187 protein-coding genes, 4 tRNA genes and 2 pseudogenes (2 of these 193 running past the window's edge) are annotated in these 230,686 nt (G+C 72.6%); 84 read left to right on the top strand and 109 right to left on the bottom strand.

All coding sequences use genetic code 11. The features are described 5' to 3' along the window. The 4 genes in view from IF55_RS07930 to IF55_RS07915 are tightly spaced (at most 25 nt apart) and all read right to left on the bottom strand, a layout consistent with a single transcriptional unit that may run on beyond the window. Nucleotides 1-132, bottom strand: partial view of an AAA domain-containing protein gene (locus IF55_RS07930; RefSeq protein WP_030875378.1) — the 5' portion only. Its footprint begins 1,221 nt before the window's first position; only the first 132 of its 1,353 coding nucleotides appear in the window; the start codon lies at nt 130-132; its stop codon lies off the left edge, out of view. Next, nucleotides 129-1,883, bottom strand: coding sequence for a hypothetical protein (locus IF55_RS07925; protein WP_078643819.1), 1,755 nt, complete (start codon nt 1,881-1,883; stop codon nt 129-131). Before IF55_RS07925 ends, IF55_RS07930 begins: the two co-directional genes overlap by 4 nt. A gap of 25 nt (nt 1,884-1,908) precedes the next feature. Then, nucleotides 1,909-3,303 (bottom strand): hypothetical protein, encoded by a 1,395-nt coding sequence (locus IF55_RS07920; protein WP_037962547.1) that lies wholly within the window; start codon nt 3,301-3,303, stop codon nt 1,909-1,911. Continuing rightward, on the bottom strand, nt 3,212-4,159 hold the full coding sequence (locus IF55_RS07915) for a phosphatase PAP2 family protein (protein ID WP_078643817.1): 948 nt from the start codon (nt 4,157-4,159) through the stop codon (nt 3,212-3,214). The genes IF55_RS07920 and IF55_RS07915 overlap by 92 nt, the downstream gene beginning before the upstream one ends. A gap of 337 nt (nt 4,160-4,496) precedes the next feature. On the opposite strand from IF55_RS07915, the gene IF55_RS07910 reads away from it, so the two are divergent. Then, nucleotides 4,497-5,090 (top strand): histidine phosphatase family protein, encoded by a 594-nt coding sequence (locus IF55_RS07910; protein ID WP_030875391.1) that lies wholly within the window; start codon nt 4,497-4,499, stop codon nt 5,088-5,090. A gap of 55 nt (nt 5,091-5,145) precedes the next feature. Here the strand turns inward: IF55_RS07910 and IF55_RS07905 are convergent, their stop codons facing one another. Then, nucleotides 5,146-6,576 (bottom strand): NsdA family TPR-like regulatory protein, encoded by a 1,431-nt coding sequence (locus tag IF55_RS07905; RefSeq protein WP_037962550.1) that lies wholly within the window; start codon nt 6,574-6,576, stop codon nt 5,146-5,148. Nucleotides 6,577-6,839: 263 nt separating this feature from the next. Here IF55_RS07905 and IF55_RS40435 point away from each other — a divergent pair, with 263 nt between their 5' ends. Together IF55_RS40435 and IF55_RS07895 are read left to right on the top strand one after the other, a co-directional pair. Further along, on the top strand, nt 6,840-7,382 hold the full coding sequence (locus IF55_RS40435) for a hypothetical protein (protein ID WP_245661089.1): 543 nt from the start codon (nt 6,840-6,842) through the stop codon (nt 7,380-7,382). 71 nt (nt 7,383-7,453) lie between these two features. Continuing rightward, on the top strand, nt 7,454-8,323 hold the full coding sequence (locus IF55_RS07895; protein ID WP_030875398.1) for a spermidine synthase: 870 nt from the start codon (nt 7,454-7,456) through the stop codon (nt 8,321-8,323). Between the two features lie 70 nt (nt 8,324-8,393). Here the strand turns inward: IF55_RS07895 and IF55_RS07890 are convergent, their stop codons facing one another. Beyond that, a complete protein-coding gene (locus tag IF55_RS07890) occupies nt 8,394-9,890 on the bottom strand; it encodes a GH1 family beta-glucosidase (RefSeq protein ID WP_398242623.1) in 1,497 nt (498 codons plus the stop codon). 1,071 nt (nt 9,891-10,961) lie between these two features. On the opposite strand from IF55_RS07890, the gene IF55_RS07885 reads away from it, so the two are divergent. Both IF55_RS07885 and IF55_RS07880 read left to right on the top strand, forming a co-directional pair. Then, the gene (locus tag IF55_RS07885) at nt 10,962-12,008 is read left to right on the top strand and encodes a LacI family DNA-binding transcriptional regulator (RefSeq protein WP_030875403.1); all 1,047 of its coding nucleotides are present in this window, start codon (nt 10,962-10,964) and stop codon (nt 12,006-12,008) included. Between the two features lie 102 nt (nt 12,009-12,110). Continuing rightward, nucleotides 12,111-12,899 (top strand): class I SAM-dependent methyltransferase, encoded by a 789-nt coding sequence (locus tag IF55_RS07880; RefSeq protein ID WP_245661088.1) that lies wholly within the window; start codon nt 12,111-12,113, stop codon nt 12,897-12,899. A gap of 111 nt (nt 12,900-13,010) precedes the next feature. Here IF55_RS07880 and IF55_RS07875 read toward each other — a convergent pair whose 3' ends face one another. Together IF55_RS07875 and IF55_RS07870 are read right to left on the bottom strand one after the other, a co-directional pair. After that, nucleotides 13,011-14,051, bottom strand: a complete 1,041-nt coding sequence (locus tag IF55_RS07875) for a serine hydrolase (RefSeq protein WP_078643813.1) — start codon at nt 14,049-14,051, stop codon at nt 13,011-13,013. Beyond that, on the bottom strand, nt 14,051-15,025 hold the full coding sequence (locus IF55_RS07870; RefSeq protein WP_048831661.1) for a LysR family transcriptional regulator: 975 nt from the start codon (nt 15,023-15,025) through the stop codon (nt 14,051-14,053). The genes IF55_RS07875 and IF55_RS07870 overlap by 1 nt, the downstream gene beginning before the upstream one ends. 248 nt (nt 15,026-15,273) lie before the next feature. On the opposite strand from IF55_RS07870, the gene IF55_RS07865 reads away from it, so the two are divergent. The 3 genes from IF55_RS07865 (at nt 15,274) to IF55_RS07855 (ending at nt 18,432) form a co-directional block, all read left to right on the top strand. Continuing rightward, the gene (locus IF55_RS07865; protein ID WP_398242627.1) at nt 15,274-16,950 is read left to right on the top strand and encodes a penicillin-binding transpeptidase domain-containing protein; all 1,677 of its coding nucleotides are present in this window, start codon (nt 15,274-15,276) and stop codon (nt 16,948-16,950) included. 101 nt (nt 16,951-17,051) lie between these two features. After that, complete coding sequence (bla, locus tag IF55_RS07860; RefSeq protein WP_245661086.1) at nt 17,052-18,008, top strand: class A beta-lactamase; 957 nt, start codon at nt 17,052-17,054, stop codon at nt 18,006-18,008. Between the two features lie 61 nt (nt 18,009-18,069). After that, nucleotides 18,070-18,432, top strand: a complete 363-nt coding sequence (locus tag IF55_RS07855; protein WP_030875420.1) for a DUF4180 domain-containing protein — start codon at nt 18,070-18,072, stop codon at nt 18,430-18,432. 515 nt (nt 18,433-18,947) lie between these two features. Here the strand turns inward: IF55_RS07855 and IF55_RS40430 are convergent. The 5 genes from IF55_RS40430 to IF55_RS07830 form a co-directional block, all read right to left on the bottom strand. Continuing rightward, a complete protein-coding gene (locus IF55_RS40430) occupies nt 18,948-19,454 on the bottom strand; it encodes a pyridoxamine 5'-phosphate oxidase family protein (RefSeq protein ID WP_245661085.1) in 507 nt (168 codons plus the stop codon). Between the two features lie 45 nt (nt 19,455-19,499). Next, nucleotides 19,500-19,572: transfer RNA gene (locus IF55_RS07845), tRNA-His, on the bottom strand. Between the two features lie 118 nt (nt 19,573-19,690). Next, nucleotides 19,691-20,299: an oligoribonuclease gene (gene orn, locus IF55_RS07840; protein ID WP_030875425.1), complete on the bottom strand. Its 609-nt coding sequence runs from the start codon at nt 20,297-20,299 to the stop codon at nt 19,691-19,693. 5 nt (nt 20,300-20,304) lie between these two features. Then, nucleotides 20,305-21,642, bottom strand: a complete 1,338-nt coding sequence (locus tag IF55_RS07835; RefSeq protein ID WP_030875428.1) for a helix-turn-helix domain-containing protein — start codon at nt 21,640-21,642, stop codon at nt 20,305-20,307. A gap of 368 nt (nt 21,643-22,010) precedes the next feature. Next, nucleotides 22,011-22,379 carry a hypothetical protein gene (locus IF55_RS07830; RefSeq protein ID WP_398242631.1) on the bottom strand — a complete coding sequence of 123 codons (369 nt, stop codon included), beginning with the start codon at nt 22,377-22,379 and terminating at the stop codon, nt 22,011-22,013. 348 nt (nt 22,380-22,727) lie between these two features. Here IF55_RS07830 and IF55_RS07825 point away from each other — a divergent pair, with 348 nt between their 5' ends. Next, complete coding sequence (locus IF55_RS07825; protein WP_030875432.1) at nt 22,728-23,246, top strand: universal stress protein; 519 nt, start codon at nt 22,728-22,730, stop codon at nt 23,244-23,246. Nucleotides 23,247-24,068: 822 nt separating this feature from the next. On the opposite strand, the gene glmS is transcribed toward IF55_RS07825, so the two are convergent. From glmS to IF55_RS07810, 3 genes are all read right to left on the bottom strand, one after another. Next, nucleotides 24,069-25,889 (bottom strand): glutamine--fructose-6-phosphate transaminase (isomerizing), encoded by a 1,821-nt coding sequence (glmS, locus tag IF55_RS07820; RefSeq protein ID WP_030875435.1) that lies wholly within the window; start codon nt 25,887-25,889, stop codon nt 24,069-24,071. Between the two features lie 92 nt (nt 25,890-25,981). Beyond that, a complete protein-coding gene (locus IF55_RS07815) occupies nt 25,982-26,257 on the bottom strand; it encodes a hypothetical protein (protein WP_030875438.1) in 276 nt (91 codons plus the stop codon). An 87-nt stretch (nt 26,258-26,344) separates the two neighbouring features. Beyond that, nucleotides 26,345-27,325, bottom strand: coding sequence for a DUF4429 domain-containing protein (locus tag IF55_RS07810; protein ID WP_030875441.1), 981 nt, complete (start codon nt 27,323-27,325; stop codon nt 26,345-26,347). A gap of 225 nt (nt 27,326-27,550) precedes the next feature. On the opposite strand from IF55_RS07810, the gene IF55_RS07805 reads away from it, so the two are divergent. Continuing rightward, a complete protein-coding gene (locus tag IF55_RS07805; protein WP_048831762.1) occupies nt 27,551-29,221 on the top strand; it encodes a beta-N-acetylhexosaminidase in 1,671 nt (556 codons plus the stop codon). A gap of 153 nt (nt 29,222-29,374) precedes the next feature. Here IF55_RS07805 and IF55_RS07800 read toward each other — a convergent pair whose 3' ends face one another. From IF55_RS07800 to IF55_RS07785, 4 genes are read right to left on the bottom strand one after another with little or no spacing between them, the layout of a single operon-like run. Beyond that, nucleotides 29,375-30,544 (bottom strand): acyl-CoA dehydrogenase family protein, encoded by a 1,170-nt coding sequence (locus IF55_RS07800; protein ID WP_030875448.1) that lies wholly within the window; start codon nt 30,542-30,544, stop codon nt 29,375-29,377. A gap of 5 nt (nt 30,545-30,549) precedes the next feature. Continuing rightward, the gene (locus IF55_RS07795) at nt 30,550-31,551 is read right to left on the bottom strand and encodes a hydroxymethylglutaryl-CoA lyase (protein ID WP_030875450.1); all 1,002 of its coding nucleotides are present in this window, start codon (nt 31,549-31,551) and stop codon (nt 30,550-30,552) included. Beyond that, the gene (locus tag IF55_RS07790) at nt 31,548-33,704 is read right to left on the bottom strand and encodes an acetyl/propionyl/methylcrotonyl-CoA carboxylase subunit alpha (protein WP_030875451.1); all 2,157 of its coding nucleotides are present in this window, start codon (nt 33,702-33,704) and stop codon (nt 31,548-31,550) included. Before IF55_RS07790 ends, IF55_RS07795 begins: the two co-directional genes overlap by 4 nt. A 13-nt stretch (nt 33,705-33,717) precedes the next feature. Beyond that, nucleotides 33,718-35,385 (bottom strand): carboxyl transferase domain-containing protein, encoded by a 1,668-nt coding sequence (locus tag IF55_RS07785; RefSeq protein WP_211269952.1) that lies wholly within the window; start codon nt 35,383-35,385, stop codon nt 33,718-33,720. Nucleotides 35,386-35,485: 100 nt separating this feature from the next. Here IF55_RS07785 and IF55_RS07780 point away from each other — a divergent pair, with 100 nt between their 5' ends. Together IF55_RS07780 and IF55_RS07775 are read left to right on the top strand one after the other, a co-directional pair. Then, nucleotides 35,486-36,079 (top strand): SACE_7040 family transcriptional regulator, encoded by a 594-nt coding sequence (locus IF55_RS07780; protein ID WP_030875457.1) that lies wholly within the window; start codon nt 35,486-35,488, stop codon nt 36,077-36,079. A 275-nt stretch (nt 36,080-36,354) separates the two neighbouring features. Continuing rightward, nucleotides 36,355-37,512, top strand: coding sequence for an acyl-CoA dehydrogenase family protein (locus tag IF55_RS07775; RefSeq protein ID WP_030875459.1), 1,158 nt, complete (start codon nt 36,355-36,357; stop codon nt 37,510-37,512). 140 nt (nt 37,513-37,652) lie between these two features. On the opposite strand, the gene IF55_RS39255 is transcribed toward IF55_RS07775, so the two are convergent. After that, nucleotides 37,653-37,799, bottom strand: a complete 147-nt coding sequence (locus tag IF55_RS39255) for a hypothetical protein (protein WP_157854252.1) — start codon at nt 37,797-37,799, stop codon at nt 37,653-37,655. Between the two features lie 56 nt (nt 37,800-37,855). On the opposite strand from IF55_RS39255, the gene IF55_RS07765 reads away from it, so the two are divergent. Together IF55_RS07765 and IF55_RS07760 are read left to right on the top strand one after the other, a co-directional pair. Continuing rightward, the gene (locus tag IF55_RS07765) at nt 37,856-38,806 is read left to right on the top strand and encodes a hypothetical protein (RefSeq protein WP_030875467.1); all 951 of its coding nucleotides are present in this window, start codon (nt 37,856-37,858) and stop codon (nt 38,804-38,806) included. A gap of 15 nt (nt 38,807-38,821) precedes the next feature. Further along, nucleotides 38,822-39,268: a hypothetical protein gene (locus tag IF55_RS07760; protein ID WP_030875470.1), complete on the top strand. Its 447-nt coding sequence runs from the start codon at nt 38,822-38,824 to the stop codon at nt 39,266-39,268. Between the two features lie 137 nt (nt 39,269-39,405). Here the strand turns inward: IF55_RS07760 and IF55_RS07755 are convergent, their stop codons facing one another. Further along, nucleotides 39,406-40,185, bottom strand: coding sequence for a phosphatase (locus tag IF55_RS07755; protein WP_030875474.1), 780 nt, complete (start codon nt 40,183-40,185; stop codon nt 39,406-39,408). 236 nt (nt 40,186-40,421) lie between these two features. Between IF55_RS07755 and speB the strand changes: the two genes are divergently transcribed. From speB to IF55_RS07725, 6 genes are all read left to right on the top strand, one after another. Further along, nucleotides 40,422-41,393: an agmatinase gene (gene speB, locus IF55_RS07750; RefSeq protein ID WP_030875475.1), complete on the top strand. Its 972-nt coding sequence runs from the start codon at nt 40,422-40,424 to the stop codon at nt 41,391-41,393. Between the two features lie 80 nt (nt 41,394-41,473). Then, nucleotides 41,474-42,700, top strand: coding sequence for an AAA family ATPase (locus IF55_RS07745; RefSeq protein WP_078643913.1), 1,227 nt, complete (start codon nt 41,474-41,476; stop codon nt 42,698-42,700). Between the two features lie 158 nt (nt 42,701-42,858). Continuing rightward, nucleotides 42,859-45,660, top strand: coding sequence for a discoidin domain-containing protein (locus tag IF55_RS07740; RefSeq protein ID WP_048831658.1), 2,802 nt, complete (start codon nt 42,859-42,861; stop codon nt 45,658-45,660). Between the two features lie 103 nt (nt 45,661-45,763). After that, nucleotides 45,764-46,093, top strand: a complete 330-nt coding sequence (locus IF55_RS07735; RefSeq protein WP_048831656.1) for a helix-turn-helix domain-containing protein — start codon at nt 45,764-45,766, stop codon at nt 46,091-46,093. A gap of 368 nt (nt 46,094-46,461) precedes the next feature. Then, nucleotides 46,462-50,559 carry an ABC transporter ATP-binding protein gene (locus IF55_RS07730; RefSeq protein ID WP_030875486.1) on the top strand — a complete coding sequence of 1,366 codons (4,098 nt, stop codon included), beginning with the start codon at nt 46,462-46,464 and terminating at the stop codon, nt 50,557-50,559. Nucleotides 50,560-50,744: 185 nt separating this feature from the next. After that, nucleotides 50,745-52,175 carry a S28 family serine protease gene (locus IF55_RS07725; protein ID WP_030875488.1) on the top strand — a complete coding sequence of 477 codons (1,431 nt, stop codon included), beginning with the start codon at nt 50,745-50,747 and terminating at the stop codon, nt 52,173-52,175. An 84-nt stretch (nt 52,176-52,259) separates the two neighbouring features. On the opposite strand, the gene IF55_RS07720 is transcribed toward IF55_RS07725, so the two are convergent. From IF55_RS07720 to IF55_RS07700, 5 genes are all read right to left on the bottom strand, one after another. Then, the gene (locus IF55_RS07720) at nt 52,260-52,877 is read right to left on the bottom strand and encodes a hypothetical protein (RefSeq protein WP_030875492.1); all 618 of its coding nucleotides are present in this window, start codon (nt 52,875-52,877) and stop codon (nt 52,260-52,262) included. Nucleotides 52,878-53,010: 133 nt separating this feature from the next. Beyond that, nucleotides 53,011-54,918 (bottom strand): glycoside hydrolase family 3 protein, encoded by a 1,908-nt coding sequence (locus IF55_RS07715; protein ID WP_030875494.1) that lies wholly within the window; start codon nt 54,916-54,918, stop codon nt 53,011-53,013. Nucleotides 54,919-55,179: 261 nt separating this feature from the next. After that, the gene (locus IF55_RS39250; RefSeq protein ID WP_157854253.1) at nt 55,180-55,905 is read right to left on the bottom strand and encodes a hypothetical protein; all 726 of its coding nucleotides are present in this window, start codon (nt 55,903-55,905) and stop codon (nt 55,180-55,182) included. Between the two features lie 126 nt (nt 55,906-56,031). Continuing rightward, complete coding sequence (locus IF55_RS07705) at nt 56,032-56,655, bottom strand: TetR/AcrR family transcriptional regulator (protein ID WP_030875500.1); 624 nt, start codon at nt 56,653-56,655, stop codon at nt 56,032-56,034. A 78-nt stretch (nt 56,656-56,733) separates the two neighbouring features. Continuing rightward, nucleotides 56,734-57,546: a sugar phosphate isomerase/epimerase family protein gene (locus tag IF55_RS07700; RefSeq protein WP_030875501.1), complete on the bottom strand. Its 813-nt coding sequence runs from the start codon at nt 57,544-57,546 to the stop codon at nt 56,734-56,736. Between the two features lie 301 nt (nt 57,547-57,847). Between IF55_RS07700 and IF55_RS07695 the strand changes: the two genes are divergently transcribed. Genes IF55_RS07695 through IF55_RS07685 form a run of 3 tightly spaced genes read left to right on the top strand, consistent with a single transcriptional unit; the run spans nt 57,848 to nt 61,046 of the window. Beyond that, entirely contained in the window at nt 57,848-58,999 is a 1,152-nt protein-coding gene (locus IF55_RS07695; protein WP_030875503.1) for a Gfo/Idh/MocA family protein, read from the top strand. Then, complete coding sequence (locus tag IF55_RS07690) at nt 58,996-60,183, top strand: dihydrodipicolinate synthase family protein (RefSeq protein WP_048831652.1); 1,188 nt, start codon at nt 58,996-58,998, stop codon at nt 60,181-60,183. Before IF55_RS07695 ends, IF55_RS07690 begins: the two co-directional genes overlap by 4 nt. Continuing rightward, nucleotides 60,180-61,046: a sugar phosphate isomerase/epimerase family protein gene (locus IF55_RS07685; protein WP_030875509.1), complete on the top strand. Its 867-nt coding sequence runs from the start codon at nt 60,180-60,182 to the stop codon at nt 61,044-61,046. Before IF55_RS07690 ends, IF55_RS07685 begins: the two co-directional genes overlap by 4 nt. A gap of 194 nt (nt 61,047-61,240) precedes the next feature. Here IF55_RS07685 and IF55_RS07680 read toward each other — a convergent pair whose 3' ends face one another. The 5 genes from IF55_RS07680 to IF55_RS07660 all read right to left on the bottom strand — a co-directional run bounded on the left by IF55_RS07680 (nt 61,241) and on the right by IF55_RS07660 (nt 68,056). Further along, a complete protein-coding gene (locus IF55_RS07680; protein ID WP_030875511.1) occupies nt 61,241-61,636 on the bottom strand; it encodes a DUF937 domain-containing protein in 396 nt (131 codons plus the stop codon). Nucleotides 61,637-61,955: 319 nt separating this feature from the next. Next, nucleotides 61,956-63,359, bottom strand: coding sequence for a xylulokinase (xylB, locus tag IF55_RS07675; RefSeq protein WP_030875514.1), 1,404 nt, complete (start codon nt 63,357-63,359; stop codon nt 61,956-61,958). A 127-nt stretch (nt 63,360-63,486) separates the two neighbouring features. Next, nucleotides 63,487-64,425, bottom strand: coding sequence for a ribokinase (locus IF55_RS07670; RefSeq protein WP_030875516.1), 939 nt, complete (start codon nt 64,423-64,425; stop codon nt 63,487-63,489). Between the two features lie 114 nt (nt 64,426-64,539). Beyond that, on the bottom strand, nt 64,540-66,492 hold the full coding sequence (locus IF55_RS07665; protein ID WP_030875518.1) for an ABC transporter permease/substrate-binding protein: 1,953 nt from the start codon (nt 66,490-66,492) through the stop codon (nt 64,540-64,542). Continuing rightward, nucleotides 66,482-68,056: a sugar ABC transporter ATP-binding protein gene (locus IF55_RS07660; RefSeq protein ID WP_030875520.1), complete on the bottom strand. Its 1,575-nt coding sequence runs from the start codon at nt 68,054-68,056 to the stop codon at nt 66,482-66,484. Before IF55_RS07660 ends, IF55_RS07665 begins: the two co-directional genes overlap by 11 nt. Before the next feature lie 365 nt (nt 68,057-68,421). Here IF55_RS07660 and recD2 point away from each other — a divergent pair, with 365 nt between their 5' ends. Both recD2 and IF55_RS07650 read left to right on the top strand, forming a co-directional pair. Further along, on the top strand, nt 68,422-70,638 hold the full coding sequence (gene recD2, locus IF55_RS07655; protein WP_030875525.1) for an SF1B family DNA helicase RecD2: 2,217 nt from the start codon (nt 68,422-68,424) through the stop codon (nt 70,636-70,638). A gap of 196 nt (nt 70,639-70,834) precedes the next feature. Continuing rightward, on the top strand, nt 70,835-72,124 hold the full coding sequence (locus IF55_RS07650) for a citrate synthase (RefSeq protein ID WP_030875528.1): 1,290 nt from the start codon (nt 70,835-70,837) through the stop codon (nt 72,122-72,124). On the opposite strand, the gene IF55_RS39245 is transcribed toward IF55_RS07650, so the two are convergent. The 7 genes from IF55_RS39245 to IF55_RS07620 all read right to left on the bottom strand — a co-directional run bounded on the left by IF55_RS39245 (nt 72,102) and on the right by IF55_RS07620 (nt 79,468). Beyond that, nucleotides 72,102-72,428: a hypothetical protein gene (locus IF55_RS39245; RefSeq protein WP_157854254.1), complete on the bottom strand. Its 327-nt coding sequence runs from the start codon at nt 72,426-72,428 to the stop codon at nt 72,102-72,104. The genes IF55_RS07650 and IF55_RS39245 overlap by 23 nt on opposite strands. 529 nt (nt 72,429-72,957) lie before the next feature. Further along, nucleotides 72,958-75,255 (bottom strand): heavy metal translocating P-type ATPase, encoded by a 2,298-nt coding sequence (locus IF55_RS07645; RefSeq protein WP_030875531.1) that lies wholly within the window; start codon nt 75,253-75,255, stop codon nt 72,958-72,960. Between the two features lie 99 nt (nt 75,256-75,354). Continuing rightward, on the bottom strand, nt 75,355-75,597 hold the full coding sequence (locus tag IF55_RS07640) for a heavy-metal-associated domain-containing protein (RefSeq protein WP_030875534.1): 243 nt from the start codon (nt 75,595-75,597) through the stop codon (nt 75,355-75,357). Between the two features lie 188 nt (nt 75,598-75,785). Then, nucleotides 75,786-75,992: a helix-turn-helix transcriptional regulator gene (locus IF55_RS07635; RefSeq protein ID WP_030875536.1), complete on the bottom strand. Its 207-nt coding sequence runs from the start codon at nt 75,990-75,992 to the stop codon at nt 75,786-75,788. Between the two features lie 241 nt (nt 75,993-76,233). After that, entirely contained in the window at nt 76,234-77,253 is a 1,020-nt protein-coding gene (locus IF55_RS07630; RefSeq protein ID WP_030875538.1) for a Gfo/Idh/MocA family protein, read from the bottom strand. A 217-nt stretch (nt 77,254-77,470) separates the two neighbouring features. Then, nucleotides 77,471-78,490: a Gfo/Idh/MocA family protein gene (locus IF55_RS07625; protein ID WP_030875541.1), complete on the bottom strand. Its 1,020-nt coding sequence runs from the start codon at nt 78,488-78,490 to the stop codon at nt 77,471-77,473. Between the two features lie 57 nt (nt 78,491-78,547). After that, nucleotides 78,548-79,468: a sugar phosphate isomerase/epimerase family protein gene (locus IF55_RS07620; RefSeq protein ID WP_030875544.1), complete on the bottom strand. Its 921-nt coding sequence runs from the start codon at nt 79,466-79,468 to the stop codon at nt 78,548-78,550. A gap of 331 nt (nt 79,469-79,799) precedes the next feature. On the opposite strand from IF55_RS07620, the gene iolC reads away from it, so the two are divergent. From iolC to IF55_RS07595, 5 genes are all read left to right on the top strand, one after another. Then, on the top strand, nt 79,800-80,828 hold the full coding sequence (gene iolC / locus IF55_RS07615; RefSeq protein ID WP_030875547.1) for a 5-dehydro-2-deoxygluconokinase: 1,029 nt from the start codon (nt 79,800-79,802) through the stop codon (nt 80,826-80,828). Between the two features lie 114 nt (nt 80,829-80,942). Beyond that, on the top strand, nt 80,943-81,830 hold the full coding sequence (locus tag IF55_RS07610) for a Cgl0159 family (beta/alpha)8-fold protein (RefSeq protein WP_030875550.1): 888 nt from the start codon (nt 80,943-80,945) through the stop codon (nt 81,828-81,830). 86 nt (nt 81,831-81,916) lie between these two features. Then, a complete protein-coding gene (iolB, locus tag IF55_RS07605) occupies nt 81,917-82,885 on the top strand; it encodes a 5-deoxy-glucuronate isomerase (protein ID WP_048831648.1) in 969 nt (322 codons plus the stop codon). After that, nucleotides 82,882-84,801, top strand: a complete 1,920-nt coding sequence (gene iolD / locus IF55_RS07600; protein ID WP_030875556.1) for a 3D-(3,5/4)-trihydroxycyclohexane-1,2-dione acylhydrolase (decyclizing) — start codon at nt 82,882-82,884, stop codon at nt 84,799-84,801. The genes iolB and iolD overlap by 4 nt, the downstream gene beginning before the upstream one ends. Before the next feature lie 59 nt (nt 84,802-84,860). Then, nucleotides 84,861-86,354: a CoA-acylating methylmalonate-semialdehyde dehydrogenase gene (locus tag IF55_RS07595; RefSeq protein WP_030875560.1), complete on the top strand. Its 1,494-nt coding sequence runs from the start codon at nt 84,861-84,863 to the stop codon at nt 86,352-86,354. Nucleotides 86,355-86,575: 221 nt separating this feature from the next. Here the strand turns inward: IF55_RS07595 and IF55_RS07590 are convergent, their stop codons facing one another. Further along, a complete protein-coding gene (locus IF55_RS07590) occupies nt 86,576-86,980 on the bottom strand; it encodes an ATP-binding protein (RefSeq protein WP_030875564.1) in 405 nt (134 codons plus the stop codon). Nucleotides 86,981-87,137: 157 nt separating this feature from the next. Here IF55_RS07590 and IF55_RS07585 point away from each other — a divergent pair, with 157 nt between their 5' ends. After that, nucleotides 87,138-87,680 (top strand): UTRA domain-containing protein, encoded by a 543-nt coding sequence (locus tag IF55_RS07585; RefSeq protein WP_030875566.1) that lies wholly within the window; start codon nt 87,138-87,140, stop codon nt 87,678-87,680. Beyond that, nucleotides 87,677-88,456 (top strand): annotated as a pseudogene (locus tag IF55_RS07580) (GntR family transcriptional regulator). Before IF55_RS07585 ends, IF55_RS07580 begins: the two are co-directional and overlap by 4 nt. Nucleotides 88,457-89,364: 908 nt before the next feature. Here IF55_RS07580 and IF55_RS07575 read toward each other — a convergent pair. Next, the gene (locus IF55_RS07575) at nt 89,365-90,540 is read right to left on the bottom strand and encodes a S53 family peptidase (protein WP_245661107.1); all 1,176 of its coding nucleotides are present in this window, start codon (nt 90,538-90,540) and stop codon (nt 89,365-89,367) included. 349 nt (nt 90,541-90,889) lie between these two features. Here IF55_RS07575 and IF55_RS07570 point away from each other — a divergent pair, with 349 nt between their 5' ends. The 3 genes from IF55_RS07570 to IF55_RS07560 all read left to right on the top strand — a co-directional run bounded on the left by IF55_RS07570 (nt 90,890) and on the right by IF55_RS07560 (nt 94,440). Beyond that, nucleotides 90,890-91,732, top strand: coding sequence for a TrmB family transcriptional regulator (locus tag IF55_RS07570; protein ID WP_030875572.1), 843 nt, complete (start codon nt 90,890-90,892; stop codon nt 91,730-91,732). Between the two features lie 249 nt (nt 91,733-91,981). Beyond that, complete coding sequence (locus IF55_RS07565) at nt 91,982-94,081, top strand: FUSC family protein (protein ID WP_030875575.1); 2,100 nt, start codon at nt 91,982-91,984, stop codon at nt 94,079-94,081. A gap of 38 nt (nt 94,082-94,119) precedes the next feature. Beyond that, nucleotides 94,120-94,440, top strand: coding sequence for a DUF4288 domain-containing protein (locus tag IF55_RS07560; RefSeq protein WP_030875578.1), 321 nt, complete (start codon nt 94,120-94,122; stop codon nt 94,438-94,440). Here IF55_RS07560 and IF55_RS07555 read toward each other — a convergent pair. Next, a complete protein-coding gene (locus IF55_RS07555) occupies nt 94,398-95,033 on the bottom strand; it encodes a TetR/AcrR family transcriptional regulator (protein WP_030875580.1) in 636 nt (211 codons plus the stop codon). The two genes, IF55_RS07560 and IF55_RS07555, sit on opposite strands and share 43 nt — an antisense overlap. Nucleotides 95,034-95,138: 105 nt before the next feature. Here IF55_RS07555 and IF55_RS07550 point away from each other — a divergent pair, with 105 nt between their 5' ends. Further along, a complete protein-coding gene (locus tag IF55_RS07550) occupies nt 95,139-95,744 on the top strand; it encodes a PH domain-containing protein (RefSeq protein WP_078643805.1) in 606 nt (201 codons plus the stop codon). Further along, a complete protein-coding gene (locus IF55_RS07545; protein ID WP_078643802.1) occupies nt 95,734-97,287 on the top strand; it encodes a PH domain-containing protein in 1,554 nt (517 codons plus the stop codon). The genes IF55_RS07550 and IF55_RS07545 overlap by 11 nt, the downstream gene beginning before the upstream one ends. A 44-nt stretch (nt 97,288-97,331) precedes the next feature. Here IF55_RS07545 and IF55_RS07540 read toward each other — a convergent pair whose 3' ends face one another. From IF55_RS07540 to IF55_RS07530, 3 genes are read right to left on the bottom strand one after another with little or no spacing between them, the layout of a single operon-like run. Then, on the bottom strand, nt 97,332-98,075 hold the full coding sequence (locus IF55_RS07540) for a succinate dehydrogenase/fumarate reductase iron-sulfur subunit (protein WP_030875589.1): 744 nt from the start codon (nt 98,073-98,075) through the stop codon (nt 97,332-97,334). Continuing rightward, entirely contained in the window at nt 98,072-100,045 is a 1,974-nt protein-coding gene (locus IF55_RS07535; RefSeq protein WP_030875592.1) for a fumarate reductase/succinate dehydrogenase flavoprotein subunit, read from the bottom strand. The genes IF55_RS07540 and IF55_RS07535 overlap by 4 nt, the downstream gene beginning before the upstream one ends. Nucleotides 100,046-100,076: 31 nt before the next feature. Continuing rightward, on the bottom strand, nt 100,077-100,700 hold the full coding sequence (locus IF55_RS07530) for a succinate dehydrogenase cytochrome b subunit (RefSeq protein WP_037962558.1): 624 nt from the start codon (nt 100,698-100,700) through the stop codon (nt 100,077-100,079). Between the two features lie 250 nt (nt 100,701-100,950). Here IF55_RS07530 and IF55_RS07525 point away from each other — a divergent pair, with 250 nt between their 5' ends. Next, entirely contained in the window at nt 100,951-101,853 is a 903-nt protein-coding gene (locus tag IF55_RS07525; RefSeq protein ID WP_030875598.1) for a LysR family transcriptional regulator, read from the top strand. A gap of 52 nt (nt 101,854-101,905) precedes the next feature. Here IF55_RS07525 and asnB read toward each other — a convergent pair whose 3' ends face one another. The 4 genes from asnB to IF55_RS07505 form a co-directional block, all read right to left on the bottom strand. Further along, nucleotides 101,906-103,735 (bottom strand): asparagine synthase (glutamine-hydrolyzing), encoded by a 1,830-nt coding sequence (gene asnB, locus IF55_RS07520; protein ID WP_030875602.1) that lies wholly within the window; start codon nt 103,733-103,735, stop codon nt 101,906-101,908. 200 nt (nt 103,736-103,935) lie between these two features. Next, the gene (gene crcB, locus IF55_RS07515) at nt 103,936-104,310 is read right to left on the bottom strand and encodes a fluoride efflux transporter CrcB (RefSeq protein ID WP_030875607.1); all 375 of its coding nucleotides are present in this window, start codon (nt 104,308-104,310) and stop codon (nt 103,936-103,938) included. Continuing rightward, nucleotides 104,307-104,858 (bottom strand): fluoride efflux transporter FluC, encoded by a 552-nt coding sequence (locus IF55_RS07510; protein ID WP_078643800.1) that lies wholly within the window; start codon nt 104,856-104,858, stop codon nt 104,307-104,309. The genes crcB and IF55_RS07510 overlap by 4 nt, the downstream gene beginning before the upstream one ends. Before the next feature lie 277 nt (nt 104,859-105,135). Beyond that, entirely contained in the window at nt 105,136-106,374 is a 1,239-nt protein-coding gene (locus IF55_RS07505) for a styrene monooxygenase/indole monooxygenase family protein (protein WP_030875613.1), read from the bottom strand. Between the two features lie 280 nt (nt 106,375-106,654). Here IF55_RS07505 and IF55_RS07500 point away from each other — a divergent pair, with 280 nt between their 5' ends. Then, nucleotides 106,655-107,476: a metallophosphoesterase family protein gene (locus IF55_RS07500; protein WP_030875616.1), complete on the top strand. Its 822-nt coding sequence runs from the start codon at nt 106,655-106,657 to the stop codon at nt 107,474-107,476. Nucleotides 107,477-107,527: 51 nt separating this feature from the next. Here the strand turns inward: IF55_RS07500 and IF55_RS07495 are convergent, their stop codons facing one another. The 3 genes from IF55_RS07495 to IF55_RS07485 all read right to left on the bottom strand — a co-directional run bounded on the left by IF55_RS07495 (nt 107,528) and on the right by IF55_RS07485 (nt 111,567). Further along, a complete protein-coding gene (locus IF55_RS07495) occupies nt 107,528-107,932 on the bottom strand; it encodes a hypothetical protein (protein WP_063763907.1) in 405 nt (134 codons plus the stop codon). 170 nt (nt 107,933-108,102) lie between these two features. Next, on the bottom strand, nt 108,103-110,589 hold the full coding sequence (locus tag IF55_RS07490; RefSeq protein ID WP_078643798.1) for an MFS transporter: 2,487 nt from the start codon (nt 110,587-110,589) through the stop codon (nt 108,103-108,105). Between the two features lie 192 nt (nt 110,590-110,781). Continuing rightward, nucleotides 110,782-111,567 (bottom strand): AraC family transcriptional regulator, encoded by a 786-nt coding sequence (locus IF55_RS07485; RefSeq protein WP_030875621.1) that lies wholly within the window; start codon nt 111,565-111,567, stop codon nt 110,782-110,784. A 242-nt stretch (nt 111,568-111,809) separates the two neighbouring features. Here IF55_RS07485 and IF55_RS07480 point away from each other — a divergent pair, with 242 nt between their 5' ends. Together IF55_RS07480 and IF55_RS38285 are read left to right on the top strand one after the other, a co-directional pair. Next, nucleotides 111,810-113,051, top strand: coding sequence for an MFS transporter (locus IF55_RS07480; RefSeq protein WP_048831643.1), 1,242 nt, complete (start codon nt 111,810-111,812; stop codon nt 113,049-113,051). Beyond that, nucleotides 113,048-113,407, top strand: a complete 360-nt coding sequence (locus IF55_RS38285; RefSeq protein ID WP_157854255.1) for a hypothetical protein — start codon at nt 113,048-113,050, stop codon at nt 113,405-113,407. The genes IF55_RS07480 and IF55_RS38285 overlap by 4 nt, the downstream gene beginning before the upstream one ends. 561 nt (nt 113,408-113,968) lie before the next feature. Here the strand turns inward: IF55_RS38285 and IF55_RS07470 are convergent. From IF55_RS07470 to IF55_RS07445, 8 genes are all read right to left on the bottom strand, one after another. Then, entirely contained in the window at nt 113,969-114,379 is a 411-nt protein-coding gene (locus IF55_RS07470; protein WP_030875630.1) for an SseB family protein, read from the bottom strand. Nucleotides 114,380-114,589: 210 nt separating this feature from the next. Further along, the gene (locus tag IF55_RS07465) at nt 114,590-115,210 is read right to left on the bottom strand and encodes an HhH-GDP family DNA glycosylase (protein ID WP_030875634.1); all 621 of its coding nucleotides are present in this window, start codon (nt 115,208-115,210) and stop codon (nt 114,590-114,592) included. Between the two features lie 159 nt (nt 115,211-115,369). After that, a complete protein-coding gene (locus IF55_RS41335; protein WP_078643793.1) occupies nt 115,370-116,041 on the bottom strand; it encodes a lasso peptide biosynthesis B2 protein in 672 nt (223 codons plus the stop codon). Then, nucleotides 116,038-116,298, bottom strand: coding sequence for a lasso peptide biosynthesis PqqD family chaperone (locus IF55_RS07460; RefSeq protein WP_030875637.1), 261 nt, complete (start codon nt 116,296-116,298; stop codon nt 116,038-116,040). The genes IF55_RS41335 and IF55_RS07460 overlap by 4 nt, the downstream gene beginning before the upstream one ends. Continuing rightward, nucleotides 116,279-118,156: an asparagine synthase-related protein gene (locus tag IF55_RS07455; RefSeq protein WP_157854256.1), complete on the bottom strand. Its 1,878-nt coding sequence runs from the start codon at nt 118,154-118,156 to the stop codon at nt 116,279-116,281. Before IF55_RS07455 ends, IF55_RS07460 begins: the two co-directional genes overlap by 20 nt. 147 nt (nt 118,157-118,303) lie before the next feature. Next, nucleotides 118,304-118,447, bottom strand: a complete 144-nt coding sequence (locus tag IF55_RS39235; protein WP_157854257.1) for a hypothetical protein — start codon at nt 118,445-118,447, stop codon at nt 118,304-118,306. Nucleotides 118,448-118,701: 254 nt separating this feature from the next. Beyond that, nucleotides 118,702-119,352, bottom strand: a complete 651-nt coding sequence (locus tag IF55_RS07450) for a hypothetical protein (protein ID WP_048831636.1) — start codon at nt 119,350-119,352, stop codon at nt 118,702-118,704. Nucleotides 119,353-119,649: 297 nt separating this feature from the next. Next, nucleotides 119,650-119,725 (bottom strand) — tRNA-Arg (locus IF55_RS07445). A gap of 301 nt (nt 119,726-120,026) precedes the next feature. Here IF55_RS07445 and IF55_RS07440 point away from each other — a divergent pair. The 7 genes from IF55_RS07440 (at nt 120,027) to IF55_RS07410 (ending at nt 129,979) form a co-directional block, all read left to right on the top strand. Further along, nucleotides 120,027-121,706, top strand: coding sequence for a dynamin family protein (locus IF55_RS07440; protein WP_030875648.1), 1,680 nt, complete (start codon nt 120,027-120,029; stop codon nt 121,704-121,706). Nucleotides 121,707-121,711: 5 nt separating this feature from the next. Next, nucleotides 121,712-124,189: a GTPase gene (locus IF55_RS07435; RefSeq protein WP_398242661.1), complete on the top strand. Its 2,478-nt coding sequence runs from the start codon at nt 121,712-121,714 to the stop codon at nt 124,187-124,189. A gap of 409 nt (nt 124,190-124,598) precedes the next feature. Next, the gene (locus tag IF55_RS07430) at nt 124,599-125,186 is read left to right on the top strand and encodes a single-stranded DNA-binding protein (protein ID WP_048831634.1); all 588 of its coding nucleotides are present in this window, start codon (nt 124,599-124,601) and stop codon (nt 125,184-125,186) included. Nucleotides 125,187-125,403: 217 nt separating this feature from the next. Beyond that, nucleotides 125,404-126,864 (top strand): Cys-Gln thioester bond-forming surface protein, encoded by a 1,461-nt coding sequence (locus tag IF55_RS07425; RefSeq protein WP_030875670.1) that lies wholly within the window; start codon nt 125,404-125,406, stop codon nt 126,862-126,864. Nucleotides 126,865-127,020: 156 nt separating this feature from the next. After that, a complete protein-coding gene (gene ettA, locus IF55_RS07420) occupies nt 127,021-128,685 on the top strand; it encodes an energy-dependent translational throttle protein EttA (protein ID WP_078643790.1) in 1,665 nt (554 codons plus the stop codon). A gap of 2 nt (nt 128,686-128,687) precedes the next feature. Further along, nucleotides 128,688-129,143, top strand: coding sequence for an acyl-CoA thioesterase (locus IF55_RS07415; protein ID WP_037962562.1), 456 nt, complete (start codon nt 128,688-128,690; stop codon nt 129,141-129,143). Continuing rightward, entirely contained in the window at nt 129,140-129,979 is an 840-nt protein-coding gene (locus tag IF55_RS07410) for a DUF8010 domain-containing protein (RefSeq protein WP_030875675.1), read from the top strand. Before IF55_RS07415 ends, IF55_RS07410 begins: the two co-directional genes overlap by 4 nt. A gap of 660 nt (nt 129,980-130,639) precedes the next feature. Here IF55_RS07410 and IF55_RS07405 read toward each other — a convergent pair. Next, nucleotides 130,640-131,044 carry a globin gene (locus IF55_RS07405; protein WP_030875681.1) on the bottom strand — a complete coding sequence of 135 codons (405 nt, stop codon included), beginning with the start codon at nt 131,042-131,044 and terminating at the stop codon, nt 130,640-130,642. A 139-nt stretch (nt 131,045-131,183) separates the two neighbouring features. Here IF55_RS07405 and IF55_RS07400 point away from each other — a divergent pair, with 139 nt between their 5' ends. Further along, the gene (locus IF55_RS07400; RefSeq protein ID WP_030875683.1) at nt 131,184-132,143 is read left to right on the top strand and encodes a methyltransferase domain-containing protein; all 960 of its coding nucleotides are present in this window, start codon (nt 131,184-131,186) and stop codon (nt 132,141-132,143) included. Between the two features lie 24 nt (nt 132,144-132,167). On the opposite strand, the gene IF55_RS41425 is transcribed toward IF55_RS07400, so the two are convergent. The 18 genes and pseudogenes from IF55_RS41425 to IF55_RS39970 all read right to left on the bottom strand — a co-directional run bounded on the left by IF55_RS41425 (nt 132,168) and on the right by IF55_RS39970 (nt 154,334). Next, nucleotides 132,168-133,820, bottom strand: a complete 1,653-nt coding sequence (locus IF55_RS41425) for an FHA domain-containing protein (protein WP_030875686.1) — start codon at nt 133,818-133,820, stop codon at nt 132,168-132,170. Between the two features lie 128 nt (nt 133,821-133,948). Next, a complete protein-coding gene (locus IF55_RS07390) occupies nt 133,949-135,379 on the bottom strand; it encodes a vWA domain-containing protein (protein ID WP_030875689.1) in 1,431 nt (476 codons plus the stop codon). A gap of 113 nt (nt 135,380-135,492) precedes the next feature. After that, nucleotides 135,493-137,193, bottom strand: coding sequence for a protein phosphatase 2C domain-containing protein (locus IF55_RS07385; RefSeq protein WP_398242667.1), 1,701 nt, complete (start codon nt 137,191-137,193; stop codon nt 135,493-135,495). Between the two features lie 3 nt (nt 137,194-137,196). Beyond that, nucleotides 137,197-139,977, bottom strand: a complete 2,781-nt coding sequence (locus tag IF55_RS07380; RefSeq protein WP_037962566.1) for a serine/threonine-protein kinase — start codon at nt 139,975-139,977, stop codon at nt 137,197-137,199. A 55-nt stretch (nt 139,978-140,032) separates the two neighbouring features. Then, nucleotides 140,033-141,376 (bottom strand): coiled-coil domain-containing protein, encoded by a 1,344-nt coding sequence (locus IF55_RS07375; RefSeq protein ID WP_030875696.1) that lies wholly within the window; start codon nt 141,374-141,376, stop codon nt 140,033-140,035. A gap of 158 nt (nt 141,377-141,534) precedes the next feature. Then, entirely contained in the window at nt 141,535-142,662 is a 1,128-nt protein-coding gene (locus tag IF55_RS07370) for a glutamate ABC transporter substrate-binding protein (protein WP_078643788.1), read from the bottom strand. A gap of 14 nt (nt 142,663-142,676) precedes the next feature. Next, on the bottom strand, nt 142,677-144,104 hold the full coding sequence (locus IF55_RS07365; protein ID WP_398242670.1) for a hypothetical protein: 1,428 nt from the start codon (nt 144,102-144,104) through the stop codon (nt 142,677-142,679). Nucleotides 144,105-144,513: 409 nt separating this feature from the next. Beyond that, nucleotides 144,514-145,545, bottom strand: a complete 1,032-nt coding sequence (locus tag IF55_RS07360) for an N-acetylglucosamine kinase (protein ID WP_030875705.1) — start codon at nt 145,543-145,545, stop codon at nt 144,514-144,516. Beyond that, nucleotides 145,536-146,789, bottom strand: coding sequence for a 6-phospho-beta-glucosidase (locus tag IF55_RS07355; RefSeq protein ID WP_030875708.1), 1,254 nt, complete (start codon nt 146,787-146,789; stop codon nt 145,536-145,538). Before IF55_RS07355 ends, IF55_RS07360 begins: the two co-directional genes overlap by 10 nt. 6 nt (nt 146,790-146,795) lie before the next feature. Continuing rightward, the gene (locus IF55_RS07350) at nt 146,796-147,704 is read right to left on the bottom strand and encodes a carbohydrate ABC transporter permease (RefSeq protein ID WP_030875710.1); all 909 of its coding nucleotides are present in this window, start codon (nt 147,702-147,704) and stop codon (nt 146,796-146,798) included. 4 nt (nt 147,705-147,708) lie between these two features. Further along, a complete protein-coding gene (locus IF55_RS07345; protein WP_030875712.1) occupies nt 147,709-148,707 on the bottom strand; it encodes a carbohydrate ABC transporter permease in 999 nt (332 codons plus the stop codon). A 12-nt stretch (nt 148,708-148,719) separates the two neighbouring features. Continuing rightward, the gene (locus IF55_RS07340) at nt 148,720-150,069 is read right to left on the bottom strand and encodes an ABC transporter substrate-binding protein (RefSeq protein ID WP_030875715.1); all 1,350 of its coding nucleotides are present in this window, start codon (nt 150,067-150,069) and stop codon (nt 148,720-148,722) included. A gap of 140 nt (nt 150,070-150,209) precedes the next feature. Further along, nucleotides 150,210-151,367 carry an ROK family transcriptional regulator gene (locus tag IF55_RS07335; protein WP_030875719.1) on the bottom strand — a complete coding sequence of 386 codons (1,158 nt, stop codon included), beginning with the start codon at nt 151,365-151,367 and terminating at the stop codon, nt 150,210-150,212. Nucleotides 151,368-151,620: 253 nt separating this feature from the next. After that, complete coding sequence (locus IF55_RS07330) at nt 151,621-152,142, bottom strand: DinB family protein (RefSeq protein WP_030875721.1); 522 nt, start codon at nt 152,140-152,142, stop codon at nt 151,621-151,623. 51 nt (nt 152,143-152,193) lie between these two features. Then, nucleotides 152,194-152,817: a hypothetical protein gene (locus tag IF55_RS07325; RefSeq protein WP_048831630.1), complete on the bottom strand. Its 624-nt coding sequence runs from the start codon at nt 152,815-152,817 to the stop codon at nt 152,194-152,196. Beyond that, nucleotides 152,814-152,975, bottom strand: coding sequence for a hypothetical protein (locus IF55_RS40420; RefSeq protein WP_245661117.1), 162 nt, complete (start codon nt 152,973-152,975; stop codon nt 152,814-152,816). Before IF55_RS40420 ends, IF55_RS07325 begins: the two co-directional genes overlap by 4 nt. 112 nt (nt 152,976-153,087) lie before the next feature. Continuing rightward, nucleotides 153,088-153,261: pseudogene (locus IF55_RS40415) on the bottom strand (alpha/beta hydrolase); the annotation flags it as partial. After that, nucleotides 153,258-154,334 carry a mechanosensitive ion channel family protein gene (locus IF55_RS39970; RefSeq protein ID WP_048831628.1) on the bottom strand — a complete coding sequence of 359 codons (1,077 nt, stop codon included), beginning with the start codon at nt 154,332-154,334 and terminating at the stop codon, nt 153,258-153,260. The gene IF55_RS39970 and the pseudogene IF55_RS40415, both read right to left, overlap by 4 nt. A gap of 267 nt (nt 154,335-154,601) precedes the next feature. On the opposite strand from IF55_RS39970, the gene IF55_RS07315 reads away from it, so the two are divergent. From IF55_RS07315 to IF55_RS07295, 5 genes are all read left to right on the top strand, one after another. Next, nucleotides 154,602-155,138, top strand: a complete 537-nt coding sequence (locus IF55_RS07315; RefSeq protein WP_030889939.1) for an HNH endonuclease — start codon at nt 154,602-154,604, stop codon at nt 155,136-155,138. 393 nt (nt 155,139-155,531) lie between these two features. Further along, nucleotides 155,532-155,819 carry a hypothetical protein gene (locus tag IF55_RS07310; protein WP_030889942.1) on the top strand — a complete coding sequence of 96 codons (288 nt, stop codon included), beginning with the start codon at nt 155,532-155,534 and terminating at the stop codon, nt 155,817-155,819. After that, the gene (gene malQ / locus IF55_RS07305; protein ID WP_030889945.1) at nt 155,820-158,180 is read left to right on the top strand and encodes a 4-alpha-glucanotransferase; all 2,361 of its coding nucleotides are present in this window, start codon (nt 155,820-155,822) and stop codon (nt 158,178-158,180) included. It begins immediately after the preceding gene. A 170-nt stretch (nt 158,181-158,350) separates the two neighbouring features. Continuing rightward, the gene (locus IF55_RS07300) at nt 158,351-158,599 is read left to right on the top strand and encodes a hypothetical protein (protein ID WP_030889948.1); all 249 of its coding nucleotides are present in this window, start codon (nt 158,351-158,353) and stop codon (nt 158,597-158,599) included. A 327-nt stretch (nt 158,600-158,926) separates the two neighbouring features. Further along, nucleotides 158,927-159,901, top strand: coding sequence for an acyl-ACP desaturase (locus tag IF55_RS07295; RefSeq protein WP_030889951.1), 975 nt, complete (start codon nt 158,927-158,929; stop codon nt 159,899-159,901). Between the two features lie 51 nt (nt 159,902-159,952). Here the strand turns inward: IF55_RS07295 and IF55_RS39965 are convergent, their stop codons facing one another. The 9 genes from IF55_RS39965 to IF55_RS07250 form a co-directional block, all read right to left on the bottom strand. Further along, nucleotides 159,953-160,465, bottom strand: a complete 513-nt coding sequence (locus IF55_RS39965; protein WP_211269951.1) for a hypothetical protein — start codon at nt 160,463-160,465, stop codon at nt 159,953-159,955. Between the two features lie 26 nt (nt 160,466-160,491). After that, nucleotides 160,492-161,094 carry an isochorismatase family protein gene (locus IF55_RS07285; protein ID WP_030889959.1) on the bottom strand — a complete coding sequence of 201 codons (603 nt, stop codon included), beginning with the start codon at nt 161,092-161,094 and terminating at the stop codon, nt 160,492-160,494. A 164-nt stretch (nt 161,095-161,258) separates the two neighbouring features. Further along, nucleotides 161,259-163,823: an aminopeptidase N gene (pepN, locus tag IF55_RS07280; RefSeq protein ID WP_030889962.1), complete on the bottom strand. Its 2,565-nt coding sequence runs from the start codon at nt 163,821-163,823 to the stop codon at nt 161,259-161,261. Nucleotides 163,824-163,875: 52 nt separating this feature from the next. Then, nucleotides 163,876-165,069, bottom strand: a complete 1,194-nt coding sequence (locus IF55_RS07275) for a TerD family protein (RefSeq protein ID WP_030889965.1) — start codon at nt 165,067-165,069, stop codon at nt 163,876-163,878. 108 nt (nt 165,070-165,177) lie between these two features. Next, complete coding sequence (locus IF55_RS07270) at nt 165,178-166,206, bottom strand: aspartate-semialdehyde dehydrogenase (RefSeq protein ID WP_030889967.1); 1,029 nt, start codon at nt 166,204-166,206, stop codon at nt 165,178-165,180. Between the two features lie 153 nt (nt 166,207-166,359). After that, nucleotides 166,360-166,722 (bottom strand): hypothetical protein, encoded by a 363-nt coding sequence (locus IF55_RS07265; protein WP_030889970.1) that lies wholly within the window; start codon nt 166,720-166,722, stop codon nt 166,360-166,362. A 9-nt stretch (nt 166,723-166,731) separates the two neighbouring features. Next, the gene (locus IF55_RS07260; protein WP_030889972.1) at nt 166,732-167,037 is read right to left on the bottom strand and encodes a type II toxin-antitoxin system PemK/MazF family toxin; all 306 of its coding nucleotides are present in this window, start codon (nt 167,035-167,037) and stop codon (nt 166,732-166,734) included. Then, nucleotides 167,034-167,240: a toxin-antitoxin system HicB family antitoxin gene (locus IF55_RS07255; RefSeq protein WP_078643780.1), complete on the bottom strand. Its 207-nt coding sequence runs from the start codon at nt 167,238-167,240 to the stop codon at nt 167,034-167,036. The genes IF55_RS07260 and IF55_RS07255 overlap by 4 nt, the downstream gene beginning before the upstream one ends. Nucleotides 167,241-167,374: 134 nt before the next feature. Then, nucleotides 167,375-170,692, bottom strand: coding sequence for a S8 family serine peptidase (locus IF55_RS07250; RefSeq protein ID WP_030889978.1), 3,318 nt, complete (start codon nt 170,690-170,692; stop codon nt 167,375-167,377). Between the two features lie 284 nt (nt 170,693-170,976). On the opposite strand from IF55_RS07250, the gene IF55_RS07245 reads away from it, so the two are divergent. The 3 genes from IF55_RS07245 to IF55_RS07235 all read left to right on the top strand — a co-directional run bounded on the left by IF55_RS07245 (nt 170,977) and on the right by IF55_RS07235 (nt 174,808). Then, on the top strand, nt 170,977-171,438 hold the full coding sequence (locus IF55_RS07245) for a VOC family protein (protein WP_030889979.1): 462 nt from the start codon (nt 170,977-170,979) through the stop codon (nt 171,436-171,438). 280 nt (nt 171,439-171,718) lie between these two features. Then, the gene (locus IF55_RS07240; RefSeq protein ID WP_030889981.1) at nt 171,719-173,470 is read left to right on the top strand and encodes a TIGR03767 family metallophosphoesterase; all 1,752 of its coding nucleotides are present in this window, start codon (nt 171,719-171,721) and stop codon (nt 173,468-173,470) included. A 132-nt stretch (nt 173,471-173,602) separates the two neighbouring features. After that, nucleotides 173,603-174,808 (top strand): serine hydrolase domain-containing protein, encoded by a 1,206-nt coding sequence (locus tag IF55_RS07235; protein ID WP_030889984.1) that lies wholly within the window; start codon nt 173,603-173,605, stop codon nt 174,806-174,808. A 133-nt stretch (nt 174,809-174,941) separates the two neighbouring features. On the opposite strand, the gene IF55_RS07230 is transcribed toward IF55_RS07235, so the two are convergent. Both IF55_RS07230 and pepN (IF55_RS07225) read right to left on the bottom strand, forming a co-directional pair. Beyond that, the gene (locus tag IF55_RS07230) at nt 174,942-175,988 is read right to left on the bottom strand and encodes a hypothetical protein (protein ID WP_048831625.1); all 1,047 of its coding nucleotides are present in this window, start codon (nt 175,986-175,988) and stop codon (nt 174,942-174,944) included. A gap of 180 nt (nt 175,989-176,168) precedes the next feature. Beyond that, the gene (pepN, locus tag IF55_RS07225; RefSeq protein ID WP_030889988.1) at nt 176,169-178,805 is read right to left on the bottom strand and encodes an aminopeptidase N; all 2,637 of its coding nucleotides are present in this window, start codon (nt 178,803-178,805) and stop codon (nt 176,169-176,171) included. 139 nt (nt 178,806-178,944) lie between these two features. Here pepN (IF55_RS07225) and IF55_RS07220 point away from each other — a divergent pair, with 139 nt between their 5' ends. Beyond that, a complete protein-coding gene (locus IF55_RS07220) occupies nt 178,945-179,580 on the top strand; it encodes a mycothiol-dependent nitroreductase Rv2466c family protein (protein ID WP_030889990.1) in 636 nt (211 codons plus the stop codon). A 165-nt stretch (nt 179,581-179,745) separates the two neighbouring features. On the opposite strand, the gene IF55_RS07215 is transcribed toward IF55_RS07220, so the two are convergent. From IF55_RS07215 to IF55_RS07205, 3 genes are all read right to left on the bottom strand, one after another. Then, entirely contained in the window at nt 179,746-180,387 is a 642-nt protein-coding gene (locus IF55_RS07215) for a superoxide dismutase (protein WP_030889992.1), read from the bottom strand. Nucleotides 180,388-180,576: 189 nt separating this feature from the next. After that, nucleotides 180,577-182,004, bottom strand: a complete 1,428-nt coding sequence (locus IF55_RS07210) for an amino acid permease (protein WP_048831623.1) — start codon at nt 182,002-182,004, stop codon at nt 180,577-180,579. A 98-nt stretch (nt 182,005-182,102) separates the two neighbouring features. Continuing rightward, nucleotides 182,103-183,527, bottom strand: a complete 1,425-nt coding sequence (locus IF55_RS07205; RefSeq protein WP_048831622.1) for an amino acid permease — start codon at nt 183,525-183,527, stop codon at nt 182,103-182,105. Between the two features lie 288 nt (nt 183,528-183,815). Here IF55_RS07205 and IF55_RS07200 point away from each other — a divergent pair, with 288 nt between their 5' ends. Next, a complete protein-coding gene (locus IF55_RS07200) occupies nt 183,816-184,418 on the top strand; it encodes a biotin transporter BioY (RefSeq protein WP_030889997.1) in 603 nt (200 codons plus the stop codon). 135 nt (nt 184,419-184,553) lie between these two features. On the opposite strand, the gene IF55_RS07195 is transcribed toward IF55_RS07200, so the two are convergent. Further along, on the bottom strand, nt 184,554-185,255 hold the full coding sequence (locus IF55_RS07195; RefSeq protein WP_245661084.1) for a hypothetical protein: 702 nt from the start codon (nt 185,253-185,255) through the stop codon (nt 184,554-184,556). A 142-nt stretch (nt 185,256-185,397) separates the two neighbouring features. On the opposite strand from IF55_RS07195, the gene IF55_RS07190 reads away from it, so the two are divergent. Next, a complete protein-coding gene (locus tag IF55_RS07190) occupies nt 185,398-187,080 on the top strand; it encodes a serine/threonine-protein kinase (protein ID WP_245661083.1) in 1,683 nt (560 codons plus the stop codon). Here IF55_RS07190 and IF55_RS07185 read toward each other — a convergent pair. Further along, nucleotides 187,044-188,498: an amino acid permease gene (locus tag IF55_RS07185; protein WP_030890007.1), complete on the bottom strand. Its 1,455-nt coding sequence runs from the start codon at nt 188,496-188,498 to the stop codon at nt 187,044-187,046. The two genes, IF55_RS07190 and IF55_RS07185, sit on opposite strands and share 37 nt — an antisense overlap. A 193-nt stretch (nt 188,499-188,691) precedes the next feature. Here IF55_RS07185 and IF55_RS07180 point away from each other — a divergent pair, with 193 nt between their 5' ends. Both IF55_RS07180 and IF55_RS07175 read left to right on the top strand, forming a co-directional pair. Continuing rightward, complete coding sequence (locus IF55_RS07180) at nt 188,692-189,177, top strand: ribose-5-phosphate isomerase (RefSeq protein WP_030890010.1); 486 nt, start codon at nt 188,692-188,694, stop codon at nt 189,175-189,177. 164 nt (nt 189,178-189,341) lie between these two features. Continuing rightward, a complete protein-coding gene (locus tag IF55_RS07175; RefSeq protein ID WP_030890013.1) occupies nt 189,342-190,151 on the top strand; it encodes an Fpg/Nei family DNA glycosylase in 810 nt (269 codons plus the stop codon). Nucleotides 190,152-190,181: 30 nt separating this feature from the next. Here the strand turns inward: IF55_RS07175 and IF55_RS07170 are convergent, their stop codons facing one another. Then, on the bottom strand, nt 190,182-191,417 hold the full coding sequence (locus IF55_RS07170) for a GNAT family N-acetyltransferase (RefSeq protein ID WP_030890017.1): 1,236 nt from the start codon (nt 191,415-191,417) through the stop codon (nt 190,182-190,184). 135 nt (nt 191,418-191,552) lie between these two features. On the opposite strand from IF55_RS07170, the gene IF55_RS07165 reads away from it, so the two are divergent. The 5 genes from IF55_RS07165 (at nt 191,553) to IF55_RS07145 (ending at nt 197,914) form a co-directional block, all read left to right on the top strand. Then, on the top strand, nt 191,553-192,689 hold the full coding sequence (locus IF55_RS07165; protein WP_030890032.1) for a PP2C family protein-serine/threonine phosphatase: 1,137 nt from the start codon (nt 191,553-191,555) through the stop codon (nt 192,687-192,689). Nucleotides 192,690-192,962: 273 nt separating this feature from the next. Beyond that, a complete protein-coding gene (locus IF55_RS07160; RefSeq protein ID WP_048831620.1) occupies nt 192,963-193,571 on the top strand; it encodes a hypothetical protein in 609 nt (202 codons plus the stop codon). A 65-nt stretch (nt 193,572-193,636) separates the two neighbouring features. After that, nucleotides 193,637-194,974: an EsaB/YukD family protein gene (locus tag IF55_RS07155; protein ID WP_245661082.1), complete on the top strand. Its 1,338-nt coding sequence runs from the start codon at nt 193,637-193,639 to the stop codon at nt 194,972-194,974. 157 nt (nt 194,975-195,131) lie between these two features. Further along, nucleotides 195,132-196,178 (top strand): nucleotide-binding protein, encoded by a 1,047-nt coding sequence (locus IF55_RS07150; protein WP_157854538.1) that lies wholly within the window; start codon nt 195,132-195,134, stop codon nt 196,176-196,178. Between the two features lie 236 nt (nt 196,179-196,414). Then, complete coding sequence (locus IF55_RS07145) at nt 196,415-197,914, top strand: pyridoxal phosphate-dependent aminotransferase (RefSeq protein ID WP_048831619.1); 1,500 nt, start codon at nt 196,415-196,417, stop codon at nt 197,912-197,914. Between the two features lie 74 nt (nt 197,915-197,988). Here IF55_RS07145 and IF55_RS07140 read toward each other — a convergent pair whose 3' ends face one another. Then, a complete protein-coding gene (locus tag IF55_RS07140; protein WP_030890048.1) occupies nt 197,989-198,558 on the bottom strand; it encodes a nitroreductase family protein in 570 nt (189 codons plus the stop codon). A gap of 72 nt (nt 198,559-198,630) precedes the next feature. Between IF55_RS07140 and IF55_RS07135 the strand changes: the two genes are divergently transcribed. After that, the gene (locus IF55_RS07135; RefSeq protein WP_030890058.1) at nt 198,631-199,125 is read left to right on the top strand and encodes an FBP domain-containing protein; all 495 of its coding nucleotides are present in this window, start codon (nt 198,631-198,633) and stop codon (nt 199,123-199,125) included. 104 nt (nt 199,126-199,229) lie between these two features. On the opposite strand, the gene IF55_RS07130 is transcribed toward IF55_RS07135, so the two are convergent. Beyond that, nucleotides 199,230-200,420 carry a cation:proton antiporter gene (locus tag IF55_RS07130; protein WP_048831618.1) on the bottom strand — a complete coding sequence of 397 codons (1,191 nt, stop codon included), beginning with the start codon at nt 200,418-200,420 and terminating at the stop codon, nt 199,230-199,232. Nucleotides 200,421-200,675: 255 nt separating this feature from the next. Between IF55_RS07130 and IF55_RS07125 the strand changes: the two genes are divergently transcribed. Further along, nucleotides 200,676-201,518, top strand: a complete 843-nt coding sequence (locus IF55_RS07125) for an ABC transporter ATP-binding protein (protein ID WP_030890063.1) — start codon at nt 200,676-200,678, stop codon at nt 201,516-201,518. Nucleotides 201,519-201,732: 214 nt separating this feature from the next. Continuing rightward, nucleotides 201,733-204,255 carry an FtsX-like permease family protein gene (locus IF55_RS07120; RefSeq protein ID WP_030890065.1) on the top strand — a complete coding sequence of 841 codons (2,523 nt, stop codon included), beginning with the start codon at nt 201,733-201,735 and terminating at the stop codon, nt 204,253-204,255. Between the two features lie 24 nt (nt 204,256-204,279). On the opposite strand, the gene IF55_RS07115 is transcribed toward IF55_RS07120, so the two are convergent. Beyond that, a complete protein-coding gene (locus IF55_RS07115; RefSeq protein ID WP_037966825.1) occupies nt 204,280-205,416 on the bottom strand; it encodes an acyltransferase family protein in 1,137 nt (378 codons plus the stop codon). 448 nt (nt 205,417-205,864) lie between these two features. Between IF55_RS07115 and IF55_RS07110 the strand changes: the two genes are divergently transcribed. Continuing rightward, nucleotides 205,865-206,059: a hypothetical protein gene (locus tag IF55_RS07110; RefSeq protein WP_030890073.1), complete on the top strand. Its 195-nt coding sequence runs from the start codon at nt 205,865-205,867 to the stop codon at nt 206,057-206,059. 18 nt (nt 206,060-206,077) lie between these two features. Here IF55_RS07110 and IF55_RS07105 read toward each other — a convergent pair whose 3' ends face one another. Continuing rightward, nucleotides 206,078-206,443, bottom strand: a complete 366-nt coding sequence (locus tag IF55_RS07105; RefSeq protein ID WP_030890076.1) for an arsenate reductase family protein — start codon at nt 206,441-206,443, stop codon at nt 206,078-206,080. 201 nt (nt 206,444-206,644) lie between these two features. After that, a tRNA-Gly gene (locus tag IF55_RS07100) sits at nt 206,645-206,718 on the bottom strand. Between the two features lie 183 nt (nt 206,719-206,901). Between IF55_RS07100 and IF55_RS07095 the strand changes: the two genes are divergently transcribed. From IF55_RS07095 to clpX, 5 genes are all read left to right on the top strand, one after another. After that, a tRNA-Pro gene (locus IF55_RS07095) sits at nt 206,902-206,978 on the top strand. 149 nt (nt 206,979-207,127) lie between these two features. Then, complete coding sequence (gene tig, locus IF55_RS07090; protein WP_030890079.1) at nt 207,128-208,546, top strand: trigger factor; 1,419 nt, start codon at nt 207,128-207,130, stop codon at nt 208,544-208,546. Between the two features lie 308 nt (nt 208,547-208,854). Then, nucleotides 208,855-209,472: an ATP-dependent Clp protease proteolytic subunit gene (locus IF55_RS07085; RefSeq protein WP_030890081.1), complete on the top strand. Its 618-nt coding sequence runs from the start codon at nt 208,855-208,857 to the stop codon at nt 209,470-209,472. 48 nt (nt 209,473-209,520) lie between these two features. Then, nucleotides 209,521-210,189 carry an ATP-dependent Clp protease proteolytic subunit gene (locus tag IF55_RS07080; protein ID WP_030890083.1) on the top strand — a complete coding sequence of 223 codons (669 nt, stop codon included), beginning with the start codon at nt 209,521-209,523 and terminating at the stop codon, nt 210,187-210,189. Nucleotides 210,190-210,327: 138 nt separating this feature from the next. Next, a complete protein-coding gene (gene clpX, locus IF55_RS07075) occupies nt 210,328-211,614 on the top strand; it encodes an ATP-dependent Clp protease ATP-binding subunit ClpX (RefSeq protein ID WP_030890085.1) in 1,287 nt (428 codons plus the stop codon). A 77-nt stretch (nt 211,615-211,691) separates the two neighbouring features. Here clpX and IF55_RS07070 read toward each other — a convergent pair whose 3' ends face one another. From IF55_RS07070 to IF55_RS07060, 3 genes are read right to left on the bottom strand one after another with little or no spacing between them, the layout of a single operon-like run. Continuing rightward, on the bottom strand, nt 211,692-212,612 hold the full coding sequence (locus tag IF55_RS07070; protein ID WP_030890088.1) for a hypothetical protein: 921 nt from the start codon (nt 212,610-212,612) through the stop codon (nt 211,692-211,694). Nucleotides 212,613-212,643: 31 nt separating this feature from the next. After that, the gene (locus tag IF55_RS07065) at nt 212,644-213,720 is read right to left on the bottom strand and encodes a hypothetical protein (protein WP_030890091.1); all 1,077 of its coding nucleotides are present in this window, start codon (nt 213,718-213,720) and stop codon (nt 212,644-212,646) included. A gap of 30 nt (nt 213,721-213,750) precedes the next feature. Continuing rightward, nucleotides 213,751-214,584 carry a hypothetical protein gene (locus IF55_RS07060; RefSeq protein WP_030890092.1) on the bottom strand — a complete coding sequence of 278 codons (834 nt, stop codon included), beginning with the start codon at nt 214,582-214,584 and terminating at the stop codon, nt 213,751-213,753. A 121-nt stretch (nt 214,585-214,705) separates the two neighbouring features. Here IF55_RS07060 and IF55_RS07055 point away from each other — a divergent pair, with 121 nt between their 5' ends. Next, entirely contained in the window at nt 214,706-217,339 is a 2,634-nt protein-coding gene (locus IF55_RS07055) for a valine--tRNA ligase (RefSeq protein WP_030890095.1), read from the top strand. A gap of 129 nt (nt 217,340-217,468) precedes the next feature. On the opposite strand, the gene IF55_RS07050 is transcribed toward IF55_RS07055, so the two are convergent. The 5 genes from IF55_RS07050 to IF55_RS07030 all read right to left on the bottom strand — a co-directional run bounded on the left by IF55_RS07050 (nt 217,469) and on the right by IF55_RS07030 (nt 223,580). Further along, nucleotides 217,469-218,677, bottom strand: coding sequence for a hypothetical protein (locus IF55_RS07050; protein WP_398242695.1), 1,209 nt, complete (start codon nt 218,675-218,677; stop codon nt 217,469-217,471). Nucleotides 218,678-218,816: 139 nt separating this feature from the next. Further along, on the bottom strand, nt 218,817-220,190 hold the full coding sequence (locus tag IF55_RS07045; RefSeq protein ID WP_030890100.1) for an XrtP-associated glycosyltransferase: 1,374 nt from the start codon (nt 220,188-220,190) through the stop codon (nt 218,817-218,819). 42 nt (nt 220,191-220,232) lie between these two features. Continuing rightward, nucleotides 220,233-221,471: a non-hydrolyzing UDP-N-acetylglucosamine 2-epimerase gene (gene wecB, locus IF55_RS07040; RefSeq protein WP_048831615.1), complete on the bottom strand. Its 1,239-nt coding sequence runs from the start codon at nt 221,469-221,471 to the stop codon at nt 220,233-220,235. A gap of 160 nt (nt 221,472-221,631) precedes the next feature. Further along, complete coding sequence (locus IF55_RS07035; RefSeq protein ID WP_078643774.1) at nt 221,632-222,417, bottom strand: response regulator transcription factor; 786 nt, start codon at nt 222,415-222,417, stop codon at nt 221,632-221,634. Continuing rightward, the gene (locus tag IF55_RS07030) at nt 222,414-223,580 is read right to left on the bottom strand and encodes a PAS domain-containing sensor histidine kinase (RefSeq protein WP_030890109.1); all 1,167 of its coding nucleotides are present in this window, start codon (nt 223,578-223,580) and stop codon (nt 222,414-222,416) included. The genes IF55_RS07035 and IF55_RS07030 overlap by 4 nt, the downstream gene beginning before the upstream one ends. Before the next feature lie 101 nt (nt 223,581-223,681). Here IF55_RS07030 and IF55_RS07025 point away from each other — a divergent pair, with 101 nt between their 5' ends. From IF55_RS07025 to mreD, 7 genes are all read left to right on the top strand, one after another. Further along, nucleotides 223,682-225,136 (top strand): peptidoglycan D,D-transpeptidase FtsI family protein, encoded by a 1,455-nt coding sequence (locus tag IF55_RS07025; protein ID WP_030890113.1) that lies wholly within the window; start codon nt 223,682-223,684, stop codon nt 225,134-225,136. Between the two features lie 37 nt (nt 225,137-225,173). Continuing rightward, nucleotides 225,174-226,730, top strand: a complete 1,557-nt coding sequence (gene folC / locus IF55_RS07020; RefSeq protein ID WP_030890116.1) for a bifunctional tetrahydrofolate synthase/dihydrofolate synthase — start codon at nt 225,174-225,176, stop codon at nt 226,728-226,730. Between the two features lies 1 nt (nt 226,731). Further along, complete coding sequence (locus IF55_RS07015) at nt 226,732-227,076, top strand: DUF4233 domain-containing protein (RefSeq protein WP_030890119.1); 345 nt, start codon at nt 226,732-226,734, stop codon at nt 227,074-227,076. Nucleotides 227,077-227,142: 66 nt separating this feature from the next. Beyond that, on the top strand, nt 227,143-227,556 hold the full coding sequence (ndk, locus tag IF55_RS07010; protein WP_030890122.1) for a nucleoside-diphosphate kinase: 414 nt from the start codon (nt 227,143-227,145) through the stop codon (nt 227,554-227,556). Nucleotides 227,557-227,841: 285 nt separating this feature from the next. Beyond that, the gene (locus IF55_RS07005; RefSeq protein WP_030890125.1) at nt 227,842-228,861 is read left to right on the top strand and encodes a rod shape-determining protein; all 1,020 of its coding nucleotides are present in this window, start codon (nt 227,842-227,844) and stop codon (nt 228,859-228,861) included. Between the two features lie 224 nt (nt 228,862-229,085). After that, complete coding sequence (gene mreC, locus IF55_RS07000) at nt 229,086-230,015, top strand: rod shape-determining protein MreC (RefSeq protein WP_030890128.1); 930 nt, start codon at nt 229,086-229,088, stop codon at nt 230,013-230,015. 3 nt (nt 230,016-230,018) lie between these two features. Continuing rightward, a protein-coding gene (mreD, locus tag IF55_RS06995) for a rod shape-determining protein MreD (RefSeq protein ID WP_030890131.1) crosses the window boundary here: on the top strand, nt 230,019-230,686 show its 5' portion. Its footprint extends 28 nt past the window's final position; only the first 668 of its 696 coding nucleotides appear in the window; its start codon is at nt 230,019-230,021; the stop codon falls past the right edge of the window.

The raw sequence follows: 230,686 nt of genomic DNA, 5'->3' as shown, positions 1-230,686 counted from the left end.
GGACTTGCCCGCGCCGGGCGGCGAGTCGACGACCACGCCGCGGTGCGGGCCGTGCAGCGTGTCGTGCAGGATCGCGTCCGTCGCCGCCCCGGCCGCGGCCCCGGGGTCGAACGCGACACGGGAACCGGTCACAGGAAGTCCTCCGAGGTCACGGGGTCGGGCTGATCGGCGGCGAGGGCCGCCACAGGGGCGACGGCGGCCGCGGCGGGCTCGAAGGCGCGTACGGGCGCGGGGCCCGAGTCCCCGGTGTCCGCGCCCCCGGCACCCGCGCCGGAGGCGACCGGCGGGCCGCCGTGCGTCCACGGCGTGTGCTCCGGGTCCGGCAACTCCGGCCCGCCGCGCGGCGCGTGCTCGAAGAGCGTCCAGCACACGCGGTCCCCCTTGTCCGGCACCGACCCCGGCTCGGGGGTCTTGCCGCGCCCCATGCCGCCGGTCACGCGCACGACCAGCGCCCCCGGCTCGTACGCCACGAACTCGCCGGTCTGCGTCCTGCCGTCGGCCAGCGCCCGGTAGACCTTGGCGTGCTCCTCCAGATACGGGCGGTCCTCCGTCCGGATCGTCAGCAGCGGCCGCGGGCGCGGAACCTTCGCCTCCGTGTACGTCATCAGCACCTCGGACACCTCGCCCGCGAACGCCTCACCGGCCAGCCGCCGCCCCGCCATCACCAGCGGATCGTCCAGCGCCTCCTGCGCGTCCAACTGCGCCTGCGCCGTCTCCCGCGCCGACAGCTTCTGCGCCGCCGTCACCGCGTCGTCCCGCTTGGGCTGCGGCGGCTCCCCGGCCCGTACGCGGTCCCGGTGGGCCGTGTACGACCAGCGGTCGCGCTTCCAGCGGTCGGCGACCCGGCCGCCCTCGGGCAGCGCGCGGAGCAGATCGACCCCGTGCCACACGGCGTCCCAGGTGGGCCGCAGTTGGGACGCCACCAGCTCGCGCACCTCGCGCTCGGCGGCGCGCAGCGCCTCGTGCGCGGCGTGCTGCCGGGCCCGCGCCGACCCGGCGCCGCTCGCCTCGGGAGGCACCGTGCCGGCCCCCGGGTCGCCCTCGAACCGGCCGCGCGCCGCGTCCAGCACCTCCGCGCGGGCCGCGTCGTAGCGCGCGATGGCCGGGGCGAGCCGCCTGTTGTCGAAGGCCGGGTCGGTGGCGGGGCCGGCGGGCGGCGTGGTCAGCAGGCCGTCCGCCCCGCGCGCCAGCTCCGCCCGCAGCGCCGCCTCCGCGCCCGTCGTCCCCGGGGGAGGGTCTATCCAGGCGAGCAGCGCCCCCAGATGCTGGTCCTCCAGGTTGCTCTGGCCGGTCGTCCAGTGCCGCGCCAGCACCTGCGTCATGGCCAGCAGCAGCGACGAGCCGGGCACCCGGGCGCGCTCCCCTATGTGCGTCAGCCAGCGGCCGAGCAGCGGCACGCGCGGGGGAGCGGGGTAGGGCGTGTCGGGGTCCTGTTCGGCGGTCCGCCGGAACCGCATGGACCGGCCGAGCAGCCGTACGTACTCCACGCCCGCCGCGCTCGGCACAAGAAGCTGCGGCGCGTCCGCGCACAGCTCGACCTCGACTTTCACTTTCTTCCCCGTCTCCGGGTCCGCCTCGGAGCGCTCGGCCGCCTCGACGTCGTCGCCGTACGCCTCGAAGTACGGCAGCATCGCGTCGGCCAGGTCGGCGAGGAACGCGAACCGCAGGTCGCGGTCGCGCGGTTGTGCCACGACCAGCAGCCGGGGCGCCTCCCGGTCCGTCCCCACCAGCGCGCCCAGCGGCGCGCCCGCCTCGCCCGCCGTCGTCAGCGGCACCAGCACCAGGGGCCGCTCGGCCAGATGCCGGTGCCGGACGGTCGCTCCGGGGCGCGCGTGCCCGTCCCCGGCGGCCTCCATCCGCGCCAGCGTGGTGATCAGCGACATGTGCCCTCCTCACGGGCCGTCGAGGTCAGCCGCATCCCGCCGCACCTCCATCGACCGGCCGGCCGCCGTACGAGGCCGCCGCCAGCGCCTCCGAACGCAGCGCCGCCGCGCGGCGCAGCGCCTCGACGGCGGGGTCGCCGGCGTCGCCCGCCTCCCCACGGGCGGCGGCCAGCACCGCCTCCACGGTGGTGAGATCGCCCAGCTCGCCGCGGACCCCGCGGCCCAGGGACTCCACCGCCCCCGCCGCCCGCGTCCGCTCCCGGCAGTGGAACGCCAGCTCGCAGACGGCCAGGCAGTCCGGCGCGTACGCCGCGTCGACGGACTCGACGGCCGCCAGCAGCTCCTCGACGGGCCGGGTGGCGGTCCGGCCGTCCTCCGAGAGCCGCAGATCGAACGTGGTGCCCTCCGGGAGGGCCGCGGCCAGCGCCTCGATCCGGGTCAGCCGGGAGAGCTGCCGACGCGTCGTGGCGAGCTGCTTGCGGACGTCGACGAGCTCGGCCGTCGGCGTGTTGGAGAAGTCCTTGGGGCACACCAGCAGCACCCGGTGCCGCACCCGCTCGGCCGCGCCGGCCGCATGGTCCGCGAGCGGGCCCCCGGGTGCCTGCGCCCCGCCGGCCGTACGGTCCGCGGCGTCGCCTCCGGACCCCTCCGGCCCCCTGGCCGCCGTACGGTCCGCGAGCCCGTCCCCCGCCGCCCGCGCCGCGCCGCCGGGCCGCTCCTCGCCGTCTGTGTGCCGCCCCGCCAGCTCCCCGAGCGCCAGGACGTACACCGCCGCCTGCCGGGCCGCCGCGCCCACCTTGGCGGCGTCGGCGGACCCGTCGACCATGGGGAAGGACTTGATCTCGACGACGGTCCAGCCGCCGTCGGGGTGGACCACGATGGCGTCCGGTTCGAGATAGGCGGGGGAGCCGGCGACGGACAGGGCCAGCATGGGGTGGTCGAAGAACGCCCACTCCCCGGCGGCCGTCGCCTCCCGCAGGGCCAGCTCCGTACGGGCCGTGCGGCCCTCGGGGCCCGCGGCCGTCAGGTCGGGGGCGGCGACCGGGCCGGGGCCGGGAGCGGGGGAGCCGTCCCCCAGGCGCTCGTGGAGCAGCCGGACCAGCTCCGCGCCGCCGTCGGCCTTCACCTTGGCCTCGAAGGAATTGCCGCGCGCCAGCGCGAACTGCGACTGGCCGAACGAGGCTGGCGACCCCAGCGCGCGGGCGAGCGCGCCCTTGTCGACCCCGGCGCCGTCCAGCAGCGCGCGGCGGCCGCAGCCGGGGTTGGCGGCCAGCGCCGCCAGGGCGCGGGCGTCGAGCGGGCGCGGGGCGCTGCCCGGCCCGCGCAGCTCAGCGAGCCGCTGTCGCAGCGCTGTCGGCGCGAGCGTCGCCGCGGCTGTCGGCGGCGTCGCCGCGGGTCGCCTGTCGGGGGAACCGTTCACCTGCCGAAGTCTCGCATCCACCACTGACAACGGCCCCGGCCGGCCGTGTTTCGCCAGGTGGGACGGTGTGTGAAGCGGTGGGTGCGACGGGGCGGGCGGTACGGGCGAAGCGGCTGCGAATCCGTTCGGTGAGCCGCAGCGCGGGCCGGGCCAGCAGCAGTCCCACGCCCATCACGGCCGCGCCGGCGACGGCGTCGAGGAGGTAGTGGTTGGCGGTGCCCATCACGACGATCGCGATGCCCAGCGGGTAGGCGACGCCGGCGATCCGCGCCCAGCGCCCGCGCCCGTAGCGCCACAGCACGACCCCGCACCACAGGGCCCACCCCACATGGAGGCTCGGCATGGCCGCGTACTGGTTGGTGAGCCCCCCGAGGCCGCGCGGCGCGCTGGCGTCCGCGCCCCACCAGCCGTACGACCCGTACTGCGCCATCGTGTCGATGAACCCCTGGCTCGCCTCCAGGAGCCGGGGCGGGCTCGTGGGCAGGAGGGTGAAGCCGACGAGGCCGATGAGGGTGGCGATCATCAGCCAGGCGCGCAGGAAGCTGTAGTTCGCCGGGCGGCACTTGAAGACCCAGATGAGGATCGCCGGGGTGACGAGGTAGTGGAGCGAGGCGTACGCGAAGTCGGCGGGTATGCCGAACAGGGCGTGGTGGGTGAAGAACCGATTGAGCGGATGTTCCAGGTTTATCCGCAGAACTTTCTCTATATGGAGGATCGACAGCCCGTGGTCGACGGCGTCGCTCACCTCGCCCCGGGCGAGCAGCCGGCCCGCGGAGTACAGCACGTACACCACGGCTATGAGGGGCAACTCGGTCCACCAGCGAGGCCGCTTCCCAAGGGCGGGTGTATGGGACATCGCGACGCTCTCCTGTGTTCTGGCGGCCTGACAAGCGCGCAAGCAACCGTACGGTGTACGCGGAATGCGTCGCACACCGCCCTTCGAGTTCCTGTCAACACGGCGTTCGCCTGCGGTTATGCCCTCGGCTGTAACGCGTGGGGCACATGTGAGTTGGGAGACGCCCGCGATGGCCCCGCGGTTGCCTCACTCGGCCGGTGCGCCATGCTGGAGGGCGCGGAGGATGATGGAAGGCGGAGAGATCGCATCTGTCGGGAAAAGCAGCGAAATATTCGCTGACGTGACGGCGGAAGCGGCCGCCGCACCACCCGCCCAGATCGATCGAGAGGCCCCTCACATGGCACCGCGCATCCTGCTGGCCCGGCACGGACAGACGCAGTGGTCGCTGTCCGGCAAACACACCGGCCGCACGGACATCCCCCTCCTCGACGAGGGCCGGCACGGCGCCAAACTCCTCGGCGAACGGCTGCGCCACGAGCCATGGAACGAACTCCCGGGCGTCGAGGTCCGTACGAGCCCCCTGGCCCGCGCCAAGGAGACCTGCGAGATCGCCGGCTTCGGCGACCGCGCCCAGGACTGGGACGCGCTCATGGAGTTCGACTACGGCGCGTACGAGGGCATGACCCCGGCCGAGATCAAGGCCGTCCGCCCCGACTGGCTCATATGGCGCGACGGCGTCCCCGAGGGGGAGACCCTGGCGGAGATCGCCGCCCGCGCCGACGAGGTCATCGCCTGGGCCCGCTCCGCCGACCGCGACGTCCTCGTCTTCGCCCACGGCCACCTGCTGCGCGTACTCGGCGCCCGCTGGCTCGGCCTGGAGCCCTCCTTCGCCGCCCGTATCCGCCTCGACCCGACCTCCCTCTCCATCCTCGGCTGGGCCTACGGCGAACCGGCGATCGAGCGCTGGAACGACACCGGCCACCTGGGGTAGGCCGGAGACCTGCCGCCGGGCTCGCAGGGCCCGTTCAGGGCCCTCATGACGGCCCTCACCCCGAGCGCGTGACGGCCTCGTGGCGGGAGAGGAAGGCCGCCACCGGCGCGCTGCGGCGGTGCGGGCGGAGGGCGCGGGCGGTATCGGTGAGCATGGCGCGGATACGGGACGACTGGACGCCGGAGAGCAGGTCCAGCGCCCGCCCGCCCGCCGAGGCCGCCTCGTCCAGTGCCCCGCAGCCCGCGAGGTCACCCGCCAGTTCCGCCGTGAAGAGCGCGATATTGCGGGTGAAATGCGGATCCTGCGCCGCGACGGCACGCCGCGCGTACACGGCCGCACGCGGCCAGACGCCCAGCGCCGACCAGCACTGCGACTCCAGCCCCGCCAGCTCGGCCTCCCCGAAGAACGACATCCACTCGGGATCGGCGTCGCGGGAACCCCGCTCGTAGAGGCGCTGAGCCCGCCGCAGCGCCTCCTCGCACGCCCGCCGGTCCCCGAGCCCGGCCCAGCCGCCCGCCTCCCGCAGCGCCAGCAGCGACAGCAGCCGGGGCGACGTCAGGCCCCGCGCCGCGCGCTGTGCCGCCTGCGCGGCCTGTACGGCCTCCCGGGGGCGGCCCGCGTCGCGGGCGAGGAAGGCGATGTTGGCGAACGCGTGCGCCTCCAGCGCCGCGTCGTCCGCCACGCGCGCGATCGCCAGCGCCTCGGAGTAGAGCGAACGGGCGTCGGCGAGCCGCCCGGAGTCGTGGGCCAGCCAGCCCACCGAGATGGCGAGCTCCCCCGCGCCCGCGTGCAGCCGCTCGCTGACGGAACGGCGCCCCGCGCCCCGGTCCAGGAGCCCGTACGCGGCCCGCAGCGGCTGCGTGGCGCGCCCGTAGAGGCCGTCGGCGCCGTGCCGGTCGTCGAGGAGCCGGATGCGGCGCACGGCGGCCTCCACGGCGTCGGCCTCCGGCTCGCCCACCCGGCGTCCGGCCCCGGACGCGGCGGTCGCGGCAGTTAGGTCGGCCGGGGCAGTCAGGTCGGCCGGGGCGGTCGGGGCGTACGCACCGCCGGGCACGCCGCTCGTCGGACGCGTCGGACCCGTCAGAAACGCGGCCCGCAGTACGTCCTGCGGCGTCCGCGGCGATGCCGGCGGCCTCGGGGGCGTGCTGGACCGCCCCGCGCGGGACGGCGCCCGGCCGCGTACCGCCTCGCGCGGCGAGAAGCCCATCTCCTCCAGGGAGACCCCCGGGAACATATGGCGGAACACTCGCTCGTAGGCGTAGTTCGGGCACCTGATCGCACCGGACTCGACCCGCCCCACATAGCGGGCGTCGCAGCAGACCCGCTCGCCGATCTCGCGGGCGGCGCGCCGGACCGCCGCCGCGAACTCGGCCTGCGAGCGCGGCCCGCGCAGCCGCCGGAAGGCGGCGTTCGGGAGGCTCGCGGCCCCCGCCGTCGCCCCATCCGGCGTCGAAGTCGCTGAGGCGGGCGCGTCGCGCGGCACCATGGCCGACCCCTCTCCGGGCGCGTGCCGTTCCGCGCGAGAGGCCGGACGGTGCTGCCGTGCAGGCGTGTTGGGCGGAAACGACCGTACCGGTTCTCATGGGTCCGCTACCCCCGGTTTGACTACAAACCGGATATCCCATTGGCCATCCGCCATGAAATGCCATCCTTTGCGGCGACGCGGCGCCGTAGCCATTGACGCGCTCCGGCGTTGAACCCGGTGTACCGGAGCACACGCACAGCAGCGCGGCGGAGGAGGGGTTTCCCTTGACGGAAGCCGGATTGGGCATCGGAGAAGCGCAGGCGGGCGAGGTCGTACGGGTCACGGGCGGCCGGCCGGCGCCACGGTACGGGGCGGCGGCGCGTACGGCCCCCGCGCACGTACCACCTCCGCAGCAGACGCCCCGACCGCCGGGCCGACAGCCGCAGGCTCCGGCGGCCGGGGCCGAGGGGGACCGGCGGTGCGACCTCGTCACCGTCCCGGCCCGCCAAGGGCTGGAGGCCGTGGACATCCTGCGGCTGCGCGTCGGCGTCGGCCCGGTGCTGCACGACGGCGAGGGCGACACCCTCGGCTTCCTCGTCCCGCCCGGCACCGCCGACGACTGGGACCTGCCCGGCAGCGCCTGCACGCAGACGTACGAGGGCGGCGCCTGTACGGGCCGGTCCGAGCCCCCCGTCACCGGCACCGGCTGGTTGCTCCCCCCGGACGCGGCCCGCCCCGAAGCCACCGACCCGGCCGTACTGCGAGCCGCCCTGGGCGAGGCCGCCCGCACCATCGAGGCCGTCGAACGCAGCAGCCGCCCGAACTGACGGCGCCCTCGGCCGCGCTCCCCTGTCGGCCCCGTCGGCGGGGTCGCACTGGTGCGGGCGATACTGGTGGGGTGGCGAAGGAGAGACGGAAGCAGGGGCGCGGACGGGCGGCGGAGGCCGTCTCCGAGGCCGTCGACGGCGGGCTCGCGGAACTGGTGCCCGACCGTGAGCGGCCCCGCGCCCGTACGCTCCTGATCGACGGCGCGCCGCAGTCCCACGTGGATCTCGACGACCCCATGTACCTCGATTTCGCCTACCTGCGCCGGCTCGGACACATCGCCGACCTGGTGGCCCCCCAGGGGCGGCCGATTCAGGCGGTGCACCTGGGGGGCGGGGCGTTCACCCTCGCCCGCTACATCGCGGCGACCCGCCCCCGCTCCACCCAGCAGGTCTTCGAACTCGACGCGCCCCTGGTGCGGTTCGTCCGCCGCGAGCTGCCCCTGGAGAGCGGCTGGCGCATCCGGGTGCGCGACGGCGACGCGCGCGCGGGGCTCGCGAAGGTCCCGGAGGGCTGGGCGGACCTGATCATCGCGGACGTCTTCAGCGGCGCCCGTACGCCCGCGCACCTGACCAGCACCGAGTTCGTCGGCGAGGTGCGGCGGGCGCTGCGGCCCGGCGGCTGGTACGCCGCGAACCTCACGGACGGGCCGCCGCTCGCCCACCTGCGCTCCCAGATCGCGACGGTACGGACCGTCTTCCCCGAGCTGTGCGTGACCGCCGACCCGGCGGTGCTGCGCGGGCGGCGGTTCGGCAACGCCGTGCTGCTGGCCGCCGACGGCGAACCGCCGGTCGCCGAGTTGACCCGGCGCGCGGCCACCGACCCGCAGGCGGGGCGGGTCGAACACGGGCGCGCGCTGCTGGACTTCACCGGCGGCGCGGCGCCGGTCGGCGACGCCGACGCGCGGCCCTCCCCGGCGCCGCCGCCGGCGGTCTTCCGCTGAAGCAGCCCCCGGGCGGTCTGCCCCGAGGACGTCCCTCCCACGGCCGTCTGTCCCGCAGCCCGTAGGTGGCTCAGGCAGGCTTCTCCGAGACCTCGCCCGCCCCGGGCACATCAGTCGCGTCATTCGCGTCGGGCGCGTCGTACATGCCCGGCACCTCCGGCAGCAACTGGCTCGTACGGGCCAGCCGGGCGTACCAGTACGCGCTGGACTTGGGCGTACGGGCCTGGGTCGCGTAGTCCACGTGGACCGCGCCGAACCGCTTGCTGTAGCCGTACGACCACTCGAAATTGTCCATCAGCGACCAGAGGAAGTACCCGCGCACGTCCGCGCCGTCGCCGATGGCGCGGTGCACGGCGTTCAGGTGGCCGTGCAGATACGCGATCCGGTCCGGGTCGTGCACGGCGCCCTCGGGGTCCGGCTCGTCGTCGAAGGCGGCGCCGTTCTCGGTGACCATCAGCGGCAGGCCGGGCGCCTCGCGGGAGAAGCGCATCAGCAGGTCGTACAGGCCGCTCGGGTCGACGGACCAGTCCATGGCGGTACGGGCGCCGGGCGGCTGGTGGAAGGCGACATCGTCGGCGCCGGGCCACGGGTTGTGCTCGCCGCCGCCGTGGCCGTCGTCCCGCGGCGGCCGATTGTCAGTGGCGGCTGATACCACTGAGGGCGTGTAGTAGTTCACGCCCAGCGCGTCGAGGGGGTGCTTGATGACGGCCGGATCGCCATCGCGTACGAACGACCAGTCCGTGAGACCCGCCGTGTCCGCGATGAGGTCGTCGGGGTACGCGCCGTGCAGCATGGGCCCCGTGAAGATACGGGTCGAGAGCGCGTCCACCCGCCGCTGAGCGTCGAGATCCTCGGCCGACCGCGAACGGGCCCGGACAGCACTGGGGTTGAGGGCGACGGAGAGCCGCGCGCTCGCGGGGAGGGCGGCGCGCAGCGCCTCGGCGCCGAGCCCGTGCGCCAGGTTGAGGTGGTGCGCGGCGCGCAGCGCGGCGACCTGGTCCGTGCGGCCGGGGGCGTGCACCCCCGCCCCGTACCCCAGGAAGGCGCTGCACCAGGGTTCGTTGAGGGTCGTCCACAGCTCGACGCGGTCGCCGAGCGCCCGCGCGACGAGGTGCGCGTAGTCCGCGAAGCGCCGGGCCGTCTCGCGCTCCGGCCAGCCGCCGGCCGTCTCCAGCTCCTGGGGCAGGTCCCAGTGGTAGAGGGTCAGCATCGGCCGGATGCCGTGCGCGAGCAGTTCGTCGACGAGCGCGCTGTAGAAGTCGAGGCCGCGGCGGGCGGCGGGACCCCGGCCGGTGGGCTGCACGCGCGGCCAGGAGACGGAGAATCGGTAGGCGTTCAGGTCCAGTTCCGCCATCAGGCGCACGTCGTCGCGCCAGCGGTGGTAGTGGTCCACGGCGATGTCCCCGGTGTCGCCGTCGCGGACCTTGCCGGGGACGCGGCTGAAGGTGTCCCAGATGGAGGGCGAACGGCCGTCCTCCCGGGCCGCGCCCTCCACTTGGTACGCGGCGGTGGCGGCGCCCCAGAGGAAGCCGTCGGGAAAGCTTGCTGTCTCGTGCTCGGACATCATGGAAGCGCTCCCATAGTCGAGGTGAAGAGGTCGAGGTGAAGAGGTTGGGTTGGGAAGAGAAGAGGTGTTCAGACGGGGCTCGGACATGGGTCCGGCGTGGGGGGCGGGTCTGCGGGGTGAATGAGTTCGAACATGGGGGAGTTGTGAGAAGAGTTGTCAGTTGGGGTGCGTTGGACGGGAGAGACGGGGTAACGGGTAGCGAAGTGACGGACGGCGGTAGGGGCAGCGCGGTTTCAGGCGGTTCGAGAGGAGTCGGGTGGCGGCTGGGACGGGTGGGAGACTCGGGTGTGGCCGGGCCGTGAGACAGTCTCCGGCGGTGCGCCGCGCGGCGCCCGTACGACACGTGTGCGGTACCGAACAGCGCTGCGGCCATGATGACGGCCCGGTCGGGTACGTACCCGCGGCCGGGCCCGGTGACCGCGGCCCGCGCCGCCGGATTCTCCTGCCCCGCCGAAGAGCGCCCTATTTCGGACCTGACGGGCGATACGGACCGGAGGCGGCCGGCCGATGCGGCGCTCTGCCGACCCACCCGTCACGGCGGCCGACCCACCCGTCACGGCGCTCCGCCGGCCCGGCGCGGAGGTCGACCGGGCGGTCACGGCGCTCGGCCGACCCGTCACGACGGCCGATCGGGCGGTCACGGCGGTCGACCAGGCGGTTACAGCGCGTGTGCGCGCGGAGGAGGATCGGGGCACATCGGGCGCGTCCGGTGCATGGGACCCAGCGGGCCGTCCGGGCTCTTCGGGCCTATCGGGCGCCGCGGGCTCGGAAGGCGGCCGCGGTAGCGCCCGATTGGGGCTTCGGCGGCGCCCGTCTGATCAACTACTGTTCCGTACCGACGCGTTGTGTGGTCGAGGGCGCGTTGGGGTATGGGTGGTTCAGGTACTGTGGGAGCGCTCCCAGTCGTAAGACGGCGAAGAGCCGCCGCGGCCTGGCGGGGTGGCGGCGGGCGACCGCCGCGCCCCGCGACCGCCCTTGCCCGCCGCAACTGGGACAGCGACGGTGACGGCGGGTAGTGGCGGTGACAGCGGTTTTCTTTGGGATGCGGCACGACGTGCAGTGGAGGCAGACATGGCAGCGACCGGTGGGACCACGCGACGTGGCGCGCGGCGCGCCACGCCCACCCTGGAGGCGGTCGCGGCCCGGGCCGGCGTCGGCCGCGGCACGGTCTCGCGCGTCATCAACGGTTCGCCGCGGGTCAGCGACCGCACCCGCGCCCTCGTCGAGCAGGCCGTCGCCGAGCTGGGCTACGTACCGAACCGCGCGGCCCGAGCCCTCGCGGCGGGCAGCTCCGACGCCATCGCGCTGGTCGTCCCCGAACCCGAGACGCGGCTCTTCGCCGAGCCGTACTTCTCCGACGTCATCCGGGGTGTCGGCGCCGAACTCGCCGACACCGACATGCAACTGCTGCTCACCCTCATCCGTACGCCCAAGGAGCGGAAACGCTTCGCCGACTACCTCGCCGCGCACCGCGTCGACGGGGTGCTCCTGGTGTCCGTACACGCCGACGACCCCCTGCCCGACCTGCTCGAAGAGATAGACATGCCCGCGGTGCTCAGCGGCCGCCGCTCCGGCCGCGAAACCGTCGCCTACGTCGACTCCGACAACGCGGGCGGCGCCCGCCAGGCCATCGCCCACCTGCACGCCCGGGGCCGGCGCGCCGTGGCGACCATCACCGGGCCGCTCGACATGTACGTGGCCCAATGCCGCCTCGACGGCTACCGCGCGGGGCTCGCGAGCGCCGGCCACGCCCCCGACGAACGGCTCATCGCGCCCGCCGACTTCACCGAGGAGGGCGGCCGCCGCGCCATGCGCGAACTCCTCGACCGCAGGCCCGGCCTCGACGCGGTCTTCGTCGCCTCCGACGTGATGGCCGCGGGCGCCCGCCAGGTGCTCCGCGAGTCCGGCCGCCGCGTCCCCGACGACGTCGCGCTCATCGGCTTCGACGACTCCGCCGTCGCCCGCCACATGGACCCGCCGCTGACCAGCGTGCGGCAGCCGATCGAGGAGATGGGCCGCACCATGGCGCGCGTACTCCTTCAGGAGATCGAGGAACGCACGGCGGACCGCCCCCAGGTGGTGCTGCCGACGCGACTGACGGAACGCGAATCGACCTGAGCGGGGGCGCGGAGCCCGGAGCCCTGGGCGCAGCGGCCTGGCTCGCGGAAAGCGCGGAAGGAAGGCGTAGCCGACCGCCCGCGCCATCGCTACGGTGACCGGATGGACCGTATGGATCAAGACGAACGGCCCCCGTACGCCTCGTCGTTCGGCGCGGTGGCGGTCGAATACGCCGCGCACCGCCCGGACTACGCGCGGGCCGCGGTCGGCTGGGCGGTGGAGCGCGCGCCCGGCCGGCGCGTACTCGACCTCGGAGCCGGAACCGGCAAGCTGACCGCCGCGCTGGCCGCGCTGGACGCCGATGTCACCGCGGTCGAGCCGGACCCCGCGATGCTGGCCGAACTGCGCCGCTCGCTGCCGGCCGTCCGCGCCCTGGCGGGCAGCGCCGAGTCGATACCGCTGCCGGACGCCTCCGTCGACGCCGTGCTCGCCGGCAACGCCATGCACTGGTTCGACATGGCCGTCGCGGGACCCGAGATCGCCAGGGTCCTCGCGCCCGGCGGCATCCTCGCCGGCCTGTGGAACGTCATGGACGACGGGGCCGAATGGGTCGCCGAACTGGCGCGGGTCGGCGGGAAGAGGGTCATCGGCCCTCGGGACACCCCCGCCAGTTGGCGGGCCGCGACGGCGGACATGCATCTTCCGAAGACCGGTGGGACCGCACGGTTCGGCTCGCCGGAGCACGCAGAGTTCCCGCACGGGCAGCGCCGCACCGCCGACTCGCTCGTCGCGACCCTCGCGACCCGCGCGGGGGTGCTGGTCATGCCCGAACCGGAACGTGCGGCCCTGCTGGACCGGCTCCGCGGTTTCCTCGCGAGCCGGCCGGAGACCGCCCGCGGCGAGTTCACCCTGCCCATGCTGACGGGCGTGGTGCTCCTCCAACAGATATAGACAGCCGCCACCGATCTGGACAGTCGCCACCGACCTGGACAGGCGCCACCGATCTGGACAGCCGCCACCGACCGCAGAGGCCCGCGGCGCGTTCCGACGGGGCCCACCCGCCTACGTGCCCTCCATGCCCCGCAGCTCCTCCACAGCGGTACGGGCGGCGGCGCCGATGACGGCGTCGGCGCGCGGCAGTTTGCTGTCGGCGCGGGCCGCCTGGGTGAAGACGACGGCGGTGTACGCGCTGCCGTCGGGCAGCTCGATCACCCCGGCCTCATGGCGCATCGACCCGAAGGTGCCGGTCTTCCCCGACACCCGCACGTCGTCGTACGGGAACCCGGAGCCGAGCCGGTGCGACCACGCCTGCCGGCCCATGACCTCGCGCATGAACGCGCAACTCTCGGGGGAGGCCGCCCGCCCCGTCCAGATCGCGCGCAGCAGCCGGGCCATGTCGGCGGGGCTGGCGGAGGCCTTGGACAGCGGGTTGTAGACGACGGCCGGGACCGTCGTGTCGTTGTCCGACATGCGCTCCATCGCGTCGCTCAGCGAATCGGTCCCGGTCTCCGCGACCAGTTGGGCGAAGGTGGTGGCCACCCCGCCGTGGACCCGCGTGTCCGCCATTCCGAGCGCCCGGCACACCTCGTCGACCGCCGCGGTGCCGACCAGGCGCAGCACCGCGTTGGCGGCGGTGTTGTCGGAGACGGTCATCATGAGGACGACCAGGTCGCGCAGCGAGACGGTGACCGGGTCGCGCAGGATGGAGATGCCGGTCGGGCCGGGCAACCGGTCGGCGGGGCCGAGCGTCACGCGCCGGCACGGATCGATCTCCCCGGCTTCGGCCAGCCGGCAGAAGGCGACCATCAGCGGCGCTTTGTAGACCGAGCCGATGGGCACGGGTTCGTCGGGGTCGATCGTCACGCACGCGGCCGGCCGGTGCAGGTCCGCCACGTGCAGCCAGCCCCGGACCCCGGCGTCGGCGAACATGCCGCGGATCGTGCGCTGCGCGCCGCTCTCCGCCCGCCGGGACCCGCTCGCCCGCTTGGTGCCGCTGCCGTGCATCGTGCCGCTCTCCCGCTCGTCGCCCCCGCTCACCGTGTCGTTCCCCCGCTTCCCGCCCCCGCTCGGCGCGTCGCGCCCCCGCTCCTCGCCCGCGCCCATCACGCGGTCTCCACCGGCGGCTCCGTCAGCGCCCGGGCCTGCGAGGACAGGGCCTCCACCAGGAGCTGGGCCGTCTGCGCGATCGCTCCCCCCTCCGGCCCTCTGGCACCCCACACCACCCGCAGCCGCAACGGCAGCGGCGGGTCCGTGGCCCGGACGCGTTCGACGCCGTCGGCGGTCAGGGTGTTGTCGGCCGTGACCATGACGGCCTGGCCCGCGGCGACCAGCGCGAGCCCGGCGCGTTCGTCGCTGACCGGGACGGTCTCCACCCGGCGCCCGCGGCTGGCCAGGGTGTCGATGAACAGGTCGTACGCGGCCGGGGCCTCCTCGCGGGGCCGTACGGCGACGGGCAGCCGCCGGGCGTTCCGCCGGGGTGTGCCGCGAGCCGGGGGAGCTTCCGCACCCGCGGCACCCGACCCGACCAGACCGTCCCGCTCGCTGTGCTCGTCCCGCCCGTCCGGCTCGGCGGGGGAGAGGAGCCAGGTGGGGAAGAGGACGACGCGCCCGGCGGAGAGACCGTGCAGCACCGCGGGGTGCCGGATCACGGCGAGGTCGAGTCGGCCCGCGGCGGTCTCGGACAGCAGGGTGGCGGTCGGCGCGGTGACGACGGTGATGCGGCTCCGTTCCCCGGCCCGGCCCGGTGCGGCGGCCACGGCCGCCGCGGCCCACGCGGGCACCTCGGGGGCCAGCCCCAGCCTGAGCCGGCGCCCGTCGGCCCGCTCGCGGGCCCCGGCCTCCCGCAGCTCGGTGAGCGCGGCCAGGGCCCGGCGCGCGTGCGGCAGCAGGAGCGCCCCCTCGTCGGTGAGGGTGACGCCGCGGTTGCGGTCGAAGAGGCGGACGCCGAGCATCGCCTCCAGCCGGCGCAGTCCCTGCGAGAGAGGCGGTTGCGTGATGCCGACGCGCTGCGCGGCGGTGCCGAAGTGCTCCTCTTCCGCGAGGGCGACAAAGATTTCCAAATGTCGTTCGGTAAGCAACGCGGCTCCTGTGACGTGCGCAGATATCCAGATCGAATCGCGTCGGGGTCGAGAGTGTATTCGACATGGCGCTCGGCCGCGGACTTCACTGGCCCCGATGCCGCCGCCCCCGGACGACTGTCCGCAGGGCTGCCAGGCGGCACGGCAACCTGCCGCCAGGCGGCGGCCCTGCAAACCCGCTCCCGGAACCCACCCCGCGAACCCACCCCGCGAACAAATCCCCCCCAACCGGCCCCCAGGAGGACGCCTTGCCGAACCAGGAAGACGCGCCGTACGACGAGGGCGCGACGTACCGAGGAGGCCGCAGGGGCCGCGGGGCGCGCGGCCGGGGGAGCGGCAGACGGTGGGCGTTCGGCGGGCTCGCCCTCGTGGTGCTGGCGGGCGGCGGGTACGCCGGCTACCGGCTGCTGGGGTCCGACGATGCCGCGGATCCGCAGGTCACCGCCGCGCGGGAACGGCTTCAGGGGTTCCTGGGGGCGTGGGAGAAGGGCCAGGCCGAACAGGCCGGTACGTACACGGACACCCCGGCCGGCGCCAAGTCGCTGATCGCGTCGGTCATGACGAACCTCAAGCCCTCCAGCACGGAGATCACCGCCGGCCGCGGTGAGCGCAAAGGCGACGGGGACGTGCGCGTTCCGTTCACGGTGAAGATGCGCGTACCCGGTGTCGGCTCGTACGGCTGGGACTCCGAGGCGCGTGTGCGCCAGCGGTCCGGCAAGTGGGCGGTGGAGTTCTCCACGTCGATGGTGCATCCGAAGATGCGGCCGGGGCAGACGCTCGCGCTGACGAACGCCGCCAGGGCCGACATTCTCGACAGCAAAGGCAAAAAGCTGGAGGCAGCCTCGCTCGTCGGGGTGGTGGACGACAAGAGCGGCAAGGGCGTCTCGGGGCTGGAGGCCCACTACGACGAGCGGCTGTCCGGCGGCAAGGGCCCGAGCAAGGCGGTCGTGGTGGCGGACCGCAACAGCGGGCAGGCCGTACGGACGCTGTCGGCCGAGAAGTCCACCGAGGGCCGCCCCGTGAAGACGACCATCGACCCGCGCGTACAGCGTGCGGCGGCCGACGCCCTGTCGGGGGTGAAGAAGACGGCGGCGATCGTCGCCGTGGACCCGCGCAACGGCCACATCCTCGCCGCGGCCAACCAGCCCGGCGGCATGAACCGCGCCCTGGAGGGGCGCTACCCGCCCGGTTCCACCTTCAAGGTCGTCACGACGGCGGCGCTGCTCGACCGGGGCGTACGGCCCGCGGACGCCGCGCCGTGTCCGAAGTTCGCGCATGTGAACGGCCAGCGCTTCGAGAACCAGAACCAGTTCGTGCTGCCCGAGGGGTCGACGTTCAAGGACGCCTTCGCCCAGTCCTGCAACACCTACTTCGTCGGCGCCCGCGGCAAGCTCTCCGACACCGCCCTGCGGGACACCGCCCAGGCGTTCGGCATCGGGGGCGGCTGGGACGTGGGCGCCAAGACGTACAACGGCGGTGTTCCGGCCAACACCAGCGACAACGACAAGGCCGGGGCCGTTATCGGCCAGGGGCGGGTGGAGGCGTCGCCGCTGGTGATGGCGTCCATCGCGGCCACCGTGAAGAACGGGAAGTTCGAACAGCCGGTACTGGTTCCGGACGCGGTGCGCGAGAAGTTCCGGGCCCCCCGCGACCTCGACCCGAAGGTCGCCGCCGACCTGCGCGACCTGATGCGCGCGACGGTGACCTCGGGCTCGGGCCACGCGCTGAAGGACCTGCCGGGCCTGCCGCACGCCAAGACGGGCACCGCCGAGTACGGAACCGACAACCCGCCGCGCACCCACGCGTGGATGATCGGCTACCAGGGCTCGTCCGACCTGGCCTGGGCGGTGCTCCTGGAGGACGGCGGATCCGGCGGCTCGGACGCGGGCCCCGTGGCGGCCCGCTTCCTGCGCAACCTGGCGTGAGCGGCGGCCGTACGACGCCCCGATGCCCGTACGACGCCCCCATGCCCGTACCCCCGCCGCGCGTGCACGTAGCCGACAAGGAAGAAACGAGGAGAACAACTGTGCAGACGATTGGGCGCCTCACCGAAGCCGCACCGTCCCGCCGAACCCTATTGGGTGTAGCTGCCGGTACGGCCCTGGCGACCCTGCTGCCCGCCGCGGGCGGGTCGGACAGGGCGCACGCCGCGACCCGGACCCCGGCCAGGCCGTCCGGCGCGGACCTTTCCCGACAGCTACGGGCGCTGGAGACCGAGTACAAGGCGCGGCTGGGGGTGTACGCGCTGGACACGGCGACGGGGGCGACGGTCTCGTACCGGGCGGCCGAACGCTTCCCGATGTGCTCGGTGTTCAAGGTGCTCACGGCCGCGGCGGTGCTGCGCGATCTCGATCGCGATGGCGAATTCCTGGCCAAGCGCATCCGCTACACGGAGAAGATAGTCAAGAAGTCGGGCTACACACCGGTCACCGGAAAACCGGAGAACATCGCGAACGGACTGACCGTCGAGCAGCTCTGCGCCGCGGCGGTCAGCGAGAGCGACAACGGAGCGGCCAACCTCCTGCTCCGCGAACTCGGCGGCCCGACCGCGATCACCCGTTTCTGCCGCTCCATCGGGGACAAGACGACCCGCCTCGACCGCTGGGAACCGGAGCTGAACTCGGCGGAGCCCTGGCGCGAGACGGATATCACCACTCCCGGTGACATCGGCAAGACATTCGCCCGCCTCATCGTGGGCCGGGCTCTTCCGTCCGAGGACAGGAAGCGGCTGACCGGCTGGCTGGTGGCGAACACCACCGACGGCGAACGGTTCCGCGCCGGGCTGCCCGCCGACTGGATCCTGGCCGACAAGACGGGCGGCGGCGCGCAGTACGGCGTGGCGAATGACGTGGGCGTCGTCTGGCCCCCGAAGCGCTCCCCGCTGGTGCTCTCGGTACTCTCCACCAAATACGACCCGAAGGGTCCGACGGACAATCCGCTGGTGGCGCGGACGGCCGCGCTCGTGGCCGACCACCTCACCTGATACCGCCAGACCCGGGAACCCCGTCGACCACATGCGGCCCGAGGAATTAGCCTCGCGTGCCATGAGTACTCTGCAGACGATCCACGATGTCCCGGTCCTGATGTGCGAGCCCGATGGCGACCCCATCGCCGCCGAGGCCGACGCCCTGGACCTCATCGGCAATGCCTCTTATCAGGGCGCCCAATGGGTCGTCATCCCCGCGGCCCGATTCGACGACTCCTTCTTCCAACTGAGCACGCGCGTAGCCGGCGACATCGTCCAGAAATTCGTCAATTACCGGGTGGGTCTCATAGTGATGGGCGATATCTCCGCCCACGCCGAGGCCAGTTCGGCCCTGCGCGACTTCATCCGCGAATGCAACCGGGGGCGGCAGACGTGGTTCGTGGCCACCACGGAGGAGTTGTCGGAGCGCCTCAAGAGGTGAAGTGCGGTTACCGCCCGACAAAAGCGCCATACCGGACGCGAAGTCGGGCGGTAATCCACCCCCGTTGCCTATTCAACGAGACATACCGGGCATAACGCCCCACGGGTCGGCCAAAGGCGAGTTCCCCCACCCGGCCCCCCTCACCTCAAGGGCGGAAACCTCCCCCGAACGCGGCACCCCAGGCGCAGCGCAGCGCGCCGCACCCCACTCCCGGCCGCCGTGGATCACAGGCCCGGGCCCACCACTCCCCGCATCCGAAGGCCGGCCGAGACCACTGCGCGGCAGCAGCCGGCGGCGAAGCGCAGCGAGCCTTCTCTAACCCTGGCCGCTCCCGAGCCGCAGCCGGCGAACCGCCCCCGGCCCGGCCCCCTCCCCTCCCGCCGCCGGCGCAGTGGACCCGAAGGGTCCGAGACGAGCCCGCACCGCCCACCGGCAATACCGCCCCACGCACCATCGCGACAACTCCCGCACCAACGACGCGGTCGCCCCCCCGTAAAGAGAGTCGGCGAAGCCCATCAAACGGAGTAACTAAGATCCTTGGCAATAAGGGACTCCGGACGGACCCGCAACCAGACGGCGCCCGACACAGCCGGGTCATCAAGCAGGTAATGCCGGAAACGCTCGTCCCATTCGGCATCGTCCGCACCGAGATACCGACTGAGCTTCCGCCGCCCGCGCGGCACATCGAACGGCACAACTTCCGCCTGCCCGCGAGCGATTACCTGCCGCACCATCCCCGTACCGAGATCACACGCGTCCACGACAAGAGCGATCGCGGGGTCAGCCCGTACACGGTTCAGCAACCTCGCCCACGGCCCGGTCAGAATCCAGAAGCACCCGCCGTTGTACGTACCGGGTGCGGGCGCGGGCGCATGCCCTGCAAGCTCGGCGAGCCGCTGGCCGCGGCCGACCTGCTCCTGCTCGGAACCTGAAACGGCCATGTTCCCCCCCAGCGGCCAGGCCGCCGCCACGGTGTACGAGCCGCCGTGTTCCCGCTGAGCCTCGCCCTCCAACGCGAACAAGGCCCCAACCCGCGCTTCCGCAGGTCAGGGCCTTGATCATCTAAGGGTGAGTAACGGGACTTGAACCCGCGACATCCTGGACCACAACCAGGTGCTCTGCCAGCTGAGCTATACCCACCATGTCCGGCGCTTTTCGCACCGGCCGAGGAAAAGTGTACAGGGTCTGCGGGGGTGCTCGCTCCCGGCTTTTCGGCGGGACCGGGAGGGGGCCGGGAGTGGGCCGGGAGCGAGCGGGGTTACTGGGGCTCGGCGGGCAGGACGTGCTTGGCCGCGATGGCCTTCGCGGTGTCGGAGTCCGGGCCGGGCTGCGGGACGAAGATCGCCTCGCGGTAGTAGCGGAGTTCGGCGATGGATTCGCGGATGTCGGCGAGGGCCCGGTGGTTGCCGTTCTTGTCCGGGCTGTTGAAGTACGCGCGGGGGTACCAGCGGCGGGCCAGCTCCTTCACGGACGACACGTCGACGATGCGGTAGTGCAGGTAGCTCTCCAGCTCCGGCATGTCGCGCGCCAGGAAGCCGCGGTCCGTGCCGACGGAGTTGCCGCACAGCGGGGCCTTGCCCGCGTCCGGGACGTGCTTGCGGATGTACGCCAGGACCTGCTGCTGCGCGTCCTCCAGCGTGGTCCCGGCGTCCAGCTCCGCGAGGAGCCCGGAGGACGTGTGCATCCTCCGGACCACCTCGGGCATGGTGACCAGGGCCTCGGCCGGCGGGCGGATCACGATGTCCACGCCGTCGCCGAGTACGTTCAGCTCGGAGTCGGTGACCAGCGCGGCCACCTCGATGAGCGCGTCATCCGACAGCGAGAGCCCGGTCATCTCGCAGTCGATCCACACCATGCGATCGTTCATGCGTCTCACCCTACGGGGCGTTCCCGCTGGCCGGGCAGGCGTGGGGTGTAGAGGTCGGACTCCGGCTTCCCCGGTTCCGGGCGGTCCGGGCCCGGGGGCGCCGCGGTGGCCGTCCCCGAGATGGCGTGCGCGGTGGCGACGGCGGCCCGCCGCATCGGCAGGGACGCGGCCTCCCCGGCCCGCTGCTCCACCAGTTCCCCGCGCTCCCCACGATCGCCGCGCTCTCCACGGTCGCCGCGATCACCGCGGTCCGGACGGTCCGATCGGTCCCCCCGATCCGTACGGTCCGTACGATCCGCGCGCTCCGGCCGGTCGGCCAGCCCGCCCTGCGGCCTGCGGGCCCGGTACGCGGCCCGGTAGGCGGCCGGGGAAGACCCTAGCTGCCTGCGGAAATGGCCGCGCAGTGCCACGGGTGAGCGGAATCCGCAGCGCCCGGCCACCTCGTCCACGGAGTAGTCCGAGGTCTCCAGGAGCCGCTGCGCCTGGAGCACCCGCTGGGTGATCAGCCACTGGAGTGGAGCGCTCCCAGTGAGGCTACGGAAACGCCGGTCGAAGGTGCGACGGCTCATGTACGCGCGGGCGGCGAGCGTCTCCACGTCGAACTGCTCGTGAAGGTGCTCCAGCGCCCACGCGACGACCTCGGCCAGCGGGTCCGCGCCGATCTCCTCTGGTAAAGACCGATCGAGATAGCGCTCCTGACCGCCGGTGCGCCGCGGCGGCACGACGAGCCGGCGGGCCAGGGCCCCCGCGGCGTCGGCGCCGTGGTCGTTGCGGACGATATGCAGGCACAGGTCGATGCCCGCGGCCGTGCCCGCCGACGTGAGCACGTCGCCGTCGTCGACGAACAGCTCGCGCGGGTCGACGTGCACGGATGGATAGCGCTTCGCGAGCGTCGGCGCGTACATCCAGTGGGTGGTCGCGGGCCGGCCGTCGAGCAGGCCGGCCGCGGCCAGTACGAAAGCGCCCGTGCACAGCCCTACGATCCGGGCGCCCTCCTCATGCGCGCGCCGCAGCGCGTCGAGCGCCGCGGTCGGTGGTGGCCCGGTGATGGAGCGCCAGGCGGGCACGACGACGGTGCCCGCCCTGGAGAGCGCCTCCAGGCCGTACGGTGCTGTCAGCTCCAGTCCGCCGGTCGTTCGCAATGGCACATCTTCGCCCGCGCAGACGAGCAGGCGGTAGCGCGGAACCCCCGCGTCCTGGCGGTCGATTCCGAACACGGAGAGCGGGATGGAGCTCTCGAAAATGGGGCCGCCGCTGAAGAGCAGTACAGCGACGATCTCCCGGCGGCGGCGTCCGGAGAGCTTGCGCGTGGTCTCCGGTACGGTCGTGGAGTCCTGGCTCATGGCGCTAAGCCCCCCTCGGCGGTCGAGTCCTCTCGGTCCTGCACGTTTCCCCTCGGTCCTGAACGGTTCCCCCGCCGGTCATGGCCAAGATCGAATCTACTGTGTCGCATGTGGTCGCGGTGACCAGTTCACCACCCGGCTCTATGTCGACATGGCAACTTGGCGTAAAGCGTTCGATCACGAAGCGTTGCACTTGCAGGCCCCGCTGAAAAGTACGCCTCTCGCCCATGCCCAATCCCAGAGGGCCGCAACCGCTCTCCTCGGTCCTTTCATTGCTGGTCGAGCGGCTGTTGGGGGCCCCGTTCGCCAAGGGATGGGCTTCGGCCTGAAGTTGGCTGAAAAGGAACGGGCGCATAGCTGGCGGTGCGTCAGTCGGCCGGCGCACCACTCTCGCTGAGCCGTCCGCCCCTGTGCGCTCCCACGCCCGTACGCCCATGGCGGCCGCGGTGCGGGGCGACGCGCTCGGCGGCCGACCGGGCGGCGTTCCGCTCGGCCCGGCGCAGCAGGCCCCGGCAGGCGCAGGTGATGGCCGCGAGCCCGACCGCCGTGCCGGCCGCGCCGCCGAACGACCGGCCGCACGCCAGCAGTACGACGGGGACCAGCGCACAGCTGAAGACCGCCCAGCGCACGACGTCGCCCACCGCGTCGGACGCCCTCCGGCGGGGGGAGCCGCCGGGGCCCTCGCCCGGGCGCCCGGAGGGCTCGTCGCGGTGCGCGTACTGCAGGATTCCCGGCACTGGAGAGCTCCCTACTGGCGGCGGTCGGCGCTACTACAACGCGGTCCCGGCCGCCGGGTCACTGCGCCGCGCGCGTCAGGGCGACCCCCAAGGCATTGCGCTACGAGCCGCCCTCGTGCATGCTCCTCGGAACCCGCCTCCGGGCGGTTCGTCCCATGGGGCGGCCTCTGGGCAGGAGGCGAGTGTCGCCGTACCCTGGTGGGTAAGGACTTGGAAAGATGAATCCCGGACGGATTTCGTGCACCATGATCCGCCCGTGGTTCGCTGTCCGACGACAACTCCAACCAGCCCACCGCCGAACCCCACCGCTGATCCCTCCGCAAGAGGATTTCCTTCGCCGAGACATCGATGGCCGGTCACGAATTCCCCGAACCCGCGGACCGCAAGAGGGTTGCCGATCAGGCGGCCCCCGAAGCGGCGGAAGAAACACGTCACTCCTGCGATCCGGCGTTTCGGCACGGCGTCGTCGTCGGCTTCGACGGATCGATGTCGAGTGAGCGAGCGCTTGCGTACGCAATCGGCATGGCGGTCCGCTCGGGCTCCGGCCTGATCATCGTGCATGTGGCGAACCGGCTGCCGACGACCGTCTGGGCGGGCTGCGAGCCCCCCGTCTTCGTCGACGTGCCCGACCACCGGACCGAGGTGCTCGGCCTCGAACTCGCCTGCGCGGACTACCTCTCCGAGGTGCCCTGGATCCTTGTCGAGCGCGGCGGCGACATCTGCCACGAGCTGGAGGAAGTCGGCCGCGAGTACTCGGCGGACGCCATCGTCGTCGGCTCCACGCACGGCCTGGTCGGCCGCATCTTCGGCTCGGTCGCCGGCCGCCTCGCGCGGCGGGCCCAGCGCCCCGTGGTCGTCATCCCCTGACCCGCTCCGGGCCTGCCCCGGCCCCGCCTCGCCCGCGCCTCTGCCCCGCCCCTGGCCCGTACTTGGTGACTCGTACGGGCGTCTTCATACAGGCGGGCGTCTTCCTACGGACCGGCGTCTTCATGCGGGTGATTGCCCAGTCCACCACTTCCGCGGTCGGCTCCGGATCGCCGTCTCCGCTGCGGGCTCGCGCGCCGTACGGAACGGCGGCCCCGTACGAAACGGCGCCCCTGTACGGAAAGGTGGTCCCGTACGGAATGGTGGGCCGTCACCTGCTCGTACGGCCCGCGTCCGACCCCCGACGGCCTGCTCACGTCGCATAGGGGCGGCGCGCAGGGCGGGCGAGCCGCCTCGGCGTGCGCCCGCGTGCGACGGCGGGCCCCACTACCTTGTACACGACCCGGCCACAAGAAACGACGGCGGTTATCGGTCGAGTTGACTTCGGTCCGCCTCAAACAGTCGATAAATCTACCCATGCGTAGGGGTGGATTGCGCTCGGCCAGGGGGTAGACCCCGAACACAGCGTGCCGCCGACCGGGAGGTGACGGTTCCCGGGGCGGCAGTCGCCGGTGCGAGGGCGGCATCGGCGCAGGGGAGGCGGCCCCTCCGCGCGCGTGGTGGCACGCGCGGAGGGGTAGCCCCCGACCGGCACCCCCGTGGCCGGCCCGCTCTCGTCCCCGCCCCGTAGAGGCGGTTCGTGTCCGCGCCGATAGGGGTCGGCAACGACGCTCGCTCGCGCCGTCCCATGACAGGCAGCGGCTCTCGCCCGTGCCGCCCCCGCTGGGCAGCGGCTCTCGCCCGCCGCCCCACGCTGGACAGCGGCTACTCGACCGTGACGGACTTCGCGAGGTTGCGCGGCTTGTCGATGTCCCGGCCCAGCGCCAACGCCGTGTGGTAGGCGAGGAGTTGCAGCGGGATGCCCATCAGGATCGGGTCCAGCTCGTCCTCGTTCTTCGGCACCACGATCGTGTGGTCGGCCTTCTCCTGCTCCCGGTGCGCGACCGCGAGGATTCTGCCGCTGCGGGCCTTGATCTCCTCCAGCGCCGCCCGGTTCTTCTCCAGCAGGTCGTCGTCCGGGACGATCGCGACCGTCGGCATCGCGGGCTCGATGAGCGCCAGCGGGCCGTGCTTCAGCTCGGAGGCCGGGTACGCCTCGGCGTGGATGTAGCTGATCTCCTTGAGCTTCAGCGACGCCTCAAGGGCGGCGGGGTAGCCCCGTACCCGGCCGATGAACATCATCGACTTGGCGTTCGCGTACTCGGCCGCGAGCTTCGCGATGTGCTCCTCGTCGCGGAGGATCTCGGCGATCTGCTCGGGCAGCTTGCGCAGGCCCGCGATGATCCGCTTGCCGTCGGCGACGGAGAGGTCGCGGATGCGGCCGAGGTGCAGCGCGAGCAGCGCGAAGGCGACCACGGTGTTGGTGAAGCACTTGGTGGAGACGACGCAGACCTCGGGGCCCGCGTGCACGTACACGCCGCCGTCGGTCTCGCGGGCGATCGCCGAGCCGACGACGTTGACGACGCCGAGCACCCGGGCGCCCTTGCGCTTGAGCTCCTGCACGGCCGCGAGCGCGTCGTACGTCTCGCCGGACTGCGACACCGCGATGTAGAGGGTGTGCGGGTCGACGACCGGGTTGCGGTAGCGGAACTCGGAGGCGGGCTCCGCGTCCGCGGGGATGCGCGCCAGCTCCTCGATCATCTGGGCGCCGATCAGCCCCGCGTGGTAGGAGGTGCCGCAGCCGAGGATCTTCACCCGGCGCACCGCGCGCGCCTCGCGGGCGTCGAGGTTGAGGCCGCCGAGGTGCACGGTGGAGAAGCGGTCGTCGATACGGCCGCGCAGCACGCGGTCCACGGAGTCGACCTGCTCGGTGATCTCCTTGTGCATGTACGTGTCGTGGCCGCCCATGTCGTACGACTCGGCCTCCCACTCCACGGTGGTCGGCTGGGCCGAGGTGGTCGAGCCCTCGGTGGTGTACGTGCGGTAGTCGTCGGCCTTCAGGGTGGCCATCTCGCCGTCGTCGAGGGTGACGACCTGGCGCGTGTGGCTGACCAGCGCGGCGACATCCGAGGAGACGAACATCTCCTTCTCGCCGATGCCCAGCACGACGGGGGAGCCGTTGCGGGCGACGACGATGCGGTCCGGGAAGTCCGCGTGCAGCACGGCGATGCCGTACGTGCCCTCGACCAGCCGCAGCGCCTCGCGGACCTTCTCCTCCAGGGTGGGGGCCTGGGAGCGGCCGATGAGGTGGGCGAGCACCTCGGTGTCGGTGTCGGAGAGGAACGCGACGCCCTCGGCGGTCAGCTTGGCGCGCAGGTCGGCGGCGTTGTCGATGATGCCGTTGTGGACGACCGCGACCTGCTCCTCGGCGTCCAGGTGCGGGTGCGCGTTGACGTCGTTGGGCGCGCCGTGGGTGGCCCAGCGGGTGTGCGCGATGCCGGTGGTGCCCGCGAACCGCTTGGGCAGCCGCGCCTCCAGGTCGCGGACCCGCCCCTTGGCCTTGGCGGACTTCAGGCCGCCGGCCTTGCCGCTGGTGTGCAGGGCGATGCCCGCCGAGTCGTAGCCCCGGTACTCCAGCCGCTGCAAGCCCTCCAGCAGCAGCGGTGCGACGTCGCGCTTGCCGATGTATCCGACGATCCCGCACATAGTGTTCTGGCCCTCCCAGGGTCGGTGGTCGTGAGTGCCGAGCCGCTGCCGGCCGGGCCGCGCGACGGTGCGGTCGGGGCCCGGCGGGCGGCTCAGCCGTAGACGATGCGGCGGAGCTGCCGCAGCGAGAGTTCGGGCGGCGCCACCGCGCGGTGCGGCAGCTCGGCCGCGATCCGCTCGAAGATGTCCGGGTTGGTCAGCCCGCCGGACTGCAGTTCCCGGTGGCGGCGGCGAACGAATTCCTCGGCCGTCTCGTCGAAGTACGCGAGTACGTCCAGCACCACCCGGGCGGCCTCGCCGCGCTGCAGCGGGGTGCTGCGCACCAGGTGGTCGACTAGATCGTCATGGGACGTACGGCGTTCGAGCACCCGTTGATACTGATGATTCGCGACGCCAATCGCAAGAATCCTGCCCGATATCGGGCAGGATTCTTGGTGAAGTGCAAGAGGCGAGCTTCAGAAGCGCTTCAGCACAGCCTGCTTCGCCGCCGCGAACTCCTCGGCCGTCAGTATCCCCTCCCGATGCAGTTCCCCCAGCTCACGGAGTCTGCGCAGCAGCGTGTCGTGATCATTCCCGGCACCGGCATCGGCAGCGGCACCAGCACGGGCACCCGCACCGCCGCCCGGCTGTCCGCCGCCGCCCATGGCACCTCCGCCCGCGCCACCGCCCCCGCCGATCTCGCCCGCGGGCGCGCCCCCGGTGGGCTTGGCCAGTGCGACGGGCGTCTGGTCGGCGCCGGAGGGATGCGGCATACGGGCCGTCACGGCCGCCGCGATCAACGCCATCAGGGGGTCCTTCTTGAAGCCGTACAGCTCGACGGCGTACGGGTCGTACTTCGGCGGCGCCTGGGTCGACGCGTTCGCCAGGACGAAGCGGAGGTAACCGTTCTCCAGCCCCGCGGACGGCTGCCACGCCACCGACATCACATCCGACACGGAGAACACACGCGTCCCCGCGGACTTCTTGGCATCCTCCGTCTTCCAGTTCCACTCCAGGCGCACGTTCTCGCCGTCGAAGGCGGCGACGCCGTCACCGGCCCCCACCGACAAGGGCACGGCGGGGCCCGGCAGCAGATAGCGGTCGCACGGACCGGCGCCGATCCCCTCCAGCAGGAGCGCGTTGCGCACCTCGGCGACGAAGTACTCCGCCACGCCGGCGCGGTCCGACTCCACCGAGAGCTGGTACGGATCGGCCGCGTCCGGGAGCTGCCCCCGGGTGACCTGAAGCAACGGGTCGGCGCCCTCACGCAGCCGCAACCGCAGCCGCCCGCCCTTGCGCCCGGCTTCGAAGGCGACCCCCGCCACCGCGGCGAGCGGCACCGCCACCTCGCCCAGCGTCTGGCGCATGAGGTGCACCCCGCGCTCACGGCCCGGCACGATGCGCACCGTCTCGCCGTCGAACGTCCACACGCCGTCTTTCTGCATGATCTCCGCCATGGAATGAATTCTTTCAGGCGAAAGCGACCGACGCGGGCACCGTCTTGACCGCTCGGGGGGCAGTTGATACCCAAGTGGACGTTCGTGCGCGCCACTTCCCGTACACAGCCCGCGAAGGGATTCCCTGTGAGACGCAGCGCCCGGCACCAACCCCGCCCCGCACGCCCCGCCGGCCCCTTGTCCCGGCTGCTCTGCTCCCTGCTGCTGCTCGTCACCGCCACCGCCATGGCGGCCGGCAGCGGGTCCGCCGCCGAGCCCCCGGGCCGTACGACGCCCGCCGAGCCCCCCGGCCGTACGCCCACGGCGATCCCGCTCGACCGCGTCATCCCCGCTCCCGCGTCCGTACGGGCTCATGGACGCCCGTACGCGCTCGACCCGGGGACCCGCGTGCGCGTGCCCGCCGGCTCGCGCGAGGCCCAGCGGGTGGGCGACTACCTCGCGGAGCTGCTGCGGCCCGCCACCGGGTATCCGCTGCCCGTCACGACGCGCGGCGGCGACGACGGCATCCGGCTGGTGCTCACCGAAGACGGGGGCGATGAGGCCGGAGCGCCTGGCGGGAGCGGTGTGAGCGGTGGGGGAGACGCGAGCGGTGAGGCCGCCGGGAGCGGTGAGGGCGCGGGGGCGCGCGGGCTCGGCGCGGAGGGGTACCGGCTCTCGGTCACCCACCGCTCCGTGACCATCACCGCCCGCACGGCGGCCGGCCTCTTCCACGGTGTGCAGACCCTCCGGCAGCTCCTGCCCGCAGACATCGAGAAGCGCGCCCGTCAGGACGGGCCGTGGCGGATCGCCGGGGGCACCATCGTCGATGTGCCGCGCTACGGCTACCGCGGCGGGATGCTCGACGTCGGCCGCCACTTCTTCCCTGTCGACCAGGTCAAGCGCTACATCGACCAACTGGCGCTCTACAAGATCAACAAGTTGCATCTGCACCTCTCCGAGGACCAGGGGTGGCGCATCGCCATCGACTCCTGGCCCCGGCTGGCCACGTACGGCGGCAGCACCCAGGTCGGCGGCGGACCGGGCGGCTACTACACCAAGGCCGACTACCAGGAGATCATCCGCTACGCGCGGAGCCGCTATCTGACCGTCATTCCCGAGATCGACCTGCCCAGCCACACCAACGCGGCGCTCGCCTCGTACGCGCGGCTCAACTGCGACGGCGTCGCGCCCCCGCTCTACACCGGCACCGAGGTCGGCTTCAGCACGCTGTGCGCGGGCAAGCAGATCACGTACGACTTCCTGGACGACGTCTTCCGCGAGCTCGCGGCCATGACGCCCGGCCCGTATCTGCACATCGGCGGCGACGAGGCGTACTCCACGAACCACGAGGACTACGTGACGATCATGGACAAGGCGCAGCCGATCGTCGCCAAGTACGGGAAGACCGTGATCGGCTGGCACCAGCTCACCGGCGCGCACCCGGTCAAGGGCGCGGTCGCCCAGTACTGGGGCTACGACAAGACGCCTCCCGCCGAGCGGGCCCAGGTGGCCGAGGCCGCGAAGAAAGGCACCGGCGTGATCCTGTCGCCCGCCGACCGGTCCTTCCTCGACATGAAGTACACCAAGGACACCCCGCTGGGCCTGCACTGGGCCGGGCTCGTCGAGGTGAAACGGGCCTACGACTGGGACCCGGGCGCCTACCTCGCGGGCGTGCCGGAATCGTCGGTCCTCGGCGTCGAGGCGGCGCTGTGGACCGAGACCCTCGCCACCACCCAGCAACTCGACTTCATGGCCTTCCCCCGGCTGCCGGGCATCGCGGAACTCGGCTGGTCACCGGCGAGCACGCACGACTGGGACACCTACCGCGTGCGACTGGCCGCGCAGGCGGAGCGCTGGGACGCGCTGGGCTATGAGTACTACCGCTCCCCTCAGGTGGACTGGCCGTCGGCGGGGTGAGGCCCTGAGCGGTGGCTTCCCGCCCTTCGGGCGCCGGAGCCGGGTGCTGACCCGCCCTCCGGACGCCGGGTGCCGAGGCACGGAATCGGACGCGGGTGACGGGGGCTGAGGCCGGGTGGGCGGGCTGGTGTGGCGCCCGCCCGGCGCGCCGCGTCAGCCGGCCGCCAGGCCCAACTCCCTCGCGATCAGCATGCGCTGGACCTCGCTGGTGCCCTCGCCGATCTCCAGGATCTTGGAGTCGCGCCACATGCGGGCCACCGGGTACTCGTTCATGAAGCCGTACCCGCCGTGGATCTGCGTGGCCTCGCGCGCGTTCGTCACGGCGATCTCCGAGGAGTAGAGCTTCGCGAGCGCCGCCTCCTTCTTGAACGGCTCGCCGTGCAGCAGCCGGGAGGCGGCGTCGCGCCAGGCGATACGGGCGGTGTGGGCCCGCATGTCCATGTCCGCGATCTTGAACTGGATGGCCTGGTTCGCCCCGATCGGCTTCCCGAACGCCTGCCGCGTGCCGGCGTACTTCACCGACTCGTCCACACAGCCCTGGGCCAGCCCCGTGGCCAGCGCCGAGATCGCGATCCGGCCCTCGTCGAGGATGCGCAGGAACTGCGCGTACCCCCGCCCCTCCTCGCCCAGCAGGTTGGCCGCCGGGACGCGGACGTCGGAGAAGGACAGCTCACGGGTGTCCGACGCGTTCCACCCGACCTTGGAGTACGCGGGCGCGACCGTGAAGCCGGGGGTGCCGGACGGCACGATGATCGTGGAGATCCGCGGCCGGCCGTCCTCCTTGCGGCCCGTGACAGCGGTGACCGTGACCAGGCCGGTGATGTCCGTGCCGGAGTTGGTGATGAAGCACTTGGTGCCGTTGATCACCCATTCGTCCGCGGCATCGTCGAGCCGGGCGGTGGTGCGGGTGCCGCTCGCGTCGGAGCCGCACTCCGGCTCCGTCAGGCCGAACGCGCCCAGCATCTCGCCCGAGCACAGCCGGGGCAGCCACTCCCGCTTCTGCTCCTCCGTGCCGAAGCGGTGGATCGGCATCGCGCCCAGGGAGACGCCCGCCTCCAGGGTGATCGCCACGGAGGAGTCGACGCGGGCCAGCTCTTCGAGGGCGATGCCGAGGGCGAGGTAGTCGCCGCCCATGCCGCCGTACTCCTCGGGGAACGGCAGCCCGAACAGCCCCATGCGCCCCATCTCGCGGACGATCTCGTACGGGAACTCGTGCCGCTCGTAGAAGTCGCCGATCTTCGGCGCGACGACATCATGGGCGAACGCCTCCACCGTGCGGCGGAGTTCTTCGTGTTCGGAGCTGAGCCGGTGATCGATCGACATCGTTTTCACTGCTCCTTGTGGGAGAGGGCGCGGACGGTGCGGGACGGGCTGGGGCGTCCCAGGTGGGCGGCCATCCACACGCTGGTGGCGGTGAGCAGGCCGAGATCGACTCCGGTTTCGATGCCGAGGCCGTCGAGCATCCACACGAGGTCTTCGGTGGCGAGGTTGCCCGTCGCGCTCTTCGCGTACGGGCAGCCGCCGAGGCCGCCCGCGGAGGCGTCGACGACGGCGATGCCGTGCCGCAGCGCGGCGTAGGTATTGGCGAGGGCCTGGCCGTACGTGTCGTGGAAGTGCACGGCCAGCCGGTCCGCCCCCACCCCGGCCCCGGCGAGGGCGGCCAGCAGCGCGGTGACATGGCCGGGCGTGGCCACGCCGATCGTGTCGCCGAGGCTCAGCTCGTCGCAGCCGAGGCCGAGGAGGGCGCGGCTGACGCGCACCACCTGGTCGACGGGGACCGGGCCCTCCCAAGGGTCGCCGAAACACATGGAGAGGTAGCCGCGGACCCGCAGGCCCTCCGCCTTGGCCTTGGCCACGACGGGCGCGAACATGGCCAGCGACTCGTCCACCGTGCGGTTGAGGTTCGCCTTGGCGAAGGACTCCGTCGCGCTCCCGAAGACCGCGACCTCCCGCACGCCGAGCGCCAGGGCGCGGTCCAGGCCGCGCTCGTTCGGCACGAGGACCGGGAGCCGGACGTCCGGGGCGAGCGGGGCCGCCGGGTTGGTGAGGGCCCCGGGGCCCTCCGTGATCGGGTCCCTCAGCAGCTCCATCAGCCGCTCGGCGTCGGCGAGTTGGGGAACCCACTTGGGGTGCACGAAGCTCGTCGCCTCGATCGTCGTCAGCCCCGCCGCGGCGAGCCTGCGGATGAAGTCCGCCTTCACCTCGACGGGCACCACCGCCCGCTCGTTCTGGAGCCCGTCCCTGGGGCCCACCTCGTGGATGCGGACGCGGGCGGGCAGGCCGTCGGCCGGCACGGTCATCGGCAGCCCGGTGGGCGGCTGTTCGGTCATGATTCCTCCCGCGGTGTCACGACGGCGAGCACCTGGTCCATGGCGACCGTGCTGCCCGCCGTCACCTCCAGCTCCGTGACGGTCCCGTCGTGCGGGGCGGCGATCACGTGCTCCATCTTCATCGCCTCCACCACCAACAGGCTCTGCCCTGCGGCCACTTCGTCGCCCACGGCGGCCTTGACGACCGTCACCGTGCCCGGCATCGGCGCGGTGAGCGCCCCGGCGTGCGCGCCCGCCGCGGCGCCGCGGGCCTCGACGGGGTCGTGGTCCTGTACGTGCCAGGCGTCCCCGTCCCGCCCCAGCCAGACGCCCTCCGGGCTGGGCGCGTGGGTGAAGGCATGGGTGACGCCGGCGAACTCCACCGTCACGCGACGGCCTCCGGCCCCCTGCGCCCCCGCCCCGCCCCGCCCAGCGGACTCGCCGTCCCGGGCGGTCAGCCTCGCGGCGACGACGGCCCCGGCTCCGGTCTCGACGGCTTCGACCTCGGAGGCCCCGGCTCCGACAGCGCCCTCCCCTCCGGGCGCGTCGATCAGGGCCTCCGCCGCGTCCGTGAGGCCCCGGACCCGGACCGCCACCGGGGCGTGGCCCGGAACGCGGAGGTGGTGCACGGTCCACGCGGCCTCGCCGCCGAGCCGCCAGCCGTTCGGCACGGAGAACGGGTCCGTCCAGCCGGAGTGCCGGTGCGGGGCGTCGCCCCCGGCTCCGTACGGGGCCTCCGCCGGCCGCAGTGCCGCCTGACGCAGCAGTGCCGCCGTCACGTACACCTCGACGGGGACGACGCGTGGCACCAGGGTGTGCGCGTCGCGGTCGACGAGGCCGGTGTCCATCGTGCCCGCGGCCACCTCGGGGTGGGCCAGGAGCCGGCGCAGGAAGCCGGTGTTCGTGTCGACGCCGAGGATCGTCGTATCGGCCAGGGCGGCGCGCAGCCGGCGCAGGGCCGTGGGGCGGTCGGGGCCGTACGCGATGACCTTGGCGAGCATCGGGTCGTACGCCGTGCCGACCTCGGTGCCGGGGGAGAGCCCGGAGTCCACGCGCACGTCGTCCCGGCGGGGTTCGGACAGCGCGCGGACCGTACCGGCCGAGGGCAGGAAACTCACCTGGTCGTCGTCGGCACGGGCGGTCTCCGCGCAGATACGGGCCTCCACCGCGTGCCCGGTGAGGGAGATGTCCCGCTGTCCGAAGGGCAGCCGCTCGCCGGCGGCGACCCGCAACTGCCACTCCACCAGGTCGAGTCCGGTGATCAGCTCCGTGACGGGGTGCTCGACCTGGAGGCGGGTGTTCATCTCCATGAAGAAGTACGTGGCGGGGTCGTCGCCCGGCACGATGAACTCGACGGTGCCCGCGCCCGTATAGCCGCAGGAGCGGGCCGCCGAGGCCGCTGCCTCGCCCATGGCGGCACGGGTCGCCGCGTCGAGCAGCGGGGACGGCGCCTCCTCGATGATCTTCTGGTGGCGGCGCTGGAGGGAGCACTCGCGCTCGCCGAGGTGGACCACGTTGCCATGGCCGTCCGCGAGGACCTGGATCTCGATGTGGCGGGGCCGCTCGACCCACCGCTCCACCAGGAGCGTGTCGTCGCCGAAGGCGCCGCGCGCGACGCGCCGGGCGGCGGCGATCTCCTCGGCGAGCGCCGATTCCTCGCGGACCAGGCGCATGCCCTTGCCGCCGCCGCCCGCGGAGGGCTTGAGCAGCACGGGCATGCCGATCTCGCGGGCGGCGGCGGCCAGTTCGGCGTCGTCGAGGCCGCTGCCCGAGGAGCCGGGGACGACGGGCACGCCGGCCGCCCGCACGGTCTCCTTGGCGCGGATCTTGTCGCCCATCAGCTCGATGGCGTCGGCGGGCGGGCCGATGAAGACGAGCCCCGCGTCCGCGCAGGCGCGGGCGAAGGCGGCGTTCTCGGCGAGGAAGCCGTAGCCGGGGTGGACGGCCTGGGCGCCGGAGCGGGCGGCGGCCGCCAGCAGCCGCTCGATGGACAGATAGCTCTCGGCGGCGGCCGTCGGGCCGATCCGCACGGCGGTGTCGGCCTCCCGCACATGCCGGGCGTCCGCGTCCGCGTCGCTGAAGACGGCGACCGAGCGTACGCCTTGGGCGCGCAGCGTGCGGATGACGCGGACCGCGATCTCGCCGCGATTGGCCACCAGGACGGTGTCGAACATGCTCATCCCCCCATCACATCCGGAAGACGCCGTAGCCCGGCGCGGCGCTGTCCCGCTGGGGGAGTGGCGCGTTGGCGCAGGCGGTGAGGGCGAGCCCCAGCACCTGGCGGGTCTCCAACGGGTCGATGACCCCGTCGTCCCACAGCCGCGCCGTCGCGTAATAGGCGTTGCCCTGGGTCTCGTACTGCTCGCGGACCGGGGCCTTGAAGGTCTCCTCGTCCTCGGCGCTCCACTCCTCGCCGCGCGCTTCGAGCTGGTCGCGCTTGACGGTCGCGAGCACGGACGCGGCCTGCTCGCCGCCCATCACGGAGATCTTCGCGTTCGGCCACATCCACAGGAAGCGGGGTGAGTACGCGCGGCCGCACATGGAGTAATTGCCCGCGCCGTACGAGCCGCCGACCACGACCGTCAGTTTCGGGACGCGTGTGCAGGCGACGGCCGTCACCATCTTCGCGCCGTGCTTGGCGATGCCGCCCGCCTCGTAGCTGCGGCCGACCATGAAGCCGGAGATGTTCTGGAGGAAGACCAGGGGGATGCCGCGCTGGTCGCACAGCTCGATGAAGTGCGCGCCCTTCTGGGCGGATTCGGAGAAGAGGATGCCGTTGTTGGCGACGATGCCGACCGGGTGGCCATGGATGTGCGCGAAGCCCGTGACGAGCGTCTGTCCGTACTCCGCCTTGAACTCCGCGAACCGGGAGCCGTCCACCACCCGGGCGATCACCTCCCGCACGTCGTACGGCGTGCGGGAGTCGACCGGGACGGCGCCGCGCAGCCCCGCCGGGTCGGCCTTGGGCTCCTCCACGGGCCGGACGGTCCACGGCAGCGGGCCGCGCGCGGGCAGGGTGGAGACGATGGTCCGGACGGTCCGCAGGGCGTGCGCGTCGTCCTCGGCGAGGTGGTCGGTGACGCCCGAGACCTTGGAGTGCACCTCCCCGCCGCCCAGCTCCTCGGCGGTGACGACCTCGCCCGTGGCGGCCTTCACCAGCGGGGGGCCGCCCAGGAAGATCGTGCCCTGGCCGCGCACGATGACGGCCTCGTCGCTCATGGCCGGTACGTACGCGCCGCCCGCCGTGCAGGAGCCGAGGACCGCCGCGATCTGCGGGATGCCGGCGCCGGACATCCGCGCCTGGTTGTAGAAGATCCGCCCGAAGTGCTCGCGGTCCGGGAAGACCTCGTCCTGCATGGGCAGGAACGCGCCCCCGGAGTCCACGAGATACAGGCACGGCAGCCGGTTCTCCAGGGCGATCTCCTGGGCGCGCAGGTGCTTCTTGACGGTCATGGGGTAATACGTGCCGCCCTTGACCGTGGCGTCATTGGCGACGATCACCACCTCGCGGCCGGCCACCCGGCCGATGCCGGAGATCACCCCGGCGGCCGGGGCCGCGCCGCCGTACATCCCGTCGGCGGCGAGCGGGGCCAGCTCCAAGAAGGGGGAGCCGGGGTCGAGCAGCGCGTCCACCCGCTCGCGCGGCAGCAGCTTGCCGCGCGCGGTGTGCCGGGCGCGGGCCCGCTCGCCGCCGCCCAGCCGCGCCGCGGCCAGCTTCTGGGCGAGGTGGTCGGAGAGCTCGCGGTGCGCGGCCTCGTTGGCCCGCCAGGCGTCGGACGCCGGGTCGGCGGAGCTGGTCAGCACCGGCGCCTCGGCCAGGGAGCCGGGGTCGGCCCCCGGCGGGGATGCGGTCATCCGTGCGAGCTCCCTTGCTCGGAGATGATCTTTGTTAGTGGTCGTTAACGTCTCGTGTCCAGGTTAACGACCACTAACGCCGCTGTCTACAATTGATTTCATGACGACGTCCGCCGCCGCCCCCACCCGCCGCGACCAGATTCTGAAGGAGGCCGCCCGCCTCTTCGCCGAGCGCGGCTTCCACGGCGTCGGGGTCGACGAGATAGGGGCCGCCGTCGGCATCAGCGGCCCCGGCCTCTACCGCCACTTCGCGGGCAAGGACGCCATGCTCGCCGAGCTGCTCGTCGGCATCAGCGGCCGGCTCTACGCCGGGGGCCGCAAGCACGTGGAAGCGGCCGCGGGAGACCCCGCGGCCCTGCTCGACCGGCTCATCGACGGACACATCGAGTTCGCCCTCGACGACCGGGACCTGATCATCCTCCACGACCGCGAGCTGGACCGGCTGCGGGACAGCGATCGCAAGTTGGTGCGCCAGCTCCAGCGGCAGTACGTCGAGCTGTGGGTCGACGCCGTGCGCCAACTGCACCCGCAAGCCCTTGAGCCGCAGGTGCGCACCGCCGTGCACGCCGTCTTCGGTCTCCTCAACTCCACCCCGCACCTCAGCCGCCGGGCGACGCTGCCCGGCCGGGCAGCCATGGCCGCGCTGCTGCGCCGCCTGGCGCACGGCGCGCTCGCGGCCGTGACGCCGTACTGACGTGCTCCCGTGCTGGGCGACCGGCCCCGCCGCCGTGGCCCCGTACTGGGCGGACCGGCGCCGTCGCCGTGGTCCCGTACTGACCGGTCCGGCCCCGCCGCCGTGCTCCCACGCTGATCGGACCGGCCCCGCCGCCGTCCGTTTTCCGGCGCCTTCCGGTGTCTCTCCGGCCTCTGGACAGTTTCAACGACCGGCCGGTAGCTTTTTCTGAGCAAGCGCTTAGCCACTCCTGGCCGGCGCTACGGGCCCCACCAGCCGATCCAGGGAGGCGTGCAATGCGTCGCACGGTGTTCAACGAGGACCACGAGGCGTTCCGCCGGACCATCCGCGACTTCATCGCCGCCGAGGTCGTCCCGTACTACGACGAGTGGCGGGAGGCCGGCTGCGTCCCCCGCGACCTGTACAAGAAACTCGGCGACCTGGGCGTCTTCGGCATCGAGGTCCCCGAGGAGTACGGCGGCGCGGGCGAGACCAGCTTCAAGTTCTCCGCGATCATCTCCGAGGAGTGCGCCCGCGCGGGCGTCAGCTTCGGCGGCTCCAGCGTGCACGCCGCGCTCTGCCTCCCGTACCTCCTCAAGTACGGCACCGAGGAGCAGAAGCGGCGCTGGCTGCCGCCCTTCGTCTCCGGCGACATGATGACCGCGATCGCCATGACCGAGCCCGGCACCGGCTCCGACCTGGCCGGCATGAAGACCACCGCCAAGCTCTCCGAGGACGGCACGCACTACGTCCTCAACGGCGCGAAGACCTTCATCACCGGCGGCGTGCTGGCCGACCGGGTGCTGGTCTGCGCCCGTACCGCCCCGCCCGCCCCCGAGGACCGGCGCGCCGGCATCTCGATCCTCGTCGTCGACACCGCCTCCGAGGGGTACGCCGTCGGCCGCAAGCTGGAGAAGCTGGGCCTGAAGACCTCCGACACCGCCGAACTGTCCTTCACCGACGTCAAGGTCCCGGTCGAGGACCTGCTCGGCGAGGAGGGCAAGGCGTTCGGCTACCTCGGCCAGAACCTGCCCCAGGAGCGGCTGAGCATCGCGGTCGGCGCGTACGCGCAGGCCGCGGCGGCCGTCGCCTTCGCCCAGGAGTACGTCCAGGACCGCACCGTCTTCGGCAAGTCCGTCGCGTCCTTCCAGAACACCAAGTTCGTCCTCGCCGACTGCAAGGCCGAGGTCGACGCGATGCAGGCCGTCGTGGACCGCGCCCTGGAGGCGCACGACGCGGGCGAACTGACCCCGGCGGACGCCGCCTCGGCGAAGCTCTTCACCACCGAGCGCGCGGGCGTCGTCATCGACAAGTGCCTCCAACTGCACGGCGGCTACGGCTACATGATGGAGTACCCCATCGCCCGGCTGTACGCGGACACCCGCGTCAGCCGCATCTACGGCGGCACCAGCGAGGTCATGCGCTCCATCATCGCCAAGTCGATGGGGCTGTAGAGCATTCGGGGTGTCGCACAAAACACGCCTGCGATGGAGTTGAACGGGCCAAACCCCTTGAGTCCGCCGCGACTTGGGCCGCTCGCAACTATGGTTTGCCGTCATGGGGGATGCGAAGCGGCCGGCCCCGCGAGCCTCGCTCATTCGTCGAGTTCGTCGAGTTCGCCGAGTTCGCCGAGTTCATCGCGTTCATCGAGTTCGCCGAGCTCATCGAGTTCATCGAGTTCATCGAGGCGATACGCGGGGCGGCCGCCGCGGGGATGAGGATCGCCCTCGCCGTGCGTCATGCGGCCGCGAGCCGTCGCATTCGCCTGGCAGGAGCGTCGGACAAGGGAATCCGCTCATGAAAGAGCACGCGCTGCACACCCCGCCCCATCCCCCGCCCCCGGAGATCGATTCCCCGAAAGAGAAATCGACGGTGACCGATCCGCGGCAGTCGATCGCCGGCACGGCCGATTCCCCGGCCCAGTGGGTCAGCGTCGCGGAGGGAAGTAAATCGCTGGGCAGCCATCCGGTCTCACACGGCAGTTGGGCGTGCACTCCGGCGAAGGACTGGACGGAAGGTTCCCACACCGTCTCCGCCACCGCCGGATACACGGCCCAGTTCGATGACGGCTACGGCCCCGTCTATTCGGCACCGAGTTATGTGACCTTCGACGTGGCCATACCGCCGGCGCCGGCCGCTCCGGCGATCTCCTCCCCGGCGGAGGGCGCGACGGTGACCGACGTGCGGCAGCAGGTCACCGGCACGGCCGAGCGCGGCGTGGAGAAGGTCACCCTCGCCGACGGGAGCACCGCACTGCCGGGCGAGGCGCACGTGACCGGCACGGCCTGGACCTACACCCCGGGCGCCGACTGGGCCCCGGGTGCGCATACCATCACCGCCGTCGCGCACCGCAGCGGTCGGAACTCATCGGCCTCCACCCCTCGCCACTTCTCGGTGCAGGCACCTTCTCCGACTCCAACGGTGTCGGTGGAACTGGTGGACCCGCTCGCCGACAATCAGGAGGCGGAGGCCGACTGCGCGTTCACGCACAAGCTCGACGTGCACATCACCGAGAACGGCGACGCGGTGCGCGCGCTGCCCATCACTTTCACCGTGAAGGGCTCCACCGGCTCCGACTTCGTCACCGGCGCGGCCACGTACCCGTCCCACACCGATGACAACGGTGTGGCACCCGCGACGACGCTCTATGCCGGGGACACGCCGGGCAGTTTCACCGTCAGCGTCACCTCGTCCTCACGTGCCGACGTGGGCAAGGACATCCACCTCACCGTCCGGCCCCGTTCCTGAATCAAGGAGGAGCACATGGCCACGAACGCGCAAAAGGGAATCACCGAACTTTGGATCTTCGAATCCATCAGCGATATCCCTACGGGCTACACCCTCGTCCACAGCCGCCTGAACATGAATGAGAAGGGCAAGGGCAGGTACCTCGCCTACGCGCGGGGAGAGGGGCCCGCGCTGACGAATCTGGTCCTCCACCTGGCCTGGGCGGAACCGTCACGCGTGTACGGGGCCGAGCAGGCCGGCCTGAACCTCAACGAGGGCGCCCAGGGGGTGGGCGGTGGCCACGCCGTTCCCTACTACCTCGCCTACACCACGGCGGCCGAAGAGGGTGACAACGAGATCATCGACATCGATGTCATCAAGGCCACCGACTCGCCCGAGAAGGGCTGGGACAGGATTCCGTTCGACCTCAACTCCTCCGTCGCCAACGCCACCGCGCTCAACCTCGCCTTCCTGCGCTCGTGAGCCGCCCAGCGGCCGGACGGTGCGGCGGCCACGGCTGAAGGCGCCGCGTCCGGCCGCTGACAGGGGCGCCGCGGGCGTACGGGCGTACGGTGTGGAGAGGCGCGCGGGCGTACGGGCGCGCAGTGCGGAGGGGCCGGTCAGGACAGGCCCGCCGCGTGCAGCAGGTACGCCGTCATCGGGTCGTAGAACCGCGGGCTGGTGACGTGGTCGTCGAGCGGCACCGTCACCTGGAGCGTGCCCTCCGCCTCGCCGAGGAAGAGCGCCGGGTCGTTGCAGTCCGCGTAGCCCACCGCGTCGATGCCGCGCTGGCCCGCGCGCCCCGCCCAGCCGTGGTCGGCGACCACGAGGTCGGGCAGCGGCCGGCCCTCGCGGGCGAGGCCGTCGAGGATGGCGGCCATGGGCTCGGGGGAGTGCGTGTGCCACAGCGTCGCGCCGCGCTCCAGCACCGCCACGTCCGCGAACTGGACCACGAAGCCGTCGTCCGCCCGCAGCCCCTCCGGGATCACCACGATGTCGCAGCCCGCGGCGCGCAGCGCGGCGGCGGTCGCCCGGTGCACGTCCAGCAGCCCGCCCGGGTGGCCGGTCGCGAAGAGCACCCGCTTGCGGTCCTCGGCGGCCTTGGCCAGCACGACGGCGGCGCGGTCCAGGGCGGCGACGGTCAGCTCCGGGTCGATGGTGTCCTGCCCGGCGCGGTGGCCCAGGTCGTCGCTGACGCCGCACCGCTCCGCCATCACGGCCAGCACGTCCTGCTCGTCGCTCCAGCGGTCGCCCAGCTCCAGCCCCAGCCAGTAATGGCGGTCGCCGTTCGCGAGCTTGCGGTAGTGGTCGAGGTTGTTCTCCCGAGGGGTGGCGACGTCGCCCGCGATGCGCGTACGGACGAGGTGGTCGATCAGTTCGCTGCGGCTGGGTATCGGCATGGGACCCATTGTCCCCCGTACTCGTTTCAGCTGGACGTGATGTCCATATGGCGCGGCCGGACCCACGGATACGTACATGTGCGGAATCCGTGGCGCTGCCTACGCTCGGTACGGCCCAGGCAGCCGCACCGCCGTGCGGGGGCCGCGCCCGGGCGGCACCGACCCGGCACCCGGCCCCGGCCCCGCCCGACCCGACCCCGTCCGACCCCGTCCGCTCCCGTACGAGAGGCCCTCGCATGACCAGCCCCGCCCCCCGTGTCCCTCGCGGCCCCGTCGACTCCTCCCGCGTACCGCGCTACGCGGGGCCCGCGACCTTCGCCCGGCTGCCCCGGCTGGACGAGGTCGGCGCCGCCGATGTCGCCGTGGTCGGCGTGCCCTTCGACACCGGCGTCTCCTACCGGCCCGGCGCGCGGTTCGGCGGCAACGCGATCCGTGAGGCGTCGCGGCTGCTGCGCCCGTACAACCCGGCCCAGGACGCCTCGCCCTTCGCCCTCGCACAGGTCGCCGACGCCGGGGACATCGCCGCCAACCCCTTCAATATCGAAGAGGCCGTCGAGTCGATCCAGGCCGCCGCCGACGACCTCCTGGACACCGGGGCCCGGCTGATGACCCTGGGAGGCGACCACACCATCGCGCTTCCCCTTCTGCGCTCGATGGCCCGTAAACATGGTCCGGTCGCCCTTTTGCACTTCGACGCGCACCTCGACACCTGGGACACCTACTTCGGCGCCGAGTACACCCATGGCACGCCCTTCCGGCGGGCCGTGGAGGAGGGCATCCTCGACACCTCTGCCCTCTCCCACGTCGGCACGCGCGGCCCGCTGTACGGCAAGAAGGACCTCGACGACGACGCGAAGATGGGCTTCGGCATCGTGACGTCGGCGGACGTCATGCGGCGCGGCATCGACGAGGTCACCGACCAGCTCCGCCAGCGCATCGGCGACCGCCCGCTCTACATCTCCATCGACATCGACGTCCTCGACCCGGCCCACGCCCCGGGCACCGGCACCCCGGAGGCCGGCGGCCTCACCTCCCGCGAGCTCCTGGAGATCCTGCGCGGCCTGGCCGACTGCCACCTCGTCTCAGCCGACCTCGTAGAGGTCGCCCCCGCCTACGACCACGCGGAGATCACCTCCGTGGCCGCGTCCCACACGGTCTACGAGCTGACGACGCTCATGTCCCGACAGATCGCGGAGGCGCGCTCGTAGGCCCTGACCTGCCCTGATCGTCTCGTAAGGGAGCGGATGTCGGAGCCTGCGACTACCCTGTGCCGCGTGAGGTGGACAGCATGTTGCTGAGGTTCCGGGTCGCGAATGTGCGCTCCCTGCGTGAGGAGCAGGAGCTGTCGTTCGTCGTGCCACCGGGGGAGGATGCGTCGGGCACGCGTGAGGTGATGCTGGCCGACGGCCCCCTCCGGGTGTTCCCGCTCATCGGGATCTTCGGTGCCAACGCGTCAGGCAAGTCCAATGTCCTGACATCGATGGCCCGGATGCGCGAAGCGGTGCTCAACTCGTATGCCAAGTGGGCGTCTTACGAGGGCACACCGCGGGAGGTGTTCGCCCTCGACCCGAAGAGCGCGGACGAGCCGTCGTTCTTCGAGGTGGACGTCGCCATCGACGGGGTGCGCTGGACGTATGGCTTCGAGCTGGGGCCGGAGCGGGTGGAATCCGAGTGGGTGCACAGCTATCCGCACGGCAGGCGCCAGGAGTGGCTGGACCGGGATGCCTCCCGCACCGAGCTCTACCGTTGGCCGGGCAGCAGGGTCAAGGACCGGGCCCAACTGGCCCGGCGCACCCGCCCCAACGCTCTGCTGCTCTCGACGGCCGGCACGGACAACCATCCCCAGTTGTCCCCGCTCTTCCACTGGTTCCGCCGCAACCTCTGGGAGATCGGTCCGGAGACAGAGCGGAAGCAGCGCGAGGCGTTCACCGCCCAGCAGCTCACTGGTAAGCGAGGGGAGCGGATCAGAGAGCTGCTGCGCGTCGCCGATCTCGGAATCACCGGGGCCGAGATCCAGCAGCCGGACGGCGGGGCGTCGGTCCGGTTGACGCACCGGGCGGAGGACGGCGAGGTGCCGTTCGACTGGGCGTTGGAGTCCTTCGGCACCCGTTCGTGGTTCGCGCTGCTCGGGACGATGCTGCTGGCCCTGGAAGACCACGACAACCACCCCGGGGTGGACACGGCTCTGGCCCGCGCGGAGAGCTATAACCTGTCGGTCGCCTTCTCACACCCGTGTTTCGAGATCTGGCGTGTCCTGCATCTGAAGGAGGCCAGCGGAAGCTTCGGCGGAGTGTGCCGTGTGGCGGAACAGCGACTGCCCGCCGCCTGGCACAAGGTGCCCGGCGGGATCAAGGCCCTACTGCCGGACCAGGTCAAGAAGCAGTACGAGGTCGCCAGGGGGCGCGCCGTGAAGATGAACGCCGAGCACCCTGACCACGTGCCGCGCCATAAGCGGGACCCTTACACCGACGTCTACAAATTCGTCGAGGAGGGGCTGGGAATCGCTTCGTACTGACCCGAAGTGACCAGCGGCCTGCGGATTTCGGTATAGCTCGGGCGAAGTATCTGGATGGGCGAGCCCGTGGTGAGGTGGGCGGGGGCACGCGTGCCCGAATTACTCCAGACGCGTGATAGCCGCGTGCCTCCGCCATAGTGATTCATTTCTTCACATCAATGCGAGCTTCGTTGACCCGGAGCGTGCACAACTTTAAGTTCGCTGCGGTGACGACCTCCTCGCGCGCCGCCCGATGGATCAGCCCCCTCCTCGTGGGCGTTCTCGTGGCCGCGCTTCCTTCGGCGGGTTCCGCCGCTGCGGCCGGCCGGGCCGCGTCCGTTCGCGCCGCCGGCGCCGCGTCTATCGATCGACATGTCCCTGACCCCTGGAAGTTGACGGACAGTCATATCGATGCGGGGGATAGTTACCACGCGTTCGTCGGTAATGGCTACCTCGGGCAGCGGGTGCCGCCCCATGGGGTCGGTTACGTGGGGGGCGGCGGGAAGACTGGGTGGCCGTTGTTCAGTGCGCGGTATGACGGTTCGTTTGTGTCCGGGCTGTACGCGCACAATCGGGCCACCACCGAGAACCGGCAGGTCATCGCCGCCATTCCGACCTGGACGCCGCTCACCGTCAGCACCGGCGGGGGCCGGGGCGAGACGTTCACGGCCAGTACGCCCGTACGCCGGATCTCCCACTACCGGCAGGAGCTCGACCTGCGGCGCGGGCTGGTCACCACCTCGTTGACCTGGACCGCGACCGACGGGCGGGTCACGGACCTGGTGTACGAGGTCGTCGCCGACCGGAGCGATCCGCATGTGGGGGCCGTCCGGCTGCGGATGACCCCGCGTTGGAGCGGTGAGGCGACCGTCACCGACCTCATCGACGGGCGCGGCGCGCGGCGCGTCACGCAGACCGGCGGCGGCGACCGCACGGGAAGCCATCGGACCATGGCCGTGACGTTCCGTACGGACGGCACGCGCACCGCCGGAGCCGTTGCCTCCACCTTGCGGGCGGGGGTGGGGGTGCGTACGACAAGTGAACGCAAGGCCGGTGCGGCACGGAAGCTGAGTGTGCGTCAGGACCGTACCTTCCCGGTGCGTTACGGGCGCGGCTACGAGTTCGTCAAATACGTCGGCGTCGACACCGCCCTCACCTCCCGCACCCCCGAACGCGCCGCCCTCGACGCCTCCCGGCGCGCCGCCGACCGTGGCTGGCACGCCCTGTTCGCCCGCCACGAGGCCGCCTGGCGCGAACTGTGGCGCGCCGACATCGAGGTGGCGGGCAGGCCCGAGCTCCAGTCGTGGGTGCGCTCCGCCCAGTACGGACTGCTCGCCAGTACGCGGGCCGGATCGGCCGACAGCATCGCCCCCGCCGGGCTGACCAGCGACAACTACGGCGGACTGATCTTCTGGGACGCCGAGACCTGGATGTACCCCGCCCTGCTCGCCGCCCACCCCGAACTCGCCAGGCCCGTCGTCGACTACCGCTATCGCACCCGCGCCGGGGCCCGCGCCAACGCGCGGAAACTCGGCTACCCCGGTCTCTTCTACCCCTGGACCAGCGGCAGCCGGGGCTCCCTGTGGACCGAGTGCCACAGTTGGGACCCGCCGCACTGCCGCACCCAGAACCATCTGCAGAGCGACATCGCGCTCGCCGCCTGGCAGTACTACCTCGCCACCAAGGACATCCGCTGGCTGCGCGAACGCGGCCGGCCCGTCATCGAGGGCGTCGCGCGGTTCTGGGCCGGACGCGCCACCCGCAACGCGGACGGCACCTACTCCATCAAGAACGTCGCCGGGCCGGACGAGTACAGCAACGGCGTCGACGACGGCGTCTTCACCAACGCGGGCGCCGCCACCACCCTGCGCACCGCCACCCGCGTCGCCGCCCTCCTCGGCCGGCCCGCGCCCGCGCGCTGGAACGCCATCGCCGACAAGCTGCGCATCCCCTACGACGCCCGGAACCACGTATTCCAGCAGTACGACGGCTACCGGGGTTCCGTCATCAAGCAGGCGGACACCGTGCTGCTGATGTATCCGCTGGAGTGGCCGATGTCCCGGCGGACCGCGGCCGCCACCCTCGACTACTACGCCGCGCGCAGCGACCCCGACGGCCCCGCCATGACCGATTCGGCGCACGCCGTGGACGCCGCCGCGATCGGCGAACCCGGGTGCTCGACGTACACCTATCTCAGGCGCTCCATCGAGCCGTTCGTCCGCGGCCCCTTCAAGCTGTTCTCCGAGGCGCGCGGAGAGAAGGCGGGCGCCTCGGACCCGCTGTCCGGCTCCCCGGCCCAGGACTTCATGACGGGCAAGGGCGGCTTCCTCCAGGTCTTCACGCACGGCCTGACCGGGCAGCGCCCGCGCGAGGACCGGCTGCACCTCGACCCGATGCTGCCGCCGCAGCTCGCCCGGGGCGTCACCCTGCGCGGGCAGCGCTGGCAGGGCCGTACGTACGACATCGCGCTCGGCGCGCACCGCACCACCGTGACGCTGACCCACGGCGCGCCCTTCGAGATCGAGACCCCGCGCGGCACGCGGTCCGTACGGGCGGGGGCCCCGGCGGTGCTGGAGACCCGGCGGCCGGACCTCGCGCCGACCCGGAACGCGGCCAGGTGCCGGCCGGCGACGGCGACCTCGGAGCAGCCGGGGCAGTACGCGACCGCCGCCCTCGACGGCAGCCCCGCCACGGCCTGGGTCCCGAACGGCGCGACCGGCGCCCTCACCGCCGACCTCGGCCGCGCCGTGCGCCTCACGGCGGTCACGCCCCGCTGGACGGCCGTACGGCCGGCCTCGTACGCGATCCGCACCTCCCTGGACGGGCGGCACTGGAGCGCTCCGCGGCGGGGTGGCGCCGTGGGCGGCCCCGTTCGGTACGTTCGGTACACCAATCGATACGTTCGGTACATCAAGGTGACGGTCCGTTCCTCGGACGCCGCGAAGCCCGCGGGGGTCGCGGAGTTGACGGCGGAGGAGTAGCGCGTCCTGGCCGGTGGATGGCGCCGCCGCTGGGCGCCGTGCACACCGGGGGGCTCCTCCGTCGGCCATGCCCAATTCTTATACCGGTATTAGTATCGCAGGCATGGTACGCACCCCTCTCACCGAGCTTGAGCGTGAACGCGGCCGACACCTCGGCGTTCTGCTGCGGCAGGCCCGCGGCGAGCGCAGCATGGCCGAGATCGCCGCCCTCGCCGGAATCTCCGCCGAGACCCTCCGCAAGATCGAGACCGGCCGCGCGCCGACCCCCGCCTTCTTCACCATTACGGCGCTGGCCAGCGCGCTCGGGCTGCGCCTGGACGAGCTCGCGCTCCAGTGCGCGGAGCGGTGCGCGGCCGCCATGGCGGCGGAGCCGCCGGAGCTGCCGGACCTCGCCGCCGTGGCGGGCGCGGTGGGCGAGCCGGTCGCGGCCTGAGCGCTGCGCTCGCCGCTCGCTGTTGCCGACGGTCGACGGCCGACGGCTGACGGCTGACCGCGACTTTTCGCGCGGGGGCCGTCCGTACGTACGGCTCGGGCGGCCGATCGTAGTGTCGACTTGTCGCCACAGGTCGCCGAGGCTGCCGCCGAAACTGGCGGAAGCGGTCCGTAGGGCCCGACGAGGCGGTCTGTAAAGCTCGCCGAAGCGATCGCCACGGGTCGCCGAAGCGGCGCATAAAGCTCACCAAAGATCATCCCTGACCGTCTCCGGGCGCAACCGATCACCGCGGATTGTTGCCGCAGGATGAAATCCGCACGCCAGAGTGTTGCAGCCTTCCGGTAGTGGACGCCGGTGGGAGGACTCGGGTGACGGCACAGAAGACGGAGCAGGGCTGGGCGCGGCGGCTCACACGCTACTGCTGGCGGTATCGGCGCAACGTACTGCTGGCGCTCGGCTCCTCGCTCGCCGGGATGGCCGTCACGGCGCTCGTACCGCTCGTTCCGAAACTGATCATCGATGACGTGATCGGTTCGCACAGCCGGCCGCTCGCCCCCTGGGCGACGCTGCTGATCGTCGCCGCGGTCGCCGTCTACGCCCTCACCTACATCCGCCGCTTCTACGGCGGCCGGCTCGCGCTCGACGTCCAGCACGACCTGCGCACCGAGATGTACGAGTCGATATCCCGGCTCGACGGCAGACGCCAGGACGAGCTGTCCACGGGCCAGGTCGTCGGCCGCGCGACCAGCGACCTCCAACTGATCCAGGGCCTGCTCTTCATGCTGCCGATGATGATCGGCAACATCCTGCTCTTCATCATCTCGCTCGTCGTGATGGCGACGCTCTCCCCGCTGCTGACCGTCGTCGCCCTCGCCGTCGCCCCCGCCCTGTGGTTCCTCGCCAACCGCAGCCGCACCCGGCTCTTCCCCGCCACCTGGTACGCGCAGGGGCAGGCCGCCGCGGTCGCGGGCGTCGTGGACGGGGCCGTCACCGGCGTCCGCGTCGTCAAGGGCTTCGGCCAGGAGGAGCAGGAGACCGGGAAGCTCCGCGAGGTCAGCCGCCGGCTCTTCGCGGGCCGGCTGCGGACCGTACGGCTGAACTCCCGCTACACCCCCGCCCTCCAGGCCGTACCGGCGCTCGGCCAGGTCGCCATGCTCGCGCTCGGCGGCTGGATGGCGACCCGCGGACAGGTCACGCTCGGCACGTTCGTCGCCTTCTCCACCTACCTCGCACAGCTCGTGGGGCCCGTACGGATGCTCACCATGATGCTGACCGTCGGGCAGCAGGCGCGGGCCGGCGTGGAGCGCGTCTTCGAGCTCATCGACACCGAACCGGTCATCAAGGAGCGCCCGGACGCCGTCGCGCTGCCGAAGGACGCGCCCGCCACCGTCGAGTTCGACGACGTGTCCTTCGGCTACGCGAAGGCGTCCGGGGAAGCCGCCGACGAGGCGGAGGCGGGGGCCGGGGACAGGGCCGCGGCCGTGCCCGCCGAGCGTCCCGTGCTCGACGGGTTCTCGCTGCGCATCGAGGAGGGCGAGACCGTCGCGCTCGTCGGCGCCTCCGGCAGCGGCAAGTCCACCGTCTCCCTGCTCCTGCCGCGCTTCTACGACGTCACCGGCGGCGCCGTGCGCGTCGGCGGCCACGACGTCCGCGATCTGACGGCCGACTCGCTGCGCGGCGCGATCGGGCTGGTGCCCGAGGACAGCTTCCTGTTCTCCGACAGCATCCGCGACAACATCGCGTACGGGCTCCCGGACGCCACCGACGAGCAGGTGCGCGCCGCCGCGCGCGCCGCGCAGGCCGACGGGTTCATCAGCGCCCTACCACAGGGGTACGACACCAAGGTCGGCGAACAGGGCCTGACCCTCTCCGGCGGCCAGCGCCAGCGCGTCGCCCTGGCCCGCGCGATCCTCACCGACCCCCGGCTGCTGCTCCTCGACGACGCCACATCGGCGGTCGACGCGCGGGTCGAGCACGAGATCCACGAGGCGCTGCGCTCCATCATGGCGGGCCGCACCACGCTCCTCATCGCCCACCGCGCCTCCACCCTCGCCCTCGCCGACCGCGTCGCGGTCCTGGACGCGGGCGTCCTCGTGGACATCGGCACGCAGGAGGAGCTGGAGGAGCGCTGCGAGCTGTACCGCAGGCTGCTCACGGACCCGGAGGAGCTGGGGGCGGCGGAGCAGGGCGCGGGGGTCCCGGCCCGTACGAGCGCCGTCGGTCCGGCCCGTACGAGCGCTGTCGACCCGGCCCGTACGAGCGGTGCCGACCCGGTCCGTACGGGCGCCGTCGGTCCGGTCCATACAGGCGGTGTCGACGCGGCCCGTACGAGCACCGTCGGACCGGTCCGTACGGGCGCTCCCGACGACGACCGGGCCGCTACGAGCGCGGCCGACGGAGCCCGTACGAGCGCCGTCGCCGGCGGGTTCGGCGGCGAGGCGTCGGCCACGGGCCTCATGGAGGCGCCCGCGGCGGCAGCGACCCCGGAGCCGTCCACGGCGGACGCGGACGCTCCCGGCGCGGATGCTGCCGGAACGGTCACCCCCGGCACGGTCACCCCCGCCCTGTGGGCCCGCCCCGAGCCGTCCTCCTCCGCTGCCGCTCCCGGGCCCGCCGACAACGCCCTCGCGGGCATGCCCGCCACGCCGGAGCTCCTCGCGAAGGTGGCCGCGCTGCCGCCCGCCGACGACGTGCCGGACGTGGACGAGGAGCGGGCCGCGCGCCCCGAGGAGTCCTACGGGCTGCGCCGCCTGCTGCGCGGCTTCGGCAAGCCGCTCGCCGTCAGCCTCGGGCTCGTCGCCGTCGACGCGGTGGCCGGGCTGCTGTTGCCCGTACTGATCCGGCACGGCATCGACCAGGGCGTACAGCGCATGGCGCTCGGCGCGGTGTGGACGGCGGCGGGGCTCGCCCTGCTGGTGGTGCTGGGGCAGTGGGCGGCGCAGTTCGGCGAGACCCGGATGACGGGCCGCACGGGCGAACGGGTGCTGTACGCGCTGCGCGTGAAGATCTTCGCGCAGCTCCAGCGGCTCGGGCTGGACTATTACGAGCGCGAGCTGACCGGCAAGATCATGACGCGGATGACGACGGACGTGGACGCCCTGTCGTCGTTTCTTCAGACCGGCCTGGTCACCGCTGTCGTCTCCCTGCTGACCTTCTTCGGCATACTCGTCGCCCTGCTTGTCATCGACGTCCAGCTCGCGCTCGTCGTCTTCGTGACGCTCCCGCCGCTGATCATCGGCACGGTCTTCTTCCGCCGGCAGAGCGTCAAGGCGTACGAGCTGGCGCGCGAGCGTGTCAGCGCCGTCAACGGCGACCTCCAGGAGAGCGTGGCGGGGCTGCGCATCATGCAGGCGTTCCGGCGGGAGAACTCGGGTGCGCGGCGTTTCGCGGAGCGCAGCGACGGGTATCGGCAGGCCCGCGTGCGGGGGCAGTTCCTGATCTCGGTCTACTTCCCCTTCGTGCAGCTCCTGTCGTCCGTGGCCGCCGCCCTCGTGCTGATCGTCGGCTCGGGGCGGGTCGGGGCCGGCACCCTGACGGCGGGCGCGCTCGTCGCCTACCTCCTCTACATCGATCTGTTCTTCGCCCCCGTGCAGCAGCTCTCGCAGGTCTTCGACGGATACCAGCAGGCGAGCGTCTCGCTCGGCCGCATCCAGGAGCTCCTGCGCGAGCCGACGACGACGCCGCGCGCGCGGGAGCCGCGCGAGGTCCGCGGGCTGCGCGGCGAGATCGCCTTCGAGGGCGTGCGCTTCCAGTACGGAGCGGGCGAGGAGGCCGAGGAGGCGCTGTCCGGCATCGATCTGACGATCCCCGCGGGGCAGACGGTCGCGTTCGTCGGCGAGACCGGCGCGGGCAAGTCGACGCTCGTCAAGCTCGTCGCCCGGTTCTACGACCCGACCTCGGGCACCGTCCGCGCCGACGGCGACGACCTGCGGGAACTGGACCTCACCGGCTACCGGCACCGGCTCGGCGTGGTCCCCCAGGAGCCGTACCTCTTCCCCGGCACGGTCCGCGACGCCATCGCGTACGGACGGCCCGACGCGAGCGACGCCGAGGTCGAGGCGGCGGCCCGGGCGGTCGGCGCGCACGACATGATCGCCAAGCTGGACGGCGGCTATCTGCACACGGTCACCGAACGCGGCCGCAACCTCTCCGCCGGCCAGCGGCAGTTGATCGCCCTGGCCCGCGCCGAACTCGTCGACCCGGACATCCTGCTGCTCGACGAGGCCACCGCCGCCCTCGACCTGCATAGCGAGGCACTGGTCAACCAGGCCACCGACCGCCTCGCCGGCAAACGCACCACCCTGGTCGTCGCCCACCGGCTCACCACGGCGGCCCGCGCCGACCGGGTGGTGGTCATGGACCACGGCCGCGTCGTCGAAGACGGCACCCACGACGAACTCCTCGCCCTCGACGGCCGCTACGCCCACCTATGGCGCACCTTCACGGGCGAGGCGCTGCCGGTGTGAAATCCGGGAGGCCCGGCGGGTTTGAAACCCGGTGAGCCACTAATGGTGTGCGCCGCGCCTCCGCCGCTCCCTGGGCCGCCGCCCCGCCGCCCGCGAACCCGCCCCGATCAGGGCTAGTCGGGGCGGGTGGTGGGCCGGTAGGTTCGCGGCGATCTCTGTGCAGTCAGGGACCCCAGGGAGGGTGAATGCGCAAGGCACTCAGATGGCTGCCGGCGTTCGCGGTGCTCATAGGCACTGTGGGGGCCGGTGCGGCACCGGCGGGGGCGGCTACCGCCGCGGAGCCGGACATCAAGGAACGCGTTCTGAAGATACCCGGCATGAACTTCGTGGAGGAGAAGCCCTACGCGGGCTACCGCTTCCTCGTGTTCACCTATGACCAGCCGATCGACCACCGCCACCCGTCCAAGGGGACGTTCAAGCAGCGCTTCACCCTGCTGAACAAGTCCACGGACCGGCCGACGGTGTTCTTCACCTCCGGCTACAACGTCTCCACGACGCCCGGCCGCAGCGAGCCGACGCGCATCGTCGACGGCAACCAAGTCTCCCTGGAGTACCGTTACTTCACGCCGTCCCGGCCGCAGCCCGCCGACTGGTCGAAGCTCGACATCCGGCAGGCCGCCGACGACCAGCACCGCCTCTACAAGGCCCTCAAGCCGATCTACACCAAGAACTGGCTGGCCACGGGCGGCAGCAAGGGCGGCATGACGGCGACGTACTTCCGTCGCTTCCACCCCGACGACATGGACGGCACCGTCGCGTACGTCGCGCCCAACGACGTGAACAACAAGGAGGACTCGGCGTACGACCGGTTCCTCGCCACCGTCGGCGACAAGGCGTGCCGCGCGCAGCTCAACTCCGTGCAGCGCGAGGCGCTGGTGCGCCGCGACGAGATCGTGGCCCGCTACCAGAAGTGGGCCGACGCCAACGGCCGGACGTTCAAGGTCGTGGGCAGCGCCGACAAGGCGTACGAGAACGTGGTGCTCGACCTGATCTGGGGATTCTGGCAGTACCACCTGCAGAGCGAGTGCGCGAGCATCCCCGCGACCAACGCCTCCACCGACGAGCTGTACAAGTACGTCGACACGATCTCGGGCTTCGACGCCTACACCGACCAGGGCCTGGAGAAGTACACGCCGTACTACTACCAGGCGGGCACCCAGCTCGGCTCGCCCAGCTTCAAGTCCCCGCACCTCAAGGGGCTGCTGCGGTACCCGGGCATCTACCAGCCGCGCTCATACGTGCCGCGGGACATCCCCATGAAGTTCCAGCCCGGCGCGATGCGCGACATCGACCGCTGGGTGCGCAACGACAGCGAGCGGATGCTGTTCGTGTACGGGCAGAACGACCCGTGGGGCGCGGAACCGTTCCGGCTCGGCAGGGACGCGGCCGAACGCCACGACTACCGGTTCTTCGCCCCCGGCGGCAACCACGGCTCGAACATCGCCCAGCTCGTCGCCGACCAGCGGGCCAAGGCCACGGCCGAGGTCCTCGACTGGGCGGGCGTCGCCCCGGCCGCCGTCAAGAAGGACGCGAAGCTGGCGAAGCCGCTCGCGCCGTACGACGCGAAGCTGGACCGGCAGCAGACGCTCGACCGGGAGCACTCCCTGCGCCCGTGACGCGGTGCTCCCGCGAGGCCGCGGCCTCGCCCGGCCGCCCGCCGCCCCTACAGGCAGCAGCCTCGCTACGGCCGCCTGCCGCCCCTACAGGCGGCGGGCGCAGCCGACCGGCTCCCGGCCGCCCACGCGTACGTACAGCGCGGTGGACGGCGGGCACGCGGCGCGGTCGCGGACCGTGCGCGTGACGCGGTACTCGGGGGCGCGCGCTCCCGACCCGTCGCAGGCGGTCTCCTTCACCAGGCCGCGCCGCTCGGTGGCGACGCAGTCCCCGGCGACGGTCAGCGGCCCGCCGCCCATGCCGGGGTCGCCCGGGTGCGGCGGCTGGAGGTTGCGCATGCAGGCGTAGCCCTCCGGGGCGCTCTGCTCCTCCGACGTGCCCCTGTTGAGCGCGTCGACGCGGAGGACGAAGTCCGTGGCGTCCGGGCAGCGCGGGCCGCTCTCGCGCGGGCCGTTGTGGCGGGCGAGCACCCGCGCCGCCGCCCGTTCGCTGGGGCAGGCGACCTCGGTGAAGGACGTTCGCCCGCGGGTGCTGCACTCGCCGCGCGCCAGGAAGAGCGAGCCGTAGCCCGTCGGCTGCCGGGCGGAGGGGGCGCCCGTGCCGTCCCCCGGGGCGGAACCGCCGGGCCCTTGCTGGCACGCCGTCAGGAGCCCGGCGGTCAGCAGCAGTGCCAGTACCGCGAAGGGCGGCGCGCGGTGGCCCATGATGTCCCCCCATCCCCCGACATGTACGCGGCCAGCGTGGCCCGCCGGGCGGGCGCACGCCAGGCGTGCCGGGAGCTTTGCGCCCCGGGGCGGGGCGCGGGAGGGGGCGGGGCGTACGGGCCGTACGGCCGCCTCAGTACCGCAGGCCGTGTCCGATCGGGTAGAGGACGCGGTCCGGATCGTCCGCGCGGGGCACGGAGACCGGGAGCCTGCCGTACGGGCGGGTCTTCCCGGCGATGACCCGGGCGGCGGCCCGTACCTCCACATCGGTCCAGCCATAGGTGGCCAGGGCCGCGGCGACGCCGCTGAGCCGCGCGATGTCGTAGGGGTTGCGGATGGCCACCTGGACGACCGGCCGGCCCGTGGCGGCGAGCGCGGAGACCAGGGCGCGCTGGGAGGAGGCGGCGGTGACGTTGTACGTGGCCACGATCACCGCGTCCTTGTCGCGGGCCGCCGCGACCGCCGCGTCGATCCGGTCCTGGCCCGGATCGGGTTTGGCTCCGGTGCCCGTGGGCAGGGCGGTGGCCGTGAATCCCAGCTCGTTCAGGGCCGCGGCGAGGACGGCGGTGGTCGGGCCGCCGGTGCCGGAGGGTGCGGCCGGGTCGACGCCGACGACGAGCAGGGAATTGCGTCGTCTCCGGGAGAGTGGCAGCAGCTTGTCCTTGTTGACGAGCAGCGTGACGGTGCGGTCCGCGATCCGGTCGGCCTCGGTCAGGTGCGAGCGGGTGCCGACGGCGCGGTCCACGGCGCGCCGGCCCGCGTAGGGGTCCTTGAACAGACCCCGGCGCAGCTTGAGTTCGAGGATGCGGCGCAGCGACGCGTCCAGCCGCGCCTCGCTGATCTCGCCGCCGCGTACGGCGGCGAGCACCGCGTTCCAGGCGGCCGGGAGGTCCGGCGGGTTGAGGAGCTGGTCCACTCCCGCCTTGATCGCGAGGACCGCCACCCGCGCGTCGCCGTACTTCTTCCGCACCCCCTCCATGGCGAGCGAGTCGGTGATCACCACGCCCTCGAAGCCGAGGCGTTCGCGCAGCAGCCCGGTGAGGATGGGGTGGGAGAGGGTGGCGGGGTCGCCGCTGGGGTCGAAGGCGGGGAAGACGATGTGCGCGGTCATGACGGAGTCGACGCCGGCCGCGATCGCGGCCTTGAACGGCGGCGCGTCCAGCCGCTCCCACTCGGCCCGGGTGTGGGTGATCACGGGCAGGTCCACATGGCTGTCGGTGCCGGTGTCCCCGTGGCCCGGGAAGTGTTTGACGGCGGTGGCCACCCCGGCCGCCCGGAAGCCCCGCACCTGCGCCGCGACCAGGCCCGCGACGGCTTGCGGGGAGCCGCCGAAGGACCGTACGCCGATAACGGGGTTGGCCGGGTCGACGTTGACGTCGGCGTCCGGGGCGTAGTCCTGGCGGATGCCCATGGCGGCCAGCTCGGCCCCGCAGATACGGGCGGCGGTACGGGCGTCCGTGCGCGAGCCGCCCGCGCCGAGCGCCATGGCGCCGGGCAGCATCGTGGCCGGAGGGCCGACCCGGGCGACGGCGCCGTGCTCCTGGTCGGTGGCGATGAGCAGCGGGATGGGCGTGCGCTGGGCCAGGGCGGCGCGCTGGATGCCGTTGGAGAGGGCGGCGATCTGGCGCGGGTCGCGCGTGTTGTGGGCCCAGCCGAAGTAGATGATGCCGCCGACGTGGTACTTGGCGATGAGTTCGGCGGCGTTGGCCACGCCGATCTCCTGGCGGTTGGCCTCGGCGTCGGCGGGGGCGGGGTCGGTGGCCGACGTGCCGTAGATCCGCATGACGAAGAGCTGGCCGACCTTCTCCGGCAGCGTCATCCGGGAGATGAGCGCGTCCGCGCGGGCGCGTCTGGCGTCCTGCGCGGTACCGGCTCCGAAGGCTTCGGCGGTCCCGGCGGCCCCGGTGTGCCCGGTGGTCTTGGCGGTCCTGGCTGCGGCGGCCTCGGCCGCTCCGGTGCCCCGGGCGCCGAGGGCCAGGGCGGCGAGGGCGGTGGTCGCCGAGGCGGTGAGCAGCGAGCGGCGGGAGGTGTGGTGAGACACGTGTGCTCCTTCCGGAGGCCGAGTGGTGCGCGCGCCGCCACGGGTGGGCCGCGGGCGGCGCCCTGGGGTTCCTCGGGTCGTCGGAGAAGGGCTGGTCGTGGTAAGGCCGCGGGTCTTCCGTCGGTGCGTACGGGAGGGGTGGGCCCCAGGAGGACACGGTGAGCTGGAGAGCCATGTTCGGTCAAGAGTTCGGACGCCAGCGGGCGTGGGTACGAGTGTGGTTGGGGAGCCGCCAAAGCGATCGACTGCGGTCCGTTCCGGTCACTTCGCGGCAAACCGTGGTTGCCCCGTGATCCGATCCTTGGGTACTTCGAAGACCGCCACCACCTGGAACGCCGCCAGGCACTCGGGCGGCGGCTTCGCGTGCGCAGGCACCCGCATCGTCAACGTCTGCCCGTACCGGACCAGCGACGCCGACGGCCAGTGGTCGCAGCCCGTCGTCCGCGACCAGCCCACGAGGACCGTCCGGGAGAAGTCCGTGTCCGCCGCGGCGGCGCGGATGTTCTGGCCGCGCCGGCCGAACCGCGCGGCGAACGCGTCGAGGCCGGCCCGGTCGCGGATGACGGAGTGCAGGTCGGGGCCCGCGCCGGGAGCGCTCGCGAAGTAGGCGAGGCCCGTGTCGATACGGCCCGCGGGCGGCCGGCCGTCGCCGGGGGCGGGCGACGCGCCGGGGCGGGTGGGCGACCCGGGCGAGGCGGAGCCGGGCGGGCCCGTCCCGGGCGGGTCGGGGTCGGCCGTAGCGGGCGGCGTGGCCCTGGAGGCCCCCGAAGTCCCCGAGGACGCGGAGGACCCTGAAGAGGCCGAGGCCCCGGAGGAGCCGGAGACCCCTGAGGAGCCGGAGACCCCTGAGGAGGCGGAGGCCGAACCGCCACCGGCGCTAGTGGAGGGGGGCGCGCCGGCGGCGGTGTGCTGCTGGCCGCAGGCGGCGGAGAGGGAGGTCAGCAACGCAGCCAGCAGCGAGGCCGACACCGCTCTGCGGAGACTCACCAACAGCACGCCCCTTGGACGAACGGCACCGCGGCGCGGTTCCGCGTCGGGCGCGCGAGCCCCGAATCGACGGCTGGATCGGTAACCACCGTGACGCATGGGCCCATCGTGCGCGCCGGGACGGCATCAGTCAGCGGCTCGCCGTACTCCGTTACGCCGTTTGGGCAGTCGCAGCGTCAGCAATTTGGCGCGCGGGGCCAGCCGCCGCACCATCCGGAAGACCGACTCGGTGCGCGAGCGGTCGGCGTCCAGCACGCTGAAGAGGTTCACCCCGAGATAGAACGCGATCGCGGCGTTCGCCAGCTCCCGCGGCGACGTCAGCCGGGCCAGCGGCGTCCCGCCGATGACGCGCTCCAGGGTCTCCTCGACGAACGCGAGCCACGGCTGCGCCCGGTCGCTGACCGGACCGCGCAGCTCCGGTCTGGCCACGGCGGCGGCGACCAGCTCGCAGAAGACGGTGACGTGCCCGCCGTCGACGTCGTCGCGGTAGATGCGGGTCGCGGCGTCGGCCAGCTCCTCGATGGTGCGGATCGGGGCGACGGTGGCGGAGTGCAGGGCCATCCGTTCGGCGGACGACCGGTCCAGCGCGGCCAGCAGGAGTTGGTCGACGCCGCCGAAGTGGTAGAAGACCAGCGCCGAGTTCACGCCGGCCGCCTTGGCGATCGTACGGGCGCTGGCGCCGGCGTAACCGTGCGTTCTGAGCACGGCCGTCGCCGCCTCGACCAATCGGTCCTTCGTCTCCGTCGTCATGCGCCCCCGCCTCTCACCGAGCCTTAATCATACGGTTCAACCGACTGATTAAACGGCTGGTCAGCGGGGGAGGGGGCGTTACAGAGGGCCGTCGGTGGGCGGCTCGGTCAGCCGCCGGAGGTACTCCCGGCCCGGCGCGAGCAGCCCTTCCAGCGGCTCCGCTCCCGGGTACCACCGCTTCTCGTACTCCCAGCACAGCCACCCGTCCCAGCCCTCGGACCGGAGCACCCCGGCGACCTGGGGGAGCGGCAGCGCGCCCGTACCGAGGGCCAGCGGCGTGGTGTCCTCGGCCGACGCGATGTCCTTGACCTGGATGTAGCCGAGGTGCGGGGAGAGCGCGGGGAAGGTCTCCGACGGGCTCTCCCCGGCCAGCCAGGGGTGCATGACGTCCCAGAGCGCGCCGATGTTCTTGTGGCCCACCGGGCCGAGCACCCGGGCCGCGTCCGCGCCGCGGGGGTGCGAGTCGTGCGTCTCCAGGAGGACGTGCACGCCGCGGTCGGCGGCCTCCGGGGCGGCGGCGCCCAGCCGGCGGGCGGCCGTCGCGTCCGCCTCCTCGGGGGACTGCTCGTCCCCGCCGCCCGGGAAGACCCGCACGTAGGGCGCGCCCAAGTCCCCGGCCAGCCGGATCAGTTGGGCCAGCTCCGCGAGGACCGGTCCGTCGTCGCCGGGGGCCGCGACCCGCGCGTAACCGGCGACGGTCAGGATCTCCACGCCCGCCGCCGCGAACTCCTCGGCCACCGCCGCCCGCTCCCCGGGCCCGATGCCGGGGTGCACGGGCTCCTCGGGATGGGCGCGCAGCTCGACGCCGTCGTAGGCGTGCTCGACGGCGAGCCGGACCACGTCGCGTACGGGCGCGCCGGGCACGCCGAGGGTGGAGAAGGCGAACTTCATACAGGCTCCTGGATGGCGATCGGCGTGTCCCGATGTCGGACGCTAGGCAGCGGCGTCCCGCTGGTCAACCATGTCGGGCGCGCGGCGCGGTGGGTGGTGCGCGGATGCCGACTCGCGCGGTGCGGAGGCGGCCCGCCGGGGGCGCCGCTGCCGGGCATCGCTCAATTGAGCGAATTTCGCGGGCGATTGGTGTAACCGGCGACGTTGTTGTGGAGGCTGTTGACGGGGGTTAGTTTCTCCGGGCATGGGAGGGCCGCCGGCCCCGTACGGGGTGGCCGGTGCCGGAAAGGGGCACAGCATCATGACGCGCGAGACGGTGCGGATCGCCATGAACGGCGTCACCGGCCGCATGGGGTACAACCAGCATCTCGTACGCTCTCTCCTCGCCATCCGCGAGCAGGGCGGCATCGACCTCGGCGACGGTTCCACGATCTGGCCCGAGCCGGTGCTCGTCGGCCGTTCCGAGGCCCGGCTCGCGGCCGTCGCCCGCCGCCACGGCCTCGACGCGTGGAGCACCGACCTCGACGCCGTCCTCGCCGACCCCGCCGTCGACATCTACTTCGACGCCCAGGTCACCGCCGCCCGCGCGGAGGCCGTACGGAAGGCCGTCGCCGCCGGGAAGCACGTCTACTGCGAGAAGCCCACCGCCACCGGCGTGACGGACGCCCTGGAGCTGGCCCGCCTCGCGCGCGACGCGGGCGTCAAGTCCGGCGTCGTCCAGGACAAGCTGTTCCTCCCCGGCCTGCGGAAGCTCAAGCGGCTCATCGACGGCGGCTTCTTCGGCCGCGTGCTCTCCATACGCGGCGAGTTCGGCTACTGGGTCTTCGAAGGCGACTGGCAGCCCGCCCAGCGGCCCTCCTGGAACTACCGCGCCGAGGACGGCGGCGGCATCGCCGCCGACATGTTCCCGCACTGGGAGTACGTCCTGCACGAGCTGTTCGGCGCCGTACGGACCGTGCAGGCGCACGTCACCACGCACATCCCGCGCCGCTGGGACGAGCACGGCAAGCCGTACGAGGCCAGCGCCGACGACGCCGCGTACGGCGTCTTCGAGCTCGAAGGCGGCGCCGTCGCCCAGATCAACTCCTCCTGGGCGGTCCGCGTGGACCGCGACGAACTGGTCGAGTTCCAGGTCGACGGCGTCGAGGGCTCGGCCGTCGCGGGGCTGCGCCGCTGCCGCGTCCAGCACCGCGCCGCCACCCCGCGGCCCGTATGGAACCCCGACATCCCGGCCACCGAGGACTTCCGCGCCCAGTGGCAGGAGGTCCCGGACAACGAGGAGTTCGACAACGGCTTCAAGGCGCAGTGGGAGCTGTTCCTGCGCCACGTCGTCCTGGACGAGCCCTGGCGCTGGGACCTCCTCGCGGGCGCGCGGGGCGTGCAGCTCGCGGAGCTGGGCCTGCGCTCCTCCGCGGAAGGGCGCCGCCTGGACGTACCGGAGCTGTCCCTGTGACCATCGAACTCCCCGTAGAGGGCGGCGGCACGCGCACGTACGAGCCGCGCGCCGAACCGGCCCCGCTGCCCCGAGCCGGCGCCCCGGCCGCCTCCCGTACGGTCTTCGCCGCGGCCCATGTGGTCGCGGCCCCTTCCGGCGACCCCGGGGCCACCGGACTCGATTGGGACGCCACCCTCGCCTTCCGCCGCCATCTGTGGGGGCACGGCCTCGGCGTCGCCGAGGCGATGGACACCGCGCAGCGCGGCGGCGGCCTGGACTGGCCGGCCGCGGCCGAGCTGATCCGCCGTTCGTCCGCCGAGGCGAAGTCCGTCGGCGGCCGGATCGCCTGCGGCGTCGCGACGGACCAGCTCGATACGGCCCAGGCCGCTCTGGACGGGATCACTGCCGCGTACGAGGAGCAGTTCGCCGTCGTCGAGGAGAGCGGCGCCCAGGCCGTGATCATGGCCTCCCGTCAGCTCGCGGCCACCGCCGCCTCCGCGGACGACTACCACGAGGTCTACGGCCGGCTGCTGCGCCAGGCCGCGGAGCCCGTCATCCTGCACTGGCTCGGCCCCATGTTCGACCCCGCCCTCGATGGCTACTGGGGCAGCTCCGACCTCGACGCCGCCACCGAGACCTTCCTCGACATCATCGCCGCCCACCCCGACAAGGTCGACGGCGTCAAGATCTCCCTCCTCGACGCCGAGCGCGAGATCGCGCTCCGTCGCCGGCTGCCGCGCGGCGTGCTCTGCTACACCGGCGACGACTTCAACTACCCGGAGCTGATCGCGGGCGACGACCGCGGGTTCAGCCACGCCCTGCTGGGCGTCTTCGACCCGTTGGCCCCGCTCGCCGCCGAGGCGCTGCGCGTCCTCGACACGGGTGACGTCCAGCGCTTCCGCGCCCTCCTCGACCCGACCGTCGAGCTGGCCCGCCATCTCTTCCAGGCGCCGACCCGGCACTACAAGACGGGCGTCGTCCTGCTCGCCTGGCTGGCCGGGCACCAGGAGCACTTCACGATGGTCGGCGGCGCGCAGACCGCCCGTTCGCTGCCGCACCTCGCCCGCGCCTACGAACTCGCCGACACGCTCGGCCTATTCCCGGACCCGGAACGCGCCGAGGCCCGGATGAAAGCGCTGATCGCAGGCCACGGAAGTCCCGGAAGCCCCAGAAGTCCCGGAAGTCCCGGAGGAACGGTGTGAACGCCGAGGCCCCCCGGACGGGGGCGGCCGGGACGAGCGGCGCGGACCGCTTCAGCATCAACCAGGAGACCATCAAGCAGTGGTCGCTGCCCGAGCTGGTCGCGGGCTGCGCGGCGGCCGGCGTCCAGCATGTGGGGCTGTGGCGCGGACCGGTCCAGGAGTATGGACCGGCCGCCGCCGCCCGCCTCGTGCGGGACGCGGGACTCACCGTCAGCACCCTGTGCCGAGGCGGCTTCCTGACCGCGGCCGACCCCGCCGCGCGCGCCGAGGCGCTCGCCGACAACCGGGCCGCCGTCGACGAGGCCGCGACCCTGTCCACCGGCGTCCTGGTCCTCGTCTCCGGCGGCCTGCCGCCCGGCGACCGCGACCTGGCCGCCGCCCGGGAGCGGGTCGCGGACGCGCTGGCGGAGCTCGGCCCGTACGCCGCCGAGCGCGGGGTGCGGCTCGCGATCGAGCCGCTGCACCCGATGTACGCGTCCGACCGCTGCGTCGTCTCCACCCTCGCCCAGGCGCTCGACCTGGCGGAACGGTTCCCGGTCGAGCAGGTGGGCCTCGTCGTCGACACGTACCACCTGTGGTGGGACGACACGGCGGCCGATGGCATCGCCCGCGCCGGGCGCGCCGGGCGGATCGCGTCCTTCCAGGTCGCCGACTGGGTGACGCCGCTGCCCGAAGGAGTCCTGCTGGGGCGGGGCCAGCTCGGCGACGGCTCCGTGGACCTGCGCCGCTTCCGCGAACTGGTGGACGCGGCGGGCTACGACGGCCCCATCGAGGCCGAGATCTTCAACCCGTCGCTCTGGGCCCGCGACGGCAAGGAGGTCCTCGCCGAGACCGTGGAGCGCTACCGGGCGCATGTGCTCTGAAGGGCCGCCCCTAGGAGCTACCGGACGGCGATGAGGGATAGCCGGGCCGCTGGTCCGCTCCGTGGGGCCGCCAGTCTGCACCGAGGGCCCGCTGGTCTCTACCGAGGGCCCGCTGGTTCGCAGCGAGGGCGCGCCGGTGCGCTCCGAGGAGCGACCGGCCGCGATGAGGGGCTTTCGCGCCGCGCGGCGCGCCGTCAGCGCCGGGCGGACCGCCTGCCGAGGACGGTCACCAGCACCGGGGCGACCACGCGCAGCGCGGCGGTGACCTCGGTCTCGGGGCGGCCGGTCTTGTTGGCGAGGGCCTTGGCGACGGGGCCGATGGCCCTGGCCAGACCGTCGGCGGCGGTCCTGCCGCCGGTGCCCTCGCCGAAGCCGCCGAAGGTGACCTGGCCGACCAGCGGCTGCTCGTCGGCCGCCGCCACCTCCGCCGCCGGGACCTTCAGCGCGGACGTCGCGGACCGTACGACGGACGCGGCCTCCTCGGTGTCCGTGCCGAGGAGGCCCGCGACCGCCTTGAGCCGCTGATCGCCCAGCGCGTCGATGACATCGTCGTGCAGTTCGTCCTCGTGGTGCAGTTCATCCTCCGTCATGGTCACAACGCTACTTTTGTGCCGATATCCCGGCACCTTGAGTAACGGATGAAAAACTCTCGGAATCCGATGCAACCCTCCGGGAGGCCCGCGGGTCGTAGTTGGCATCAGGCTTCCTGGGGAGGGATTCGGGGGAAACAAGGAAGCCGGCCTTGAGGGGGGCCGAGGGGGTCGGACCGGTACGCCGCCGTGCGGTGGACGCGGGTCGGGCCCCCTCGTAGTACGTCGTCGCACGTCGTAGTACGTCGTCGTACGTGGTCCGCGAAAGATGTGTGCGCGAGAGGTTTATTCGCAAGAGGTCCGCAAATAGCGGGCGGCGTCAGCCGTGCGCCGACGCGCGCGCACGCGCGTACGCCGCCCGGACCCGGCGGCCCGGCGCGCCGTCGGCGGGGGCCGGGATCAGCCGGGCGCCGGAGAGCGGCCAGGACGGCGGTTCGGGGGTTCCGGCCAGCGCCCAGGCGGCCTGTCGGGCCGCGCCCAGCGCCACGTACTCCTCGGGCTCCGGCACCGTGACCGGCGTCCCGAAGATCTCGGCGGCGATCTCGCCCACCACGGGGGCCTTCGCGGCCCCGCCGATGAGCAGCACCCGCCGCGCCTCGACGCCCCGGGAGCGCAGTTCGTCCAGCGCCTCGGCCATGTTGCACAGCATCCCCTCCACGGCCGCCCGCGCGAGCTGCGGCGGACGCATGTTGTCGGTGCGCATGCCCAGCAGACTTCCCGTGGCCTCGGGGAGGTTGGGCGTGCGCTCACCACCCAGATAGGGGAGGAAGACCAGACCGTCCGCGCCCGGTTCGGCCGTACGGGCGAGCAGGTCGATGTCGCCGAGGCCGGTGCCGATCAGGCGGGCGGTCGAACTGAGCACCCGGGCCGCGTTCAGCGTGCACACCAGGGGCAGGAAGCGGCCGGTGGCGTCGGCGAAGCCGGCGACCGCGCCGGACGGGTCGGCCATGGGCCGCTCGGTCACCGCGAAGACCGTGCCGCTGGTGCCCAGCGAGACGACCACGTCGCCCGGCCCGATGCCGAGGCCGAGCGCCGCGCCCATGTTGTCCCCGGTGCCGGCCGCGACGAGCGCCCCCCACGGGGTGCGCCCCGCGCTCTCGTACGGGCCCAGCACGCGCGGCAGCGCGGGGGAGCGGCCGCCGAAGGCCAGGGAGAGGAGGTCGCGGCGGTAGTCGCCGGCGGCCGGGGACCAGTAGCCCGTGCCGGAGGCGTCGCCGCGGTCGGTGACCGGTTCGACGTCCGAGCCGGGGCCGCCGCGCAGCCGCCAGGTCAGCCAGTCGTGCGGCAGCAGCACGCTCGCGGTGCGGTCCGCGAGGACGCTCTCGTGCTCCGCCATCCAGCGCAGCTTGGCCACCGTGATGGCGGCGAGCGGCACGGTGCCGACGGCCTCCGCCCACCGCTCCGGGCCGCCGAGTTCGGCGACGAGGTCGGCCGCGGCCCCCGCCGAACGCGTGTCGTTCCACAGCAGCGCGTCGCGCACCGGCTCCCCCTGGTCGTCCAGGGCGACCAGCCCGTGTTGCTGCCCGGCCACCGCGATGGCGTCCACGCCCGCGAGCAGCCCGTCGCCCGCTTCGAGCAGCGCCCGCCACCAGGCTTCCGGGGCGACCTCGGTGCCCTCCGGATGGGTGGCGCGGCCCTGATGCAGCACCTCTCCGGTGTCGGCGTCGCAGACGACGACCTTGCAGGACTGAGTGGAGGAGTCCACTCCGGCGACTGTCGGCATGGCGGATCCACTTCCGTACGGGGAATGACGCCTGGTCAGGCGCGGGGACGCCCTTGGATCCTAGGGGCGGGTGTCAAGGGGCAGGGGGAAAGGGACGGTGCCAAGGGACGGTGCCAAGGGGGGAACGTTACGGCTCCTGTCGCGCCCCGCCCGGCAGCGCCTCCCCCGCCGCCGGATAGGACTCCTGGGCGCCCGCCCGCGTCACGGCCGCCGCCGCGACCCGGGTGGCGAGGCGCACCGCCGCCTCCAGGCCGTCGCCGACGCCCAGCCGCCAGGCCAGGGCCGCCGTGAAGGCGTCGCCCGCGCCCGTGGTGTCCACCGCCGCCACCTCGATGCCCGGCACGTGGACCGCCGGGCCGTCGCCGTCCGCGAGGAGCGCGCCGGCCGCGCCCAGGGTGACGACCACCGATCGGGGACCGCGCTCCAGCAGGGCCGCCGCCCACGCCCCGGGGTCGTCACCGGCCCCCGCCGGGTGGCCGTCGAGGAGATAGCGGGCCTCGTGCTCGTTGACGACGAGCGGGTCGCAGGCGGCCAGGACGTCGTCCGGCAGCGGCGCGGGCGGCGACGGGTTGAGTACGACGCGGGTTTCGGGGCCCACGGCCCGTACGGTCTCGGCGACCGTGTCCAGCGGGATCTCCAGTTGCAGGGAGACCACCCGCGCGGCCGCGAGCAGGCCGGCGGACGCCCGTACGTCCTCGGGGGAGAGCCGGGCGTTGGCGCCGGGGGAGACGACGATGCTGTTGTCGCCGGACGGGTCGACGGTGATCAGCGCGACGCCCGTGGGCGCGCCGCCGACGAGGACGCCGCCGACCTCGACGCCCGCCGCGCGCTGGGCGTCCAGCAGCAGCCTGCCGTGCGCGTCGTCGCCGACCCGGGCGAGCAGGGCCGTACGGGCGCCGAGCCGGGCGGCGGCCACGGCCTGGTTCGCGCCCTTGCCGCCCGGGTGGGTGGCCAGATCCGAGCCGAGTACGGTCTCCCCGGCCCGCGGCCGGCGCTCGACGCCGATCACGAGGTCGGCGTTGGCCGAGCCGACGACCAGGAGGTCGTAGCGGTGCTCGCCGTGCATGGTGATGTGTTCCTCTCGAAAAGCGTGACCTGGAAGGTGCGGTCTGGAAAAGCGTGTCCTAGGAGGGGCCGGGAAAGCGTGCCGCATAGGGGAGCGGCGGGAGGCAGCGTCGCCTCAGGAGAAGTCCGCGACGTTCTTCGCCGTGACGACCTTCACCGGCACCCTCACCGTCGCGTCGACCTTCTCACCCTTGGTCAGTCTGACGGCGTTCCGCACGGCCAGCCTGCCCAACTCCCTCGGCTGCTGCGCGACCGTCGCCGCCAGGGAGCCGTCCCGGACCGCCTTGAGCCCGTCCGGAGTGCCGTCGAAGGCGACGACCTTCACGGACGCGCCCGCCTTGGCGCCGAGGGCCTTGACCGCGCCCAGGGCCATCTCGTCGTTCTCGGCGAAGACGCCGTTCACGTCCGGGTGTGACTGGAGGAGGTTGGCCGTCACGTCCAGCCCCTTGGCGCGGTCGAAGTCCGCGGGCTGCCGGGCGACGACCTTGAGCCCCGGGTACGCCTTCAGCCCCTCCCGGAAGCCCTGGCCGCGCTCCCGGGAGGCCGACGTGCCGGCCGTCCCCTGGAGGACCAGGAGGGTCCCCTTGCCGCCCAGTTGCTCCGCGAGGGTCTTCGCGGCGAGCCTGCCGCCCGCGACGTTGTCGGAGGCCACGAGGGTGTCGACGGGCGCCTTGTTGACGCCCCGGTCGGCGGCGACGACGGGGATGTCCGCCTGGCCCGCGGCCTTGACGGCCGGGCCCGCGGCGTCCGAGTCCACCGGGTTCACGATCACGGCCTTGACGCCCCGGCTGGTGAAGTTCTGGATGTGGTTGGCCTGTTGGGAGGCGTCGTTCTGGGCGTCGGTGACGGTCAGGTCGACCCCGGACGCCTCGGCCTCGGCCTGCGCACCCGCCTTGAGCTGGACGAAGAACGGGTTGTTGAGGGTCGACAGGGACAGCCCGACCTTCGGCTGGGCGTCCGACGAACCGGGCCGCAGGAACACCGCGGCCAGCGCCACCGCCGCCACGGCCACCGCCCCGACCGCGATCTTCACCGGCCGCCCGCCGGGCGGTCCGCCGCCCGGCCCGGACGCGCCCGCGGGGGCCGTCAGGGCGCCGGTGCGGCGGCGCAGCGTGTCGAGGAGGACGGCCAGCGCGATGACGACGCCGATGACGACCTGCTGCCAGAACGCGGACACCGACAGCAGGTTGAGGCCGTTGCGGAGCACGGCGAGGATCAGCGCGCCGACGAACGTGCCGGACGCCTTGCCGACGCCGCCCGAGAGGCTGGCCCCGCCGATGACGACCGCCGCGATGGCGTCCAGCTCGTAGCCGTACGCCGCCTGGGGCTGCGCGGAGGAGAGCCGGGCGGCGAGGACCACGCCCGCGATGGCCGCGAACGCCCCCGACAGCGCGTAGATGACGAGCTTCTGCCGCTTGACGCGGATTCCGGAGAGCCGCGCCGCCTCCTCGTTGCCGCCGATCGCGTACATGGCGCGACCGCTGTACGTACGGGCCAGCACCACGGCCGTGACGACGCCGACCGCGAGCATCACGATGACCGGTACGGGCAGCCAGCCGCCGAGCGTGTCGCCGAGACCCGAGACGGAGTCGGGGAACGGAATCGGGGTCCCCTGGGAGACGACCAGGGCGAGGCCGCGCCCTATGGAGAGCATCGCCAGCGTCGCGATGAACGGCGGCAGCTTGCCGAACGCGACCAGCGCGCCGTTGACCAGGCCGCAGGCGACGCCCGTGACCACGGCGAGCACCAGCGCCGACCATACGGGCAGCCCCTGGGAGGTCCCCGTCCAGGCGAGCACGGTCGCGGACAGGGCGGCCACCGAACCCACCGACAGATCGATGCCCGCCGAGACGATGACGAACGTGACGCCGAACGCGAGGATCGCGGTGACGGCCGCCTGCACGCCGACATTGAGCAGGTTCTGGGTGGTCAGGAACGTGTCGGACAGCAGCGACAGCGCCACCACCAGCACCACCAGGGCGCTCAGCGCGCCGTTGTCGAGCAGCACCCGGCGCAGCACCAGGACCGCGCCCGACGGGCGGTCGCCCTTGAGAGCGTCAGCGGCCACGGGAGTCCTCCTCACCCTTCTCGGCCTTCTCGGTTTTCCCGGTTTTCTTGTCCTTCGCGGCCTTCTCGGGTTTCTTGTCTTCTGCCTCGGTCGGCCGGGTCTGTACGGCCAGGGCCATCACGGCGTCCTGCGTGGCGTCCGCGGCGGCGAGTTCGCCCGCGATCCGGCCCTGGGCCATGACCAGGACCCGGTCGCTCATGCCCAGCACCTCGGGGAGGTCGCTGGAGACCATGAGGACCGCGCGGCCCGCGGCCGTGAGTTCGTTGATGAGCTGGTAGATCTCGACCTTCGCGCCGACGTCGATGCCGCGCGTCGGCTCGTCGAGGATCAGCAGCCGCGCGTCGGCCAGCAGCCACTTGCCGATGACGACCTTCTGCTGATTGCCGCCGGACAACGTCCGTACGGGCTGGTCGAGGGAGGCCATCCGGACCGCGAGCCGCTCGGCGATGCGGGCCGCGGCCCGCCGCTGACCGGCCCGGTCCACGAGGCCCGCGCGGGTGGCGCCGCCGAGCGTGACCAGACCGAGGTTCTCGTGCACAGGGGCGTCCGGGAGCAGACCCTGGGCCTTGCGGTCCTCCGGTACGAGGCCGATCCCGGCCTTCAGCGCGGCGTTGACGTCGTGCCGGGGCAGCGGCCGGCCCGCCATCTCGACGGTTCCGGCGTCGTACGGGTCGGCGCCGAACACGGCCCGTACGACCTCGGTACGGCCCGCGCCGACCAGCCCGGCCAGGCCCACGACCTCGCCGGGCCGCACCTCGAAGGCGATGTCCTGGAAACTGCCGCCGCGGGTGAGGCCCTCGACGCGCAGCAGGGGGGCCGTGGCGCGGCTGGTGCCGCCGCTCTCGCGCGGGTACTGGGCCTCGATGGAGCGGCCGACCATCAGCCGCACCAGTTCGTCCGCGGGGGTGTCCGCCGGTACGCGGGCGACGCTGCGGCCGTCGCGCAGGACGGTGACGCGGTCGGCGAGGGCGGCGATCTCCTCCAGATGGTGGGTGATGAAGACGACGCCGACGCCGCTCTCGCGGAGCGTCCGGACAAGCCCGAAGAGCCTGTCCACCTCGTCGGCGGTGAGCACGGCGGTCGGCTCGTCCATGATCAGGACGCGGGCGTCGAGGGAGAGCGCCTTGGCGATCTCGACCATCTGGAGCCGGGCGATGCCCAGTTCGCGCACGCGGGTGCGCGGCGACACGTCGACGCCGACCCGGTCGAGCAGTCCGGCGGCGGCCCGCTCCATCGCCTTGCGGTCCACGAGGCCGAGGCGGCGCGGCTGGCGCCCGAGGAAGATGTTCTCGGCGACGCTCAAGTCCGGTACGAGGTTGAACTCCTGGTAGATGGTGGCGATGCCGTGCCGCTCCGCGTCCTGCGCGCTGTGGATACGGGCGGGCTCGCCGCCGACGAGGACGCGGCCGGCGTCCGGGCGGTGGGCGCCGGAGACCAGCTTGACGAGCGTCGATTTGCCCGCTCCGTTCTCGCCGAGCAGGGCGTGCACCTCGCCCGCGCGCAGGTCGAAGTCGACGCCGTCGAGCGCGACCACGCCGGGGAAGGTCTTGCGCACGCCTTCCATGCGGAGGAGTTCCGCGGAGGCTGGTCCGTGCGCCGGATCGGGACGGTCCTTCAACGGGCGCTCCCTTCGGTTTCGCCGCCGCGGCGGCGCTGGACGGGACGAGCGGGCAGGAGGCGAGCGGGCAGGAGGCGAGCGGACAGGAGGCGAGCGGACAGAGGACGAGCGGGCAGGGAACGAGCGGGCAGGGAACGAGCGGGCAGGGGACGAGCGGGCAAGGCGCGAATGTTTCGACGACTCCGCCGTTGGCGGCTCGGGGGCCGGTGAAATGGCTGGTCGGAGGGGTGCTCCGGGGAAGCGGAGCGGTGCCTGTCGGAAGTTATCCACAGGCCCGCACGAGTGTCCGGCCCCGGCGGTACCGTCGTGCCATGTCCCAGCAAGCGGTGCTCGAAGCGGTATTGGAACGGATCACCTACGCCAACGAGGAGAACGGCTACACGGTCGCCCGTGTGGACACCGGCCGTGGCGGCGGCGACCTCCTCACGGTGGTCGGCTCGCTGCTCGGCGCGCAGCCGGGGGAGTCGCTGCGGATGGAGGGCCGGTGGGGCTCCCACCCGCAGTTCGGCCGCCAGTTCACGGTGGAGAACTACACCACGGTGCTGCCCGCCACCATCCAGGGCATCCGCCGCTATCTGGGCTCCGGTCTGATCAAGGGCATCGGGCCGAGGATCGCCGACCGGATCACCGAGCACTTCGGCACGGACACGCTCGACGTCATCGAGCAGCAGCCGGGACGCCTCGTCGAGGTGCCCGGACTGGGTCCGAAGCGCACGAAGATGATCGCGGCGGCGTGGGAGGAGCAGAAGGCCATCAAGGAGGTCATGGTCTTCCTCCAAGGGGTCGGCGTCTCCACCTCCATCGCGGTGCGCATCTACAAGAAATATGGCGACGCCTCCATCTCCGTGGTGCGCAACGAGCCGTATCGGCTCGCCGCCGATGTCTGGGGCATCGGCTTCCTGACCGCCGACCGGATCGCCCAGTCCGTCGGCATTCCGCACGACAGCCCGGAGCGCGTCAAGGCCGGACTCCAGTACGCCCTTTCACAGTCCACGGATCAAGGGCACTGTTATCTCCCGGAGGAGCGGCTGATCGCCGACGCGGTCAAGCTGCTCCAGGTCGACACCGGGCTGGTGATCGACTGCCTGGGCGAACTGGCCGCCGACGAGGAGGGCGTGGTCCGCGAGAGCGTGCCCGGGCCCGACGGCGAGCCCGTCACCGCCGTCTATCTCGTCCCCTTCCACCGGGCCGAGCTGTCCTTGGCCGGTCAACTGCGGCGGCTGCTCCGGACGGAGGAGGACCGGCTGCCGGCCTTCCGCTCCGTCGACTGGGAGAAGGCGCTGACCTGGCTCGCGCGGCGGACGGGGGCCGAGTTGGCCCCCGAGCAGCGGGAGGCGGTGCGGCTCGCGCTCACGGAGAAGGTCGCGGTGCTCACGGGCGGGCCGGGCTGCGGCAAGTCCTTCACCGTTCGGTCGGTGGTGGAGCTGGCCCGCGCGAAGAAGGCCAAGGTGGTGCTGGCGGCGCCGACGGGCCGGGCCGCGAAGCGGCTGTCGGAGCTGACGGGGGCCGAGGCGGGGACGGTGCACCGGCTGCTGGAGCTGAAGCCCGGCGGCGACGCCGCGTACGACAAGGACCGGCCGCTGGAGGCCGATCTGGTGGTGGTCGACGAGGCGTCGATGCTCGATCTGCTGCTCGCCAACAAGTTGATCAAGGCGGTCGCGCCGGGGGCGCATCTGCTGCTGGTCGGCGATGTGGATCAGCTCCCGTCGGTCGGGGCGGGGGAGGTGCTGCGGGACCTGCTGGCGGAGGGCGGGCCGGTGCCGGCCGTGCGGCTGACGCGGATCTTCCGGCAGGCGCAGCAGTCCGGGGTGGTGACCAACGCGCACCGCATCAACTCCGGCGCGCCGCCGATCACGCAGGGGCTGGCGGATTTCTTCCTCTTCGCCGAGGACGACACCGAGGAGGCGGGGCGGCTGACGGTGGACGTGGCGGCGCGGCGCATCCCCGCCAAGTTCGGTCTCGATCCGCGCCGGGACGTGCAGGTGCTGGCCCCCATGCACCGGGGTCCGGCCGGGGCGGGGACGCTCAACGGGCTGCTTCAGCAGGCGATCACCCCGGCTCGGCCGGATGTGCCGGAGCGGCGGTTCGGCGGCCGGGTCTTCCGGGTCGGTGACAAGGTCACCCAGATCCGCAACAACTACGAGAAGGGGGAGAACGGCGTCTTCAACGGCACGGTCGGCGTCGTCACCGATCTGAACGTCGAGGAGCAGCGGCTGACCGTGCGCACGGACGAGGACGAGGAGGTCCCGTACGACTTCGACGAGCTGGACGAGCTGGCGCACGCGTACGCGGTGACGATCCACCGCTCGCAGGGGAGCGAGTACCCGGCAGTGGTGATCCCCGTCACCACGGGGGCGTGGATGATGCTCCAGCGCAATCTGCTCTATACGGCCGTAACCCGGGCGAAGCGGCTCGTGGTGCTGGTGGGGTCCAGAAAAGCGCTGGGTCAGGCGGTGCGAACGGTATCCGCGGGTAGACGGTGCACCGCGCTGGATCACCGGCTGAGCGGTGGCATACGCGATGCATAAATATTCAACAGACTCCTGAGCGCTCCCCGGTTTCCCCAAGTGGGGCGAAGGGGGCAGTATGGGCAGGCTAGGCGGCACTGAGTGCCGCACATAGGCCCTTTGGCCGACCCCGAGTGCACGTGCATGGTCCAAATGGGGGAAGGTAGAGGGAGTCAGGGCACCTCGAAGAAGAGGCACAACGTCGGTGAGGGATGACGTGAGCGACAACTCTGTAGTACTCCGGTACGGGGACGGCGAATACACCTACCCGGTGGTCGACAGCACCGTCGGCGACCAGGGCTTCGATATCGGCAAGCTTCGCGCCCAGACCGGTCTGGTGACCCTGGACAGCGGTTACGGCAACACCGCCGCGTACAAATCGGCGATCACCTACCTCGACGGCGAGCAGGGCATCCTGCGCTACCGCGGCTACCCGATCGAGCAGCTCGCGGAGCACAGCACCTTCCTGGAGACGGCGTTCCTGCTGATCAACGGTGAGCTGCCGACGGTCGACGAGCTGTCGACGTTCAAGGGCGAGATCACCCAGCACACGCTGCTGCACGAGGACGTGAAGCGGTTCTACGACGGCTTCCCGCGCGACGCGCACCCGATGGCGATGCTGTCGTCCGTGGTCAGCGCGCTGTCCACGTTCTACCAGGACAGCCACAACCCGTTCGACGAGAAGCAGCGCCACCTCTCCACGATCCGGCTGCTGGCCAAGCTGCCGACGATCGCGGCGTACGCGTTCAAGAAGTCGGTGGGCCAGCCGGTCGTCTACCCGCGCAACGACCTCGGCTATGTCGAGAACTTCCTGCGGATGACCTTCTCGGTGCCCGCCGCCGACTACGACCTGGACCCGGTCGTGGCCAGCGCGCTGGACAAGCTGCTGATCCTGCACGCCGACCACGAGCAGAACTGCTCCACGTCGACCGTGCGGCTCGTCGGCTCCTCGCAGGCCAACCTGTTCGCCTCCATCTCGGCGGGCATCAACGCGCTGTGGGGCCCGCTGCACGGCGGCGCCAACCAGTCGGTGCTGGAGATGCTGGAGGGCATCCAGCAGTCCGGTGGCGACGTCGACACCTTCATCCGCAAGGTGAAGAACAAAGAAGACGGCGTGAAGCTCATGGGCTTCGGGCACCGCGTCTACAAGAACTTCGACCCCCGGGCGAAGATCATCAAGGCCGCGGCGCACGACGTCCTCTCCGCCCTGGGCAAGGACGACGAACTGCTCGACATCGCGCTCAAGCTCGAAGAGCACGCGCTGGCCGACGACTACTTCGTGGAGCGCAAGCTCTACCCGAACGTCGACTTCTACACCGGGCTCATCTACCGGGCCATGGGCTTCCCGACCGAGATGTTCACCGTGCTCTTCGCGCTCGGCCGGCTGCCCGGCTGGATCGCCCAGTGGCACGAGATGATCAAGGAGCCGGGTTCCCGCATCGGCCGCCCGCGCCAGATCTACACGGGCATCGTCGAGCGCGACTTCATCCCGGTGGAGCAGCGCTGACGCTCGCGCTGCGCGCGGGCCCGGCCACCGCGCTGCGCGCCGGCTCGGCCACCGCGCCGTACGCGGCCCTGACCGCCGCGCCGTACGCGGGTCCGGCCGCCGGGCCGTACGCGGACCTGGCCTCCGCGCCGTACGCGGGTCCGGCCGCCGGGCCGTACGCGGGTCCGGCCGCCGGGCCGTACGCGGACCTGGCCTCCGCGCCGTACGCGGGCCCGGCCGCCGCGCCGCGCGGCGGCTGAGCCCCCGGCTGCCGGTCCGCACGCGGACTACGGTGCCGCCGTACGCGCGCAGCGGTGCTGTGCACCGCGGCACGGGGCGGCGTCAAACGTGGCATGCGGTGCCGAGTGCGCCCCCAGGGGGCGCTGAGCGCGGCATGGGGCGCCGAGCGTGTCTCCGCGTGGTGTCAACGCGGCATACGGTGCCGAGTGCGTTTCCACGCGGCGTAGAGCGCGTATGAGGAAAGCGCCCCGCTGCCGATCCCCCCACGGGTCGGAGCGGGGCGCTTCCCGTTTCCCGGTTCGGATTCCCCCCACGGGATCCGGCCGGGAGCCTGGACGCCGGTTCGCACCGGCGCACGCCTTGACGCGATCTGCCGGGACGCGTACATACGGGAGGGCCGCTCAAAGCTCCCCGGGCACGTCGCCCCGGCCACGCGTGGCCGGCATCGTCCCCCAAGACGATGCAGCACTGCCCGGTTAGACCTGCGACCCCCGCCAATGGTTACCCCCCGATCGCTGTGATCTGCGTCTCTTGCCATAAGGGACGTAAAAGGGCAAGAACCCCGATCTAAAGATCGAGGTTCTTGGGTGTGGGTGTTGTGTCACTTATGTGGATTAGGTGAAGGAACGGAGCCTCAGGCTGTTTGTCACCACGAAGACCGAGGAGAAGGCCATCGCGGCCCCCGCGATCATCGGGTTGAGCAGTCCGGCCGCCGCGAGCGGCAGCGCGGCCACGTTGTAGCCGAAGGCCCAGAAGAGGTTGCCCTTGATGGTGGCCAGGGTCCGGCGGGAGAGCCGGATCGCGTCGGCCGCCACCCGCAGATCGCCGCGTACGAGCGTCAGGTCGCCCGCCTCGATCGCCGCGTCCGTCCCCGTGCCCATGGCGAGCCCGAGGTCGGCGGTGGCCAGGGCGGCCGCGTCGTTGACGCCGTCGCCGACCATCGCGACCGTACGGCCCTCGCCCTGGAGCCGCTTGACCACGTCCACCTTGTCCTGCGGCAGCACCTCCGCGAAGATCTGGTCGCCCGGCGCGTCCATGCCGACCTCGCGGGCCACGGACTCGGCCACCGTCCGGTTGTCGCCGGTCAGCAGCACCGGGGAGAGCCCGAGGGCCCGCAGCCGGACGATCGCCTCGGCGCTGGACTCCTTGACGGTGTCGGCCACCGCGAGGACGCCCCGGGCCGCTCCGTCCCATGCCACGGCCACCGCCGTGCGCCCCTCGGCCTCGGCCGCCGTCTTGGCCGCCGCCAGCTCGGCGGGCAGTTCGATCGACCACTCGGCCAGCAGTTTCTCGCGCCCCACCAGCACCGCGTGGCCGTCGACCACGCCCTGGACGCCGAGCCCGGCCACGTTCTCGAAGCTCTCCGGCACGGGCAGCGAGCCCGCCTGTGCGATCGCGCCGTCCGCGATGGCGCGGGCGATCGGGTGCTCGGAGGCATGCTCCAGGGCGCCGGCCAGCCGCAGCAGCTCCCGCTCGCTCACGCCCGGCGCGGCCACCACGTCGTGCAGCCCCATCCGGCCCGTGGTCACGGTCCCCGTCTTGTCCAGCACCACGGTGTCCACGCGGCGCGTGGACTCCAGCACCTCGGGGCCCTTGATGAGGATGCCGAGCTGCGCGCCCCGGCCCGTACCGACCATCAGGGCCGTCGGTGTGGCGAGCCCCAGGGCGCACGGGCAGGCGATGATCAGGACCGCCACGGCGGCCGTGAACGCGGCGGTCGCGTCGCCCGTCGCCAGCAGCCAGCCGGCCAGCGTGCCCACCGCGATCACCAGCACGACGGGGACGAAGACGCCGGAGATCCGGTCCGCGAGGCGCTGCACCGCCGCCTTGCCGTTCTGCGCGTCCTCCACCAGCCGCGCCATCCGCGCGAGCTGGGTGTCCGAGCCGACGCGCGTCGCCTCGACGACGAGCCGGCCCGAGGTGTTCACGGTCGCGCCGGTCACGGCGTCGCCGACGCCCACGTCCACCGGCACCGACTCGCCCGTCAGCATCGACGCGTCGACCGCCGAGCCGCCCTCGACGACCGTGCCGTCGGTGGCGATCGTCTCCCCGGGCCGTACGACGAAGCGGTCGCCGACCGCGAGCCGGGAGACCGGTACGCGCTCCTCGCGCCCGTTCCGCAGCACGGCCACGTCCCGCGCGCCCAGCTCCAGCAAGGCACGCAGTGCCGCGCCCGCCTTCCGCTTGGACTTCGCCTCCAGATACCGGCCGACGAGGATGAACGTGGTCACCCCGGCCGCGGCCTCCAGATAGATGGCCGAGGAACCGCTCGTACGGGAGACGGTGAAGTCGAAGCCGTGCCGCATCCCGGCCATTCCGGCGTCGCCGAAGAACAGCGCCCACAGCGACCAGCCGAGGGCCGCGAGGGTGCCGATGGAGACGAGGGTGTCCATGGTGGCCGCGCCGTGCCGGGCGTTGGTCCAGGCGGCCCGGTGGAAGGGGAGCGCGCCCCAGACCACGACGGGGGCCGCCAGCGTCAGGGACAGCCACTGCCAGTTGTCGAACTGGAGGGCCGGGACCATCGCCAGCAGCACGACGGGCACGGAGAGGGTGAGCGAGACGAGCAGCCGCTGCCGCAGCGCGGCCGTCTCCTCGTCGCCCTTCCCGGCCCCGGGCTGTTCCTCGGCGGGCCGGCCGGACTCCGGCTCGGGGGCGGCGGGCTCGGGTTCCTTCTTGGGCTCGGCGCTGTAGCCCGTCCGCTCCACGGTGGCGACGAGGTCGCCGACCGCGACGCCGTCGGCGTAGCTGACGCGCGCCTTCTCGGTGGCGAAGTTGACGGTGGCGGCGACGCCGTCCATTCGGTTGAGCTTCTTCTCGATGCGCGCGGCGCAGGACGCGCAGGTCATGCCGCCGATCGAGAGTTCGACCTGGTTGCTGTGCGCCACCGTGGCTTCGGGGGCCGTGCTGGTCATGACGGTTCTCCTGGGAGGAGGGCCGGGCCGTACGGCGGCAGTATCAGCTGAGCGGTACGGCCCGGCGGGAGGGTGACGAGGGGGCCTCGGGGCGGCCGGTCAGACCTGGCCCACGAGCTCGTAGCCGGCCTCGTCGACGGCGGCGCGGACGGCCGCCTCGTCGAGCGGGGCGGCGGAGACCACGGTGACCAGGCCGGTGCCGGCCACGGCCTCGACGGAGGCCACGCCGTCGAGGGCGGACAGTTCCTCGCGCACCGCGCTCTCGCAGTGGCCGCAGGTCATGCCGGTCACCTTGTAGACGGTGGTGGTGGCGTTCGTCTCGGTGTTCGTCTCGGCGTTCATGGCCTCTCCTCAGCTCGTTCGGGCGGTCGCTCCGGGCGCGCCCATCGCTTTCCGACTCGTTCAACACTATACCCCCTGGGGGTATTCCGCACGTAGGATCGGGGGTAGCGGGGGAGGGATCGCGAAAGCCCCGTGCCACGCGCGGCGCGCGGTACGGGGCCGGGGGACCAGGGAAGGGGTCGGTACGGTCAGCTCTTGGTGTCGCGCCGGGCGCGGTTGCCCGGGCGGCGGGCCACCCAGGCGCGCACGGTGTCGGCGAACCAGAACGGCTTGCCGCCCTCCACGTGGTCGGGCGGCGGCAGCAGCCCGTGCTTCCGGTAGGAACGCACGGTGTCCGTCTGTACGCCGATGTGGGCGGCGATCTCCCTGTACGACCAAAGCCTCCGGTCGGTCATCTTCGCGCCTCTCCGCGGTGCCGCAGCCACGGATGGGGGTCCGTCGGGGGAGCTGCGGCGCGGCCGCTCTCTTGATCACTCAGCCTGTGCCCATTGAGCGACGCTGAGTAATGAGCGCAGGGGTCCTGTTGACGGGCTGTGACGGAAGGTGGGCGTATACGTGACGGCTGTGACCAGGTGAAGACAGCCGTGACGAATCGGACAACGTTGCCCGAGGGGCGGGACCGGGCCGGGCCGGAGGTCAGAGGGACGCCTCCGCGGCGATCTCCGCCGGTGCCACCGGGCGGCCCGTGCGTCGGGAGCGTTCGCACGCCTCGGCGACCAGCAGCGCGTGCAGCGCCTCCCGCCCGGAGCACGGGTTGGGCGCCTCGCCGGCGGCTGCCCGTACGAAGGCGGCCAGCTCCGCGCGGTACGCGGCCTCGAACCGTTCGAGGAAGCCGCCCCAGGGGTGGGCGGGCGCCGCGGGCCCGCCCGGTTCGGCGGAGGCGAAGGGCGTACGGGCGTCCAGCCCGATCACCAGTTGGCCGCGCTCGCCCGCCAGTTCCGTCCGTACGTCGTACCCCGCGCCGTTGTAGCGGGTGGCCGTGGCCGTGACCAGCGTGCCGTCGTCCAGGGTGAGCAGCGCGGCGGCCGTGTCCACGTCGCCCGCCGCGCGGAAGAACTCCGCGCCGTTCGCCGAGCCGCGCGCGTAGGTCTCCACCACCTCACACCCCGTCAGCCAGCGCACGGCGTCGAAGTCGTGCACCAGGCAGTCCCGGATCAGCCCGCCGGACAGCGGCAGGAACTCCGCCGGGGGCGGTGCGGCGTCCGAGGTGACGGCCCGGATGGTGTGCAGCCGGCCGAGCCGCCCGGCCCGCACCGCCTCGCGCGCCGCCAGGTACCCGGCGTCGAAGCGGCGCTGAAAACCCATCTGGAGCAGGGTGCCCGCCGCCTCCACCGCGCGCAGCGCGCGGAGCGTGCCCGGCAGGTCGAGGGCGATGGGCTTCTCGCAGTAGGCGGGCAGTCCGGCGTCGGCCGCCCGGACGATCAGATCGGCGTGCGCGGCGGTCGCGGCGGCGATCACCACGGCGTCCACCCCGGCGGCGAACACCGCGTCGACGGACGCCGCCGCCCGCGCCCGACCGCCGACGCGCTCCGCGAGCCCGGCGGCGCGGGCCGCGTCGGCGTCGCCGATCAGCAGCTCGTCGACGCCGTCCGTCGCGGTGAGGGCGGCGGCGTGGAAGGAGCCGATCCGGCCCGCGCCGAGAAAACCGATGCGCATGAGGAAGCTCCTGACGATCGACGGCGGGGTGGGACGGTGCGGTGCCGGGCTGTGCGGGGCGTGGCGGTGCGGTGCGGTGCGGCGGCGGTCGGCGGCCGGTCGGTGACGGCATCTCGGCATCGCGCCCGCAGTGACGCCTCACCGACCCGACAGCAGTGACGCCTCCCCGGGCTCTCGGCGGTGGCACGGCACTCCCCGGTCTATCGGCAGTAATGCCTCAGCGGTACAGCGCCGGGCGTTCGACGAGGTCCACGGGGACCCGTTCGCCGGTCGCCTGGGCCCGTACGCCCGCCTCGCAGACGGCGGCCGCCGCGTAGCCGTCCCAGCAACTGGGGCCCTCGACCTCGCCGCGCCGGATCGCCTCCACCCAGCGCCGCACCTGTCGGTCGTACGCCTCCTCGAAGCGTTCCACGAAGCCGGGGACGATGCCCGTGCCCCAGCGGCCGTCGGCGTTGGTGAACACGCCGCGCTCGTCGCCGATCCGGGCGGTGCCGCGCTCGCCGACCGCCTCGCACGTCACCTGGTAGCCGAAGCCGCAGTTGACGAACAGTTCGGTGTCCACGACCCGGCCCCCAGCCGTCTCGAAGAGGATGAGCTGGGGGTCGCCGAGCCCGCCGGGGGCCGCGCCGGAGGGGGCCGGGCGCAGCACGCGGACGCTGGTGATCTCGTCGTCCAGCAGCCAGCGGGTCACGTCGATCTCGTGTACGGCCGAGTCGTGGATCATCATCGCGTTCGTGAAGCCGGGCGGGGTGCTGACGTTGCGGTGCTTGTGGTGCAGCATCAGGGTGCGGCCGAAGGCCCCTTCGGCGAGGAGCCGCTTGAGCTTCAGGTAGTCGGCGTCGTAGCGGCGCATGAAGCCGACCTGTACGCGCCGGTGGCCGAGGCGCTGCTCCGCCGCCAGCACGCGCAGCGCGGAGGCCGGGTCCGGGGTGAGCGGCTTCTCGCACAGCACGGGCAGGTCGCGCTCGAACGCGGCCAGCAGCGCCGCCTCATGGGCCGGGCCGGGGGAGGCGATGAGCACGGCGGCCACGCCCGGGGCGGCCATGGCGGCGGCCGGATCGGTGTGGACCGTACAGCCCTCGATGCCGTCCGCCGCCGCGGCGGCCCGTCCCTCGTCGAGGTCGGCGACGGCGGCGACGCGCGCGCCGCTGATGACGTCGTTGATCCGGCGCACATGGTCGGCGCCCATCCGGCCGGCGCCGATGACGGCCACGCCGAGGGTTCCCAGCAGAGTCATGTCGTCCTTTGGTCGGGGCGGTGCGGTGCGTGTGGCGATTCCCGTGCCGGGTGGTGGTCAGGCCCCGCACGAGCGCAGGAAGCGCCTGGTGCGCTCGGCGATCGGAAGCGGCGCGTCCGGGGCGCAGGGGTACATGTCCTGCTCGACGATGGCGAACAGGTCGACGCCGAGGCGCTGCGCCGCCGCCAGTACGGGCTCCAGCGGGGGCTCGCCGCGCGGCGGTTCGCACATCACGCCCTGCGCGACGGCCGGGCCGAACGGCGTCCCGTTCCGCACGACGTCGGCGAGGATGTCCGGGGCCACCTGCTTGAGGTGGAGGTAGCCGATCCGCTCCCCGTAGGTCTCGATGAGTTTGACGCTGTCGCCGCCGCAGTAGGCGTAGTGGCCGGTGTCCAGACAGAGGTTCACCAGGTCGGGGTCGGTGGCGTCGAGGAACCGCTCGACGTGCGCCTCGGAGTCGATGTGGGTGTCGGCGTGCGGATGGACGACGATGTCGAGCCCGTAGCGGTCGCGTACCTCGCGGCCCAGCCGCTCCATGCCGCTCGCGAGGTTCCGCCACTGCTCGGCGGTGAGTTCGGAGTCCTCGATGATCTCGGCGGTCTTGTCGTCGCGCCAGAAGGAGGGGATGACGACGAGGTGGCGCGCGCCCATCGCCTGGGTCAGCGCGGCGACCTTCGCGACGTGCGCCCACGTCGCGTCCCAGGTGGCCGGTCCGCGGTGCAGGGAGGTGAAGACCGTGCCGGCCGAGACCCGCAGCCCGCGCCGGCCGGTCTCCTCGCGGAGCCGGCCCGCGTCGCTGGGCAGATAGCCGTACGGGCCCAGCTCGATCCACTCGTAGCCGGCCCCGGCGACCTCGTCCAGGAAGCGCTGCCAGGGGACTTGCCGCTCGTCGTCGGGGAACCAGACCCCCCACGAGTCGGGGGCCGAACCCACCCGGATCCGGTCCAGTACGGCTGCTTCGGGGCGGGGTACGGACATGAGGCGGCTCTCCTTTCACCGGTCGGCGGTGACCGGGAAGGCATAGGCGGGTCGCCGGTCAGCCTCTATGGCGGCCCGGCGACTGTCAAGACTTCGTCCTGACATACGGACTTAAGGACTTTGTCATCCGGGAGTGGTGTGCGAGGCCGTTCCGCAGGGTCTCGCGAAGAACGTAAGTATGTAAGGACAAAGCGTTGACAGGGTGTGAATCCGCGGTTAGACCTGTGCCAGGCGAGGGGCCGCGGCGAGGGCCGTGGTGGGGGAGCCGCGAGGGGACCGCGCCGAGAGCCCGTGACGGAGCCGGAAGACCGGGGAACGCGAAGGGGTACCTATGACCGAGCCGTACGACGTGATCACCATGGGCCGCATCGGGGTCGACATCTACCCGCTCCAGACCGGGGTGCCGCTCTCGCGGGTGGAGACCTTCGGCAAGTTCCTCGGCGGCTCCGCCACCAACGTCGCCGTCGCCGCCGCCCGCCTCGGCCGCCGCTCCGCCGTCATCAGCCGCACCGGCGCGGACCCCTTCGGCGACTACGTCCACCAGGCGCTTCGCGACTTCGGCGTGGACGACCGGTGGGTCACCCCCGTCGACCGCCTCCCCACCCCCGTCACCTTCTGCGAGATCTTCCCGCCGGACGACTTCCCGCTGTACTTCTACCGCCTCCCCAAGGCCCCCGACCTGGACATCCGCCCGTACGAACTGGACCTGGACGCCATCCGCGCGGCCCGCGTCTTCTGGATGACCGGCACCGGGCTGTGCGAGGAGCCCAGCCGCTCCGCCACCCTCGCCGCCCTTGAGGCCCGTGCCGCGGCCCCCGGCGGCCACACCGTCTTCGACCTCGACTGGCGGCCCATGTTCTGGGGCGGCGCCGCTTCCGGCGCTTCCGGCGCTTCCGGCGCTTCCGGCGCCTCCGGCGCCTCCGGCGCGACAGCGTCGGCCGCGCTCGCCGCCGCACGCCCCCACTACGCGGCCGCGCTCGCCTACGCCACCGTCGCCGTCGGCAACCTCGACGAGGCCGAAGTCGCCACGGGCGTACGGGAACCATGGGACTGCGCCCGCGCCCTGCTGGACACCGGCGTCGAACTCGCCATCGTCAAACAGGGCCCCAAGGGAGTACTCGCCCTCCACCGCGACGGCCGCTCCGCCGAAGTCCCGCCCACCCCCGTCGACGTCGTCAACGGCCTGGGCGCCGGCGACTCCTTCGGCGGCGCCCTCTGCCACGGGCTGCTCAGCGATTGGGAGTTGGCCCCGGCCATGCGCTACGCCAATGCCGCCGGGGCGATCGTCGCCTCCCGGCTGGCCTGCTCCTCCGCCATGCCGACCGCCGCCGAGGTCGAGGCGTTCCTCGCGGAGCGTTGAGGGCGCCGGGCGCGCGCCTCCGGAGCACCGCGCCCCCCGAGTACGTACGCCACACCCGCCCTGCCCCCGCTCAGCGAAGCCGCAAGCCGCACGGCACAAGGAAATGAGACGCACGTGACCCCTCGCATCTCCGACATCGCGGCGACGCGGGCGCGCCGGCCCGAGGCCATCGCCGAGGCGGCGGCCGGGCGCCCGCGCCGCCCGCTCGTCGGCGAGAGCGGCCGGCTGATGATCATCGCCGCCGATCACCCGGCCCGCGGGGCGCTCGCCGTCGGCGACCGCAGGCTCGCCATGGCCAACCGCGTGGACCTGCTGGAACGCATGTGTCTGGCGCTGTCCCGGCCCGGTGTGGACGGCGTGCTCGCGACCGCCGACATCCTGGAGGACCTGCTGCTGCTCGGGGCGCTCGACGGCAAGGTCGCGATGGGCTCCATGAACCGCGGCGGGCTCGCGGGCGCCGCCTTCGAGATGGACGACCGGTTCACCGGCCACCGGCCCGAGGACCTCGCCCGGCTCCGTTTCGACGCCGGCAAACTGCTGCTGCGCATCGACTACGACGACCCCGGTTCGCTCTCCACCCTGGAGACCACCGCCCGCGTCATCGACGCCATGGCCGCCCTGCGACTGCCGGTCTTCGTCGAGCCGTTCATCTCCCGTCGCGTCGACGGCAAGGTCAGGAACGACCTCGGCGCGGAGGCCGTCACCACGTCCGTGGCCATCGCCGCCGGGCTCGGCGGCACCTCCGCGTACACCTGGCTCAAGCTCCCCGTCACCCGCGACCCCGACGACATGGCCCAGGTCTGCGAGACGTCCACGCTGCCCGTGGTGCTGCTCGGCGGGGAGGTCGGCGCCACGCCCGAGAGCCAGGCCGGCGCGTACGAGAAGTGGCGCAAGGCGCTGCGCCTGCCCACCGTGCAGGGCCTGGTCGTCGGCCGCTCGCTGCTCTATCCGGCGGACGGGGACGTGACGGCGGCCGTGGACACCGCCGTCGGACTCCTCTGAGCCCCGGGCCCCCGGGCCCCGGGGCCCCGGCCAGCACGATTGACGCCCGCTGTATCCCGCCGCCCCCTCGCAGGAGACTTGACCGCATGACCGTCACCAGCACCTTCCACCTCCCGGCGGGAACCGCCGCCGACGGCCCGTACGCCCTCGACATCGATCCGAAGCGGGCCGGCTGGGGCTACTCCAGCCTGCGCGTCCTCGACCTCCCGCCCGGCGGCGCGCATACCTTCGCCACCGGCGGCAGCGAATGGATCGTGCTGCCGCTGGCCGGTTCCTGCGCGGTCGCCGCCGAGGCCCTGACCTTCGAACTGGACGGCCGCGAGAGCGTGTTCAGCGGCGTGAGCGACTTCGCGTACGTACCGCGCGACACCGAGGCGCGGATCACGAGCGAGCGCGGCGGGCGCTTCGCCCTGACCGGCGCGCGGTGCGAGCGGCGGCTGCCGTTCCGGTACGGGCCCGCCTCCGGTGTCCCCGTGGAGCTGCGCGGCGCGGGGAACTGCACGCGCCAGGTCAACAACTTCGGCGCGGCGGACGTCTTCGACTGCGACCGGCTCATCGCCGTCGAGGTGCTCACGCCCGGCGGCAACTGGTCCTCCTATCCGCCGCACAAGCACGACGAGCACCGCCCGGGCGAGGAGTCCCGGCTGGAGGAGATCTACTACTTCGAGGTCGCCGAGGCGCACGGTGCGCGGGGCGTCGGCTACCAGCGCGTGACCCCCTCCGGTCCCAGCCGCACCACCGACGTGCTCGCCGAGGTCGGAAGCGGCGATGCCGTCCTCATCCCCGACGGCTGGCACGGCCCGTCCATCGCGGCGCCGGGCCACACCCTGTACTACCTGAACGTCATGGCGGGCCCCGACGCCGAGCGCGCCTGGCTGATCCGCGACCACCCCGAGCACGCGTGGCTCCGCACCACCTGGCCCGACCAGCCCGCCGACCCCCGGCTGCCGCTGTACGCCGCACCATCCGAGTCGTCCGAGTCATCCGAGTCATCCGAGCCGACCGCACCGCCCGAGCCGCCCGAGCCGACCGCACCGTCCGGAGCCGCCCGATGACCACCCACGCGACCACCGCCACGACCGTTGCCGCCACCGCCGGTGCGACCCGCCGCCGGACCGTCGCCCAGGCCCTGGTGGAGTTCCTGGCCCACCAGTACACCGAGCGGGACGGGCGGCGCCGCCGGCTCGTCGCCGCTTGCTGGGGAATCTTCGGCCACGGCAACGTCGCCGGCATCGGCCAGGCGCTCCTGGAGTCCGAGGGCGCGCTGCCCTACCTCCAGGGCCGCAACGAGCAGGCCATGGTGCACGCCGCCGTCGGCTACGCGCGGCAGTGCGACCGGCTCTCCGCGCACGCCGTCACCACCTCCATCGGGCCCGGCGCCACGAACCTCGTGACCGGCGCGGCGCTGGCGACCGTCAACCGCCTCCCGGTGCTCCTGCTGCCCGGCGACGCCTTCGCCACCCGGCCCGCCGACCCCGTGCTCCAGCAGCTCGAAGTCCCCGGCGCGGGCGATGTGTCGGTCAACGACGCGCTGCGGCCCGTCTCCCGCTACTTCGACCGCGTGCACCGGCCGGAGGCGCTGATCCCCGCCGCCCTCCAGGCCATGCGGGTGCTGGCCGACCCCGTCGAGGCCGGCGCCGTCACCCTCGCGCTGCCCCAGGACGTACAGGCCGAGGCGTACGAGTGGCCCGAGGAGTTCTTCGCCGACCGGACCTGGTACGTACCGCGCCCCGCCCCGGACGCGGGGGCGCTCGCCGAGGCCGCGCGGCTCGTACGGGCCGCCGAGCGCCCCCTGATCGTCGCGGGCGGCGGCGTCCACCACAGCGAGGCCGAGGACGCGCTGCGCGCGCTCGCCGACGCCACCGGCATCCCCGTCGCCTCCACCCAGGCCGGCAAGGGCTCGCTGCGCCACGACCACCCGGCGGACGTCGGCGGCATCGGCCACACCGGCACCGCCGTCGCCGACGAACTCGCCCGCACCGCCGACCTGGTGATCGGCGTCGGCACCCGCTACACCGACTTCACCACCGCCTCCGCGACGCTCTTCGCCGCGCCCGGCGTCCGCTTCGCCAACCTCAACATCGCCTCCTTCGACGCCCACAAGCTCGCCGCCCACTCGGTCGTCGCCGACGCCCGGACCGGCCTGGAGGCGCTGACGGCGGCCCTCGCCGGGCACCGGGTCTCCGGTTCGTACGAGGCCGAGTACGCGGCGGGGAAGGCGCGGTGGGAGGCGCTGGTCGACCGGGCCTTCGCCGCCCCCGAGCCGGCCGCGCGGCCCTCCCAGAGCCAGGTGATCGGCGCGCTCGACGCGGTCGTCGGCGACGAGGACATCGTCATCAACGCCGCCGGCTCGCTCCCCGGCGATCTCCACAAGCTGTGGCGCGCCCGCTCCCGCCGCCAGTACCACCTCGAATACGGCTACTCCTGCATGGGGTACGAGATCCCGGCCGCCATCGGCGTCCGGCTCGCCGCCCCCGAGCGGCCCGTGTGGGCGCTGGTCGGGGACGGCACGTATCTGATGATGCCCACGGAGATCGTCACGGCCGTGCAGGAGGGCATCGCCATCAAGGTGGTGCTGATCCAGAACCACGGCTACGCCTCGATCGGCGGCCTCTCCGAGAGCGTCGGCGGCGAGCGCTTCGGCACCGCCTACCGCTTCCGGGCCGCCGACGGTACGTACACCGGGGCGCCGCTGCCCGTGGACCTCGCCGCCAACGCGGCCTCCCTCGGCATGGACGTCATCCGGGTGCGCGCCGTTGGCGAACTCCGTGGCGCGCTTACGACGGCACGTGCCGCGAAACACCCCACTTGTGTCTATGTGGAGACTGAAACAGCCGACACTGTGCCGGGCGCGCCCGAAGCGCAGGCATGGTGGGATGTGCCCGTTGCCGAGACCGCGACCCGGCCGGCGGCGGTGGAGGCCCGCGCGGAGTACGACCGGCGGGCGGCCGCCCGCCGCCGTCAGTTGTGATCCGCTGCGAACCAGTAGCGATCCGCTGTGATCCGCCCCCGTAGGAAAGGTTCAGCACCATGAAGACCGTCAACCACTGGATCGGCGGGAAGCCCGTCGAGGGCGCGTCAGGCAACTACGGCCCGGTCTACAACCCCGCCACCGGAGCCCAGGGCACGCGGGTCGCGCTCGCCTCCGTCGACGAGGTCGACGCCGCCGTCGCCGCCGCCAAGGAGGCGTACCGCACCTGGGGCACCAGCTCGCTCGCCACCCGCACCGCGGTCCTCTTCCGGTTCCGCGAGCTGGTCGCCGCCCACCGCGAGGAGATCGCCGAACTGCTCACCGCCGAGCACGGCAAGGTGCACTCCGACGCGCTCGGCGAGGTCGCCCGCGGCCTGGAGGTCATCGAGCTGGCCTGCGCGCTGCCGCTCCAGCTCAAGGGCGAGCTGTCCACGCAGGTCTCCACCCGCGTGGACGTCGCGGCCATCCGCCAGTCGCTGGGCGTCGTCGCGGGCATCACGCCGTTCAACTTCCCGGCCATGGTGCCGATGTGGATGTTCCCCATCGCCATCGCCTGCGGCAACACCTTCGTGCTCAAGCCGAGCGAGAAGGTGCCCTCCGCCGCGTACAAGCTCGCCGAGCTGGCCGCCGAGGCCGGGCTCCCGGACGGCGTGCTCAACGTCGTCAACGGTGACAAGGCCGCCGTCGACCGGCTGCTGGACCACCCCGACATCGCCGCCGTCAGCTTCGTCGGCTCCACCCCCATCGCCCGCCACATCCACGCCACGGCCACCGCCAACGGCAAGCGCGTCCAGGCCCTCGGCGGTGCGAAGAACCACATGCTGGTCCTCCCCGACGCCGACCTCGAACTCGCCGCGGACGCCGCCATCAACGCCGCCTACGGCTCCGCCGGCGAGCGCTGCATGGCCGTCTCCGTGGTCGTCGCCGTCGGTGACACCGGCGACCCGCTGATCGAGAAGATCACCACGCGCGCCGCCGAGCTGACCATCGGCCCCGGCGACGACCCCGCCTCCGAGATGGGCCCGCTGATCACCAAGGCCCACCGCGACAAGGTCGCCTCCTACGTCACCGGCGCCGCCGCCCAGGGCGCGGAGGTCGTCCTCGACGGCACCGGCTTCACCGTCGAGGGCTACGAGGACGGCCACTGGATCGGCGTCTCCCTGCTCGACAAGGTCACCCCGGAGATGGACGCCTACCGCGACGAGATCTTCGGCCCCGTGCTGTGCGTGGTCCGCGCCGAGACGTACGAGGAGGCCGTCGAGCTGATCAACTCCTCCCGCTGGGGCAACGGCACCGCCATCTTCACCCGCGACGGCGGCGCGGCCCGGCGCTTCCAACTGGAGGTCGAGGCGGGCATGGTCGGCGTCAACGTGCCGATCCCGGTGCCGGTGGGCTACCACTCCTTCGGCGGCTGGAAGGACTCCCTCTTCGGCGACCACCACATCTACGGCAACGACGGCGTGCACTTCTACACCCGCGGCAAGGTCGTCACCACCCGCTGGCCGGACCCCTCCGACGGAGGCATCAACCTGGGCTTCCCCAGCAACCACTGACCCGGGCGACCACCCGCGCCCGGCCCGAGGCCCCCGTCCGACGTCGGCGACGGGGGCCTCACCCTGTGCCGGGGCGCTCGCTTCGCCCTGTCGGGGCGCCCACCCCGCCGGACGCGTCGTTCACCACCGACGAGTTCTGATCCCTCCCACCGCCCGCGGGGGCCGACGGACGCGGGAGGGCGGGCGCCGACGGCGGTTGGGGCGGCGTAGGTGCCCGCCCCCTACTGGGCCTCGTCGCCGCTGAGGTCGGTCTTGAAGGTGAGCCAGACGGTCTTGCCGGGTACGTGTGGGGTGACGCCGAAGTCGTCACTCAGGGCCTTCACCAGACGAAGGCCCCTGCCTCCGCACTCATCGGCCCCGCAGTGCCGCACTCCCACCCGTCCGCCCCCGCTGTCGCGCACCTCGACGCGGAGCAGTGAACCGTCGGCGACGAGTCGCAGGCTGAACTCGCGTCCCGGTGGGACACCGTGCAGCAGGGCGTTGGTGGCGAGTTCGGAAACGCAGAGCCGCACATCGTGCCGTCGATCGGTGATGCCCCACTCCGTGAGTGTGATGAGAGCGAAGCCGCGTGCGGCACCCACAGAGACGAGTGAGCGGGGGAAGCGTCGTTGCCGTGACAGGGGCACGGTGAATCACCGCCTTGATCCTGGGCTGTACGAACGCGGGTAACGTATCGCTATTCGCGAAAAGCAGCAATGTTTGGCCAGGGTGGACACTCTGAGCGAGTCGCTTACCGTGTAAAGCAGTAAGGTCGAAGCCGCTCCAGCCGCGCAGGAGGACGCCGTGAGTGACAGCACGTGGGTCAGTACCTCCATGCCATACCTGACGCCGCGCCAGGCGGGGCAGTCCGATGCCTGGGGTGAGGAGGCCGCCGCCCGAGGGGGCAAGGGTGGTCAGCGCATTACGCACGCCGGTGAGGTGCGGGCGCCGGAGGGTGTGGCGGCGCTGCTCGGGGTGGCCGCCGGGGACGTGGTCGTCGTACGCCGCCGGGTCATTCAACTCGACGGCGAACCCTGCGAGTTGACCGATACCTATTACCCGGTGAGCATCGCCCGAGGCACCCGGCTCGCCGAGAAGGGGAAGATCCCCGGCGGGGCCGTCACCTTCCTCGCCGGGCTCGGACACGTCGGCGTACGGGTCCGCGAGGACGTCACCGCGCGCATGCCCACCGCGGAGGAGCGCGAAGCCCTGCGCCTGGACCCGGACGAACCGGTCCTCCGGCTGGACAGGGTCACGCTGGACGGCGAGGACCGGCCGATCCAGGCCGACGTGATGGTGATGCCGGCCCACCGGCAACGGCTGCGCTATGAGATGGGGATCGGATGACCATGCCCACCGACACCGGCTTTCCCGACCGGCGCTCGCTGCACGAGCGGATCGCTTCCGATCTCCGGGACGAGATCATGAGCGGCGACTTGCCTCCCGGGGCGAAACTGCCCTCCACGACCCAGCTCAAGGCGAGGTTCGACGCCTCCAACGCCACCATCCAGAAGGCGTTGCAGCTCCTGAAGGACGAGCAACTCGTCATCGGGCGTGCCGGAGCGGCCGTCACCGTCCGCGAACACCGGCAGCGGACCATGCGTCCCGCCTCCTACATGGCTCCGGCGCGAGCGGGGGAGGCCTACCGCTGGCTCACCGAGGCCACGAAACACGGTGCGCGGGCGGCGCGCAGCACACTGCTGGACGTGGCGGAGGTCTAGCCTCCCGCCGATGTCGCGGACGCCCTGGATCTCGTCGACGGCGAGACGGCTCTACTGCGCCACCAGCTCCTCTCCATCGACGACGAGCCGGTCGCGCTGGTCAGGTCCTACTATCCGGTGGCCTTGGCCCGGGGTACGGCTCTCACGGAGAAGCGCCGGATCAGGGGCGGTACGCCGGTGCTCCTCTCCGAACTCGGCTTCCCGCCGCGGCTGAGCGTGGACCGGGTCTCCGCGAGGATTCCCACCCAAGAGCAGTACCGCGCCCTCAAGCTTCCCGGCGGACTGCCCGTGCTGCGCGCGTTGCGCGTCGTCTACAGCGACGACGAACGGCCCATCGAGGTCACGGTCATGGTGATGGCCGGCCATCTCTATGAGCTCCAGTACGAGTTCACGGCGGATTGACCGCCTAAACCGGTCATCGATTCCGTGCATATATGGGTCACCCCTGTTGGTGGGTGGGGCGGTATTCGGTGTGGGTGGGTGCGGGTTTCGTCTCGGACCCTCCGGGTCCAAGGCGCCAGCAGCGGAGGGGGAGGGGGCGGGGTGGCTGGCGGTTTGCTGCCTGCCGCTCGGTGCGCGGCTGGGGTTAGGGCTGGCTCCGCTGCGCTGCGCCGCTGGCTGCTGCCGCGATGGGGTTGTGGTGGGTTCTTCGGCTGTGGGCGCGTTTTGTCTGTAGTGGGGGAAGCTGCGCTCCGCAGGTGGCTACTGGTAGGTAGGGTGCGGTTGCCGCCCGACAAAAGCCCCTTTCCGGTCGCCGAATCGGACGGTAATCGCACTCTGTTGAACGGCGGACCTGGCACATCGGACATACCAGGCGCGCTCGCCGTCAGAGTGGACTTTCCCCAGCCGTGGGCCGCTCTCGTACGGGCGGAAACCGCATCCCAACGGCCAGCACCCCCAGGCGCAGCGCAGCGCGCCCTATTTCCTCGGCTCATGTGGGCCGCAGGCCCGAAACCTACCCGCAGTCGAAGAAGACAGAACGGCCACTTCGCGGCAGCAGCCAGCGGCGCAGCGCAGCGGAGCCGGCCTTAACCCCAGCCACGCACCCACCCGCCAGGCCGCGCACCGACCCGTCAGGCCACGCACCCACCCGCCAGGCCGCGCACCGACCCCAGGCCCGCCCCCTCCCTCCCGCCGCCGGCGCCTTGGACCCGGAGGGTCCGAGACGAAACCCGCACCCACCCACGCCGAATACCGCCCCACCCAAGCACCGCCCGCGCTGCGCACGGGTACGCGGCGGCATTGCGGTGGCGTACGAGCGGGCCCGGACCGATCGGTATCGGTCCGGGCCCGTAAGCGAGCTCAGAAGGTCACTTCTTGAAGGCCGCTGTGCCGTTCGGGGTGCCGAGGCCGGTGGGGCCGTCGTAGCCCTTGCGGGACTTGCACAGGTAGTCGGGGGTGCAGGAGCCGTTGGAGCCGGTGGTCACGTCGTTGAGGGACGTGGCGTGGGCGTAGGGGTACGCGGCCGGGGTGTCGCCGGAGGCCGGGGTGCCCGCGAGGGCGTAGACCGAGGCGATGATGGGGGCGGAGGCGCTGGTGCCGCCGAAGACGTTCCAGCCGCTGGCCTGGTAGGTGTTGTAGACGGCGACGCCGGTGGCCGGGTCGGCGACCGCGGAGACGTCGGAGACGGACCGCTTGGCGCAGCCGTCGTCCTTCTGCCACGACGGCTTGTTGCCGTACTTGGAGCAGCCGGAGCCGGCGCCCTGGCCGCCGAAGGAGGAGCCCCACGCGGACTCGGACCAGCCGCGCGAGCCGCCGCCGCTGTGCTGGAGCGAGGTGCCGCCGACGGCCGTCACGTACGGCGAGGACGCCGGGTACTCGACGCCGTAGCCGCTGTCGCCGGAGCTGACGGTGATCGCCACGCCCGGGTGCTTGAAGTACTTGGCGTCGGAGGCCGGGTCGGTGGAGTCCTCGCCGCCGCCGTAGCTGTTGGAGACGTACTTGGCGCCCATCTTGACCGCGCGGTTCACGGCCGCGCCCAGGTCGTCCATGCTCGCGCTCTTGGCCTCGACCAGCAGGATGTGGCACGAGGGGCAGGTCGCGCTGACCATGTCGACGTCGAGGGAGATCTCGCCGGCCCAGCCGGCGTCGGGCGCCGGGTAGTTCTTGCCGCCGTTCTGGTCGACCTTCTTGAAGCAGCCGTTGGCGGTGGTGCAGGCGGGCAGCCCGTACTGCTTGCGGTACGTCGCCAGGTCGGACTCGGCCTTGGGGTCGTCCTGCGCGTCGATGATCGCCACCGTCTGGCCGGAACCGCCCGACGTGGGCAGGTTGTACGCACTGCGCAGATCGCTCGGGCCGAAGCCGGACGGGGCGGCGTCCGCGCCGAGCGCCCGGTGCTGCTTCACGTCGGTCCGCTCCACCGCGTTGCACGCCATGTCACCGGCGTGCTTCGGCTCCGAGCAGAGTCGGTGCGTGTGCACGGCGGCGGGGGTCGCGTCCCGCGCCGCGCTCGCGGGCGCGGCGGACGACGGAGCGGCGGCGGCCATGCCGCCGGTGATCAGGGCCGCTGCCGACAGCAGTGCCGGTGCGCCGCGGCGCACCAGTGCTCTGACGCGGTTGTCTCGCTTCTCCTGCAATGAACTGCCCTCCGTGGGGGTGGGGGGTGTCCGGCGGGCGGCCTCGGTGCCATGGGATGCCGTCTTATGTCAAGTGCATGACAACCCGAAATTTCCTCGGCCGTCCGCGGATCCTTGGTTGGCGCGCGTTCACTTGGGGTGCCACCCCGGTCAGTGGTGGCTCCCGTTGAAAATAGTGAAAACCTGTCCCAAGGGGCTACCGGACTCTGGCAAAGCCTTTCCCTTCCGGGGCAACGTTCGGCATATACCTTGTCCTGTCATGAAGTTGGACGAGGGATCGGTCGGCGACCTGGTCGCGCTCGGGCTCGCGCGGTACGAGGCGCGGGTCTATCTCGCCCTGGTCGCCCGCGAGTCGTACACCGCGGCCGAGGTCGCCCGCGAGGCGGACGTACCGCGCCAGCGGGTCTACGACGTGCTGGACGCGCTGGTGCGGCGGCGCCTCGCCACCACGAGCCCGGGGCGGGTGGCCCGGTTCTCGGCCGTCACGCCGGAGCTGGCCCTGACCCGGCTGATGGCCGTTCAGCGCGAGTCCCTGGAGCGGATGGAACGCGTGAAGGAGGGGCTGGCCGCGGCGCTCCAGCCGATCTTCTCGGACGGGCGCACCCGCACCGACCCGCTCGACTACATCGACGTGCTCCGCGATCCGAAGGCCGTCGCCGAGCGCTTCGCCGACATACAGCGCCAGGCCCGCCGCGAACTCCTCAGCTTCTGCCGCCCGCCGCTCCTCGCCCCCGCCGAGAACGCCGAGGGCATCAAGGCGGTCCGGCGGCTGCGCCGCGCGGGCGGCACCGTACGCGCCGTCTACACCACCGGCTCGCTGGCCGACCCCGCGGTGCTGGCGAACGTACGGAGCTTCGCCGAGGCCGGGGAGGAGGCGCGGTTCGCCGCCGAACTGCCGCTGAAGCTGGTCATCGCCGACGGCTCGCTGGTCCTGTGCGACATGCCCGACCCGGTGGCGGGCGCCGCCTCCTCCACCACCCTCTACATCGAGCACCCCGCGCTGGCGAGCTGTCTGCGCCTCGCGTTCCAGACGGTGTGGGACTCGGCGGTGACGGCGGAGGAGGAGGCGGACGATACGGACGATGCCGAGGATGTCGGGTGAGGCCGCGTGCGGTCCGGACGCCCCGTATGTGACGTCCGGCGAGGCCGCGTACGGTCCGGGCCTCCCGTACGTACGGGCATAGCCGCCCCTGTCCCGTACGTACGGGGGCAGCCGTCCCGCCCGCCGGCGACCCGCCCCCGGACAGCCCGCCCCCGGACGGCCCCGCCCCCCTGTAAGTGCCGCGTGAGCGACCGGTGAGGCGGACGTGATAATTCCGGTTGGCCTGGACCGGGGCCGTATTCTCGGATCATGACCTGGTCCAGCGCGCTGAAGGAGACGGCCCGTAGCGGGCTCACGATCGAACGGACCAGGCTGGAGCCGCTCGTCGCCATCCGCGGCGCGTGCGGGGTCGCGATCGTCATCGGCGGCGCCCTGTGGTTCGCCTCGCCGGCGCTCGCCGTCTCCTCCGCCTTCGGCGCGTTCGCGGCCGGCATCGCCACCTTCCAGCGGAGCTGGCGGCCGCGCCCCGTGCTCGCCCTCGCGGTCGCGGCCGGGCTGGGGGTCAGCACGTTCCTCGGCTATCTGTGCGCCGCGCACCCGGTGACCTTCGCCGTGCTGCTCGCCGCCTGGACGCTGCTGGCCGGCATGGCGTGGGCGGTCGGCCCGGTGTCCGGGCTGGTCGCCTCGCAGACCGTCGCGGTCATGCTGGTCACCGTCACGCTGCCGACCTCGGTGCTCGGCGCGCTCCAGCACGCGGCCCTGATCGCCTGCGGCGGCCTGGTGCAGGCGGCGCTCATCGTGCTGTTCCCGATAAGACCCTGGGGCCTCCAGCGCGACGCGCTCGCCGACGCGCTGGCCGCCGAGGCCGACTACGCGCGCCGGCTCCGGCACGACCCGGTGGCCCCCTTCGACCCGCAGCCGCTGATGGACGCGCGCAGCGCCGCCGCCGTGACGCCCCGTCAGGCCAAACGGCGGCCGCGGCAGTTGAGCGGCTACCGGGGGCTGGCCGAGCGCGTCCGGCCGGTGCTGGCGTCGATCGCCGACCCGGTGGTCGGCGCGCCCGCCGAGGGGCCCGAACGCGACCGGGCCCGCGACCTGCTGGGCGCCACCGCGACCGTACTGGACGCGGTCGCGCACGCGATCCGCCGGGGCAAGCCGCTGCGGCTGCCCGCCGAGGCCCTGGAGATCCTGGAGGTGCCCGAGTCCGGGCCGGTGCTGCACGGCGCGGCCCGCCGCAGCGCGCTGCGGCTCATCGCCCTCGTCGGCGACGTCGTCGACTCCACCGACGGGCCGGTCGAGGTCGCCGCCCCCGCGGTCGGGGAGGGCGGCCGGCGGCACCTGCGGCGCACGACGATGACCGGGTTCGTGCCGGTCGCGCTGCGGGCGCTGCACCGCGAGGCCCGCTGGAGCTCGCCGGTCGCCCGGCACGCGGTCCGGGTCTCGGCGGTCGCCTCCGTCGGCTACGTCGTGGGCCACAGCCTGCCGCTGGGGCACGGCTACTGGGCGCCGATGGCCTCCGTCATGGTGATGCGCCCGGACTTCGCGCAGACCTACTCGCGGGGCGTCGCGCGTTTCATGGGCACGCTGGTGGGCGTGCTGCTCGGCGGCGCGGTCATGGCGCTCGTGCACCCCGGCATGTATCTGTGCGCGCTGTTCGCCGTGGTGTGCGTGACCCTCCAGTACCTGCTGCTGCGCACCGGCTACATCGTGCTGTCGGCCTGCATCACCGCCTACGTCGTCTTCCTGCTCGGCATCGCCGGCACCGAGTGGTCGCAGACCGTGCTCTCGCGCGTGGCGCTGACCCTGCTCGGCGGCGTGCTCGCGCTGATCGCCTACGCGATCTTCCCGGCCTGGGAGACGCCCCGGCTGCGCGACCGGCTCGCCGAGTGGCTGGAGGCCGGCGGCCGTTACAGCGTCGCCGTGCTCAGCCTCTTCGCCCAGCCCGCGGCGCGCCCGCCGCGCCGGGTCCGGGAGGCGCTGCTCGACACCCGGGCGGCCCGCGCCGCCTGGGAGCAGCTCGCGGCGCGGGCCGAGAAGGAGCCCGTACGGCACCGGGGGCTCTCGCGCTCCGCGGAGCGCTCGGCCGAGACCGCGCTGACCACCATGGGCCGGGTGACCATGCTGATGGAGGCGCATCTACCGGACAAGGACGCCGAGCCCGACGAGGACGTGGGCGAGTTCGTGGCGGCGCTGCGCGACGCGCTGCCGGACGCCGTGGAGGCCGTACGGGAGCGCCGGGAACTGGACTGGTCGCAGCCGCGCGACGTGCTCGCCAAGTGGCGGGCGCGGGTGGGCGACGAGGGCGTCGCGGTGCGCGGCTCGGAGCTGCTGATGGACGCCCTGGACGAGCTGGAGCGCGCCCTGACCCGCGGGCCGGGCGGCCGCAATCGCGCGGCACGACGAACGTGAGGGGCGCTCCCGCGCCGCGCCCGTGAGACCCTCTCGCCATGTACGTGGCGATCATTTTGATGGAGTCGGCCGCCGAGCGCCCCGGCCGCCGGCCGCTGTACCGGGAGGACGTGGCGCTCATCCACGCCCCGGACGAGGCGACGGCGCGGCTCCGTGCCGAGGAGCGCGGCCGCGGCGCCGAGGCGGCCTTCCTCAACGAGCGCGGCGAGATGATCTGCTGGCGGCTGCGGGCCGTCGTCGACGTGGCCGCGGTGCTGGACGAGGACCTGAGCCACGACGCCGACCTCTACGCCCGGCACTTCCGCGACCTCGACGCCTACGAGCGCTTCGAACCGCTGCTGCGCGGCGAGGAGTTGTAGGAGAAGAGGCCCGCCAGGTGCCGGTCGATCAGCCGCAGCGCCTCGGCGGGGGCGTACACGTCCAGCAGGGCGAAGCTCGTGAGGCCGTCGGCCAGCGCGAGCAGCAGCATGGCCTCGTCCTCGGGGACGCGCTCGGGGTCGACCTCGCCGCGCTCGACGGCGTGCCGCACCTGCGCGGCGAAGAAGTCCCGTAGCGCGGGGACGCCCTCCTGGGCGTGGCGGCGCGTGCGCGCGTCGTGCACGGCACGCGCGTAGTAGGCGACCTGCACGAGGTTGCCGGCGCGGCTCTCGTCGTCCAGGGGCAACATCTCCACCAGGCAGTGGCGCAGGATGTCGCGCGGCGCGGGCGTGCCGGGCAGCGCCTGGACGCGCTCGCGGATGCGCCGCTCGGCGAGGCCGCTGATGTAGTCGAGCGCGAAGACGAACATCTCGTCCTTGCTCGTGAAGTAGTGCTGGAGCCGGCCCAGCGAGATGCCGGCCTCGGCGGCGACATCGCGCAGGCTCGCGCCGTCGAGCCCGCGGGTGGCGGCGATCCGCCACAGGGCCTCGGAGATCTGCCGCCGCCGTTCGTCATGGTCCACCCGCTTGGGCACGCGCCCGCCGTCCTCTCACCGCTCCGTCGATTTGCAAGTCAAGCGTATTGCTATAGCTTGTCGGCAACGCAATACAAGCGACTTGGAAAGGCTACGGGGACGACGATGGCAGCGCAGACACCACCACCCCGGCGGACACCGCCGCACCGCCGGACACCACCGCACCAGCAGGCCATACCGCACCACCAGGCCGCACCGGGCCGCGCACAGGCCGTGCTCCGGCCGCCGCGCCACCGCGTCGACCCCCGCGCCCGCCGCTGGTGGACCCTCCAGGCCCTGCTCACCTTCAGCGGCCCGGCGCTGCTCGCGGCGGCCGCCCTGCTCGTCCTGTCGGCGCTCCTCTTCGCCGGCGCGCTGCCCTGGCTCGCCCCGCTCGTCCTCGCCGTCCTCGTCGTGCCCGCCCTCGGCTATCTGTGGACCATGCCGCGGTGGCGCTACCGGGTGCACGCCTGGGAGGTGGGGGAGCAGGCCGTGTACGCGGCGGCCGGCTGGTACTGGCGCACGCGGCGCATCGCCCCGCTCTCGCGCGTCCAGACCGTCGACACCGTACGCGGCCCGCTCCAGCAGCTCTGCGGCCTCGCCACCGTCACCGTCACCACCGCCTCCACCGCGGGCGACGTGAAGATCGCCGGGCTGCGGGCCGCCGACGCCGAGGCGCTCGCGGACCGCATCGGCGCCGCCGCCCAGCTCGTACGAGGGGATGCCACGTGACCGCCGTCGCCCAGCTCGTACGGGGAGACGCCACGTGACCGCCGACGACCACACCCCCTGGCGCACCCTCGACCCCCGCACCCTCGCCGTGCACTGCTCCTGGCTCGGCGCGCCGCTCGGCTCCCTCGCCCTCACCGCGCTCGCCACCGGGGGCCGGCTCGACGCCCGCGCCTGGATCACGCTCGGCGCCATCGCGGCCGTCTTCGCCGCCGTCACCGCCGCCGGGCTCATCACCTACCGCCGCACCCGCTACCGCGTCACCGCCGACTCCTTCGAGCTGCGCACCGGCCTGTTCACCCGGCGGCAGCGGGCCGTACCGCTGCACCGCGTCCGCAACGTCGACCTCACCGCCAACCCCGTCCAGCGGCTCTTCGGCGTGACCGTGCTGCGCGCCGGAACGGCCGGCTCCGGCGGCGGGGGCTCCGCCGGAGAGCTGCGCCTGGAAGCCCTCTCCCGCCCCGCCGCCGAGCGGCTGCGCGCCGAACTCCTGGCCCGCGCCGGCGCCGACCGCCACACCGACCCCCTCCTCGCCTCCTTCGACCCCCGCCGGCTGCGGTTCGCACCGCTGACGTTCTGGGTCTTCGGCGGCGTCTTCGCCGTGGCCGGCGCCGCCTACCGCGTCCTGCACGGCGTCGGCCTCGAACCCTGGAGGATCGGCTTCGTACGCCGCGCCTTCGAGGACTTCGGCGACAGCGCTCTGTGGCTCACCATCCCGCTCGCCCTCCTCGCGATCGCCGCGGTCGGCAGCGTCGGCGCCGTCGTCCTCTACCTTGAGAACTGGTGGAACTACCGCCTGGAATGGACCGACTCCGCCACCCTCGGCGTCCGCCGCGGCCTGCTGACCACCCGCGCCGTCGCCATCGAACGCGCCCGCCTGCGCGGCGTCGTACTCCGCGAACCGCTCCTGCTGCGGGCGGGCGGCGGCGCGACCGTACGGGCCGTGGCCGGCGGCCTCGGCGACCGCGACGAGAACCGCCGGCGCAGCGCCGTCCTCCCGCCCGCGACGCGCGCCGAAGCGGTCCGGGTCTGCGGCGGCATACTCGACGGGCTCGCGCCCGACGCCCTGCCCGCCGACCGCCGGCTGACCCCGCACCCCCGCCGGGCCCTGCGCCGCCGTACGCTCCGGGGCCTGCTCGGCGTCGTCCTGCCCGTGACCCTCACCCTGGCCGTACTGGGCGCGCTGCTCACGCCCGTACTCCTGTACTGCGCGGCGGGCTTCGCCCTGGTGGCCGTCCCGGTCGTACGGGCGCTGGCCCACGACGCCTACCGCGCGCTCGGGCACGCGATCACCGGCCCGCTCCTGCTCATCCGCTCCGGCACCTTCAGCCGCGACACCGTCGCCCTGAACCGCGACGCCGTCCTCGCCTGGACCTTCACCGACACCCCGTTCTCGCGGCGGGCCGGCCTCGTCACGGCGACGGCCGCCGTCGCGGCCGGAGAGGACGGCTACCGCGTCCGCGACATGTCCGCCGACGAGGCCGCGGACTTCGCGGACGCGGCCACGCCGGGGCTGATCGGGGAGTTCCTGTACCGGGTCCCGTAGGGGCCCTGGTGCAGGACCGGAGCCCCGGACACCACGAACCGCCGTCACCGCCCCCGCATCGTCGCCCGCAAGTACTCCCGGTTCATCGCCGCGATGGACGGCAGCGGAATCCCCTTGGGGCAGGCGACGGCGCACTCGCCGGTATTGGTGCAGCCGCCGAACCCCTCCGCGTCCATCGCCTCCACCATGTCCAGCACCCGCGACTCGCGCTCCGGCGCGCCCTGGGGCAGCACATTGAGGTGGTTGACCTTCGCCGAGGTGAAGAGCATCGCCGACCCGTTGGGGCAGGCCGCCACGCACGCGCCGCACCCGATGCACTCGGCGTGCTCGAAGGCGAAATCGGCGTCCGCCTTCGGTACGGGCGTGGCGTGGGCCTCCGGGGCGGCGCCCGTCGGCACGGAGACGTAGCCGCCGGCCTGGATGACCCGGTCGAAGGCGGAACGGTCGACGACCAGGTCCCGTACGACGGGGAAGGCGGCGGCGCGCCACGGCTCGATGTCGATCGTGTCGCCGTCCCGGAAGGACCGCATGTGGAGCTGGCAGGTGGTGGTGCGCTCCGGGCCGTGCGCCTCGCCGTTGATGACGAGGCTGCACGCGCCGCAGATGCCCTCGCGGCAGTCGTGGTCGAAGGCGACGGGGTCGTCGCCCGCGAGGATCAGCTCCTCGTTGAGCGTGTCGAGCATCTCCAGGAACGACATGTCGGCGGAGATCCCGTCGACCTCGTAGGTGGCCATGGCGCCCTCGGCCTCGGGGGTGCGCTGGCGCCAGACGCGCAGGGTGAGCTTCATGCGTAGCTCCGCTGGGTGGGGTGTACGTACTCGAAGACGAGGTCTTCCTTGTGCAGGACGGGCGCGGCGCCGGTGCCGGTGAACTCCCAGGCCGCCGCGTACGAGAACGCCTCGTCCTGCCGCGCGGCCTCGCCGTCCGGGGTCTGCGACTCCTCGCGGAAGTGGCCGCCGCAGGACTCGGCGCGGTGCAGCGCGTCGAGGCACATCAGCTCGGCGAGTTCGAAGTAGTCGACGATCCGGTTGGCCTTCTCCAGCGACTGGTTGAACTCCTCGCCGGTGCCCGGCACCTTGATGCGCCGCCAGAACTCCTCCCGGAGCCGCGGGATCAGTTCGAGCGCCTTGCGCAGCCCCGCGTCCGTACGGGCCATGCCGCAGTACTCCCACATGATCTCGCCGAGTTCGCGGTGGAAGGAGTCGGGGGTGCGGTCGCCGTCGACGGCCAGCAGCAGGTTCAGCCGGTCCTCGGTGTCGGCGACGGCCTCCTGTACGGCGGGGTGCTCGGCGTTCACACCCTCCTCGTCGGCGCGGTGCGGGTTGCGGGCGAGATAGTCGTTGATGGTGGACGGCAGCACGAAGTATCCGTCGGCCAGGCCCTGCATCAGGGCCGAGGCGCCGAGCCGGTTGGCGCCGTGGTCGGAGAAGTTGGCCTCGCCGATCGCGAAGAGGCCGGGCACGGTGGTCTGGAGGTCGTAGTCGACCCAGAGCCCGCCCATCGTGTAGTGCACGGCGGGATAGATCCGCATCGGCACCTCGTACGGGTTCTCGGCGGTGATCCGCTCGTACATGTCGAAGAGGTTGCCGTACTTCTCCTCGACGGCCGCGCGGCCCATCCGCGCGATGGCGTCCGCGAAGTCGAGGTAGACGCCCTGCCCGCCCGGGCCGACGCCGCGCCCCTCGTCGCAGACGTTCTTGGCGGCGCGGGAGGCGATGTCGCGCGGCACGAGGTTGCCGAAGGCGGGGTAGATCCGCTCCAGATAGTAGTCGCGCTCGTCCTCCGGGATCTCGGCGGCCGGCCGGGTGTCGCCCTTGGCCTTCGGCACCCAGATGCGGCCGTCGTTGCGCAGCGACTCGCTCATCAGCGTCAGCTTGGACTGGTGGTCGCCGGTGCGCGGGATGCAGGTGGGGTGGATCTGGGTGAAGCAGGGGTTGGCGAAGTACGCGCCGCGCCGGTGGGCCCGCCAGACGGCGGTGGCGTTGGAGTTCATGGCGTTGGTCGACAGGTAGAAGACGTTGCCGTAGCCGCCGGACGCGAGCACCACGGCGTCCGCGAAGTAGGTGTCGATACGGCCCGTGACCAGGTCCCGGGCGACGATCCCGCGCGCCCGCCCGGCCACCACGAGCAGGTCCAGCATCTCCGTGCGCGGGTGCAGCTCCACATTGCCCGCGCCGATCTGGCGGCTGAGCGCCTGGTACGCGCCGAGCAGGAGCTGCTGCCCGGTCTGGCCGCGCGCGTAGAACGTCCGCGAGACCTGCACGCCGCCGAACGAACGGGTGTCGAGCAGCCCGCCGTACTCGCGGGCGAACGGCACGCCCTGCGCCACGCACTGGTCGATGATCTCGACGGAGACCTGGGCGAGGCGGTGGACGTTGGACTCGCGGGCCCGGAAGTCGCCGCCCTTGACGGTGTCGTAGAACAGGCGGTGGATGGAGTCGCCGTCGTTGCGGTAGTTCTTGGCGGCGTTGATGCCGCCCTGCGCGGCGATGGAGTGGGCGCGGCGCGGCGAGTCCTGGTAGCAGAACTGCACGACGTGGTAGCCCTGTTCGGCCAGCGTCGCCCCGGCCGCGCCGCCCGCCAGCCCGGTGCCCACGACGATGACGGTGTGCTTGCGGCGGTTGGCTGGGTTGACGAGCTTGGCCTCGAAGCGGCGGCGGTCCCAGCGCTCGGCGATCGGCCCGTCGGGGGCTTTCGCGTCGGTGACGGGCGCGCCGAGGGCGTAGTCGGTGTAGGGCGGGAAACCGGCGCTGTCCATAGCTTCCTTGTGTCCGTTGCTGTCGCTCATGTCAGCTCACCGCTCCCGTCATGACGGCCACGGGAACGGCGATGAACCCGCAAGTGAGGAGGAGGGCCAGGCCATTGGCCAGGGCCTTGAACAGCCGGTCGCGGCGGGCGCTGCCCGCGCCGAGCGTCTGGGCGGCGCTCCAGAAGCCGTGCCGGATGTGCAGGCCGAGGGCGAGCATCGCGACGATGTAGAGGGCGCCGCTGTACCAGGTGCGGAAGGACGCCACGACGTTCTCGTACGGATGGCCGGCCTCGGCGCGCGGGTTGACGGTCAGCGTCGTCAGGTCGAGCAGGTGCCAGACGATGAACAGGCCGAGGATGATGCCGCCCCAGCGCATCGTGCGGGTCGCGTAGCTCGCGCGCCGCCGCTTGCGCTCGTACTTCGCGGGGCGGGCGGCGATGTCGCGGCGGCTGAGCTGGTACGCGGCCACCGCGTGCAGCACGACGGCCACCACCAGACCGACGCGGGCGAGCCACAGGAACCACTCGTGGTGCAGGACGGGCTCGCCGATGGTGCGCAGCCAGTGCGCGTACCCGTTGAAGTCGCCGGAGCCGAAGAAGATCTTGAGGTTGCCCAGCATGTGGGCGACCAGGTACGCCAGCATGGCCAGGCCCGTCACGGCCATCACGGCCTTCTTGCCGACGGTCGAGCGCCATACGGAGCGGACGAGGGACGCCTTCCGGGCCCCCTGCTTCTTGGGAGCCCCCTGTTGCTTCAGAGGCCCCCGATTCTTGTGGGGCGGCCGTTGATCACTTCGATCCGGCCGAGTCGCCAGTGCCATGGAAATCGACGCTACGGAGCCGCCCCCGATCCGTCCAAGACATGGCGTAGCTCGTTTCCATAGGCAATGCCTATGCGGCTTCTATGCTGGACCCATGCAGCTCCACCAGCTCCGCTACTTCGCCGCCGTGGCCGAGACCCGCCACTTCACCCACGCCGCGGAGCGGCTGCACGTGGCCCAGCCGTCGCTCTCCCAGCAGATCCGCGCGCTGGAGCGGGAGCTGGGCGCGGACCTCTTCCACCGCGCCCGCGGCAACATCACCCTCACCGACGCCGGCGAAGCCCTGCTGCCGCTGGCCCGCCAGATCCTCGCCGACACCGAGACCGCCCACCGCGAGGTGCAGGAGGTCGCCCAGCTACGGCGCGGCCGGGTGCGCCTCGGCGCGCCGCCCAGCCTCTGCGCGAGCCTGGTCCCGGACGTGCTGCGCGCGTACCACGCCCGCTACCCCGGCATCGAGTTGCTCGTCGATGAGGGCGGCTCGCAGGACCTGGTACGCACCCTGGCCGCCGGCGAGCTCGACCTCGCCCTCATCATCACGCCGCTCGCGGGCGGCGCCCCCGCCCTGGCCACCACCGAGCTGCTCCGCGAGGACCTGGTCGCCGTCTCCTCGTACGTCTCCCCGGCGCCCGCCCCCGCGCCGCTGCGCGTGGCGGACCTCCAGGGCCACCCCATGGTCATGTTCCGCCGCGGGTACGACCTGCGCGAATACACCATCGCGGCGTGCCGGGCCGCGGGGTTCGAGCCGTCGTTCACGGTGGCGGGCGGCGAGATGGACGCGGTGCTGGGGTTCGTACGCGCCGGGCTCGGCCTCGCCGTCGTCCCCGGCATGGTGGCGGCCCGCTCGGGCCTGCGCGTCACGCCCTTCGACCCCGCCGAGGACATGCGCCGCACCATCGCCGTCGCCCACCGCAAGGACGTCGCCCCGCCCCGCTCGGCCCGCGAACTGCGGCGCGTACTGCTGGAGCACCTGCACAGGGAGGGCATGGTGGGGGAGTGACGGCGGGGCCGGCCGGGGCGGGCGGGCGCCCGCCCCGCTGTCGCTTCCCCGGTCAGTTCAGCTTGATCTCCGGCTTGTGCAGGTCGAACCAGGTGGCCACATCGAGGGCGCGCTCCATGCGGGTGCGTTCCTGGGAGGTGATGGTCGCCTTGTCGGCGGTCGCCGCCGCGCGGACCGACGCCTGGTCGAACAGGTCGAGCGCCGGGTGGCCGGAGCCGAGGAGGTCCATGGTCTGGGACTGGATGGCGGCGACGTAGCGGGGGTCGAAGCTGCCGGGGTAGCCGCTCTTCTTGCGCTGGACGACGGAGTCCGGCAGCAGATCGCGGGTCGCCTCGCGCAGGATGCTCTTCTCGCGGCCGTCGAACGTCTTCAGCGACCAGGGGGTGTTGAAGACGTACTGGACGAGCCGGTGGTCGCAGAACGGCACCCGGACCTCCAGGCCCACCGCCATGCTCATCCGGTCCTTGCGGTCGAGCAGCGTCTGCACCATGCGCGTCAGGTGCAGATAGCAGACCTGCCGCATCCGCTTCTCGTGGCCACTCTCGCCGTCCTTGAGCGGGGCCTCGGCGACCGCCGAGGAGTAGCTGTCGTCGAGGTAGGTCTGGAGGCCGAGGCCGGCGGTCAGTTCGCCGGACAGGGCGCCCGAGAGGTCGAGGATGGAGCCCCTGGCCATCCACGGGAAGACGTGCGCGTCGGCGCGCTCGTCGTGGAACCAGGGGTAGCCGCCGAACACCTCGTCCGCCGACTCGCCCGAGAGCGCCACCGTGGACTGCTCGCGTATCGCGGCGAACAGCAGGTAGAGGGAGTTGTCGCGGTCCCCGAGCCCGACCGGCAGGTCGCGGGCGCCGACGGCGGCCCGGCGCACGGCGGGGTCGGACAGCGCCGTGCCGTCCAGCACGATGTCGCTGTGGTCGCAGCGCACATGGTCCTTGACGGCGTGCACGAAGGGCGTGTCCTGCGTCGGGGCGATGTCCTCGGCGCGGAAGTTCTCGGACTGGTCGGGGAAGTCGACGGCGAAGCTGCGCACGGTCTCGCCCCGCTCGGCGAGCTGCTTGGCGGCGAGCGCGGTCATCGCGGACGAGTCGAGGCCGCCGGAGAGCAGGGAGCAGCGCGGCACGTCGGCCACGAGCTGCCGGGCGACGATGTCCTCCAGCAGCTCGCGCACGTGCGCGACCGTGGCCTCCTGGCTGTCGGTGTGCTCGGTGGCCTCCAGCTTCCAGTAGGCGCGCTCGCGCAGCCCACCCCGGTCGAGTACGGCCAGGTGGCCGGGGCGCAGTTCGCGCATCCCCTCCCAGATGGCGAAGCCGGGGCTCTTGGTGAAGGAGAAGATCTCCCGCAGCCCGTCCGCGCCGACGACGGGGGAGGCCAGCGGGTTGGCGAGGATCGCCTTGGGCTCGGAGCCGAACAGGACGCCGTCGTCGGTCTCGTAGTAGTAGAAGGGCTTGATGCCCATCCGGTCGCGGATCATGACGAGCTTCTCGGTCCGCGGGTCCCAGATGGCGAAGGCGTACATGCCGTTGAGCTTGTCGGGCAGCTCTTCGCCCCACTCCAGGTAGCCGCGGAGCACGACCTCCGTGTCGGAGTCGGTCTCGAACCGGTGGCCGCGGCGGCGCAGCTCGTCGCGCAGTTCGACGTAGTTGTACGCCTCGCCGGAGTAGACCATCGCGACCGTGCCGTTCTCGGTACGGGCCTCCATGGGCTGCGCGCCGCCGGGGAGGTCGATGACGGCGAGCCGACGGTGGCCGAGGGCGGCGCGCGGGGTGACCCACGAGCCCTGGGCGTCCGGTCCCCGGCAGGACATCGTCTCGGTCATCGCGTCCACGGACTCCTGGTGGGCCGTCAGGTCGCGTCGGTAGGAGATCCAGCCAGTGATGCCACACACAGCGATCAACTTCTTTCGCCACGAGGGTGTAGTGGAGGTTGCCTGTAGCTACCATCTACCTGTCGGCGACGGCTTCACTACCCACCGCAGCGAAACGATCCTGTGGCCTTTCTCACCGACCTCTGCCGGTAAATTCCTGTTAACGGGACGTTTTAGGGCGGAAGTTGGAGGAGCGCGGCCCGCGTCTCCGGTGCGGGTGTTCAGGCCCACAGCGCCTGGGCGAGCGCGGCCCCCGTGAAGGCGGCCCCGAGCCCGGCGACCACACTCGCCACGGCGTTCGCGGCCGCGAAGAACCGCGCCCCGCTCTCGGCCAGCCGCAGCGTCTCGTACGAGAACGTCGAGTACGTCGTCAACGCCCCGCAGAGCCCCGTACCGAGCAGCGCCTGCACCCCGGAGGGCGCGGCCCCGGCCGCCACCGCGCCCGTCACCAGCCCCAGCACCAGGCAGCCCACCACGTTGACCGTGAACGTCCCCCAGGGGAAGAGCGAGTCATGGCGGCGCTGCACGCTCCGGTCGGTCAGATAGCGCAGCGGGGCCCCGGCCATGGCCCCGACGACGACCAGCAGCCAGTTCACGCCCGACGCTCCTTACGTTCCTTCGCGCGGCCCGCGCCGTCGAGCCGGGTGGCGGTGCTCAATCGCGTCCTCCAGGCGATCGCGCGGCGGGTCAGCCGGGCCGTTGCCCAGACCGCCGCCAGGGCGGCGACCAGGGTGGCGGCCAGATAGCCGAGACCGGTCGCGGCGCGCCCGCCGTCCACCAGGCGCTGGATGTCCACGGCGTAGGCGGAGAAGGTCGTGAAGCCGCCGAGCACGCCGGTCCCGAAGAAGGGCCGTACGAGCCGGTGGGCCGCCCACACCTCGGTGGCCAGCACCAGGAAGACGCCGATCGCCGCGCAGCCCGCCACGTTGACGAAAAACGTCGTCCAGGGGAACGCGTTTGCCTCTGTGGGCCACAGCAGGGACGCCCCGTACCGGGCCGCCGCCCCTATACCACCACCCACGGACACCGCGCAGACGACCGGCAACTGACCGTGGCCCGCCGGGGCGCGCCGCGCGGGCGGCGGACTGTCCGGGAGATCGGGGTCGACGGGCTCTTCCGCCGCCGGGGGCCGTGACTGGCCCATGGGCATGCCTCCTACTCGCCGGGCGTCCGGCCGGGCCGTGGCTCCGGCTGCGGACGCGCTCCTTCGCAAGTAGGGACCGTTGGCGGCGTCCGTGCCGCGGTTCGGTACGGCGGGCCCCACCGCCGTGACGGCGCCCACCCACCGCGCGTTGGCGCGATCGCGTGAATGCGAACGCAAACACGGACGGTGGTGGTCACTGCCGTTGACCAGCGTACCTCGCGCTTCTCAGGGCCGCTTGGTCGGGACCGTACGGCGGCCGGGGCCGCCCCCCGGCGGCTCAGGGCCGGCCGACCGCCGCCAGATAGGCCTCGGTGCGGTCCGCGTCCATGATCCACTCCGGGGCGTCGAAGGGGTCGACGTAGACATTGGCGAAGCGGTGGGCCACCTCGGCGTGCCGGGACGCGGCGTTCAGGGCGCGCGCCACGTGCTCCGGCGGCGCGAGCATCGCATTGCTGAACGCCGACGCGTGCCGCGCCCGCTCCCAGAACGCCGCGAAGGCGCGCTGCATCCAGGGCCGGTCGAAGCGCCGGTCGCCGTGGTCGGTGATCGAGCGCAGATAACTCGCCGCGCAGTGCGCCGCGTTGTTGGCGCCCTGCCCCGCGATCGGGTCGTTGACGACGACCGTGTCGGCCATGCCGAGCACGTACGAGCCGGGCGCGACCTCGGCGACCGGGTGGCGGACGGCCGGCGTGATGGAGCCGAACAGGACCGCCTGCGGGTCGGTCGGCTCCGCGGCGGCGAACCGCTCGTACTCCCAGGGCGCGTACGTGCGCATCAGCTCCAGCGACCGCTTGGCGAGCGCCTGGGCCCCGGGCCGGTCCTGCCAGCAGTCGTACGGCCCGCCCGGCGTCGCCTCCCACAGCAGGATGTCGCACGGGCCGCTGAGGGTGAGCGCGGGCATCACGATGCACTCGCCCGCCCCCGGCGTCGCCAGCACCCGCATCCGCGGGCCCACGGCGTCCGGGTGTCGCTCCGGGGCCGTCACTCCGTGCAGGTAGACGCAGGCCAGCGTGCGCTGCGGCGCTTCGTACGGGCTGTGCCGCTCATCGCGCGTGAAGACCTCCGCGAGGCCGCCCCGGCCGGCGGCGACGAGCGTGAGGTCGTACTCGGCGGCGAGCGGGCCGAGGCCGTCGGCCGGGACCGCGCGGTGCTCGACGCGCCCGCCGCGCTCCTCGAAGAGCTCCAGCCAGCCCGCCATCTTCAGCCGCTGGTCCACCGACTGGGCGGCCCCGTCGAACGGCGCCGAGAAGGAGAGCGTCGGCGTGCCGGGCTCGGCCGCGTAACAGAGGTCCAACCCGTCGATCCAGGGCGCCTGTTCCTCCCACAGGTGCAGCCCGGCCGCCCGCTCCAGGGCGAGCGCCGGACCGAACATCACCTGCGTGGACAGCACCTGACCGGAGCGGATCTCCTCGGCCGTACGGGCCGACACCACCGTCACCTCGTAGCCCTCGGACCGTAGCCCCAGGGCCAGTTGCAGCCCGGCCTGCCCGGCCCCGACGATCGCGATCCTGCGCATCGCTGCCTCCGCGGGCCCGGAGGTCGTTGGCGGATGGGGTCGTCGGTGCTACCGGGCCCTCATTCGTTGTAGCGGCGGGCGCGGGCGCTGTATAGGGCGCGGCCCGCAGAGGGGGCGCGCTCGGGGAGCGGACGTGGTAGGGAGGCCGTCGCCGCCCGGGCGGGGGCAGACGTACCAGGGGAGCGGATGGGAGCCGGCGGCGGGCCGGCAGGCCCGGAGATCAGGGGTACTGCTGGGCGAGCCGCCGACGTACTCTCGGCTGATGCGTCAAGGAAAGCTCATGGGCATCAGTGATCTGCACGTCGTGCACGAGGACAACCGGCGCATCGTCGAGGAGTTGCGCCCCGACGACCCCGCCGACTGGCTGATCGTCGCGGGTGACGTCGGCGAGCGGCTCGCCGACATCGAATGGTCGCTGAAGACGCTGAGCGAGCGGTACGCCCAGGTCGTCTGGGCGCCCGGCAACCACGAACTGTGGACCGTCCCCAAGGACCCCGTCCAACTGCGCGGCGAGGCCCGCTACCGCCGTCTCGTGGAGGTCTGCCGCGGCCTCGGCGTGCACACCCCGGAGGACCCCTATCCGGTGTGGTCCGGCCCCGGCGGCCCGGTCGTCGTCGCCCCGCTCTTCGTGCTGTACGACTACACGTTCCGCACCTCCACGGCGGCCACCAAGGAGCAGTCCCTGGCCCAGGCGTACGACGCCGGGGTCGTGTGCACCGACGAGATGCTGCTGCACCCCGACCCGTACCCCACCCGCGACGCCTGGTGCCGCGCCCGCGTCGCCGAGACCGAGCGCCGGCTCGCCGCCGTCGATCCGGAGTTGCCGACCGTCCTGGTCAACCACTTCCCGCTGGTACGCCACCCCACCGACGTGCTGCGCTACCCCGAGTTCGCCCAGTGGTGCGGCACGGAGCTCACCGCCGACTGGCACACCCGTTTCCGGGCCGCGGCCGTCGTGTACGGGCACCTGCACATCCCGCGCACCACGTACTACAACGGCGTCCGCTTCGTGGAGGTCTCGATCGGCTATCCGCGCGAGTGGCGCAACAACCCGCGCCACCCGGGGAAGGTGGCCCGGCAGATCCTTCCGGCGCCGAGCTGAGGGGCGACGGCGGGCGGGCGTCGCCACGCCGCGGGATTCGTCGGAAGCGCCCTAGTCGGCGATCTCCACGACGACGCCCGCCGACTCCAACTCGGCCATGGTGCGCGGCCAGTCCTCCCAGGTGTCCCGCATCCGGTCGCGGATGCCCGCGCCCGGAATGACCAGTACCCGGATGCCCTCGCTCCGCAGGAACGACGCGATCCGCCCGGACGGGCGCAGCACGGACCACATGTCGTACCCCGGGCGGGCGTACCCGTTCCGCTCGGCCCACCGGTGGATCAGCGCGAGCTGCGCGTCCCAGTCCTTCTCGAAGTCGGTGTAGAGAGCCGGCCCGTGCTCCGGCTCGTCCACCTCCCGCGCCCCGAACACCCACCCCCAGGCTCTGGGCGCGGCCCCCCGCCCCGCGTCGGGCTCCTCGGGGGACGTGTCCGCAACGGACCGGTGTGCGTCAGCCATGCCCCGACGCTACTGCCCCGGCGCGACGCCGGGAACAAGGCTGGTGAGGGGTGGGGCGGGTGAGTCGGGGGAGGCGGGAGGGACTTCGGGCCGGTCCGCCATTCGTGGGTCAGCGGTCGGCCATGGGCCGGTGATCAGGCGTGGGGCAGCGGTCAGCCGTGGGTCAGCAGTCAGCCGTGGGTCAGCAGGAAGTCCACCTGACAGACGGCGGCCGGGTCCGGGCCGGTGGCGAGGGTGACCGGGGTGGTGGCGGGGGCGTAGCCGGCGGTCAGCACCGTGTACTGGCCGTCGGCGAGGTCGGTGAAGGCGAAGCCGCCGCGGTCGTCCGTCACACACCGCGCGACGATGTCGCCCGCCGCGTCGAGCAGGGACACCCGGGCGTCCTCCAGGGGGCGCCCGCCCCGGTCCCGTACGGTGCCGCGGACCGTGACCGCGGAGCCCAGCTCGACGTCGATCCGCCGCGCCGGGCCGTCGGCGCACTCGATCTGGACGGCGTACGGGCGGTGGCCGGCGGCCGAGACCGTCAGCGCGTACGGGCCGGGGGCCAGGCGCGGCAGGCTGTAGGCGCCCTCGGGGCCTGTCACCGCCGAGGCCGCCACCTCGCCGCGGGCGTCGGTCGCCGTGACCACCGCCCCCGCCAGCACCGGCCCGCCCTCGGCCCGTACGGTCCCGGTCACCCCGTCCCCACCGTCCAGCCGCAGCTCGCACGCCACGGGAGCGTCGGTCACCGGCACGGTCGTGGCCCGCGGCCGCAGCCCCGCGGCCGAGCCGATGACGACGAAGGAGCCGGCCTCGGGGGCGCGCACGCCATACCGGCCGTCGCTGCCGCTGACCGTACGGCCGAGCTGACGGCCCGCCGTGTCGATCAGCGTGACCGCCGCCCCCGCCACGGGCGCGCCGTCGGGGCCGAGGACCCGGCCGTGGATGGCGGGGCCGGCCGTCGCGGGAACGGCGTCGGCCACCGCCTCTCCGGGGGGCACCGCCGCGTCTCCGGGAGTTAGGGCGCCTCCCGGGTGAGCCGTTTCGCCCAGGTGTGCCGTGGGTCCCGGGGCCGCCGCGTCGCCGACCGCCTCCGCGGGGACCGCCGCCTCGATCGGGTCGTCCGTGTGCGCGGCCGCCGATACCGCCGCCGCGCGCCGGGCGGGCAGGAAGAAGGCGATCAGCAGTCCGAGGACGGTGGCGGCGCAGGCGACGGCGAAGGCCGTCCGGAACCCCGTCATGTTCGGCAGGTCGACTGTGCCCAGGCGCGTCGTCTGGCGGGCCAGGATCACGCCCACCACGGCGCTGGACGTGGACGTTCCGATCGACCGCATCAGGGTGTTGAGGCCGTTGGCCGCGCCGGTCTCCCCGGCCGGTACGGCGCTGATGATGAGCGTCGGCATCGCGGAGTACGCGATCCCCACGCCCGTACCGATGACGGCGGAGATGACGGCGATCTGCCAGACGGAGGTCAGCATCGCCATGCCGCCGCCGTACCCCGCGCCGATCACGACGAGCCCCAGCATCAGCGAGACCTTCGGCCCCCGGGTCGTGTTGATACGGGCGGACAGCGGCGACACGAGCATCATCGCCGCGCCCATCGGGGCGACGCACAGCCCCGCGACGACCATGGACTGGCCGAGGCCGTACCCGGTGGCCTTGGGCAGTTCCAGCAACTGGGGGAGGACCAGCGACATCGCGTAGTAGGAGAAACCGACCAGGATCGAGGCGAGGTTGGTCAGCAGCACCTGGCGGCGGGCGGTGGTGCGCAGGTCCACCAGGGGATTGGTGGTGCGCAGTTCGAGGAAGCCCCAGCCGACCAGGAGCACGACGGCCGCGACCAGCAGCCCGAGCGTGACGGGGCTGCCCCAGCCCCAGTCGCTGCCCTTGGTGATGGGCAGCAGCAGGGCGACCAGACCGGCTGAGAGGCCGACGGCGCCGACGAGGTCGAAGCGGCCGGGTGCGCGCAGCGCCGACTCGGGCACGGCCAGCAGGACCAGGAAGATCGCGATCAGCCCGAGCCCGGCCGAGCCGAAGAACAGGACGTGCCAGTTGCTGTGCTGGGCGACGAACGCGGCGGCGGGCATCCCCAGCGCACCGCCGATCCCGAGCGACGAGCTCATCAGCGCCATGGCGGAGCCGAGCCGCTTCGGCGGCAGTTCGTCGCGCATGATGCTGATGCCCAGCGGGATCGCGCCCATCGCGCCGCCCTGGACGGCCCGGCCGATCACCATGAGGACCAGCTCGGAGGTGAGCGCGCAGATCAGCGAGCCGACGACGAGCAGGCCCAGGGCGACGATGAGCATGCGCCGCTTGCCGAACATGTCGCCGAGCCGCCCCATCACGGGGGTGGCGACGGCGCCGGCGAGGAGGGTCGCGGTGATCACCCAGGAAGCGTTGGACGTCGTGGTGTGCAGCAGCTTCGGCAGGTCCGCGATGAGCGGGACGACGAGCGTCTGCATGACCGAGACGACGATGCCGCAGAACGCGAGCACCGTCACGAACCCGCCGCCCACCTCGGGCTGCTCGCCGTGCGGACCGCCGGCCGGCGCGGTGCCGGTGGCGGTCCCGGGGGCTTCAGGGACCTCAGGGGACTCGGTGGTCCCGGCGGTGGTCCCGGTGGCTTTCGTGGCCCTGGCGTGGGCGGCCCTGGCGTGGGCCGGGGATATCCGGGGCATGCTGGCGCGGCCTCCAAACTGTTCGGGTGCCGGCTGAAGGTCGAGCGCACAGGTGGTGCGGCGACGGCACGGGCGCTGTGCATCTTACGCACCGCGTGTATCTTGCAAGTTTCCTTTACGTGTGCCTGCGGGCCCCAAACGGAGACGAGTTGGGATATACGCGTCGCTGGTCGCCCCGGCGCGGGCCCCCGTTCACGCCCCCCGCTGCTCGGCGAAGTACGCGCTGGGCGAGGTCCCGAGCGCGCGGCGGAACATGGCCGTGAAGGCGCTCGGTGTGGCGTAGCCGAGTTCGGTGGCGATGGCGCTCACGGGGACGCCCCGGGCCAGCAGGATGACGGCGTGGATCAGCCGCGCCTGCTGCACCCAGTGCGTCAGCGACATGCCCGTGGCGGCGGCGAACCGGCGCTGGAGACTGCGCGGGCTCAGATGCGCGTGGGCGGCGGCGCCGGCGGTCGTCCAGTGGCCGCCGGGGTCACGCTGGATCGCCGCGCAGAGCCCGTCGAGTCCGGGATCGTCGGGGGCGGGCAGATGCAGCGCCGGTACGGGCCGCGGCGCGAGCTCGGTCAGCAGGAGCGCCATGACCTGGCCGTCACGCCCGTCCGGGGCGTACTCGACCGGAATCCGGGTCGCCTCGTCGATGAGTTCGCGCAGCAGCGGCGACACGGAGACGACGGTCGGCTCGGTGGGCAGGGCGGTGGCCGCGGCCGGTTCGATGTAGAGGGTGCGCATCCGCACCGCGCCCGTACAGCTCATCGTGTGCGTGACGCCGGGCGGCACCCACACCCCGCGCGTGGCGGGCACCACCCAGGTGCCATGGCCGGTGACGACGGTGATCGCGCCCGTCGTGCCGTAGATCAACTGCGCCCGCCGGTGCCGGTGCGCGGGGATGTGGTGGCCGTCCGGGAGATCGCGCGCCATGGCCGCCAGCGGCCGCGGGACCCGCTGGTAGTCGTCGCGGTCCTCGCTCTTCCCGTACATTGGCGCACTCTCGATAGGTGATGGCGTAGGAGCGAAAGCATGTCAGGCGGGGGCCGCCATAGCGTGGACCCACGTGATGGAGACCTTGAACGGAAGCCGGCCGGCCCCGGCGCCCCCCGCATCCCCCGCACCGCCCCGCGCGCCCACCGCGTACCTGCCCGTCGCGTTTCTACCCTCCGTGTACGTACGTTCCGCGCGCCTCACCCGCGACTCCACGGCGTACGGGCGGGGGGTGAGCCGTCATGGCTGACTCGACACAGACGCCCGAACTGGCCGACCTGACCGAGGCCCCCGGCCGGCTCACCCGCCCCCTCACCGTGCTGCTGGCCGTCACCAGCGCGGTCACCGCCGCCAACGTCTACCTCAACCAGCCGCTGCTGGGGTCGGCCGCCGCGGACCTGCACGTGAGCCCCGAAGCGCTCGGCGCCGTGCCGACGGCCACCCAGTTCGGCTACGCCGCGGGCATCCTGTTGATGGTCCCGGCCGGCGACAGCCACGACCGGCGCCGCCTGATCCTCCGCCTCGGAGCCGCCTCCACCGTCGCCCTCGCCGCGTCCGCCGTGGCGCCCACGGCGTGGTGGCTGATCATCGCGAGTTTCCTGGTCGGCCTCCTCTCCCCGATCCCGCAGTTGGTCGCGCCGCTGGCCGTCGCCCTCGCCGGGGACCAGCGCCGGGGCCGGGTCGTGGGCACCATCCAGGGCGGGCTGCTCATCGGTGTGCTGGCCTCGCGCGCGTACTCCGGATCGTTCGCCGAACTGGCCGGCTGGCGCGCCGTCTACTGGTGCTCCTGCGCGCTGACCCTGCTGATGACCTGCGTGCTCTGGCGCGTACTGCCGGCCGCTCCGGCCATCGGCGCCGCCCGCTACCGCACGACGCTGGCGTCGCTGCCCCGGCTCTTCGCCTCCCACCCGCTGATCCGGCGCGTCACCATCTCCGGCGGGCTGGTGGGCATCGCCTTCGGCGCGTTCTGGACCGCCCTGACCTTCCTGCTCGAACAGGACTACCACTACGGCTCCACGGAGGTCGGCCTCTTCGGCCTGGTCGCCGCCGCCAGCGCGCTCGCCTCGCCGGCCGCCGGACGGCTCGCCGACCGCATGGGCCCGCGCTTGGGGCTCGCCGCCCTCATCGTCACCGTGATCGCGGGCTGGGTGCTGCTGCTCCCCGGCGGTACCCACCTGAGCTGGCTGATCATCGGCGTCGTCGTCCTCGACATCGGCGTCTGGGGCAGTCAGGTCGTCTGCCAGACCTCCCTTTTCACGCTGGACAAGTCCACCCACAACCGCCTCAACACCCTCTACTTCACCCTCCGCTTCCTGGGCATCGCCATCGGCTCGCTCGCGGGCTCGCTGGCCTGGGGTAACGGCGGCTGGTCCGCCGTGGCCACCGTCGGGATCATCGCCGCCCTGGCGGGGCTGGTGGTGGGCGTTCTCCCCCATTCGAAGGAGCGCGCAAAGCGTGACGAAGTGACTACTCTTGGTGCATGACTGGCTGGGCTGGACCTGTGTGGCGGCCCGCCGCACGGACCGCCGCCACCGCGCTGATCGCCGTGCTGTTCGCGCTGTGCGGCGCGGACCCCATGGCGGCGCGCGCCGCCGCCGACCCGGCACGCTCCGCCGTCGCGGTGGTCGAGTCCGAGCGGTTCACCGACGAGAGCGCCACCTGCGCGGATGAGCAGCGGCGCGCCCGCGCCGCCTGCCCCGGCCGGTCCGGCCGCCGGGCCGAACCGGGCCCGGAGCACCGCCGCGACCGCGCGTACGTCCCCCAGCGGTCCGGCGCGGCCCCTCGCCCCGGACGGGCCGTCACCGCCGCCCACGGTCACTGCGTCGTCCTGCGCTGCTGAGAGGACCGCGGCCCCGCCCGCACGGGCGGAGAGCGCCGCCTGCCCCTCGGTTCGACAGGTACGAGAGCAGAAGAGGCATCATGCCCGCTGACCCCTGGCGCCGACTGGACGGCTACCTGCGCGCCCAGTCCTACCTAGCCCACCGCCCCGCTTCCCCTTCAATCCCCGCCCCTTCGGAGCCCGCTTCCGCAGGGAAGACGGATTCCGAAGCCCGACTGACTGAACCCGCCGGACCCATCGAATCCGCCGAAACCGCCGAATCCGCCGAGGCCGCCGAACCCGTGCGGGAAGAGCCACCCCCGGCCGTGGCCGCACGCCGCCCCGGGGCCGTGGGCCGGCTCCTGGCCCTCCTCACCTCGCGCCGCGCCCGACCGGCGCGATGCCCGGAGACACCCGCCGGTCCCGACCAGTAACCAGTAAAGGGACGCGAGACGAAACGGGATGGGGCGGGGCCGGGGTCGCATCCCGGCCCCGCCCTGTCCCCGCCGCGGCCCCGGCTTCAGAGGCACGGGTTCAAGGGCACGGGTCCAGGCGTGGGAGTCCGACCGCGCATGTCCGGGCCTACGGCCGGGCCAGCAAGGTCCGTACGCCCTGGGCATCGAGGGTCAGGGCACCGGGCGAACTCGCGTCGATGGCCAGCGACAGCTCCCCGGAGGGCCACTGCGAGGCGAGGGTGCCGAGCGGCACCATCCGGTAGCGGGAGATGGACGGCAGCAGCTCCGCCATGCGCAGCTCCGAGGTGAATACGGGCACGAGCTGCGCCCCACCCGGCTGCTCCATGATCGGCAGCACCACGTCCCCGGAGTCGGGCTCCTGCGCGTCGCTCAGCTCGTCCGGAACGGGGAGCAGCACATCGCTGCCCGCCAGAGTCTCCAGCGCCGCCTCGTCCTGGGTGTTCTCGGACAGGGCGTTGAGCGCCTGCTGGGCGGGGGATAGGCCGTTGCCGGAGGGGAGGTCCATGGGCGTGTTCATGCGAAAGTCCTGTCATCGCGTAGCGGGTCGGTCGCCGGTCCTGGGCGGGTGCCGCACAGGACGGGAAGCCCCCCGCGTACCCGCCTTCGCCGCAGACATGCACCCTCGCCTCCCCAAGCCTCACCCCCGCCCGCACCGGCCGGCCTTCGCGAGCGGCCGGCCTCCCCGAGCCGCCGCCCGCCATGTCCCGGCCGGTGAGGGCGCGGGAACTCACTTCTCCAAGGCCACGCGCACCAGCGCGGCGGCGAACACGGCCGGGTCGCCGTCGCCCATCAACCGCGCGAGTGCCTTCTCGTCCTCCGGCAGGCCGAGCCGGCGCGCCCCCTGTAGCGCCTTGGCATCCAGATACGGCGCGGCCTCGGGCCAGACGCCCTGGGCCTCCCGCAGGAAGATGTCCGCGCCGACCGGCCCGAGCCCCGGCACCTCGCGCAGCAACCGGCGCAACTCGTCGATGTCGCCGTCGGCGGCCTCCCGCATCCGTCGCAGGTCCCCCTTGTACTTGTCCCTCAACAGCTCCGCCCCGTCCCCGAGCTGCGTCGAGGTGCTCTCGTCATAGCGCCGGTAACCTCCCTTCCCCAGGGCGTCCACCCGCTGCTGCCAGGTGGCCTCGGCCATCCGCCGGGCGTCGCGCATCCCCGCCTCGTACAGTGCCCGGCAGGTGTCGACTGCGATGTTGTGCCGGATACGGGTACTGAGCAGCACGGAGAGCACGAGCAGCCGGTACAGCGGCTGTGGCGTGTTCTGGAGCCGAATGCCCGCCTCGTGGGCGAACGTACGGCCGTGTTCGTCGAGCAGTTCGCGGACGGTCTCGCGCTGTGTGGTCTGGGGCATGGTGGGAACTCCTCTCCTCCGTCCCCACCTTGGTACCCGTCATATGGAATATCACCGCCGAAACCGCCATCTATCGGCGAGCCGCCATGCCCCCCGGGGTGACGAGCGCCGAAGGCAACTCCGTCGGCCCGACGGGCCTCACACGGACCAGACCGCCGCTCAGGACGAGGGCCCCTCCGGACTGCCCCGTCTGAAGCGGCCCCGCCGGCCCCAGCGGGTCGAAAGGGTTGAACGGGCCGACCGGGCTGAACGGGCTGAACGGGTCGAATGTGGCGGACGGGGCGGACTGGCTGGATGAGGCGGACCGTCCTGACCGTCCTGACCGGGCGGTGTGGGCAGGCCGGCTGATCTGGCCAGGTCGGCTGGCCTGTCCAGGCCGGGTGGTCTGGACAGGCCAGATGGTGAGGAGTCTTCGGACCCGGACGCCGGGGGGACGGCGAGCAGAGTGCGGTAGGTGGCGGCCTCCTCGGGCTCCCCGACACGGAGACCGTCCGCCTCCACCCAGGCATGGGCGGCGAAGGGCGGCGTACGCACCCCCGTGCACCACGTGGGCCAGACGCCGCCCAGCCGGCACAGCAGCGCGGTGGCCAGGGAACGTTGGAGGCAGTAGCGCCCGGAGCACAGCACGCTCACCGCGGTCACGTCCTGGCGCGCCCGCAGCGCGGTGGCGTAGTCGGCGGGCGTAGCACCCCACCGCGCGGCGCGCAGGACGGCGCGCAGGCGCCGGGGCGGCAGATGGGCCAGCAGTCGAGCCAAGCCGACGGCGACACGGGCGGCGAGGCGGCGGCCCAGCGGCGGGCGGCCCGGCGTCGTGTCGAGGACCTGGCTCACGAGGCCGTCACCACCAGACCGGTACGGGTGAGGTGGTCGATGAGCGCTGCGACATCGGCGTGGGCCTGCTCCGGTGTGACCGGGCGGGCGGCGGCGAGCCCATCGGCGATCTGCCGCGGGGTGGCGCCCTCCAGCAGCGCCTGGACGATGGTGGCCCCGGTGGCGTTGAGCTGCCAGTAGCGGCCGTCGCGTTCATCGAGCAGGACCATGCCGTCCTCGGTGGGACAGCAGGCGACGTCAGTGCGTAGCTGTGTCAATGGAGGGCTCTTCCTGGGGGTCGCGGAGGGCGAGGTACTCGGGTTCCGGGTGGGCGGCCACCTCGCGCAGCCACGCCTCCGCGCCCAGCGTGTTCTCCAGCCCGGCGACGCCGCCGGTGTTCAGCCCCGGGCTGAGCATGGCCAGCCGCAGAGCGCGCGGCTCGGTGATGCCGGCGGCGGACAGGAGGGAGGTGTCGGCCCAGGCTGCCAGTTGGCGGCGGTGGGTTCTGAGGCCGTGGTGCCATTCGGTGCCGCAGTGGTCCTTCGTGGTGCGCTCCAGCAGACGGTCGGGGACCAGGCCGCCCATCGCGGCGGCCAGCAGTGGCTTGTACGACCAGGGGCTGCCCGCGTCCTCGGGCCGTACGGCCAGGCACGCGTCGAGGACGGTGTCGTCGCAGAACGGGCTGTGTGTCGGCAGGTCCGCCGCTGCACCGGCCTCGTACAACAGCCCGGCGATGCGCCCGGCCTCGCGCATCTGATGGATTCTGGCGTGCCGGCCGGCCTCCGAGGCGGGCGGCAGATCGTCCCGCTCGGCGGCTCGGGCGAGGAGTTCCCCGAACTGTTCGGCGGCCTGCGCGCTCGCCCAGGCCGGGAGCCGCGGGTACGTACCCCAGATGTCCGGGGCCTCGCCGACCGGGGCGTCCTCGCGCAGGTGCCCCCGCGCCGCCGTCAGCCAGGCGGAGTACGAGCGTCGGCTCAGCAGCATGCGCGCGGTGGCGGCCAGCGGCCACCGGCCGCGTGCCCTGAACCCGGCCGTCTGGCGCAGCGCGGCGCGCGGGCTGCGCCGCAGCAGGCCGTGGAGGTACGAGACGGGCGGCACCACCACGTGATCGCCGCCGTGCCCCGACAGCCGGAGCACCGCGCCCCGGCCGCGCAACTCGCCCGCCAAGCGCCGCTGGATGGCCCGGTCGCGCAGGAGGCAGCTCGGCTCCTCCAGCGGGGGACGGGGCTCGTCGAGCCCCGCGAAGCAGGCGGGCAGCTCCTCGGGCACGAACTCCAGCGGCTCGGCGCCGGGCAGCCGCTCGGCGGCGTAACGCGCGTACTCCCGGTCCTCGTTGCCGGCGGCGCTCCAGTGCAGGGTCGCGGTGACCAGCGACGCACCGGACTCGGCGGCGAGGAAGCACAGCGAGGAGGAGTCCATGCCGCCGGACAGGTCGGCCCCTACGACCTGGTCCGGCCGCGCCCGCAGGGCGACGGCCTCGCACAGGGCGTCGCGCAGCGCCGAGGCCCCTTCGGCGAGCGGCAGTTCGGCGGGCGGAGCCTGCCACCACGGGGCGGTGTGCCCGTGGCCGCCCGGCTCCGTACGCAGCGCGTCGCCCGGAGCCACGGCCTCCACGCCGCTCCACATCGATGCCCCGGCCAGCGGGTGCGGGAGCTGCGGGGCGGCCAGGTGAGCGACGATCCGCGCGGTGTCCGGCCGCGCGTCGACGAGCCAGGCCAGGGTCCGGGCCCGGTCCGCGCACACCGTCACCCCGCCGATCTCGGTCCGGTAGAGGCGCCGGGCCCCGGAGGCGCTCCCGCGCACGTACCCATGGCCTGCCATGGACGCGGCCACATGGAAACTGCCGTGCACCCCGGCCAGCGCGCTCTCCAGGTCCGTGAGGGCCCGCACCTTCTTCAGCCGGACCCGCAGCGCGGCGCTGGGCACCGACGCCTCGCCGAACAGGGCCAACAGTCGCCCGCCGGCCCGCGCCAGGGCCATCCGGCCAGTCGCCGTCCACGACCCCAGCAGCCACGGCCGCCCCGACGCGTGGGGCACCTCGTCCGCGGCCCGATCCCGCAGCCGGGCCACCAGACCGGGCGGAAACTCCGCGTCCGGAAGCACCACGAACCAGCATCCCGTTGCCGTACTCGACACGCTCCACCCCTCCCCGGACGCCACCGCGACGCCCCCTTGTGCCACGCGATCCCTCGGCCCTCGGCCCCTCGGCCCCTCGGCCCTCGACCCGCTCCCGCTCAGGCGACGGCCGCCGCTTCCCCCGCTCCTACGCCGCCGCTGGTCCCCTCACCCCCAGAAGGGGAAGCGCGGGCCATTGCCCTCGGGCGTCCCGCCCCCTCGCTCCCGAGTGAGTTCCACGAACTCGCCGGTCTCGACCGGCAGCGGGGTCTCGCGGACGTCGGCGGGCTCGATGGGCAGCGTCTCGCTCATCGTGATCACCTTCCGATCGATTCGGACGGCGGTTCCATCCGCTACACACAGTGACGCACGCGGAGGTCTCGGCGCGCTAGACCCCCCGACGAACATCACGCCCACGAGTGAACTCCAGCCCGTAAACCCGGCACGTCAGAGCAGTGTCCCCAGCGTTTCCTCGTACCCCGCCACCGCCGTCGCCCCCTTTCCCGTTTATTGCGGAGAGTAATGAAATCGGGGTCTTCCCTCCGTAGCGGCAGTCCGCCCCGGGCTTATCCGCGGACCGCTGCCCACACCTCGCGGAGCAGGTCGGGATGGTCCGCGCCGTAGGCGGTGACGGCGGCGTACACGGCGTCGAGCGCGGCCTGGAGCGGGTCGGGCCCCGCGGCGGCGAAGAGGGCCGGAACGGCCATGTGCGGCTGAGACATGTGTATGGGCGCCGGGGCGGCCGAGGCCCGGGTCGCCGCGATGGCACGTTCCCGCAACGGCCCGATCAAATACTGCACACCGCGCGAACTGGACGACGACTCAAAGCCCTTCAGGCCAGGCGGCGTCGCCCGTTCAATCAATCTCGCCGGAACCCGCTCGTCGCTGTCGACCAGCTCCCACACGCGCTCACGATCATCGAAGGGCGCCGGCAGCGGCCGCCCCTCGTCCAGGGCCGCCAGGGCCGGTACGACCCAGTCGAGTTCCGCCAGGCCGGCCACGTCGTAGGCCCGGCGGGCCGCCAGCCTGGCGACGACGCGCTGACGGTCGGCGCCCGCCCCGTCGATCGCGTGCACAAGACCGGCGTCGAACCGCATCAACCCCTGTACGTCGCCGCCGACCTGACGCAGCGCCTCACTGGGCAGCCGGCCGCTCGCGCCCCCTCCCTCGAAGCGGCATCCAGCCCGCCCCTCGGGCCGAGCCGCTGAACGCAGCATGCCTTCCCGCACTGACAACGCCCGCCGTCGGCAAGCGGGCGGCGGCCGAACGCGGGTCGCGACGGGGCGGGCGGGGGTGGGTCGCGTCGGGTGTGGCGCGTGGTGGGTACGGCCGGAAGGGGAGGGCCGGGACGACCGGGGGATCGGTGGCGCGTTCGGTCGACGGAGTGTTCGGGTGTGGTGGCGGCCGGCGGGAAGGGCGGGCGGCCGCCGTGGTGTCGAAGGCGCTTGGTCTGTGAGCGGTGTGCTTATGGCGCTCACACACCCTCACCGGTATTTTCCCAGGTGAGGGTGTGGTGGCGCCCCCGGCAGGACTCGAACCTGCGGCCAAGCGCTTAGAAGGCGCCTGCTCTATCCACTGAGCTACGGGGGCCGGTGTGACGGTCTCGGACGGCTGAAGCCCCGGGCTCGGTGGTGCCGTGACCTTGCCGGGGACAAGGATAGGGCTTCGTGCACCTCGTCCCGGTTGCTTCACCTCCGTGACACGTTGTGGAGGTTCGGTGAAGCGGTCCCGATAATCGCAGGCAGGTACGAATTCTGCATCGTTTTTCACGCATCAGGCGGCGGGTGTTGTGTACTCGTTATGCCTGGGCCTCACTCGCCACGCCTCGCGCACCGATGGCCATACGCTTCAAAAACCCAACGAAATTGGGCATTCTGCACATGTGGCGACCTTGGACGTACGGCCCCGGCTCCTCGACGCGCTGTCCGCACTGCGTGACCGTGTAGACGCCGCACGTTTCCCGCTCCCCCTTCCGGGCGCCGCCCGCGCGCGCCTCAGCCGCGTCGAGCTGTTGGCGCAGCTCGACGACTACCTGGTGCCCCGGCTGCAGGCCCCCGAAGCGCCGCTGCTCGCCGTCGTCGGGGGCTCCACGGGAGCCGGGAAGTCCACCCTCGTCAACTCGCTCGTCGGCCGGCGGGTCACGGCGGCCGGAGTATTGCGACCGACCACGCGTACGCCCGTACTGGTGTGCCACCCCGATGATCACCACTGGTTCGCGGGGCTGCGGGTCCTCCCGCGGCTGAGCCGCGTCTGGATGCCCACGCAGGAAGCGGCGGCCGGCTACGGACGTGCAGAAGGGCGGCGGCAACCGGAGCCGGTGCCGGAAGAGGGCGGCGACGGCGCGTACGAGGAGGACGGCGCGCCGCCCGCCCTGCGCATCGAGGCCGACGACGCCCTCCCTCGCGGCCTCGCCCTCCTCGACGCCCCCGACATCGACTCCCTCGTCGCCCGCAACCGGGAGCTGGCCGCCGAACTGATCTGCGCCGCCGACATCTGGGTCCTCGTCACCACCGCCACCCGCTACGCCGACGCGGTCCCCTGGCACCTGCTGCGTACGGCCAAGGAGTACGACGTCACGCTCGTCACCGTCCTGGACCGGGTGCCGCACCAGGTCGCGGCCGACGTCTCGCGGCAGTACGCGGCGATGCTGACCGCCGCCGGGCTCGGCTCCGTCCCCCGCTTCACCATCCCCGAACTCCCCGAGTCCGCCGGCGGCGGCAGCGGGCTCCTGCCCGCCACCGCGGTGGCCGCGCTCCGCGCCTGGCTCACCCACCGCGCCCAGGACCCCGAGGCGCGGACGGCCGCCGCGGCCCGTACCGCCGCCGGGGTCGTCGCCTCCCTGCGGTCCCGGATGCCCGCCCTCGCCGGGGCCTCCGCCGCCCAGCACGCCGCCGCCGTGCGGCTGATGCAGCGCGCGGAACGGGCGTACGCGGCGGCCGGCGAACGTGTACGGCGGGAGATCGCGGCCGGCGAAACGCTCGCGGGCGACGCGCTGACCCACTGGCGCGGCCACCCCCGCGACAGCACCCCCGGGGAACTGCTCACCGCGCTGGAGGAGTCCCTGGCCGCACTCCTGTGCTGCGCCACCGCCGCCGCCGACGACCATGTGGAGCCCGCACAGGAAGCGGGGACCCTCCCCAGGGAGGCCGCCCGGGGAGCCTCCGTGGCCGCCTCCGCGCTCGCGCCCCACGACCCCCGCGCCACCGCCGACCGCGTAGGCGTCGCCGTCCGGCGCTGGCGGCGGTGCGTGGAGGAGGCCGCGGAGGAAGAGGTACGGGCCGCCGAGCGGCCTGCCGCCGCCGACCCCGAACAGGTCGCAGCCCTGCTCGCCGCCGCGCTCCTGGGGGGCCGCCGCGCCCGTACGGCCGGTGAGACGCTCGCCGAGACCCTGGGCGCCCTGGGCGCCCTGCGGCTGCGCGACCGTGGCGGAGAACTGCTCGACGACTGCCTCACCCGTGTCCTCGATACGGAACGGGACCTGCGGCTCGCGCCCCTGGACGCGCTCGACGTCGCGCCGGAGCACCAGTCCGAGCTGATCGCCGCCCTGTCCGTGCTGCAGAAGGAGAGGTGACCCCGGTGACCGCGAACCCGCCCCGGCCCGCCGCCGATGACGACACCGGCGAACCCGGAGACACCGCCGGGGACGCCGGTGGCACCAGCGCCCTCGGCGACGCCGGTTTCCGTCTCGCCCCTGACCCCGGCACGGCCCCCTCGGCCCCCTCGGCCCCCCTGGTGCCGCCGCTGGTGATGCGCCGGGCCTCCTGGGACGACGGGCTGATCGCCCGCCGCGCGCAGCGCCCCGGCGCGACGAGCGACGACGCGACGAGCGACAGCGCGACGGACGACGGCTCACCGCGCCACGGCGCACCGCACCACGACATGACAGGCGGCGGCGCGACGGGCCACGGGGCGCGGTGGCGAGCCGGACGCGGCACAGGAGCGGCCCCTACGACTCCGGAAGGCGGGACCTGGGAGCCCGGGGAGTACGCGGTGCCCTATAAGGACTACGCGTATGCCCCGGGGTCCTATGGAAGCTACGGGGGCCACGCGCATCACGTTGGATGCGGAGGCGGCGCGGAAGCGCGCGAGAACGGGACGCGTGCGCGCGGCGTGCCTCGGTACGCGGCCCCCGCCTTTCCCGTCTCCAGGAGCGACTTCAGCTCCCTGCGGCCCCGCCTGGACGCCCTGCGCGAGCTCGTCGGGCTGTCCCGGACGCGGGTGGACCGGCGGACACTGGCCGAGGCCGGCCGGGTCCTGGAGGAGGCCGCCGCACGGCAGCGGCACTCCCTCGACCACACGGTGGTGGCCCTGGCCGGGGCCACCGGCAGCGGGAAGTCGACGCTCTTCAACTGCCTCGCCGGCGCCCGGCTCTCCGAGGCGGGGGTGCGCCGCCCCACCACGTGCGCGCCCGTCGCGTGCGCCTGGACGGACCACGCGGGCGGCCTCCTGGACCGGCTCCGGATCCCGCCCGAGGCGCGGTTGCGGCCACCGCGGCCGTACGACCCGGAGATGCGCGGGCTCGTGCTCATCGACCTGCCCGACCACGACTCGGCCGCGGTCGACCACCGCGAACAGGTGGATTGGCTGCTGGGGCTGGTGGACGCGGTGATCTGGGTGGTGGACCCGGAGAAGTACGCGGACGCGGTGCTGCACGAGCGCTATCTGCGGCCGCTGGCCGGCTACGCCGAGGTGACGTTCGTCGTGCTCAACCAGGTGGACCGGCTGCCCGGGGACGCGGCCGACCAGGTCCTGGACGACCTGCGGCGACTGCTGGACGAGGACGGCCTGGCGCTCGGCGAGTACGGCGATCCGGGCGCTGCCGTACTGGCGATGTCCGCTCTCACAGGGGAGGGCGTCGGCGAACTGCGCGAGATGCTGGGTCAGTTCGCCGCCGTGCGCGGGGCCGCCGAGCGGCGGCTGGCCGCGGACGTGGACGGCGCGACGGAGCGCCTGCGGTCCGCGTACGTCGCGCCGGGACGGGCGGGGCTCACGGAGGCGGCGCGCGAGGAGTTCGAGGGCCGGCTGGCCGAGGCGGTGGGCGCGGCGGCCGCCGGGCAGGCCGCGGAACGCGCGTGGCTGCGCGCCGCCGGCCGCGCCTGTGGCACGCCGTGGTCGCGCGCCCGCCGCTGGTACGGGCGGAGGGCGACGGACCAGGCGGACGCCGGGGGCTGTACGGCGGGCGGCGTCGGCGGAACCGCCCATGACATCGGCGGTTCCAGTGGCTCCAGCGGGCCCGGAGGTTCCAGCGGAACCTTCCGGGGCGGCGGGAGCGGCGGGCGTCAGCGGAGCCGCGCGGGGGCCGACTCGCGCGGCGGCCGGGCCTCGGCGACGAGCGCGTCGCGTCCCGCCGCGGGGGCGAGGGCGCATCTGCCGCGCCCCGCTTCGCAGCCGTCGCGTACGGCCTCGCGCCCCATGGTCGAGCAGGCCGTACGGACCTTGGTGCACGGCGCCGCTACGGGGTTGCCCGCACCGTGGGCGCAGGCCGTGCGCGAGGCGGCCGGACGCGGCGCCGAGGGGCTGGCGGAGGCGCTGGACGAGGTGGTGGCCGCCGACCGGACCCGGGACGCCGCGGACGCGAAGGGCGGCTGGGGAACGAGGGGCGGGAGGAACGCCAAGAAGGCGGGCGAGGGCGGTTCTGCGGTGCGTACGGGCCGGGGCACGGCCGGGAGCGCGGCGGGCCCGTCCGTACGGCCGAAGTGGTGGGCCGTCGCCGCCGCCGGGCAAGGGGTGTTGTTCGCCCTGCACGTGGCCGGCCTGCTCTGGCTGCTCGGGGCGGTCGTGGGCGTGGTCGGCGGCCAATGGTGGATTCCCGCCGTGGTCCTGACGGGCGGTGGGCTCGGCGGGCCCGTGCTGGCCGCGGCCTGCCGGGCCGCGGCGCGGGGTCCGGCGCGCGGCCACGGCCTGGACGCCGAGCGGCGCCTGCGGGACGCGGCCGCCGGGTGCGGGCGGGCGCGGGTGCTGGAACCGGTCGCCGCCGAGCTGCTGCGCTATCGCGAGGTGCGGGAGCAGTACGTCATCGCGGCGGGGCCGGGGAAGGCCGTGGGCGGCGTGTGAGAGCCGCGCCGGCCGGCGGAGCCTGCGCGAGTCGCGCCTGGGGCCGAAGCGCGAGGCTCGTACCGAAACGGTTGGCACGCGCCGACCCACGAGGCTCGGACCGAAACGGTAGGCCCGCGCCGACCCACGAGGCTCGGACCGAAACGCGAGGCTGATGCCGAAAGGCGGCGCCGCCTCGGCTCGCTGGCTGTGCCCTCTCGCGGGCTATCTGACCTGTGCGGTGCGACCTGCGCAGTGTGATCTATGCAGTGTGACCTGTGCAGTCTTTGTGTCTCGTGATGTCTCTGTAGCCCTTGTGGGTGGGGGAGTTGTTCACATTCGGCCTCCCCGTCCACAGGCCCCGGCGGGATTTCGGGAGAGCGGGCAGCATGAATGCACGAGATGCAGGAAGCGAACGGGGGCGGTTCGGATGAACGAAGCGTTGGTGACGGTCGTGGGAAATGTGGCCACGGCGCCGGACTTCAAGCAGGCGGCGTCGGGGGCGCCAGTGTCGCGGTTCCGGCTGGCTTCCACGGTGCGGCGGTTCGACCGGGGGCGCGGCGAGTGGGTCGACGGTTCCACGAGTTTCTACACGGTGTGGGCGTGGCGCTCGCTCGCGTCGAATGTGGTGGCTTCGATCTCGGTGGGGGAACCACTCGTGGTGCAGGGGAAGTTGCGTATCCAGCAGGGGGAGCGCGACGGCAAGCGGTGGCTGTCGGCGGACATCGAGGCCGTGGCCATCGGGCACGATCTCGCGCGCGGTACATCGGCCTTCCGGCGCGTAGTGCCCGGTAAAACATTGCGAGTTGAACGAAATGGTTCGGCGGATGAGAGGGAACCGGCAGTTCCGGGGGCGGCCGCCGACGCCGTAACCGCCTTGATCGCTGACGTCCGATCAGAGGGATTGCCGCGAGCGATTCCGGATGAGATGCCGGAAATGGCCGAGCAGGCGAATGAGCCCAATTGGTCGACGGAGCCCGTCGTGACGGGTGTGGGAGCCGCGTCAACATCCGTCTGAAATGGGGGGTTTGCCCCGTGGATTTGTCGATAATCCCAGGTCACGGGGGTGTTCGGTGATAACGATTCCGATTCGGATCGGTTATCCGAAGGTATGGGTGGGGACCGGGGTGCGCTCTATCCCTAGGATTCCGTTTCGTACCAACGGGGGCTCCTGAGTTTTGAGTTCGCTGGCGACGCGCGACCAATTGATCCGCGCTCGCCCGGAGGGGAAATCCATGATTTCTGTAAAAAGACGGGTTCCAGCCCGTCTTGCTGCCGCGGCTATGGCGTCCGGCCTGGTCGCGGCGGGTGCGATGGCCGCGGCCGGACCGGCCGTCGCGGACGAGGTGCCCCAGAACCAGGGCGGCGGTGCCACCGCCACGCTCGGCGGTCTGACGACTTCCGGCAAGGCGGTCGTGCATGACAAGGGCGACACCTGGGGCGTCGACGCCGGCCTCTTCCGGATGAAGGTGAAGGAAGGCGGTGACATCCAGTCGTACTGCATTGACATCCGCAACCCCACGCAGGCCGGTGCGCAGTACAAGGAGACCGACTGGGAGCAGTCCTCGCTCCACAACAACCCCGACGCGGGCAAGATCCTCTGGATCCTTGAGCACTCCTACCCGCACGTGAACGACCTCACCAAGCTCGCCAAGACCGCCGGCGTCTCCTCGCTCACCGAGGACCAGGCCGCCGCCGGCACCCAGGTGGCCATCTGGCGCTACTCGGACCACGTGAAGGTCGACGCGAAGAACGAGAACGCCGAGAAACTGGCGGACTACCTCACCAAGAACGCCGAGAAGGTCGAGGAGCCCAAGGCCTCCCTGACCCTCACGCCGAACGCCGTCTCCGGCAAGTCCGGCCAGAAGCTCGGCCCGATCACGGTGCACACCAACGCCAAGAGCGTGACCGTCGCACCGGCGGGCGACGCCGCCACCAAGGGCGTCAAGGTCGTCGACAAGACCGGCAAGTCCATCACCAGCGCCGTCAACGGCAGCGAGCTCTTCTTCGACGTGCCGGCCGGCACGGCCGACGGCGCCACCTCGCTGACCGCCTCGGCCACCACCCAGGTGCCGATCGGGCGCGCCTTCACGGGCATCGGCAAGTACGCCAAGAGCCAGACCCAGATCCTGGCCGGTTCCACCGCGAGCAACGTCTCCGCCCCCGCCACCGCGAACTGGGCGAAGAAGGGCGCGATACCGGCGGTCACCGCCAAGAAGGACTGCGTCAAGGGCGGCGTGAACGTCACGGCGACCAACCAGGGCGACGAGGCGTTCACCTTCACCCTGGAGGGCAAGAAGGTCACCGTCCAGCCCGGCAAGTCCGAGACCACCTTCGTGAAGGTGGCCGAGGACCAGGCCTACAAGTTCACGATCAACGGCCCGAACGGCTTCTCCAAGACGTTCTCCGGCGTCCTGGACTGCCAGACCGCGGGCAGCGGGTCGACCGGCGGCGGCACCCACACGCCCGCCCCGTCCACCGCCCCGTCCTCGCACCCGAGCCCGGCGTCGGCCGGCGGTTCCACCGGTTCCGGTTCCACCTCCGGCTCCAGCAGCACGGGCGGCGGCGACCTGGCCGAGACCGGTAGCAGCAGCGCCACCCCGGTGATCGCGAGCGTCGCGGTCGGCCTGGTCGTGGTCGGCGGCGGAGCGGTCTTCCTCCTCCGCAAGAAGAAGGCGGGCGCGGCCGGCCAGTAAGCCGACCGTCACCCTCCGAGCACGGCTGAACACCCCTGCCCCGGAGCGTCGAGGCGCTCCGGGGCAGGGGAGCCGTTACTGGTTTCCGCCCGAGGGCGGCCGTACGGCAAGATGGTGTGTATCTCTGCCCGCTCATCGATTGCCGGACGGTTTCTCTTGGCTGAGTACATCTACACGATGCGCAAGACGCGCAAGGCGCACGGCGACAAGGTCATCCTCGATGACGTGTCGCTGAGCTTCCTGCCCGGTGCGAAGATCGGTGTGGTCGGCCCCAATGGCGCCGGTAAGTCCACCGTCCTGAAGATCATGGCGGGGCTTGAGCAGCCGTCCAACGGCGACGCCTTCCTCGCGCCCGGCTACACCGTCGGCATGCTCCTCCAGGAGCCGCCGCTGGACGAGTCCAAGACCGTGCTGGAGAACGTCCAGGACGGCGCGGCCGACACGATGGCCAAGCTCAAGCGGTTCAACGAGGTCGCCGAGCTGATGGCCACCGACTACTCCGACGAACTGCTCGACGAGATGGGCAAGCTCCAGGAGCAGCTCGACCACGCCAACGCCTGGGACCTCGACACCCAGCTCGAACAGGCCATGGACGCCCTGGGCTGCCCGCCCGGCGACTGGCCCGTCACCAACCTCTCCGGCGGTGAGAAGCGCCGCGTCGCGCTCTGCAAGCTGCTGCTGGAGGCGCCCGACCTGCTGCTCCTCGACGAGCCCACCAACCACCTGGACGCCGAGTCCGTGCAGTGGCTGGAGCAGCACCTCGCGAAGTACCCCGGCACCGTCGTCGCCGTCACCCACGACCGGTACTTCCTCGACCACGTCGCCGGCTGGATCCTGGAGCTCGACCGCGGCCGCGCGATCGGCTACGAGGGCAACTACTCCACGTACCTGGAGACCAAGCAGACCCGTCTGAAGGTCGAGGGCCAGAAGGACGCCAAGCGCGCCAAGCGGCTCAAGGAAGAGCTGGAGTGGGTCCGCTCCAACGCCAAGGGGCGGCAGGCCAAGTCGAAGGCGCGACTGGCCCGTTACGAGGAGATGGCGGCCGAGGCCGACAAGATGCGGAAGCTGGACTTCGAGGAGATCCAGATCCCGCCGGGCCCGCGCCTGGGCTCCGTCGTCGTCGAGGTCAACAACCTCTCGAAGGCGTTCGGCGACAAGGTCCTCATCGACGACCTGTCCTTCACGCTGCCGCGCAACGGCATCGTGGGCGTCATCGGCCCCAACGGCGCCGGCAAGACCACGCTGTTCAAGATGATCCAGGGCCTGGAGACCCCGGACTCCGGCTCGATCAAGATCGGCGAGACCGTCAAGGTCAGCTACGTCGACCAGACGCGCGCCAACATCGACCCCAAGAAGACGCTGTGGGCCGTCGTCTCCGACGAGCTCGACTACATCAACGTCGGACAGGTCGAGATGCCCTCCCGCGCGTACGTCAGCGCCTTCGGCTTCAAGGGCCCGGACCAGCAGAAGCCCGCGGGCGTCCTCTCCGGCGGCGAGCGCAACCGGCTCAACCTGGCGCTCACCCTCAAGGAGGGCGGCAACCTGCTCCTCCTCGACGAGCCGACCAACGACCTCGACGTGGAGACGCTGTCCTCGCTGGAGAACGCGCTGCTGGAGTTCCCCGGCGCCGCGGTGGTCATCTCCCACGACCGCTGGTTCCTCGACCGGGTCGCCACCCACATCCTCGCCTACGAGGGCGACTCCAAGTGGTACTGGTTCGAGGGCAACTTCGAGTCGTACGAGAAGAACAAGATCGACCGGCTCGGCGTCGACGCCGCTCGCCCGCACCGGGCCACCTACAAGAAGCTGACGCGGGGCTGACCGTGGCGCGCCATCTCTACTCCTGCCCCCTGCGCTGGTCCGACATGGACGCGTTCGGCCATGTGAACAACGCCGTCTTCGTCCGCTATCTGGAAGAGGCGCGGATCGACTTCATGTGGCGGCTCGCGCCGGGGGAGGGGAGCGCCTCCTTCTCGGGCGGCTCCGTCGTGGCCCGGCACGAGATCAACTACCTGCGTCCGCTGGTGCACCGGCATGCCCCGGTGACCATCGAGACATGGGTGACGAAGATAACCGCCGCCTCCATGACCGTCGCGTACGAGGTCAAGGACGACGACGAGGTGTACGTGCGGGCCTCGACCGTCGTCGTGCCGTACGACCTCGAAGCGGGTCGGCCGCGGCGGATCACCGCGGAGGAGAAGGCGTTCCTGGAGGCCTACCGGGACGAGCCGGGCGACGCGCCGGGGGCACCGGAGCAGGGGGAGGCCGTCGCGGCATGACGGCGTCCCAGCAGCGGCTGCGGTTCGCCGACGCCGGGGAGGCGGCCGACGTGGCCGCCTTCCTGACCCGGCTGATCCACTACGACCGGGCGGCCGCTGTGCGCCTCCAGGCGGGCGGCGGGCCGGACGGCGGCGCCCTCGCGGTCTTCGGCCGCCCGCCGTCCTTCGAGGTGCTCGCCATCCGCACGGCCCGGCTCGCCGCCGCCCCCGCGCCGGGGCCCGCCGGCGGGCCGCTGGACCTCACCGTCTCGGCCGGGCAGCTCGCGGACGCGCTGGACGCCGCGTCGGCGGCGGGCGTCGAGGTGCCCGAGGCGGTCACCGGCCCGCCGTGGGCCGGGGTGCTGCCGCCGCGCGGCGGCTGGCGGCGCGTCGAGGGGCTGCCCGGACCGGACGAGGTGCGGGCGGCCGTGGCCGCCGCGGTCGCCGAGTTCCGCGCGCGGGACGAGGCGCTGCCGCAGGAGCGGCGCACGCGCGCCGAGCGCGACCGCATCGGCCGCGAGATCTGGTCGCGGACCCTCGGCGCGACGGGCCTGCCGCTGCGCGCCGTACACGCCGCGCAGTCGCTGGGCTTCCTGCGGCCCGCGGGGCCCGCCGGGGAGCCCGCACGGCCCGTACGAACGGGGCTGCCCGCCGCCCGTACACCCGCCGACCAGGTCGCTGCCCCCGCCGGTTCCGCCCGACCGGCCCGTACCGGGGCGACCGCCGTCGTGGACGAGCCCCTGGCGCTCTTCGCCGCGCGCGACTGGCTGCGCCTGCGAACCCCCTACGGCTCGGTGGCCCTGCGCACGGGCGGCGCCGCCAGTGCCCTCGCGGGCCTCTCCGTCACGCCGACCTGATCTGAGCAGGGGCCGGGCCCCGCCCGGGCCCGGCCCGTCCGCATGACACGCTGGCGCTGGCGCGCCCGAGCCCGCGGAGGCTCCGCGCCGCTTCCGACGGGCCGGGTCATGGACTGCTCGACCGCGACGCGAGCGGTCGGCGCTGGTCTCCGACGGGGGCTGAGTCCCCCCTCTCGCCGAAGGACCCAAGGGCGCCGCCGTCGCTCCCTGCCTGGTAAGCGCCCCTATGGGCGGAGGGTGGAGGGCGGAGGGCTCAGGTGGGCCAGGGACAGCGGTGCGCTTGCGCCTAGGCTTCCGGGCCGCAGCGGTTACCCGCCCCCGGCCCGTATGGCATATCGGACGGCAGGCGCGCGGGCTCGCGGACCTCACCGGTTCCTGGGTCGGCCGGCCTCAGCCCGTACGGCGAGCCGGGGCCCCGGAGGGTGGCCCGTACGGTGAGCGGCCACCAGAGGCTGTCCGTATGGTGAGCGCCCTCGGGGCGTTCGTACGGCGAGCGTCTTCCTGGGGCCGTACGGCGGCCGTGGCTGGAGGCCCATACGGTGAGCGGCCACCAGAGGCTGTCCGTATGGGGAACGCCGCCGAGGCGGGCGCATGGCGATCGGCTCCCGGAGGCGACCGTTCCGGCGGGTCGCGTCCGTGACTGGCTCTCGCGGGCCGGGGTCAGCCTTCGGAGTTGATCATGGTGGCGGCGGCGTAGGTGAGGTAGTTCCAGAGCTGGGTCTCGTGCTCTTCGGCGAGGCCGAGGCGGTCGAGGGCCGTGCGCATGTGGCCCAGCCAGGCGTCGTGCGCGGCGCGGTCGACGGTGAAGGGCGCGTGGCGCATGCGCAGCCGGGGGTGGCCGCGGTTGTCGCTGTACGTGCGGGGGCCGCCCCAGTACTGCATGAGGAAGAGCGCGAAGCGCTCCTCGGCCGGTCCGAGATCCTCCTCCGGGTACATCGGCCGGAGCAGCGGGTCCTCGGCGACCCCCTGGTAGAAGTAGTGCACCAGGCGCCGGAAGGTCTCCTCGCCGCCGACCTGCTCGTAGAAGGTCTGCTCCTGAAGCGTGCCGCGCGGAATCTTGTTCACCCCTTCATGGTCTCAGACGCGTCGGCCGAGGACCGGGGATCTAGGACTCTCGTGCGAATCGGGCGGCGGTACGCGCGCGGGCGGACCTCTTGGCGTCCCCGTGGTCGCGTGAGCGCGCGCCGCGTCGCACAGTGGAGGCATGGGCGGTACGGACCCGAGTAGGGACCTGCGCGCCGGCCTCGTGCGCGAGCTGCTGGCGGGCGGCGCGCTGGCCGACCCCAGGTGGCGGGCCGCGTTCGAGGAGGTGCCGCGCCACCTGTTCGTGCCCTACTTCTACCTGGGCGTCGTCGGCGGGTACGAACGGCTGTGGGGCGAGGACCCCGACCCCCTGCGGCGCGAGCGCTGGCTCACCGAGGCGTACGCGGACGCGCCGCTCGCCACCCGGCTGCGCGACGGCGAACTGGTCTCCTCCAGCAGCCAGCCCTCGCTGATGGCCCGGATGCTGGAGTACCTGGGCGTACGCGACGGGCACACCATCCTGGAGATCGGGGCGGGCACCGGCTACAATGCCGCCCTCCTCGCCCACCGGCTCGGGGACGAGAACGTCACGACCGTCGACCTCGATCCGGAGATCACCGACACCGCCCGGAACCACCTCGCGGCCGCGGGCTACCACCCGGCCGTCGTCACCGGGGACGGCGCGCGCGGCTGCCCCTCGCGCGCCCCCTTCGACCGGATCATGGCCACCTGCGCCCTGCCGAACGTACCGCCCGCGTGGCTCGCCCAGTGCCGCCCCGACGCCCTCGTGCTCGCGCCGCTCGCCACCGGGCTGATCGCGCTGCGCGTCCTCGACGCCGAGCACGCCGCCGGGTCCTTCCTGGCCACCCCGGCCTACTTCGTGCCGCTGCGCGGCGGCGGATCGGCCCCGCCGGCCCGCGGTGACGGCCTGCCGCGCCGGCTGCCGCGCAACGACGACTTCCGGTTCCTGCTCGCCCTGACGGCGGGGCGCCTCGACCCCGTCGACGCCCTCGACGTATGGCGGGACGCCGGCGAACCGGGGCGCGAGCGCTTCGGGGTGTCCGTGCGCGGCGCGCGGCAGTGGGCCTGGCTCGACGACCCGGACGGCCCCTACAACTGGCCGTTGGACCCGACCGGTTGAGCCCGGACCTCGGCCCCTCCGCGCTCAGCCCCTGCGCATCGTGATCGTCGTCCACGCGCCCACGTGGACCCGGTCGCCCTCCCGCAGCGAGACCGGCACGTACGGCTTGATCGGGTCCTCGGCGCCGTTGAGGGTGGTGCCGTTCGTGGAGCCCTGGTCGACCACCGCCCAACTGCCGTCCGACTGGTGCACGAGCATGGCGTGCTGGTGGGAGACGCCCGGGTCTTCAGGCGGGCGGGCCAGATCGATGTCGGGGGACTCGCCGGTGCTGTGGCGGCGACGGCCGATGGTGACCTGGTGGCCGGAGAGCGGAAGGCGCTGCTCGGGGGAGTACGCGGGCAGGTTGAGGCCGCTGGCCTCGGGGCCGCTGCGGTTCATCATCGCCATGAAGTACTCGCGGTCCGGCGCTATGACCGCGACCCAGTTCTCGGTGCCGCCGGGCGGGGCCGACGGCTCGTTCCCGCCGTGGCCGTACGGATCGGAGCCGGGCTGAGCGGTGCCGTACGGGGCGGGGGCGGGCTGAGCGGTGCCGTACGGGGCGGCCTCCGGCTGAGCCGTTCCCGGCTGCCCGGGACCGTAGGCGTCGGGCCTATGAGCGTCCGGCCTGTAAGCGTCCGGCCCGTATGGGGCGGGTCCTCGCGGGGCGACCGGAGCCGGGCCGCCGCGGTAGTCGTCGTTCTCCGGTGCGAAGTCCGGGTCGAAGGGGCGGCCGGTCGCCGGCCGGCCGGTCGGCTGTCCGGGGAACGGCCGCGGCTCGTACGGCGCCTCGGGCGGAGCCTCGTACGGCGGGGGCGGGCTCGCCGCGGCAGGGGCGCCTTGCGCGTTCGCGTTCGGTAAGCTCGGGGAACTCGGGGAGCTCGGGAAGCCGTCGCCGGGGGAGGGCTCCGGGGCCTCCGGCGCGGAGGCGATCGGCGGGGGCAGCACCCAGTCGTCCCCGCCGTACGACGCGGCGGGCCGCGGGCTCTGCCGCTCCGGCTCGGGCTCCGGGTGCAGCGGTTCGGCCGAGCGGTTGATCTGGGAGGGGCGCGAGCCGTGGTACTCGTAACTCTGCGGCGGCCGCGTCTGGTACGGCGTCGGCGGCGCCGGCGGCGGGGCCGACTGGAAGCCGGGCGTCGGCGGCGGCGCGTACGAGGCGGGCGTGTGCGCGGACGGCGTGTGCGTCAGGAAGTTGTAGCGGCACTCCTCGCAGAACGGCGCCTGCGGCTCGCGCGGCGTACCGCAGCGCGGACACAGCTCGCCCTCGCCGGCGGCGTCCGGCCCGGCCGCGGCCGGCTGCCCCGGATAGCCGTACCCACCGCCGGGAGCGCCGGGAGCGCCGGGAGCGCCGGGAGCGCCGGGAGCGCCGGGAGCGCCGGGAGCGCCGGGAGCGCCGGGAGTACCGGGAGCGCTGGGTGCGCTGGAAGGGACGGATGAGCCGGGGGCGCCAGGCGGGCCGTGGGTGCCAGGCGAGCCGGGTGAGCCGGGCGTGCCGAAGGAGCCCGGCGCGCCGGGCGGCGGCGTGCCGGGGAGCGGCGGCTGGGCGCCGGGCGGGGGCGGTCCGGCCGGGGTGCCGGGCAGGGGCGGTGGCGGAGGCGGCGGGGCGGCGCCCTCGGGCATCGGTGTCCCCGACATCCGGTGGCCGCACACCTCGCACCAGTCCTCGGCCGCCGACTGGTGACCGTTCGGGCAGGTCGGCATGTCGGTTGATTCCCCCTCTTGTGCCGTTTATTGCCGTTCTGTGCTGGCGGTTTCGCCGGGGAGTCCGTCGACGACCGTCGCAGCGCTGCTTCTTGACGCTCTGACGCGAAGTTACTTCTTCACGCGAGCTACTTCTTGACGCGAACGGTTTTGGTGGAGCGGGTCTCCAGCGTCATCTCCGCCTCCTCCGTGACCTTCGCCTTCAGTCGCACAGTACCCGTCGCCGCGTCGACGACGTCCACCACCTTCGCGAGCAATTTCGCCGTCCCCTCGTTCCCGGAAACGCCCGCCAACTGTACGGCGCGGCCCAGTTTCGCCGTCGCCCCGTCGATGTCGCCCGCCTTGCGCAGGTGCAGCCCCTGCTGGATGACGCGGGCCAGTTCGGCCTGGCCCGTGTAGTGCGCGACCTGCGGATTGATCGAGGTCGACGCCGCCAGGTCGTCCGTCCACACGGCGCGTACCAGCCCCTGCGAGAGCGGTCGCGGCGCGCCGCCGCCGGCGGCCTCGGGCAGCACCAGCGAGACGCGCGCGGCCAGCATCTCCCGGCCCACGCCGGCGTCCGGCACCCGCACGCAGACGTGGTAGTCGCGGGACTCGTCGCCCCAGGAACCCGTCGGATAGTCGCCCGAGCGAGGCCCCGACTCCATGCGACGGCCCGTCAGCTCCTCGACGGTCGGCGCGACTTGCTTGACGAAGACGACCTCGGCGCCCTGCGGCGTCCACAGCCGCAGCGTGACGTCCCCGACCTCCTTGCCCATCGCCGACTCCATCATCCGCGTGAAGTCCGCGGTCAGTCCGGCGGGGTCGGCGACGATGTCGGCGGAGCCGAGCAGCGCCGAGGCTATCGCCGTGACCTCCTTGACCTCCCAGTCCGTGCCGACGCCGCGCGCGTCGCAGGTGAAGCGGCCGGCGCACGCCTCCAGGGAGTTGCGCAGGTCCTCCGGTGACTCGTGCTCGTTGCGGCCGTCGGTGAGCAGGATGCCGTGCCGGATCGCGACATCGGCGGAGCCCAGCAGCCGGTCCGCCAGCCGCAGCCAGGTGCCGATCGCGGTGCCGCCGCCCGCGCTGAGCTTGCGCAGCGCGTCCTTGGCCTGCGCCCGGGTGGCCTCGCTCGCCACCGCGAGCCGGCCGCCGCCCGGATAGACCTCCTTCGCCTGGTGCGTACCGGCGACGACGGCGAAGGCGACGCCGTCGCGGACCGTCCCCACCGCGGCGGCCGTCGCGTCGCGCGCGCCCCGCATCTTGGTCGGCGGGTAGTCCATCGAACCGGAGCAGTCGACCATGATCACGACGGCGGCGTCCGGGCCCCGGTCGGCCCTCCCCGCCGCCGTGGGGTCCCCCCACTCCGTCCCGCCGCCTGCCCCGGCCCCCGTGCCGATCGACGCGGAAGAAACCATTCCGCCCGCTGTCGCGCCGCCGATGGTGCCGCCGGTGGTGCCGCCGCCCGTGGCGGTGACCGTGACGATCGCGTTCACCTCGCGGCCGCCCTCGGGGAGGTACTCGTTCTGGTAGACCTCGACCGAGAACTGCGGCACGTTCGATTTGGAGAAGGTGGCCATCTGATCCGCTCCTCGGCTCTCCACCTGCGTCAACACGGAAGTAGACGAGCGGACGGACGCGCCGCGTCCCCGGACGCCGGCGCGCTTCCCCCCGTCGGCCCCGGCTTCAGGGCTCAGGCCGATCCTGCCCCCTGCGACGGCCCGGGGAACGGCAGGATCGCCACTGTTACGTTGTCGTGGCCCCCGCCGTCCAAGGCGTGGTCCACCAAGGACCGCGCGCCGCGCAGCGGCCGGGTACGGGCGTCCGCCGGCACCGCGGCCGCCATCTGCTCGGCGGACTCCGCGTAGTTCCACAGCCCGTCGGTGCACACCACCACTACACCCGGCCGGTCCGGGGAGAAGGAAGCGGTGTGCGGCTCCAGTTCGTACGCGTCCGCGCCCAGCCAGCCCGTGATGGCGTGCGCCCGGTCGTCCGCGTACGCCTCGGCCTGCGACATCAGCCCGTTGGCCACCATCTGCGCGGCCCAGGAGTCGTCCTCGGTGAGCCGCGCCGCGCGGGTGGCGCGGTCGTCGGGCACCCAGTACGCGCGGCTGTCGCCGATCCAGCCGACGGTCAGGCCACCGGCCGCCACCACCGCGCTCACGATCGTGCAGGCGGGCGCGTTCTGGTGGTGGCGGTGGTCGTCGTGCTCGCGCGGCTGGTTCACCGGCTCGGCCAGGGCCCCCACCGACTCGGCGGCGGCGAGCAGCGCGTCGTGCATGGCCTGCCGCGGATGCGTGCCGCGCGGCAGCGAGGCCGTCAGCGAGGCGCGCGCCGCGACCGCCGCCGCCTCCGAGGCCTCGTCCGGCCGGGTCGCCGAGGACACGCCGTCGCAGACGACCGCCACGACGGCCGGGGCGCCGTCCGCGAGCGCCGCGGCGGACAGCGCGAACGCGTCCTCGTTGCGGTGGTGCCGGAGGCCGCGGTCGCTGACCGCGGCCACGTCGGCCAGCTCCTCCTCCATGTGGTCCCGCTCGCGCGGCTGGGGGCGGCCGCAGCGCTCGCAGTAGCCGTCCTTGTCGATGACGCCGACGCGGCACGCGCCGCACTGTCGCCCACGCGGGCCGCCGACCATGACGTCTTCCCTCGGGTCGCTCACGCCGTCGGCCGGGCCGGCCGCGGCTGTCTGTCCTTGCGGCCGGCCGGTGCCGAGGCCGCTGCCGCGGCTGGTGCCGGTGTCGGTGCCGCTGCCGGTGGTCGTCTCGGCGGGGCCGCTGCCGGCCCCGCGCCCGGCGGGCGTGCCGCCTTCTGCGGGCGCGCCCGCCGCGGGCGCCGCCAGCGGATAGTCCTCCGGGGCCGGCCCGGCCGCAACGGGCGGGAAGGGAGCCGATGCGCCGGGCGCCGCCTCCTGGTACGGGGCCCGCCCGTCCGGGGCTTGCCCGTTCGAGACCTGTCCGCCCGGGGCCTGCCTCTCGGGGCCCTGCCCGTACTGCGCAGAGCCTTGCTCGTTCCACCCCTGTCCGTACGGCTCCTGTCCGTACGGGCCCTGCCCGTTGGACCCCGGTCCATACGGCTTCGGCCCGGACGGCTCCTGTCCGTACGGCGCCCGCCCGCTTGGCTCCTGTCCGTACGGCGCCCGCCCGCCCGGCTCCTGCCCGCCTGGTCCCCGGCCGCCCGGCTCCTGCCCGCGTCGTTCCCGGCCGCTCGAATTCTGGCCGTCGTCCGACGCCGGTCCGTACGAGCCCTGCCCGTATCGCGTCGGGCCCTGGTGGGCGCGGGTGGGGCCGGCTGAGAGGGCGGCTCCGCACCCGCCGCAGAAATTGTCACCCGCCTCCAACGGTTCCGCGCACGCTGGGCACACCGCCAGTTGCGGGAGTTGCGGCATCTGCGACATCGATCACACCCATGTCCTTGGGCGGAAGCGGTTGGCCCGTTCCACCAGTTCGATCCTCTCCTCGCCGCGCTGGGCGAGGCGCGCGAGCACTCGGTACGAGCGTTCCAGCCCGAACCGTAGCCCGCGCTCGTCCAGACCGCAGCCGAGCAGCGTCGGCGCGCCGCGGTCGGTGGCCCGCGCGCCCGGCCGGCCGGACAGCACCCAGTCGAGCGCGCTGCCCAGCACCTCGGTGGAGAGCTGTTCCCTGCGGACCGCGTCCAGCCCGAACTCCCGCAACCTCTCGACCTGCCCCGCCGCGGCCGTCAGATCCGCCAGCAGCGGGTCCCGCGCCGCGCGCTGCCGCAGCCGGGCCCGTACGGCCGCGACGCGCGCCGCCGTGTAGTGGATCGACGACTCCGGTACGGACTCCAGCGCGCGCACCGCGCCCGTACGGTCCCCGGCGGCGAGCCGTACCCGGGCCAGGCCGAACGCGGCGCTGACGTAGCTCGGGTCGGTCGCCCACACCAGGTGGTAGTACTCGGCGGCGTTGTCGAGCTGGCCCAGCACCTCCGCGCAGACCCCGAGCGCCAGCTTCGGCGCGGGCTCGCCCGGGAACGCGTCGTAGACGGCGTCGAAGGCGAGCGCCGCCGTTCCGTGGTCGCCGACGGCCAGCGCGTGCAGCCCGCGGTACCAGATGATCCGCCAGTCGTCCGGGTGGGCCGCCTCCAGCTCGGCGAGCGCCTCGGACGCGGCGCGCGTCTCGCCGAGTTCGAGCTGGGCCCGTACGCGCCGCAGCCGCAGCTCCGGGGAGTCGCCGGGGGCGCCCTGGAGCGCCGCGTGCACCTCGGCGGGCTGCGAGGCGAGCAGCCCCGCGAGGAACCCCGCGTTCGGGTCGCCCGGCGCGACATGCGGTACGGGCAGGGCGAGCGCCGTGGCCCGCGTGTCGATCCGCGTGACGGCCGGCGCCCCCGGAGTCGGCGCCCCCGTGGCCGATGGGCTCGTAGCCGCCGTACCCGTAGCCGCCTGGCTCGTCGCCTCCGGGATCGTCACCGACGTCGCGTGCGAGGCGGCCGGGGCGCCCGGGTGGGCGCCGGCCGGCGGCAACTGGGGCGGCACCAGCGGCGGCGCGGCCACCGCCACCGCCCGGCGCCCCGCGCGGACGCCCGGCCGGGAGCCCAGCACGGAGACGTCGCCGCCCTGGTCGGCGAACAGCCGCGTGTCCACGACCCGCAGCTCCGGCCCGAACAGCGAGGACAGCGCGGGCCGCGGCTGCCCCGTCTGGAGGGCCACGACCTCGCGCAGCACCCCCGTGAGCTGGTCCGCCATCTCCTCGGCCGAGGCGAACCGCCGCCCCGGATCGGGGTCGGTGGCCCGTACCAGCAGCCGGTAGAAGGACTCGTACCGGGAGAACACCTCGATGTGCTCCGGGTCGGGCAGGACGTCCAGGTAGACGCTGGTGTAGCCCTGGAAGTCGAAGGTGAGGACGGCCAGCGTGCGCGCGACCGTGTACAGGTCGGAGGCGACGGACGGGCCGGTCTCCGCGACCTCCGGGGCCTGGTAGCCGACCGTGCCGTAGATCGCGCTGTCCTGGTCGTCCATCCGCCGGACCGCGCCCATGTCGATGAGTTTGAGCTGGTCCTCCTGCTGAATGGCGTTGTCGACCTTGAAGTCGCAGTACAGGAGGTTGCGGCTGTGCAGGTGGCCCAGCGCCTCCAGCGCCTCGATGCCGTACGCGCACGCCTGCCCGACCGGCAGCGGGTCGCGCCGGCCGTCCGCCGCGCGCCGCTCGTTGGCGATCTCCTTGAGCGACTTGCCGCCCACGTACTCCATCACGATGTAGCCGTCGAGGGAGCCGGTGCGCTGGTCGAGGTGTTCCACGAAGTTGTAGATGCGGACGATGTTGGAGTGCTCGATCTCCGCGAGGAAGCGCCGCTCGGAGAGGGCCACGGCCAGCGCGTCCTCGTCCCCGGTGTCGAGCAGGCCCTTGAGCACCACCCATCGGTCGGAGACGGCGCGGTCTATGGCCAGGTAGATCCAGCCGAGGCCGCCGTGGGCCAGGCACCCCGCCACCTCGTACTGGCCGTGCACGATGTCGCCCGGCCGCAGCTTCGGTACGAAGGAGTACGGATGCCCGCACTTGGTGCAGAACCCCTCCGTACGGCCCGGCCGCTCGCCCCGCGAACGGCCCACCGGCGCCCCGCAGTCGCCCTTGCTGCAGAATCGCTTCCGCTCCGGCACCTCCGGCCGCTCCAGCACCGCCGACCGCGGGTCGGGACGCGGCACGGCGGGCATGGTCACCAGGCCCGCGCCCAGCTTGTTGCGGCCGGACGCGGAGGCGGCCGACTGCGAACTGCGCACCGAGACCGAGCGGGCCGTCGCCGCCCCCGGCAGGGAGCGCGAGAGCCGCCCGGAGACCGAGCGGCGGGAAGTCGAGGACCTAGAAGAGCCGGCAGAGCCGGAAGACCTGGAAGAGCCGGCAGACCCAGCCGACCCAGCAGATCCGGCGGAACCGGCAGACCCAGGCGACCCAGCAGACCCGGCGGAACCCGAGGCCCCGGAGCCCTGGCCCGATCCGCTCCGCGCCGCCGGGCCGCCGCCGGAGCCGCGCGCGCCGCCGGGCCCCCCGGACCTGGGCGCGCCGCCCGGCCCGCCCGGCCTGCCGCCCGCCGTGATGCCGGTGGCCGGGGAGCCCACGAGGCCGGCGGGTGAGACGACGGGCGCGAGCCCGCAGGTGTTGCAGTACAGCTCGCCGCCGCCCACGTCCTCGTACGAGCCCTCGCACTCCGGCCGCTGACAGGCGCTCATATCCGCCCTCCGCCCCGCTCGCCCGCCGCCGCGCTCAGCCGCGCGCCGCGTCCCTTCACGACGGCTCCCCCCTGTGGTCTGCCCTGCGATCGGTCCTGTGGTCGGTCCTATGGTCGGCCCTGTGGTCGGCGTGGTCCGGCTGCTGCGGCACCAGCACCTCCGCCGTGGCCCGCTGGTAGCGGAGCACGGCCTGTTCCGCCGCCAGCAGATCACACGGCGCGCTCCAGAGCATCCGGCGGGCCGCGTCATAGCGCTCCACGAGCAGCGGGTCCTCCGCCATCCCGTGCCGCGCGGCCTTCGCCTTGTACGCGTCGAGGCGGCCGCGCAGCTCGGCCCGTACGGCCAGCGGCGCCGTGACGGCCGTCAGCGACTCGCGGGCGCGCAGCAACTCGTCCTCCGCCCGCCGCTCCAGCGAGTCCAGCAGGGGGGAGAGCCGGTGCCACTGGGCGTGCCTGCGGTAGTCGGCCGCCGCCGCGAGCTGTTCGTGCAGGGCCGTGGGCGGGCCGGTCACCGCGGGCACCACGGACGCGGCGATCTTCGCGAGGACCTCGCCGCGCGCCTGCCGCGCCTCGGTCAGGGTGCGGTCGGCGCGGGAGAGCACGTCGCGCAGGCGCATCAGCCGCTGCTCGGCGTCCTGCCGCACGGCCAGCACCGCCTCGATCTCGCGCCGTACGTCCTCCAGGGCGCGGGCCGCCCGGTCGTAGCGCTCGGTGTCGGGACGGCCCCCGCCGGGCGCGGAGCTGGGGGACGCGCCGGACCAGAACGAGAGCGGATCGGAGATCACCTCGGCGCGGAGCGCGGTCAGTTCGCGGGTGATCCGCTCCAGGTCGTCGCCGGCCGGATGCTCGCCGGGCCGTACGCCCACGGAGTGGGCCAGCGAGCGGGTGCGCGCCAGCTCGGCGGAGAGCAGGTCTATCCGGGCGGGCAGCGCGGACCACACGGCGTCGGCGGTGACGACGACGTCGAGGGCGCGGGCGTACCAGCCGTTCATCCGGGCGACGAGCTCCTGGAGGCTCAGCCGCTCGCTGAGCACCGCCGGGCCCGTCGGCGCGCCGGTGTCCGGCAGCGTGACGCAGGGGCCGCGCAACAGCTCGGTGAGGTCGGCCAGCTCGCCCTGGGTGGGCCAGCGGCGGCGGGCGCGCAGCTCGCGGGCCTGGTTCAGGGCCGCGGTGTACGCGTCGAAGTACGTCCACAGGAGGGTGATGAGCGGCTCGGTGGCCTCCCACCGGCTTCTGGTCGCGCCGGTCAGCTCCGCGCCTTCGAGCAGTCTGCGGCCGGCGTGGTCCTGGAGCGCGAGCAGTGAGGTTTCGACGGCCTCGTGTTCGGCGCCGAGCCTGGCCAGCGCGCGGTCCGCCTCCTCACGGCTCAGGGCCGGCCCGGTAGGTCCCGAGACCGCCATCGATCACCTCTCCTGTCCGCGGCGTGGCCGCGCGTCGCTGGTCGAACTCCGTCGGGGCTGCTGTGTCAGGTGTTGCTTCCGTGTCCGTTCCTGCTGTGCCCGATCCGTGCCGTGTCCAGTCCTCGTACCTGTGGAGACCGTTCTCACGGCCGCCGAGTTCAGTCCTTGTAGCGGGGCTTGGGCGGCGCCGGGTTCTTGATTCCGGTGAGGTCCTCCGCGAGCCACTTCTGGTAGGCCAGCATCCACTGGCTGTTCTCGCCCCCGCGCTGATAGTCCGCCAGCACCTTGTTGACCCGGCGGACCAGGTCCTTGTCCGCGAGGTTCATCGCCACCCCGTACGGCTCGGTGGTGAACGGCTTGCCGACCAGTTTCACCGACGGGTCCTGCGCCGCCTGACCCGCGGCCAGCGCGTTGTCGGTGATCACCGCGTCCACCTGGCCCAGTTGGAGCCGGACCAGGCAGTCGAGCTGGTTCGGTACGGTGCGGACCTCGGCGCCGTGCGCCTCGTTCCGCAGCTCCGACTCGCCGGTGGAACCCTTGGCCGTGCACACCTTCTTCCCCCGCAGGGAGTCGTCGAAGGCGGTGATCGGCGAGCCGTCGGGCACCAGCACCTGCTGGCCGGCCTCGAAGTAGGCGGTGGAGAAGGCGACCTGCTTGACGCGCTCGCAGTTGATCGTCATCGTGCGGGCGACGAGGTCCACCTTCTTGTCGCGCACCACGTCTATCCGCTTGTTGGTGGGGATGGCGAGCCAGGTGACCTTCTCCGGGTCGCCGAGGATGTCCTTGGCGATGGCCCGTACCAGCTCGATGTCGAAGCCGCTGAGGCGGCCGGTCGCCGGGTCGCGGTACCCCCAGCGGTAACTGTTCTGGTCCACCCCGGCGATCAGCCGGCCCCGGTCCTTGATCCGCTGTACGGCCGGGCCCGTGTCGCCGGACGGGCTCAGGCTCGCCTCGGGATGCTCGCACTCCGGGGCCTCGGCGGCGGCCCGGGCCGCGGGGGCCTGCGCCGTACGCGCCTGGGACCGCTGGCCGTTGGCGTGCCCGCCGGCGTGCCCGTTCGCGTCGCCCCCGGGGGAGCCGCCCAGGACAGAGGCCGTGACCGCGACAGTCGCCACGAGCGCGCCCGCGGCGAACACGGCCGCACGACGGAAGCGACCCGGCCCGCTGCGACCAGCCCCGCCGCGACCTGACCCGTCGTGCCCCGGCCCGCTGCGACCCCGGCCGCTGCGGCCCGCCCCGGCGCCGCCCGCCCCTGCCTGATCCGCCCCCGTCTCGTCCGCTCGCATCCTCATGCCCCCTGTCACCGGTACTCCGAGAGCCTGCGGCCGATGCCGAGGACCGTGCCGGCCGCGCCGAGCACGGCCAGGACGACGGCGCCGGCGGCCATCCACTCCAGCGCCCCGCGCCCGTCGCCGGCCGCGCGGTTGAACTCGGCCTGTTCGTGCCGCACGGCGGCCGCCAGCTCGGCGTCGACCCGGTCGAAGGACTCGCCCGTGCTGCCCTTGGCGCCGATCACCTTGGGCAGCGCGTGCTCGTAGTCCCCGGCGTCGTCCGTGGCGCGGGCGTCCGCGTGCCGCCGCTGCCACTCCCGTACGTCGTCGAGGGCCCGGGCCACCGGGTCGCGGCCCTTCGGGTCGTCGGCCAGGTCCTTGGCGCGGTCCAGGAGGCTGCCCTCGGCCGCGGCGCCCCGCGCCCCGGAGCCGACGAGCTCGCGCATGCCCGCCTTGTAGCTGACCTCGTACGCGTCGTCGCCGTCCGGGGTGAGCACGGCGCCCCGGGCCACCAGGGTCAGGTTCTCGTCGCCACGGGCCTGGAGCGTGCCGATGCGCGCCTCGTTGAGCACGCGGAGGGAGCGCGCGCCGTGGGCGGAGGACTCGTCGAGCCCCGCGCGGGCCAGGGAGTGGCCGGCCAACAGCCACAGCAGGACCACCGCGGACGCGCCCGTGGCCGCCAGCAGCCCCCGGTTGAACACCCGGTTCGTACGGCGGTAGTCGCGGCGCTGCGCCCAGCCGAGCGCGCCCAGGGTCAGCAGGCCCACGCCGGTCGCCGCCCACGGCCAGGACTTGGCGTCCGCGTAGTCGGAGCCGAGCCGGGCGGTCTCCGTCTCGTACAGCTTGGCGGCGGCGGGCAGCAGTTCGCCGCGCATCGTCTCGCTCGCGTACCGCAGATAGGCGCCGCCGAGCGGCAGCCCCTGGCGGTTGTTGGCCCGGGCGGACTCGATATACCCGGTGTAGAAGGGGAGTTGGTGGTTCAGCTTGGCTATCTGGTCGCGTGCGTCGCGTGAGCCCGAGGTCTGCGCGCCCGCCTTCACCAGCAGGTCGGAGGCGAGGCCGATGTCGCGCTCGTACCGCAGGCGGACCTCGCGCGGCTCCTGGCCGCCCGCGAGGAACCCGCCGGCCGCCGTGGCGTCGGCGTCCGCCAGCGAGCGGTAGATGTCCGCCGCGTTCGCGCTGAGCGGCTGGCTGCGGTCCTTCACGGAGTCCGCGGCGGTCGCCCGCTCGGTGACCTGCCAGGCCGTCACCGCGCCGAACGCGAGGACCAGCACGGCCAGTACGGCTCCGATGACGCGCAGCCGGCCCGGCTCGGTGGTCGCCGCCGTCCGGGCCCGCTCCAGCCCCTCGTGCCACGCCTTGCGGCGGGGCGCGCCGCCCGAGGGGTCGGCGGCCGGGGCGAGCGCGCCCGTCCCAACGGGCCCCGTGTGCCCGGCCGTCGGCGCGGACGGCCACATGGGCCCGGGCGACGGCGGCGCGGGGCTCCCGGTCGGCGGGTTTGACACAAGACCTCCCCCTCGGTCGCTGGTGGCCGATGCCGCTCCGCCCGGCGGGGCGGGCGACGAAGTACCCGGCCAGTCAGTATGGCCGCAGCCACTGACAACCACACGGGTATTGGCTGGATCTTGTTCCCGCGACGGTCCTCGGGGCCGCCGCCGCGACGGTCCCCACCTGCCGCCGCCTGCCTCTTTCCACGCCCCACGAGCCTGTTCGGTTCCCGTGCGAACGATGGGGCGGCGGCGGCCGTTCGGGCGACAGGGCCGGACGCGAGTGCCTTCGCGGCGAGCGCCGGGCCCCGCCTCCCCCACGGAGACGGGGCCCGGACAACCAGCGGGCCTTTGAGACGTACTACGCCCCGCCTACCCGCTACGCGTAGTGTCCCCGCAACCGGGCGTACGCCTCGGCGGGGGCGCCCGCGTGGTCCAGGCCGAGCAGGGCCGCGCCCAGCACCGGCGGGGCCGTGACGACCGTCGGCGCGGCCTTCGGCGCCCGTTCGGCCAGCAGCTCCACCACCCGGTCGTGCAGCAGCGGGTGGCGGGCCGCGAGCACCCCGCCGCCGAGGACGACGGGCGCGTACGCGTCGAGCAGGTCGAGGCGGGTCAGCGCGACCGTGGCCAGCGCGACCACCTCGTCCGCCTGCCGGGCGACGATCGCGCGCGCTATCGGGTCGCCCGCGGCGGCCACCGCGAACAGCACGGGGGTCATCTCGTGCCGCCGCGCCTGCGTGATCGGACCGAGGTGGATCGCCTCGATCAGCTCCAGCATCGTGGTGAGGCCGTAGTGCGCGGGCAGCGCACGGGCCAGCTCGGTGTCCTCGCCGCGCCCGTCCTCGGCGCGCGCCGCCCACCACAGGGCCTCGTCGGCGAGGTGCCCGCCGCCTCCCCAGTCGCCGGATATCCGGCCGATGGCGGGGAAGCGGGCGCTGCGGCCGCCGGGCGCCAGCCCCGCGCAGTTGATGCCCGCGCCGCAGACGACCGCGACGCCGGTCGGCTCGGTCTCGTCCGGCAGGCCGGACCTCAGCAGCGCGAACGTGTCGTTGGCGACGGTGACCGTACGGGCCCAGCCGTACGAGACGATCTCCGCCTCCAGCCGTTCCTCCTCCACCGGCAGGTCCGCGTTGGCCAGGCAGGCGGACACGTGCTCCACGAGCAGCGGGTCTCCACTTCCGGCTTCTCCGGCGCGCGCCTGCCCGGTGGCGTGCGCGACGAGCGGCGCCAGGCCCGCGACGGCGCGCTCGGCGCCGATCGTCGGGGGCTGGAAGCCGCCGCCGCGCGCCGTGCCGAGCACCCGGCCGTCGGCCGCGATGAGCGCGACGTCGGTCTTGCTGTTGCCCGCGTCGATGGCGAGCGTCGCCCCGGGCTGGAGGGTCCGGGGTGACTGGGCGTCGGTCAGGCCCACGTGAGGTGCTCCCGGTTGTGCGCGATGAGGTCGTCCGTCAGCTTCTGGGCGTACTCGATCTGGCCGATGAGCGGGTGCGCCAGCAGCGCCTCGAACACCCGGTCGGCGCCGCCCTTGAGCGCGGCCTCCAGCGCCAGGTGCTCGTAGCCCGTGACGTTCGCGATCAGCCCCGAGTACAGCGGCTCCAGCGCGGGCACCGGCAGCGGGTGCGTGCCGCGGGCGTCGACGGTGGCGGGGACCTCGATGACCGCGTCGTCCGGGAGGAACGGCAGGGTGCCGTTGTTGAGGGTGTTCACGACCTGTACGTCGCCGGTGTCGCGCAGCAGCGAGGAGGTCAGCGCGACGGCCGCCTCCGAGTAGAACGCGCCGCCGCGCTTGCTCAGCAGCTCCGGCTTCTCGTCCAGCGCCGGGTCGCCGTACATCTCAAGGAGCTGCTTCTCCATCTCGGCCACCTGGGCGGCGCGCGACGGCTTGGTCTTCAGCTCCCGTACGACCTCGTCGTGCTGGTAGAAGTAGCGCAGGTAGTACGAGGGGACGACGCCGAGGCGGTCCACCAGCGAGCGCGGCATGTGGAGGTCCGCCGCGATGGCGTCGCCGTGCTCCGAGAGCAGCTTCGGCAGCACGTCCTCGCCGCCGACCCGTACGCCCCGCTCCCACGTGAGGTGGTTGAGGCCCACGTGGTCGAGGGCGACCTCCTCGGGGGTGACGTCGAGCAGCTTGGCGAACTTGCGCTGGAAGCCGATGGCCACGTTGCACAGGCCGACGGCCTTGTGGCCGGCCGTCAGCAGCGCGCGGGTGACGATGCCGACCGGGTTGGTGAAGTCGATGATCCACGCGTTCGGGTTGCGGCGGCGCACCCGCTCGGCGATGTCGAGGACGACGGGGACCGTGCGCAGCGCCTTGGCGAGGCCGCCCGCGCCGGTGGTCTCCTGCCCGACGCAGCCGCACTCCAGCGGCCACGTCTCGTCCATGTTGCGGGCCGCCTGGCCGCCCACGCGGAGCTGGAGCAGCACGGCGTCCGCGCCGTCCACGCCGGTGTCGACGTCGTCGGTCCAGGAGACGCGGCCCGGGTGGCCCTGCTTGGCGAAGATGCGCCGGGCCAGCCCGCCCACCAGCTCCAGCCGGTCGGCGGCCGGGTCGATGAGGACCAGTTCCTCCAGCGGCAGCACGTCGCGCAGCCGCGCGAATCCGTCGATGAGTTCGGGGGTGTAGGTCGAGCCTCCGCCGACCACTGCGAGCTTCACGAGAAATCAGCCCTTTACTCCGGTGAGAGTGACGCCTTCGACGAAGGCCTTTTGTGCGAAGAAGAAAACAATGATGACAGGGGCCATGACGAGGATGGTCGCGGCCATGGTCATGTTCCAGTTGACGCTGTGCGCGCTCTTGAACGATTCGAGTCCGTAACTCAGCGTCCACGCCCCCGGGTTCTGCGCCGCGTAGATCTGCGGGCCGAAGTAGTCGTTCCAGCAGTAGAAGAACTGGAAGAGCGCCACGGCCGCGATGCCGGGCTTGGCCATCGGGACCACGATCCGCAGCAGGGTGCGCATCTCGCCGCAGCCGTCGACCTTCGCCGACTCGATGTATTCCTTGGGGATCGTCAGCAGGAACTGGCGCAGCAGGAAGATGGAGTACGCGTCGCCGAACGCCATCGGGATGATGAGCGGCCACAGCGAGCCGGACAGGTGCAGTTGCTGGGCCCACACCAGGTACATCGGGATCACGATGACCTGCGGCGGCAGCATCATCGTGGAGATCACCAGCAGCATCGCGGTCCGGCGGCCCCGGAAACGGAACTTGGCGAGCGCGTACGCCACGGGTATCGACGAGCACACGGTGAAGAGGGTGCCCAGCCCCGCGTACATCAGCGAATTCTTCCACCAGTCCAGAAAACCGGGGGTGTTGATGACCTCGGTGTAGTTGGACCAGTTCCATTCGTGCGGCCACAGGTCGCCGCTCATGGCCTGGCTGTCGCTCATCACAGAGGTGAGGAAGACGAAGACGAACGGCAGGACGAAGAAGAGCGCGGCGGCGATGGCGACGGCGTGCACCGCGATCCAGTGCAGGGCCCGCTTGCGGCGGATCGCGGCCGGCTGCCGGGCCGGGGCCTGGCGCGAGGGGGCCGGCGCCGGCTGCGGGGCGGTCAGGGTGGTCGTGGTCATGGGATCAGTCCTCCGCCGTCAGCAGGCCGGCGCGCTTGCGCATCAGCAGCGAGGTCACGGCCATGGCGATGACGAAGAGTACGAGCGAGAGCACGCACGCCGCGCCGGTGTTGAAGTTCTGGAAACCGAGCTGGTAGACGAGTTGCGGCACGGTCAGCGTCGAGTGGTCGGGGTAGCCGGGCTGGATGACGGTGCCGGGGCCGATGGTGACGCCGGAGGCGAGCTTCCCGGCGACCAGTGCCTGCGTGTAGTACTGCATGGTCTGCACGACGCCCGTGACCACCGCGAACATCACGATCGGGGTGATCGACGGCCAGGTCACATAGCGGAATTTGGCGAACGCGCCCGCGCCGTCCAGCTCCGCGGCCTCGTACTGCTCCTTGGGCACGTCGAGCAGCGCGGCCATGAAGATGACCATGAGGTCGCCGATGCCCCACAGCGAGAGCATCACCAGCGAGGGCTTGGCCCAGGCCGCGTCGTTGAACCAGTTCGGGGCGTCGATGCCGATCGCCGAAAGGGCCTCGTTGACCGGGCCCGTACCGGGGTTCAGCAGGAAGACGAAGGCGACGGTCGCGGCGACCGGCGGCGCGAGATAGGGAATGTAGAACGCGGTCCGGAAGAATCCGACACCGGACTTGATCTTCGTGATGAGCAGTCCGATGCCGAGGCCGAAGACGACGCGCAGCGCGACCATCACGACGACCAGCCACAGCGTGTTCCACAGCGCCGGGCCGAACAGCGGCATCTGGGTCAGCACGTACTTCCAGTTGCGCAGGCCCACGAAGTCCGGGGCCTTGATCTGGTTGTAGTGCATGAACGAGAAATAGACGGTGGCGAGGAGCGGATAGCCGAAGAAGACGGTGAAGCCGACCAGCCAGGGGGAGAGGAATCCGAGGGTGCGCAGCCGCTCACGGGTGTGCTTGCGGCGCAGCTCGGGCGCTATGTGCGGCCGGGCCCGCTGGTCCAGCGCGGGCGGCTCGGTGACTGCTGGGGATATGGCCATGGCGGTACTCCGTCAGTTCTGCGACTGGACGTTGTCGGCGTCGATCTGCTTGTCGAGGTCGCGCAGCCCCTTGTCCAGGTCCGGGACCTTTCCGGCCTCCACGTTGTAGGAGAAGTCCTGGAGCGTGGTGACGTACTGTCCGCCGTTGTTGGAGGGCGGCACGGTCTGGCTGTGCGGGTTCTGCGCGATGTCCAGGAACGTGCGGAAGGACGGGTCCGCGTCCAGTTTCGGCGACTTGAGCGCCGCGAACGTGGACGGCACATTGTGAATGTCGTTCGCGAAGGCGACGACCTGATCGGTGTCGGCCGTCAGGAACTTCACCAGTTCCCATGCCGCGTTCTGGTGCTTGCTGCTGTGCGAGATGCCCGCCACGGTGCCGGTCAGATATCCGCGCCCGTACTTGTCCGCCTGATCGTCGGGTACGGGCATGGGCGCGGTGCCCCAGCCGAACTCGGCCTTGTCCTCCTTGAGCTTCAGCCCGCGCCACTCGCCGTCCATGATCATGGCCAATTTGCCGGTCACGAAGGCGTTCTGGGAGGACATCTCGTCACCGAAGGTGGTCCGGTACTTCTCCAGCGCGCCGTATCCGCCGAGCGCTTTGATCATGTCGAGCTGGGTGGTGAAGAACTGCTTCGAGACGGGGTCCTTCGACAGGGCGGCCTTGCCGTTCTTGTCGAAATAGGTGGGGGCCCACTGGGCGAACGGCCGGTCCGGGCTGTTCTGGTAGAGCCGGAAGTCGGGCATGTAGCCGAGCTGCTTGTACGAGCCGCCCTTGGTCCGCTCCGTCAGCTTCACCGCGTCTTCCTTGAACTCGGACATGGTGCGCGGCGGCCGGGTGATGCCGGCCTTCTCGAAGGCGTCCTTGTTGTAATAGAGCCCGAAGGAATCCGCGAGCAGCGGCAGCGCGCACTGCTTGCCCTCGTACTGCGTGTAGTCCAGCAGGGTGGCGGGGAAGATCTTCTTCTTCTCCATGCCGGACTTCTTCAGGAACGGGTCCAGATCCACCCACATCCCCGACGAGCAGTACTGCCCCACATTGTTGGTGGTGAACGACGACACCACGTCCGGGGCGTCATCGCCCCCCGCCCGCAGCGCCTGGTTGATGGACTCGTCGGTGACGTTCCCCGTCGATTTCACCGTGATATTGGGGTGCAGTTTCTCGAACCGCTTGATCGACGCGTTGATCGCGGCGACCTCGTTCTTCTCCGACCAGCCGTGCCAGAACCTCAGCGTGACGGGCTTGGTCGGGTCGTCCGTGTCACTTCCGGTACTCGGATTGGCGCAGCCCGCGAGGAGCAGGCCGGCGGTGGCGAGTACCGAGCCGAGGACGGCCGGCGCGCGGCGACTTCGCGTACGCGGCATGGCGGAACTTCCTTTGTGGCGGGGGCTGGTGGCGGAGACTTCTGCGGATGCGGATGCGGCTGCGGATGCGGAGAGGGGATGCGGTGTGGCGCTCACGCGGCGGCATGCCGTCGCGGCCCGCCACGGGGGCCCGGTGGGGGTCAGGCCGTGTCGAAAACCGTGTTGCGCGCCTCGGCGAGCGCGGTCTGGAGCGCGCCGATGAGAATGGGGGAGCCGTCCACGGCGCTCATCCGCAACTGCGGTTCGGGCAGGGCGATTCCGGTCAGCTCGGACGCCACCAGCTCGCGCAGCCGCTCGCCGCAGGTCTGCGGCAGCGCCCCGGCCAGCACCACCAGCTCCGGGTCGACGACGGCCACCACGGCGGCGATGCCGACGGCGATGCGCCGGGCCAGCTCGGCGAGGACCGCGTCGCCCGCGCCGGGCGTGGTGAGCGCGGCCTGAAGGGCGTCGGCGGCGGTGTCGGCCTCGATGCCGTGCTCCCGGGCGAGGGCGAGCACGGCGGGCGAGCCGACGAGGCTCTGGAACCCGCCGCCGGCGTCCGGCCGCGCGGCCGTGACGGGCCCGCCGCGCGCCAACGGCGCGCCCGGCAGCGGCATATAGCCGATCTCGCCGGCCCCGCCGGTCGCCCCGCGCAGCAGGGTGCCGCCGAGCACGATGGCGGCGCCGACGCCCTCGTCGGCCCAGATGAGCACGTAGTCGTCGAAGTCCTGGGCCGCGCCGTCGTGCTGCTCGGCGATGGCCGCGAGGTTCACGTCGTTCTCGATGACGATGGGGGTGCCGATCACCTTGGCCAGCTCGTCGCGGAGGGTCCGCGAGTGCCAGCCCGGCAGGTGCGGCGCGTACCGCAGGGTGCCGGTCTGCGGGTCGAGCGCGCCGGGCGTCCCGATGACGGTCCGGTGCAGCGCGTCGAGCCCGAGCCCGGCCTCGGCCAGCGCGTGCCCCACCACCTCGGCCACCAGCTCGGCGGTCCGCCCCCGCCCGGTGTCCGGGGCGTCCCGCGCCTCGGCACGGTGCTCGCCGACGACATGTCCGGTGATGTCGGCGACGACGGCCGTGATCCCCTCGGGGTCGACGGCGAGCGCCGCGACGTACGCGGCGCTCGGGTTGACCTCGTAGAGCTGGGCGTTCGGCCCGGGGCGGCCGGTGACATTCCCGGTGGTCCGCACGAGCTGGGCCGCTTCGAGCCGGCTGAGGAGCTGCGACGCCGTGGGCTTGGACAGCCCGGTCAGCTCGCCGAGCCGGGTGCGGGTCAACGGGCCGTGGGCGATGAGCAGATCGAGCGCGGCGCGGTCATTCATGGCGCGCAGTACGCGCGGGGTCCCGGGGGTCCCGGCCATGGTGGTGCACCCGCCCTTCGACATCGCCTTCGAGTGTCTGTAGGAAGCTGTCTGTTAGGAAACTTTCCTATCGGTGAACAGGACGTTAAAGCCGACGTCAGTGGGGCGTCAATGGTCCGAACGCACCGCTTGTCAAAGTGTTATGAACGCAGAACCGGCCCCCGGGCGGAATTCCCCCGGGGGCCGGCATCGGATGCCGTACGCGCCTACGCGCCTACACGCCCGTGACCCCGTCGATGCGCTCCCGGATCAGGTCCGCGTGGCCGTTGTGGCGCGCGTACTCCTCGATCATGTGCACCAGAATCCACCGCAGCGAGACCGACGACTCTCCGATGATCTTGGCGAACTGCTCGTTGAGCGCCCCGGAGTCGTCCAACGAGCCCTCGGCGGCCGCCTCGCGCGACCGCTGGACCTCCGCCCGCCAGTCGGCCAGCGCCGCCTCGATGCCGCGCTCCGCGACCAGCGTGAACCCGTCACCGATCGCCTCGTCGTACGACACCTCCCGCCCGGCCAGCACCTCCTGGAACCACTTCCGCTCGACCACGGTCATGTGCTGCACCAGCCCGAGCAGCGTCATCGCCGACGGCTCCACCGCCGCCAGCCGCACCTGCCGGTCGTCCAGCCCGGCGCACTTCACCGCCAGCGTCTCCCGCTGGAACTCCAGCCAGCTCTCCAGCATGGCCTTTTCCCCGGCATGCGGCGGCGGTATGGACCGTTCACTCCCCAAAGCACTCATGCGCGCCACCTTGGCACGGCCGTGCGGCGATGCAACAGTCTCGCGGAGGACTCAGGAAGACTTGAGGGGAGCCTTGGACGACCAGAAGTCGGACTCGTCGCGCGGGTTGAGATCGACCTTCCCCGTCGGACCGCCGGGCTTGCCCGGGGTGCCCTTGGGGAAGGTCAGGTCGGAGTCCTTGGCGCAAGGCGAGGCGACGTTGAAATAGACGTTGCCGATGTCCCCCACTCCGAGCGAGACGGTGAAGCCGTCCTTGGTCCTGGCCTCGATGCCCGGCATGTCCTTGTTGGTATCGACCTGGACGATCCGGTACCCCTGCTGTTCCCAGTGGCGCTGCACCACACCGAGGAAGCTGCCGCGCCGCTCAGCAGAGATCTTGGTGGTGACGCCGCGGCTGCGTTTCACCGTCGTGGTGCCCGTCGGCAGATTCAGCGAGTCGCTGCAGGCGATCTCGTTCGGCGTGAAGTAGACCCACTTCACCGGGGGTTTGATGCCCTGGAAGGTGTCGTCCAGGATCACTTCCGCCCGCTCGCCGGCTTCCTGCATGTCCATCGTGGGTTGCTCCTTCTTCGGTCGCTCCGGCGTGGACTTTCCGCCCGCTCCGCAGCCGACGAGGAGCAGTCCGGCCGCCGTCAGCATGCCGACTGCCCTGATCCCGGTGCTGGTCCGCGTCATCGTGGCTTCGCCTGCTCGATCTTGTCGCCGTGGCCGGTGACGACCTTCGCGATGTTCTGCAATGAGTCGCCGCCTTTGTCTGGATCGAAGTAGAGGGAATGCGCGGGCAGATCTCCTGACAGGAGACCCATGAACCCGGTGTCCTCGCCGGGTGCCACCGCGAAGTGGTGCCCTCCGAAATCCCGGCTCGCGGGGTCGGTGTTCCGCGCCGGCGCCGAAGTCCTTCGCCTTGTCCACGCCGGTGCCGGGGCTGCCGACCAGGACCACATCGTCGGCCGGTATCCCGCCGGGCTGCTGGCTCGCCTGCCCGACGGTCAGCGACCCGTATGAGTGGCCGACAGCGGTGACATGCGGGGCGCCGCCCTCATGGGTGGCTCGGACGCCGCGCAGGAAGTTGTCGTAGGCCGGCGCGCCCTTCTGCGGCCCCCCGGGGCCCGCCCTCACTTGCCCAGTGTCGGTGGTGCCGGGGGCTGTTGGGGGATGGGGGTGGTGGCCAGGGACTGGGGGGAGGTGGGGTTGGCGAGGGCGGAGGGGGCGGCGACGGTGGCGGAGGGGTCGGGGGCGGGTTCCTCGTCGGCGGGGGCCGCGGGGTCGCCGAGGCGGATGCCCTCGGCGTCCAGGGCCTGCTTGATGCGCCAGCGCAGCTCGCGCTCGACGGCCGGGGCCTTGCCGGGCATCGTCTTGGCCTGGACGCGGACGACGACCGAGTCGAGGGTGACCGAGTCCAGGCCCATCACCTCGACCGGCTCCCACAGCGACTCGTCCCACGGCGCGTCCTTCGCCATGTCCTCGCCCGCCGCGGCGATGACCGTACGGGCCCGGTCGAGGTCCTCGTCGTAGCGGAGGGTGACATCGACCTCCGCGGTGGACCAGCCCTGGCTGAGGTTGCCGATCCGCTTGACCTCGCCGTTGCGCACGTACCAGATGGCGCCGTTCGGGCCGCGCAGCTTGGTGACGCGCAGCCCGACCTCGATGACCGTGCCGGTCGCGACGCCCGCGTCGATCTCGTCGCCGACGCCGTACTGGTCCTCAAGGATCATGAACACGCCGGAGAGGAAGTCCGTGACCAGGTTGCGGGCGCCGAAGCCGATGGCCACGCCCGCCACACCCGCGCTGGCCAGCAGCGGAGCCAGATTGATCTGGAGCACGGACAGCACCGTCAGCGCCGCCGTTCCCATGATCACGAAGGAGGCGACGCTGCGCAGCACCGAACCTATGGCCTCGGAGCGCTGCCGCCGCCGCTCGGCGTTGACCAGCAGGCCGCCGAGCGCCGTGCCGTCCACGGCCTGGGCCGTGCGGTTCATGCGCGCTATCAGCTTGGTGATGCCGCGCCGGATCAGCGACCGCAGCACCACCGCGATCACGATGATCAGGATGATGCGCAGGCCGTTGCCGAGCCAGGTGGACCAGTTCTCCTCCACCCAGCCGGCGGCGTTGTTCGCCGTCTGCGTCGCCTCGTCGAGGGAGGTGACGCGGTGCGGGGTGGTGTCGGCGGCCAGAGCAGCGGACCAGGACACAGCAGGGACCCTTCGTGTCGGACATGCCCGCCGGGAGCACGGCGCGGACAGCCAACCAGAGTAACGGGAGGGCAACGGTGTCCCGTTGCTGTGTTCGATTGATCACGGGTCTTGGCCGGGGCGTGAGCGGGGGATGAAAGAGGTGTGCTGCAAAACACCTGTGGCCCGTTACCTGGTGATGGTGGCGCTCCGACCAGGGAGCGGGGGACACTTGGTGGAGATCGTCCCGGCGCGAGCCACGCGCCGCCGGCGTACAAGGAGGCACCCGTGCCGCATGTCCTGGTCCTCAACGCGTCGTACGAGCCGCTCGGCGTCGTACCGCTCCGCCGCGCGCTCGTCCTCGTCCTCAATGAGAAGGCCATCTGCCTTGAGGACTCCGGCGCCTTCATGCACAGTGCGACCCACGTCATACCCGCCCCGAGCGTGGTGCGGCTGAAGCGCTTCGTGCGGGTGCCCTTTCGCGGCCCCGTCCCGCTCACCCGCCGCGCCCTGTTCGCCCGCGATGGCGGCAGATGTGCCTACTGCGGTGGCGTCGCAACCAGCGTCGACCACGTCATCCCGCGCAGCCGCGGCGGACCCCACGCCTGGGAGAACGTGGTCGCCGCCTGCCGCCGCTGCAACCACGTCAAGGCCGACCGGCACGTCGCCGAGCTCGGCTGGCGGCTGCGCCACCAGCCCGCCCCGCCATCCGGGCTGGCCTGGCGCATCATCGGGACCGGGCATAGGGACCCGCGCTGGCTGCCTTACCTCCAGGCATACGGCGCGGAGGACGCCATGGCCCGGATCGACGGCATTTCCGCCTGAGACCGGGCCTTCGTCGTACCGCGAGAAGTACGGCGGGGATGTGGGGATACGGCCGTACGGGTGCCCGTACGGCCGTACGGACCGGTCCCCCGTATGGTGCCGCCCGCCCCGGGCGCGGATGGATCGGGTGCCCGCCGCGTCCCCGCGGGCCGCTCCCGGAGGCAGCGGAACCGGCCCCGGCCCACCGTCACGCACCCCGTCACACGCCGCAAAAAAGCCGCCGAGATGTCCACTTGGTCCGCATTCTCTTCTTTCGGTGCCGCACGCGGCCGTGAAATCGCCTGCCGGGAACGTAATGTGACCTGGAGCACGTTCCCCGAATCGGGACGTCTGCCCTCGCCGCGAGTGGGTAGGGCAAATGTGTCCCACTGCCATCACCTCCAGGAGGCCCGTGTGGCCGCGTCCGCCCAGCTCCTGCTCTCCGCGATCTCCAGCACCTCCGGCGTTCCGGGGCTCTCCAAACCCGACCTGCCCCCGCGGGAACCCGACCTGTTCGACGGCGTCTCGGGCCCCGATTCCGGGCTCGACGGCTCCGGCGCGTTCGTCGAACCGCCGCTGACCAGCGAACCGCCGCTCGCCGACGCCACCCCGCTCACCAGCGAGTCCCCGAACACCGCCGAACCACCGCTCACCAGCGAGCCCACCACCGCCGGACTCGGCGCGGAGTACGTGGAGGTCTGAGTGGCCAGAGCGCGGCTCGCCGAGCTGCACGGCGTCGCCACGTCCTACGAACCCTCACCGGGCCGCCGCGTCCGGGTGTCCGAGGACACCATCGTCGAGGTGCTCGCCGCGCTCGGAGTCGACGCCTCCACGCCCCGGTCCGTACGGGCCGCCCTGGACGACCACGCGCTGGCGGAGCGCGGTCGGCTGCTCCCCGCCACGGTGGTGCTGCGCGCCCCCGCCGACACCGCGCCGGGCCCCACCCCCGCGCCGCGCCCGGCCACCGCCCGCCCCCGCCCCCGTCGTACGCCGCCGCTGCCCGTCCTGCCCGAGGGCACCGCGCTCAGCGTCGAGACGGAGAGCGGCGAGCGCCTCCCCTGGGACGGCGCCGCGTTCTTCCACGGCCGCGCCCGCGATCGCGCACACGATGGCGCACACGAGAGCGACGCCGCCGAGACCACCGCCGACGCCGGCGGCCTGCCGCTCGGCAGCCATGTGCTGCGGGCCCACGCCCCCGACGGCCGCTCCGCCCGCGCCACCCTCCTCGTCACGCCCGAGCGGATGCCCGAGCCGGCCGGCCGCAGCCACGGCTTCCTCGTGCAGCTCTACTCCCTCCTCTCCGCGCGCTCCTGGGGCATGGGCGACCTCGGGGACCTCGCCGAGCTGGCGTCCTGGTCCGGCCGCTCCTTCGGCTGCGGCTTCGTGCAGGTCAACCCCTTGCACGCGGCCGTGCCCGGCGCGCCCACCGACCCCTCGCCGTATCGCCCCTCCTCCCGCCGCTTCCCGGACCCGGTCTACCTGCGCGTCGAGGCGGTCCCGGAATACGCCCACCTCGCCGGGCAGGCCCGCGAGGACGCCGCGGCGCTGGTCGCCCGCGCCACCGTGCTGCGCTCCGCCGTACTCGACGGCAGCGGGCTGATCGACCGGGACGCGGTATGGGCCCTCAAGCGAGAAGCCCTGGAGCTCGTACGGGCCGTGCCGCTCTCGCCCGGCCGCCGCGCCGCCTACTGCGACTTCCTCGCCGAACAGGGCCGGGCCCTGGACGACCACGCCACCTGGTGCGCGCTCGCCGAGGTGTACGGCCCCGACTGGCACGCCTGGCCGGAAGGGCTCAGGGACCCGCGCTCCACCCGCACCGCCCGCGCCCGCGGCGAACTCCTCGACCGCGTCGACTTCTACTGCCGGCTCGCCTGGCTCACCGACCAGCAGCTCGCCGCCGCCCAGCGCGCCGCGCGCGACGCCGGCATGCCGCTCGGCCTCGTCCACGACCTCGCGGTCGGCGTCCACCCGGGCGGCGCGGACGCCTGGGCGCAGCAGGACGCCTTCGCCTCCGGCATGTCGATCGGCGCGCCCCCGGACGCCTTCAACGCGCGCGGCCAGGACTGGGGCCTGCCGCCATGGCGCCCGGACGCCCTGGACGCCGTCGGCTACGCCCCGTACCGCGGGCTGCTGCGCGGCATGCTGCGGCACGCGGGCGCCCTCCGCATCGACCATGTGATGGGCCTCTTCCGGCTGTGGTGGGTCCCCGCGGGCCGCGACCCCACCCAGGGCGCGTACGTGCGCTACGACGCGGAGGCGATGCTCGGCGTCCTCGCCCTGGAGGCGCACCGCGCGGGCGCCGTCGTCATAGGCGAGGACCTGGGCACGGTGGAGCCGGGCGTGCGCAGGACGCTGGCGGAGCGGGGCGCGCTGGGCACGTCGGTGCTGTGGTTCGAGCGGGATTACGCGTCCGAGGCCGAGGATGGGGCCGTTTCCGAGGCCGAGGAGGGGGCCGCGCCCGGGAGCGGGGGCGGTGCCGAAGGCGGCGGCGAGGGCGGCGGCGAGGGGGCGGGAGCGGTCGCCGTCGACTCCGGCTCGGCGGACACGGCCAGTGCGGCCGGCGCTCGCGGCCGGCCCCGGCCGCTGCCCCCCGAGGCGTGGCGGTCCGGCTGCCTCGCCACCGCCACCACGCACGACCTGCCCAGCACCGCGGCCCGCCTCACCGGCGAACACGTCGAACTCCGGCACCGGCTCGGACTGTTGACGCGCCCGCTCGCGCAGGAGCGGGGCCAGGACGCGATCGAGGTTGCGGAGTGGATGGCGCTGCTCGGCCAGTTGGGGCTGCTGCCGGAGGGCCCGGGGAACGAGGAGGCCGCGATCAAGGCCGTACACCGCTTCCTGCTGCGCACCCCGGCGCGGCTGGTGGGGGTGTGGCTGCCGGACGCCGTGGGCGACCGGCGCCCGCAGAACCTGCCGGGCACATGGCGGCAGTACCCGAACTGGCGGCTGCCCATCGCGGATGCCCGCGGCCGGCCCGTCTCCTTCGAGGAACTGGCGGCGTCCCCGCGCCTGCACGCGCTGATGAGCGAGGTGCGGGGGCCTGCCCGGCGCGGCGGCCGGTAGGGGCGCCGGGGCCATGGGCAGCGGCGGGGTGCGGACGGCGGGGCTCAGGGCTGGGAGCCTCCGGCCGCCATTCCCGGCCATAAGCCGTCTCAGATGTCCATAAGCCACCTCGGCCATCCATAAGCCACCCCGGACGCGCGCGGCGTTCGCACGTCGGATACGTTGGCTCCGTGAGCAACAAGGTCAACAAGAACGCCCTGCGCGCCGGCACGATCACCGCCGGCGTGACACTGGTGCTGCTGATGTCGTCCCCCGCTTTCGCGCTCACCCGCGACGACGGCGACGACCCGGGTCCGGGCCTCAGCGTCATTCAGACGCTCGGCCTCTATGTCGCCGCGCCGATCGTCCTCTTCCTGGTCATCGCCGGCCTGGTCATGGTGGGCTCCAAGAAGTCGGACTGGCACTACAGCAAGAACTGACGCCGACGGCCGCACGGCCGTCCCCGCGCCTTCGACGTGGCCTTACGCATGCCGCGCATCCCCTGGGGGATGCGCGGTTTTTCTGTCCGGGAGCGCCGGTCCTTTCTGTCCCGAGCGCGCCGGTTTTCTGTCCCGGGAGCGCCGGCCGAACGGGCCCGCGCCGGCCCGGAGTTGAGCGCTCTCTCGGGCCCCGATCCGGAACAGTCCCTTCCGCTAATGCGGCGGGGGCTCTTGTCGTTTATGGCCGCCTTAACCTACGGTGGCGTAACCTACGGAGCCGTAAGTAACGATCATACGATCGTCCCCAGTCGTCCCCTGGAGCATGCTGTGACCGTCGCCCCCTCCCGTCTCCACGGCCAGGCCGCGTGGAGTGACAGCCAGCTCCTGTACGCGCTGGAGGAAGTCGTCGAGGCCGAGCTCAACCGCCACCTCGGCGTCGCGAAGGACTGGATGCCGCACGAGTACGTGCCCTGGAGCGACGCCCGCGACTTCGACGGCATCATGGACGGCGAGGCATGGGCCCCCGACCAGTCGAAGGTCACCGCCGTGGGCCGTACCGCCCTGGTCGTCAACCTCCTCACCGAGGACAACCTCCCCAGCTACCACCACGAGATCGCCACCCTCTTCGGCCGTGACGGCGCGTGGGGCACGTGGGTGCACCGCTGGACGGCGGAGGAGGGCCGGCACGGCATCGTCATGCGGGACTACCTGCTCGCCTCGCGCGCCGTCGACCCGGTCGAGCTGGAGAACTTCCGCATGCGGCACATGTCCGAGGGCTTCGAGTCCGACAACCGCCACAGCATGCTGCACTCGATCGCCTACGTCGCCTTCCAGGAGCTGGCCACCCGCATCTCGCACCGCAACACCGGCCACCACTCCGGCGACCCCGTGTGCGACCGGATGCTGGCCCGTATCGCCACCGACGAGAACCTGCACATGGTCTTCTACCGCAACCTGCTCGCAAAGGCGTTCGAGCTGGCCCCCGATCAGACCATGAGCGCCGTACGGGACGTGGTCGTCGACTTCCGCATGCCCGGCCACGGCATCCCCGGCTTCGAGCGGGCCGCCGCCCAGATGGCGATCGGCGGCATCTACAACCTCCGCATCCACCACGACGACGTGCTCCAGCCCGTCCTGCGCTACCTCAAGGTCCTCGACATCGGCGGCCTCGGCCCCGAGGGGCTCAGGGCGCAGGAGGAACTGGGCCTCTTCATGGGCGGCCTCGACGACCAGGCGGTCAAGTTCGACGAGCGCCGCGCCGCCCTGCTGGCCCGCCGCCAGGCCCGCGCCGAACGCGGCTGAGGGACCCGCGCGGCCGCCGCCCCGCCGCACTGGACCGGGGCGGCGGCCGGGTCAGCAGCCGGGGCCCGGCGGCGGGGAGGCGGCCAGGGCGAGCGCGGCGGACCTCAGGTCGGCCTCCCATGTGCCCTGGTCGAGGCCCAGCGTGCGGTCGACGCAGCACTCGCACGGCGGGAGCAGCGAGACGAACGCCCGTTCCGCCGGGGTCTCGGCCTCCGTCTCCCACCAGCCGTCCTTCGCCAGATCAGCGGGGGTGATGGCGCCCTCGGCGAGCCGCGCTGCCATCCGGCGCAGGGCGTGGCGCCGCGCCACGTCCGGTTCGGGCAGCGCGATACCGGTCTCGGCGAGCGCTCGCTCGAAGGCGTCGCGGATGTCGCGGGGGTCGGCGTTGCGGGACCAGCCCGCGAGTTCGCCCAGCGCCGGGCTGTCGAGACCGGCCGCCAGCGCCTCCGCGGCGACCATCGGGAGGTCTTCCGGAGGGACCTCGTCCGCCCGGTACCGGCACGCCACCTCGCCCAGAACCGCGCGCCCGCCCCGCGCCGCGGCACCCATGTCTGTTGTTTCCATGACATGTACGACTCTACGGGGCGAGGTCACCGCCCGGGCACGAGGCTCATCACGATCGGGGTGAGCTTGGCGCCGCGTTCGCTGGTCCAGTCTCCGGCCAGCTCGGCCAGGAGCTGGTTGGTGGAGGCGAGGACGGCTCCGGCCCTCTCCATGCGGCGGAGGGAGATGTCGTCGGCCAGCCGGGTGGGGGAGCCGCCGGCGTCGGCGACGACGTGCACGCGATAGCCCTGCCCAAGGGCGGTCAGGGCGGGGAAGACGGTGCACACGTCGTTGGTGACACCGGCGATGATCAGATGGTCCCGGCCGGCGGCCCGGACGGCGGCGGAGAGGTTGTCGTCGTCCAGGGCGTTGACCACGCCCTGCCGCCTGATCCTGGTCGCGAACTCCTTGGGGGCGATGTCCTCGAACTCCGCCAGCAGCGGGCCCTGCGCCGCCTCCTCCATGGACGAGGTCAGGAGCAGCGGGATGTCCACGGCCTTCGCGGCCCTGGCCAGGGCCAGCGCGTTGCGCTTCATCTCGGCGAACGGGGTGGAGCCGACCCAGCTCATCGTCCCCTGCTGGTGGTCGATGAGCAGCATGACGGCGGCGTCGGCGGTCAGTGTGCCTGCGGGCTGGTCGGTGGCGGGCATCCGGTTCTCCTCAGGGCCTCAGGGGCGGGACGTCCCCGGTGTTGGAGCAACGATCCGGGCTGCCGCAGCCGTACGCAACGGACTCCCCGGCCACACACGCGGAAGGGCCCCGCCGCGCGTTTCCGCGCCGCGGGGCCCTCCGGCCGAACGGCAGGAGCGAGGCGTCAGCGGCCCGCGTCCGCCGCCTGCGCCTTCAGCGCGCGCTCGACGCCCGCGCGGGACTCCGTGACCAGCCGGCGCAGCGCCGCGCTCGGCTCGGCCGAGGCCAGCCAGGCGTCCGTGGCGTCGAGGGTGGCCTGGGAGACCTGGAAGCCCGGGAAGAGGCCGATCGCGATCTGCTGCGCCATCTCGTGGCTGCGGCTGTCCCAGGCGTCCTTCACCGCGGCGAAGTACTTCTCGGCGTACGGGGCCAGCAGCTCGCGCTGGTCGGCCTGGAGGAAGCCGCCGATGACGGCCTCCTGCACCGAGTTGGGCAGCTTGTCGGACTCGACGACCGACGCCCACGCCTCGGCCTTCGCCTCGGCGGTGGGCCGGGCGGCGCGCGCCGTGGCGGCGTGCAGTTCGCCCGCCGAGGTGCGGTCGCGCTCCAGCTCGGCCGCGATGGCCTGCTCGTCGGCGCGGCCGGTGGCGGCGAGCCGCCCCAGCAGGGCCCAGCGCAGGTCCGCGTCGACGGTCAGCCCCTCGATGGTCTCGGTGCCGGCCAGCACCCCGGCGAGCAGATCGAGCTGCGCGTCCGTACGGGCCGTCGCGGCGAACGCCCGCGCCCACGCCAACTGGTGGTCGCTGCCGGGGGCGGCGGCGCGCAACTGCTCCAGCGTGGCGTCCGTCCACTTGGCGAGGCCCTCGGCGCGCCACTCGGGGGCGGCGAACAGGTCGAGCGCCAGCTTCACCTGGCGGTGCAGCGACTGCACCACGCCGATGTCCGTCTCCTTGGCGATGTTGGACAGCACCAGGTCGAGGTAGTCGCGGGTGGCCAGTTCGCCGTCGCGCGTCATGTCCCAGGCCGAGGCCCAGGACAGGGCGCGCGGCAGGGACTCGGTGAAGTCGCCCAGGTGCCGGGTGACGGCGGCGAGCGAGTCGGTGTCCAGGCGCACCTTCGCGTACGAGAGGTCGTCGTCGTTGAGCAGCACGACGGCGGGCCTCGCCTTGCCGACCAGGGCTTCCACGGCGGTCAGCTCGCCGTCCACGTCCAGCTCGACCCGGTCCGTACGGACGAGCTTGCCGTCCTGGAGGTCGTAGCAGCCGATGGCGATGCGGTGCGGGCGGAGCGTCGAGACGCCCTTGGCGCCGGCCGGCAGCGCCGGGGCCTCCTGCTTGACGGCGAAGGAGGTGATGGTGCCGGCGATGTCGACGTCGATCACCGGGCGCAGCACGTTGATGCCGGCGGTCTCCAGCCACGCCTTCGACCAGGTCTTCAGGTCGCGTCCGGAGGTCTCCTCCAGCGCGCCCAGCAGGTCGGCGAGGCGGGTGTTGCCGAAGGCGTGGCGCTTGAAGTACGCCTGCACGCCGCGGAAGAACTCGTCCATGCCGACGTAGGCGACGAGCTGCTTGAGGACGGACGCGCCCTTGGCGTACGTGATGCCGTCGAAGTTGACCAGGACGTCGTCCAGGTCGCGGATCTCCGCCATGATCGGGTGCGTGGACGGGAGCTGGTCCTGCCGGTACGCCCAGGTCTTCTCGGAGTTGGCGAACGTCGTCCACGAGTGCGGCCAGCGGCTGCCCGGCGCGTACGCCTGGCAGGCGACGGAGGTGTAGGTGGCGAACGACTCGTTCAGCCACAGGTCGTTCCACCACTCCATGGTCACCAGGTCGCCGAACCACATGTGGGCCAGCTCGTGGAGGATGGTCTCGGCGCGCCGCTCGTACGCCGCGTCGGTGGTCCGGGAGCGGAAGACGTACTGGTCGCGGATGGTGACCGCGCCCGCGTTCTCCATCGCGCCCGCGTTGAACTCCGGCACGAAGAGCTGGTCGTACTTGGCGAAGGGGTAGGCGTAGTCGAACTTCTCCTGGAACCAGTCGAAGCCCTGCCGCGTGACCTCGAAGATCGCGTCGGCGTCGAGGTACTCGGCGAGGGAGGGGCGGCAGTAGATGCCCAGCGGCACGCTGCGGCCGTTCCCCTCCCAACTGCTGTGCACCGAGTGGTACGGGCCGGCGATCAGCGCCGTGATGTACGAGGAGATGCGCGGCGTCGGCTCGAAGCGCCAGACGTTGCCGGCGGGCTCGGGCGTGGGGGAGTTCGAGATCACGGTCCAGCCCTCGGGGGCCACCACGGTGAACTGGAACGTCGCCTTCAGGTCGGGCTGCTCGAACGAGGCGAACACCCGGCGCGCGTCCGGCACCTCGAACTGCGTGTAGAGGTACGCCTGCTGGTCCACGGGGTCCACGAACCGGTGCAGACCCTCGCCCGTGTTCGTGTACGCGCAGTCCGCGACGACCTTCAGCTCGTTGCGGCCCGCCAGCAGGCCCGGCAGCGCGATCCGCGAGTCCGCGAAGACCTCGGCGGGGTCCAGCGCCGCGCCGTTCAGCACGACCTCTCGCACGGACGGGGCCACCAGGTCGATGAACGACTCCGCGCCCGCCTCGGCGGCGTCGAAGCGCACGACGGTCTGCGACCGGTAGGTGCCGCCCTCCTGCGCGCCGGAGAGATCGAGGTCGATCTCGTACGAGTCGACGGTGAGCAGGCGCGCCCGCCGCTGCGCCTCTTCGCGGGTCAGGTTGGTACCAGGCACCGGGGCATCTCCTTGTGTCGCGACTGTTCCGGCCATCCTTCCACGAGTGCCGTCACCCGCGTACGGAGCACTTCCAGTCGCCGTCCGCGCCGATGCGCAGCAGGCCGGAGCCGGACAGCGGGACGCTCAGCTCCACCGTGCCGATCTCGTTGACCGGCAGGTCGATGTCGTCCTCGTCCCAGGTGGCGTCGGTCTCGCGGTGGTGCCAGACGGTGACGTTGTGCTCACCGTAGTGGGCGAAGTTCAGCATGGTGGCGGGGCCGTCGTAGACGAGCAGGTCGGCGCCGTGGCCCTGAACGGTCCCGGTGAGCCGGCGGGCGTGCGAGAGCGGCAGTACGCGCAGCGTCCACCGCCCGTCGTCGCCCTCCACCCTCAAGGTCAGGGGGCGGTCCTTGGGGGCGGTGGCGACGGTCCTGCCACCGATGTCCGACTCGTAGGACGCCAGCAGGTCGTCCTTGGTGCGGCCGTACTCGTCGCAGTCCCAGACGACCAGGCTCGACGTGCGGTGCCCCTCGACCTCGACGAGCACCCAGCCCGCGGGGATCGACGCGTCGCAGACGACGGTCTTCGTACCCCGGCCCTCGTGCACGAAGGGCTCGAAGAAGAGGGCGGCGACGGCGTCCGGGGCCGGCGCGGACGAGGGGGCGGGGGCCGGGGACGGTGCGGGCGCGGGTATCGGGGCGGGGGTCGGTATCGGGGGCGCGGTGGGCGTCAGGGCCGGGGCGGTGCTGATGCCGTAGTCGGCGGCGAGCCCCTCCGTGCCCGTGTCGTAGCCCTGCCCGACCGAGCGGAACTTCCAGCCGCCGCCACGCCGGTAGAACTCGCCCAGGACGAAGACGGTCTCGGAGGTCGCGTCGTCGACCGGGAAGAAGGCGACGGGCGCGCCGGCGGCCGTGGTCACGTGCACGGCGAGCCCCGGAACGCGGCCGAAGGCCGCGCCGCCCGCGGAGGCGGTGACGACGACGCGGTCGACCGAGGGCTCCACCGCCGTCAGGTCGAGCCTCAGCCAGTCGGCGTGTGTGCCGTTCTCGCCCTGGGTCTGCCCCAGGTGCCGCACCGCGCTGCCGGGGTGCTCGGGCCGGCCGGCGAACACGAGGTCCGCGTCGCCGCGCACGGCGCCGTCGGGGCCGAGCAGCAGCGCGCAGACGTCCACGCCGGGCAGGCCGGGGCCGGACGTCCAAGTCACCGCGGTGTGCAGGGGCTCGGCGGGTACGGGCAGATTGCCGCCCTTGGGTAGCTGCGTCACGTAAAGATCTTGCCACGGGCGGAGAAAAGGCGGAGAAAAAGCGGAGAAAGGCGAAGCGATACGAACGGCGGCGGACATCTCCTGGGGCCGCCGCCGTTCGTCACGGCCTCAGCCGCGCAGCTCCGCGGAGACCAGTTCCGCGATCTGGACGGCGTTCAGGGCCGCGCCCTTGCGGAGGTTGTCGTTGGAGAGGAACAGCGCCAGGCTGTTCGGGGCGGTCTCGTCCACCCGGATACGGCCCACATAGCTGGCGTCGCGGCCCGCCGCCTGGAGAGGGGTGGGGATCTCGGACAGCTCGACGCCCGGGGCGCCGCCCAGCAGCTCGTACGCGCGCTCCACGGTGAGCGGGCGCTCGAAGCGGGCGTTGACCTGGATCGAGTGGCCGGTGAAGACTGGCACTCGCACGCAGGTGCCGGAGACCTTGAGGTCGGGGATCTCCAGGATCTTGCGGGACTCGTTGCGGAGCTTCTGCTCCTCGTCCGTCTCGAAGCTGCCGTCGTCGACGATGGCGCCGGCCAGCGGCAGCACGTTGAAGGCGATGGTGCGCTTGTAGACGCCCGGCTCGGGGAACTCGACGGCCGAGCCGTCGTGCGTCAGCGCGGTGGCGCCGTCGGCGGCCTTGCGGACCTGCCCGTCCAGCTCCTCGACCCCGGCGAGCCCGGACCCGGACACGGCCTGGTAGGTGGTGGCGACCAGCGCGGTCAGCCCCGCCTCGGCGTGCAGCGGGCGCAGCACGGGCATGGCGGCCATCGTGGTGCAGTTCGGGTTGGCGATGATGCCCTTGGGGCGGTCGGCCACGGCGTGCGGGTTGACCTCGGAGACGACGAGCGGCACCTCGGGGTCGAGCCGCCAGGCCGACGAGTTGTCGATCACCACGGGTCCCTGCGCCGCGACCTTCTCCGCGAGCGCCCGGGACGTCGTGCCGCCGGCCGAGAACAGCACGATGTCCAGGCCGGAGTAGTCCGCGGTGGCCGCGTCCTCGACGGCGATCTCCGTACCGCCCCACGGCAGCATCCGCCCCGCCGACCGCGCGGAGGCGAACAGCCGCAGCTCCTCCACGGGGAAGCCGCGCTCGCCGAGCACCTTGCGCATCACGCCGCCGACCTGGCCGGTGGCTCCGACGATTCCGATCCTCACGCTGACTCCTTCGCACGATCCGACTCTGACCTGGTCAAGCCGCTCCATCATGCGTCGGGGTGCGGCTGCTTTGTCCAATCTGTTGCAGAGGGTAGGAGGGCCGAGGTGACGTGGATCACGGCGGGCCGGCGCAGCGGAGGGCTGACCAGTCGGTCACCCGGAGACCTCGCTCGCGGCCTCGTGCAGGAGCGCGGCCAGCGCCGAGGAGTTCGCCCGGGCTTCCTCACGGGCGGTCGCCCGGCCGACCGCCCGTTCCAGCTCGTCGAGCCTGGCCACGCGGGACGGATATCGGCGCAGCGCCACGAAGACGCCCCAGCGGTACAGGAAGGTGTGCAGCGGCACGGTGCTGTCGGTCTGCACGGCCTCCCGCCGGGCCGCGTGGGATTCCCGCTCGAAGCGGGCGGCCGCGACGGTGTCCACGTCGGCGACGGCCACCCGCAGCGCCGCTTCGGTGAGCGGCGGCATGGGGAACAGGGGCTCGTCCGCTGGATCAGGGTGTGCAGGCCGTGCGGTCACGGGCGGCTCCTACAGGTCCAGCACCGAACGGACCGCGCGTTCGACGCGCTCCATCGTTTCCGGGGGGACCCGGCCCAGCAGCTTCGCGTTCTCGAAGCGGTGGGCGGCGTACTGAGTGAGGTTCACCGGCACGGCCACCGCCCGCACCGGGTCGGTGATGGGCACGGACAGCAGCGTGTCGGGGTAGGCCCCGGACGGATGGAGGAGCAGGCACACGGCTGCCCGGTAACCGTTGTTGACCTCGTCGATGGAGAGCACGAGCACGGTGCGAGTGGCGTTGGCGAGCGGGATCTCCCACACGGTCCCGCGCTTCAACGGATGTCTCCCGCGGGGTCGGTGACGCCATCGTCGACGAGGAGGACGCCGCCCAGGGCGGCTTGGGCCTCGGCGGCCTCCTTGGCCATTTGCCGACGCAGCGTACGCACCATGTACGCGTTCAGTGAGAGGCCGGTGTCGGCAGCGGCCTTGCGTACGTCGGCGTCGAGATCATCCGGTATGCGCACTGTGAATACACTCATGCCACCAATCTAGTGGTCGCCAGGCGAACCGCAGAGGGCGTGGAAACGGGTGCCGGAGCGCGTACGGGCACCCCGGCGCGCAGGGGCCGGGGCGGGCGCCCCTGTGCGCGCCCGCCCCGGTCCTGCTCAGTGCGTTACCCCACCACCTTTTCGATCTTCACCGCGCCGCTCCCGGCCACCGTGCCGGTGGCGTTCTGGAGCTGGACCTCGCCGAAGAGGGCGCGGCCGGCGGGTGGGGCGGAGGCCGCTATGACCTCGGCGGTGACGGCGGCCTTGGCGCCGGAGGGCAGGTGGATGGGCTGGGAGGTGTTGGTGCGGAGTTCGCCCAGGGAGGGGGCGAAGTAGACGTCGCGGTAGTCGTAGGCGGTGGAGCCGGCCGGCACGGAGTAGCCGGACACCTCGATGGTGTACTCGCCGGCGGCGGGCTTCGTCAGGGAGACGGACTCCTCCGAGTCGCCCTTGGTCGAGGAGGCGACGACCTTGCCGTCCTTGTAGACGCTCAGGTCGAGGTCGGCCTTGGCGTCGGAGACGTGGCCGATGGACGCGTCGAGGCGGGTGACGCCGGCGCCCAGGGTGACCTTGGTGGTGCGGGTCTCGCCCTGCTTGATCGTGGGCCGGTCGGTCACCGACGAGCCGAGCTGTCCGCCGCGCAGGGCGCCCTCGATGGGGGCGAAGCCGTTGGCGGCGGTCCAGGAGACGGTGGTCGGCGTGCCGGCCTTGGCCTCGGGGATGGTGCGTTCGGCGGGGTCGAAGGCCACGCCGAGGGCGGTGGCCGTCAGCGTGTAGGGGTTGTCCAGGTGCGGCGACGTGCGGCGGGACTCGACCTCGAACTCCCAGACGCCGGGCAGCGGGTCCGCGTACGAGCGCAGCTCGGGGCGGCAGGTGTTGGCCGGGTTCGGGTAGTTGGGGTAGCAGTTCGGCGTGGAGGTGGGGTCGGCCGGGACGCCGTACGGGCTGATGGCGATCCACCGGGTCTGGCTGCCGGACCGCAGGCCGCTCATGGCGACCTCCAGCGTCTTGGCGCCCTTCGGCACGTTCACGAAGTACGAGGTGGTGGCGTTGCGCTGGACGCTTCCCGACTCCTTGACCGTGTACGACGGCTTGGCGAGGGGCTGCGCGGCCACGACCGTCGTCAGGATCTGCTTGTCGACGGGCCAGGTGTGGTCGTCGTTCACGGTGAGGATCGCGCTGTGCGCCCCGGCGGTACGGGCCTTGGCGCGCACCTTGACGGTGACCGGCCGGTTCAGCGGCAGCTTGACCTCGTCGTCGCCGACGATGCGGAACGTGCCGTCGTTGTTCTTCCAGCCCAGCTCGTGCCAGATGGGGCGGTCGGGCCCAGTGGTGCGGGTGATGCTGATGTCGTACGTCCGGTTCTCGCCGGTCTTCAGGCCGCCCTCACGGTCGTAGAGCCCCGTGCCGAACCCGGGCGTCTTGAGCGAACCGGCCAGCGACGTCTTCACCGGCGCCTTGACCGCATACTCCTGGACGCTCACGCCGTCCCGGATCGCCTCCCACGCCTCGTTCACGTCGATGAGGCCGGCGCCCTGCGCGTACGCCTGGACGCCCTTGATCTTCTTGGCGGTCGAGGTCAGCGCCGTGCGCAGCTCGGCCGGCGGGAGGGCGTGGTGGCGCTCCTTTGCCGCGGAGAGCAGCAGCGCCGCCGCGCCCGTGGCCTGCGGGGCCGCCATCGAGGTGCCCTGGAGCATCGCGTAGCCCGGCGGCAGCGCGTAGCCGGCCTCGGCGACCGGGGCGCCCGGCTCCCACGTGGGCACGGTGTTGACGGACGCCCCCGGCGCAGTCAGGGTCGGCGTGAAACCGCCGTCCTCGCGCGGGCCGCGCGAGGAGAACGGCATCATCGCGTACTTCGTGTCCACCACGGACCCGTAGTCGGCCGCCCAGGTGTCCTTCGACACGGACGCGCCGACGCTGATCACCTTGTCCGCGACGGCCGGGTCGCCGATGGTGTTGACGCCGGGCCCGTCGTTGCCCGCGGAGATGACGAGCTGGACGCCGTAGGTGTCGATGAGCCGGGTGTAGAGCTCGGCGCGGGCGTTGTTGCCGTCGTTGAGCGGCGGCAGCCCGCCGATCGACATGTTGACGATGTCGACGCCCCGGTTCACGACCAGGTCGATCATGCCCTCGGTGAGCGCGACGTTGGTGCAGCCGCCGCTCCAGGTGCAGGCGCGAGAGGAGACGAGCTTCGCGCCGGGCGCCGCGCCGTTCATCCGCCCGCCGAAGAGCCCGTTGGCGGCGGTGATGCCCGCGACGTGCGTGCCGTGCTCGGACTCGACGACGCCGATGTTGACGAAGTCGGCCTTCTTGCCCGTCCAGTCGCCGCCGTACGGGTCCATCGGCACGTCCTTGCGGATCTCCACGACGAAGGGGATGCGCTCGGCGATCGGGGTGGCCGGGTCGTCCTTGCCGAAGTAGCCGACCTGGTGGTTCTCCTTGTACGGGCGCATCTCCTCGTCATTGCCGAAGTCGCCGTCGTCGTCGAGGTCGACGCGGACGGTGCCCTTGGCGGGGTCGTAGAGCACGGCCCACGAGTCGGTGGTGTCGCCGTCCCGGTTGAGGTCGCCCTTCATGTCGCCGCCGGCGGTCGCGCTCTCCCGGAAGAGGCTGACCTTGTACGAGCCCTCGGGCGCCCGGTACGTACGGCCGTTGAAGGAGAAGGCGGGGCCGGTGACGGACGTCGTCATCGGCCGCCAGGTGCCGTCCTGGTCCACTATCGGGTCGGTGGCCGTCACCCAGTCGGTGATCTTGCGTTCGCCGGTGGTGGTCTTCGCGAGCGCCGGGTGGCCGAGGTCGACGCCCGAGTCGAGGATGCCGATGGTCACGCCCCGGCCGTCGGCCTTGGGGTGGTCCTCGACGAAGTCTACGGCGCCGGTCTCGAAGGCCGGCTGGTACGGGTTCTTGGCGGGGGTGCGCTTGCCGGGCGCGGGGTACGCGGCCTTGCCCGTCCGCGCCGCCTTCACGCCCTCGGCCGCGTCGCCGCGCGGCGTCGGGTCCGGGAGCCTGATCTCCTGCTTGAGATCGATGCCGTGCACGGAGTCGAGGCGCTGCGCCTTGGCGATGACGGCGTCCGCCTGGGATGTCGGCACGGTGGCCCGTACGTAGCCGAGCTTGTCGTACGTACGCCCCACCGAGCCGCCCTCGACCGCGTCCAGCTCCCCGGCGACCTGGGCGGTCCGGCCGGGGGCGGTGGCGATCATCAGCGTGACGTTCTTGTCGCCGTCCGCCTTGGCGTCGGCGAGCAACTGGGCGTCGTGCGGGCCGAGCTTGGGCGCCGCGGCCGTCTTGGCGGGGCCGGGGTCGGGGCTCGCGCCCGGGCCATGGCCCGCGGCCAGCGCGGGGATCGGCGCGGCGAGCGCGGCCACCAGGCCCGCGGCGACCGCTATTCGGGCCGTGCGTCTCGCGCCGCCGGCGGACGGGTGCTGAGGGTCAGGGGTCATCGCGTCCTTCTTCGTTCAGGAAGGCCCGACATCCGGAATCCGGATATCGGGACCGGATGACCGATCACTTTCACGCAAGTGATGGCTGTTTGGGGAGGGTTGTCGGGGGCCCAAAGTAATGATGGCGTAAATCCGCCATGTGCCACAGGTGAGGAAACGGCAATAAAGCCGTCAAGCGGTCAGCGGCCGTGCGCCGGTTGACCCCCCTGGAAGACCGCTCCTACTGTCGTCGGCGACGGGCGGCCGGGAGCGGCCCGGGCCGCTCCCGGCGGGAGGGGAACCCCATGGCCTCGGCCAAGCTGCGCACCGGGCACGTCGGCCTCAACGTCACCGACATCGACCGCTCGATCGCCTTCTACACCCGCGTGTTCGGCTTCGAGGTGCTCCGCGAGGGCGCGGCCGACGCGGGCGAGGGCCGCCGCTTCGCCTTCCTCGGCCGCGACGGGGAGCTGGCCGTCACGCTCTGGCAGCAGGCCGGCGGCCCGTACGACGGCGACCGCTCCGGGCTGCACCACCTCGCCTTCGAGGTCGACCGGATCGAGGACGTACGGGCCGCCGAGGCCGTGCTGCGCTCCATCGGCGCGGACTTCCACTACGAGGGCGTCGTGCCGCACGGCCAGGGCACGCCGTCCGGCGGAGTCTTCTTCCACGACCCGGACGGCATCCGGCTGGAGCTCTTCGCCCCGTCGGGCGCGGAGGGGCTGGCGGCGCCGGTGGTGGAGGCGCCCACGTGCGGGTTCTTCTGAGCGGCCCGCTGTCCGCCCCGCTGCCCGCTGCCTGACGTCCGACTGCCGGGGGTGGCGCGCCCGGCGCGTTCCCGCGCCCGGTGAACTCCGTGTGAGCGCCGCCGCTCCATTCGGCGAGCCCCGTATGGCGATTCGCACCCGCCAAGATCGATGTGAAGCGATCGGCGGCGGCCGTTGCCACCGCGTTAACGCTCAGGTCATCCCCGATGCCAACGATCCTGTGTGACGGGCCGGCCACGGCCGCCGGCCGCATTCGCGTTCGCACTCGGGGAGACAGCGCATGTCACGCAGGTCCCGCATCCGCTCCGCAGCCGCCGCCGTCGACCGCCGTACGTTCCTCACCGCCACGGGCGCCGTCGGCGCCGCCACCGGGCTCGGCCTCGCGTTCGGGCCCGGCGGCGGCTCGGCGACCGCGTCCCCGCCCGTTCCGCCCGGCGCCGCCGAGCGGCTCGGGGCCGCCGCCCGCAACGTCCACACCCTCCCCGCCGCGCCTTCGGTGAAGGGCACCACGCTCGCCTCCGTGGCCGCCCCGCGCGGCAGCGGCCCGTTCCGCAGACTCGGCGACGGCCCCGGCTGGCCCCGGCAGACCCGCACGGACCTCGCCGCCGCCAAGAAGGGCCGGGCCGACCGCCGCACCACCGTCGCCTCCTTCGTGCAATTCACCGACCTGCACCTCACCGATGTGCAGCACCCATTGCGCTACGAGTTCTTCCGGGCCGGCAACACCGGCTCCTGGCGGCCCCACGAGGCGCTGACCATGCCCGGCGTCGTCTCGCTCATCGAGCGCGTCAACGCGCTGCGCACCGGCCCCGCCACCGGCTCGCCGCTCTCCTTCGCCATGACCACCGGCGACAACGGCGACAACAACTCGAAGGCCGAACTGGACTGGTTCCTCACCGCCATGTCCGGCGGCCGGATCACCCCGAACACCGGCCACCCCACCCACTACGAAGGCGTGCAGAACAGCGGCCTGAAACTGTTCTGGCACCCCGAGAGCCCGCTGCGCGACGCCGACAAGCAGCGCGGCTTCCCGCACCTGCCGGGCTATCTCGCCGCCGCCACCCGCACCGTCAACAGCCCCGGCCTCGCCATCCCCTGGTACTCCACCTACGGCAACCACGACGGGCTCTCCGGCGGCTGCTACCCCGGCGTCGGCAGCTTCATAGCCGACGTCGCCACCGGCGACCGCAAGCTCCAGATCATCGGCGCCGCCGAGGCCAAGCGCATCATCGACGGCGAGGCCGGCGGCGTGGACCCCAAGGGCAAGCGCATCGAGGAACTGCTGCGCGCCCACCGCGGGGACACCCGCACCATCACCCCCGACCCGCGCCGCGCCCCCACCACCGTCCGCGACTACCTGGCGGCCCACCTCGACCCGGCGCACACCGGCGCGGGCCCCGTCGGCCACGGCTACGGCAAGGACAACCTCGACGCGGGCACCCTCTACTACGCGTTCCCGGTCTCCGACCGCGTCATCGGCATCAGCCTCGACTCCACCGACCCCGGCGGCCACTACCAGGGGTCGCTGGGCACCGCGCAACTCCGCTGGCTGGAACGGACCCTGACCGAGCACCAGGACCGGTACGCGCTCATTTTCAGCCACCACCCGAGCTGGAGCATGAACAACGCGACGCCCGACCCGGCCCACCCGCGCGAGGCCCGGCACGAGGGCGACGAACTGCTCGCCGTGCTCCGCCGCCACCGCAACGTGCTCGCCTGGATCAACGGCCACAGCCACCGGAACAAGATCGCCCCGCGCGGCACCTTCTGGGAGATCTCCACCGCCTCGCACGTCGACTACCCCCAGCTCGCGCGCGTCATCGAGGTGACGGACAACCACGACGGCACCGTCTCCCTCTTCACCACCCTCGTCGAGTCGGCCGCCCCGTACCGCACCGACTTCCACGACCTCTCCCAGACCGGCCTGGCCGCCCTCTACCGCGAACTCGCCTTCAACGCGCCGGGCCGGAGCACCGACCTCGCAGGCACACTCGGGGACCGCAACACCGAACTCCTGCTGCCCCGCCGCTGATCCGCCGCCTGCGCCCGTACCCACGCCCGCACCCGTGGCCGCTTCCGCCGCCCCTCACGGAGGGTGAAGCAACGGTACGGGCCGTCCCGGAGTCCTCTCGGTTGCATGTCCGCAACCGTTGGAGGAATCCACATGACCACGCGCACGGTAAGGAACGGACTGATAGGCGCGGCGGTGAGCGCCGCGCTGACCGTGGCGGCGCTCGCCGCCCCCGCACAGGCGGAGACCGCCCGGGGCCACGGCCACGCCGCCACCCAGCGGGCCATGGACGCCCAGGTGGCGGCCGGAGCGCCGGGCTCCCTGGGGCAGGCGCGGGACGAGCACGGGACCTGGAACGGCGCGGCGGGCGTCGCCGACCTCAGAACGGAGCGCCCCCGCAAGGCCGCCGACCGCTTCCGGATCGGCAGCATCACCAAGGCGTTCGTCTCCACCGTCCTGCTGCAACTGGAGGCCGAGGGGGAGCTCGACCTCGACGACACCGTCGAGCACTGGCTGCCCGGCGTGGTCCAGGGCAACGGCAACGACGGCAGCAAGATCACGGTCCGCCAGCTCCTCAACCACACCAGCGGGATCTTCAACTACACCACGGACCCCGCCATGGTCCACGAGCTCACCGACGGCTTCCTCAAGCACCGCTACGACACCAGCACCCCCGAGCGGCTGGTGTCCATCGCCATGTCGCACAAGCCGGACTTCAAGCCCGGCACCGCCTGGAACTACTCCAACACCAACTACATCCTCGCCGGGATGATCGTGGCCAAGGTGACCGGCCACTCGTACGCCACCGAGATCGAGCGGCGGATCATCGAGCCGCTGGGGCTGCGCGCCACCTCGCTGCCCGGCACCTCGGCCAGGATGCCGAACCCGCACGGACGCGCGTACAGCCCGCTCACCGCCGAGCCGAACGCCAAGATCCACGACGTCACCGAGCTGAACCCCTCCTGGGGCGGCTCGGCCGGCGAGATCATCTCGACCACCGGCGACCTCAACCGCTTCTACCGGGCGCTGATCGGCGGCGAACTCCTGGAGCCGAAGCAGCAGAAGGAGCTGCTGACCACCGTCGCCGTCGACCCCGCCAACACCTCCTTCCGCTACGGCCTCGGCGTCGCCTGGGCGAAGCTTCCCTGCGGCAAGGAGATCTGGCTGCACGACGGCGGCATCCACGGCTCGCTCTCCCTGGCGACCGCCACCCCGGACGGCCGCCACACCGCCGCCTTCAACCTCAACGGCGACTGGGCGGGCGAGTGGGGCTCCGTGATGGAGGCCGAGTACTGCGGCAAGGCCCCGGCCCCGAAGCCCGGATCACCGCTGAACAAGGCGCTCGCCACACTGCGCTGACCCGGGCCCGAGACGCTTCGTACGGCCCGGCCGGCCGCGCCCTAGTAGCTCCGCTACGAGGACCTTCCGGCGCCTTGCGATCGCACGCACCAGACGCCGTGCGCTGTTCCGACCAGGGATATGACACAGGCTCTCACCTCGGCAACACCACCACGTACGCGGCCGGGTCGCGGTCCTCCGCCGTGATCAGGGCGGTGCGGACCACCGCGGCCTGTTCCGCCGGCGCCTCGCGCAGCCGGGTCGGCGAGAGGTGGACGACGGTGATGCCGAGCCGTTCCAGCAGTTCCCGGCGGCGGGCGCGGTCGCGGCGCACGGCGTCCGCGTCCGCCTCGGCGCACGGCGAGCGCACATCGATCTCCACCGCCACGGCCTGCTCGGGCCAGTACGCGTCCACGCCGCCCAGCGACGGGCCGCCGGCCGTGCGCAGTTCGACGTTCCACACGGGCTCGGGCAGCCCGTGCCCGCGCACCATGGCGTACAGCGCCGCCTCCGCGATCGCCCGCCCCTCCGCGAGCAGGGAGTCCACGGCGTCGACCACGTGCGGCCGGGTCAGCAGCCGGGCCCGGGCCAGCTCCCGCACCGCGGCGCCCGCCTCGCAGTGGCTGCCGCGCACCGCCTCCGTCAGCAGCCGCCGCACGGCGACCGGCTCCTGGAGCCGGGTGACCGCGTCGGCGAGCGCACGGGGCACGGGGGCCACCGGCACCCCGGTGACCTCCTGCGGCTCCGGCAGCTCCACGGCCCGTACGACCTGCACGAACCCGGTGGAACGCAGCCGGCGGGTGCGCGGCACGAGCACGCCGATCCGGTCCAGGGAGAGCAGCGGGGGAGCGGCGGCGAACCGGCGCAGCGCGAGCGCCGCCAGGCCGGTGACCATCGCCTCGCCGTACGGGCCCGGCCCGGCCGCCGATCCCGCGCGCCGGGACTGCGACGGCACGCCCTGCGGCCGGTGGGCGGTGTAGAGCAGCGCGGCGTGCAGCCGCTCCTCGCCGGTGGGCGGCCCGGGGTGGAGCAGGAAGACCCCCGGCAGCAGTTGCTGCCAGGGGCCTCCCGGGCGGCAGCGGTCGGCGGCCTCGGCGCCGCCGACGCCGTACTCGCGCAACTGCCGGGTGGTCAGCACGCGCCGCCGCACCGTGTCGAGGGGGCGTGGAGGGCGCGCGGAGAGCGGGGTGTCGTGGTCCATGAACCGGCGATTCCCGCGCGCCGTCCGTCTCCTAACCGCTGTTACACGCTCGTCGGCAAATCAGGACAAGGCCGCCCTAAAGTACGGGCGTTCGACTGCCGAAAACACCCCGGCGGGCGTCCGGCGCCCGAACGGCCGGACGGGGCGCCCACCCCGCCCGGCATCCGTACGGGCCGTCGCTCAGCGGTCCCCGGCCGCCGCGTCGCACTCCTGGGCGCGCAGGGCGCGCGCCAGGTCGTCGCGCTCCTCCAGGACCAGCCGGCGCAGGGCCGCCGGGGTGTCGCCGGCGGGGTGCTCGGTGAGCCAGGCGTCGGCCGCCGCCAGCGTCGCCGGGTCGTCCTGGAGGGCCGGGAAGAGCCCGCGGACGATCGCCATGCCGATCTCGATGGACCGCTCCCGCCAGACGCGGTCGATGGCCGCGAAGTACTTCGGCGCGTACGGCGCGAGGAGTTCGCGCTGGCCGGGTTGGCCGAAGCCGGAGATGGTGGCCTCGACCAGCGCGTTGGAGAGCGCGTCGGACTCCACGACCGTCGCCCACGCCTGGTCCTTGACGGCCGCCGAGGGGCGCGCGGCCAGGCAGCGGACCTGGTGGCGCTTGCCGGAGGCGGTGTCGTCGCGGGCCAGCTCGGCGGCCATCACGCTCTCGTCGGCCACGCCGTGCGCGGCGAGCGGTTCCAGCAGCGTCCAGCGCAGCTCCTGGTCCACGTCGAGCCCGTCGATCTTCGCGGTCCCGTCGAGGAGGCCGCGCAGCAGTTGCAGATCGGCGTTCTCGCCCGCGACCTGGGCGAAGAACCGGGCCCACGCGAGCTGGTGGCCGCTGCCGGGCTCGGCGAGCCGCAGCTCGCTCAGCGTCGCCTCGGCGAGCAGCCGGCCGCCCTCGGACCGCCCCTCGGGAGCGGTGTAGTGGGTGAGCGCGGTCTGCGCCCAGGCGTGGAGCATCTGGAGCACGCCGATGTCGGTCTCGGCCCCGCCGAACCGGCGCACCAGGTCGAGGAAGTCGCGGGCGGGCATCAGGGCGTCCCGCGTCATGTTCCACAGCGCGGACCAGCACAGGGCGCGGGCGAGGGGGTCGGTCAGCTCGTCCAGGTGCGCGCGGAGCGTGGCCAGCGATCCCTCGTCGAAGCGGACCTTGCAGTACGTCAGGTCGTCGTCGTTGACGAGGATCAGCTCGGGGCGCTCGGCCCCGGCCAGCTCGCCGACGACCGTGCGGGGTCCGGAGACGTCCACTTCGGCACGGGCGTAGCGGACGAGCTTCCCGTCGGCGTTCTCGCGGCGGTAGAGGCCGACGGCGACGCGGTGCGGGCGCAGCTCGGGGTGGGACTCGGCGGCCTCCTGGAGCACGGCCAGTTCGGTGAGGCGTCCGGCGGCGTCGTAGGTGGCCTGCGGGGTGAGCGAGTTGACGCCGGCGGTCTGGAGCCAGGAGCGCGCCCAGCCGGCCATGTCGCGGCCGGAGGTCTCGGCGAGCACGGAGAGCAGGTCCTCCAGGGTGGTGTTGCCGTACGCGTGGCGCTTGAAGTAGCGCCGGGCGCCTTCGAGGAACGCGTCGCGCCCCACGTACGCCACGAGCTGCTTGAGCACGGACGCGCCCTTGGCGTAGGTGATGCCGTCGAAGTTGAGCTTGGCGTCCTGGAGGTCGTCGATGTCGGCGGTGACCGGGTGCGTGGAGGGCAGTTGGTCGGCGCGGTACGCCCAGGACTTGCGGCGGTTGGCGAAGGTGATCCAGCCGTCCTTGAACCGGGTCGCCTCGACCAGCGCGAACGCGCCCATGAAGTCGGCGAACGACTCCTTGAGCCACAGGTCGTCCCACCACCGCATGGTCACCAGGTCGCCGAACCACATGTGCGCCATCTCGTGCAGGATGACGTTGGCCCGGCCCTCGTACGACGCCTGCGTCACCTTGCCGCGGAAGACGAACTCCTCGCGGAAGGTCACGCAGCCCGGGTTCTCCATCGCCCCGATGTTGTACTCCGGCACGAACGCCTGGTCGTACTTGCCGAAGGGGTACGGGTAGTCGAAGTGGTCGTGGAAGAAGTCCAGGCCCTGCTTGGTGACGGTGAAGATGTCCTCGGCGTCGAAGTGCTTGGCCAGCCCCTTGCGGCAGAGCGCGCCGAGCGGGATCTCCAGGGTGCTGCCGTCGTCGAGGGTGCGGCGGTAGTGGTCGCGGACGTAGTGGTACGGGCCGGCGACGACCGCCGTGATGTACGTGGAGATCGGCCGTGTACGGACGAAGCGCCAGGTGGCGGCGGCCGTACCGGCCGCGGTGGCCTCGGCGGGGGCCGGCTCGCCGTCCTGCGCGCCGTTGCTCAGCACGGTCCACTCGGCCGGGGCGGTCACCTCGAAGGCGAACGGGGCCTTCAGGTCGGGCTGCTCGAAGCAGGCGAAGACGCGGCGGGAGTCGGCGGGCTCGTACTGCGTGTAGAGGTAGACCTCGCCGTCCTCGGGGTCGGTGAAGCGGTGCATGCCCTCGCCGGTCCGGCTGTACGCGCACTGGGCGTCCACCACCAGCACGTTCTTGGCGGCCAGCCCCTCCAGCGCGACGCGCGAGCCGTCGAAGACGGCGGCCGGGTCCAGCTCCGTGCCGTTCAGCTCGACCCTGGTCACCGACGGGGCGAGGAGGTCCACGAAGGTCGCGGCGCCCGGCTCGGCGCAGTCGAAGCGGATGGTGGACACGGAGCGGAAGACGCGCGGCGCCCCCGGCTCGGCGCCGCCGCCCGGCCCGACGGCGGACCGCAGATCGAGCGCCACGTCGTAGCTCTCCACGGTCAGCAGGCGGGCCCGCTCGCGGGCCTCGTCACGGGTCAGGTTCTCACCGGGCACGACGTGTCTCCCTTTGCTGCGTCTGCGTTTCCACTGCGTTTCGTCTGCCGAACACTTGGAATCATGGCACGGTGCCAGGTTGTTGAATCGCTGACCGAGGCCGTTGGCGCCCGGCGGTGTCCCGACAAGGAGAGTGCCCGTGTCCGAGACCGTCAAGATCCCCGCCGATTTCTGGTTCGACCCGCTCTGCCCGTGGGCGTGGATGACCTCCCGCTGGATGCTCGAAGTGGAGAAGGTCCGCCCGGTCGAGGTGCGCTGGCATGTGATGAGCCTGTCCGCGCTCAACGAGAACAAGCTCGACGAACTGCCCGAGAGGTACGTCGGCCTCACCGACACCGGCTGGGGCCCGGTGCGGGTATGCGTCGCGGCGGCCCAGCGGTACGGCGACGAGGTGCTGGCCCCGCTCTACACCGCGCTCGGCACCCGCATCCACCTCCACCGGATGGGGCGGGGCCGCGACATGATCCTGGCGGCGCTGGAGGACGCCGGGCTGCCGGCGGACCTGGCCGATGCCATGGACTCCGGCGCGTACGACGACGCGGTGCGCGCCTCGCACAAGGAGGGCATCGACCTGGTCGGCCAGGACGTCGGCACGCCGATCATCGCCGTGCCGGGCCCCGACGGCGAGCGCATCGCCTTCTTCGGCCCCGTCGTCACCCCGGCCCCCAAGGGCGAAGAGGCGGCGAAACTGTGGGACGGCACCCTGATGGTCGCCTCCCTCCCCGGGTTCTTCGAACTCAAACGCACCCGCACCAAGGGCCCGATCTTCGACTGAGCGGCCCCCTGGGTTCGTACGCTGTGCACGCGCGCCGCATACAGAACGGCCCCCGCGAGTCATGTCCTCGCGGGGGCCCTTCCTTGATCCGCCTGCCAGGCGAAGGTTGAGAAGACGATCACGAGGCAGGACGTTCTCCGGAGCGGCGCCGTGCGGCGCCGTTCGTCACGGAGCGAGCAGCAGGTTGTTGGCCCGCTCCTTGGCGGCGGCGTAGCGCTTGGCCACGTCCTGCCAGTTGACGACCTGCCACATCGCCTCGATGAAGTCCACCTTCTGGTTCTTGTACTGAAGGTAGAAGGCGTGCTCCCAGGCGTCGAAGACCAGGATCGGGACCGAGCCCTGGCCGACGTTGCCCTGGTGGTCGTAGATCTGCTCGACGATGAGGCGGCCGGTGACCGGCTCGTAGGCGAGGACGCCCCAGCCGGAGCCCTGCGTGGTGGCCGACGCCTTGGTGAGCTGCGCCTTGAACTTGGCGAAGGAGCCGAAGGACTCCGCGATGGCGTCGGCGAGGCCGCCCACGCCGTCCTTGTCCAGCGGCTCGCCGCCGCCGTCGCCGGTCATGTTGTGCCAGTAGATGGAGTGCAGGATGTGGCCGGAGAGGTGGAAGGCCAGGTTCTTCTCCAGGCCGTTGATCGCCCCCCACTGGTCCTTGTCCCGGGCCTCCTCAAGCTGCTCCAGGGTGTCGTTCGCACCCTTGACGTACGCCGCGTGGTGCTTGTCGTGGTGCAGTTCGATGATTTCGGGGCTGATGACCGGAGCCAGCGCCGAGTAGTCGTACGGGAGTTCAGGAAGTGTGTAGATGGCCATGCCGAGCCCTCTCCGACTGCGTGTTGCAATTAACTTGCAGGTAGACGCTACCAGCAGGAGCGATTCAAACGCGGGAAAGGGTGGCGTCCTGCGACAAAAGACCGAGGCGGGGTAGGTCCTGAAGATCAGGACCTACCCCGCCCCAGGTCAGGGACGTGCGCGCGGGGGGAAGCCGGCGCTTACGCGGCGTCAGTTCCGCGCGGTCACCGCCCGCTGCCGCACGTACCCGATGAGTGCCAGTACGGCCGTCAGCCCGGCGGTGAAGTAGAGTTGGAGCCGGGTGTCCTCCTCGCGCAGCATCAGCGCCAGCACCCCGAGGATGGCGATCAGGGCGATCCAGGTCAGGTACGGGAAGAACCACATCCGCACGACCAGCCGCTCCGGCGCCTCGCGCGCCAGCCGGCTGCGCGACAGCAACTGGGTGGCGGCGATGAACGCCCACACCACCAGCACGGCGGCGCCGGTCATGTAGAGCAGCCACTTGAAGACCGTGTCCGGCCACCAGTAGCTGAGCAGCACCGCGAAGAAGCCGAAGGCGGAGGAGGCGAGCACGGTCAGCCGGGGCACGCCGTTGAAGGTGCGGCCGAGGAACTTGGGGCCCTGGCCGCGGGCCACCAGCGAGTACGCCATCCGGGACGCGCCGTAGATATTGGCGTTCATCGCGGAGAGCAGGGCGATCAGCACGATGACGTTCATGATCTGACCGGCCGCCGGGATGTCCAGGTGGTTGAGGACCGCGACGTACGGGCCGTCCTTGACGACCGCCTTGTCGTCCCACGGGATCAGCGTGACGACCACCAGCATCGAGCCGACGTAGAAGAGGGCGATGCGCCACATCGCGGTGCGGACCGCCTTGGCGACGCCCCGTACCGGGTGCTCCGACTCGGCCGCGGCGATCGTCACCGTCTCCAGGCCGCCGTACGCGAACACGGACGCCAGCAGGCCGACGATCAGGCCGTTCAGGCCGTTCGGCAGGAAGCCGCCGGCGCCGGTGAGGTTGTCCGCCCCCGGCGAGCCGGTGCCCGGCAGCACGCCGAGGATGGCGAGCACGCCGAGCAGCAGGAAGATGCCGATCGCGCCGACCTTCAGCGTCGCGAACCAGAACTCGAACTCGCCGAAGTTGCCCACCGCGGCGAGGTTCGTGCCGCAGAAGAGGACCATGAACAGCAGCACCCACATCCACGAGGACGTGCCGGGGAACCACGAGACCATGATGGCCGCCGCGCCTATCGCCTCGGCCGCGATGCCCACGCACAGCTCGACCCAGAACATCCAGCCCGCGGTGAACCCGGCCCACGGGCCCATGGCGCGCTCGGCGTGCACGGAGAAGGTGCCGGAGGCCGGGTTGGCCGCCGACAGTTCGCCGAGCATCCGCATCACGAGCATCACCAGCAGCCCGGATATCGCGTACGCGAGCACGATGCCCGGCCCGGCCTTGGCGATGCCCGCGCCCGACCCCACGAAGAGGCCCGCGCCGATCACCCCGCCCAGCGCGATCATCGACAGGTGGCGCTGTTTGAGGCCGTTCGACAGTGATGCGTCGCCGGGCGCGGTCGGGACGCCGGTGGCGTCGGCGACCTCGCGCTCATGCGCGGAGGACGCAGGTGTCCGAGTCATGGTCGTGGCAGTCCTCAGGCGTGAGATCGGTAAGGAGGGACCTCAGTGTGGGGCGACTGTCCGCTCAGGACAACAGGCGTGACAGAGGTGTTCGATATTCAGTCCCGATGGTGACTGTGCGTACCTGACGTGTCGTCAGACCGGAACCCCCGCACCAGCGCCACCACCAGCACCACGCCCGTGGCCCCCGCCGACCACAGGAGCTGCGGCCGGGCCGAGTCGTCGAACACCATCAGCACCAGCACCGTCGCCATCGCGGCCAGCGCCGCCCACGTCAGCCAGGGGAAACCCCACATCCGCAGCGCGAGCCCCGACGGCAGCTCGCGCTCCAGCCGGCGGCGCAGCCGCAACTGCGAGGCGGCGATCAGCCCCCACACGAAGAGCAGCACCGCGCCGACCGCGTTCAGCAGGTACTGGAAGATCGAATCCGGCCACTTCAGATTCAGCAGCACGGAGACGAAGCCGAACGCGACCGACGCGAGCACCGCCCGCCGCGGCACCCCGCCGCGGGCCACCGCCAGCAGCGCGCGCGGCGCCTCCCCGCGCTCGGCCAGCGAGAAGACCATCCGGGACGACCCGTAGAGATTGGCGTTGAGCGCGGACAGCAGCGCCACGAACACCACGATGTTCATGATCTGCCCGGCGGCCGGCACCCCGATCGCGTCCAGCACCGCCACGTACGGGCTCTTCCCCGGCCGCATCGAGGACCAGGGCAGAAGGGCGACGATGACGAGCATCGAGCCGACGTAGAAGAAGAGGATGCGCCACACGGCGCTGCGCACCGCCCGGCCCACCGCGCGCCCCGGGTCGTCCGACTCGGCGGCCGCGATCGTGACGACCTCCAGGCCGCCGAAGGCGAAGACCACGGCGAGCACGCCGGAGGTCACCCCGCTCCAGCCGTTCGGCAGGAAACCGCCCTGCCCGGTGAGGTTGGTGAGCCCCACGGCGTGGGTGTCGGGCAGCAGTCCGAAGATCGCCAGCAGGCTCAGCGCCAGGAACAGGACGATCGCGGTGACCTTGAGCGTCGCGAACCAGAACTCGAACTCGCCGAAGTTGCGCACCGCCGCCAGGTTGGCCCCGGTGAACACCACCATGAACAGCAGCACCCACGCCCACTGCGGCACCGACGGCACCCAGCCGTTCGCGATCTGCGCCGCGCCCGTCGCCTCCACCGCCAGGACGACGACGAGCATGAACCAGTACAGCCAGCCCACCGAGAAGCCGGCCCACCGCCCCAGCGCCCGCTCCGCGTGCACCGAGAACGCGCCCGAGGCGGGCATCGCCGCGGACATCTCGCCGAGCATCCGCATCACCAGCATCGCGAGCGCGCCCGCGATCAGATACGAGACGACGATGCCGGGCCCCGCGACGGCGATGCCCGCGCCCGAGCCCACGAACAGCCCGGCGCCGATCACCCCGCCCAGCCCGAGCATCGTCATATGGCGCTGCTTGAGCCCGCCGGCCAGCGGCTCTCTCGGGCCGCCGGTACGGGACTCGACGGCAGGTGCTGCGTCCTGCTGCATAACGCTCGTGACTCCCGAGGCGAGTGTGGTCAGAGGGACCGAAGTGTGGTCAGAAGGACCACAGTGTCCCCGCGCCCGGCCGCACGGCGCAAACCCCCGGCGCCGCGTGACGAGCCTCACGCGACCCGCGGGAACCCGCGAAACCCCAGGCAGACCCGGAAATCACAGCAGCGATCGGAACTCTCCAAGACCGGCCGCGCGGCTTTGTCGCCGCCATACGGTGATCGCGGAGAACCCCTCCGCTAACGTCGCACTGTCGTCAATCGCCCTCGACCCCGCGGAGTACCGATGGCCACCGCCGCCGCCACAGCTTCCCGGACCGGTACGGTCCTCGCCGATTTGCTCCCCGCCACCACCGGCGCCCGGGCCCGCGTCCGCGACGCGGCCCTCGTCCTCGGCGGCGCCGTCCTCACCGGCGTCGCCGCGCAGATAGCCGTCCCGGTGCCGGGCTCCCCGGTCCCGGTCACCGGCCAGACCTTCGCCGCCCTGCTGGTCGGCACCGCCCTCGGCGCCCGCCGCGGCTTCCTCTCCCTCGCGCTGTACGCCCTGATCGGCATGGCCGGCATGCCCTGGTTCGCGAACGGCGCCGCGGGCGCGGGCGGCGCGACCTTCGGCTACGTCCTGGGCATGCTGCTCGCCGCGACCGTCGTCGGCTCCCTCGCCCGCCGCGGCGCCGACCGCTCCCCGCTGCGCACCGCGGGCGCCATGGCGCTCGGCTCCGCGCTGATCTACGGAATCGGCGTCCCCTACCTCGCGCTGAGCACGCACATCTCGCTCTCCGCGGCCGTCGCCGCCGGCCTCACCCCGTTCCTCATCGGCGACGCGCTCAAGGCCGCGCTCGCGATGGGCGCGCTGCCCGCCGCCTGGAAGCTGCTCGGCCGCCGCGGCTGACCACGGGACGTACGTCCGTACGGGCTGCCGTGCGGGCGTCCGTACGGGCCGGGGCCCGCGTCCGAGTGATCGGGCGCGGGCCCCGGTGTCTGTCACGGGCCCGCCGCGCGCCGGGCCCGGAGCGCGGCGCCGTGCTCAGTCCCGGCCGTTCTTACGGGTCGTCAGCCAGATGCCCGCCGCGCCCGTGGCCAGCAGCACCACGGCGATCCCGCCGGTCAGCGGGAGGGACGAGGGCGTGCCCGTACTGGGCAGGTCGCCCTTGCCCGGGCCGGGGCTGGGGCGCTGCCCCGCCGAGTCGGCCGGCACGTTGCGCGTGCCGAGCAGCAGCGGGGTGTCGGGCGCGTCGGAGCTGGTGTCCGTGGTGCCGAACTGCACCGGGCCCTGCTGCCACAGCAGCGTCTTGGTGTTGCCGAGGGTGACCGGGAGGCAGATCTGCCCGGTCCTGTTCAGATCGAAGCTCGCGTCGACCTGGTAGTCGCGGCTCTTTCCCGCGGCCAGTTTATCGATGGCGCAGGCGAATCCGCTGTTCGAACCCGGTGGCAATTGTGCGGTCGGGATGGCCGTGCAGCCCTTGACGGCGTTGATGCGCATCCCCTCGAACCCCACCACACTGAGCCGTATCGCGCCGGTGTCCTTGGCCCCCTCATTGGTGACCTGTGCGGACAGCGTGGTTTTCCCGGATTCCCTGTCCACGGAGATCTTGGCCGGCAGCTCCGTGCTGACCTTGTAACCCGCCGGGGCGCTCGCCCCCGGACTGCCTCCCGCGCTGCTGCCGGGCGACGGCTCGGCGGCCAGCGCCTCGAAGGGCAGCAGCAGCACCGTTCCGGCGGCCGCCACGACCCATAAGGATCGCCGCTGATTACTTCGTCGCATTTTCGTTCCCCCCTATCTGTAGTCTCTACAGAAGTATTTGAATAGGTACCACAAGATTGCGTTCGCGAGGGGTACGGAAGCCGATTCCGTAATGGGGGCGGGCCTGGTGGGAAACCAGAGCGGCGAGGTGCAGGGGCGATTGGTGGTCGACCGCTACCGGCTGCTGGAATTGATCGGCCGGGGCGGAATGGGCCGCGTGTGGCGCGCCCACGACGAAGTGCTCGGCCGGCCGGTGGCCGCCAAGGAGATCCGCATCGGCGAACTCGTCGGCGAGGACAGCGCCGTTCAGCGCGAACGCAGTCTGCGCGAGGCGCGGGCCACGGCCCGCATCGACCACCCCAACGTCGTGCGCGTCTACGACGTGGCGGAGGAGGACGACCGGCTGTGGATCGTGATGGAGCTGGTGGACGCCCGGTCGCTGGAACAGGTCCTGACACAGGACGGCCCGGTGGAGCCGCGCGAGGCCGCCCGGATCGGGCTCGGCCTGGCCCGCGCGCTGCGCTCCGTGCACGCCGTCGGCGTGCTGCACCGCGACATCAAGCCCGGCAACGTGCTGCTCACCGTGCGCGGCCGGATCGTCCTCACGGACTTCGGGATCGCAGCGATGCAGGACGCGGCGGCCCTGACCATGGCCGGCACGCTGGTCGGCTCGCCGGAGTACATGGCCCCGGAGCGCGTCGAGGGCCGGGAGCAGGGCCCGCCCTCGGACCTGTGGTCGCTCGGCGCCACGCTGTGCGCCGCGGTCGGCGGCCGCTCGCCGTTCACGCGGGCGACGACGCTGGCCACGCTGCACGCCGTGCTGTACGAGCAGCCCGACATCCCGGACGCGGCGGGCCCGCTGCGGGGGCTGCTGACGGAGCTGCTGAGGAAGGAGCCGGGGGAGCGGCCGACGCTCGACGGGACGGAGCGGGAACTGGCCCCGCTGGCCGAGCCGGAGCCCGAGCCCCGCCCGCACCCGCCGACGGTCCTCGCCGAACAGCCTCCGCCCGTACGGCCCTTGTCGCCGCCCGCGGAGCCCGCGCCACTGCCCGTACGGCCCGTATCACCACCCGAGGGGGCCGAACCGCCGCCCGTATCACCGCCCCAGGAGCCGCCAGTCGTACCCCATGACCCCACCGTCGCCGACGCGCCGGTGCGCGACAGCGGCCCCCCGGGCCGGGCGCGCCGCAGGACGGCGGTGCTGGCCGCCGCCGCGGTGGTCGCGGTCGCGGCGATCGCGGCCGGGGTGGCCTTCGCCCTGCGAGGGCCGGACACCGGCGGCGCGGCTTCTTCACGGTCCGCCGGGTCCGCCGGCTCCTCGGCCGCGCGAAGCGGCGCGGCCTCCCCGCGGGAACCGAGCCTGTCGGCGAGCGGTTCGCGGGCGGCGGACACGGCCGCGGCGCGCCGCGAGGAGGAGGGTTTCAGCTGGTCCCCGCCCGGCGGCTGGAACCGCACCGAGCGCAGCCCGGGCGACATCAGCTACAGCCCCAAGGACGGCACGATCGAGCTGTCCGCCTCCCAGGGCCGTACGACGGAGGACCTGCTGACGCACTGGCAGCGCTTCGAGCGGGACTACCAGGGCCGGCCGGGCTACCGGAAGCAGCGGCTGGAACGCACCACGTTCGCCGGCAACCCGGCCGTGATCTGGGAGTACGCCTTCCTCCAGGGCGGTCGGCCGGGCCACGGCCAACAGCTCGGCTTCACGCGAGGGGGCCGTACGTACCAGCTCAGCGTCTGGTATCTCGACCCCGTGCGCGCCACCGCCCTCGATGTCTACTCGCGGGCCGAGGACTCGTTCCGCATCCGGTGACGGCGGCGGTCCAGGAGCAGGCCGACGGCCAGCACCAGCGCGCCCACCACCACGGACATGATCATCTGCTTGCGGCCCGCGTCGTCGTAGAACATGTAGCCCACCACGAAGATGATCAGCGCGATGGTCGCGTAGGTCAGATACGGGAAGAACCACATCTTGACCGTGTGCCGCTCGGGCATCTCGCGCTCGATGACCCGGCGCATCCGCAGTTGCGAGAAGCAGATGACGAGCCAGACGAAGAGCGCGACCGCGCCGGACGAGTTGAGCAGGAAGTTGAAGACGGTGTCCGGCGAGGTGTAGTTGAAGATCACCGCGACGAAGCCGAAGGCCACCGAGGACCAGATCGCGACGGCGGGCACGCCGCGCTTGTCGACCTGGCCGAAGGACTTGGGCGCGTCACCGCGCTGACCGAGCGAGAACGCCATGCGGGAGGCGGTGTAGAGGCCGGAGTTGAGGCAGGAGAGCACCGCGGTCAGCACGATGACGTCCATGACGGTGCCGGCGTGCGGGATGCCGATGTCGTTGAGCACGGCGACGTACGGGCCGACCTTGACGATCTCCGGGTCGTTCCACGGCAGCAGCGTCACGACGAGCAGGATCGAGCCCAGGTAGAAGATGCCGATGCGCCAGATCACGCTGTTGGTGGCCTTGGCGACCATCTTCTCGGGGTTCTCGGACTCGCCGGCCGCCAGCGTGACGATCTCGCTGCCCATGAAGGAGAAGACGACGAGCAGCATGCCGGAGAGGATCGTGCCCGGTCCGTTCGGCAGGAAGCCGCCCTCGCCGGTCAGGTTGGAGAGGCCCACGGCGTGGGTGTCCGGCAGCACCCCGAAGACGGCGAGCGCGGCGACGAGGATGAACACGCCGATCGCCACCACCTTGATGCCGGCGAACCAGAACTCGAACTCGCCGTACGAGCCGACCGAGACGAGGTTGGTGGCGGTCAGGGCGATCATCACGATCAGCGACCAGCCCCACTGCGGCACGGCCGGTATCCACCCGTTGAGGATGGTCGCCCCGGCCGTCGCCTCGACGGCGAGCACCACGGCCCAGAAGAACCAGTACAGCCAGCCGATCGTGAATCCGGCCCAGCGGCCGAGCGCGCGGTCCGCGTAGGCGGAGAAGGAACCGGAGGCCGGGTCGGCGGCGGCCATTTCACCGAGCATCCGCATCACGAGAACGACCAGCAGGCCGGCGAGCGCGTACGAGATGAGAATGCCCGGTCCCGCCTTGGCGATGCCCGCACCGGACCCGACGAACAGGCCCGCCCCGATGACACCGCCAATGGCGATCATCGAAAGATGCCGATTCTTCAATCCGGCCTTGAGGCTGTCTTGAGGTTCATGAGAATCTGAGGTGCTGCTCGGATCACCGGTGGTCGACGCCTTTGTCGTAATCGGTGGTGTCGCGCTCATGTATGTGCACGTTCCTTAGCTGCAGTCTTCGGCAGGACGGCGTCCGAAATCCGCATGCGGCGGTTTTCGGGTCCACGCATTACAACTTTCCAAAGGTGTCTTGCGGAAGCCCCTGATCCGTAATGCTGTATTCACCCTCGGTAGCGGGACCCTGCGACGCTTACCCGGCCCCCGTCGTGCCACACTCGACGCCATGCGCGTGTACCTCGGCTCCGACCATGCCGGTTACGAACTCAAGAACCACCTCGTCGAATGGCTCCAGGCCCACGGCCACGACCCCGTCGACGTCGGTCCGCACATCTACGACGCCCAGGACGACTATCCGCCGTTCTGCCTGCGGGCCGCCGAGCGGACCGCCGCGGACCCCGACAGCCTGGGCATCGTGATCGGCGGCTCCGGCAACGGCGAGCAGATCGCCGCCAACAAGGTCAAGGGCGTACGGGCCGCGCTGGCCTGGAGCGAGCAGACCGCCCAGCTCGGCCGCGAGCACAACGACGCCAACGTCCTGTCCATCGGCGGCCGGATGCACACCGAGGAAGAGGCGACCCGGTTCGTCGAGATCTTCCTCGGCACGCCGTACTCGGGCGAGGAGCGGCACACCCGGCGCATCGAGATGCTGAGCGCGTACGAGGCGACGGGGGAGCTGCCGCCCATCCCGGCGCACCACCCCCAGCCGTAACTCCGGCCCTTGGGACGGCCGGGCCGCCGCTGCTGTGGCGGCCCGGCCGTCCCCGCTGCCTCCGCCGCCGCCCCCCCGCCAACGCAGCGGCCCCCCGCCCCGGTCGCCGCCGACACCCCTGCCACCGCAGCGACCCCGCCGCCCCTGTCGCCGAAGGACGGACCGTGCCCGAGGGCCACACCATCCACCGCCTCGCCGAGGACCACCGCGAGCTCTTCGCGGGCCGGCCGGTGCGGGCGAGCAGCCCGCAGGGCAAGTTCTCCGACAGCGCCGCGCTGATCGACGGCCGGGAGCTGACCTCGGCCGAGGCGCACGGAAAACACCTCTTCCTGGGCTTCGGCGCGACCGGCTGGGTCCATATCCACCTCGGCCTCTTCGGCAAGCTCGGCTTCGGCGACGCGCCCGCGCCGCCGCCGACCGCGACCGTACGGCTGCGGCTCGCGAACCCCCGCGCGTACGCGGATCTGCGCGGGCCCACCACCTGCGCGCTGATCACCGACGGGGAGAAGGCGGCCATACACGAGCGGCTCGGCCCCGACCCGCTGCGGGCGGCCGACGACGGCGAGGGCGCCTGGGAGCGGATCTCCCGCAGCCGCACGAGCGTGGCCGCGCTGCTCATGGACCAGAAGGTGATCGCGGGCGTCGGTAATGTCTACCGCGCCGAGGTCCTGTTCCGGCACGGCATCGACCCGTACCGGGCGGGCCGCGATCTCACCCGCTCCGAATGGGACGCCATCTGGTCGGACCTGGTCACGCTGATGCGGGAGGGCGTCCGCGCCAACCGCATCGACACGGTGCGTCCGGACCACCTGCCGGAGGCCATGGGCCGCCCGCCGCGCGTCGACGACCACGGCGGCGAGGTCTACGTCTACCGGCGCGCCGCGCAGCCGTGCCACATCTGCGGCACCGAGATCCGCACCGCCGACCTCGCCGCCCGCAACCTCTTCTGGTGCCCGGAGTGCCAGCGGCGTTAGGCCCCGCCGCCAGGTTCGGCCCGGCGCCGTTCAGAAACTGTGCGGCAGCCAGGGGGCCACCGCGCTGCCGAAGGCCACCGCCGCCTCCGCCAGCGCGCCCTCCCGCGCTTCCCGCACCCGGCCCCCGGCGGCCAGCGCCGTCAGCGACACGCCGCCCAGATAGGCCGCGCCCAGCTCCCGTACGGACAGCTCCAGATCGGCGGGCTCGTCGGTCCGCTCGCAGGAGGCGCCCTTGGCGTCGCCGGTCAGCCGCCAACGCCCCTCGTTCCAGGGACAGAAGGGGTCCGCCACGTCCAGGACCACGTCCACCGGCGTCTGGTACGTACGCGCCGCGAGCGCCGCCCCCACGTCCACCAGCCGTACGAACAGCGAGTCCCGCACCCCGAGCCGGCACCGCCGGTCATCGCTCACGAGATGCAGCAAGGCGTCATCGACCGGTCGGCTCTGGACGGAAATCCTCGTCGTCAGATCAATGCCGAACAGATAGCGCCACAGTGCGGCGTACGCGGCCGGGGTCAGCGCCTCGATGTCGCGCAGCAGCACCGTGCCGTCCGGCCCGGCCGGCGTCCACCCCGGACGCACCGCGTAGCGCGCGTACCCCACGGTCTCGCCGCCGGCCTCCGCCAGCACGCACTGGAGCGGCGAGGCCCCCTCCCGCCGGGACTCCGGATCGAACGTCACCTGCCGGTCCCAGCCCGGCTGCCGCGCCAGCATGCCCGGCCGCGCCCCGACCCGCCGCGCGTACACCGACTCGCACACCGCGCGCGCCTCGTCCGTGTCCGCCGGGCGCAGCCGCAGCCGTACGTCATCGGCGCCCGCCGGCACCGCCAGCCGCACCAGATTGGTGTCGATCTCGGCGCTGAGCGAGCGGGTCGCGCCGCCGTAGCCGAACCGGCCGTAGATGGCCGGCTCCGAGGCCACCAGGATGGCGAGCGGCTCGCCCCAGGACCGGAAGTCCGAAAGCTGACGCCGCATCATCGACCGCAGGATGCCCCGGCGGCGATGCGTGGGCGGCACGCTCACCGTCGTCACGCCCGCCGCGGCCACCGCCGCGCTGCCCGGCACCGTCAGCCGGAACGCGACCGCCCCGGCCGTCCCGACCACCTCGCCGTCCTCCCACGCCGCCACGGGCCGCCCGGTGTCGAACAGTTCCCGCCACAGCTCCCGCTGCTCCGCCGAGACGGGCACACCCCCGAACCCCAGCTCCAGCGTCGCCAGCCACTGGTCCCAGTCGGCGGACGCGAGAGCCCGTATTTCTATCGTCATAGCCCATGCCTAGCAGCGCTTCCCCGCCCGAGCGAACGGGTTTCGCATACGATTGCCTTCCCGGCGGACGCGGCACCGGACCGCTCGTACCGCGAATCGACGCACCGCCGAAGGGGTGGATAGGGTCCCGATGCAATGACTGGCGCTGCCGACACCCCGACGGCCCGGATGCGCAAAGCACTGCACCGGGCCCGCGTCGGCGTGCGCAAGGCAGGGGTCGACTACTTCCGCGGCGACGGCTCCGACTGGATCGCGCTGGCGGCCCTGCTGCTCGCCGTCCCGGCCATCGCCGCCGCCACCGTCGCCGAGCCCGCCTGGTGCGCGCCCTCCGCCCTCGTCCTGCCGATCGTCGCCGGCGGGCTGCTGCTGCGCCCCGCCAGCCTCCTCGCGCTGTACGCCGCCGCGGCCACCGCCCTCATCGTGGAGTCCGCGATCCTCGGCCCGTACGCCGACGGCGTGGACCGGGTCACCCCCGGCACCATCCTCGTCGTCGCCGCCGTGGGCTTCTTCGGGCTGCTCATCGCCCAGTTCCGCAGCCGCGTCGGCGTCCCCTGGAGACGCGGCGGCACCATGCTCTTCGACCTCCGCGAACGCATCCGGGTGCAGAGCAAACTCCCCCAACTGCCGCGCGGCTGGCACCGCGAGATGGCGCTGCGCCCGGCCGGCGGCCAGTCCTTCTCCGGCGACTTCGTCGTCGCGGCCCGTACGAACGGCGGCCGCACCCTCGAAGTCGTCCTCACCGACGTCTCCGGCAAGGGCATGGACGCGGCCTCCCGCGCCCTGCTGCTCTCCGGCGCCTTCGGCGGCCTGCTCGGCTCGCTGCCGCCGCACGCCTTCCTGCCCGCCGCCAACGGCTATCTGCTGCGCCAGGACTGGGACGAGGGCTTCGCCACCTCGATCCACCTCGTCCTCGACCTCGACAGCGGCGACTACGAACTGCTCTCCGCGGGCCACCTGCCCGCCCTCCAGCTCTCCGCGGGCACCGGCCGCTGGGAGGAGATGGCCGCCGAGGGCCCGCTGCTCGGGGTCTACGACGGCGCGCAGTTCGACCCGATCAAGGGCACGCTGCGCCCCGGCGACGTACTGATGCTGTTCACCGACGGGCTCGTCGAGACGGCGGAGCGGGACCTCACCGAGGGCATGGACCGGCTGACGGGGGAGGCCGACCGCTATGTGGCCTGCGGATTCCACGGCGCGGCCTGGCATCTGATCGAGGCCGTGGCGAAGGACGTCAACGACGACAGGGCGCTGCTGCTCATCTGCCGCGACTGACGGCGGTTCCGGCGCGGTCGGGCTCCCGGGCGCTGATCGCGGGGTGCTCGGCTGTCGGTGCGGGCCCCGGCGGTGCGCTCGGCTGCGGGCCGCGATGCTCGCCCATCAGCTTGCGGCGCGGCAGTGAAACCGGCCGACAATGGTGAGCGGGGCGGGGCGGCCGGTTCCCGACCGCCGGCCGCGGGGCGGGAGCGCGGCCGGCTTCCTCCGTTCACCCGTGACAGGAAGGCCGATATGTGTCCCTCGAACCCCGCACCACCTTTGAACAGTGGGGTGCACGTCACCCGTTTCGCTGAATTGCTAGGTACGGACTTCGACGGCGAGCCGACCGACGACCCGGACGACGTGATCTACGAGGGGCTGGACGACGCCCGCCACCGCGAACGCGTCCCGGCCCTCGTGGCGTTGCTGAACGACCCGGCCGCCCCCGCGCGGGAACGGTTTCTCTCCTGCCTGGCCCTGACGATCTGGGCGGAGCCCGCCGGCTACGACGCCGTGATCCGCGCCGCCGAGGCGCCCCGCGCGACGCCCTGGTACGGCGTCCTCACCGAACGCGGGCTGCCCGTGGACGGCACCTTCGCCCACCTCGCCATCGCCGTCGCCGACAGCGACGACATGGCCGAGGAGAAGGGCACGGCGGCGCGGCGGACCGAGGCGTTCCGGGCGCTGGTGCGGATCGCCGACGCCGAGTACCTCGGCCGCGGCCCGGCCGAACTGCTCGACGCCGCCCTCATCGGGGCGCTCGCGGCCGACATCGCCGACGTCGTGGCCCGCGGCGCGGCCACGCTCTCCGCCGCCCCCGGCCGCACCCCGCACGGCTTCGACGTCCGCGCCCAACTCGTGGCGCTGGCGGCGGCGGTGGCCGCCGACGACGGGGCCTGACGGACGGCCGGACCGGCCCTCGCCGGGCCCGGGCCCGGCGAGGGCTCGATGATAGGTTCGGCCGAGTGGTGAGCGTGGGGGCGGAACAGCGGACGGGGCAGCGGGCGGAACTGAGCCGGGTCACCCTGGCCGGCGAACACCGGCGGGTGGAGCTGCTGCTCCCCGCGACCGAGCCCGTCGGCCGGCTCCTGCCGGAAATCCTCCGCCTCCTCGACGACCGCGACTCCGCCCCGCCCGGGGCCCGCCACCTGGTGACCGCCGACGGGGCCGCACTCGCCCCGGACACCACATTCGCCGCGGCCGCGCTGCCGGACGGCTCCGTACTGCGGCTCGTACGGGCCGACGCCACGCCGCCCGCTCCCGCCGCCTTCCATCTGGACGTACGGGCCCTGCGCCGGCGGCCCGCCGCGCTCCGCCGGACGGCGGGTCTGGCCACCCTCGCGCTCGCGGTCGCCGTCGGCGTGCTGACGCGTACGAGCCTCGACCACGCCACCGCGGCGTGGGCGCTCCTGGCCGCCGGGCTGGTCGCGGCCCTGGCGGGAGCGGTCGCCGGGCGCGCCCGCGACCACCTGCTGGGCACCCCGCTCCTGCTCACCGGCGGCGCCCTCGGCCTCCTCGGCGCGTGGACGGCCGCGGACGCCCACGGCTGGCCGGGGGCGGGGCGGCTGGCCGCCGCGGCCGCGGCGCCGGCGGTCACGTCGCTGCTGCTGGGCCTCTGCTCACCGGCGGGCCGCGCCGGGCTGATCGGCGCCGGGTCGGTCGTGGCGGCGGCGGCCGCCTGGGCGGCGGTGTCCGCCATGACGGACGACGCGGCGCGAGCCGGGGCGGTACTGGCCGTCGTCTCCGTGGTCGTGCTGGGAGCGCTGCCGCGGCTGGCGCTGACGGCGGCCGGGCTCACGGATCTCGACGACCACCGCTCGGGCGGCGCGTCCGTGAGCCGCCACGAGGTCGGCACCGCGCTGGCCGCCACGCACCGGGACCTGTGCCCGGCGACGCTCGTCGCCGCGGCCTCCGCCACGGCGGCCGGGCTGCTGACCGTCACGGCGGCCACGTGGTGGACGGTGGCGCTGACGTCCGTACTGGCGGTCGTCCTGCTCGCCCGCTCCCGCGCCTTTCCGCTGGTCACGGAGGTCGTGGCGCTGCTGGCGGCGGCCGGTGTCCTCCTGGTGCGGCTGACCGCCCTGTGGATCGGCCACACGGACGGCCCGCCCTATGCGCCCCTGGCCGCCCTCGCCGTCGTCGCCGTCCTGCCCCTGGCCGCACTGCCGGTCCGCGCACCTCTGCCGCCGCGGTCCCGGCTGCGCCGCCTGACCGACCTGGCCGAGACCGTCGGCGTCATCGCCCTGTTCCCCCTGGCCGTCGGGGCGCTCGGCGGCTACGCCCTCCTGCTGCACGCGCTCTGAAAGGCGGAGGAGAAACGATATGGCCGAGGACACCAGGCGACTCCCCGCCGAGGCCCCGACTCCCGGACCTGAGCCCGCCCAGCCGGCGGCGCCGTCCGCGCCCCCGCGCGCCCTTCCGCCGCCGCGGTATGCCCCCGGTGCTCCACGCGCCGGGTACGTGCCTCCGCACACCGGCCCCGTCGTCCCCGTCGTCGCTGCTGCCCCTGCCGCCCCCGCTGCCCCTGTCGTCCCCGCCGTCCCGCCCCGGCCTCGTACCGCGCCGAAGGCGGAGGGTCGGGACGCCGAGACCCGGGGCGCCGAGGTCCGGGTCGAGGATCTGGTCAAGGGGCGGCCGCGGAGCGGGGATTCGGCGGCCCGGCGCACGGGGCGGGCCGTGCGGCGGATGGTCGGGGCGTCGGCGGCGCGGGACGTGGCCGAGGCCACGCGGGTGGCCGAGGCGGTGCAGCGGCCGGTGGCCACCGGGCGGCAGATCGTCGTCACCAGCATCCGCGGCGGCGCGGGCAAGACCACGGTCACGGCGCTGCTCGGGCGTACGTACGCGCACTACCGGCAGGACCCGGTGCTGATGCTGGAGGCCGACCCGGCGCTCGGCACCCTGCCGGTCCGGCTCGCGGCCCCCGCCGTGCGGTGGACCTGCGGGGACCTCGCGCGGATCATCGAGCCGACGATGCAGCTCACCGACGTCACGGGCTACCTGGTCCAACTGCCGGACCGCGGCTGGCTGCTGCCCGGCAGCCAGGGCCGGGTCGGCACCCGGCTGGACCTGGCGGAGTACCGCTCGGTGATGGTGGCGCTGCGCCGCTACTTCGGCATCACCGTCGTGGACTGCGAGACGCTGCCCAGCGAGCTGTCCCGGACCGCGCTCGCCGCCGCCCAGGCGCGGGTGCTGGTCGCGCCCGCCACCGTCGAGGGCGTCACCAGCACCCGGGCCGTACTGGACTGGATGGCGTCGCTGCCGCGGCCGCTGATGCTGCCGGGGACCGTCGTGGTGCTCGCCGCCTCGTCCCCGCACATGGCGCTCGACGTGGCGGCGGCCCGCGCGCACCTCCGACTGGCGGGCGTGCGCGTGCTGACGCTGCCGTACGACCGGCATCTCGCCGCGGGCGGCCCGATCCGTACGGAGCTGCTCGGGGAGGCCACCCGCGAGGCCGCCACCCATCTCGCCGCCGAGGTGCTGGACCGCGCGGTGACCGAACCGCGGTGACCGAATCGCGGTGAGCGGCGCCCGGTGAACGCGGCGCGATGACCGGCTGACCGGCCGGGGCCGTCGTCGTACGCCCGTACGGGCGCGTGTCGCCTGTGCGATCCTGCCCCGCGCCGCCCCGCGCCGCCCCGGCACGCGACCGGTTCGCCTCCTGTTCAGCCTCCCTGATCTCCCGAAAGATAGGGGAAAGGCGGGGGCTTTCCGGAAAGGTCCCACCTGTCCAGGGAGGAACCGCGATGACCGCGAACGTGAACCCGAAGGACGCCTCGGCGGCGCGGGACGGCGCGCCGCAGTACGGGACCGGGGGCCGCGCTCCCGACGAGATCACGGCGCTGCTCGCCGGCGCCGCCGACCCGGAGCACCGGCTCGCCGTGCACCAGGAGCTGTACCCCGAGGTGATCAACCTCGCCACGGCGGAGAACGTCCTCGTCTACCCCTCCCTGCGGGAGAACGTATTCGACCGACTCGGCGTACTGGAACAGCGCGATGTCACATACGCCCCTTCCTACGGCAGCCCGGAGATTCGCGCCGATATCGCCGCGATGCTCCGCCCGACGCTCTCCCCGACCCTCACCGGCGACGACATCTTCGGCACGTCAGGGGTATCGGCCGCGCTGGAATGCCTCGCTTTCGCGCTCAGGGAGGGCGGCGTTCTGCGCGGCGGCGACCAGGTGCTGCTGCCCGCCCCCTACTGGCAGGGGTTCAACTGGTCTTTCGAGCAGCGGCCCGAGCTGCGCTGCGTCCCCGTCCACCTCCGTGAGCTGGGCGAAGAGCACTTCGACCTCACGCTGGAGGACATCCAGCACGTCTACCGCACCCAGCCGGAGCCGCCGAAACTGCTCGTCCTCACCAACCCCAACAACCCGCTGGGCGACAACTACGGAAAGGACCTCCTGGAGAGTATTTACCGGTGGGTGCTCAACGAGACGGGGATGCACATCATCTCCGACGAGATGTACGCCCATTCCCAGCTCACCGGCGCCGGCCCGGAGTTCGTGAGCGCTCTGGAACTGGCCGCGTACCGGAACAATCCGGAGGCGCGGGACCGCGTGCACGTCGTATGGGGTTTCGCCAAGGACTTCGGAATGTCGGGATTCAAGGCCGGTGTCGTGATTTCCCGGTCCCCGGTCGTCCGACAGGCCATGCGGGGCATCAAGGACAAGCAGAACAGCTACTCCTGGTTCAGCCCCTTCGACTCCCTCAAACACTTCGTCATCGGGAAGATGCTGAAGACCACGAGCGGCGGCGAGAGTTATCCGCTCGCGCTGATGAAGCAGTACCGGGGCTGGCTGACGACCGCTTTCCAGGAGACCCGCGCGGCCCTCGACAACGGCCGCCTCCCGTACCGCTACCGCGAGGGGCAGAACGCGGCGCAGTTCTTCTGGCTCGATCTGCGCGCGTATCTGCCGCCGCGGGGCACCGCCGTGATCCCGCCGGAGATCGGACCGCACTTCCCGCGGCCGGACCGCGTGCCCGAGCCCTTCGCCGCCGACGCCGAGAAGCGGGGGACGGCCGCTCTGCCGATCCTGTTCCCGAACATCTCCAGCGAGGAGGAGTGGCTGCGCTGGTACATCGCCACCTACGCCCAGGTGCAGTTGCTCCCCGGCCAGTTGCTCTCCTGCGCCGAACCGGGCTACTTCCGGCTGTGCTACACCGCCGTCGACACCGCGGAAGTCGTCGCCTCCGTGCAGCGCGTCGCCGACCTCCTCGCCCCCTGGTCGAACGGCGCCCGCTGACCCCCTGATCGGATGGCGCCCCCTGACCCCCTGCCCGGCGGGCCCGGCTCCCAGGGCCCGCGAGGGTACGGACGTCAGCCCACGGGCCCGGGCCCTTCGGGGGCCTTCGGCGCCTCGGGGATCTCCGTCACCAACTCGGCCAGCGGCAGGCGCCCGGTGGGGATCGCCGGCTTTCCGGGCGGCGCGGGGGCGGGGTGGCCGAGAGAGATGGCGGTACGGACCCGCCACGGGGGCGCCATGCCGCACAGCGGTCCGGCGCGGTCGGCGTTCTCGGCGGGGAAGAAGGACGCGGGGCAGGTGCCCAGCCCCTGGACGTGGGCGGCGAGCATCATGTTCTGCGCCGCGCGCCCCGCGTCGAACTGGGCGTCCTCGCCGCCGGCGGTCTCCTCCACCGCGAGCGCGATCACCACGGGCGCCACGGCGAGGTGCCCCGCGTACGCGCCCAGGCGCGCGAGCTGCTGGCGGATCTCGCGATCGCGCACCACCACGAACCGCCACGGCTGGCGGTTGCGCGCCGAGCCGGTCCAGCGCCCGGCCTCCAGCACCGGACGCAGGTGCTCGTCGCGGACCGGTTCGTTGGTGAACCACCGGGTCGCTCTCAGCGATGTCAGCGCGGAAGCCGACGGATCGGGCGTTACGTGCATCACGCATCCTCCTTCAACCTAAGCATTTTAATTGTTTGCCTAAAAGAAATAGGCGCTGTTAGCGTCCGAGCCATGAGAGCAGTAAGTGAACCGGAGATCCGCGCGTCGTTCGTCAATTGCTCCAAAGGGGAGGCCAAGCGGCTGGCGGTCCCCCGGGACCTCGACGAGCGCCGCTGGGACGACCTGGACTTTCTGGGCTGGCGCGACCCCGGCGCGCCCGACCGCGGCTACCTCGTCGCCGAACGCGGCGACGGTCTCGTCGGCGTGACCCTCCGCGCCTCGGCGGGCCGGCGCGGCCTGCTCCACCGCGGCATGTGCTCGCTCTGCCTGACCACGCACCCCGGCGACGGCGTGTCGCTGATGGCGGCCCGCAAGGTCGGCCCGGCCGGGCGGCAGGGCGACTCGGTCGGCGAGTACCTCTGCTCCGACCTCGCCTGCTCCCTCTACATCCGCGGCAAGAAGACCCCACGGGCCGGCGGCCGCTTCGAGGAGTCCCTGACGGTCGAGGAGCAGGTCGAGCGGGCGCGGGTCAACCTGTACGCCTTCCTGGACAAGCTCGTCGACTGACCGGCCGGCGAAGGCCGGCCCCGGTCCGTACGCCTCCGGTCGGCCCGTGCGCGTCCGCCCGGCCCCGTACGAGCGCCCGCGACCCGTGCGCGTGCCCCCGGTCGTCACACCCGTTCCGCGGCCGGGGACGCGAGAGCCCCGCCGCCGGGCGGCTCGCCGGGGCCGCCCGGCAGCAGCCGCGCCAGCCAGTACGAGCGGCCGGCGGCCAGCGGGCCGAGTACGGCCAGGACGAGCACGTACCCCGCGATGAAGGGGGAGAGCCGCGGGTTCAGCCCCGCCCCGGCCGCCATCGTGGCGAGGATCAGCGCGAACTCGCCGCGCGCCAGCAGGGTGGTGGAGATGTTGGCGGCGGGCTGCGCCCCGAAGCCGTAGAGGCGGGCGGCCACGAGCCCGGCGACCACGTTCATCACCAGCGTCACCGCGACCGCGATCAGCACCGGCACGAGCACGCCCGGCAGGTCGCCCGGGTCGATCGAGAGCCCGAACGCGAAGAAGAAGATCGCCCCGAACGCGTCGCGCAGCGGGTGCACCAGCGTCCGGATGCGGTCGCCCGAGCCCGTGCTGCCGAGCATCAGACCCACCATGAACGCGCCGATCGCGTCCGCGACCCCGAACCACTCGGAGACCCCGGCGACGAGGACGGCGACGCCCAGGAACGAGATGACGAGCAGTTCGTCGTCCTTGGTGTGCATCAGCTTGCCGATGAGCCGGGTGCCCCAGCGGGCCGCGACCGCGAGCAGCAGCAGGAAGCCGAACGCCTTGCCCGCGTCCCCCGCCGCCGAGGCCAGGCTGTCCGCGCCGGACAGGATCGGCTGGAGGGCGGCGAGGTAGAGGGCCAGGAAGATGTCCTCGACCACGATGATGCCGAGGATCGGCTTGGTCTCGCCGTTGCCGAGCCGGCCGAGGTCGACGAGGACCTTGGTGACGATCGCGGACGAGGAGATGCCGAGCACACCGGCGAGTACGAGCGCCTCGGAGGTGCCCCAGCCGGTCGCGAAGCCGAAGACCAGGCCCGCGCCGACGTTCAGCGCCAGGTACGCGCCGCCCGCGAGCGCCATCTTGCGGCCGCCGGTCTTCAGGTCGTCCAGATGGAATTCGAGCCCGAGGTAGAAGAGCAGCAGGACCAGGCCGAGCGCGGAGAGCATCTCCAGGTCGTGCGGGTCGGCGACCAGTACGTAGCCGGGCGTGTGCGGGCCGAGGAGGATGCCCGCGAGGATGAAGAGGGGGATGGTCGGCAGGCCGATGCGGCCGCCGGCGCGGGCCAGGACGGCCGCCGCCAGAAAGGCGCCGCCCATGGCGATGAGGGTGTCTGCGTGTCCGATGGCTCCTCCAGAGTTCGGCCGGACGGATGGTCATTCGGTCAAGGGGGAGTCAAGGAAAGGTGGGTAGTTAGTTTACCAAACGACTTTGGGGTGGTTACGGCCAGCGACCTTGGTGGTGCTGCCCCCACCCCCGATCCACCGGCCGACGCCATGGCCCTGACCTGCGCCGGAACCATAGATTTCAGACGTTGACCACACCACGGGGACCACGAGACGAGAGGCGGGGCCATGGGGCTGCGCGGCAAGCGACAGAGCGACGACAGGGCCGGTACGGGCGCCGGCGCACCGGCAGCGGGGAACGTCACCGCGAACACCGGCGACTGGGCCGTCGAACTGCGCGGAGTCGCCCGCCGCTACGGCCGCGGCACATCCGTCGTCCACGCCCTGCGCTCCCTCGACCTCGCCCTCCCGCGCGGCAGCTTCACCGCCGTGATGGGGCCCTCCGGCTCCGGCAAGTCGACCTTCCTCCAGTGCGCGGCCGGGCTCGACCGCCCGTCCGAGGGTTCCGTACGGCTCGGCGGCACCGAGATCACCGGCATGAACGAGAACAAGCTGACCGAGCTGCGCCGCAGCCGCCTCGGCTTCGTCTTCCAGTCCTTCAACCTGCTCCCGTCGCTGACCGTCGAGCAGAACGTAGTCCTCCCGATGCGCCTCGCCGGGGAGCGCGCCGACCGACGGCGCGCCGCCGAGGTCCTCTCCCAGGTGGGGCTCGGCGACAAGGGGGCCCGCCGCCCCGGCGAGCTGTCCGGCGGCCAGCAGCAGCGCGTCGCCATCGCCCGCGCCCTGATCACCCGCCCGGACGTGGTCTTCGCGGACGAGCCCACCGGCGCGCTCGACACCGGCACCGCCGCCGAGGTCCTCGGCCTGCTCCGGCACGCCGTCGACGGCCTCGGCGCCACCGTCGTCATGGTCACCCACGACCCGGTCGCCGCCGCCTGGTCCGACCGCGTCCTCTTCCTCGCCGACGGCGCCATCGCCGACAGCTTCCACCGAGCCACCGCCGAGCAGATAGCCGCCCGCATGGTCTCCCTCACCGCCCGTCGGCCCTCCCACGAAGGCGCGGCAGCGTGACGATCCGCTATGCCGCTTCGGCTCACCAGTCGTCTGCCCGGCGGGCCCGGGGCCTTCTCGCGGCCCGACCGCGGCAGTTGCCCGCCCGGCAGGCCCGCGGCCTTCTCCCGGCCGTCGGCACGGCCCGGCCGCAGCGGTCGGCTGCCCGGCGAGGCTGTGGCCTCCTGTCGGATCTCGGCGGGGTGTGGACGTTCGTATGGCGAGGAGAGGTCCGATGAGCGCGACCCGCGCCCCCCAGGGGGGCACCAATGGGCTGGCCCGGGCCGCGATCCGGTTCAAGCCCGCGTCGTTCGTGGGGACGTTCGTGGCGCTGCTGATGGCCGCGATGATCGTCTCGGCCTGCGGAATCCTCCTGGAGACCGGCATACGGGCGTCCGTGCCGCCCGAGCGGTATGCCGGCGCTCCCGTGGTGGCCGCCGCGGACCAGAAGGCGCATTACGTGATCGGGCACGGCGAGGACCGGGAGACCGAGTCCGAGCCGCTGCCGGACACGGCCCGCCTCGACGCCTCGCTCGTCGGGAAGGTCGCGCACGCCCCCGGCGTGCAGGCCGCGATCGGGGACGTCGGCTACCCGGCGCACCTGACCGGCGCGAAGACGACCGGGCGGGCTGCCGCCCCCGTCACCGCCCACGGCTGGGGCTCGGCCGCCTTCACCGGCGCCGAACTCGCCACCGGCAGCGCCCCGCGCGCCGGCCAGGCCGTGCTCGACACGGCCACCGCCCGCGCCGCGCACATCAAGGCCGGCGACCGCGTCACCCTGAACACCCCCGCCGGCGCCCGCGACGTCACCGTCGCCGGTACGGCCCGTACGGCCGCGCCCACCGCCTGGCTCACCGACGCCCAGGCCGTCCAGGTTTCCGGCCACCCCGGCAAGATCGACGCGGTCGCCGTGCTGCCCACGGCCGGCACCTCCACCGACCGGCTCGCGGACTCCGTCCGGCAGGCCGTCGGCAAGGCCGCCCAGGTGCACACCGGCGACGACCGCGGCGCCGTCGAACAGCCCGCGCTCGCCGGCGCCAAGGAGACGCTGATGGGGCTCGGCGGCTCGTTCGGCGGCGTCGCGACGATGGTCGCGATCTTCACCGCCGCCGGCACCGTCGCCCTCTCCGTCGGCCAGCGCGCCCGTGAGTTCGCGCTGCTGCGCGCCATCGGCGCCACCCCGCGCCAGGTCCGCCGGTCCATCGCCGCCGAGGCGCTGCTCGTCGCGCCCCTCGCCGGCGCGCTCGGCTGCCTGCCCGGCATCGCCCTCGCGCGCTGGTGGTTCGGCCAGTTGAAGGAGAAGGGCGTGGTCCCGGACGCCGTGCGGCTCGGCGACTCCGGCATCCCGCTCGTCGCCGCCGTCGGTGTGGGCCTGCTCACCGCGCTGTGCGCGGGGGCCGCCGCCGCGCGCCGCCCGGCCCGCATCAAGCCCGGCCAGGCCCTCGGCGAGGCCGCCGTGGAACGCTCCCGGCCCGGCCCCGTCCGTACGGCACTCGGTGCCGCCGCGCTCGTCGGCGGCGTCGTCCTCGCCATCCTCGCGGCCACCCTGACCGGCGACGACGCCGCCAACACGGCGTCCGGCGTCGTCATGCTCTTCATGCTCGGCGTGGCTCTGCTCGGCCCGCTGGTGGCCCGGCTCTGCGCCCACCTCATCGGCCTGCCCCTGCGCGCCGGCCCCGCGGCGGCCCACCTCGCATCCGCCAACTCCCGCGCCAACGCGCGCCGCCTGGCCTCCGCGATCACCCCGATCGTGCTGGCCATGGCCTTCGCCTCGACGCTGGTGTTCATGCACACCAGCGAGGACCACGCCCGCGCGGCCCAGCAGCGCGCCGGGATCACCGCGGACCATGTGATCTCCGCGCCCGGCGGCCTGCCGACCGGCACGGCCGCGAAGGCAGCGGCGACCCCCGGCGTCGAGACGGCCGTCGGCCTGCTCCGTACGAGCGTGCTCTACACGTCCTCCACCACCGACGGGCCGCTCACCGCCTCCACCCAGGGCGTCGGCGGCACCGGCGCCGACCTGCGCGCCGTCCAGGACCTCGACGTCCGGGCCGGCAGCCTCGACGCCCTCGGGCCGGGCAAGGTCGCGGTCGCCGCCAACCTCGCCGACGGCGCGGACGTGAAGGTCGGCGACCGGCTCTCCCTGGTCCTGCCGGACGGCACCAAGGCCCGCCCGGAGGTCGTCGCGACCTACGGCCGGGGGCTCGGCGTCGCCCAGGTCACCATGGTCCGTACGGCCCTCGCGCCGCACGTCACGGCCGGGTTCGACAGCGACGTCCTGGTGCGGGACGCGCGCGGCGCCGACGCGCGGCAGGTCGCCGGGAAGCTCGCGGCCCTCGGCGAGGTCACCGACCGGGCCGGGTACGCGGCAGCCAAGGACAAGGACCGGGAGGTCTCGGCCTGGGCCAACACACTGATGGCCGCGGTGCTCGGCGGGTTCGCCGCCGTCGCCGCCGTCAACACCCTGGTGATGACCGTCTTCGACCGCCGCCGCGAACTCGGCACGCTGCGGCTGATCGGCTCCACGCGCCGCCAGGTGCTCGGCATGGTCCGTTGGGAGGCGCTGCTGGTGGCCTTCGCCGGGATCGTCCTCGGCACGGCGATCGCCCTCGCCACGCTCGTACCGATGATGCGCGGCCTCACCGGAGCGGGCCCCTATATACCGCCGCTCCTCTACGGGAGCTTCGCGGCAGGCGCCCTGGTGCTGGGGCTCGCGGCGACCTCGCTGCCCGCCCGCGCGGTGCTGCGCAGGCGCTGAGCGGCGGCGGTACGGACGTAAGGCTCAGGAGTCGGCGCGGGTACGGGCCCGCGCCGACTCCGCCGCGTCCGAGCGGAACGCCCACGCCATCCGCGGCTCCATGGCGAAGCGGAACACCCTGCGCACCGGGGGCGAGCACAGCACCGTGATCATCGCGATGGCGAGGACCGTCACCACGATCTCGCCCAGCGGGGTGCGCACCCAGGCGTACTCGTCGTACCAGCCCCACCAGCGCGACAGCTTGATCACGAAGCCGTGCAGCAGATACCCGTACAGCGTCCCCGCGCCGAGCGCCGTGAACCAGGTCCGCCGCCGCGGCACCAGGGCCAGGAACGCGGCCGTGAGCACCATGGCGCAGCCGAAGAGGGCCAGTTCCATCACGGGCGCCGTCCACATGGACACGCCCAGGTCCTGTACGGCCGAATTGTGGTAGAACCACGCGCTGTTCATCCGGGGTACGGCCCAATAGGCGAAGGCGACCGCGCAGAGCGCCACCGGCACGGCGGCGATCCGCACCGCCTTGTGCCGGACCAACTGGAAGTGCTCCGGCTTGAGGTGGAGCCCTATCACGAAGAACGGCAGGAACTGCAGCACCCGCTTCATGTCGAAGTCGCTGCCGACGTTCGGGGACATGGCCGCGAGCACCGCGATCACCAGCGACAGCGGCACCGGCCAGCGGATCAGCTTCCAGATCGGCGTGGTGAGCCGCCAGATGAAGAGCGCGGCCAGGAACCAGTTCAGATACCAGGGGTTGGTGAGGCTGATGTCCTCCGGCGGCGAGTCGTCCGCCCAGTGCTGGAACAGCGTGTACGCGACCTCGAAGACGACATACGGCACGGCGACGCCGGTGATGAGCCGCCTGAGCTTGGCCGGGCTGAGATCGAAACTCCGGGAGAAATAGCCGGAGATGAGGATGAAGGCCGGCATATGGAAGGCGTAGACGGTCATATAGAGCGCCATGGCCGCGCGGCCGCCGTGCGTGAGCGGTTCCCACGCGTGGCCCATGGCGACGAGGACTATCGCCAGATACTTCGCGTTGTCGAAGAAGGGGTCGCGCTGCCCGGCCTTGAGGGGCGCGGGCGGCGCGGGGGAGTTCCGCCTTTCGGGCGTCGAGGGCGCCGAGTCCACTGTGCGTACGGGGGGCATGGCCGCGTGGAACATTCGACGCACCCTAGTGGCGAAACCCCGAATGCGTAAAACTTTGTCCAGGGATATTCACCGGGTATTCATCAATTCCCCGCACGGCGGCCGGATCTCGTCCGTCCCGGCGCCTTCGGCGCGGCCCGTCCTCCCCAAAAGGGGCAAAAGATCAGCTTGTTCGGTATCAGGAATATCCCGCTGTGTTCGAGAACGTCATGGTTCGCGGAGCGAAATGATCAGGCCGATCTGAGGCAATGCGCCAGGTCGGCCGAAACCCGCCCCATGGGCCGGCGCCCATACGGCCCATGGGTTCGCGCCATCCGGAGCCGCGACACGCGGATGGCCGACCTTCCGTCACCCGTCTCCAACGGCAGGCAAGTTGGTGGCACCATGGTTGCCGCGGGGGCTGTGCGGGGCAGTATGTCTCCCGGGCCGGCGTGACGGATTCCGACCGAGGGTGTGATCAGTTGTGGCCATTTCGCTATCTGTGGTGCTTCTGTTGGCAATTGTCCTGGTAGTGCTCATGCGTGGGGGCTCCCTCAAGGCCGGGCCGGCGATCGTCGCGATGCTCTTCGGCTTCTTCCTCGCCTCGACGGGCATGGCGCCGTCGATACAGAGGTTCCTCAACTCCATCGCCGAGACCGTCAACGGGATCAAGTTCTGACCTGCCGCCCCGCCGCCCTCACGACCGCCGGGAGAGCACATCCCGTACGGTCTCCGGGTCCCGCGCCACGGCCGCGCTGCCGTCGTCCGCGGTGATGATCGGCCGCTGGATCAGCTTCGGATGCGCGGCCAGCGCCTCGATCCACCGCTCCCGCTCCCCGGCCTCGCGCGGCCAGCCCGCGAGCCCCAGCTCCTTCGCGGCCGCCTCCTGCGTGCGCGTGATCTCCCACGGCTCCAGCCCGAGCCGCTTCAGCACCTCCCGCAGCTCCGCCGCGCTCGGCGGGTCCTCCAGGTAGCGGCGCACGGTGTAATCCGCGCCTTCCTCGTCGAGCAGCCGCACCGCCGAACGGCACTTCGAGCACGCGGGATTGAGCCAGATCTCCATACGACCACCCTAGTCAGCCGCGTCACAGACCCCGGAGAGTGCACGCCGCCCGGCCGCGACGCGCCGCCCCGCCCTTTTCTCGTTGCCGAAAAGCCCGCGCGTAAACCCGCCGCCCCGCCCGTAACCCGCTCCGTAAGGCCGTCTGTATAAAAGACTTCGGCCCGGCCCGCGAAAGCGTCGCGGACCGGGCCGGTCATCGAATGGAGCGGGCGACGGGAATCGAACCCGCGTAGCCAGTTTGGAAGACTGGGGCTCTACCATTGAGCTACGCCCGCGAGCGCCGCCGAAACCCTCCGGGGAGGCCGGTCGCGTCGGACCGTGCGGCACGCAGTGCATCGTAGCGGGTCCGGGGCCCGCCGCGCACACACCCCCGCGCACGGGGCGACTCACCCGCGGACCCCGCACGAATAAGCGGCATCCGGCACCCCCGCGGGCATGTACCCTACGTGTCGCACCGACGGGGTGTGGCGCAGCTTGGTAGCGCGTCCGCTTTGGGAGCGGAAGGTCGTCGGTTCGAATCCGGCCACCCCGACCAGCAAGATCACATTATGGGCGCCCAGGCGCTTGCGGTTACTATGCAAGCTGCGCGTCCGTGTGTCTCTATCCCGGGCGCGATGAGCTGAACCCAGCAGACTCGCTGAACCTCAGCAGAACCCCAGAAGTCAGCCCCAAGGAGACCGAACCGTGAAGAGCGCCGTGGAGACCCTGAACCCGACTCGGGTTCGGCTCACTGTCGAGGTGCCCTTCGAGGAGCTCAAGGACAGCCTCGACGCGGCGTACAAGAAGATCAACCAGCAGGTCACGGTGAAGGGCTTCCGTCAGGGCAAGATCCCGGCCCGCGTCATCGACCAGCGGTTCGGCCGGGGTGCGGTGCTGGAGGAGGCCGTCAACGACGCCCTCCCGAAGTTCTACACCGAGGCGGTCAACGAGGGTGAGCTGAACCCCCTCGGCCAGCCCGAGGTCGACATCACCGAGCTGAAGGACGGCGAGCTGCTGGCCTTCACCGCCGAGGTCGACATCCGCCCGGCCATCGAGATCCCGGACTACTCGGGCATCGAGGTCACCGTCGACGCCGTCGAGGTGTCGGACGAGGACGTCGACAAGTCGGTCGAGCAGCTCCGCGAGCGCTTCGCCACGACCACCCCGGTCGAGCGCGCCGCCGCCGAGGGCGACATCGTCGTGGTCGACCTGGAGGCCAAGGTCGACGGCGAGGTGCTGGAGGACGGCGTCGCGCAGGGCGTCGACTACACCATCGGCTCCGGCCAGCTCCTCGACGGCATCGACGAGGCCGTCACGGGCCTGGAGGCCGGCGGCTCCGCGACCTTCACCTCCGAGCTCAAGGGCGGCAGCGCCGAGGGCAAGGAGGCCGAGGTCAAGGTCGACGTCACCGCCGTCAAGTCCCGCGAACTGCCCGCGCTCGACGACGACTTCGCCCAGCTCGCGAGCGAGTTCGACACGCTGGAGGAGCTGCGCGCCGACAGCCGCAAGCGCCTTGAGCAGATGAAGAAGTACGACCAGGCCACCCAGGCCCAGGAGAAGGTCCTCGACGAGCTGCTCGGCCTCGCCGAGGTGCCGATCCCCGAGAAGCTGCTCGCGGACGAGATCGAGACCCGCAAGCACAACCTCGTGAACCACCAGCTCGGCCAGATGGGCCTCGACCTCGCCAAGTACCTGGAGATCCAGGGCAAGACCGAGGAAGAGTTCGACGCCGAGACCAAGGAGCAGGCCGAGAAGGGCATCAAGACCCAGTTCATCCTGGACGAGCTGGTCAACAAGGAGAAGCTGTCGGTCGGCCAGGAGGAGCTCACCGAGCACCTCATGCGCCGTGCGCAGTCCTCCGGCATGAGCCCCGACCAGTTCGCCCAGGCCGTCGTCGAGGGCGGCCAGGTGCCGATGCTCGTCGGCGAGGTCGCCCGCGGCAAGGCCCTCGCGGTCGTCGTCGAGGCCGCCACGGTCAAGGACAGCAACGGCGAGACCGTCGACCTCGACGATGAGGACGAGACCGCCGAGACGGTCGAGGCCGCCACGGAGACGGTCGAGGACGCCGAGGGCTCCGAGGACGCCGCCGAGGCGAAGTCCGAGGGCGCCAAGTCCGAGGGCTGAGCCCCGCTGGCCCCACAGCTCGTACGTACGGGTCCGGACGTGTTCGCGCGTTCGGGCCCGTACGTATAGGGGCCCCTGCGGAGCGGTGTGCGGTGGGGGCCTTGGGGGCCCTGGAACCTGCGCTCAGAGCGAACAGTTCCTGATGCGGGATGGCCGCCGCCGACCAGCGCGTTAGGGTCCGTAGATACGCGGGCAGGGGAGTCCACGGAAGCGCGGCGCGGAGCATCGAGCGGCCGGCCCGACCCCCGCCCGAGAAGATAGAGACGCTGAGACGGCACGCGGCCGTCGAACAACGAGCAGGTGGATACGTGACGAATCTGATGCCTTCCGCCGCCGCCGGCGAGCCGAGCTTCGGTGGCCTCGGCGACCAGGTCTACAACCGACTGCTCGGGGAACGGATCATCTTCCTCGGCCAGCCGGTCGACGACGACATCGCCAACAAGATCACGGCGCAGCTTCTCCTCCTTGCCGCGGACCCGGACAAGGACATCTTCCTGTACATCAACAGCCCGGGCGGCTCGATCTCGGCCGGCATGGCGATCTACGACACCATGCAGTACATCAAGAACGACGTGGTCACCATCGCGATGGGCCTCGCCGCTTCGATGGGCCAGTTCCTGCTGAGCGCCGGCACCCCGGGCAAGCGGTTCGCGCTGCCCAACGCCGAGATCCTGATCCACCAGCCCTCGGCGGGCCTCGCGGGCTCCGCCTCGGACATCAAGATCCACGCCGAGCGGCTGCTGCACACCAAGAGGCGGATGGCGGAGCTCACCGCCCTGCACACCGGCCAGACCGTCGAGCAGGTCACGCGCGACTCCGACCGTGACCGCTGGTTCTCCGCCGAGGAGGCCAAGGAGTACGGCCTGATCGACGGCGTCTACCAGGCCGCGGCGAACATTCCGGGCGGGGGCGGCACCGGGGCCTGAGCCCAGGACGCCTCGCAGTCGACCTCCAGCCCACCGAACGCCACCAGGATGGTGAACACGCAGATGAACAGCAACCCCGGCAGCGGCCTCTACACCGGCCCCGCGGCGGAGTCCCGCTATATCGTTCCGCGCTTCGTGGAGCGCACCTCGCAGGGCGTGCGCGAGTACGACCCGTACGCCAAGCTCTTCGAGGAGCGGGTGATCTTCCTCGGCGTCCAGATCGACGACGCCTCCGCCAACGACGTCATGGCCCAGCTCCTGTGCCTGGAGTCGATGGACCCGGACCGCGACATCTCGATCTACATCAACTCGCCCGGCGGCTCGTTCACCGCGCTGACCGCCATCTACGACACGATGCAGTTCGTGAAGCCGGACATCCAGACGGTCTGCATGGGCCAGGCGGCGTCCGCCGCGGCCGTGCTGCTCGCCGCGGGCACGCCGGGCAAGCGGATGGCGCTGCCCAACGCCCGTATCCTGATCCACCAGCCGTACAGCGAGACCGGCCGCGGCCAGGTCTCCGACCTGGAGATCGCGGCCAACGAGATCCTGCGGATGCGTTCGCAGCTCGAAGATCTGCTGGCCAAGCACTCGACCACGCCGATCGAGAAGATCCGCGACGACATCGAGCGCGACAAGATCCTCACGGCCGAGGAGTCCCTCGCGTACGGTCTGGTCGACCAGATCGTTTCGACCCGGAAGAGTTCCGTTTCCGTTTGATCGCTGTGCCGCTGGTATCCCCCTTGGACCGAGTCGGTCCAAGGGGGGCCCGCACGGGGGGCCCGGCAAGGTACCGTCGATAGGCAAGCACCCGGGTCCGCAGAACAGGGCGGATCCCAGGCGAAGGGGAAGCACCTCGTGGCACGCATTGGTGACGGCGGCGACCTGCTCAAGTGCTCGTTCTGCGGAAAGAGCCAGAAGCAGGTGAAGAAGCTCATCGCGGGTCCTGGTGTGTACATCTGCGACGAGTGCATCGACCTCTGCAACGAGATCATCGAGGAAGAGCTCGCTGAGACCTCCGAGGTGCGGTGGGAGGAGCTCCCCAAACCGCGCGAGATCTACGAGTTCCTCGAAGGTTACGTCGTCGGTCAGGAGCCGGCGAAGAAGGCACTGTCAGTCGCGGTCTACAACCACTACAAGCGGGTGCAGGCGGGCGAGAACGCGGGCAACCGGGACGACGGCATCGAGCTGTCCAAGTCCAACATCCTGCTGCTCGGCCCCACCGGCTCCGGCAAGACCCTGCTCGCACAGACGCTGGCCCGGATGCTCAACGTCCCGTTCGCGATCGCCGACGCGACCGCGCTCACGGAGGCCGGCTATGTCGGCGAGGACGTCGAGAACATCCTGCTCAAGCTGATCCAGGCCGCCGACTACGACGTCAAGAAGGCCGAGACCGGCATCATCTACATCGACGAGATCGACAAGGTCGCCCGCAAGAGCGAGAACCCGTCGATCACCCGCGATGTCTCCGGCGAGGGCGTCCAGCAGGCCCTGCTGAAGATCCTGGAGGGCACCACCGCCTCCGTTCCGCCGCAGGGCGGCCGCAAGCACCCGCACCAGGAATTCATCCAGATCGACACGACGAACGTGCTCTTCATCGTGGGCGGCGCGTTCGCCGGCCTGGAGAAGATCATCGAGTCGCGGGCGGGCGCCAAGGGCATCGGCTTCGGCGCCACCATCCGCTCGAAGCGCGAGATCGAGGCCAGCGACCAGTTCCAGGAGGTCATGCCGGAGGACCTGGTGAAGTTCGGGATGATCCCGGAGTTCATCGGCCGGCTGCCGGTCATCACCTCCGTGCACAACCTGGACCGCGAGGCGCTGCTGCAGATTCTCGTCGAGCCGCGTAACGCCCTCATCAAGCAGTACCAACGGCTTTTCGAACTCGACGGCGTGGAGCTGGAGTTCGACCGCCCCGCCCTGGAGGCCATCGCCGACCAGGCGATCCTGCGCGGCACCGGCGCGCGCGGGCTGCGCGCCATCATGGAGGAGGTCCTCCAGTCCGTGATGTACGAGGTGCCGTCCCGCAAGGACGTGGCCCGCGTCGTCATCACCGAAGAGGTCGTGCACTCCAATGTGAACCCCACGCTGGTGCCCCGCGAGCCGCGCATGATCGGCAAGGACGAGCGCCACGAGAAGAGCGCGTAGCGCCGCTCGCCGCACCCCAGCCGAAAGGGGCGCCCGGTCCGCGACGGACCGGGCGCCCCTTCGCTGTCGGCGTCCCGTCAGGCGGGCTTGCGGGTGTCCTTGTAGATGCTCGCGACGGTCTTCGCGAACGCGTTGATGTCCACGGAGTCCTCGCTGAGGCTCTTCTGGTCGACCGCCAGGACCATCGCCGCGTCCGACTTCTCCGCCCATACGCAGGCCGGGGCGTAGAGGCCCGAAAGCTTGACGACCTCGCACTCGATGGTCGGGCCGCCCGAGCCGTCCGGCGTGAACTTCTGCCGCTTCTGCGTCACGTTCGCGCCCATGGCCCCGCGCTCGAAGCCCTTGAACATGCCGTCCTTGACCTTCGCGGGGTCGCCGATGCTGCCGTACGCGCCGGAGAACGACAGGAGGGACTGCGGGCTGTCGGCACGCTGGTACTGGCCGAGGACGGAGGTGGCGCCCTTCGGCATGCTGCCCTGCACGCTCTTGCCCTGGGCCTTGAGCCGCTCGGTGTCGGCGTTCAGCGTGTACGTGCCGCCGTCCAGCGTCTGCGGCGTGACGAGCTTCATCGCCTGACCGCCCCCGCTGTCACCGCCGCCCAGCAGGACGGCCGCGGCCACACCGCCGCCGATGACCACCACGGCGCCGATCGCCACCATGGCGATCAGTTTGTTCTTGTTGCGCGCCGGCGGGGGCGGCGGGAACGGCGGCTGCCCGTACTGCGGCTGGCCGTACGGGGCCTGACCGTAAGGGGCCTGGCCGTACGGGGGCTGCTGGCCGAAGGGGGGCTGCTGCCCGTACGGCCCCTGCTGCGGCGGCTGGCCGTAGGGCCCCGGCTGCTGCGGCGGGTAGCCGTAGCCGGGCTGCCCCTGCGGCTGCTGCGGCGGCTGCGCGTAGGGGTTGGGCTGCTGAGGGGGCTGCTGGCCGCCCCCGTACGGATTGGGCTGACCACCCCCGTACGGACCGGGCTGCTGTGGCGGCGGCTGGTTGAAGCTCATCTGATTCCCCCTCGGGGCTGGTGACGACGGCTTAGTTGATCTCGACGCGGGCGTCGGTGCGGATCTTGGCGGCGAGTTCGGCGACCTCGGCGAGCGGCTTGCCTCCGCTCAGGCCGCTCACCTGGTCGGCCAGGATGACCTCGCCGATCGTGCTGGAGTCCGCCCACACGCAGATCGGCAGCGTCACCCTCTTCACGCTTCCGCTCTTGCTGAGTTCGTACGCCTGGCACTTCATGACAGCATCGTCGGCGCCGTTCGGGGTGAACTTCTCGGGGCTGCCCTTCGGCGTGAACTTGAGCTTGACGGAGTCCTTGGTGTTCTTCTCCTCCAGGGAGAAGGTGAAGTCGACGGCGGCCTCCGGGTCGCTGATGCTCCCGTACTGGCCGTTGAAGGACACCTTGTCCGTGGTGCCGCGCTGGTACTCGGCGGCCACCGGGTGGCTCTCGGTCACCCCGGGAATCCGGTTCTTCTGCTCGGCGCGCTGACTCGGCGACATGTCGCTCTCGTCCTTGCCGGCGCCGTCGCGCTGATAGCCGCCGGCGACCGTCACCGGGGTCGTCAGTTTGTACTTCTTGCCCGGGTCCGAGCCGAGTCCCTTGGAGCCCGAGCCGGAGCCGGAGTCGGAAGCCGAGCCGGTCCCGGGGCTGGCGGAGCTGCTGCCCTTGTCCTTGCCCTTCGCCTCGCCGCCGCCCTTGTCACCCTTGTCGTCGCCGCCGTTCAGCAGGACGATGCCGCCGACGATGGCCGCCACCACGACGACCGCGCCGACGGCGAGGGCTATCGCCTTCCCCTTGTTCTTGCCGCCGCCCGGAGGCTGCTGGTAGGGACCGGGCATGCCCGGCTGCCCGTACGGGGGCTGGGGCGGCTGTCCGTACGGATGGGGCTGCTGGGGCCCGCCGTACGGCGGGGGAGGCGGCGGCTGCTGTCCGTACGCGGGCTGCTGCTGCGGGGGAGGCGGCGGGGTGCCGTCCTGCGGCGGGTAGCCGTAACCGGGCTGCTGCGCGTAGGGGTTCGGCTGCTGAGGGGGCTGCTGGCCGCCCCCGTACGGATTGGGCTGCCCACCGCCGTACGGACCGGGCTGCTGCGGTGGCGGCTGGTTGAAGCTCATCTGATTCCCCGTATGGATTGACGCAGGTGGTTATTTGATCTCGGCGCGGGTTTCGGCGCGGACCTTGGCGCTGAGCTCGCCGAAGGTGTCGAGCGGCACCTCGCCGAGCATGGACGCCGTGTGCGAGTGGACCAGGAGGCCCACGGTGCTGTGGTCGGCCCAGACGCAGTTCGGCATGATCGTGCCCTTGCGCCCCGCCGCGATGTCCTTGTCGGACGTGTACGTGACGTTCTGGCACTTCAGGACGGTGTCGTCGTCGAGGCCGGCGGGGGAGAGGCGGGTCGGGCCGCCGGACATCTCCTCCTTCAGGCTCTGGCCCGAGGCGACGCTCTTGGCGGCCGAGGACGCCCGGTAGGCGAAGTAGCGGTCCACCGTCTTCTCGGGGTCCGAGACCTCCCCGTACAGACCGGTGAACTTGAGCCACTTGCTCCCGAGGTTCTTGCCGCCCTGGTAGGTGGCGCCGACGCCCTGCGCCTTCGCCACGCCCAGCTTCTCGAAGGCCGACAGGAACCCGGCCGTGGGTGCGGCGTCGCTGCCCGACTCCTTCTTGAGGTCGCCGACCATCGTCTCCGGCGCCGTCAGCCGGTACCGCTTGCCCGTGTACTCCGCGGCCTCCTTCTCGTCCTTCCCGTCCTTCTTATCCTTCTTGTCCTTTTCTTCGGACTTCTTTCCGCTGTCCGCCGTAGCGCTCGCGGAGGACTCGGCCTCGCCGTCGCCCCCGCTCAGCAGAACGATGCCCCCGACGATCGCCGCGACCACGACGACCGCTCCGGCCACCAGAGCGGCCGTCCTGCCCTTCCCGCCGCCCGTGGGCCGCTGCTCGGCGTCCGGCTGGGCGGACGGATTCGGCTGGTTCTCACTCATCGTTCTTCTCACTTCTTGCACACGACAGATGAACCTCATCCTCCCCGACGGCTTACGCGGGCTTTACCTCGGGGCGGAAACGGGTTCGTAACGGCATACCGGCGGCCCGTAGAATCGACCCGTGACCGATAACACTCAGCAGCGCCCCGACAGCGGGCCGAACAGCACCCCTGAACTGCCGACCCAGTACGCGCCGGCCGAGGTAGAGGGGAAGCTGTACGAGCGCTGGGTAGAACGCGGTTACTTCGAGGCGGACGCGAAGAGCGACAAGCCGCCGTACACGGTCGTGATCCCGCCGCCCAACGTCACCGGCTCCCTCCACCTCGGCCACGCCTTCGAGCACACGCTGATCGACGCCCTCACCCGGCGCAAGCGCATGCAGGGCTTCGAGACGCTGTGGCAGCCCGGCATGGACCACGCCGGCATCGCCACGCAGAACGTCGTGGAGCGCGAGCTGGCCAAGGAGGGCAAGTCCCGGCACGACCTCGGGCGCGAGGCGTTCGTCGAGCGCGTGTGGCAGTGGAAGGACGAGTCCGGCGGCCAGATCTCCGGCCAGATGCGCCGGCTCGGCGACGGCGTCGCCTGGCAGCGCGAGCGCTTCACCATGGACGAGGGGCTGTCCCAGGCCGTCCAGACCATCTTCAAGCGGCTCTACGACGACGAGCTGATCTACCGCGCCGAGCGCATCATCAACTGGTGCCCGCGCTGCCTCACCGCGATCTCCGACATCGAGGTCGAGTACCAGGACGACGACGGCGAGCTGGTCTCCATCCGCTACGGCGAGGGCGAGAACGCCATCGTCGTAGCGACGACCCGCGCCGAGACGATGCTCGGCGACACCGCCGTCGCCGTCCACCCCGACGACGACCGCTACCGCCACCTGGTCGGCACGGAGATCGAGCTGCCGCTCACCGGCCGCCGCATCCCGATCGTCGCCGACGAGCACGTCGACCCGGAGTTCGGCACGGGCGCCGTCAAGGTCACCCCGGCCCACGACCCCAACGACTTCGAGATCGGCCGCCGGCACGGCCTGCCGAACCTCGCCGTCCTCGACGAGCGCGGCGTGATCACCGCCGCCGGGCCCTTCGAGGGCCTGGACCGCTTCGAGGCCCGCAGCGCCATCGTCGGCGCGCTGCGCGCCGAGGGCCGGATCGTCGCCGAGAAGCGCCCGTACACCCACTCGGTGGGCCACTGCTCGCGCTGCAAGACGACGATCGAGCCGCGGCTGTCCATGCAGTGGTGGGTCAAGGTCGGCCCGCTCGCCGAGGCCGCCGGCAAGGCCGTCCGCGACGGCGAGGTGACGATCCACCCCCAGGAGATGGAGTCCCGCTACTTCGGCTGGGTCGACAACCTCCACGACTGGTGCATCTCCCGGCAGCTCTGGTGGGGCCACCGCATCCCGGTCTGGTACGGGCCGAACGGCGAGATGGTGTGCGTCGGCCCCGGCGAGGAGCCGCCGTCCGGCGAGGGCTGGCACCAGGAGACGGACGTCCTGGACACCTGGTTCTCCTCCGGGCTGTGGCCGTTCTCCACGCTCGGGTGGCCCGAGAAGACCGAGAGCGTCGAGAAGTTCTATCCGAACTCCGTCCTGGTCACCGGCTACGACATCCTGTTCTTCTGGGTCGTGCGGATGATGATGTTCGGGCTGTACGCGATGGACGGCACGCCGCCGTTCCGTACGATCGTGCTGCACGGCATGGTCCGCGACGAGCGCGGCAAGAAGATGTCGAAGTCCTTCGGGAACGCGGTCAACCCGCTCGACTGGATGGACGAGTACGGGTCCGACGCCGTCCGCTACACGCTGGCCCGCGGCGCCAACCCCGGCACGGACGTGCCGATCGGCGAGGACTGGGTCCAGGGGTCCCGCAACTTCGCCAACAAGATCTGGAACGCCACGCGCTTCGCGCTCATGAACGGCGCCACCGTCGAGGGCGACCTGCCGCCGGCCGAGGAGCTGTCGGCGCCGGACCGGTGGATCCTCTCCCGGCTGGGCACGGTCGTCGCCGAGGTGGACGCCTCCTACGACGACTACCAGTTCGCGAAGGTCTCGGACTCCCTCTTCCACTTCGCGTGGGACGAGGTCTTCGACTGGTACGTCGAGATGTCCAAGACCACCTTCCAGGCCGGCGGCCCGGCCGCCGAGGTCTCGCGGCGCGTCCTGGGCGAGGTGCTGGACGTCACGCTGCGGCTGCTGCACCCGATCGTGCCGTTCGTCACCGAGGCGCTGTGGACCGCGCTGACCGGGCGCGAGTCCGTCGTCGTCGCCGACTGGCCGGCCGACTCCGGCTTCCGGGACCCGGCGGCCGAGCGCGAGATCGAACTCGTCCAGCAGGTCGTCACGGAGGTCCGGCGGTTCCGCTCCGACCAGGGCCTCCAGCCGGGTCAGAAGGTCCCGGCCCAGTTGGAGCTGGCCGGCACGGCGCTGGTCGCGCACGAGGCCGCGATGCGCTCGCTGCTGCGCCTCCAGCCCGCCGGCGAGGGCTTCACCGCCACCGCCTCGCTCCCGGTCGCGGGCGCCCGCGTGGCCCTGGACCTGTCCGGCACGATCGACGTCGAGGCCGAGCGCAAGCGGCTGACGAAGGACCTCGCGGCCGCCGAGAAGGAAAAGGCCCAGGCCACGGGCAAGCTCGGCAACGAGGCGTTCCTGTCCAAGGCCCCCGACCAGGTCGTCGAGAAGATCCGCACCCGCCTCGCCAAGGCGGAAGCCGACATCGAGCGAATCTCCGCCCAGCTCGCGGGCCTCCCGAAGCCCTGACGCCACCGGCCCCCTGCGGGGGGCTCGCCTGTCCCGGCTCCGTCGGGAACGTCTTATCCGGGGCATCGCCCGCGGCAGCTCGTTCGAGCTGCCGCGGGCTGTTTTTCTGTCCTTGGCTCGGCGGGTGGGTCAGTCGCGGTGGTTGGGGTGGGGGTGGTCGGGGGTCAGGCCAGCTTTCCAGGCGGCTTCGGCGGGGCCCTCGTTCTGGCGGGGGAAGTGGAGGCGGCGGCCGGGGCGCTGACGTTGGCGTTCGCGGACGGGCCAGAGGAGGACGTAGGCGGTGGAGACGGCCACGAAGGCGAGCCGGATCAGACCCTTGGTGGAGTCGTCGTGGACGACGAAGACGCTGCCGTACAGGGTGATCAGGGCCAGCCAGCTCCACCAGGGGACGAGGCGGCGCTGGCCGACGACATCCCAGAGGAGCGTGCCGAGGAGCACGGACGCCGTGTAGTAGGTGTAGACGCTCGGATCGAGGACGATCCGAGCGTTGGCGCCGAGGAGCACGACCGCCGCCCAGCGGCCGCGCCAGACCGCTATGGAGCCGAGGACCAGGCCGAGGGCGGCCTGGGCGGGGCGGTCCCAGCCGGGGGTCTCGGGGTCGCCGACGCCGAGCCACCGCAGGGCGGACGCGGGATGGTTGGGGATGGCGAACTTGGCGGCGGCGAAGGAGTGCGGGTCGACGACGAAGAACGGCAGCCAGGCCACCGCCACCAGGCCCGCGCACCACACGCCGGCCTTCAGCCACTGCCCCTTCGGCAGCGCCAGGAGCAGCGGCAGGAACGCCAGGGCGGTCGGTTTCGAGTCCATGGCCAGGGCCAGGAAGACGCCGGTGGCCACCGCGTTGCCGCGGGTGATGGACCGTACGGCGAGCGCGGTGAAGAACAGCGCGAGCACGTCGTCGAGGTGGCCGAAGCGGACCGAGACCTCGATCCACATGGGGATGAAGGCGAGCCCGGCGATCAGCACGCGCTGGCGCAGCCGCTGGTGGTTGGTGCCGGTCCCCAGGAAGTACGTGGCGGCGCTGCGCCCGGCGAGCACCACGATCACCAGGCCGAGCACCGACATGACGAGCGCGGCGAGGAACTGCCCGGTGTGCTCGGAGAACGGGTTGAACAGCCCGGCCACCAGGAAGCTGATGGGCCCCATCTGGAGCTCGGGGTGGTGCGCGTACAGATTGAGCCCGCCGTCGCCGCCGCCGGACGCGCCCTGGTAGATCAGCTCGCCGCCGGCTCGCAGATAGTGCCAGGAGAAGCCGCCGTTCGGCTCCACGACGGCGAACCACAGGGCGGCCCACCCGGTGAGCAGCATCAAGTGCATCCGCTGACTGATTGCCGGCACGCTCAACTCCTGTATCCCCGCCGGCGGCTTCTCCCGGCGCAAAGCCCGCCGTAGAAGATGCCACAGCCGGCTCATAGGTTGCCCGGGGGGCCAGCCGCCCCGGCTTCCGACCGGTGGCACTCGGCGGGGATACAGCCTCTCAGCTCTCCACGGCCACCGGGCCGCCCGCGAGCGTCCGTTCCGCGTTGCGGCGGGTCTTCGCCCAGCCGTTGCGGCCGCGGAGCATACGGACGAAGGCCCGCGCGGACGCGGGGAAGAGATGGTACGCGTACAGCCACAGAGCCAGCCCCCATACCAGGGAGACCAGCAGGGAGCGGCCCGGCGCGCGGTCCCGGCGGTAGACGGGGCCCCACAGGACGAAGGGGAGGACGGAGACCGCGGCCAGCCCGATCAGGAGCGGCCAGAGCGCGAGGACGCGGCCCAGGACCGTACCCGCGCCGTCGTCCGCGGCGGCGAGGCCGAGGTGGGCGAGCAACACGGCGCTGAGCACCAGGGTGGCGAGGTGGGCCACCGGCTGGAAGAAGGTGTAGAGCGTCTCCAGCACGCCCCGGCCGCCGTAGTGCCGGGAGGAGACGATGCGCGGCGCGTAGCGCACGCACTGGAGGTTGCCCTGGGCCCAGCGGGTGCGCTGGGTGAGGTGGCGGCGGGCGAGCGGCAGCCCTTCCTGGGAGACCCAGGTCGCGGCGATGTGGGTGACGCGGTAGCCGCCCAGGATCATGTGCAGGCCCAGTTCATAGTCCTCCAGCAGCGCGCCGCGCTGCCAGGGCCGGCGCTCGGCCTGGGCGATCCGGTCGAGCGCGGTCAACCGGGTGAACTGGCCGTTTCCGCCGAGGCCGACGGAGCCGGTGCGGGTGCGCAGCAACTGCATGCCCGCGTTGGAGACGGAGAACTCCATGTCCTGCATGCGCACCAGCAGCCGGGCGGCGGCGTTGCGGGCCCGGCCGCGGCCGGGCAGCGGCTGCCGCTCCTCGACGTTCCGCATCCGGACGCTGACCTGCACGCCGCCGATCTCGGGGTCGCCGAGGCCGGACGGGCCGCTGACGCGGTCGAGGGCGCGCGGGTCGAGCCGGCCGTCGGCGTCGACGACGCACACCACGACGCGGTCGCGGGGCGGGCCCGCGATGTCGGAGAGGTAGAGGTTCAGCTCGTCGTAGGCGGCGTTGAGGGCCGCGCCCTTGCCCTTGCGGGCGTCGGGGCGGCGGCGCCGTACGAGGTGGACGCGGGCGTCCTCGGCGGCGGCCTCCTCGACGATCGCGCCGGTGGCGTCGTCGCTGTCGTCGTCGATGACCCATACGTGCGCCCGCGGGAAGTCGGCGCGGAGCCGGGCGACGGTGGTGCCGACGACGGTCTCCTCGTCCCGGCAGGGGACGAAGAAGTGCCAGTCGAAGGCGGTGGCGTCACCGCTCTCGGCGGCGGGCCTGCGCAGGTAGGAGTAGCGCGCGCCCGCCCAGTACAGCAGGAAGCACAGGAGCAGGAGGAAGGGGAAGCAGAGCAGCAGGGTGTGGGTCGGCACGGGGGCGGTCTCCAGGGGTGGTCTCCGGGGCGGGTCCCCGGGTCAGGCCGCGGTGGTGAGCGGGGCGGCGGGCGGTTCGGCCGCGGTGGTCGTGGCCTCGGCGGACGCGGCGGGCCTGGCGGTCTCGGCGGGCTCGGCGGCCGCGGCGATCTCGGCGAGCAGCGCCGCGATCCGTTCGGAGGCGCGGCCGTCGCCGAACGGGCTGGGCAGCGCGGCCAGCCGGCGCAGCCCGTACGGGCCCTCGGCGAGGCGGCGGCGGGCGAGGACGCCGAGGCGCGGGCCGGGCTCGACGAGGTCGGCGAAGTCGGCCATGGCCTCGGGCCGCTCGGTGGAGCGGCGCACCACGATCAGCGGGCGGCCGAGGACGGTGCACTCCTCCTGGATGCCGCCCGAGTCGGAGACCAGCAGCGCGGCGTGCCGGGCGAGGGCCAGGAACTCGCCGTAGCCCAGCGGGCGGCACACGGTCAGCCCGGCGAGCAGGTGCTCCAGGCCGGCGGCCGCGATACGGGCGCGGGTGCGGGGGTGGAGCGGCAGCACGACGGGGGTCCGCTCGGCGAGGGCGGCCAGCTCGGCGAGGAGGGCGCGCAGGGCGGCGGGGGAGTCGGTGTTCTCGGGGCGGTGGACGGTCGCGAGGACGTAGCCGTCGGCGCCGAGCCCGTGGCGTACGAGCAGGTCGGCGCGGTCGGCGGCGGAGGGGAGCTGGCCGCGTACGGCCTCGACGACGGTGTTGCCGGTGACGGTGATCCGGTGGTCGGCGATGCCCTCGGCGAGCAGGTTGCGGCGGTTCTCGGCGGTGGCCGCGCACAGCACGTCGGCGAGGCGGTCGATGACGACGCGGTTGTGCTCCTCGGGCATGGCGCGGTCGTGGCTGCGCAGCCCGGCCTCGACGTGCAGGAGCGGGATGCCGTGGGCGTTGGCGGCGAGCGCCCCGGAGAGGGCGGCGTTGGTGTCGCCCTGCACGACGACGGCGAGCGGGGGGTGCTCGGCGAAGACCTCGTCGAGCTGGGCGAGGGCGGCGGAGAGCTGACCGGCGCGGGTGCGGCCGCCGACGCCGGTCAGATAGGTCGGCTCGGGCAGGCCCAGCTCGGTGAGGAAGCGGCCGGAGAGCTCGTCGTCGTAGTGCTGGCCGGTGTGCACGAGGTGCGCGGCGGGGCCGAGGAGACGGACGAGGTCGGTGAGTTTTACCAGCTCGGGGCGGGTGCCGAGGACGACGGCGACGGAGCGCGGGGGGAGGGCGGCGGTCGCGGGGGCGGCGGCGGGGACGGGCGCGGGGAGGGACACGGGGGCTCCAGGAGCTGGCAGGCGGCTACAGCACGCGAGTGTGCGGTCCGTCGGTTGCCCGTCCGGGTGGTGTTCCGTTGTCCTTTGGTTGCTGTTGTCCGAAAAGCGGGAATGGGGGACTTTCGGCCCGTGCGGCTCAGGGACCAGCGTCCCCCTGGCTCTAGCCGGTCGGCCCCGCCTCCCCGTCCCGGCCGGTCGGCCCCGCCTCCCCGCCCCGGCCAGTCGGTCCCGCCTCCTCTTCCCGGCCGGCGGGCCCCGCCTCCTCGGGCGCCCGGTAGCGGTACCCCATGCCGCGTACGGACTCCAGCGGATCGGCGACCTCGTCCCCGGCGGCCTGCCGCAGCTTGCGGCGCACCCGCAGCACCGCGAACTTCACCCGCTCCGCGCCCACCCCCTCCGGGTCGCCCCACACCCGGGCCAGCAACTGCTCGGTGGTCACCACCCGGCCCCGGTTGCGGACGAGGGTCTGGAGCAGCCGGTACTCGATGCCGCTCAGCCGCACCTCGTGCCCCTGCCAGAGGGCCGAGCGCCGCTCGGGCACCAGATGGAGCCCCGGCGCCCCGTCGGCCACCGCCCACTGGGCCGGTCCCGCCCGCCGCAGCAGCGCCTCGACGCGCGCCAGGAACTCCTCGTTCCCGAACGGCTTGGGCAGGTAGTCGTCCGCCCCGGCCCGCAGCCCGCGCACCCGGTCCGACTCCGCGCCGCGCGCCGTGAGCAGCAGGACGGGCAGGTCGGCCATGTCGCGGGTGCGCTCCAGGACCTGCCAGCCGTCGAGCCGCGGCAGATTGATGTCGAGCACCATCAGCGCGGGCCGGTCGGCGAAGAGCCGGCGCAGCCCCTCCCGCCCGTCCCCGGCGTGCACCACCTCGTATCCGGAGCGGGTGAGCAGCACGCGCAGCGCGAGCGCGAGGTCGGGGTCGTCCTCGACGACGAGTACGCGCGTCACGACGGGTCCCGGGCGGCGTCGGAGGCCGGCAGCGGCAGCCGGAGGCGGAAGACCGCGCCGTGGCCCGAAGCGCCCTCGCCCGCCGCCGCGGAGGCCACGCCGATGGTCCCGCCGTGCAACTGGACCGTGTCGCGGCTGACCGCGAGGCCGAGCCCCGTGCCGGGGTAGCGGTCGTCGAGCGCGTTGGGGGCCCGTACGAAGCCCTGGAAGATCTCCTCCTCGAACCCCTCGGGGACGCCGATGCCGGTGTCGGCGACCTCGATCTCCCAGTGCTCCTCGCGCGGCGCGGCGCTCACCGCGACATCTCCGCCGCGCGGGGTGAACTTCACGGCGTTCTCCAGGAGGTTGCCCACCACCTGCTGGAGCCGGTGCTCGTCCCCGCGCAGCGGCGGCCCGGGCGCGCAGTCCAGGGTGAGGAAGACCCCGGCCTCGGCCGCCGCGGGCATGTGGTCCCGTACGGCGTGCTCCAGCATCCGGCCGACGCGCACCTCGCCGTACTCCAGCTCCAACTGGGCCGAACGGGTGGTGGTGGCCGCCAGCAGGTCGCTGATCACGCCCCGTATCCGCTCGGCGTTGCGGTGGATGGCGTCCAGGAACATCCGCTGGTCGGCGCCGAGGTTCCCGGCCGACGGGTCCGTCAGCAGCTCGCAGAAGCTGATGATGGAGGACAGCGGGGTGCGCAGCTCGTGCGAGGCGGAGGCCATGAACTGGTTGCGCCGCCGGGCCAGCTCGGTGAGCGCCCGGTTGTCCCGTTCCAGGTCGCGTTCGGCGCGCTTGTGCTCGGTGATGTCCCGGGCGGTCCACAGGGAGCCGAGGAGCTGACCGCGCAGCCGCAGCGGCTCGACGGTCCGCAGGATGGTCCGGCCGTCGGCGAGCGGGATCTCGGCGGACCGGTGCACGCGGAACGTGCCGGTGGCTCCACTGGCCACGGCGGCGCCCACGGTCCAGTGCGGCGGGTCGGCGTACTGGGCCAGCACGGACTCGACGATGGGCGCCAGCGGGGCGCCGGGGGCGGTGTCGATCCCGGCCAGCCCGAATATGTCGACGAACCGCTGGTTGACCGCGACGACCGTGCTGCCGAGCCCCTGGAAGACCGCCGCTTCCGGCAGGGCCTCCATGACCGCCTGAAGCCGGTCCCGGTCCCCTGACGCCACGACGCTCACCCGCCTCCGCTTTCTCACCCGTCTCTCATGGACGCGCGGAACCAATGATCCCGGAATAGGAGTTTTCAGGGTGTCCGTACGTGAAGGAGTTGCGCCATCCGATGAACAAGCCAGTGCGGCGCACCGCCGTGTTCTCCCTGTTCCTCGTCTTCTGCCTGCTCGTGTGGGTCACCTGGGTGCAGGCGGCCCGGGCGGGCAGCCTGGACGACAATCCGCACAACGAGCGGCTGTCCATCGCCAAGTACGCGCATCCGCTCGGCGACATCGTCGTCGGCGGTGACCCGGTCACCGGCTCCGCCGCCACCGACGGCGACCTCAAGTACAAGCGCACCTACCGGGACGGGCCGCTCTACGCCCCGGTGACGGGCTACTCCTCCCAGATCTACGGCGCCACCCAACTGGAGGCCCTGGACCAGTCCGTGCTCGACGGCTCGGACCCCCGGCTGAAGAACCCCGGCCAGGCGCTGCTGCGCGAGTCCCCGAAGCCCGGAGATGTGATCACCACCATCGACCCGGCCGTGCAGAAGGCCGCCTACCGGGCCCTGGGCGACAAGACCGGCGCCGCCGTCGCCCTCGACCCCGCCACCGGCAAGATCCTCGGCATGGCCAGCACCCCCTCGTACGACCCGAGCACGTTCGCGGGGATGTCCGCGGCCGATCAGAAGGCGTGGGAGAAGCTCCAGAAGGACCCCGCGCAGCCGATGGTCAACCGCGCGCTGCGCCAGCCGCTCGCCCCCGGCTCGACCTTCAAGCTGGTAGTGGCCGCGGCGGCGCTGGAGAACGGCCTCTACTCCTCCATCGACGAGAAGACGAAGACGCCCGACCCCTATCTGCTGCCGGGCACCCACGCCTATGTGCACAACGAGAGCGCCGCGGACCCCTGCGAGAACGCCAGCCTCCGCCAGGCCCTCCAGTACTCGTGCAACACCGTCTTCGCGAACATCGCGGTCCACCTCGGCGAGCACCGGCTGAGCGAGCAGGCGGAGAGGTTCGGGTTCAACGACAAGAAGATCGACGTTCCGACGCGGGCCTACCAGAGCGTCTTCCCCTCGGGGATGAACGCGGCCCAGACCGGCCTCTCCGGCTTCGGCCAGTTCGATGTCACCGCCACGCCGCTCCAGATGGCGATGGTCACCTCCGCGATCGCGAACGACGGCAAACTGATGTCCCCCTACGTGGTGGACCGCACCACCGACGGCAGCTCCGGCGCGCTGGACATCACCGAGCCCCGTACGTACAAGGACGGCCGGGTGATGTCCGCGGACACCGCCCACCAGCTCCAGTCCGCGATGCGGACGGTCGTGGAGAAGGGCACCGGGAGCAACGCGAAGATCGACGGGCTGACGGTGGGCGGCAAGACCGGCACCGCGCAGCACGGCGTGGACAACAGCGGCAAGCCGTACGCCTGGTTCGTCTCGTACGCCCAGGACGGCCACGGCAAGCAGGTCGCGGTCGCCGTCATGGTCCAGTCCAGCGACGCGGAGCGGGCCGAGGTCTCCGGCAACGGCCAGGCCGCGCCCGTGGCGAAGGCCATGATGCGCGCCGCCCTGGGCTGACTGCTATCACCACCGCCTCCTCCGTAGACTGGGCGGCGTGAGTGAGCGCCCCCGAAACGACGACGCCCCCAGCGACGAGCCCGACCCGTTCGACGCGGCCGGTGAGACCGGGCCGGTCGATGAGTTCGACGAGATCACGGCCGCGGAGACCGGCCGCGACCCCGACCTGGCCGTGATCGAGGCGGGCAGCCGGACCCTGCGCGCCCAGTCGGGGCCGCCGCAGGGCGACGGCGTGCCCGCCCGGCCGGCCGACCCCGAGGTGGACCGGGCGCTGCGCGAGGTGGAGGCGGAGCTGGCGGGCCGCTGGGGCGAGACGAAACTCGACCCGTCGCTGGTGCGCATCGAGGCGCTGATGGACATCCTGGGGCAGCCGCAGCGCGCCTACCCCTCGATCCACATCACCGGCACCAACGGCAAGACCAGCACCGCCCGCATGATCGAGGCGCTGCTCGGCGGCTTCGACCTGCGTACGGGCCGCTACACGAGCCCGCACGTCCAGTCGGTCACCGAGCGGATCAGCCTGGACGGCGCGCCGATCGCGCCCGAGCGGTTCGTGGAGACGTTCCGCGACATCGAGCCGTACATCCAGATGACCGACGACCGGCAGGGCTTCCGCCTCTCCTTCTTCGAGGTGCTCACCGCCATGGCGTACGCGGCGTTCGCGGACGCCCCGGTGGACGTCGCCGTCGTCGAGGTCGGCATGGGCGGCACCTGGGACGCGACCAACGTCGTCGACGGGTCGGTCGCCGTGGTCACCCCCATCTCCCTCGACCACACCGACCGGCTCGGCTCGACGCCCGGCGAGATCGCCGGGGAGAAGGCCGGAATCGTCAAGAAGGACGCCACGGTCGTGCTCGCCCAGCAGCCGGTGGACGCCGCCCAGGTGCTGCTCAAGCGCGCCGTCGAGGTGGACGCCACGGTGGCCCGCGAAGGCATGGAGTTCGGCGTGGTCTCCCGCGAGGTCGCGGTCGGCGGGCAGCTCCTGACGCTGCGCGGGCTCGGCGGCGAGTACCCGGACATCTTCCTGCCGCTGTACGGGGCGCACCAGGCGCACAACGCGGCGGTGGCGCTCGCGGCCGTGGAGGCGTTCTTCGGGATCGGCTCGGAGCACGCCCGTACGCTCGACATCGACGTGATCCGGGCGGCCTTCGCCGCGGTCGTCTCGCCCGGCCGGCTGGAGGTCGTGCGGCGCAGCCCGTCCGTGGTGCTGGACGCGGCCCACAACCCGGGCGGCGCGCGGGCCGCGGCCGAGGCGGTCACCGAGGCGTTCGGCTTCAGCCGGCTGATCGGGGTCGTCGGGGCGAGCGAGGGCAAGGACGTACGGGGCCTGCTGGAGGCTTTCGAGCCGATTTTCACCGAGGTCGTGGTGACGCGGAACTCCAGCCACCGCGCGATGGACGCGGACGAGCTGGCGGGCGTCGCGGTCGAGGTGTTCGGCCCGGACCGGGTGCAGGTCGAGCCGCGTCTGGACGACGCGCTGGAGGCGGCGATCACCCTGGCCGAGGAGGAGGGCGAGTTCTCCGGCGCCGGGGTGCTGGTGACGGGTTCCGTGATCACGGTAGGCGAGGCGCGGATGCTGCTGGGGAGGGGCTGACATGCGTACGTTGTGCGCGTCCACCCTGATCGGTGAATTCTTCGTGATCGGCTTCGCCGGGCTGGTCGCCATGCAGACGAGCGACCTCTCGGCGGGCACGGTCTGGGCGGTCAGCGGCACCGCGATGGTGCTCAGCGTGCTGCTGTGCGGGATGCTGAGCCGCCCCGGCGGCGTACAGCTCGGCTGGCTGCTCCAGATCGGGCTGGTCGCCAGCGGGTTCGTGGTGCCGATGATGTTCATCCTGGGCGCGGCCTTCGGGGCGCTGTGGTGGGCGTCGGTCCACTTCGGCCGGAAGGTGGACGCGGCGAAGGCCCGCTTCGCGGCGGCCTCGCCTGACGCTGCGTGAAACCAGGGCTCCTTCCCCCTGTAGCCTCGGAACACTCTTGTCATACGCACCGAAGGAGCCCGTCCCGTGAGCCAGCGCACCCTCGTCCTCCTCAAGCCCGACGCGGTCGCGCGCGGGCTCGTCGGCGAGATCATCGGCCGTATCGAGCGCAAGGCGGGCTGGACGATCCGCGCGCTGGAGCTGCGGACCCTGGACCGGGCGATCCTGGAGCAGCACTACGCCGAGCACGTGGGCCGCGAGTTCTACGAGCCGCTGCTGGCCTTCATGTCCTCCGGCCCGGTGGCGGCGCTGATCGTCGAGGGCGAGCGGGTCATCGAGGGGATGCGGACGCTGGCCGGGCCGACGGACCCGATCAAGGCTCAGGGCGGTTCGATCCGCGGCGACTTCGGGACCATCACGCGGGAGAATTTGATCCACGCCTCGGACTCGGAGCAGTCCGCGGAGCGCGAAATCAAGATTTTCTTTCCGGCCGCCGCCTGACGTCTAGTCAGCTCCGCACCTTTCTGACCAGGGGCGACCGATACTCGTCGGTCGCCCAGGGGTCCTTTCCGCGGCGAACGGCGGAACCCGTCACCCCGACACGGCGTCCCCATTACGGGGGCAGGCTCATATTCCGCTGACAATGGCGGAGGAACCCTCGCACCGCGTTCGAGCGCGCGAGACTACGATGGAAGCTCCCGCGCCCCCTGGCGCACCACAACCTGCCGCCCTCAAGTAAGCATCGCTCCAGCTGGGAAGGCCAGACGTATCCTCATGGGGAACAACATGTCGTTCATCGGCCGTGACATGGCTGTCGACCTCGGGACCGCCAACACGCTGGTGTACGTCAGAGGCCGCGGCATCGTCCTCAACGAGCCGTCGGTCGTCGCCATCAACACCAACACCGGCGGCATCCTGGCGGTCGGCGCCGAGGCCAAGAAGATGATCGGCCGGACCCCCGGCAACATCGTGGCCGTGCGCCCGCTCAAGGACGGCGTGATCGCGGACTTCGAGATCACCGAGCGGATGCTCCGCTACTTCATCCTCAAGATCCACAAGCGTCGGTGGATGGCCCGCCCCCGCGTCGTGGTCTGCGTGCCCTCCGGCATCACCGGCGTCGAGCGCCGCGCCGTCATCGAGGCCTCCACCCAGGCCGGCGCCCGCCAGGTGCACATCATCGAGGAGCCGATGGCCGCCGCGATCGGCTCCGGCCTCCCCGTCCACGAGGCCACCGGCAACATGGTCGTCGACATCGGCGGCGGCACCACCGAGGTCGCCGTCATCTCGCTCGGCGGAATCGTCACGGCGCAGTCCATCCGCGTCGCCGGCGACGAGCTGGACAACGCGATCATCCAGCACATCAAGAAGGAGTACAGCCTCCTCCTCGGCGAGCGCACCGCCGAGAGCATCAAGATCACCATCGGCTCGGCGTACGACCTCGACAAGGACGAGCACACCGAGATCCGCGGCCGCGACCTCGTCTCCGGCCTCCCCAAGACCGTGGTGATCTCCGCCGCCGAGGTCCGCAAGGCCATCGAGGAGCCCGTCAACTCCATCGTCGACGCGGTCAAGACCACCCTCGACAAGTGCCCCCCGGAGCTGTCCGGCGACGTCATGGACCGCGGCATCGTCCTCACCGGAGGCGGCGCCCTGCTCCGCGGCCTCGACGAGCGGCTGCGCCGCGAGACCGGCATGCCGATCCACATCGCCGAGGACCCGCTGGACTCCGTCGCCCTCGGCTCCGGCAAGTGCGTCGAGGAGTTCGAGGCGCTCCAGCAGGTGCTGGACGCCCAGCCCCGCAGATGACCGATGACCGCCGGCACGGCCCCCGCCCGTCCGGGCCCGCACCCGGCCAGGCGGGGCACACCGGCACGGTCGACGACCATCCGCGCGGCGGATCGTTGATATACAGGCACCAGGGCCACCGCGCCCCCTGATCGACCCTGATCCCCAGGACAGGTCCTAACGCTCCCGATGACCGGTCCGGGCCCGCAGCCGACCGGCCCGACGAGAAGGGCACGCCGCCGCACGTGAGGGACACACGAGAGAGCCGGCTGCTACTGGTGCTGCTGGTCGCCATCGCGTTCGCGCTGATCACGATGGACATCCGCGGCGGCGAGCAGTCCCCGCTCGACGGCGCGCGCCAGGCCGCCGCATCCGCCTTCGGCCCCGTCGAACGCGGCGTCGCCGCCGCCGTCGACCCCGTCGGCGACGCCGTCGCCGCCGTCCGCGACTCCGGCGGCCGGCACAGCCGGATCAGCGAACTGGAGCGCGAGAACACCGCCCTGCGGCAGAAGCTCGGCAGCGACGACCGCAACCGAGGCCGCGCCCGCGAACTCGACAAGCTCCTCAAGACCGCCGGCGCCGGCCAGTACGGCATCAAGGGCGCCCAGGTCATCGCCATAGGAGCCGCCCAGGGCTTCTCCTGGACCGTCACCATCGACGCCGGCGCCGACGACGGCCTGGCGCGCGACATGACCGTCATAAACGGCGACGGACTCGTCGGCCGCGTCACCACCGTCTCGCCCACCACCGCCACCGTGCTGCTCGCCGGCGACCCCAAGTTCACGGTCGGCACCCGGATGGAGAAGACCGGCGAGATCGGCTTCGCGGGCGGCCAGGGCGAGGGCGCCCTCAAGGTCGAACTCCTCAACGGCAAGGCCCCCGTGAAGAAGGGCGACCGCCTCGTCACCTTCGGCTCCAGCAAGGACAAGCCCTTCGTCCCCGGCGTCCCGGTCGGCGAGGTGGTCCGCGTCGACCCCTCGCACGGCGACCTGACCCGCACCCTCCAGGTCCGGCCGTTCGTCGGCTTCACCAAGCTCGACATCGTCGGCGTCGTCGTCCAGCCGCCGCGCGAGGACCCGCGGGACACCGTGCTGCCCCCGAAGTCCACCCCCAAGCCCACGCCGACGGTGACGGTCACCGCCAAACCCACCGCGGGCGCCACCCCCAGGAGCTGACCGATGCGCCTCAACCGGACCCTGCTCGCCACGCTCCTGGTCGTCGTCGCCCTCGTGGTCCAGGTCTGCGTCCTGGCCCGCCTCCATCTGCCCGGCGCCGTCCCCGACCTGCTGCTGCTCGTCGTCGTCAGCCTCGCGCTCGTCTACGGGCACGTCGCCGGCTGCCTCATCGGCTTCGGCGCCGGGCTCCTCGCCGACCTCGCGCCCCCCGCCGACCACGCCGCCGGCCGCTACGCCCTCGTGCTCTGCCTGATCGGCTACCTCGCCGGACTGGTCAAACCCGACAACGGACGGCTCCGCTCGGCCGCCGGCCCGCTGCTCGTCGTCCTCGCCGCCGCCATCGGCTCCACCCTGCTGTACGCGGGCGTCGGTTCCCTCGTCGGCGACTCCGCCGCCCGCCACGTCGGCATCACCCGCCTGCTGCTCACCGCCGCCCTCTACGACGTGCTGCTGGCCCCCTTCACCGTGCCGGTGATCATGGCCCTGGCCCGCCGCACCGAATACGACCCGCTCGCCGGCGACACCTCCGCGGGCTCCGCCGGCGGCGACAACACCTGGCTGACCTCGTACGGCGCGAGCCGCGGCAGCAAGCTCGGCAAGGTCGGCAAGAGCACAGCCATCGGCGGCCAGCGCGGCGGGCTGCTCAGCAAGCCGGCGAAGGGCAAGCAGGG

It is taken from the genome of Streptomyces varsoviensis, from assembly GCF_000718635.1.
GTDB classification, from domain to species: Bacteria; Actinomycetota; Actinomycetes; order Streptomycetales; family Streptomycetaceae; genus Streptomyces; species Streptomyces varsoviensis.
The sequence above is the reverse complement of the archived record's forward strand: the minus strand, read 5'-3'. Positions and strand labels throughout refer to the sequence as shown.

Excerpts from the sequence above, each read along its gene's own strand:
- IF55_RS07755 (WP_030875474.1), bottom strand. The coding sequence starts at position 40,185 with ATGCCGATACCCAGCCGCAGCGAACTGATCGACCACCTCGTCCGTACG.
- IF55_RS07760 (WP_030875470.1), top strand. The coding sequence starts at position 38,822 with ATGGCCACGAACGCGCAAAAGGGAATCACCGAACTTTGGATCTTCGAA.
- iolB (WP_048831648.1), top strand. The coding sequence starts at position 81,917 with ATGACCGTCACCAGCACCTTCCACCTCCCGGCGGGAACCGCCGCCGAC.
- IF55_RS07125 (WP_030890063.1), top strand. The coding sequence starts at position 200,676 with ATGGGGCTGCGCGGCAAGCGACAGAGCGACGACAGGGCCGGTACGGGC.
- IF55_RS07595 (WP_030875560.1), top strand. The coding sequence starts at position 84,861 with ATGAAGACCGTCAACCACTGGATCGGCGGGAAGCCCGTCGAGGGCGCG.
- IF55_RS07885 (WP_030875403.1), top strand. The coding sequence starts at position 10,962 with ATGGCAGCGACCGGTGGGACCACGCGACGTGGCGCGCGGCGCGCCACG.
- IF55_RS07335 (WP_030875719.1), bottom strand. The coding sequence starts at position 151,367 with ATGAATGACCGCGCCGCGCTCGATCTGCTCATCGCCCACGGCCCGTTG.
- IF55_RS07545 (WP_078643802.1), top strand. The coding sequence starts at position 95,734 with ATGCCACGTGACCGCCGTCGCCCAGCTCGTACGGGGAGACGCCACGTG.
- IF55_RS07560 (WP_030875578.1), top strand. The coding sequence starts at position 94,120 with ATGTACGTGGCGATCATTTTGATGGAGTCGGCCGCCGAGCGCCCCGGC.
- IF55_RS07170 (WP_030890017.1), bottom strand. The coding sequence starts at position 191,417 with ATGACGATAGAAATACGGGCTCTCGCGTCCGCCGACTGGGACCAGTGG.
- IF55_RS07640 (WP_030875534.1), bottom strand. The coding sequence starts at position 75,597 with ATGAACGCCGAGACGAACACCGAGACGAACGCCACCACCACCGTCTAC.
- IF55_RS07575 (WP_245661107.1), bottom strand. The coding sequence starts at position 90,540 with ATGGCCGCCGCCGCTCCGTCGTCCGCCGCGCCCGCGAGCGCGGCGCGG.
- IF55_RS07130 (WP_048831618.1), bottom strand. The coding sequence starts at position 200,420 with ATGGGCGGCGCCTTTCTGGCGGCGGCCGTCCTGGCCCGCGCCGGCGGC.
- speB (WP_030875475.1), top strand. The coding sequence starts at position 40,422 with ATGACCAGCCCCGCCCCCCGTGTCCCTCGCGGCCCCGTCGACTCCTCC.
- IF55_RS07535 (WP_030875592.1), bottom strand. The coding sequence starts at position 100,045 with ATGGACAGCGCCGGTTTCCCGCCCTACACCGACTACGCCCTCGGCGCG.
- IF55_RS07905 (WP_037962550.1), bottom strand. The coding sequence starts at position 6,576 with ATGGTGCCGCGCGACGCGCCCGCCTCAGCGACTTCGACGCCGGATGGG.
- IF55_RS07390 (WP_030875689.1), bottom strand. The coding sequence starts at position 135,379 with ATGGCCACCTTCTCCAAATCGAACGTGCCGCAGTTCTCGGTCGAGGTC.
- IF55_RS07255 (WP_078643780.1), bottom strand. The coding sequence starts at position 167,240 with ATGAGTGTATTCACAGTGCGCATACCGGATGATCTCGACGCCGACGTA.
- IF55_RS07180 (WP_030890010.1), top strand. The coding sequence starts at position 188,692 with ATGCGCGTGTACCTCGGCTCCGACCATGCCGGTTACGAACTCAAGAAC.
- IF55_RS07925 (WP_078643819.1), bottom strand. The coding sequence starts at position 1,883 with ATGTCGCTGATCACCACGCTGGCGCGGATGGAGGCCGCCGGGGACGGG.
- IF55_RS07540 (WP_030875589.1), bottom strand. The coding sequence starts at position 98,075 with ATGAAGCTCACCCTGCGCGTCTGGCGCCAGCGCACCCCCGAGGCCGAG.
- xylB (WP_030875514.1), bottom strand. The coding sequence starts at position 63,359 with ATGCCGACAGTCGCCGGAGTGGACTCCTCCACTCAGTCCTGCAAGGTC.
- IF55_RS41425 (WP_030875686.1), bottom strand. The coding sequence starts at position 133,820 with ATGCCGACCTGCCCGAACGGTCACCAGTCGGCGGCCGAGGACTGGTGC.
- IF55_RS07550 (WP_078643805.1), top strand. The coding sequence starts at position 95,139 with ATGGCAGCGCAGACACCACCACCCCGGCGGACACCGCCGCACCGCCGG.
- IF55_RS07825 (WP_030875432.1), top strand. The coding sequence starts at position 22,728 with ATGGCCGGTCACGAATTCCCCGAACCCGCGGACCGCAAGAGGGTTGCC.
- IF55_RS07165 (WP_030890032.1), top strand. The coding sequence starts at position 191,553 with ATGACTGGCGCTGCCGACACCCCGACGGCCCGGATGCGCAAAGCACTG.
- iolC (WP_030875547.1), top strand. The coding sequence starts at position 79,800 with ATGACCGAGCCGTACGACGTGATCACCATGGGCCGCATCGGGGTCGAC.
- IF55_RS07385 (WP_398242667.1), bottom strand. The coding sequence starts at position 137,193 with ATGTCGCAGATGCCGCAACTCCCGCAACTGGCGGTGTGCCCAGCGTGC.
- IF55_RS07250 (WP_030889978.1), bottom strand. The coding sequence starts at position 170,692 with ATGACCCCTGACCCTCAGCACCCGTCCGCCGGCGGCGCGAGACGCACG.
- IF55_RS07375 (WP_030875696.1), bottom strand. The coding sequence starts at position 141,376 with ATGGCGGTCTCGGGACCTACCGGGCCGGCCCTGAGCCGTGAGGAGGCG.
- IF55_RS07200 (WP_030889997.1), top strand. The coding sequence starts at position 183,816 with ATGGCCACCGCCGCCGCCACAGCTTCCCGGACCGGTACGGTCCTCGCC.
- IF55_RS07660 (WP_030875520.1), bottom strand. The coding sequence starts at position 68,056 with ATGGAAGGCGTGCGCAAGACCTTCCCCGGCGTGGTCGCGCTCGACGGC.
- IF55_RS07365 (WP_398242670.1), bottom strand. The coding sequence starts at position 144,104 with ATGTGGCCGTCCGCGCCGACGGCCGGGCACACGGGGCCCGTTGGGACG.
- IF55_RS07635 (WP_030875536.1), bottom strand. The coding sequence starts at position 75,992 with ATGACCGACCGGAGGCTTTGGTCGTACAGGGAGATCGCCGCCCACATC.
- IF55_RS38285 (WP_157854255.1), top strand. The coding sequence starts at position 113,048 with ATGACTGGCTGGGCTGGACCTGTGTGGCGGCCCGCCGCACGGACCGCC.
- IF55_RS07620 (WP_030875544.1), bottom strand. The coding sequence starts at position 79,468 with ATGTCCGTACCCCGCCCCGAAGCAGCCGTACTGGACCGGATCCGGGTG.
- IF55_RS07400 (WP_030875683.1), top strand. The coding sequence starts at position 131,184 with ATGGGCGGTACGGACCCGAGTAGGGACCTGCGCGCCGGCCTCGTGCGC.
- IF55_RS07140 (WP_030890048.1), bottom strand. The coding sequence starts at position 198,558 with ATGCACGTAACGCCCGATCCGTCGGCTTCCGCGCTGACATCGCTGAGA.
- recD2 (WP_030875525.1), top strand. The coding sequence starts at position 68,422 with ATGTCCCAGCAAGCGGTGCTCGAAGCGGTATTGGAACGGATCACCTAC.
- IF55_RS07915 (WP_078643817.1), bottom strand. The coding sequence starts at position 4,159 with ATGTCCCATACACCCGCCCTTGGGAAGCGGCCTCGCTGGTGGACCGAG.
- IF55_RS07480 (WP_048831643.1), top strand. The coding sequence starts at position 111,810 with ATGGCTGACTCGACACAGACGCCCGAACTGGCCGACCTGACCGAGGCC.
- IF55_RS07645 (WP_030875531.1), bottom strand. The coding sequence starts at position 75,255 with ATGACCAGCACGGCCCCCGAAGCCACGGTGGCGCACAGCAACCAGGTC.
- glmS (WP_030875435.1), bottom strand. The coding sequence starts at position 25,889 with ATGTGCGGGATCGTCGGATACATCGGCAAGCGCGACGTCGCACCGCTG.
- IF55_RS07630 (WP_030875538.1), bottom strand. The coding sequence starts at position 77,253 with ATGCGCATCGGTTTTCTCGGCGCGGGCCGGATCGGCTCCTTCCACGCC.
- IF55_RS07670 (WP_030875516.1), bottom strand. The coding sequence starts at position 64,425 with ATGCACGGCGAGCACCGCTACGACCTCCTGGTCGTCGGCTCGGCCAAC.
- IF55_RS07330 (WP_030875721.1), bottom strand. The coding sequence starts at position 152,142 with ATGAGTGCTTTGGGGAGTGAACGGTCCATACCGCCGCCGCATGCCGGG.
- IF55_RS07235 (WP_030889984.1), top strand. The coding sequence starts at position 173,603 with ATGACCACGCGCACGGTAAGGAACGGACTGATAGGCGCGGCGGTGAGC.
- IF55_RS07800 (WP_030875448.1), bottom strand. The coding sequence starts at position 30,544 with ATGTCGATCGATCACCGGCTCAGCTCCGAACACGAAGAACTCCGCCGC.
- IF55_RS07890 (WP_398242623.1), bottom strand. The coding sequence starts at position 9,890 with ATGATGTCCGAGCACGAGACAGCAAGCTTTCCCGACGGCTTCCTCTGG.
- IF55_RS07680 (WP_030875511.1), bottom strand. The coding sequence starts at position 61,636 with ATGACGGAGGATGAACTGCACCACGAGGACGAACTGCACGACGATGTC.
- IF55_RS07145 (WP_048831619.1), top strand. The coding sequence starts at position 196,415 with ATGACCGCGAACGTGAACCCGAAGGACGCCTCGGCGGCGCGGGACGGC.
- IF55_RS07340 (WP_030875715.1), bottom strand. The coding sequence starts at position 150,069 with ATGCCGCGTACGCGAAGTCGCCGCGCGCCGGCCGTCCTCGGCTCGGTA.
- IF55_RS07855 (WP_030875420.1), top strand. The coding sequence starts at position 18,070 with ATGAGTACTCTGCAGACGATCCACGATGTCCCGGTCCTGATGTGCGAG.
- IF55_RS07205 (WP_048831622.1), bottom strand. The coding sequence starts at position 183,527 with ATGCAGCAGGACGCAGCACCTGCCGTCGAGTCCCGTACCGGCGGCCCG.
- IF55_RS07015 (WP_030890119.1), top strand. The coding sequence starts at position 226,732 with ATGCGTACGTTGTGCGCGTCCACCCTGATCGGTGAATTCTTCGTGATC.
- IF55_RS07120 (WP_030890065.1), top strand. The coding sequence starts at position 201,733 with ATGAGCGCGACCCGCGCCCCCCAGGGGGGCACCAATGGGCTGGCCCGG.
- IF55_RS07725 (WP_030875488.1), top strand. The coding sequence starts at position 50,745 with ATGCGCAAGGCACTCAGATGGCTGCCGGCGTTCGCGGTGCTCATAGGC.
- IF55_RS07570 (WP_030875572.1), top strand. The coding sequence starts at position 90,890 with ATGAAGTTGGACGAGGGATCGGTCGGCGACCTGGTCGCGCTCGGGCTC.
- IF55_RS07695 (WP_030875503.1), top strand. The coding sequence starts at position 57,848 with ATGACGCGCGAGACGGTGCGGATCGCCATGAACGGCGTCACCGGCCGC.
- IF55_RS07285 (WP_030889959.1), bottom strand. The coding sequence starts at position 161,094 with ATGCCCGCCACCGACCAGCCCGCAGGCACACTGACCGCCGACGCCGCC.
- IF55_RS07780 (WP_030875457.1), top strand. The coding sequence starts at position 35,486 with ATGACGACGTCCGCCGCCGCCCCCACCCGCCGCGACCAGATTCTGAAG.
- IF55_RS07060 (WP_030890092.1), bottom strand. The coding sequence starts at position 214,584 with ATGAGTGAGAACCAGCCGAATCCGTCCGCCCAGCCGGACGCCGAGCAG.
- IF55_RS07530 (WP_037962558.1), bottom strand. The coding sequence starts at position 100,700 with ATGGCCGTGACGGGCCTGGCCATGCTGGCGTACCTGGTCGCCCACATG.
- IF55_RS07350 (WP_030875710.1), bottom strand. The coding sequence starts at position 147,704 with ATGACCACGACCACCCTGACCGCCCCGCAGCCGGCGCCGGCCCCCTCG.
- IF55_RS07105 (WP_030890076.1), bottom strand. The coding sequence starts at position 206,443 with ATGGAGATCTGGCTCAATCCCGCGTGCTCGAAGTGCCGTTCGGCGGTG.
- IF55_RS07430 (WP_048831634.1), top strand. The coding sequence starts at position 124,599 with ATGAACGAAGCGTTGGTGACGGTCGTGGGAAATGTGGCCACGGCGCCG.
- orn (WP_030875425.1), bottom strand. The coding sequence starts at position 20,299 with ATGAACGATCGCATGGTGTGGATCGACTGCGAGATGACCGGGCTCTCG.
- IF55_RS07005 (WP_030890125.1), top strand. The coding sequence starts at position 227,842 with ATGTCGTTCATCGGCCGTGACATGGCTGTCGACCTCGGGACCGCCAAC.
- IF55_RS07805 (WP_048831762.1), top strand. The coding sequence starts at position 27,551 with ATGGCGGCCGGCAGCGGGTCCGCCGCCGAGCCCCCGGGCCGTACGACG.
- IF55_RS07135 (WP_030890058.1), top strand. The coding sequence starts at position 198,631 with ATGAGAGCAGTAAGTGAACCGGAGATCCGCGCGTCGTTCGTCAATTGC.
- IF55_RS07490 (WP_078643798.1), bottom strand. The coding sequence starts at position 110,589 with ATGCCCCGGATATCCCCGGCCCACGCCAGGGCCGCCCACGCCAGGGCC.
- IF55_RS07810 (WP_030875441.1), bottom strand. The coding sequence starts at position 27,325 with ATGGCGGAGATCATGCAGAAAGACGGCGTGTGGACGTTCGACGGCGAG.
- IF55_RS07070 (WP_030890088.1), bottom strand. The coding sequence starts at position 212,612 with ATGAGCTTCAACCAGCCGCCGCCACAGCAGCCCGGTCCGTACGGGGGT.
- IF55_RS07510 (WP_078643800.1), bottom strand. The coding sequence starts at position 104,858 with ATGGGCCAGTCACGGCCCCCGGCGGCGGAAGAGCCCGTCGACCCCGAT.
- IF55_RS07210 (WP_048831623.1), bottom strand. The coding sequence starts at position 182,004 with ATGACTCGGACACCTGCGTCCTCCGCGCATGAGCGCGAGGTCGCCGAC.
- IF55_RS39255 (WP_157854252.1), bottom strand. The coding sequence starts at position 37,799 with ATGACGCACGGCGAGGGCGATCCTCATCCCCGCGGCGGCCGCCCCGCG.
- IF55_RS07765 (WP_030875467.1), top strand. The coding sequence starts at position 37,856 with ATGAAAGAGCACGCGCTGCACACCCCGCCCCATCCCCCGCCCCCGGAG.
- IF55_RS07505 (WP_030875613.1), bottom strand. The coding sequence starts at position 106,374 with ATGCGCAGGATCGCGATCGTCGGGGCCGGGCAGGCCGGGCTGCAACTG.
- IF55_RS07450 (WP_048831636.1), bottom strand. The coding sequence starts at position 119,352 with ATGCTGCGTTCAGCGGCTCGGCCCGAGGGGCGGGCTGGATGCCGCTTC.
- IF55_RS07230 (WP_048831625.1), bottom strand. The coding sequence starts at position 175,988 with ATGGACCACGACACCCCGCTCTCCGCGCGCCCTCCACGCCCCCTCGAC.
- IF55_RS07495 (WP_063763907.1), bottom strand. The coding sequence starts at position 107,932 with ATGGCTGACGCACACCGGTCCGTTGCGGACACGTCCCCCGAGGAGCCC.
- IF55_RS07470 (WP_030875630.1), bottom strand. The coding sequence starts at position 114,379 with ATGAACACGCCCATGGACCTCCCCTCCGGCAACGGCCTATCCCCCGCC.
- IF55_RS07565 (WP_030875575.1), top strand. The coding sequence starts at position 91,982 with ATGACCTGGTCCAGCGCGCTGAAGGAGACGGCCCGTAGCGGGCTCACG.
- IF55_RS07345 (WP_030875712.1), bottom strand. The coding sequence starts at position 148,707 with ATGGCCATATCCCCAGCAGTCACCGAGCCGCCCGCGCTGGACCAGCGG.
- IF55_RS07705 (WP_030875500.1), bottom strand. The coding sequence starts at position 56,655 with ATGACGACGGAGACGAAGGACCGATTGGTCGAGGCGGCGACGGCCGTG.
- IF55_RS07215 (WP_030889992.1), bottom strand. The coding sequence starts at position 180,387 with ATGGCCATCTACACACTTCCTGAACTCCCGTACGACTACTCGGCGCTG.
- IF55_RS07370 (WP_078643788.1), bottom strand. The coding sequence starts at position 142,662 with ATGCGAGCGGACGAGACGGGGGCGGATCAGGCAGGGGCGGGCGGCGCC.
- IF55_RS39965 (WP_211269951.1), bottom strand. The coding sequence starts at position 160,465 with ATGGAAACAACAGACATGGGTGCCGCGGCGCGGGGCGGGCGCGCGGTT.
- IF55_RS07910 (WP_030875391.1), top strand. The coding sequence starts at position 4,497 with ATGGCACCGCGCATCCTGCTGGCCCGGCACGGACAGACGCAGTGGTCG.
- IF55_RS07785 (WP_211269952.1), bottom strand. The coding sequence starts at position 35,385 with ATGACCGCATCCCCGCCGGGGGCCGACCCCGGCTCCCTGGCCGAGGCG.
- IF55_RS07720 (WP_030875492.1), bottom strand. The coding sequence starts at position 52,877 with ATGGGCCACCGCGCGCCGCCCTTCGCGGTACTGGCACTGCTGCTGACC.
- IF55_RS07465 (WP_030875634.1), bottom strand. The coding sequence starts at position 115,210 with ATGCCCCAGACCACACAGCGCGAGACCGTCCGCGAACTGCTCGACGAA.
- IF55_RS07835 (WP_030875428.1), bottom strand. The coding sequence starts at position 21,642 with ATGAGCCAGGACTCCACGACCGTACCGGAGACCACGCGCAAGCTCTCC.
- IF55_RS07410 (WP_030875675.1), top strand. The coding sequence starts at position 129,140 with ATGACGGCGTCCCAGCAGCGGCTGCGGTTCGCCGACGCCGGGGAGGCG.
- IF55_RS07185 (WP_030890007.1), bottom strand. The coding sequence starts at position 188,498 with ATGAGCGCGACACCACCGATTACGACAAAGGCGTCGACCACCGGTGAT.
- IF55_RS07795 (WP_030875450.1), bottom strand. The coding sequence starts at position 31,551 with ATGACCGAACAGCCGCCCACCGGGCTGCCGATGACCGTGCCGGCCGAC.
- IF55_RS07080 (WP_030890083.1), top strand. The coding sequence starts at position 209,521 with ATGGTGAACACGCAGATGAACAGCAACCCCGGCAGCGGCCTCTACACC.
- iolD (WP_030875556.1), top strand. The coding sequence starts at position 82,882 with ATGACCACCCACGCGACCACCGCCACGACCGTTGCCGCCACCGCCGGT.
- IF55_RS07700 (WP_030875501.1), bottom strand. The coding sequence starts at position 57,546 with ATGAAGTTCGCCTTCTCCACCCTCGGCGTGCCCGGCGCGCCCGTACGC.
- IF55_RS07425 (WP_030875670.1), top strand. The coding sequence starts at position 125,404 with ATGATTTCTGTAAAAAGACGGGTTCCAGCCCGTCTTGCTGCCGCGGCT.
- IF55_RS07025 (WP_030890113.1), top strand. The coding sequence starts at position 223,682 with ATGAACAAGCCAGTGCGGCGCACCGCCGTGTTCTCCCTGTTCCTCGTC.
- IF55_RS07245 (WP_030889979.1), top strand. The coding sequence starts at position 170,977 with ATGGCCTCGGCCAAGCTGCGCACCGGGCACGTCGGCCTCAACGTCACC.
- IF55_RS07065 (WP_030890091.1), bottom strand. The coding sequence starts at position 213,720 with ATGAGCTTCAACCAGCCGCCACCGCAGCAGCCCGGTCCGTACGGCGGT.
- IF55_RS07115 (WP_037966825.1), bottom strand. The coding sequence starts at position 205,416 with ATGTTCCACGCGGCCATGCCCCCCGTACGCACAGTGGACTCGGCGCCC.
- IF55_RS07735 (WP_048831656.1), top strand. The coding sequence starts at position 45,764 with ATGGTACGCACCCCTCTCACCGAGCTTGAGCGTGAACGCGGCCGACAC.
- IF55_RS07625 (WP_030875541.1), bottom strand. The coding sequence starts at position 78,490 with ATGACTCTGCTGGGAACCCTCGGCGTGGCCGTCATCGGCGCCGGCCGG.
- IF55_RS07875 (WP_078643813.1), bottom strand. The coding sequence starts at position 14,051 with ATGGGCGCGGGCGAGGAGCGGGGGCGCGACGCGCCGAGCGGGGGCGGG.
- IF55_RS07380 (WP_037962566.1), bottom strand. The coding sequence starts at position 139,977 with ATGAGCGCCTGTCAGCGGCCGGAGTGCGAGGGCTCGTACGAGGACGTG.
- IF55_RS07775 (WP_030875459.1), top strand. The coding sequence starts at position 36,355 with ATGCGTCGCACGGTGTTCAACGAGGACCACGAGGCGTTCCGCCGGACC.
- IF55_RS07240 (WP_030889981.1), top strand. The coding sequence starts at position 171,719 with ATGTCACGCAGGTCCCGCATCCGCTCCGCAGCCGCCGCCGTCGACCGC.
- IF55_RS07325 (WP_048831630.1), bottom strand. The coding sequence starts at position 152,817 with ATGACGCGGACCAGCACCGGGATCAGGGCAGTCGGCATGCTGACGGCG.
- IF55_RS07880 (WP_245661088.1), top strand. The coding sequence starts at position 12,111 with ATGGACCGTATGGATCAAGACGAACGGCCCCCGTACGCCTCGTCGTTC.
- IF55_RS07790 (WP_030875451.1), bottom strand. The coding sequence starts at position 33,704 with ATGTTCGACACCGTCCTGGTGGCCAATCGCGGCGAGATCGCGGTCCGC.
- IF55_RS07525 (WP_030875598.1), top strand. The coding sequence starts at position 100,951 with ATGCAGCTCCACCAGCTCCGCTACTTCGCCGCCGTGGCCGAGACCCGC.
- IF55_RS07740 (WP_048831658.1), top strand. The coding sequence starts at position 42,859 with ATGCGAGCTTCGTTGACCCGGAGCGTGCACAACTTTAAGTTCGCTGCG.
- IF55_RS39235 (WP_157854257.1), bottom strand. The coding sequence starts at position 118,447 with ATGAGCGAGACGCTGCCCATCGAGCCCGCCGACGTCCGCGAGACCCCG.
- IF55_RS07485 (WP_030875621.1), bottom strand. The coding sequence starts at position 111,567 with ATGTACGGGAAGAGCGAGGACCGCGACGACTACCAGCGGGTCCCGCGG.
- IF55_RS07500 (WP_030875616.1), top strand. The coding sequence starts at position 106,655 with ATGGGCATCAGTGATCTGCACGTCGTGCACGAGGACAACCGGCGCATC.
- IF55_RS07745 (WP_078643913.1), top strand. The coding sequence starts at position 41,474 with ATGTTGCTGAGGTTCCGGGTCGCGAATGTGCGCTCCCTGCGTGAGGAG.